Origin of the sequence: Bacteroides sp. MSB163 (assembly GCF_036416795.1) — a bacterium.
Classification (GTDB): Bacteria; Bacteroidota; Bacteroidia; order Bacteroidales; family Bacteroidaceae; genus Bacteroides; species Bacteroides maternus.
This window is the reverse complement of sequence record NZ_CP143867.1, coordinates 1,903,159-2,133,844: the sequence shown is the minus strand read 5'-3', so window position 1 is coordinate 2,133,844 and position 230,686 is coordinate 1,903,159. Positions and strand designations below refer to the sequence as shown.

Annotated in this window: 165 protein-coding genes, 4 tRNA genes and 5 pseudogenes (2 of these 174 running past the window's edge); 98 read left to right on the top strand and 76 right to left on the bottom strand. The window is 43.5% G+C overall.

Features of this window, described 5'->3' with window-relative positions:
* Positions 1-1,362 carry the 5' portion of a TlpA family protein disulfide reductase gene (locus VYM24_RS07380; RefSeq protein ID WP_299095947.1) on the bottom strand. 717 nt of this gene lie to the left of the window's left edge, so only the first 1,362 of its 2,079 coding nucleotides appear in the window; its start codon is at positions 1,360-1,362; the stop codon falls past the left edge of the window.
* Between the two features lie 22 nt (positions 1,363-1,384).
* Positions 1,385-2,758, bottom strand: coding sequence for an aminopeptidase P family protein (locus VYM24_RS07375; protein WP_330941880.1), 1,374 nt, complete (start codon positions 2,756-2,758; stop codon positions 1,385-1,387).
* Between the two features lie 313 nt (positions 2,759-3,071).
* Between VYM24_RS07375 and rpoN the strand changes: the two genes are divergently transcribed.
* The 5 genes from rpoN (at position 3,072) to VYM24_RS07350 (ending at position 8,297) form a co-directional block, all read left to right on the top strand.
* Positions 3,072-4,562 (top strand): RNA polymerase factor sigma-54, encoded by a 1,491-nt coding sequence (rpoN, locus tag VYM24_RS07370; protein ID WP_044263770.1) that lies wholly within the window; start codon positions 3,072-3,074, stop codon positions 4,560-4,562.
* A gap of 79 nt (positions 4,563-4,641) precedes the next feature.
* Positions 4,642-5,307, top strand: coding sequence for a membrane protein (locus VYM24_RS07365; protein WP_007211885.1), 666 nt, complete (start codon positions 4,642-4,644; stop codon positions 5,305-5,307).
* 89 nt (positions 5,308-5,396) lie between these two features.
* Complete coding sequence (gene gcvH, locus VYM24_RS07360) at positions 5,397-5,777, top strand: glycine cleavage system protein GcvH (RefSeq protein WP_118466247.1); 381 nt, start codon at positions 5,397-5,399, stop codon at positions 5,775-5,777.
* A 74-nt stretch (positions 5,778-5,851) separates the two neighbouring features.
* Entirely contained in the window at positions 5,852-6,361 is a 510-nt protein-coding gene (gene purE, locus VYM24_RS07355) for a 5-(carboxyamino)imidazole ribonucleotide mutase (RefSeq protein ID WP_291550025.1), read from the top strand.
* A gap of 88 nt (positions 6,362-6,449) precedes the next feature.
* A complete protein-coding gene (locus VYM24_RS07350) occupies positions 6,450-8,297 on the top strand; it encodes a 4-hydroxy-3-methylbut-2-en-1-yl diphosphate synthase (RefSeq protein ID WP_291550024.1) in 1,848 nt (615 codons plus the stop codon).
* Between the two features lie 74 nt (positions 8,298-8,371).
* Here the strand turns inward: VYM24_RS07350 and VYM24_RS07345 are convergent, their stop codons facing one another.
* From VYM24_RS07345 to VYM24_RS07280, 14 genes are all read right to left on the bottom strand, one after another.
* The gene (locus VYM24_RS07345; RefSeq protein WP_299095958.1) at positions 8,372-9,385 is read right to left on the bottom strand and encodes a metallophosphoesterase; all 1,014 of its coding nucleotides are present in this window, start codon (positions 9,383-9,385) and stop codon (positions 8,372-8,374) included.
* The gene (locus tag VYM24_RS07340) at positions 9,382-10,152 is read right to left on the bottom strand and encodes a carboxylesterase family protein (RefSeq protein ID WP_330941879.1); all 771 of its coding nucleotides are present in this window, start codon (positions 10,150-10,152) and stop codon (positions 9,382-9,384) included. The genes VYM24_RS07345 and VYM24_RS07340 overlap by 4 nt, the downstream gene beginning before the upstream one ends.
* Positions 10,153-10,160: 8 nt before the next feature.
* Positions 10,161-11,885 (bottom strand): family 43 glycosylhydrolase, encoded by a 1,725-nt coding sequence (locus tag VYM24_RS07335; protein WP_291550172.1) that lies wholly within the window; start codon positions 11,883-11,885, stop codon positions 10,161-10,163.
* 32 nt (positions 11,886-11,917) lie between these two features.
* On the bottom strand, positions 11,918-13,486 hold the full coding sequence (locus VYM24_RS07330; protein WP_330941878.1) for a sulfatase family protein: 1,569 nt from the start codon (positions 13,484-13,486) through the stop codon (positions 11,918-11,920).
* Positions 13,487-13,509: 23 nt separating this feature from the next.
* Positions 13,510-14,364, bottom strand: a complete 855-nt coding sequence (locus VYM24_RS07325) for an endonuclease/exonuclease/phosphatase family protein (protein WP_291550017.1) — start codon at positions 14,362-14,364, stop codon at positions 13,510-13,512.
* A gap of 12 nt (positions 14,365-14,376) precedes the next feature.
* Positions 14,377-15,684 (bottom strand): glucoamylase family protein, encoded by a 1,308-nt coding sequence (locus VYM24_RS07320; protein ID WP_330941877.1) that lies wholly within the window; start codon positions 15,682-15,684, stop codon positions 14,377-14,379.
* 13 nt (positions 15,685-15,697) lie between these two features.
* Positions 15,698-17,338, bottom strand: coding sequence for a glucoamylase family protein (locus tag VYM24_RS07315; protein ID WP_330942223.1), 1,641 nt, complete (start codon positions 17,336-17,338; stop codon positions 15,698-15,700).
* Positions 17,339-17,361: 23 nt separating this feature from the next.
* Positions 17,362-18,195, bottom strand: coding sequence for a LamG domain-containing protein (locus VYM24_RS07310; protein WP_330941876.1), 834 nt, complete (start codon positions 18,193-18,195; stop codon positions 17,362-17,364).
* A 17-nt stretch (positions 18,196-18,212) separates the two neighbouring features.
* Positions 18,213-19,730, bottom strand: coding sequence for a RagB/SusD family nutrient uptake outer membrane protein (locus VYM24_RS07305; protein WP_330941875.1), 1,518 nt, complete (start codon positions 19,728-19,730; stop codon positions 18,213-18,215).
* 32 nt (positions 19,731-19,762) lie between these two features.
* A complete protein-coding gene (locus tag VYM24_RS07300; protein ID WP_291550010.1) occupies positions 19,763-22,768 on the bottom strand; it encodes a SusC/RagA family TonB-linked outer membrane protein in 3,006 nt (1,001 codons plus the stop codon).
* A 480-nt stretch (positions 22,769-23,248) separates the two neighbouring features.
* Positions 23,249-25,540, bottom strand: a complete 2,292-nt coding sequence (gene bglX / locus VYM24_RS07295; protein ID WP_330941874.1) for a beta-glucosidase BglX — start codon at positions 25,538-25,540, stop codon at positions 23,249-23,251.
* 170 nt (positions 25,541-25,710) lie between these two features.
* On the bottom strand, positions 25,711-28,548 hold the full coding sequence (locus VYM24_RS07290) for a triple tyrosine motif-containing protein (RefSeq protein WP_330941873.1): 2,838 nt from the start codon (positions 28,546-28,548) through the stop codon (positions 25,711-25,713).
* 128 nt (positions 28,549-28,676) lie between these two features.
* Positions 28,677-30,350 carry a S41 family peptidase gene (locus VYM24_RS07285; protein WP_330941872.1) on the bottom strand — a complete coding sequence of 558 codons (1,674 nt, stop codon included), beginning with the start codon at positions 30,348-30,350 and terminating at the stop codon, positions 28,677-28,679.
* 10 nt (positions 30,351-30,360) lie between these two features.
* Positions 30,361-31,341, bottom strand: coding sequence for an adenosine kinase (locus VYM24_RS07280; protein ID WP_299095978.1), 981 nt, complete (start codon positions 31,339-31,341; stop codon positions 30,361-30,363).
* 80 nt (positions 31,342-31,421) lie between these two features.
* Here VYM24_RS07280 and VYM24_RS07275 point away from each other — a divergent pair.
* A tRNA-Asn gene (locus VYM24_RS07275) sits at positions 31,422-31,495 on the top strand.
* Between the two features lie 20 nt (positions 31,496-31,515).
* A tRNA-Asn gene (locus VYM24_RS07270) sits at positions 31,516-31,589 on the top strand.
* A gap of 62 nt (positions 31,590-31,651) precedes the next feature.
* Here the strand turns inward: VYM24_RS07270 and VYM24_RS07265 are convergent.
* The 5 genes from VYM24_RS07265 to VYM24_RS07245 form a co-directional block, all read right to left on the bottom strand.
* Positions 31,652-32,356, bottom strand: a complete 705-nt coding sequence (locus VYM24_RS07265; protein ID WP_330941871.1) for a ComF family protein — start codon at positions 32,354-32,356, stop codon at positions 31,652-31,654.
* Positions 32,357-32,373: 17 nt separating this feature from the next.
* Positions 32,374-33,174: an inositol monophosphatase family protein gene (locus VYM24_RS07260; RefSeq protein WP_291550003.1), complete on the bottom strand. Its 801-nt coding sequence runs from the start codon at positions 33,172-33,174 to the stop codon at positions 32,374-32,376.
* A gap of 20 nt (positions 33,175-33,194) precedes the next feature.
* Complete coding sequence (locus tag VYM24_RS07255; protein WP_217716038.1) at positions 33,195-33,689, bottom strand: 3'-5' exonuclease; 495 nt, start codon at positions 33,687-33,689, stop codon at positions 33,195-33,197.
* A 20-nt stretch (positions 33,690-33,709) separates the two neighbouring features.
* Positions 33,710-34,156 carry a hypothetical protein gene (locus VYM24_RS07250; protein ID WP_217716037.1) on the bottom strand — a complete coding sequence of 149 codons (447 nt, stop codon included), beginning with the start codon at positions 34,154-34,156 and terminating at the stop codon, positions 33,710-33,712.
* Positions 34,157-34,269: 113 nt separating this feature from the next.
* Positions 34,270-34,437: a hypothetical protein gene (locus VYM24_RS07245; RefSeq protein ID WP_330941870.1), complete on the bottom strand. Its 168-nt coding sequence runs from the start codon at positions 34,435-34,437 to the stop codon at positions 34,270-34,272.
* Between the two features lie 547 nt (positions 34,438-34,984).
* Between VYM24_RS07245 and VYM24_RS07240 the strand changes: the two genes are divergently transcribed.
* Both VYM24_RS07240 and VYM24_RS07235 read left to right on the top strand, forming a co-directional pair.
* Positions 34,985-38,251, top strand: coding sequence for a leucine-rich repeat protein (locus VYM24_RS07240; RefSeq protein WP_330941869.1), 3,267 nt, complete (start codon positions 34,985-34,987; stop codon positions 38,249-38,251).
* A gap of 12 nt (positions 38,252-38,263) precedes the next feature.
* Positions 38,264-45,202 (top strand): InlB B-repeat-containing protein, encoded by a 6,939-nt coding sequence (locus tag VYM24_RS07235; RefSeq protein ID WP_330941868.1) that lies wholly within the window; start codon positions 38,264-38,266, stop codon positions 45,200-45,202.
* Positions 45,203-45,310: 108 nt separating this feature from the next.
* Here VYM24_RS07235 and VYM24_RS07230 read toward each other — a convergent pair whose 3' ends face one another.
* Positions 45,311-46,633, bottom strand: coding sequence for an ATP-binding protein (locus tag VYM24_RS07230; RefSeq protein ID WP_291549994.1), 1,323 nt, complete (start codon positions 46,631-46,633; stop codon positions 45,311-45,313).
* A 1,440-nt stretch (positions 46,634-48,073) separates the two neighbouring features.
* On the opposite strand from VYM24_RS07230, the gene VYM24_RS07225 reads away from it, so the two are divergent.
* From VYM24_RS07225 to topA, 10 genes are all read left to right on the top strand, one after another.
* Positions 48,074-49,423 (top strand): PEGA domain-containing protein, encoded by a 1,350-nt coding sequence (locus VYM24_RS07225; protein ID WP_330941867.1) that lies wholly within the window; start codon positions 48,074-48,076, stop codon positions 49,421-49,423.
* Between the two features lie 27 nt (positions 49,424-49,450).
* On the top strand, positions 49,451-51,115 hold the full coding sequence (locus VYM24_RS07220; protein ID WP_330941866.1) for a fibronectin type III domain-containing protein: 1,665 nt from the start codon (positions 49,451-49,453) through the stop codon (positions 51,113-51,115).
* A gap of 27 nt (positions 51,116-51,142) precedes the next feature.
* Positions 51,143-52,201, top strand: a complete 1,059-nt coding sequence (locus VYM24_RS07215; RefSeq protein WP_299095997.1) for a hypothetical protein — start codon at positions 51,143-51,145, stop codon at positions 52,199-52,201.
* A 5-nt stretch (positions 52,202-52,206) separates the two neighbouring features.
* Positions 52,207-55,335 carry a leucine-rich repeat protein gene (locus VYM24_RS07210; protein ID WP_330941865.1) on the top strand — a complete coding sequence of 1,043 codons (3,129 nt, stop codon included), beginning with the start codon at positions 52,207-52,209 and terminating at the stop codon, positions 55,333-55,335.
* A 148-nt stretch (positions 55,336-55,483) separates the two neighbouring features.
* Positions 55,484-55,711, top strand: coding sequence for a nucleotidyltransferase domain-containing protein (locus VYM24_RS07205; protein WP_217716028.1), 228 nt, complete (start codon positions 55,484-55,486; stop codon positions 55,709-55,711).
* 217 nt (positions 55,712-55,928) lie between these two features.
* The gene (locus VYM24_RS07200) at positions 55,929-57,587 is read left to right on the top strand and encodes an RNA-binding domain-containing protein (protein ID WP_044263862.1); all 1,659 of its coding nucleotides are present in this window, start codon (positions 55,929-55,931) and stop codon (positions 57,585-57,587) included.
* Positions 57,588-57,728: 141 nt separating this feature from the next.
* Complete coding sequence (locus tag VYM24_RS07195; RefSeq protein WP_044263864.1) at positions 57,729-58,256, top strand: NUDIX domain-containing protein; 528 nt, start codon at positions 57,729-57,731, stop codon at positions 58,254-58,256.
* A 155-nt stretch (positions 58,257-58,411) separates the two neighbouring features.
* Positions 58,412-61,444 (top strand): tetratricopeptide repeat protein, encoded by a 3,033-nt coding sequence (locus VYM24_RS07190; RefSeq protein ID WP_330941864.1) that lies wholly within the window; start codon positions 58,412-58,414, stop codon positions 61,442-61,444.
* A gap of 20 nt (positions 61,445-61,464) precedes the next feature.
* On the top strand, positions 61,465-63,105 hold the full coding sequence (locus VYM24_RS07185) for a TonB-dependent receptor (protein WP_330941863.1): 1,641 nt from the start codon (positions 61,465-61,467) through the stop codon (positions 63,103-63,105).
* A gap of 134 nt (positions 63,106-63,239) precedes the next feature.
* A complete protein-coding gene (gene topA / locus VYM24_RS07180) occupies positions 63,240-65,597 on the top strand; it encodes a type I DNA topoisomerase (RefSeq protein ID WP_291555031.1) in 2,358 nt (785 codons plus the stop codon).
* Positions 65,598-65,670: 73 nt separating this feature from the next.
* Here the strand turns inward: topA and argS are convergent, their stop codons facing one another.
* Positions 65,671-67,488: an arginine--tRNA ligase gene (argS, locus tag VYM24_RS07175; protein ID WP_330941862.1), complete on the bottom strand. Its 1,818-nt coding sequence runs from the start codon at positions 67,486-67,488 to the stop codon at positions 65,671-65,673.
* 128 nt (positions 67,489-67,616) lie between these two features.
* On the bottom strand, positions 67,617-67,889 hold the full coding sequence (locus VYM24_RS07170; protein WP_291553833.1) for an HU family DNA-binding protein: 273 nt from the start codon (positions 67,887-67,889) through the stop codon (positions 67,617-67,619).
* A 215-nt stretch (positions 67,890-68,104) separates the two neighbouring features.
* Here VYM24_RS07170 and VYM24_RS07165 point away from each other — a divergent pair, with 215 nt between their 5' ends.
* The 5 genes from VYM24_RS07165 (at position 68,105) to secDF (ending at position 76,110) form a co-directional block, all read left to right on the top strand.
* Positions 68,105-68,839: a rhomboid family intramembrane serine protease gene (locus VYM24_RS07165; protein WP_291553831.1), complete on the top strand. Its 735-nt coding sequence runs from the start codon at positions 68,105-68,107 to the stop codon at positions 68,837-68,839.
* The gene (locus tag VYM24_RS07160) at positions 68,820-69,710 is read left to right on the top strand and encodes a rhomboid family intramembrane serine protease (RefSeq protein WP_291553829.1); all 891 of its coding nucleotides are present in this window, start codon (positions 68,820-68,822) and stop codon (positions 69,708-69,710) included. Before VYM24_RS07165 ends, VYM24_RS07160 begins: the two co-directional genes overlap by 20 nt.
* A 14-nt stretch (positions 69,711-69,724) precedes the next feature.
* On the top strand, positions 69,725-70,831 hold the full coding sequence (locus tag VYM24_RS07155; protein ID WP_044263903.1) for an endonuclease/exonuclease/phosphatase family protein: 1,107 nt from the start codon (positions 69,725-69,727) through the stop codon (positions 70,829-70,831).
* 45 nt (positions 70,832-70,876) lie between these two features.
* Positions 70,877-72,961, top strand: coding sequence for a M3 family metallopeptidase (locus VYM24_RS07150; RefSeq protein WP_330941861.1), 2,085 nt, complete (start codon positions 70,877-70,879; stop codon positions 72,959-72,961).
* Positions 72,962-73,110: 149 nt separating this feature from the next.
* Positions 73,111-76,110 carry a protein translocase subunit SecDF gene (gene secDF, locus VYM24_RS07145; RefSeq protein ID WP_330941860.1) on the top strand — a complete coding sequence of 1,000 codons (3,000 nt, stop codon included), beginning with the start codon at positions 73,111-73,113 and terminating at the stop codon, positions 76,108-76,110.
* 62 nt (positions 76,111-76,172) lie between these two features.
* On the opposite strand, the gene VYM24_RS07140 is transcribed toward secDF, so the two are convergent.
* Positions 76,173-76,244 (bottom strand) — tRNA-Arg (locus VYM24_RS07140).
* A gap of 449 nt (positions 76,245-76,693) precedes the next feature.
* Here VYM24_RS07140 and VYM24_RS07135 point away from each other — a divergent pair.
* The 3 genes and pseudogenes from VYM24_RS07135 to VYM24_RS07125 all read left to right on the top strand — a co-directional run bounded on the left by VYM24_RS07135 (position 76,694) and on the right by VYM24_RS07125 (position 83,425).
* Complete coding sequence (locus VYM24_RS07135; protein WP_291553823.1) at positions 76,694-78,541, top strand: 2-oxoacid:acceptor oxidoreductase subunit alpha; 1,848 nt, start codon at positions 76,694-76,696, stop codon at positions 78,539-78,541.
* A gap of 107 nt (positions 78,542-78,648) precedes the next feature.
* Positions 78,649-79,653, top strand: a complete 1,005-nt coding sequence (locus tag VYM24_RS07130) for a 2-oxoacid:ferredoxin oxidoreductase subunit beta (RefSeq protein WP_291553820.1) — start codon at positions 78,649-78,651, stop codon at positions 79,651-79,653.
* A gap of 338 nt (positions 79,654-79,991) precedes the next feature.
* Positions 79,992-83,425 (top strand): annotated as a pseudogene (locus VYM24_RS07125) (bifunctional proline dehydrogenase/L-glutamate gamma-semialdehyde dehydrogenase).
* 82 nt (positions 83,426-83,507) lie between these two features.
* Here the strand turns inward: VYM24_RS07125 and VYM24_RS07120 are convergent.
* Positions 83,508-84,725: a sensor histidine kinase gene (locus VYM24_RS07120; RefSeq protein WP_330941859.1), complete on the bottom strand. Its 1,218-nt coding sequence runs from the start codon at positions 84,723-84,725 to the stop codon at positions 83,508-83,510.
* A gap of 134 nt (positions 84,726-84,859) precedes the next feature.
* Here VYM24_RS07120 and VYM24_RS07115 point away from each other — a divergent pair, with 134 nt between their 5' ends.
* Complete coding sequence (locus VYM24_RS07115; RefSeq protein ID WP_330941858.1) at positions 84,860-85,468, top strand: hypothetical protein; 609 nt, start codon at positions 84,860-84,862, stop codon at positions 85,466-85,468.
* A 324-nt stretch (positions 85,469-85,792) separates the two neighbouring features.
* Here VYM24_RS07115 and upp read toward each other — a convergent pair whose 3' ends face one another.
* Positions 85,793-86,446, bottom strand: coding sequence for a uracil phosphoribosyltransferase (gene upp / locus VYM24_RS07110; RefSeq protein WP_330941857.1), 654 nt, complete (start codon positions 86,444-86,446; stop codon positions 85,793-85,795).
* A gap of 282 nt (positions 86,447-86,728) precedes the next feature.
* Here upp and pckA point away from each other — a divergent pair, with 282 nt between their 5' ends.
* From pckA to VYM24_RS07085, 5 genes are all read left to right on the top strand, one after another.
* On the top strand, positions 86,729-88,336 hold the full coding sequence (gene pckA / locus VYM24_RS07105) for a phosphoenolpyruvate carboxykinase (ATP) (RefSeq protein ID WP_330941856.1): 1,608 nt from the start codon (positions 86,729-86,731) through the stop codon (positions 88,334-88,336).
* A gap of 134 nt (positions 88,337-88,470) precedes the next feature.
* Positions 88,471-89,775 carry a MutS-related protein gene (locus tag VYM24_RS07100; protein WP_330941855.1) on the top strand — a complete coding sequence of 435 codons (1,305 nt, stop codon included), beginning with the start codon at positions 88,471-88,473 and terminating at the stop codon, positions 89,773-89,775.
* Positions 89,776-89,820: 45 nt separating this feature from the next.
* Positions 89,821-90,465 carry a nitroreductase family protein gene (locus VYM24_RS07095; protein ID WP_299096033.1) on the top strand — a complete coding sequence of 215 codons (645 nt, stop codon included), beginning with the start codon at positions 89,821-89,823 and terminating at the stop codon, positions 90,463-90,465.
* A gap of 81 nt (positions 90,466-90,546) precedes the next feature.
* On the top strand, positions 90,547-91,578 hold the full coding sequence (locus tag VYM24_RS07090; protein WP_330941854.1) for a hypothetical protein: 1,032 nt from the start codon (positions 90,547-90,549) through the stop codon (positions 91,576-91,578).
* A 16-nt stretch (positions 91,579-91,594) separates the two neighbouring features.
* Positions 91,595-92,599 carry a hypothetical protein gene (locus VYM24_RS07085; protein ID WP_330941853.1) on the top strand — a complete coding sequence of 335 codons (1,005 nt, stop codon included), beginning with the start codon at positions 91,595-91,597 and terminating at the stop codon, positions 92,597-92,599.
* A 90-nt stretch (positions 92,600-92,689) separates the two neighbouring features.
* On the opposite strand, the gene typA is transcribed toward VYM24_RS07085, so the two are convergent.
* Positions 92,690-94,489: a translational GTPase TypA gene (gene typA / locus VYM24_RS07080; RefSeq protein WP_291553777.1), complete on the bottom strand. Its 1,800-nt coding sequence runs from the start codon at positions 94,487-94,489 to the stop codon at positions 92,690-92,692.
* A 157-nt stretch (positions 94,490-94,646) separates the two neighbouring features.
* Here typA and rpsO point away from each other — a divergent pair, with 157 nt between their 5' ends.
* The 4 genes from rpsO (at position 94,647) to VYM24_RS07060 (ending at position 99,572) form a co-directional block, all read left to right on the top strand.
* On the top strand, positions 94,647-94,916 hold the full coding sequence (rpsO, locus tag VYM24_RS07075; protein ID WP_007211822.1) for a 30S ribosomal protein S15: 270 nt from the start codon (positions 94,647-94,649) through the stop codon (positions 94,914-94,916).
* Positions 94,917-95,131: 215 nt separating this feature from the next.
* Positions 95,132-96,406 carry an ATP-binding protein gene (locus VYM24_RS07070; protein WP_330941852.1) on the top strand — a complete coding sequence of 425 codons (1,275 nt, stop codon included), beginning with the start codon at positions 95,132-95,134 and terminating at the stop codon, positions 96,404-96,406.
* An 848-nt stretch (positions 96,407-97,254) separates the two neighbouring features.
* Entirely contained in the window at positions 97,255-97,830 is a 576-nt protein-coding gene (locus VYM24_RS07065) for a helix-turn-helix domain-containing protein (protein ID WP_007211819.1), read from the top strand.
* A gap of 95 nt (positions 97,831-97,925) precedes the next feature.
* On the top strand, positions 97,926-99,572 hold the full coding sequence (locus VYM24_RS07060; RefSeq protein ID WP_291553772.1) for an AMP-binding protein: 1,647 nt from the start codon (positions 97,926-97,928) through the stop codon (positions 99,570-99,572).
* A gap of 64 nt (positions 99,573-99,636) precedes the next feature.
* On the opposite strand, the gene VYM24_RS07055 is transcribed toward VYM24_RS07060, so the two are convergent.
* From VYM24_RS07055 to VYM24_RS07005, 11 genes and pseudogenes are all read right to left on the bottom strand, one after another.
* Entirely contained in the window at positions 99,637-101,310 is a 1,674-nt protein-coding gene (locus VYM24_RS07055) for a sulfatase (RefSeq protein WP_330941851.1), read from the bottom strand.
* A 15-nt stretch (positions 101,311-101,325) separates the two neighbouring features.
* Positions 101,326-102,750 (bottom strand): annotated as a pseudogene (locus tag VYM24_RS07050) (sialate O-acetylesterase); the annotation flags it as partial.
* A 4-nt stretch (positions 102,751-102,754) separates the two neighbouring features.
* Positions 102,755-104,299, bottom strand: coding sequence for a sodium:solute symporter family transporter (locus VYM24_RS07045; RefSeq protein ID WP_291553768.1), 1,545 nt, complete (start codon positions 104,297-104,299; stop codon positions 102,755-102,757).
* A gap of 19 nt (positions 104,300-104,318) precedes the next feature.
* On the bottom strand, positions 104,319-105,560 hold the full coding sequence (locus VYM24_RS07040; protein WP_330941850.1) for a ComEC/Rec2 family competence protein: 1,242 nt from the start codon (positions 105,558-105,560) through the stop codon (positions 104,319-104,321).
* A gap of 17 nt (positions 105,561-105,577) precedes the next feature.
* Entirely contained in the window at positions 105,578-106,948 is a 1,371-nt protein-coding gene (locus VYM24_RS07035; protein ID WP_330941849.1) for an FAD-dependent oxidoreductase, read from the bottom strand.
* Positions 106,949-106,973: 25 nt separating this feature from the next.
* On the bottom strand, positions 106,974-108,098 hold the full coding sequence (locus VYM24_RS07030) for a glycerophosphodiester phosphodiesterase (protein WP_330941848.1): 1,125 nt from the start codon (positions 108,096-108,098) through the stop codon (positions 106,974-106,976).
* A gap of 99 nt (positions 108,099-108,197) precedes the next feature.
* A complete protein-coding gene (locus VYM24_RS07025; RefSeq protein WP_330941847.1) occupies positions 108,198-109,904 on the bottom strand; it encodes a RagB/SusD family nutrient uptake outer membrane protein in 1,707 nt (568 codons plus the stop codon).
* A gap of 12 nt (positions 109,905-109,916) precedes the next feature.
* On the bottom strand, positions 109,917-113,021 hold the full coding sequence (locus tag VYM24_RS07020; protein ID WP_299096070.1) for a SusC/RagA family TonB-linked outer membrane protein: 3,105 nt from the start codon (positions 113,019-113,021) through the stop codon (positions 109,917-109,919).
* A 155-nt stretch (positions 113,022-113,176) separates the two neighbouring features.
* Positions 113,177-114,589 (bottom strand): alkaline phosphatase, encoded by a 1,413-nt coding sequence (locus VYM24_RS07015; RefSeq protein ID WP_291550322.1) that lies wholly within the window; start codon positions 114,587-114,589, stop codon positions 113,177-113,179.
* Between the two features lie 20 nt (positions 114,590-114,609).
* Positions 114,610-115,479 (bottom strand): carbohydrate kinase family protein, encoded by an 870-nt coding sequence (locus VYM24_RS07010; protein ID WP_330941846.1) that lies wholly within the window; start codon positions 115,477-115,479, stop codon positions 114,610-114,612.
* A 6-nt stretch (positions 115,480-115,485) separates the two neighbouring features.
* Complete coding sequence (locus VYM24_RS07005) at positions 115,486-116,529, bottom strand: NAD(P)-dependent alcohol dehydrogenase (RefSeq protein WP_291550324.1); 1,044 nt, start codon at positions 116,527-116,529, stop codon at positions 115,486-115,488.
* A 254-nt stretch (positions 116,530-116,783) separates the two neighbouring features.
* On the opposite strand from VYM24_RS07005, the gene VYM24_RS07000 reads away from it, so the two are divergent.
* Complete coding sequence (locus VYM24_RS07000) at positions 116,784-117,794, top strand: LacI family DNA-binding transcriptional regulator (RefSeq protein ID WP_299096073.1); 1,011 nt, start codon at positions 116,784-116,786, stop codon at positions 117,792-117,794.
* An 85-nt stretch (positions 117,795-117,879) separates the two neighbouring features.
* Here VYM24_RS07000 and VYM24_RS06995 read toward each other — a convergent pair whose 3' ends face one another.
* Positions 117,880-119,052: a PAS domain-containing sensor histidine kinase gene (locus VYM24_RS06995; RefSeq protein ID WP_291550466.1), complete on the bottom strand. Its 1,173-nt coding sequence runs from the start codon at positions 119,050-119,052 to the stop codon at positions 117,880-117,882.
* A 171-nt stretch (positions 119,053-119,223) separates the two neighbouring features.
* On the opposite strand from VYM24_RS06995, the gene ahcY reads away from it, so the two are divergent.
* Both ahcY and VYM24_RS06985 read left to right on the top strand, forming a co-directional pair.
* Complete coding sequence (ahcY, locus tag VYM24_RS06990; protein ID WP_044263997.1) at positions 119,224-120,642, top strand: adenosylhomocysteinase; 1,419 nt, start codon at positions 119,224-119,226, stop codon at positions 120,640-120,642.
* A gap of 113 nt (positions 120,643-120,755) precedes the next feature.
* Positions 120,756-123,263: a YfhO family protein gene (locus VYM24_RS06985; RefSeq protein WP_330941845.1), complete on the top strand. Its 2,508-nt coding sequence runs from the start codon at positions 120,756-120,758 to the stop codon at positions 123,261-123,263.
* 158 nt (positions 123,264-123,421) lie between these two features.
* Here VYM24_RS06985 and VYM24_RS06980 read toward each other — a convergent pair whose 3' ends face one another.
* Entirely contained in the window at positions 123,422-125,818 is a 2,397-nt protein-coding gene (locus VYM24_RS06980) for a glycoside hydrolase family 31 protein (protein WP_330941844.1), read from the bottom strand.
* 109 nt (positions 125,819-125,927) lie between these two features.
* Entirely contained in the window at positions 125,928-129,977 is a 4,050-nt protein-coding gene (locus tag VYM24_RS06975; RefSeq protein ID WP_330941843.1) for a hybrid sensor histidine kinase/response regulator transcription factor, read from the bottom strand.
* A gap of 297 nt (positions 129,978-130,274) precedes the next feature.
* Here VYM24_RS06975 and VYM24_RS06970 point away from each other — a divergent pair, with 297 nt between their 5' ends.
* The 4 genes and pseudogenes from VYM24_RS06970 to VYM24_RS06955 all read left to right on the top strand — a co-directional run bounded on the left by VYM24_RS06970 (position 130,275) and on the right by VYM24_RS06955 (position 135,370).
* Entirely contained in the window at positions 130,275-130,538 is a 264-nt protein-coding gene (locus VYM24_RS06970) for a hypothetical protein (protein WP_299096088.1), read from the top strand.
* A gap of 491 nt (positions 130,539-131,029) precedes the next feature.
* Entirely contained in the window at positions 131,030-132,199 is a 1,170-nt protein-coding gene (locus VYM24_RS06965; RefSeq protein WP_330941842.1) for a beta-barrel domain-containing protein, read from the top strand.
* 38 nt (positions 132,200-132,237) lie between these two features.
* Entirely contained in the window at positions 132,238-134,382 is a 2,145-nt protein-coding gene (locus VYM24_RS06960; protein ID WP_330942222.1) for a peptidase domain-containing ABC transporter, read from the top strand.
* A 107-nt stretch (positions 134,383-134,489) separates the two neighbouring features.
* Positions 134,490-135,370 (top strand): annotated as a pseudogene (locus VYM24_RS06955) (TolC family protein).
* Positions 135,371-135,746: 376 nt separating this feature from the next.
* Here VYM24_RS06955 and VYM24_RS06950 read toward each other — a convergent pair.
* The 5 genes from VYM24_RS06950 to rbfA form a co-directional block, all read right to left on the bottom strand.
* Positions 135,747-136,649 carry a DUF6268 family outer membrane beta-barrel protein gene (locus VYM24_RS06950; RefSeq protein ID WP_330941841.1) on the bottom strand — a complete coding sequence of 301 codons (903 nt, stop codon included), beginning with the start codon at positions 136,647-136,649 and terminating at the stop codon, positions 135,747-135,749.
* Positions 136,650-136,782: 133 nt separating this feature from the next.
* Complete coding sequence (locus VYM24_RS06945) at positions 136,783-137,787, bottom strand: sensor histidine kinase (RefSeq protein WP_299096096.1); 1,005 nt, start codon at positions 137,785-137,787, stop codon at positions 136,783-136,785.
* 13 nt (positions 137,788-137,800) lie between these two features.
* A complete protein-coding gene (locus tag VYM24_RS06940) occupies positions 137,801-138,559 on the bottom strand; it encodes a LytR/AlgR family response regulator transcription factor (protein ID WP_330941840.1) in 759 nt (252 codons plus the stop codon).
* Between the two features lie 45 nt (positions 138,560-138,604).
* On the bottom strand, positions 138,605-139,837 hold the full coding sequence (locus tag VYM24_RS06935; protein WP_291550338.1) for an FtsX-like permease family protein: 1,233 nt from the start codon (positions 139,835-139,837) through the stop codon (positions 138,605-138,607).
* Positions 139,834-140,166 (bottom strand): 30S ribosome-binding factor RbfA, encoded by a 333-nt coding sequence (gene rbfA, locus VYM24_RS06930; RefSeq protein WP_330941839.1) that lies wholly within the window; start codon positions 140,164-140,166, stop codon positions 139,834-139,836. Before rbfA ends, VYM24_RS06935 begins: the two co-directional genes overlap by 4 nt.
* Positions 140,167-140,305: 139 nt before the next feature.
* Between rbfA and VYM24_RS06925 the strand changes: the two genes are divergently transcribed.
* Positions 140,306-141,397: a sensor histidine kinase gene (locus VYM24_RS06925; RefSeq protein ID WP_291550341.1), complete on the top strand. Its 1,092-nt coding sequence runs from the start codon at positions 140,306-140,308 to the stop codon at positions 141,395-141,397.
* A complete protein-coding gene (locus VYM24_RS06920) occupies positions 141,394-143,340 on the top strand; it encodes a tetratricopeptide repeat-containing sensor histidine kinase (RefSeq protein ID WP_330941838.1) in 1,947 nt (648 codons plus the stop codon). Before VYM24_RS06925 ends, VYM24_RS06920 begins: the two co-directional genes overlap by 4 nt.
* A 3-nt stretch (positions 143,341-143,343) precedes the next feature.
* Here VYM24_RS06920 and VYM24_RS06915 read toward each other — a convergent pair whose 3' ends face one another.
* The 3 genes from VYM24_RS06915 to aroQ form a co-directional block, all read right to left on the bottom strand.
* Positions 143,344-143,973 (bottom strand): O-methyltransferase, encoded by a 630-nt coding sequence (locus VYM24_RS06915; protein ID WP_330941837.1) that lies wholly within the window; start codon positions 143,971-143,973, stop codon positions 143,344-143,346.
* An 87-nt stretch (positions 143,974-144,060) separates the two neighbouring features.
* Positions 144,061-145,518, bottom strand: coding sequence for a pyruvate kinase (pyk, locus tag VYM24_RS06910; protein ID WP_330941836.1), 1,458 nt, complete (start codon positions 145,516-145,518; stop codon positions 144,061-144,063).
* Positions 145,519-145,548: 30 nt separating this feature from the next.
* Positions 145,549-145,971 (bottom strand): type II 3-dehydroquinate dehydratase, encoded by a 423-nt coding sequence (gene aroQ / locus VYM24_RS06905; RefSeq protein WP_291550349.1) that lies wholly within the window; start codon positions 145,969-145,971, stop codon positions 145,549-145,551.
* A 272-nt stretch (positions 145,972-146,243) separates the two neighbouring features.
* Here aroQ and xerD point away from each other — a divergent pair, with 272 nt between their 5' ends.
* The 4 genes from xerD (at position 146,244) to VYM24_RS06885 (ending at position 151,728) form a co-directional block, all read left to right on the top strand.
* A complete protein-coding gene (gene xerD, locus VYM24_RS06900; RefSeq protein ID WP_291550350.1) occupies positions 146,244-147,194 on the top strand; it encodes a site-specific tyrosine recombinase XerD in 951 nt (316 codons plus the stop codon).
* Positions 147,195-147,332: 138 nt separating this feature from the next.
* Complete coding sequence (locus VYM24_RS06895) at positions 147,333-149,024, top strand: tetratricopeptide repeat protein (RefSeq protein ID WP_291550351.1); 1,692 nt, start codon at positions 147,333-147,335, stop codon at positions 149,022-149,024.
* 98 nt (positions 149,025-149,122) lie between these two features.
* Positions 149,123-150,175 (top strand): TlpA disulfide reductase family protein, encoded by a 1,053-nt coding sequence (locus VYM24_RS06890; protein ID WP_330941835.1) that lies wholly within the window; start codon positions 149,123-149,125, stop codon positions 150,173-150,175.
* Between the two features lie 14 nt (positions 150,176-150,189).
* The gene (locus tag VYM24_RS06885; RefSeq protein ID WP_330941834.1) at positions 150,190-151,728 is read left to right on the top strand and encodes a YifB family Mg chelatase-like AAA ATPase; all 1,539 of its coding nucleotides are present in this window, start codon (positions 150,190-150,192) and stop codon (positions 151,726-151,728) included.
* Positions 151,729-151,811: 83 nt separating this feature from the next.
* Here VYM24_RS06885 and lepB read toward each other — a convergent pair whose 3' ends face one another.
* The 8 genes from lepB to VYM24_RS06845 form a co-directional block, all read right to left on the bottom strand.
* Positions 151,812-152,543 (bottom strand): signal peptidase I, encoded by a 732-nt coding sequence (lepB, locus tag VYM24_RS06880; protein ID WP_330941833.1) that lies wholly within the window; start codon positions 152,541-152,543, stop codon positions 151,812-151,814.
* Positions 152,544-152,608: 65 nt separating this feature from the next.
* Positions 152,609-153,049, bottom strand: coding sequence for a hypothetical protein (locus tag VYM24_RS06875; RefSeq protein WP_330941832.1), 441 nt, complete (start codon positions 153,047-153,049; stop codon positions 152,609-152,611).
* 169 nt (positions 153,050-153,218) lie between these two features.
* On the bottom strand, positions 153,219-153,515 hold the full coding sequence (locus tag VYM24_RS06870) for a hypothetical protein (RefSeq protein WP_330941831.1): 297 nt from the start codon (positions 153,513-153,515) through the stop codon (positions 153,219-153,221).
* Positions 153,516-153,588: 73 nt separating this feature from the next.
* Complete coding sequence (locus VYM24_RS06865) at positions 153,589-154,836, bottom strand: 6-bladed beta-propeller (protein WP_330941830.1); 1,248 nt, start codon at positions 154,834-154,836, stop codon at positions 153,589-153,591.
* Positions 154,836-155,216: a hypothetical protein gene (locus VYM24_RS06860; RefSeq protein ID WP_330941829.1), complete on the bottom strand. Its 381-nt coding sequence runs from the start codon at positions 155,214-155,216 to the stop codon at positions 154,836-154,838. Before VYM24_RS06860 ends, VYM24_RS06865 begins: the two co-directional genes overlap by 1 nt.
* Positions 155,213-155,818: a hypothetical protein gene (locus tag VYM24_RS06855; protein WP_330941828.1), complete on the bottom strand. Its 606-nt coding sequence runs from the start codon at positions 155,816-155,818 to the stop codon at positions 155,213-155,215. The genes VYM24_RS06860 and VYM24_RS06855 overlap by 4 nt, the downstream gene beginning before the upstream one ends.
* Before the next feature lie 129 nt (positions 155,819-155,947).
* Positions 155,948-156,661 carry an O-antigen ligase family protein gene (locus VYM24_RS06850; RefSeq protein WP_330941827.1) on the bottom strand — a complete coding sequence of 238 codons (714 nt, stop codon included), beginning with the start codon at positions 156,659-156,661 and terminating at the stop codon, positions 155,948-155,950.
* A 152-nt stretch (positions 156,662-156,813) separates the two neighbouring features.
* Positions 156,814-157,002 carry a hypothetical protein gene (locus VYM24_RS06845; RefSeq protein ID WP_330941826.1) on the bottom strand — a complete coding sequence of 63 codons (189 nt, stop codon included), beginning with the start codon at positions 157,000-157,002 and terminating at the stop codon, positions 156,814-156,816.
* Between the two features lie 417 nt (positions 157,003-157,419).
* On the opposite strand from VYM24_RS06845, the pseudogene VYM24_RS06840 reads away from it, so the two are divergent.
* A pseudogene (locus VYM24_RS06840) lies at positions 157,420-157,727 on the top strand (HU family DNA-binding protein); the annotation flags it as partial.
* 91 nt (positions 157,728-157,818) lie between these two features.
* Here VYM24_RS06840 and VYM24_RS06835 read toward each other — a convergent pair.
* The 3 genes from VYM24_RS06835 to VYM24_RS06825 form a co-directional block, all read right to left on the bottom strand.
* Entirely contained in the window at positions 157,819-158,913 is a 1,095-nt protein-coding gene (locus VYM24_RS06835) for a hypothetical protein (RefSeq protein ID WP_330941825.1), read from the bottom strand.
* Positions 158,914-159,166: 253 nt separating this feature from the next.
* A complete protein-coding gene (locus tag VYM24_RS06830) occupies positions 159,167-161,494 on the bottom strand; it encodes a GH92 family glycosyl hydrolase (RefSeq protein ID WP_425286641.1) in 2,328 nt (775 codons plus the stop codon).
* Positions 161,495-161,580: 86 nt separating this feature from the next.
* Positions 161,581-163,644, bottom strand: coding sequence for an acetate--CoA ligase family protein (locus VYM24_RS06825; protein ID WP_330941824.1), 2,064 nt, complete (start codon positions 163,642-163,644; stop codon positions 161,581-161,583).
* A gap of 598 nt (positions 163,645-164,242) precedes the next feature.
* Here VYM24_RS06825 and VYM24_RS06820 point away from each other — a divergent pair.
* Together VYM24_RS06820 and VYM24_RS06815 are read left to right on the top strand one after the other, a co-directional pair.
* A complete protein-coding gene (locus VYM24_RS06820) occupies positions 164,243-165,859 on the top strand; it encodes an AAA family ATPase (protein WP_330941823.1) in 1,617 nt (538 codons plus the stop codon).
* On the top strand, positions 165,831-167,291 hold the full coding sequence (locus VYM24_RS06815) for a vWA domain-containing protein (protein WP_330941822.1): 1,461 nt from the start codon (positions 165,831-165,833) through the stop codon (positions 167,289-167,291). The genes VYM24_RS06820 and VYM24_RS06815 overlap by 29 nt, the downstream gene beginning before the upstream one ends.
* On the opposite strand, the gene VYM24_RS06810 is transcribed toward VYM24_RS06815, so the two are convergent.
* Positions 167,288-167,980 (bottom strand): HAD family hydrolase, encoded by a 693-nt coding sequence (locus VYM24_RS06810; protein ID WP_291550366.1) that lies wholly within the window; start codon positions 167,978-167,980, stop codon positions 167,288-167,290. The genes VYM24_RS06815 and VYM24_RS06810 overlap by 4 nt on opposite strands.
* A gap of 298 nt (positions 167,981-168,278) precedes the next feature.
* Here VYM24_RS06810 and VYM24_RS06805 point away from each other — a divergent pair, with 298 nt between their 5' ends.
* The 7 genes from VYM24_RS06805 (at position 168,279) to VYM24_RS06780 (ending at position 173,972) form a co-directional block, all read left to right on the top strand.
* Positions 168,279-168,428, top strand: coding sequence for a hypothetical protein (locus tag VYM24_RS06805; RefSeq protein ID WP_291550368.1), 150 nt, complete (start codon positions 168,279-168,281; stop codon positions 168,426-168,428).
* 486 nt (positions 168,429-168,914) lie between these two features.
* Positions 168,915-170,657: a tetratricopeptide repeat protein gene (locus VYM24_RS06800; protein ID WP_330941821.1), complete on the top strand. Its 1,743-nt coding sequence runs from the start codon at positions 168,915-168,917 to the stop codon at positions 170,655-170,657.
* Positions 170,635-171,132 carry a DUF3244 domain-containing protein gene (locus VYM24_RS25390; RefSeq protein ID WP_425286640.1) on the top strand — a complete coding sequence of 166 codons (498 nt, stop codon included), beginning with the start codon at positions 170,635-170,637 and terminating at the stop codon, positions 171,130-171,132. Before VYM24_RS06800 ends, VYM24_RS25390 begins: the two co-directional genes overlap by 23 nt.
* 82 nt (positions 171,133-171,214) lie before the next feature.
* The gene (locus tag VYM24_RS06795) at positions 171,215-171,829 is read left to right on the top strand and encodes a tail fiber domain-containing protein (RefSeq protein WP_299093541.1); all 615 of its coding nucleotides are present in this window, start codon (positions 171,215-171,217) and stop codon (positions 171,827-171,829) included.
* A 21-nt stretch (positions 171,830-171,850) separates the two neighbouring features.
* The gene (locus VYM24_RS06790) at positions 171,851-172,144 is read left to right on the top strand and encodes a hypothetical protein (RefSeq protein WP_299093543.1); all 294 of its coding nucleotides are present in this window, start codon (positions 171,851-171,853) and stop codon (positions 172,142-172,144) included.
* 78 nt (positions 172,145-172,222) lie between these two features.
* The gene (locus VYM24_RS06785) at positions 172,223-173,176 is read left to right on the top strand and encodes an acyltransferase family protein (RefSeq protein WP_330941820.1); all 954 of its coding nucleotides are present in this window, start codon (positions 172,223-172,225) and stop codon (positions 173,174-173,176) included.
* Positions 173,177-173,198: 22 nt separating this feature from the next.
* Positions 173,199-173,972, top strand: a complete 774-nt coding sequence (locus tag VYM24_RS06780; protein ID WP_330941819.1) for a class I SAM-dependent methyltransferase — start codon at positions 173,199-173,201, stop codon at positions 173,970-173,972.
* An 11-nt stretch (positions 173,973-173,983) separates the two neighbouring features.
* Here the strand turns inward: VYM24_RS06780 and VYM24_RS06775 are convergent, their stop codons facing one another.
* Complete coding sequence (locus VYM24_RS06775; protein WP_299093547.1) at positions 173,984-174,385, bottom strand: DUF6125 family protein; 402 nt, start codon at positions 174,383-174,385, stop codon at positions 173,984-173,986.
* Positions 174,386-174,421: 36 nt separating this feature from the next.
* Between VYM24_RS06775 and VYM24_RS06770 the strand changes: the two genes are divergently transcribed.
* The 8 genes from VYM24_RS06770 to VYM24_RS06735 all read left to right on the top strand — a co-directional run bounded on the left by VYM24_RS06770 (position 174,422) and on the right by VYM24_RS06735 (position 183,646).
* A complete protein-coding gene (locus VYM24_RS06770) occupies positions 174,422-174,889 on the top strand; it encodes a hypothetical protein (protein WP_029426502.1) in 468 nt (155 codons plus the stop codon).
* 52 nt (positions 174,890-174,941) lie between these two features.
* Positions 174,942-175,385 carry a hypothetical protein gene (locus tag VYM24_RS06765; protein ID WP_299093552.1) on the top strand — a complete coding sequence of 148 codons (444 nt, stop codon included), beginning with the start codon at positions 174,942-174,944 and terminating at the stop codon, positions 175,383-175,385.
* A 93-nt stretch (positions 175,386-175,478) separates the two neighbouring features.
* Positions 175,479-175,904: a hypothetical protein gene (locus tag VYM24_RS06760; protein WP_299093554.1), complete on the top strand. Its 426-nt coding sequence runs from the start codon at positions 175,479-175,481 to the stop codon at positions 175,902-175,904.
* A gap of 207 nt (positions 175,905-176,111) precedes the next feature.
* Entirely contained in the window at positions 176,112-177,170 is a 1,059-nt protein-coding gene (locus VYM24_RS06755) for a hypothetical protein (RefSeq protein ID WP_330941817.1), read from the top strand.
* Between the two features lie 132 nt (positions 177,171-177,302).
* Positions 177,303-179,342, top strand: a complete 2,040-nt coding sequence (gene metG, locus VYM24_RS06750; protein WP_291550380.1) for a methionine--tRNA ligase — start codon at positions 177,303-177,305, stop codon at positions 179,340-179,342.
* Between the two features lie 19 nt (positions 179,343-179,361).
* A complete protein-coding gene (locus VYM24_RS06745) occupies positions 179,362-181,047 on the top strand; it encodes an RNA-binding domain-containing protein (RefSeq protein ID WP_291550381.1) in 1,686 nt (561 codons plus the stop codon).
* 137 nt (positions 181,048-181,184) lie between these two features.
* Complete coding sequence (locus tag VYM24_RS06740) at positions 181,185-182,633, top strand: lipopolysaccharide biosynthesis protein (RefSeq protein WP_291550382.1); 1,449 nt, start codon at positions 181,185-181,187, stop codon at positions 182,631-182,633.
* Positions 182,630-183,646, top strand: coding sequence for a glycosyltransferase family 2 protein (locus VYM24_RS06735; protein ID WP_330941816.1), 1,017 nt, complete (start codon positions 182,630-182,632; stop codon positions 183,644-183,646). The genes VYM24_RS06740 and VYM24_RS06735 overlap by 4 nt, the downstream gene beginning before the upstream one ends.
* Positions 183,647-183,750: 104 nt before the next feature.
* Here VYM24_RS06735 and VYM24_RS06730 read toward each other — a convergent pair whose 3' ends face one another.
* From VYM24_RS06730 to VYM24_RS06710, 5 genes are read right to left on the bottom strand one after another with little or no spacing between them, the layout of a single operon-like run.
* On the bottom strand, positions 183,751-184,251 hold the full coding sequence (locus VYM24_RS06730) for a KdsC family phosphatase (protein ID WP_330941815.1): 501 nt from the start codon (positions 184,249-184,251) through the stop codon (positions 183,751-183,753).
* Positions 184,252-184,280: 29 nt separating this feature from the next.
* Positions 184,281-185,144, bottom strand: coding sequence for a glycosyltransferase family protein (locus tag VYM24_RS06725; protein ID WP_330941814.1), 864 nt, complete (start codon positions 185,142-185,144; stop codon positions 184,281-184,283).
* A 3-nt stretch (positions 185,145-185,147) separates the two neighbouring features.
* Positions 185,148-186,188, bottom strand: a complete 1,041-nt coding sequence (locus VYM24_RS06720) for an N-acetylneuraminate synthase family protein (protein ID WP_291550385.1) — start codon at positions 186,186-186,188, stop codon at positions 185,148-185,150.
* Between the two features lie 59 nt (positions 186,189-186,247).
* A complete protein-coding gene (locus VYM24_RS06715) occupies positions 186,248-187,000 on the bottom strand; it encodes a cytidylyltransferase domain-containing protein (RefSeq protein ID WP_291550387.1) in 753 nt (250 codons plus the stop codon).
* Positions 186,997-187,848 carry a hypothetical protein gene (locus VYM24_RS06710; protein WP_330941813.1) on the bottom strand — a complete coding sequence of 284 codons (852 nt, stop codon included), beginning with the start codon at positions 187,846-187,848 and terminating at the stop codon, positions 186,997-186,999. Before VYM24_RS06710 ends, VYM24_RS06715 begins: the two co-directional genes overlap by 4 nt.
* Positions 187,849-188,054: 206 nt before the next feature.
* Between VYM24_RS06710 and VYM24_RS06705 the strand changes: the two genes are divergently transcribed.
* From VYM24_RS06705 to VYM24_RS06695, 3 genes are read left to right on the top strand one after another with little or no spacing between them, the layout of a single operon-like run.
* Positions 188,055-189,329: a glycosyltransferase gene (locus VYM24_RS06705; protein WP_330941812.1), complete on the top strand. Its 1,275-nt coding sequence runs from the start codon at positions 188,055-188,057 to the stop codon at positions 189,327-189,329.
* Positions 189,326-190,591, top strand: coding sequence for a glycosyltransferase family 4 protein (locus tag VYM24_RS06700; protein WP_291550392.1), 1,266 nt, complete (start codon positions 189,326-189,328; stop codon positions 190,589-190,591). The genes VYM24_RS06705 and VYM24_RS06700 overlap by 4 nt, the downstream gene beginning before the upstream one ends.
* Positions 190,584-191,330, top strand: coding sequence for a glycosyltransferase family 2 protein (locus VYM24_RS06695; protein ID WP_291550393.1), 747 nt, complete (start codon positions 190,584-190,586; stop codon positions 191,328-191,330). The genes VYM24_RS06700 and VYM24_RS06695 overlap by 8 nt, the downstream gene beginning before the upstream one ends.
* 198 nt (positions 191,331-191,528) lie before the next feature.
* Here the strand turns inward: VYM24_RS06695 and VYM24_RS06690 are convergent, their stop codons facing one another.
* Entirely contained in the window at positions 191,529-192,230 is a 702-nt protein-coding gene (locus VYM24_RS06690; RefSeq protein ID WP_291550394.1) for an SIR2 family NAD-dependent protein deacylase, read from the bottom strand.
* 192 nt (positions 192,231-192,422) lie between these two features.
* Here VYM24_RS06690 and bamJ (VYM24_RS06685) point away from each other — a divergent pair, with 192 nt between their 5' ends.
* The 6 genes from bamJ (VYM24_RS06685) (at position 192,423) to VYM24_RS06660 (ending at position 195,821) form a co-directional block, all read left to right on the top strand.
* Positions 192,423-193,019 carry a BamJ family beta-barrel-assembly machinery protein gene (bamJ, locus tag VYM24_RS06685; RefSeq protein ID WP_259028745.1) on the top strand — a complete coding sequence of 199 codons (597 nt, stop codon included), beginning with the start codon at positions 192,423-192,425 and terminating at the stop codon, positions 193,017-193,019.
* 20 nt (positions 193,020-193,039) lie between these two features.
* Positions 193,040-193,906 (top strand): BamJ family beta-barrel-assembly machinery protein, encoded by an 867-nt coding sequence (gene bamJ / locus VYM24_RS06680; protein ID WP_217716510.1) that lies wholly within the window; start codon positions 193,040-193,042, stop codon positions 193,904-193,906.
* Positions 193,907-194,098: 192 nt separating this feature from the next.
* Positions 194,099-194,563, top strand: a complete 465-nt coding sequence (locus tag VYM24_RS06675) for an Lrp/AsnC family transcriptional regulator (protein ID WP_007211685.1) — start codon at positions 194,099-194,101, stop codon at positions 194,561-194,563.
* A gap of 10 nt (positions 194,564-194,573) precedes the next feature.
* Positions 194,574-194,885 (top strand): DUF4491 family protein, encoded by a 312-nt coding sequence (locus tag VYM24_RS06670; RefSeq protein ID WP_007211684.1) that lies wholly within the window; start codon positions 194,574-194,576, stop codon positions 194,883-194,885.
* A 95-nt stretch (positions 194,886-194,980) separates the two neighbouring features.
* A tRNA-Ile gene (locus VYM24_RS06665) sits at positions 194,981-195,054 on the top strand.
* 407 nt (positions 195,055-195,461) lie between these two features.
* Complete coding sequence (locus VYM24_RS06660; protein WP_299093613.1) at positions 195,462-195,821, top strand: hypothetical protein; 360 nt, start codon at positions 195,462-195,464, stop codon at positions 195,819-195,821.
* 131 nt (positions 195,822-195,952) lie between these two features.
* Here the strand turns inward: VYM24_RS06660 and VYM24_RS06655 are convergent, their stop codons facing one another.
* Positions 195,953-196,309 carry a hypothetical protein gene (locus tag VYM24_RS06655; RefSeq protein ID WP_330941811.1) on the bottom strand — a complete coding sequence of 119 codons (357 nt, stop codon included), beginning with the start codon at positions 196,307-196,309 and terminating at the stop codon, positions 195,953-195,955.
* Between the two features lie 239 nt (positions 196,310-196,548).
* On the opposite strand from VYM24_RS06655, the gene VYM24_RS06650 reads away from it, so the two are divergent.
* Both VYM24_RS06650 and VYM24_RS06645 read left to right on the top strand, forming a co-directional pair.
* Positions 196,549-197,337: a LiaF transmembrane domain-containing protein gene (locus tag VYM24_RS06650; RefSeq protein ID WP_044268630.1), complete on the top strand. Its 789-nt coding sequence runs from the start codon at positions 196,549-196,551 to the stop codon at positions 197,335-197,337.
* Positions 197,338-197,341: 4 nt separating this feature from the next.
* Entirely contained in the window at positions 197,342-198,142 is an 801-nt protein-coding gene (locus VYM24_RS06645; protein ID WP_330941810.1) for a LytTR family DNA-binding domain-containing protein, read from the top strand.
* A 103-nt stretch (positions 198,143-198,245) separates the two neighbouring features.
* Here the strand turns inward: VYM24_RS06645 and VYM24_RS06640 are convergent, their stop codons facing one another.
* Complete coding sequence (locus tag VYM24_RS06640; protein WP_044268515.1) at positions 198,246-199,904, bottom strand: flotillin family protein; 1,659 nt, start codon at positions 199,902-199,904, stop codon at positions 198,246-198,248.
* Between the two features lie 25 nt (positions 199,905-199,929).
* A complete protein-coding gene (locus VYM24_RS06635) occupies positions 199,930-200,427 on the bottom strand; it encodes a hypothetical protein (protein WP_217712958.1) in 498 nt (165 codons plus the stop codon).
* A gap of 144 nt (positions 200,428-200,571) precedes the next feature.
* Here VYM24_RS06635 and VYM24_RS06630 point away from each other — a divergent pair, with 144 nt between their 5' ends.
* The 6 genes and pseudogenes from VYM24_RS06630 (at position 200,572) to VYM24_RS06610 (ending at position 206,639) form a co-directional block, all read left to right on the top strand.
* Positions 200,572-201,024 carry a hypothetical protein gene (locus VYM24_RS06630; RefSeq protein ID WP_044268521.1) on the top strand — a complete coding sequence of 151 codons (453 nt, stop codon included), beginning with the start codon at positions 200,572-200,574 and terminating at the stop codon, positions 201,022-201,024.
* A 100-nt stretch (positions 201,025-201,124) separates the two neighbouring features.
* The gene (locus VYM24_RS06625; protein WP_044268524.1) at positions 201,125-201,562 is read left to right on the top strand and encodes a hypothetical protein; all 438 of its coding nucleotides are present in this window, start codon (positions 201,125-201,127) and stop codon (positions 201,560-201,562) included.
* Between the two features lie 8 nt (positions 201,563-201,570).
* On the top strand, positions 201,571-202,785 hold the full coding sequence (locus tag VYM24_RS06620; protein ID WP_009130245.1) for a sodium ion-translocating decarboxylase subunit beta: 1,215 nt from the start codon (positions 201,571-201,573) through the stop codon (positions 202,783-202,785).
* A gap of 736 nt (positions 202,786-203,521) precedes the next feature.
* Positions 203,522-203,860, top strand: a complete 339-nt coding sequence (locus VYM24_RS06615) for a hypothetical protein (RefSeq protein ID WP_299093622.1) — start codon at positions 203,522-203,524, stop codon at positions 203,858-203,860.
* A pseudogene (locus VYM24_RS25385) lies at positions 203,814-203,996 on the top strand (hypothetical protein); the annotation flags it as partial. The gene VYM24_RS06615 and the pseudogene VYM24_RS25385, both read left to right, overlap by 47 nt.
* Positions 203,997-204,044: 48 nt before the next feature.
* A complete protein-coding gene (locus VYM24_RS06610) occupies positions 204,045-206,639 on the top strand; it encodes a beta-mannosidase (protein ID WP_330941809.1) in 2,595 nt (864 codons plus the stop codon).
* Positions 206,640-206,725: 86 nt separating this feature from the next.
* On the opposite strand, the gene VYM24_RS06605 is transcribed toward VYM24_RS06610, so the two are convergent.
* The gene (locus VYM24_RS06605) at positions 206,726-208,192 is read right to left on the bottom strand and encodes a catalase (protein WP_330941808.1); all 1,467 of its coding nucleotides are present in this window, start codon (positions 208,190-208,192) and stop codon (positions 206,726-206,728) included.
* A 161-nt stretch (positions 208,193-208,353) separates the two neighbouring features.
* Here VYM24_RS06605 and VYM24_RS06600 point away from each other — a divergent pair, with 161 nt between their 5' ends.
* Positions 208,354-209,019 (top strand): M15 family metallopeptidase, encoded by a 666-nt coding sequence (locus VYM24_RS06600; RefSeq protein ID WP_044268546.1) that lies wholly within the window; start codon positions 208,354-208,356, stop codon positions 209,017-209,019.
* A gap of 68 nt (positions 209,020-209,087) precedes the next feature.
* Here VYM24_RS06600 and VYM24_RS06595 read toward each other — a convergent pair whose 3' ends face one another.
* Positions 209,088-211,103, bottom strand: coding sequence for a S8 family serine peptidase (locus VYM24_RS06595; RefSeq protein WP_330941807.1), 2,016 nt, complete (start codon positions 211,101-211,103; stop codon positions 209,088-209,090).
* A gap of 223 nt (positions 211,104-211,326) precedes the next feature.
* The gene (locus VYM24_RS06590; RefSeq protein ID WP_330941806.1) at positions 211,327-211,770 is read right to left on the bottom strand and encodes a hypothetical protein; all 444 of its coding nucleotides are present in this window, start codon (positions 211,768-211,770) and stop codon (positions 211,327-211,329) included.
* A 191-nt stretch (positions 211,771-211,961) separates the two neighbouring features.
* Between VYM24_RS06590 and VYM24_RS06585 the strand changes: the two genes are divergently transcribed.
* The 5 genes from VYM24_RS06585 to VYM24_RS06565 all read left to right on the top strand — a co-directional run bounded on the left by VYM24_RS06585 (position 211,962) and on the right by VYM24_RS06565 (position 219,895).
* Positions 211,962-213,149: a zinc metalloprotease gene (locus VYM24_RS06585; protein WP_330941805.1), complete on the top strand. Its 1,188-nt coding sequence runs from the start codon at positions 211,962-211,964 to the stop codon at positions 213,147-213,149.
* A complete protein-coding gene (locus VYM24_RS06580; RefSeq protein ID WP_291550413.1) occupies positions 213,136-214,350 on the top strand; it encodes a THUMP-like domain-containing protein in 1,215 nt (404 codons plus the stop codon). The genes VYM24_RS06585 and VYM24_RS06580 overlap by 14 nt, the downstream gene beginning before the upstream one ends.
* A 242-nt stretch (positions 214,351-214,592) precedes the next feature.
* On the top strand, positions 214,593-217,184 hold the full coding sequence (gene xyl3A, locus VYM24_RS06575; protein ID WP_330941804.1) for a xylan 1,4-beta-xylosidase: 2,592 nt from the start codon (positions 214,593-214,595) through the stop codon (positions 217,182-217,184).
* A 49-nt stretch (positions 217,185-217,233) separates the two neighbouring features.
* Positions 217,234-218,493, top strand: coding sequence for a family 8 glycosyl hydrolase (locus VYM24_RS06570; RefSeq protein WP_330941803.1), 1,260 nt, complete (start codon positions 217,234-217,236; stop codon positions 218,491-218,493).
* A gap of 271 nt (positions 218,494-218,764) precedes the next feature.
* Entirely contained in the window at positions 218,765-219,895 is a 1,131-nt protein-coding gene (locus VYM24_RS06565; protein ID WP_330941802.1) for an aldose epimerase family protein, read from the top strand.
* Between the two features lie 193 nt (positions 219,896-220,088).
* On the opposite strand, the gene VYM24_RS06560 is transcribed toward VYM24_RS06565, so the two are convergent.
* On the bottom strand, positions 220,089-220,946 hold the full coding sequence (locus tag VYM24_RS06560; RefSeq protein ID WP_294613691.1) for a helix-turn-helix domain-containing protein: 858 nt from the start codon (positions 220,944-220,946) through the stop codon (positions 220,089-220,091).
* A gap of 219 nt (positions 220,947-221,165) precedes the next feature.
* Here VYM24_RS06560 and VYM24_RS06555 point away from each other — a divergent pair, with 219 nt between their 5' ends.
* The 7 genes from VYM24_RS06555 to VYM24_RS06525 all read left to right on the top strand — a co-directional run.
* Positions 221,166-222,806 carry an alpha-L-fucosidase gene (locus tag VYM24_RS06555; protein ID WP_224321334.1) on the top strand — a complete coding sequence of 547 codons (1,641 nt, stop codon included), beginning with the start codon at positions 221,166-221,168 and terminating at the stop codon, positions 222,804-222,806.
* A 97-nt stretch (positions 222,807-222,903) separates the two neighbouring features.
* Positions 222,904-226,110, top strand: coding sequence for a SusC/RagA family TonB-linked outer membrane protein (locus VYM24_RS06550; RefSeq protein ID WP_330941801.1), 3,207 nt, complete (start codon positions 222,904-222,906; stop codon positions 226,108-226,110).
* An 11-nt stretch (positions 226,111-226,121) separates the two neighbouring features.
* Positions 226,122-228,059 carry a RagB/SusD family nutrient uptake outer membrane protein gene (locus tag VYM24_RS06545; RefSeq protein ID WP_330941800.1) on the top strand — a complete coding sequence of 646 codons (1,938 nt, stop codon included), beginning with the start codon at positions 226,122-226,124 and terminating at the stop codon, positions 228,057-228,059.
* Between the two features lie 20 nt (positions 228,060-228,079).
* Positions 228,080-229,282 carry a DUF5000 domain-containing lipoprotein gene (locus VYM24_RS06540; protein ID WP_330941799.1) on the top strand — a complete coding sequence of 401 codons (1,203 nt, stop codon included), beginning with the start codon at positions 228,080-228,082 and terminating at the stop codon, positions 229,280-229,282.
* Between the two features lie 10 nt (positions 229,283-229,292).
* On the top strand, positions 229,293-229,973 hold the full coding sequence (locus VYM24_RS06535; protein ID WP_330941798.1) for a DUF4998 domain-containing protein: 681 nt from the start codon (positions 229,293-229,295) through the stop codon (positions 229,971-229,973).
* Between the two features lie 58 nt (positions 229,974-230,031).
* Complete coding sequence (locus VYM24_RS06530) at positions 230,032-230,418, top strand: L-rhamnose mutarotase (RefSeq protein ID WP_224321329.1); 387 nt, start codon at positions 230,032-230,034, stop codon at positions 230,416-230,418.
* Positions 230,419-230,491: 73 nt separating this feature from the next.
* Positions 230,492-230,686, top strand: the beginning of a protein-coding gene (locus VYM24_RS06525; protein ID WP_330941797.1) for a family 43 glycosylhydrolase. It continues 1,194 nt past the right edge of the window; 195 of the gene's 1,389 nt are visible here — the first part of the coding sequence; its start codon is at positions 230,492-230,494; its stop codon lies beyond the right edge, outside the window.

Genomic DNA, 230,686 nt, shown 5'->3' with positions numbered 1-230,686 from the left:
TATAGAAGCATCCTGCGACGAAGGATTATCACGGTATTTTTTCATTACTTCCTTATCCTCCGGACTTACCTTGGATGAGTCAAGCAGGTAATCAAAGATACCGACGGTCTTAACAGACGGCAAATGGATATATGCGGTATTCCTTACCATACCGGAATAATTGAAGCAATACACAGACTTGGGTGAATTGATGTAATCCAGTTTACTTAAAAAGTCAAAATAGCCATCTGACGGTTCTTTTGAGAGATACTCCTTACCGGCATCACGCAACGACAGTCCTTTTTGCTGAGCATAAGCCTGCAATAGCTGATAATCATATCCACATAACAGTCCATACAATGCATCTTTATTCAGCACCGTCAACAATTCCGCATAAGCTGCACTTATTTTCTTATTGGCACGGATCACATTGTTCGCTTCTTCATATTTCCGCATGCAATATGCTTTGTACTGATCCGGAGTCATGTCATATAAGTCTTTCAGCTCAACAGAACAAAGAGGAATTTCCAGTCCGGAATTCATCTCCGTATTCAATCCTGCATTCAGTCCTTCAAAATAAACCTTCTTCCCTTCAGCCTTCGTATCTTTCTGTAAACGACTGGAAGCACGCGTCATTTCACGAAGATTTACGGTAACCTTGGTTTCTCCACCCGGAGACAACAAAAAAGGAACAACAGGTCCACCCACACTTAAATAGGCGATAGAAGGATGTGAAACTGATATTTCCGTATGGAAGTTTCCCGCTTCATCCAGCTCTAACTCTGTACTCTTTTGTCCATAAGCAGATAAGAAATCAGCTGAATGTAATTCTACTTTCATCCGGAATGAAGGCTTATAATCCAAAGTACGACCACTGATGATAGCTGTTCCCTCTTTGATTTCAGGAGCCGGCAAAGCTACAGCAGTCATTTTTCCTGCCTTCTCTAGGCCTTTAGGCAATTGGAGCTTAGGCAACTTTCCAGTCAGGCTGATACCGAAAAGATTAAAATCTCTCTCACCTTCCCCTTCCACAAAATCGAATGATTTTACAGATGGCGGCAAAGGTGGAAATATCAAAGAGAAAGTGGCCTCTCCGGATTCTGGCATCCAAAATTCCTGTCCCAACTCAATACCTACTCCCTGCCGCACCTGATAACGTTCACCATTATCTGCCACCAGACAGGTAGCAGGGGCAATACGTATCCAGTACTTTGGAGTAAATTTTGCATCCACATCAATCACGGTAGCTGTATCCGATAAATGAACGGCAGCTATCTCAATGGTTTCCGTAGCCTTTGCTATAAACGGAGGGCGATTAATCGTCTTCTGTGCATTTAATGCACTCCAGGACAAAAGACAAAATAAGAATAGTAGTTTTTTCATTAGGCTCATTCTTAAATTGATACTATCGCAAAGCTTCCACTTCTTCCGGAGTCAATGGTATCTTCTTGCCTAAGCGGCGGGCACCGGTTTCTGTAATAAGATAATCTTCTTCATTGCGGATACCACCGAAGTCACGATATTCTTCCACTTTGTCATAATTGATAAAGTCAGTGAATTTCTTACCTTCTTTCCACATATCAATCAATTCGGGAATGAAGTAGATACCCGGCTCAACAGTATGTACAAAGCCCGGTTCCAAAGGAATAGCAAGGCGTTGAGACTTACGTCCGAACTGTGTGCTCTTGGGCTGACCGTTATAGCCTACCCACACTTCGCCCAGATTTTCCATATCATGCACATCCAGTCCCATCATGTGTCCCAGACCGTGGGGATAGAACAATGCATGAGCACCTTCGCGCACCGCATCATCCGCATTTCCTTTCATCAGACCCAGTCCTTTCAAACCCTCTACCATTACGCGGGCAGATAAGTCGTACACTTCCATATAAGGAATACCCGGACGGAGAGCCTTTACTGATTCCAGATGCATAGCATTCTGAATTTCGTAAACGGCACGTTGCTTCGAAGTAAACGTTTTATCGGCAGGTACGGTAGACGACATGTCACCGCAATAGCCCGATGGAAGTTCTGCACCGGCATCGATCAGGAACAAGTCACCCGATTTAATTCTATTACCATGATAATGATTATGCAAAGTCTGTCCGTTGATTGTGGCAATTGTAGGGAAAGAAAGTTCGCAATTATTCATTTCGGCTACACGGTTCATCTCTGCCACAACTTCATATTCGTACATACCCGGCCGAATCACTTCCATAGCCTTGATATGCATGTCGGCAGTCACATCACATGCCCTTTCTATCTCTGCAATCTCTTCGGCAGATTTATAATTACGCTGTGCCACCACCGCACGGATAAACGGCACGGAACCTTCCTGACGTGCAGGCGGAATACCCAGCCAATCCATGAGTTTCAACTTATGTTCGGGACGGTAAGGCGGAAGATAATGCACCGTCTGACCTTTTTGTACGGCTTTGTGCAGATAGCTGATAATCCCGGCGGAAGGAAGCGTCTCCCGAATGCCTACCCGTTCACTCTTCTCTTTCAGAGTCGGCTGCGTACCCATCCATACAATATGATCGATAGTCAGTTCGTCTCCGAAAATGATTTCTTTGTCCTCATCGATGTCAATGATAGCGGAAAGTCCGGCAAACGACAAGCCGAAATAGTAGAGGAAAGTAGAATCCTGACGATAACGGAAAGCATTATCTTCATAATTCAGTCCTTGTTCGTCATTTCCCAAGAATAGTAACACTCCGGAGCCAATATTTTTTTTCAGCAGGGCTCTGCGCTGCACATAAGTTTCTTTATCAAACATAACGTTGCATTTTTTTTAAGTTGATACGCACAAAGATAATGCAAACCGAAAGCAGCACAAAATAAGCTTGCCTATTTTTTATTGCTGATGTACAGCTTATCTTCGCTTTTAGCAAAGATAATGTAAATTAGGCATCAATCTTTCATGCTTGCATGAAAAACTTATGCCGAGAACATTTCGCGTTCCCGAACTATTCACTATTTTTGCAAAAAGTGTGAAGATAAGTTGCGCCTCGGCATAAAAAATGAACGAGTTCATTTTATTCTGTCTCGGTTTGCATTATCTTTGCGGCGAGTAAAAGAAAAGAATAAGTATGGCACAAGGTTCCAGACAAGTACAAACTCAAGCGCAGCAACAGGTACAAACACTGTCGCCCCAGCAGATTCTGGTAGTGAAGCTACTGGAATTGCCCGCTGTAGAACTGGAAGACCGTATACATGCGGAACTTCTGGAAAATCCGGCTCTGGAAGAAGGAAAGGAAGATACGGCAAGTGACGACTTTTCTGATAATTCCGATACGGAAGGTTCCGCAGAAGACAACGGAGCCAACGAATATGATTCATTAAGCGACTATTTGAGCGAAGACGATATCCCCGATTACAAATTGCAGGAAAACAACCGTAGCAAAGGTGAACAGGCCGAAGAAATTCCTTTCTCCGACGCCACTTCTTTTTACGAAACCCTAAAGGAGCAGCTAAGCGAACGTGACTTGACCGAGCACCAACGTGAACTGGCGGAATATCTGATCGGATCATTGGATGACGATGGCCTGTTACGTAAGTCTCTGGATAGCATCTGTGATGAACTCGCCATCTATGCCGGCATCGAATGTACCCAGGAAGAATTGGAAGAGGCACTGAAGATCATCCAGGACTTTGATCCCGCCGGACTCGGTGCACGCAACCTACAAGAATGCCTGCTCATTCAGATTCATCGCAAGATAGAGCAACAGCACTTCACCCCGAACCCTCTACTTTATATAGAAGAAGCGATCATCTCCGAATGTTACGAAGAATTTACCCGTAAGCATTGGGACAAGATACAGCAGAAGCTCGGACTGGAAGAAGATGCTTTTGAACAGGCTATCAAAGAGATCTGCAAACTCAATCCGCGTCCGGGTGCCTCCCTGGGTGAAGCCATCGGCCGGAACATGCAACAGATCATCCCCGACTTCATTGTAGATACATACGACGACGGCACCATCAACCTGGCTCTGAACAACCGGAACGTTCCGGAACTGCGTATGAGCCGTGACTTCACCGAGATGGTGGAAGAACATACCAAAAACAGGGCTAACCAATCGAAAGAGTCGAAAGAAGCCATGATGTTCCTGAAGCAGAAGATGGATTCAGCACAAGGCTTTATTGATGCCGTGAAGCAGCGCCAGAATACATTAATGACTACCATGCAAGCCATTATCGACCTGCAACGCCCGTTCTTCCTCGAAGGAGACGAATCATTGTTGCGCCCTATGATATTGAAGGATGTTGCCGAACGTACCGGACTGGACATTTCAACCATCTCCCGCGTCAGCAACAGCAAATATGTGCAAACCAACTATGGCATCTATTCACTGAAATTCTTCTTCAGTGATGGATACGTCACCGAAGACGGTGAGGAAATGTCTGTACGTGAGATTCGTAAGATATTGAAAGAATGCATTGACAATGAAGATAAAAAGAAACCTTATACGGATGATGAACTGACGGATATACTGAAAGAAAAAGGATATCCTATAGCACGCCGCACGGTAGCCAAGTACAGGCAACAGTTGAACATACCGGTGGCAAGGTTGAGGAGGTGATGGGAGTGATAAGGTGGTAAGGTGATAAAGTGGTAGTAATTTCAATCGTATATCGTACATCGTAAAATCGTACATTAAAATGGAAGAACAACATATTGTAGCAGACAGGACCTTAATCCGGACAGCCCGGGTGATATCGGCTATATTCACGCCGTTTTCCATCCCGTTCCTGGCGTTTCTGATTCTGTTCCTTTTCTCGTACCTGCGCATCATGCCTATACAGTATAAGCTGATTGTGCTGGGAGTAGTGTACTGCTTCACTATTCTTATGCCTACGCTCACCATCTTCCTATTCCGTAAAATCAACGGTTTCAGTCCCGAAGACTTGGGTGAACGTAAGCGGCGCTTTATGCCATTCCTGCTTACTATTACTTCATACGTATTCTGCCTGGTGATGATGCACCGCCTGAATATCCCTTGGTACATGACGGGGATTATTCTTGCCGCATTGATCATGATGGTTATCTGCATTGTTGTCAATCTGAAATGGAAGTTAAGCGAGCACATGGCAGGTGTAGGGGCTATTGTAGGAGGGCTGGTATCTTTCAGTGCCTTGTTCGGATACAATCCGGTATGGTGGCTATGTCTGTTCATCCTGATTGCAGGTGTCCTGGGCACAGCACGTATTATTTTACAGCATCATACATTGGGAGAGGTACTGGTAGGTTTTGCCGTAGGATTAATTTGCTCCTTATTGGTGCTTCATCCACTGAGTAATATCCTGTTCCGTATCTTCCTCTTTTGAGAGAAGTGGAGAATTGAAGAATAAAGTAACTCCAATTGTCAATTATCAATTGTCAATTATAACAGTATTAACCTTTAAAAATAATGATCATGAATTTCCCAGAAAATGTAAAGTACACCAAAGAACACGAGTGGATACGCCTTGAAGGCGATGTAGCTTATGTAGGTATCACTGATTACGCTCAGGCACAATTGGGCGACATCGTATTCGTAGATATCCAGACGGAGGGCGAAACATTGGCAGCCGACGAAGTATTCGGGACCATTGAAGTAGTGAAAACCATTTCGGATCTTTTCTTGCCCGTAGGTGGAGAAATCCTGGAGCAGAACGAGGCTCTTGCTGACCAACCGGAACTGGTAAACAAAGATCCGTACGGCGAAGGCTGGCTCATCAAAATGAAACCAGATGCTGATGCAGATTTCGATTCATTGCTGGATGCAGCTGCCTACAAAGCGTTGATTAACGATTAACTATTAGTGATTAGCAAAATAATATTGAGAAGTTTGCTAATCACTAATCACTAAACACTAATAACTAAATAATTATGTCTCCATTAGTAAGCATCATCATGGGCAGCACCTCCGACCTCCCTGTTATGGAAAAGGCCGCTCAACTGCTGAATGATTTACATGTACCGTTCGAAATGAACGCTCTTTCTGCACACCGCACTCCGGAAGCTGTAGAGGATTTTGCAAAGAACGCCCGCGGACGCGGCGTTAAAGTGATAATCGCAGCCGCCGGCATGGCCGCCGCTCTGCCCGGAGTCATCGCTGCCAACACTACACTGCCCGTCATCGGAGTTCCCGTTAAAGGTTCTGTGCTGGATGGCGTAGATGCTCTCTACTCTATCATTCAGATGCCTCCCGGAATCCCTGTAGCCACAGTTGCCATCAATGGCGCCATGAATGCTGCCATTCTTGCTATACAAATGCTAGCTTTGGGCGATGCCGATCTCGCTGAAACTTTTGCAGCCTACAAAGAAGGGCTGAAAAAGAAAATCGTAAAGGCGAACGAGGAACTGAAAGAAGTAAAGTACGAATACAAAGTTAATTAATAATGAAGAATGAATAATGAAGAATTGGCTGCGCAATTATGCCGCATGGTAATTCTTAATTCTTCATTCTTAATTCATCATTTACATCGTGGATTTATTCAACTATTTCCGTCGGAAAACATCAGAAGTAAATATTGGAGCCACCCCTATGGGCGGCTCCAATCCTATACGCATACAGAGTATGACAAACACCGCCACGCAGGATACAGAAGCCAGCGTGGCACAGGCCAAACGCATTGTAGATGCCGGAGGTGAATATGTACGTCTAACAGCACAAGGTATTAAAGAAGCGGAAAACCTGATGAACATCAATGCCGGTTTACGCCGGGATGGATATATGGTTCCACTGGTTGCCGACATCCACTTCAATCCAAAAGTGGCAGACGTAGCAGCGCAGTATGTCGAGAAAGTACGTATCAATCCGGGAAACTATGTAGATGCCGCACGCACCTTCAAGCATCTGGAATATACAGACGAAGAGTATGCACAAGAGTTGCAGAAGATACATGACCGGTTCGTTCCTTTCCTGAATATCTGCAAGGAGAATCATACAGCTATCCGCATCGGTGTAAATCATGGCTCACTATCCGACCGCATTATGTCTCGCTATGGCGATACACCGGAAGGTATGGTAGAATCATGCATGGAGTTCCTGCGCATCTGTGTAAAAGAAGATTTTACAGATGTTGTTATCTCTATTAAAGCTTCCAATACAGTGGTAATGGTGAAAACGGTTCGCCTGCTGGCTGCCGTAATGGAAAAGGAAGGAATGCAATTCCCGCTGCACCTTGGCGTTACAGAAGCCGGGGATGGTGAGGACGGACGTATCAAATCTGCATTGGGTATTGGTGCATTGCTAGCCGACGGTCTGGGTGATACCATCCGCGTTTCTTTGAGCGAAGCTCCGGAAGCAGAAATACCTGTAGCACGAAAGTTGGTGGATTACATTATGCAGCACCAGGATCACCCTTACATACCCGGAGTGGAAGCGGAAGGTTTCAACTATCTTTCTCCGGTACGACGTGAGACAACTGCCGTACGCAACATAGGTGGGAATCACCTGCCTGTAGTCATTGCCGAACGCATGGACGGCAAGTTTGATACGAACCCGCAATTCATTCCGGATTATATATACGCCGGACGTGCCTTACCGGAAACTCGTGAAGAAGGAGTGGAATACATCCTGGATGCGGATGTATGGGAAGAAGAGCCCGGAACCTATCCGGCTTTCAATTACCAGCAGATGCCACTTATGGGCAATTGCCAAGCCGATTTGAAATTCATGTTTATGCCTTACATGGCACAAACGGAAGAAGTGATTGCTTGTCTGAAATATCATCCGGAAGTAGTCATTATATCACAGAGTAACCATCCTAACCGACTTGGGGAACATCGTGCCTTAGTGCACCAATTGATGCAGGAAGGACTGAAAAATCCGGTTGTATTCTTCCAGCACTATGCTGAAAATGATGCAGAGGATTTGCAGATAAAATCTGCTGCCGACATGGGAGCACTTATCTTCGACGGTCTTTGCGATGGTATTTTCCTGTTCAACCAGGGAGATCTCAGCCATGCCGTAGTAGATGCCACAGCCTTTGGTATTTTGCAAGCAGGACGTATACGCACCAGCAAAACGGAATATATCTCCTGTCCCGGATGCGGACGTACCCTGTTCGATCTTCAAAGTACCATAGCACGTGTAAAAGCTGCTACTTCACACCTGAAAGGATTGAAAATAGGTATTATGGGCTGCATCGTCAATGGTCCCGGAGAAATGGCTGATGCTGACTATGGCTACGTAGGTGCCGGACGTGGGAAAATCAGTCTGTATAAGAAGAAAGAATGCATTGAAAAAAATATTCCCGAAGAAGAAGCTGTAGAAAAGCTGATTGAGCTGATTAAAGCTAACGGGGATTATACAGAAAAGAATCTGTAATTTCTAAAATAAGAAAATACTTAGAACACCATTATTTTCCTCTTAAATATGAGAAAAATAATGGTGTATTTCTTTTAATGGTGTTTGATATATCCGTCAAAATCTACCCCCGTAAATGTAAAGTTATGATGTTCAGACGGATGAAAAGACTTGTTCCAGGTGGAATACGTCTTCACATCAATCTCTTTCGTCTTCCGATTGAAAGTAACTATACGGAGATAACCTTCACCACCCAACTTACTATCTGTCACACCACGTTGAAAATTAGCCAACATCTGATACACCCTATTCCCCTTTTCGGCAGTCGAAACAAGCGTCCCGACCCCACTTTTCAGGATATGACCGCAGAAAACGGCAATCACATTGCGATGTTTGGAAAGCAGCTTCTTCCAAATTCCAGCTCCGTCATTCACGGTTCGTCCGGATTCCTGCCCAATGCCGTATGCTTGGGGTCGCCACCAGTCTTTCCCATCGAGCAAGGTGCTGTCACTATATAAATAAGCGTGCGTATTCAGTATCACATACTTATCAGGATTCATGCTTACAACGGAATCCGCCCATATTAAGGCTTTATCATCCGGGCCGAACTCTATATTCAGCACCAGCCAATCCGCACCGCCCGATTTAAAAGTAATGTAATAGTTATCCAGAGTCTTACCATCTGCACTTGCTCCCCAGTACTTTCTCTGTTGCCAGAATGAAAGGGGAAAGTACTTATTGGCAACTGTCGTATTATACACATCCGAAAATTTGCCCGGCTTGCTGCCAATATCATGGTTTCCCCATACCACAGAATAAGGTATCCCAATCTTTTCTATACGAGCAAAGGACTTTTGCATATAAGACCATTCAACCGGTGAATTATTCTGTGTCAGGTCGCCAACCTGAAAAACTGCGTCTATCTTCCTTCGGTTAGCCACCAGCCAGTCTATTTGAGAGTCGAAAACCTCCGGACACTGTTCCAGATAGGTTTGTGTATCGGGCAGCACAACAAAAGTACTCACTTGCCTGGAAGAACTACAGGAAGTGAAGAGAACACTCCCTAAAAAGAGTACCCCCACAAGATAAGAGAGTTTCATCTTCTTCATTTCTTCTTCTGACTGAATATCCACTCCATAAATCCGGGATAATTGAATGCAGGATTCCAACTGCCATGATTACAACCGGAGAATTCGATGTATTCTACATCAGCACCGGCTGCCCTCAAGGCTTTATATGCCGCACGCGAACCTTCCGGAGTAACCACATTGTCGGCATCGCCGTGGAAGATACGGAACTTCACCTGTTTGGCGGCTTTCAGGCGGGCAGGATTCACCGTTCCGCAAATGGGAACTGCGGCCGCAAATATCTCAGGATAACGGATAGCCATATCAAACGTACCCATACCGCCCATGGAGAGCCCTATTATATAAACACGGTTCTTATCCACCTGCGGCATTGCCAGGTAGGTATCCAACAAATCTTTCACCGTCTGGAATACAGGAGTGAGGGGATTATCCAATGGCATCTCATCCGGCATGAATGAAGCAGGACGTTCCATATATGCCCAATAGCCGCTCACAGGGCATTGCGGCACAAGCACGAATGCAGGATACTTCTCTCTGTTCACCGGGTTGAGGAACATCTGTCCTCCATGCGTCAACTGTCTTTCATTGTCGTTGCCACGCTCTCCGGCACCGTGCAGGAAAAGCACTAAAGGGTATTTCTCTCCGGCTTTCACCGTTTCGGGACGCAGTAGGCGATAGGGCAACGTATCACCGCGGGAAGAAATAAAAGTTTCTTTTTGATAAGTCTCCTGTGCCGAAAGGGACAACAAAGAGAACAGCACGCAAACTACACTGATTATTCGTTTCATCTGAGTCACTATTTTACATGTTTTACTTCTGAGCGTAAAGATATACCATTTTCATTGAATGCCTCCACACAGAAATAATAATCCTGATCGGTAGTGAGGGATTTCATCAGCAGGTCATTCTTACCATACACCATCCAGGAACTGTAAAGTTTATCGGGAGCGATACCCCACAACACGTTGTAGCCCTGCGCACCTTTCACAGGCTCCCAACTGATGGCGATGTCACGACGGTCGGCATAACGGTCAAGAAACAGCTTTTTCGGTTGTTGTGGTGCCTTGCCTGTGCCCAGTCCGAATACGCGAAGCTCGGAAATAGCCAGGTTCGGAGTAGGTACGTCTATGTTCTTGTAGCGGATATAGCGTGCCGGTTCGGGCAAAGACAGTTCCACATAATCATTCGGAGTGTCCTTATAGCTCTCTTTGCGGTTCACCAGCACTTTCCAGTCCTGTCTGTCCAGCGAACCTTCAATGATGTAACGGTGGCGGAGGTCTTCGTAACGGCCGTACATGTCACTCTGATAGTCATGATAGTTAATCTGAATGGCACATACATCGGCAGGCTTCTCCATATCGATCATTACCCATTGGTGCTCATCGTTGGCTTCAGCCAACCAGAAAGTCTTAGTGAGTTCATCCGTCAGTGCAGAGGGTTGGAACTCCCCTTTTGTGGTGGAGGCTGTGACCGGCTTGCCATAGGAGAGCAGCATCCAACCCCTGAATTCACCGGCTTTACCCGGAACGGCAGGCGCATAGCGGGGATAATCTCCGAAACGGGTGTCGCAATACATAATGCCGTCTTTATCGAACCCCGCAGGGAACATACAAAGGCGCCGCTCCCAATTCACATTGATGGAGAGGGACATCGAAGCAAAATGCCAGTACTGCCCGCCGGGGCCAAGGACGGTGCTTCCATGTCCGGCACCATTCATATATCCGCCCGGTTTATAGGAAACGGGATTATGCTTCTGATAGGTATAAGGCCCCATCGGGTGATCTGCCACATAGACACCGTCGGCATAGACATTGAACTCTGTGCCCGGTGCACCGTATTGCATATAGTATTTCCCGTTGTGCTTCGTCAGCCAGGGACCTTCGATATATCCGCCCAGCACAGTGTCCGTATGGTTCTCGCCGAAACGCTCCCAGCCATGCTTGGGCATATCCAGGTTAAAGAGCTCTTTCGTCTCGCCCTTCTTCGTGAAGCGGTGGTTCTTATCCAGCTCCATACCACGGATGGGATAGACGTTGGATGAACCCCAGAACATGTAGGCTTTGCCATCATCGTCAATGAACAAGTCAGGGTCTTGCAGGTTGTGCAGGATGGCGGGCGTTGCTTCCCAATCGCCCGAAGCCGGATTATCAGTATACAGGATACTCATAGAGCCGGAAGGGTCTCCGGCTACATAGAGTACGGAGTCCTTATAGTTGTGTGCCGCCGGAGCATTACACCCCTGTGGATACCAGTTCTTTCCGGGACGCACAAACTCCCAGTTCAGTAAGTCGCGCGAACGCCAGTAGCCATGCGAACGGGTGACGAACATATAATATTCTCCCCGGAACTCCACCACTGCGGGGTCGGCGCCCGAACGGTAAGAGATATCCCGGTCGGAATTATAAATCATATACGTGTAATCGATGTTCAGAGGATTACAATAGGTATCCTGACGCATATCCTGCGCCGGAAGGGTAGTCCATGCAATCAGGCAGGCTACGGTCAGTAATAGGTATTTCATATTCTTCATCTCTGGTTTCTTATCGGGTTCGTTTATTTGCACAGTTCGCCGGGAACATCATATTGCTTCTGTAAACGTTCAAGTTCAGCCATAAGTTCGGTGGTAACCTTTTCCATGCCCTTTTTCCCATGCAGGTTATGCATTTCGGTCGGGTCGGTCTTTAAGTCATACAGTTCCCACTTGTCATCCACGTAGAAGTACATAAGTTTATAGCGCTCCATCTTCACGCCATAGTGTGCACGGACGCTATGGAAGCCGGGAAACTCATAATAATGATAATAGAGCGATTTGCGCCAGTCACGCGGTGCTTTCCCCTTCTCCACCAACGGACGGAAAGATACACCCTGCATATCCCGGGGAACTTCAATGCCGCACATATCCAGGAAGGTAGGTGCAAAATCAATGTTCTGCGTCAGCCCGGTCACCTGGGTTTCTGGTTTAATGTGCCCCGGCCAGCGCATCACCATCGGCATGCCGAAGGACTCTTCGTACATGAAGCGTTTGTCGAACCATCCATGCTCGCCCAGATAGAAGCCCTGGTCAGTGGTGTAGACAACTATTGTGTTCTTGTCCAGTCCGGTACGTTTCAGGTAGTCCAGAATCTCTCCCACACTTTCGTCCACGCTTGCTACAACGCCCATATAATCTTGCAGGTAACGCTGGTATTTCCACTCCGCCACTTCTTTGAAAGAACGTTGCTTAGAGTAGAACTCATTATTACGGTCGCGGTATGCATCGAGGAAGCGGCGATGCTCATCCGGCTCCATGGTTCCCAGAAAAGCGTGCGGCCAGGGGTCAAACAGCAAGCTGTCGCTGTCCATGCCGGCAACCATTTTCAGGTCGTGGCCCTCGTACATGTCACAATATATATTCATCTTCTGCATCTGTGCGGCATAGCGCCCCTCGTAAGCATCGAAATAGTTATCGGGAAGCGGGAAGATGGTGTGCTCATACAGATGATAATGTCTCTCGGCAGGCACCCAGTTGCGGTGCACCGCTTTATGGTGCATCATCAGGAAGAAAGGCTTGCTCTTATCTTTCCGCCCGTCGAGCCACTCTTCCGTATAACGGGTAATCAGGTCCGTCACATATCCCAGGTGGCGGGTGGTATCTTTCTCCGTGATGAAATGCGGATTGTAATATTCTCCCTGGTCGTTGAGAATCATCCAATGATCGAACCCGGTCGGGCGGGAAATAAGGTGCCATTTACCGATGATAGCAGTTTCGTAGCCATTTGCCTGTAATATCTTCGGTAAAGTTTGCTGCGCGCCGTCGAAACCTTTCGCCCAGTTCTTCATAAAACCGTTCTTGTGGCTATGCTTACCCGTAAGGATAGCGGCTCGGCTCGGGCCGGAAATGGAATTGCAGCAATAGTTATTCTGGAAAACCGCTCCTTCGTGTCCGATACGGTCGATATTCGGAGTCGGAGCGACCTTGCCGATAGGATGCCCGTAGATGCTCATTGCCTGACGGGCATGGTCGTCGCTCATGATGAAAATGATATTAGGGCGTTCATTCTGAGCATCCTGCTCCTGTCCCTGTATCGTTGCCGAAGGGACAAAAGGGAGCAGGACAAGCCCTAAAGAGAGTTTGTCTTTCATAGGTTCCTATATCAAATAAATGATTAATGAAGCGTCAGACCGGCAATAATGGGGGCATGGTCTGACAAATATCCGTCGTCCGGTTTATCGTCTATCACCCGGAACTTATCAGCACTCACCTGTCCGTTGACAAATACAAAATCAATCAACTGGCGGTTCTCAACCGGGATACGGCCAAAGTTATGGAAGCTCCATGCCGGACCGTAGACCGTGGAGGCAACGGAATAGGCGTTCTTCATTCCACCATCAGAAAGGATAGTGATCGGTTCCGAGTCCACCGTTCCGTTAAAGTCACCCGTCAGGATTACGGGCAACCCCTCTGCAAGTTCGTGCATCTTCGCAAGCAGCAACTTGGCACTCTCACGACGCGCCACTTTCCCTACATGGTCGAAATGAGTGTTGAAAACTGCCAGTTTCTTGCCACTGGCCTTATCTTTCAGGATAGCCCATGTCACAATGCGCTCGCAAGCGGCATCCCATCCCTTCACTCCAATCGTATCGGGAGTTTCACTCAGGCCAAAGTTTCCGTTCTTTATCAGCTCAAAGCGGTCTGTCTTGTAGAAAAGAGAGCAATATTCCCCCGCTTCCTTTCCATCCGCACGCCCCACGCCCAGAGCAGTGTATTGGGGAAGACGGTTCTTTAAATCGTCCAACTGGTTCTTCAGTACTTCCTGCATGCCCACCACATCAGGAGCGTAGTAGGCAATCATCTTTGCCGCATTATCCTTGCGGTACTTCCAGTTATTCAAGCTATCCGCCACGTGGTCCAGACGAATGTTGAACGACATGACATCGACCTTAGCTTCCGGCTGCCTGCCGCACGAAGCGACAAGCAGAACGAAAGCAACTAATACACTATTAAAAAACATCTTTTTCATGGTATCTTGTATTTATTTTAAGTAAGAGGACGTAAACCCTAATTTCTTCAATCCACTCTGTACGTCTGGATGACTCATAAAGAGCTTCCAAATCAGACCCGTGCGGTAATTTTCAATCATCACGACAATAGGTCCCTGGTCGATGGCCAGATACGAAGGTGCAAACCAGTTCTCCGTCAGGTTGAAGGCATCCTTGAAACCGTATTCCCCCCAAAGCTTACCGCCCAACTCTTCATAGAAGTAGCGCATGGCCTGAAGCGAATATTCCGGCGCATAAGGGATGGAAGACAAGGCGGCTGTGGGAGTAATCACTCCACGGTCGTTGCCGGGGCAATGAGCTGAATAGCCTTTATCTCCGTCACTGGCTGTCAGTCCCCAGCATTGTGCACCATATCCTTTGTAGCCCTTCGGATTGTCGATGCAATAGGCACGGTTTATCAAAGTATGAGCCTTCATCTGCTCCTCGTAATCTGCATAACGGTCTTTCAATCCGCGTGGGTCGAGCCCCATATAGGAATAATGGGTAAAGAACAACGGACCGCCAAAATCAGTTCCCAGAGGCAATGTTATATCATAAAACTGCTTACCATTCCTGAAAACGATAGAGTTGGCCCATCCTTTATGATACACCGATTCCGCAATGGGATAGGTGGGCGAAGCAGCAGCAAGGATATAAGTGATGTGACACTCATTATGCCCCTTAATCTGATGGTTCATAGCCCAACCGTTATTAGGCGACCAGTGCCAGTAAAGCACGTCTTCGCCATTGGTGAACCAGTTCCATTCTGCCTGGCGCCACAGTCCGTTGATAAGACTGCGGATGTTCCTTTCCACCGGGGTGTCTTTGTCAAAGTACTGGTGTGCAGCCAGCAAACCTTCGAACATAAAGGCAGACTCCACCAGGTCAGCTCCGTCATCTTTCCGGCTGAAAGGGATGGTCTTTCCTGTCTGCCCGTCTATCCAATGTGCCCAGATGCCGTGATAACTGTCCGTACTCTTGTCACTCAGAAAGCGGACAATCTTCAACATACGTTCCGCCGCCTGCTCGCGGGTGACGAAACCACGTTCCGCACCGACGATGATAGCCATCACGCCGAAACCCGAACCACCGATAGTCACAATATCATCACTGCCATTGCTACGTTCGCGTGCCAGCCCTGAAACCGGATGACCATAATCCCAAAAGTAACGGAAAGTTTGCTTCTGCACCAGAGTCATCAATTCTTCATCGGACAATGACTTCTCTTTCTTGCCCCCCGAAGCTGCCGGAAGCAGGCTGAATGGATAGAGCAAAAGTATCAAATATATCAATATTCTCATAATAATCAATCTATTAGTTTAATGCCGGGCTCTCAAAACCCAAATTCTTCAATCCTCGCTGAATGTCCGGTATAGCCATGAACAAATTCCAGAGCATTCCTGTCCTGTGGTTCTCTATCATACAGATAATCGGTCCCTGGTCGATGGCGATACATTGGTTATCGTACCAGTTGACTGTCAGGTTAAAAGCATCTACAAAGCCATAGTCTCTCCAGAGTTTGTCACCCATCTTATAATAGAAGAAATGCAAAGCGGATAAAGATTCCTCCGGTGTATAAGGGAAAGCCGAAAGAGCAGCCGTAGGAGCAATCACACCTTTATCGTTGGAGGGTGAATGAGCGGAATATCCACTGTCGCCATCGCTGGCCGTCAGTCCCCAGCAGGAAGTTCCATAACCGGCATAGCCTTTGGGGTTCTCTTTGCAATAGCTGTAGTTTATCAAGGTGTGGTTGCGGTTCTGTTCCCAGTAATCTGCATATTGGTCTTTCAGTCCTTTCGGGTTAATGCCGAGGAAGGAGTATTGGGACAGGAACAACGGTCCGCCCTTCTCAGCACCTAACGGGAGTTTATAACCGTAATAACTGTTGCCGTTCCTGAAGCCGCCATTCCTTGCCCATCCTGCCTCATACACAGTTTTGTCAATGGGGTGCGTAGGCGAAGAAGCAGCGAGTACATACGTAATCAGACACTCATTCCACCCTCTGATGGGCAGGTTCTTCTCAAATCCGTAGTTAGGACTCCAATGCCAATAAAGTACCGGTTCCCCGTTCTTCTGGAACCAGGTCCATTCAATGGCTTCCCACAAGCGGGTGATATCTGAACGCAACTTGCTCTCAGCATCCGAAGCTTCTTTGAAGTAAGCACGGGCTGCCAGTAGTCCCTGAAAGAGCAGGGAAGTTTCCACCAAGTCGGCGCCGTCATCTTTATCACCGAAAGGCTGGGTCTTGCCCGTAGAGCCGTTAATCCAATGCGAATAGGCACCGTGATAGCTCGTGCACTCTTCATCCAGGAAAGTAACAATCTTCTGCACTCTGCTGAGGGCTTCCTGACGGGTAACAAACCCCCTTTCGGTAGCCACCAGCATAGCCATCACACCAAATCCGGTACCTCCGGTAGTTACAACATCAGCAGAAGTAGTACGTTCGCGCGCCATTCCCGAATGTTCGTGCCCGAAGTTCCAGAAATACTTGAAAGTTTGCTTCTGCACCAAGGTTAGCAATTCTTCATCGGGAATACGGTCGAACTTATCCGAATCGTCCATTCCGGTTTTAATTTCATAAACCTTGCCGTTGGAGAGTAATACTCCGGAGGTGGATTTCACCCCCGGATTGATTACCAGTTTATATGAGGAAAAGCTCTTAAAGCCACCTATTGGTGTCAAAGAGAGTTTATCGGCACCCGATAAACTGAAGTTGCATGCCACTGCCTGGTCGTTCTGTTTCAGGGCAATGTTGGCGCGGGCCGATGCCTCATCCACCGCATCCGTAAAGGTAAGCACGATACCGGCATCGGGAGCTACATTGTCGAAAGAACTCTGATTCTGCTTGTCACCGATAGAGATACTTTTCAGTTCAAACGCACCGGGTGCTTCCGGGGCATCATCCTTACTGCAAGCCGCCAGCAACAGGCATAGCATGAAATAAATGACTCTCATATTCGCTACGTTCTTCATGTTTGTTATTCTTTACCGGAATAAAGTTGTTTTATCTCAGATGCGGATATAGCTCTGTCGTAGAAACGGAACTGGTCTAACTGTCCCGGGAAATTGGATGCCCAACTCTGTGCACCTGCACCTTCCGTCAGGCTGGGCTTCGTGCTGAACTGGAATGCTCCGATAGCAAACGTACCCCAATCTTTGAATTTAAGCTTTCCATAATCGGGAAGTTCCTTTGTAAGAGCACTTTCACCGTTCCGGTAAACCGTCATCGTCGAGTTGTCTCCGTCGTAAACGAACGCCATATGCACCCATTCAGTACCAAAGACATTGTCTATCTTCGCCTCTACCCATCTCTCGTCATTGTCCTTCACGGATGTACAGTTGTAGAGGTGCATCTTAAAGAACGCCTGGGTTTCGCTGCCCGTATTTTCCAGGTAGATATCGAAATTACCCCAGAAAGTCTTGGTGTTGGGGATGCTGAAAATACCGTAAGCTGACGTGTTTCTCGTTGTTTTCATCCAGAAAGCAACCGTACAGCTTCCCAATTCGGGTATGGTATCGTTCAGGTAGGAAGGGACACGTGCCAGCAGGTAAGAGTCTTTCGTTCCCTGATAAGCCTGTCCGTTGACTCCGTCAGTATAGGTAATTTCTCCACCGGCGCTCATCAGAAAGGTGTAGTTGCCTTTATCGCGCATATCATTCTCAAAGGGCAGGAACAGCTTCATCGGTGAATACTCCTTCCCGGCGGAACTGTCCGGATAGTCGAAAGCCGGATGGTCCATATCCTGGAAGCAAGATTGCAGTGTGAATGCCGACAAACCGAATGCCAGCAATAAGTTTATATATCTTTTCATGGTCGTTACTATATGGATTAATAATTAGGGTTCTGAACTAATACACCGTTTGATTTGTCAATCTCGTCCTGAGGCAGAGGCAACAATGCGTGTTTATCCTGATAACCGGTTTTTCCGGCAGCATGCAGCACTTCTTTGGCAATTCCCCAGCGCACGAGGTCGTAGAAGCGGTCGAACTCCATGCCCAGCTCAACCCGGCGTTCGTGACGGATAGCTTCGCGCAATTCGTTCTGGTCATCGGTAGTCACCTCCGGCAGGATATTGCCATTCGTGCCACGGGCACGGCTACGCACCATCTCAAGATATCTTTTCGCATTAGTCTTGTCGCCCGTTTCGCAAGCTGCTTCCGCAGCCATCAATACAACGTCAGAGTAACGGATCAGACGGATGTTCACCCAATATCCACCCTTTGTGTACTGTGCGCGCAAAGCCGGGTCAGTATATGCTTTCTTATTGAAATACTTGGCAACCACATCGGCATTGGCAATCGGCTTCTCACCATAAGGTTTGTTGGCAGGAATGGTCGACGGATCTTCCCCTGTTCTGATGAAATACAGCAAAGTTTCGTCTTTCCGGGGGTCACCTTCTTCAAACGCGTCGGCCAATAATTGGGTGGCAGTATGTTGCCCCCAACCTAAATTCCATTCGCCTGCTCCACGGCATCCTTGTACCTGAGCATACTGGCTGCCGATATCATTGGAACCCGGAAGGGCCGTAGTGGAAGTACATTGTAGTTCCAGGACAGACTCACTACAGTTTTCTCCTTTTTCACGGAAGATGGTTTCGTAAGGTGTATTCAGGTTGTATAAACCGGAAGCAATCACATCTTCTGCCGCAGCACGCATATTATTCCAGTCATTACGCATCATATAGGTGCGGGCATGCAAAGCGCGGGCTGCTCCCCAGCTAAGACGACCAACGTATTGTGCCTCCCAAGTGCGTGGCAAACAAGATTCCGCATTGCTCAGGTCTTCATCAATCAAAGTGTAAATTTGGGCAACAGAAGACTTGGGTATATTGGCATCTGCCACAGTCTCTACCTTAAAATCAATCAGAGGCACTTCGCCAAAAGCACGCACCAGATTGAAATAGCAGAAAGCACGCATGAATAGGGCTTCCCCTTTATTTATCAGGTCGCCGCCTGTCAATGACGGATTCGACTTCATCTCCTCCAATACATCATTGGCTTTATGAATCAACGTATAGTTAGCGTTCCAGTAACTTTTTATCATGCCGTTACTTGCAGCATATTCAAAGTCATCGAACATCTTTCCTGTAGCAGCTCCGTCAGCCAGCGTACTACCCTTTTCCGCATCTTCCGAGCGCATGCCATGAATAGCCAGTGCCGTGTTTCCCGACACGATATGATAACCACGGAGCAGAGCATACATATTAAATATCTGTGTCTCATAAGTACCTCCGGTCAGGTCATCTTCGGTCAATGATCCCTGAGGTTTTTGATCTAACAGGTCACTGCATGACATCTGGGAACATCCCAGTGCCAAAACCATTATATAATAAAATATCTTTTTCATACTGTTCGTCTTTCTTTTATTAGATTTCATGTTTAGAATGATAAATTAAAGCCCAAGGTATACACAACCGGCATCGGGTATCCTCCACCGTCAATACCAAACGAGGTTGCACTACCACCCACTTCCGGAGTATATCCGGTGTTGCGGCTCCACGTCTTGGGGTTCTGGATGTTACCATAGATGCGCAAAGCTTGCAGCTTGATGCGACTCAGCAAACGGGGATCGAAGGTATAGCCCAATTCTATGTTACGGATGCGGAAGAAACTGCCGTCCTCTACGAAGTAAGAAGAGGCTTCCAGGTTTACGGAACGGGACGGATCAAGAATTGGTTCCCAGTTGGATGTTCCTTCACCATGCCAGCGGTTCAGACGCTCTGTGCGATAGTTGAACTGTGCATAAGCACTGCTATCCCAATTGCGATAGACCTCATTCCCATAAACTCCCATCATATCCACACTCAAGTCAAAGTTCTTATAGCCCAAACTTACATTAAAGCCATACGTAAAATCAGGAGTAGGATTGCCAATCATCGTACGGTCTTTCTCTGAAATGATACCGTCTCCATTGACATCGGCAAACTTCAAGTCACCCGGCTTCACAGAAGCTACCTGATTGGGGAATGAGGTTTCAATATCCGTCTCGTTTTGATAAACTCCTGCCACTTTGTATCCATAGAAGTAACCGATGGGATAACCTTCGGACACTCGGGAAACACCGTTAATGATAGAGTAATCCTTGCTTATCAGTGACACCACTTCGTTGTCAATGGTAGTCAGGTTGGCAGAAATGCCATAACGCCAGTCTTCACCAATCTTATCATTCCAGGATGCCGACAATTCAAAACCACGGTTACGAATCTCGCCCGTGTTCTGCAATGCGGGGACCGTACCGGAAAGCCCGGGAACAGTGGTCAGCAAATCTTTCGTTGTCTTGTTGTAATATACAGGAGACAATTGCATGCGACCACCCAGCAGATGCATATCGAAACCTACTTCCCATGAGTAGTTGCGTTCCCAGCCCAATGTCTGCGAAATCAGTTTGTCCGGTCCTTTACCTGCGATTACATTGTCACCAAAGACGGCAGAGCCCGAACTTGTGATGTTGGGATAAGCCGGATAGCGGGAGCCGCCTGTATTCTGGCTTCCCAAAACTCCCCATGAACCTTTCAGCTTCAGATAATCAATCACATTTTGTTTCTTCATGAAGTTCTCTTCGCTCATTACCCAACCGGCACCGAATGAGTAGAAGTTATCCCATGTATTTCCCGTTCTCTTGAATACGGAAGAACCGTCGCGACGATAAGAGGCATTAAACAAGTAACGGTTTTTGTAGTTATACAGCGCACGGAACAGATAAGACATAGTGAAACGCTTGTACTGGGATGCTCCGTTAGTTGCTGATGTGGGATCATCGATAATGGAAATCCACCACTTATCCTCGTCTTCACCAATGGGAACACCATAACCCGGCAATTGGCTGCGACCTCCGGATAAGTCAGAGTATTCGTTATAGTTTGTTGTAAGACCGGCCGTCAGTGTCAGTCCATGATTACCAAACTGGTTGATATAGGTCAATACATAGTCAGACTGTGCAGCCATCGAGGTAGACTTGGACTGGCTGACACTCTCTTTATCCGTCAGCCTTTCTTTACCGCCTTCCACATCCGGATTGTACACATAAATGAGCGGAGAATAAGAACGTGACTGGTTGGAAGCATAGTCCAGAGAGAAGGTAGCCTTAAAGGTCAGGTTCTTCATCAGGTCAAGTTCACCATAGATATTTCCCGCCATACGATAATTGGCAGACTTATTATGAGCACCTCTCAACACAGGCTCAATCATCGGATTCCAGACCTGGGCGCGTTGGAAATCGGGAAGTGTATGCAGTAGACCGCTTTCCTGCTCATAGACAGGAGCAATCGGAGCTGCCTTCAAGGCAGATGCCACACCTTTTGCATCAGGATATAGAGCACGTACACCGTTCACTTGGAAACCGAAGCGCAGGAAATCGGTTACTTTATGTTCGCTATGCAGGTTTACTGTAAACTTGTTCAGCTTCTCACTTTGAATGGAACCTTCTTCCATTACATAGCCCAAACCTAAATAGAATTTGCTTCTTTCTCCCGAAGCCATAATACTAACCGTATTATTAGTGAGGAAACCGGTCTGGAACATCTCATCCTGCCAGTCGGTATCTGCATTCCACACGGTATAATCATACGGATCACCGCCCTGATTCATACGCTGCTCATTATAGAGCATCTTGAACTGCTCCGCATTGGTCAGGCTGACATGGTCAGTAACCGTCTTCCAACCTACCGAACCGTTGATGTTGACCTGGGTCTTGCCTTCTTTAGCCTTCTTTGTAGTAATAATGATAACTCCATTGGCACCGCGTACACCGAAGATAGCCAAAGAAGAAGGGTCTTTCAGAATTTCCATGGATTCAATATCAGCCGTATTCAGATAGTTGATATTATCGGTGAACAATCCGTCGACTACATACAGCGGAGTATAACCGTTGATAGAATTCGTACCGCGAACACGGATTTCAGGATCTTGTCCGGCACGGCCTGTATTGACTACCTGCACACCGGCAACCTTACCCTGAATAGAAGCTAAAGGATTAACAGATGGTTTGGAAGCAATTTCAGCAGCTTTCACCGTTACGATAGAGCCGGTCAAATCGCGTTTCTTGGCACTACCGTAACCCACTACAACCACTTCATCGATGAGCTGGCTGTCTTCCTCCATCGCTACGTTGACGTTGGAACGACCGTTAAGTGCCACCTCCTGCTCTTTCATACCAATATAGCTGAATACCAAAGTGGCATTGACCGACACGCCCGAAAGCTGGTATTTTCCGTCAATATCTGTAATTGTTCCCATATTCTCCTGTCCCTTTACCCGGACCGAAGCGCCTATAACAGTCTCGCCTGTCTTGTCAGTAATGACACCCGAAACTGTAATCTTGTTCTGTGCCATCGAAACGACAGCGAACAGCAACATCACACATGTAATTAATAGATTCTTCTTCATTTTGTATTGATTTAAAATTGCTCAGCAAACGTAGAGCATAAATTGATTTAAGTCAAAAAACGGGCTACCACAAGAGTACCACGCTTCATCAAAGTACTACTTTATAACTACTACACTCTATCAGAACAAACTAGTTATCAGATGTTTATTTTTAATAAAGTTTCCATGTTCCCATGTCATCCTTACCCGCTTCCGGTTTCGGAGCTTTATTGGAAAACTCTTTCAGTATAACTTTACTTTGGGAATCCGTTGGCGGAATTAATGTTTCCTTCCTCGCATCTGCAAGAATTCAAGACCGGGTTCTGTCCATACCTGGCTCGTATCTGGTCCGTACCTGCTCCGTAGCAAATTCGGTTAGAGGTACCTTTAACCGAATTTGCTACGGAGCAGGTACGGACCAGATAGTTATTTGATATGTGCCTGACTCAAGCCAGGCTAACGGCTAATTCCACCAACGGGCTTTAGGATTATTAAAAGAATTTAATGAAGGGTGAACAAAGCCTTATTCACGTTGCGGCTGTCAGTACCTATCATCACTTCAAAGTCACCCGGTTCGCACACAAAATCCAGATTGTAGTTGTAGAACTTCAACATATCGGACGTTATCTTGAAAGATATCTGTCTCGCTTCACCAGCTTTCAGGAAGATTTTTTCAAAGCCTTTCAGTTCTTTCACCGGACGGGTTACACTGCCTACAAGGTCGCGGATGTAAAGCTGCACCACTTCGGCACCATCGCGCTTTCCGGTATTGGTCACCGTTACGGTGGCTGTGATTTCTCCATTAATGTTCATGGACGATTGATCCAATGTAATGTCACTGTAAGAGAAAGTAGTGTAACTCAAGCCATATCCGAACGGATAGAGCGGTTCATTATCAACATCCAGATAGTTGCTGCGGAACTTCTGGAACCATTTGCCCTCCGCCAGAGGACGACCGGTATTCTTATGGTTATAAAACAAAGGAATCTGCCCCACATTTTTCGGGAAAGTCATCGTCAGTTTGCCGCTCGGGTTTACATTGCCGAACAATACATCGCCAATGGCAAGGGCGGCTTCACTACCACCAAACCATACATTCAGGATGGCAGGCACGTTTTCCTGTTCCCAGTTCAGCACCAAAGGACGGCCGGTGAACAACACCAATACTACCGGTTTACCGGTTTTCAATAATTCCTGCAAAAGCACACGCTGGGTATCCGGCATTTCAAGGTCTGTGCGGCAACTGCTTTCTCCGCTCATTTCAGAAGATTCGCCCAGGGCGGCAACAATCACATCCGACTTGGCTGCCACAGCGAGAGCCTCATCCAGTAGTTCTTTGTCCGTACGGTTGTCACGGTGCAAAGTACGTCCAAACATGGTGGCACGTTCTTCATATTCAGCATCGCTCATCAGGTTGCTGCCTTTTGCCGTAAGAATTCTGGCTTTGCCGCCTACCACATCTTTCAGTCCTTCAACCAGCGAAGGATATTTATTCATCACGGCAGCCACGCTCCACGTACCCGGCATGTTGCTACGGCTATCCGCCAAAGGCCCTACTACGGCAATCGTTCCTTTTTTTGCCAGCGGAAGCACATTGCCTTCATTCTTCAACAGTACAAAACTTTCCGAAGCTGTTTTGCGGGCAATGGCACGGTGTTCTTTGGTGAAGACTTCTTTCTTCGGACGAGTTACATCGCAATACTTATAAGGATTATCAAAAAGACCAAGTTTGTATTTAGCTTCCAGAATACGGCGACAAGCAGCATCGACAGCCTTTACCGAAACTTTACCTTCTTCCAGAGACTTCTTAAGGGTACTCGTGAAAGCATCGCTCACCATATCCATATCGACACCTGCATTCAGTGCCAGGGCGGCAACCGTCTGTGTATCACCCATACCGTGGTCCGTCATTTCGGTGATACCGGTGTAATCCGTCACAACGAATCCGCCAAAGCCCCATTGCTTGCGGAGCACATCTGTCATCAACCATTTATTTCCGGTGGCGGGCACTCCGTCCACTTCGTTGAACGAAGCCATAACACTGCCCACACCTTCTTCTACAGCCGCCTGATAAGGCAACATATATTCATTGAACATACGCTGATGGCTCATATCCACCGTATTATAATCACGTCCGGCCTCCGGTGCACCATACAGGGCAAAGTGCTTCACACAAGCCATGATTTCATTATTACGGCTCATATCTTTTCCCTGATAACCGCGCACCATGGCGCGTGCAATTGCCGCTCCCAGGAAAGGGTCTTCACCGTTACCTTCGGAAACACGTCCCCAACGGGCATCACGAGAGACATCCACCATCGGACTGAATGTCCAGCAAATACCGTCGGCACTGGCTTCAATGGCAGCGATGCGCGCAGATTCTTCAATGGCTTTCATATCCCACGTGCAGGACAAGCCCAAAGGTATAGGGAATACAGTTTCGTATCCATGAATGACATCCATACCAAACAAAAGAGGAATACCGAGCCGGCTCTCCTCAATCGCCTGTTTCTGCACATCGCGGATGCGTTCCACTCCTTTCAGATTGAAAAGACCACCTACTTCACCGGCACGGATACGTTTGGCCACATTGCTGCTCTTGGCCTGCCCGGTAGTAATCTCGCCCGTTACCGGAAGGTTCAACTGACCTATTTTCTCTTCAAGAGTCATCTTCTTCATCAGGTCGTCGATGAAACGGTCCATGTCTAAAGGAGATTTCTGTGCTTGTACGCCAATAGATACAAACATCAATAACATTAAAAACAATTGTAACTTAAGGGATAAATGTTTCATGCTTTTCATTCTTTATTATTATTGGAGAAAAATGATTTCACTGCAAATAAAGGGAAAGCCCTTAAAACTCTTATAATCCGGTGCTACAACAAAAGTACCTTTAGGGCAGATTATAAAAAAAGGAAGTACTATTTTAATACGTCCTTTCACTTTATCAAACTAAGGGTCAGTTACTTAAAATTTATCATAAAATCCGTCAGACTATCTTCCTGAGGCAGGTTGAACTTCTTGCGTAGGCGGTATCTTGCCGCATCCACTCCACGTATCGAGATGTTCAGCAGCTTCGCAATCTCCTTCGTCGGCAGGTTCAAGCGAAGCAAAGCGCAGAAGCGCAAGTCGCCCGATGTGAGGTCAGGATACTGCTGTTTCAGGTTTCGGAAGAAGTTCTCGTGTATCCGGTCGAAGTTGGCCTGAAACATGTTCCAGCTCTCTTCGTCCGAAACGATGTTGTTATTCACCAAAGCGAGCAGTTTATCCAGGTTCTTCCGTGTGTACTGCCCGGACAGCTTCTGCTGCTGTATCTCTTCCTTCAAGGAGTTCAGAAACTCCTGATGGGCGATATTAGTCATTACCACTCCCGACAACTCCTTGCTCTTGAAACGTAGGTCTGCTTCAAGTTGTTCTTTCTCGAGTTCGATAATCTTCTTCTCTTGCTGTTCAATCTCAGCCTGATGGGCTATGCGCTGTTGTTCAATCACGCGGTCTTTCTTCTTCTTCACGGACTGGTAAACGATGTATTGCAACAACAGTAACAGAATCAGTCCGGCAAGTACATAGCCACTGATAGCCCAGTAGGACAGGTACCAAGGCCTCAATATGACGAAAGGAAGAGTTGTCGATGCCAGAATCTGGTTTCCATCATATACTTCCGCTTTGAAGACATAAGAGCCAAAAGGCAAACGAGTATATTTCTTCTCCAGACTACGCTCATTGTCCACCCACTGGTCGTTAAGCCCCTCCAGCTTGTACCTAACCTTATAAGTATAGTTATTATAAACCGGATAACACAAAGAGAAGCACACCGTACTGAACTCCGCCTCTATCTTGTTTTCTTCTTGCACGGACAGTTGTTTTTTCTTTCCCGTCCATTCAGCCTCTACTGTGATGCCCGAAACCCACAAGGAACGCTTAACGGGAGATTTATATAACAGGGAACTATCTGCATCAATGCGGGCAATAGCATTATTCAGGCAGAGATAAGAGCTTTTGCTACCCTTGTCATAAACCATCGCCGCCCTTTCTTCTATCGACAGACCTTCAAACAAAGAGAATGGAATCCGATGTTCAACCTGAAAGACATTCATCTCACACTTCACCAGATAGGCCATCCGCCCACTGACAAGCCAGTACATATTACCGCCTGCATGACTCACATCATTTATCCCTTTCAGCTCCGCTAGCTGCTCATTCATCACCTCGTAGGAGATTATCGAGTCAGCCATATCTTCATAAGTATAGAATGCCTTTCCGTTTGAAAAGACCACCCGACCGTTAATTTTAAAGAGAGAGAAATTCCCATCTTTCACATCTCCCAGTTCCATATACATTTTGAGGTCCTCTACCCTCTTCAAATCCTGACTGATCCGTAAGCGGAACAATCCCTTCCGCAAATGCTTTACCCAAATATTCCCCCGGTGGTCCATTTCTATGCCCCGCACCATATGGGTAAACCCGCCTAATGAATTCAAAAAGCTCCAGACCCCGGAAGCATTCTCCTTATACAGATTCAGAAACGTATAAGTTCCCTGCAATAGCAACGGATGTCCTTCATGGTAGATTTCCCTCATGCACATCGCCCCCCTTACGTCCGAAATCAATGACGCCTGCAAACCTGCTATCTGAAAAGTACCTTTATTATGCCCGCAGAGAATCTGGTTTCCCCACTCTTTGACGTACCATGCTTGTTCCTCCAATCCCGGAACAAGTTCCAACTTTCCACTCTTCATCCGGTAAACGCCCTGATTGGAAGCCACATAAGCCTCATCTTCTTTTACCAGTACATCATAAATCATACCAATCTTCCGGTAAGGAGGTTCATAATAATATACCAGGGAGTTATTTAGTATATAAGCTATTCCTTCGTCCAAAGCCACCCAGACATTATTATCGGCATCACAGTAAAGCCCCAGAACCGTATTGTTCTGCAAACGGCTATCCGTGTTTTCCTTCCAGAGCAACCGTCCCTTTTTGTCTATCGCATAAACTCCGTTGGAGATGGTACCAATGATATAGCAACTATCTTTCGTCATCACTGCCCGGTTAACAGTGTACTTCTCCAATTCTGCATCACATTCCGTATGCCACTTCACGACTTTTCCATGCTGATAAATGAAGCCGCCACTATTCCGGGTCAGCAGCAAAGCGCCGTCATCATACGGAAGTCCTGCCATGACATCACTGTCGCCCAGCAGCTTCCGGTCAATCAGGCGTTCAAATCCATCGTTTATAAAGATAGAAAGCCCCTCATTTATCAGTTGGGAATAAAAAGTATCACCTACCTGGAACAGATTCAGCGGGAGCGATTTCGTGCGGATACCTCTCACGATATGTCCGTCGTAAATGAATAGGGAACCAAAAGACTGAAATACAATCTCATCCTGCACCGGCACAATACTCCAGATTTCATCATTCTGAAACCGGAAGTCTTTTACTTCATCTTTTAACGAATGGTATACAAGGCAATCTAACGAGTCACGTTCAAAGTAACCGAACTCTTCAAAAGAGCCTACAAATATCTTTCCGTCTTCGCCAATGTACACAGCACGCACAATATTCTTAGTAGGCAACTCATGCAGTTCCCACCTGCTCCCGTCAAACTCCAGCAAGCCTTTGTTGTTACCAATGTACATGATTCCCCTCTCATCCTGAGCAATAGACCAATTCTGGATTCCTGCATTATAATCGGACACGGAATAACTTCTCACGATGGGAGAGAATGGAATAGAAGAACCTCGTGATAAACTACTAAATAGAGAAAAGATACAGAATAATAGCAGGGTTGTTCTCATAGACGTTGCTTTACGGTAATCTTTAAGCAAAGGTAGAAGTTTCTATCTAAAAACGGGTAAATCTGCCGATTATCTTTTCTCTTTTCCTTAAAGACAACCGACGGATTTACCCGTTTATAATTTTATAATCAGTTCTTTGCAACCGGAACGCTCAGCATCTCCTTGTATTTCGCAGGATCGCCCAGCACCTTCACGGCTTCATTTAAATCATCATCATCCTTCAGCTGTTGTATGATACCGCCACGTTGGAAATAATAACGCTTAATGATATCCTGAGCAATCATATTCTTGATATCTTTTGCAAAGTAATCCAAGTCACGGTCCAGATTATGGCTAAGTTTCTGCTCAAGAGCCTTGAATTCTTCGGAGGCATCTTTCATATAACCTTCAAATTCGGCCATTTCTTTCAGATTCTTCAGAATCTTCTCGCTCTGCTGGTCATATTTAAAATCTGCCTTCTTTACCATTTCCTTAAACTCTGCATAATCAGCATCCGTCACTTCGAAATTCTCGGGAGAAGCGATTGTAGGATGCTTCAGGCAATATTGAGTAGCATAATTAAAGATCAGATTATCATTTACCAGATAGAACAAAATATTAGGTAACTTTTCCTGTTCCACTGCAACATCCGGCGTCACACCACCGCCATCGCGCACTTCACGTCCGGCAGCCGTATGGAATACCGTAGTCAAACTATCAGGAATACGCCCTACACTGCCATCCGGATTACGATGTTTGTAATCTATCGCCTGTACGCAACGGCCACTGGGAATATAATATTTGGAAGTGGTCACCTTCATCGTACCGCCATAAGGCAATGTACGCGGCACCTGCACCAAACCTTTTCCAAACGTGCGATTGCCTACAATCACTGCACGGTCATAATCCTGCAATGCACCCGCCAGAATTTCCGAAGCAGAAGCAGTACCGCTATTTACCAATACAGCAATAGGAATATCCGTATCCAACGGTTCGCGCAAGGTCTTATACGTATTACTTGCTTGTTTTATCTTACCTTTCGTTGTTACAATCGTCTTACCACGGGGCAGAAAGTAGTTGGCTATCTCTACAGCCTCTTCCAGCAACCCACCGCCATTGTTGCGCAAATCAATTACCAGTGAAGTGATACCCTGTTTCTTCAAATCAAGAAAAGCCTTCTTAAACTCTTTGGAAGGATTTCCTGAGAAAGTACTCAGGTTGATGTAACCGATATTATTATCCAACTTACTGTAATAAGGAATAAACGGTAACTGGATGTTTTTACGGACAATTGTAAAATCCAATGGCTTTGCCTCACCGGGACGCTCAACCTTCAGTTGGAAACTTGTCCCTACCTGTCCACGAAGTATTTTGCTCACATCCGTATTTCCGGTCAAATCCTTTCCATCTATTTCAAGCAAGATATCACCTGCTTTCAATCCCACTTCGGCAGCAGGCATACTTTCGTAAGGCTCCACAATTACCGTACGCTTCAATTTAGGCTCATATCGGATGATGGAACCTATACCTCCATAAGAAGCCTTAAGCATCTGCTCCAACTCACTCCGATCCTCTTCCGGATAAAATTCCGTATAAGGGTCCAGAGAATATAGCATCGCATCGATGCCCTCACGTATTGTTTTATTCGGGTCCAATGTATCTACATAGAACATATCCAGTTCCTTCACGATGGAATTGAATATATCCAGGTTCTTTGCAATCTGGAAAGTGCGGTTATCACCACTCTTGAAACTAAAAAAGGCAACTGCGCCTACTACTAACAGTAAGGTAGTTATCCAGCGTACTTTCAGTATTTTCTTCATATCCTGTTTATTATAGTTCACTGATTCTCGTTTTGATATCTTCCCACCACTCGGCAGGCATTTCTGCACCAATCACCCGAATAATGCTTCCTGAAAGGATAGAACCTATCTTGCCACATTTCTCCAGCGAGTATCCGCAAGTCAGTCCATATAAAAAACCGGCTGCAAAATAATCACCCGCACCGGTCGTATCTATCACTCTATCCACTGCGACAGCATGCACATGCACTTCCTCTGTCCCCTTACGGATGAGTGACCCTCTGGCGCCCAACTTCACAATGGCGATGCTGCACATTTTAGCAATCACATCCAATGCTTCTTCCGGTTCTTTACCCGTAAATGCTTTTGCTTCCTCCTCATTGGCAAACACAATATCCACATACTTGTTTATCAATAAAGAGAAGAAATCGTGGTCTTGCTCCACAATATTATAGCTTGCCATATCCAGGCAGATTTGTAATCCGGCTTCTTTTGCCAGTTCAATGGCACGAAGTATCATATCATGATCCTGCACCAGATAACCTTCAATGAACAAATAAGTATATCCCTTGAACATCTCCCGTGAAAGGTCTTCAGCCTTTAAGGTAGCTGCGGCACCCAAATAAGTACCAAAAGTACGTTCCCCGTCAGGTGATATAAAAGTGGAAGCTACCCCCGAAGGCAACTCGGAAGAAACTAATAAATTTGCTTCCGTTCCCCGTTCCAACAAACTTTCCCGATAAAATTTTCCATAAGCATCATTACCAACCTTACCAATGAATCCTGTTCCCGCACCAAGGCATGCCATACCACGAATTGCATTTCCGGCAGAACCCCCAGTAGCCAATTCAGTTTCCATTTCACTGAAACACTCATTGATTATCAGCAGTTTCGTTTCATCAATCAGGGTCATGCTTCCCTTGGGCAATTCCATTTCCGTAAGAATATGGTCGTCGTTGAGAGTAGCAAGAACGTCAACAAGGGCATTGCCCATTCCAATTATTTTGTCCATTTCGATATTTTTTTTGCAAAGATATTGCATATTTCAAAATATCCTATTACTTTTGCAGCGCATTTGAGAAAAAACAACATTCTTCCTTAGCTCAGTCGGTTAGAGCATCTGACTGTTAATCAGAGGGTCCTTGGTTCAAGTCCAAGAGGAAGAGCAAAAAACTTAAATGCAAATTCTTCCTTAGCTCAGTCGGTTAGAGCATCTGACTGTTAATCAGAGGGTCCTTGGTTCAAGTCCAAGAGGAAGAGCAAAAAGGTTCGTCATTATGGCGAACCTTTTTTGTTTCTATCTCTTTATTAAATCACTTTCATCACATTTCCGCAACCGCCAATGTCAACACACTGATGCGTATCCCTCTTATCTCACGAAATACATCAGCACAGGCAGTAGTTGTAGCTCCTGTAGTCAAAACATCATCCACAATCAGAATATGCTTCCCTACTAATCGTTCCGGATAGCGGAGTTTAAAAATGCCTTCCACATTCTCCCATCTCTCATAAATCGATTTACGGGTCTGTGTATTGGTATGTTTCTCGCGGATCACGGAAGAAGTATCTACAGGTATCCCCGTCACTTGAAACACACCACGGGCAATCCACTCACTTTGATTATATCCACGAGCTCTCTGTTTACGGGGATGCAAAGGTACGGGAATGATGACATCTACATCTTCAAAAAAGCCGGTCGGCAGTAATTCCGCCGCCATGCAACGTCCCATCACCGCCCCCAATTCTTTTCTTCCGCCATACTTCAGTTGATGCAGGATACTGCGGAAATCACTTCCTTTCCGATAAAAGAAATAAGAGGTGGCACGTTCCAGAGGAAACTTTCCCCAAAACATACGCTCTACAGGATTATCCTTCATTTTATGGTAATTCGTACGCGGCATATCTATATTGCAATGAGTACAAATAGTATCCTCACCCTCTATAAGTGATGCTCCGCAAACTGCACAGCAGCGTGGAAAAAAAAGATGGAACAAAGGACCGAACCAATATTTCACAGTATTTTTCATCAGGCTATTTCTTTATGTCACATCCCCAACGGAGGAACTTCTTGTATCAGTTGTTGCAATATAGGATGCAGATATCCATTCGTGGCAATAATATGATGCCCTTCTATAAAATTCTCATTCCCATAAAAGTCAGTCACCCGGCCGCCGGCTTCCAGCACCAGCAGTGCGGCCGCCGAATAATCCCATTTGCCGATGAAAGCTTCCGCCCAGGCATCAAAACGTCCGGCGGCTACATAGCATATTGCCAAAGCAGCAGAACCAGTCATACGGACACCGCCAACCTTACCATACAAATTATGTATCAGATGTTCTCCCGTACGGGCATATTGGCATGAGTTATAAGGCAATTCAACTACCAGAAAAGCATCTTCCATCTGCTGCACATTGGAAACCTGTATCCGCTGGCCATCCACATACGCACCTCCACCTTTCCAACCATAGAAACACTCATCCCTACAGGGATCATACACTACTCCAATCAAGAGTTCCTCTTTGGATCGGAGAGCTATACATACACAATAAGGCGCATTGTCATGGATATAATTTGTAGTCCCGTCCAACGGGTCCACTACCCAACAATAGGGTTCATCCTGATACACTGCCGAACCTTCTTCCGTAATAAAACCGGCTTCCGGCAACAAGGCAGAGAGTTCAGCAACAATCTGTCTTTCCGACTCTTTATCTACATAAGACACGTAGTCATGCGCATGCTTCTTCTCCACGCTTTCACTGCGGAAAGTCTTTCTCTCTTCTTTCAAGAAACTCCCCGCATCCATAGCAATGCGACAAACTTTCGCGGTAAGTAACGCTAAATCCATATTCGTATTCTTTTTCTTTGTTACTCTATTATTTCCCGGGCAATCCAGGCACAGGCCTCAGCATCGGCTAGTGCATGGTGATGTTGCTCCAACTCATAACCAAAGTAGGCAGCTACCGTATGCAGCTGATAGTTGGGCAAACCTTTGATCCGTCTTCGTGCCGTGCTCAAGGTACAATGAAATTCATAATCGGGATAATCCAGGCTATAAGTTCTGAAAACGGCTTTCAGGCAACTCTCATCAAAACCTTTATTATGGGCTATGAGCGGTAATCCTTCAATAAGTGGCGCTATCTCCTGCCATACGGTGGGAAATATCGGAGCTTTTGCCGTATCCGCCATTGTCAGTCCATGTACCCGGGTATTCCAGTAGGTATAATATTCCGGTTCGGGGCGAATCAGGCTATAATAACTATCTACAAATTCTCCTTCCCGCACAATCACCACACCGACACTGCACACACTGGTACGCTGTTCGTTGGCTGTTTCAAAGTCTATGGCAGCAAAGTTTTCCATAATTCAGAGATTTCAAAAGTCTATTGCGCTTCCTCCACCTGCTGATAAATCAGCTTCCCCCGTTGGCTGATAGTCCATTTATCATTCTCCAGACGGACATTCTTCGTATCATCATCCTCTACATTCCATGCGTATCCACCCGCAGGTAAAGAGCGGCGGTCCAGTATTTCGTTCGGGCGGTCGTCGGAAAAAAAAAGTTCCACTTGCAGCGAATCGGGCGAGAAAACAATATAGGCGGCCTTCTCTTTATCTGCCACATCTTCTACACGTACTCCTTTCTCCCAAAGACGGATACAGTCTTTCAAAACTTCACTCCAGGTATATCCTGCGGAAGCTATGCAACCGTGAGCATCCTTATCATCACCCACCTTATTACCTTCACTCTTTTTGCTCTGAGAGTTTCCACAACCTGTAAACAGGAGACTTATACACATTAATAGTAAAAAACAAACATTTCCGGTTTTCATAAGAATCATCTATTTATATTTTGCACCCCAAAAGTACGAATAAATATGAAGCAGGGAAAGTTATCACATTTATTTCATGCACGGGAAAAGAAGTTCAGCTTCAATAAAGTTTTTCAATAAGTTGTCAGCACTCCAGCACTGACAACGCCCAAACCCTTTGTCAGTCGCAGTTTGACGGCAGTGCTGACAAGGTGTTTATAAGTGACGACAAACAGTTTGTCAGCACTGATTTTCAGGTTGTTTTCAAACGTACAAGGTTGTATATCAAAAGAGTACTTCATATTTTGCATATATAGGATAGTCTCCCTTTATATGCGTGTTTCCCTATATCTATGGCATAGAGTTACTGCAAAGCTGTGACAGTACCACTGCAAAGCATGTTCAGTGTCGCTGCAATACAGAGACAGTGTCACTGCAAAGCATATACAGTGTCATTGCAAGGTATGTGCAGCAGTATTGCAAGGTATATACAGCAACGTTGCAACACAGATACAACACTATAAGTGAGAAATTAAAAAGAATTTCATTGGAATGCGGTTGCCTTGTAAGCAAACAGAAATATTTTCCGAAAACATAAAAAAAAGATAAGTTGCCCAAATAGAGGATAAACATAGAAAAGTAGAAACTAAATGGAAATATAAGATATTTTAGTGTAGCAATTCATTCCTTTAGCCTCCCAAATACTCACTCAAAGAATTTGTTTCTTTAAATATATTTTATAATATTTGTAGCAAAATCATTCAAAATGGAAGCGAAAACAGCAGACCTGAATGATTAATTAATAAGCATATACAACATTTTACTTCAACATCATAAATTAAATGGCTTATGAAAAAAATTACTACTCTATTAACGGCCATTATCGGAATGGCACTCATGAACCAGGTATCAGCAACCCATGTCACAGTAGAAGTCCCTACTGCCGGGCAACTGAGCTCTTTAGTACAAGATGCAAACTGCGACAGTATCACCATTTCGGGAAATCTGGATGGAAATGATTTTTGGTTTATCAGAGAGCAAATGCCAAACCTGGTTTATTTGAACACAAGCAAGGTTACAGTGCCAGGTAACAGACTTCCCGAGTCTGGGCTATACTCAAAAAAAACACTACAGAAAATCATACTTCCTGACAATTTGGAAACAATAGGAAGTAATGCTTTCGCCTACTGTTCCAACCTGAAAGATATCACTTTCCCTAAAACATTAGCCACGATAGAATATCATACATTCTATCAGTGCGGTTTATCCGAAGTTACACTTCCTGATAAACTAAAAGACATAGGAGATGCTGCTTTCTACGAATGCTACAACCTAAAGAAAGTGAACTTCCCTGAAAAATTAGTCAGCATAGGCAATAGTGCATTTCGTCAATGCAATTTATCCGAGGTTGCATTCCCTGACAGTCTAAAAACAATAGGAAGTAATGCTTTCAGATATTGCCAGCAACTGCAAAAAGTTACATTTCCGGAAAAGCTGGAAACAATAGGCACCCATGCTTTTAACGATTGTTTCCGCCTACACACAGCCACACTTAAAGGCAAAACCGCACCGGTAATATCCGACAACACTTTCAACTACACTAAAGTATTTTATGTACCGGAAGGTGCTGCACAAACCTATAAGGAAGCCACCAACTGGTCTAATTTGGTCATTATAGACGGAAATACGCCCAAAAAGATAACAGTAACCCTAACTACTGCCGGAACTTTGGGAGAAGAAATCCTAAAACAAGTTGACTACGTAAAACAAGTTAATGAACTGGTAATAAACGGCCCCCTAAACAGCGATGATTTTTATCAGATACAACAACAAGCCACCAATTTAATTTCTATTGACCTGACCAAAGCCACCATAGAATCATTACCTGAAAATTTCTTCTACGAGAGAGCCGCCTTACTTGATATAAAGCTCCCTGCTACCCTGAAAAGTATCGGAAGATATGCTTTTTACCGATGCCACGGATTAACCCAAATAACTATACCAGAAGGGGTAACGATTGTCGGAGATTACGCTTTCAACGAATGTATTTCACTGAAAGAAATTGAGTTGCCAACTACACTGACAGATATTAAAAATGGTGCTTTTCAAAATTGCTGGAGTTTAGCAAGCATCCAAATACCCGATAATGTTACCACTATCAGTCAATCCTCCTTTTACCATTGCACTTCATTAATACAAGTGAAGTTCCCGGCTAAATTGCAGAGTATCTCCAATTCCGCATTTCAAGAATGCAGTGCATTAGCCAAAATAAATTTGCCCAAAGGACTACTGACCATAGGTTCAAATGCATTTTATCAATGTTCCGCATTGGAAGAAATCTCTTTCCCCTCGACTTTGTCAAGTCTGGGAAGCAGTGCCTTTTACCGTTGTACGAATCTCACAGAAATCACTCTGCCCGCTTCACTGACTTATTGCTATCATCCATTTTATGAATGTCACAATATCAAGAAAGTTACCTGTCTGGCATCCGTACCGCCTACATTAGAAAACAACAATGATATTCTCTATGGTGTAGATAAATCCAGTGCAGAACTTGCAGTTCCTTTCTGGTCCGTAAACAGCTATAAGCTGGCTCCGGGTTGGGATGCATTTCCTACAATCAATCCTCTGGATTATGAAACAGACCTCATCAACGTGCCCGGAGAACTGGTCATAGCGGCAGATATCCGTTTCAAGAACAATCCGACCGTATCCGTATTTGATAACGGCCGACTAACAGTCAGAGGAACCGATGCGCTCTCTATGAAGAAGTACACACAAAGCCACACACTTAGTGGATATGACGATAATAACTGGTCCTATCGCAATCCTATTTATACGAATTTACTCAGCGAATCAGGAGCTATGCGTGCCGACAGTGTAATCTACAAGTTGAATCTGAAAAGAGAGTATTGGCAGTTCATCACACTTCCTTTCGATGTGAACAGAGCAGATATGCAAGTGAACAACGATGCCCTCTTTGTCATCCGCTACTATGACGGCAAGGCACGGGCCGACGGCGAAACCGGCAACTGGAAAGACGTACCCGCCGGTGGAACGCTGCAAGCCGGAACCGGCTATATCATCCAGGCCAACAAACAAACCCAACTCACCCTGAAAGCCATCAACAATGACAATAAGAACCGGCTCTTCTCCGGCAATGCCTTAAAACGAACACTGGATGAGTACGCCTCCGAGTTCGCCCACAATGCCAGCTGGAATTTCATAGGCAACCCCTATCCATGCTTCTATGACATTTATTACATGGACTACACCTCTCCCATTACAATATGGGACACCCGTAACCGGACTTACACCGCCGTCTCAACCGAAGACGATAACTACATACTCAGCCCGATGCAAGCGTTCTTCATTCAGAAGCCGGTGGAAACGAAAGAAATCAGTTTCTCCGCTGAAGGCCGCCAACTGGATACTGCCGTACGCCAACGCACCACGACCCGTTCCGCCGTTTCGCCGGATCGTACCGTCTTCAATTTTACTTTGGAGGATGGCACTTATACCGACCGTACCCGCGTAGTTATCAATCCCGAAGCAAGTATGGATTATGAAATGTCCCGCGACGCCGCCAAATTCATGAGCGACGACAAAGACGTGCCACAACTCTTTACACTAGACGCTACAGGCAGATATTACGCCATCAACGAACGACCGTTGGGCAATGGAATTGTCTCCGCAGGCATTTACGCAGGAAAAGCCGGCACATATACCCTGAGCCTGGCAGACGCCACAGTTACAGCCGACAAAGTGGTCTTAACAGATAAGCAGACAGGAAGCGAAACACGCCTCGACCTCGACAGCTACACCTTTACGGCAGAAGCCGGCTTCTGCACCGACCGCTTCGAACTGCGTCTGACTACCCGTACCATTACCGGAATAGAAGAAGCCCAGGACACGAATGCCGCCCAAGTGACGGCAGGAGCCGGACAAATCTTAATATCTGCCCAACCGGGAGATGAGGTAAGAGTCTGCAATGTCACCGGGCAAATCGTTGAGCGTCAGATATTGACACAGTCATCAACTTCGCTCCCCGTCGCACCGGGTTTCTACATCGTAACTATCGGTAAGGAAACATTCAAAATTATGGTAATCAAATAAAACAGAACATTCATGAAATATATATTCAGCCTATTCATTGCTCTCTGGAGCATCGCGGCATGGGGACAAGAAGGAGGGGATGGGTTTAACCCCTCCAACCCCGGCGAACCGGGCCAGAGATATAATTTGACGGTCAACGTCACCCCCGACGGAGCAGGCAGCACCTCACCTTCGGGGAAGCAGCAATATGCTCTGGGAGAATCTGTTTACCTCAGCGCTAATGCCAACAACTATTACCAGTTTGTAGGTTGGGCGCAGGACGGAGATACGATTTCCCGCAGCCGCTCTTTCAATTATACCATGCCGGCAAAGAATACTACCATAACCGCCGTGTTCAAGGCTACAGACAGCTTCAACCCCGACGATCCCGACGATCCGTCGCAGGAAGTCATTAAGTATAAACTAAATTTGACAGCTTCGCCAATCGAAGGAGGACGTTTCAACATCACTTCGGGAGAACGTTTCAGTGAAGGAACTTCGATTTCTGTCTATGCCTACCCGAACAGCAACTATCAGTTTGAGGGTTGGAAACAGGGAGAGACATTGTTGTCCACTGAAAGCCCTTATTCATTCGTGATAGGGAAAGAAGATGTTTCCATAACCGGCTTATTCCGCTTCAATCCGGACAGCCCGGGAAATCCGGGAGCCAATCACTGGAATGCGGAAACAGGTGAACTGATTATCGACGATTTCACTCCGGGCAGCATCATGAATGCCGTAAGCAATGTAGTCGGTGGTTCAAGCAATTATAGCAAAGTTTCGATGGTCATTGTCAGCGGTCAGATGAACAGCTACGACTTCGGCATCGCCCAAAACCTAAGTAACTGTACTCTGCTCGACCTTAGCCGGACAGGCGGATATACGGAAATTCCCAGCTATGCATTCGACGGCACCAACCTGTCAACGATTATCCTGCCGGCCGGCATAGAAAGAATAGGCAACTACGCTTTCCGTAATTGCAAAAATCTGACGGATATCATCTGCCATGCCATCACACCGCCAACAGTAAGCAACTATACTTTTGAAGGAATCACCGATGGTGCCGTCGTCCATGTGCTTGCCTCTGCCATTCCTCTCTATACAGAGGCACCGGTGTGGAAAGACCTCACCATCCTGCCACTGACCGAAGACGTCAGAACTCTGGAAGTGAACCTGCCTGCCGACAGTGAAGGAGTTTACAAGAATATGACTCTGGAATTACAAAACTTGCAGAACGGGCAGAAACAACGCTATGTGGTGTCCGACCGCACGTCGTACACTTTCAACGGATTACTAAAGAATTGCACCTACAATGTTTCTCTGAAAACTCCGACTGGTGTAGTGTTGGGGCAGATAGAAAACATAGAGATCAAAGATGAGAACCGCTCTGTAACTTTCACTTCACTGCTAACTTTGCTTGACGTAAACCTGCAAGTGCTGACTCCGGACGGAACAGATGTCACCAGCCAGGTACAGATTACGTGGCTGGATTCCAAGCAGGCATACCTGTCGCAAGGCAACCTGCTGAAGGCACAGACAGCAGGAACCGAAATCGGGTATCGAATGGTTCTGAATCAGGATTTAGGGATGCAGTATGTAGCTCCGGTAAATCAGGTCTACAGTGTGAAGGAAAAAGAAAACCGGCTGGTTTATACGTTGACTCCTATAGAGATGACGACAATCTCCGGAACTGTCAAAGACGCAAATGGCAACACACTATCGGGTGCTGTCATTTCCATTTCACAGAAGCTGAACGGCAAATATTCAAAATCATTCATAACCAAAACTGACACTAAAGGAAAATTTGCCCAGCAAATCTACAATGCTGAAAGCACAATTTCCGTATCCGCCACCGACTACGTCAGCCAAACACTGACGAAAGCAGACTTCAGTCAAGGAACGGATTTGGGAACGATTGAACTAAAGACGATAGCCGGTGCCACGATAAGCTTAAACTTTACGTACACCCCCAGCGTAGCCGCGGGCGAAGAAGCGGAAACCCAAACCTGGTATTCTGATTATACCAATATCTCTTACACAATATATAACGTGACTCAAGGGAAAGTAATTACCCAATATTCCGTACAATATCCTTCTATTGTCCTATTAGAAGACGTTGCCGAAGGCGACCAGCTCCGCATCACAGCCTCCAGCAAAACTAATGCGTTCCTCCCTGTGGAAAGTCCGACTACAATCAGCGCGGAGAATAAAGCAGATATTACCTTCAATATAGTCGGCTTAGGAGGAATCCGTGCCAGTTACGGCTCAACGGACAATGCAAACGTAGCTGGTATCCTGTATGACAGCAAAGGAGAACTGTTGAAAAAATATAGTTATACCAATACTTCACTTTCAATTTCCGACCTGACAGATGGAGCCTATACCTTGGTTTCGATGAGCAATAGCAGTTTCTTCAACTCAATTCTGAAACTTTCTTCACTGGAAACTTCGGGACTGAAAGAAGGAACAGACTACATTTTAAACCCTATAACAGTAAAGAGCGGCACTATAAAACTGATAAACAATGAGGAAATTCCCGCTTTGGATGAGAGTAAACTCTATTATACCGGTGAAGGCACTGCATTCACCGTCAACAAAGCGTCTATCGTTGCCGGTAATTACCTGACTTTAAAAGGAAAGATTGACTTCAAAGAAGAATATGCCGCTTCCGTCAGCAATGTACAATTAGTAATTGACTTGCCGGAATCCTGTTCATTTGTAGACAATTCTGTAATGACAGGTAGCCAGGTCGGCGCTTACACGATAGACGGCAATCAATTGACCGTCCCAATGAGCAATTACAATGATCAGGTCCGTTTTTGCATCATCCCCACAACCGGAGGAACTTATAATCCTAATGCGTTCACCGAATTTACATTGAACGGGAAAACAGTCCGGCAACCGATCGGTTCAGCTTATTACGAAGTAAAGGATTTATCTATCTCCGTGCCAAAAACCGTAGCCAAAACAACAATTCCTATTAGCGGAACGGCACAGGGAAGTTCAGAAATCAACATCTACGACAACAACATACTCATCGGTCAAACCACATCACTGGCCAATGGAATATGGACCACCACGTGTGAACTGAACGAACCATACAACCTTTCAACACATAGCATTCATGCAAAAGTAACGAATAAACAAGGGTTGGAGTTACAGTCCGAAACACAAGAAGTAACGTATGACATGAATGCCATAGAAGCTTCCACTGTAACAATGACTTTTTATAATGGATGGTTGAAGCAAAATATAGAAGTCGTCTTTGATTTACTGAAAGGGACAACCAGCCCATCGTCTTATATGTTCTACACAGCCACCGATATTACATTTATTACAAATTTCACGAACAATAGTCCTGATGTGATTTCAAATGTCAAACTATATGTTTTTACCGATCAAAACGAGATAAGGCCATTAAAAGCTACTTATGACGAAAAGAAAGACAGATGGATTGCAACTTCGAAATTCGAGTCAAATAACTTACCGATAAATGTAAGTGTAGGATTTGATGCGATAACAAATCCCACCATAGACCAGAACTTACTTGAACAAATACCTGATATGTACAGCAAGCTGACCGAACAATTCGCTATTGACGTTCAGCTTCTCGATTCTATTTCCGATCTGGATAAAAGTATTGAAGAGTTAGAGGAAATCTTATACGTAAATGGTTTCATTGATAAAAACGACACAATCTCAGACAGCTCCTTTATCAAGTATTTACAAGGGCTATCCGACGAAGAATTAGATGATTTGATTAAGCAGGATACAACAAATACAAGTGAGATTTCAGACTCAATAAATAATGCGATATCAGCGCTACAAAAAATGTATTCAAATGAAGTCTTTTTTGAATACGATTTACCTGATGGTAGTAAGTTCATTTCTAAACCTTGCAATGTCACGCCTGATTCCTTATTGCTCGATATGGGTTATAGCCATTATGAAACGACAGAAGGACAATACATCTACACGCGAGCAACAGAAAAACAAACTGAATATATTGATCTCTCCAGAAACTGCCATACAATAATAGTCAGTAGTTCAACTATTGACCAAATAGTAAAAACCAGATCTGTAGAAGATGATTTAAAGATATTCAATGAAGCGATAGCCAAAATCAACAGTCTATATCAGCCTATAGCGAAAGCCTATGGAGATATGGAGAAAATGATAGGTTCTTTGGTCGCTGGTTTAGAAAAAGAGCTATCAGAAGCCAACACCTTATTCAATAGACAAAATCTTACTTTCAACATGAAGAAAGTAAAATTAGAAAGATTGGAAAAGGAATTAAGTCTATTAGCCCCTTCCGATCCTATGTATAACCTGAAAAAATTACATGTTGACACATATAAGACGGAAGTAAAAGAAGCAGAAAAACTTTTAAAAAGAATTTCTAAAAATCGCGCCCTAACATCGACAGTTCTCAAATTGTCAAGGCCGATGAAAGGAATATTAGCCAAATCAATACCACTTGTAAAATATGCAGATGCTATATACAATGGGCTCTCAATCATTCAGCAATTTCAAGAAATATATTTATCCGTTCCAAATCCATGTAAAGATGACGAAGAAAGAGCAAAGCAATGTAGAGATTTAACAATATCAGGAGCAATTAAAGCTGAAGGGGTTTTGGTTGTAAAAATAGGTGTAGACGCCCTTTTAGACATAGCAACTGTTGGCCAAGTAGTCGCTGCAGGTGCTACAGGGGGTGTTTCAATAGGAACCGCTTTCGCTACAGCTGTAGGCAAAATGGTTGCAGGATTAGCGATTGACGCAGTTTTCAATTGGGAAATAGACAGGAGAAAACAGGAAATTAGAGCCAAGATATCACAACTTAAATGTAAAAAGTGTGATGATCCTTCATGCAACAACGACGATGATGGTGATAATACTCCACCTACACCAACAACTCCGCCGTCCAGCCCTATCCACGACCCTTCCGGCTACGTCTACGAAGCTGTTAAGACGAACCGTCTGCAAGGTGTGACCGCCACCTGTTACTATAAAGAGATGGTAGAAGACATGTACGGCGACCTGCATGAAAACATCGTACTTTGGAATGCAGCCGAGTATGCTCAGGAAAACCCTCTGTTTACTGATGAAAAAGGAATGTATCAGTGGGATGTCCCCCAAGGGCTCTGGCAAGTGAAGTTTGAGAAAGAAGGCTACCAGACCACTTACAGCGAATGGCTCCCCGTTCCTCCTCCACAGCTGGAAGTGAATATTGGCATGGTACAAACCGCCCAGCCTACCGTGACAGCCGTACGTGGTTATGAGACAGGCATAGAAATTGATTTCAGCAAGTTCATGCTGCCCGAAACTATGACTGCCGAGTTCATCACCATTACTCGCAACGGAGAAGCGGTAACCGGAGAAGTGACTTTCAAGAATGCCGAAGCAAACCCGCAAAACAAAAATGAGCAGTTCGTTTCGAAAGTGCGCTTTGTCCCTTCCGAGGCTCTGGCTACCACCGATAAAGTGATACTGACCGTCAGCAAACGGGTGAAGAGCTATGCCGGCATACAAATGGAAAGTGATTATAGCCAAGAGATAGCCATTGAAAAAGAACCCAAGGCAGTGGTCGCTTCCGAGATTGAAGTGGTGTACAATGAAACGGCTGAAATTACAGTAACCGTAGATCCCGCAGAAGCCTCAACAGGCAAGAAAGTGACCGCAACTTCCGTTTCCTCCACCATTGCTGCCATAGAACCGGCAGAAGCCACATTAGATGGAGAAGGCAAAGCCACCTTCACTATATCGGGCGAACTTCCGGGACAGACCATGATACAGTTTGTCGTCGAAGGTATGGATATGAAACCGGAAGTGAAAGTGAGCGTCGTGGAAGCCGGAGAAAAAAACATCACTCAAAACTACACACTCGCTATGGGCTGGAACTGGTTCTCTATCAACGTACAGGATCAGAATCTGAACGATATACCAGCTCTACTCGCTACCATCAAAGAATCCGTCCTCATCCTGAAAGGACAAAACGGAGAATTGACGAACAAAAATGAAAGCGATTGGGAAGGTTCATTGAACAGTCTGAGCACCACTCAAGCTTACAAGATAAAGATGAAGAAAGAGGCAACTCTTGAACTGACCGGAAAGGGTTCAGATCCGACAAGCAACACCATCACCCTAAACCAGGGCTGGAACTGGATAGGTTATGTTCCTACCGTCACGTTACCATTAGGGCAAGCCTTGCAAAATCTGCAAGCTGAAGAGAATGACCTTATCAAAGGCTTGGACAGTTTTGCCATATACGATGGAAGTGCATGGACAGGCAGCCTGACCCACCTGCTTCCCGGTGAAGGCTACATGTACTATTCTCAGTCAGTGAAGTCTTTCAACTATGCCGCAAACGGCACAGAATCAGAACCGTCCACCCCATCACCACAATGGGATTATGACGTTCATCAGTCCGAAGACAACATGATTGCCATAGCCGAGCTTTACAGCGGAGAACAAAAGGCTGAAACGGAAAAATTCCTTGTCGGTGTATTTGTGGACGGCGAATGCAGAGGTATAGCTGTTGAAAAAGACGGTTATCTGTTTATCACTGCCCACGGAGAACAAACCGATGGCAAACTGACCCTACGTGCCTTCGACACTGCCGACCAGCTGGAATACAACGTCAAGGAAGAAATAGAATGGAGCGGTACACTGACGGGCAGTTTAACCACCCCTGTCAGCCTGCATATAGGCGAAGCAACCAGAATTATTCCTATTTCGGAAGGCCTGCTGATTTATCCAAGTCCCGTACGCCACCGCTTGTATATTCGGGGAGATATTGGCAACATTGAAGAAGTACGCATCTCTGATACTGCGGGGCAAACACTGATATTGGACAAACAGATAATTCCCAACGAAGGAATCAATGTTTCCTCTTTGAGTAAAGGGATTTACTTCATTATGATAAAAACCGATAATGAGGTTATACAACAGAAATTCATGAAGATAGACTAAACCTGCCTCTCTTTATTACACTTCTCTTAAAAGTCTCCCTCCGACACCTAATCCGAAGGGAGACTTTTTTGTGCCGACCTTTAAAAGTCATAAACCGGCAAGCATATGCTACATCGATTCTAATGATAGACAAACCATTTCTATCTGATATTTAGGCAACAGTTTACGCTTAAGATGTTCTACTTTCGCCGCTAACAATTCCGGCTTGAAGTTCTTCTTTTGCCTTTTCACTTCTGCAACTACCGCCTGCTTTTTCTCTAATTTCAAAGCTACAATATCAATTTCATCCTGCCCGTTTCGGGTATCCCACCATGAACCGATAGCTCTGTACTGAAAGCTTTCCGCAAATTTCTGTTTGAAATATTCTTCTAACATCTTACCTGAATAGGTAGGATAATCCGCTTTAATGATAGCCTGTAGTCCCACAAAGTTTTTAATTTCTATCAAAGAGCGATGACGGTCAAAATAATTAAACCAGAAACGAATAAAATTATCCTGTATTTCATAACGAACAGTCTGACTTCCTTCTTTTGCCAATATGGGACGCTTCCGTACGATTATATTATAATCTTCAATCAGTCGTTTAATCTGTCCTCCTATACTCTTATTTCCCAATGCAGCCTCTATTTCAGGTTGTGTATTAATGCCTCCCGAAATAGCGCTTAATATAGAAAAATAGGTAGCGTAGTTCTTACCAAATTCTTCTACCAGCAGGTTTTTTCCTTCATCGATAAAAGGAGAGTTTTCCCGAATCATGAAATTTATCATTTCGTCTACGCTCAACGCTCCGTTATCACAGAACAACTCTACATATTTTGGCACCCCACCTGTAAAAGCGTAAAGGGCAAGCAAATCATCATTAGAATAATCAGGTCTGTGATCGTGAATGATTTCCTTCAAAGTCGTCAAGCTAAAAGCTGATAATTTGATGATGTTATCAGCCCTGCCAAATAACGGCTCTTTTGAATTCTGAAATATCTTTTGCATCAAAGAGTAAATGGAACCGGATACAATCAGATTCATACGGGACTTCCTACGATATTGATCCCAAAGATTCTGCATATCACTGTAAACTGATTCATTAATATTGTAGAATTCCTGAAATTCATCAATAACAAGATTAAATGCCCTATTCACAGCCAATTCCATCAAATACTGAAACAATGACCGGAAAGTGCGGATTTCATTAGGAACAAAAGTCTCCAGGGATTGAGCGATAACAGGAATAAACTCAGCGCAAAGAGTCGCCTCATTCTTACGACCTACAAATAAATACACGGTAGGTGAATCTTCTACAGACCGCATGATAAGGCTTGTCTTACCGATACGTCTCCTACCGGTCACTACCGTCAAGCGGGAGTGGTCATTAAATGACAGTTTATTTATACGCTGTAACTCAGCTAATTCATTCGTACGATCATAGAATCTCATAGTCATATCAATTTTGTAACCCCCGTAACCGTTACAGAGGTTACAAAGCTAATCAATAAAAAGCGGTAATACAAAACATTACAAGAAAATCCTCAGTCTCTCCTTTATTTAAATTTATAGCTTTACTACATAAATGCACTTTAATCTAATTTCGAAGTGTCATTCAGAAATATACGATACGTCCATAGTCGACGAATAAGAATTAAGGATAAAGACACCAATACCCCTGTTTTGCAAACATAAAGATACCAATACACGAATTCCGCTAACACACACTTGGATTAAAAATGCTCTTCCGGAACAATGAATCCTCATTTTCCTTGAAATAAATCATCGGTTTACCTCAAACTAACCATGTAATTGGGTAAAATGAATGATGTAATTGGGTAAAACGAATGATGTAATTGGGTAAAACGAATGATGTAATTGGGTAAAACGAATGATGTAATTTACAGGATGGCTACACCCTTTGGGTCAAAAGGTGTAGCCATCTTGTTAAAAGGGTGACACCATCCGGGAAAAAGGGTGTAGCCTTCCTCCAAAACCGGTTTATCCTGTTCTATTTGAATACAAGGCCGAACCATTCAGTATATTACATTTTGCTACAATCGCATCACACATGAAGATTATCTGAAACAAAATAGGGCACAAGAGGAACACTATGCCTTCTTTTTCCCACAAACAGCACTCACTGTGCACTTCCGCCAAACGTCATCCTTACGTTTTTTCTTCTTTCCCTCCGTTAGGGCTTGAAAGAAAACATTCTCGCGCATCAGGATTATCACTTTGTCAATCTGTCAGATTGATAAAGTATGGCATCACTGAGTGATTTTTGGATGATTCAGCTCATACACCGGAAGTTTCAGCCGTAAAGCCGGCAAATGGGGCGATTCGAGAAAAGCTGAAAGAACTGTAAGAAGAAAAGTAGATTTATAGAAAGGACAAACCAAAGTTCAAGTTCAAAGGGGACGGATAGTCGCCATATCCAAACTTTCATAGATAAACAGCATTATATCTATACTAAGTGGTCAAAATAACAGATTATGCAGAAAAAGCAACGCAGACATTAACCGGTATTCCACTATTTATAATAAAAAATTTATCCAAGGAAATTCTTTATTAAGAAAAATTATCCTACATTTGTACCAAGTCTTGCTGCTTATAGAGATAGGTAACGCATAAGACTATAAAATGTGAGTTTAAAAACGCAAGAAGCGAAAGTTATTGTTCCACCCTTAGAATCTGGAAAATTCAACCCCGGAACAATAGCAACAGTTTCTTCACGTCTACGTTATATATAACATAGGCGTGAGGGCTGTTGTTCATCTGGGGCAAGGTATTCCAGAACCTTAAGGGTAGATGAACAGAAACGGTCCTCACGCTTTTTTATATAGTAACCTCCGCCGAAGAGGATAGACGGAAGAAATAGAAAAACACGCTATGACAAACAGCAAGCCGACAAAGTGGTTGCCGACAAAATTATTTTGGGCTATGTGCTTGTGCTTCACAGCTCTTACAACGGAAGCGCAAAACAAAATCCAGGTAACTGCATTCAACCGGATGGAAACCGATGTCACCGCCCGGATCACCGCTCCGCAACGGGATCAGAACGGAGAAGTATGCGCCCTCATCCGCATCGTCACTACTGAAAAAGACCTGATGTTCGAACCGGACGCACTCGGCATCGTTACCCGCGAAAACAAACCCGGAGAAATCTGGCTGTACATCCCCCGTGGAGCACGGCGTATCTCAATCATGCACGATAAGTTCGGTGTACTCCGCAACTACTTCTATCCCGACATTATAGAGAAAGCTACTGTCTACGAAATGGAAATACAAGTAGGAGACGGAACACAGCAAACACCCGTGGATAGCAATACCCAACTCATCGTCATGCGCCCCGACCCGGCAACAGCCGACATCTACATTGATGACGATAAAGTGCCTACCGAAAACGGACTGTTCACCGCCACCATGAAAAAAGGTACCCATACCTATCGCGTAGAAGCTCCTATGTATGCTCCTGAAGCCGGAATCATCGACCTGGGCAGCGAACAGAAAATCATGAGCGTAACGCTGAAACCAAGATTCGGATATCTGGAAATCTTCTCCCTGCCCGAACAGGATGCCAAAGTTTATATAGACAACGAATTGGCGGGGCAAACTCCTTATAAAAGTGACCGCTTACCCCTGAAAGACTATCGGGTACGTATAGAAAAAGAGTTCTTCTTCCCAATGGATAGTACCGTAACGATTAAAGCCGGGCAGACAAGCAGCCTCACTTTCAAGATGAAATCGACCATCAAGCCCAAAGAACCGCGCCGCACACTGGTAATGGCGGAAGTGGGCTATCACCCTTCACAAACTTCTTACGGGGCGATGGTCGGCATAATCAGCAACAACGGGGCATACATTCGTTTCCGCAGCGACTTTGGCTCAGCTTCCACCGATCTGGAATGCGATGACACAGGAGCATTGAGCAATGGCGCAGGTACTCCTTATTATAAAGAAGGTGCCACAACCAAAGCACGCATGTCCATCACAGCAGGATATTTACGAAAAATTGTCAAGCCATTGTATGCCTACATTGGTGCCGGATACGGCAACCGGGTGCTGGCATGGGAAACGATAGACGGCGAACTGGTGAAAAACACTGACCACTCTGCCACTGGTGTAGCCGCCGAAGTAGGAGCCATCGGCCGTTTAGGACAGTTCGCCATATCCGTCGGCTTCCAAACCGTCAACTTCAAATATCATGAACTCAGTGCAGGAATAGGCTTCTTTTTCTGATTCTTAATCTTAATCCTTATTTGAACAATGAAAAGACTACAATATATCATTTGGTGCAGCCTGTTGCTATGGGTGACAGGATGTGAAAAGGACACCGAACCTACAAGTTTTGCACCCACCGTGACGACCGGAAGTGCAGAAGACCTCGATAAACCGGGCATAGACATAACTCTTTCAGGAGAAGTGGCAACCAATCCTCAAAGCACGATTCAAAATGAAATCGGATTTCTAATCGCCACTTCGGAGGAAATCATCACTTCCGGAAGCGAAAAGGCCATAAAGGAAACCGCTTCCTCAAATACAGGCAACAAATACCTCTGCGACTTAAAAGAGATGTCACCGGGAACCTACTATTTCTGTATTTACGTTTCCAGCGGATACAGCATAAAGCGGGGAGAAATCGTATCATTCAGTATCACCGAAAAGACCCCGCGCCTGAATATGGGCAGCATTGCGGACAAAGACCTGACCGCCAGCAGCATGAAAGTATCGGCAACCATCACGGACAAACGGGGATTCGACATCCTCGGACGGGGATTCTGTTGGAGTGTGGAAACCGCCGAACCTTCCGTGAATGGGAACAAAATAGAAGTTAAAGAGACGACAGATACTTTCAGCGCTCTCATCGAAGGATTAAAACCGGAACAAAGATATTACATCCGGGCGTATGCTCTCAATGAAAAGGGAATCGGCTACAGCAATACCATAGAGTGTACTACTCCCGTCAAACAAACAGTTTCCCTATCAGTACCGGATTATAGTGACCTGGATGTGTCATCCGTACATATTAAATCTATCATTACAGCAGCTGCCGATTTCAGTATAATCGAAAAAGGGGCTTGCTTTAGCAAAACGGTAACTTCACCGACAATTAATGACACATCAGCAAAAGATGAGTCAGAAGGAAACGCCGTAGACTTCACAATAACAGGACTTGAAGAAGGGGCAACTTATTATATTAGTGCTTACGCACGTACCCGCGACGGTGTGTTCTATAGCACCAGTATTACGGTGAAGACGCAACAAACTTTTAAGCCGACACTCGGCAATCTTCAGGAAGTACAGGTAAACGATGATAATGCAATCATAAAAGCATCCGTCACAGACAACGGTGGACTTACCATCACCGAAAAAGGGTTCTGCTGGAGTACAAGCAATTCCGAACCGACCCTGGATAATGACTTTGTCGCCTCGTCCTCTACCGGAAATGATTTTGAAGCTGTATTGACCGGACTGAAGTATAATACGGAATATTATGTACGGGCTTATGCCATCAACCCGAAAGGAGTGGGATACAGTAGTGCATTCATTAAAATAAAGACGGGGAGTTCCACCATTGCTACAATAGAAAATATCTCCGCAAGCAATCCTACCCCATCTACCCTCGACGCATCCGCAACGATTTCGAGTGACGGAGGAGCGAAGATTGATGAACGGGGATTCGTCTATAGCCATACAGGAACGCCGACTATAGAAGAAAATGAAGGAATAATCAAGATAGACGGTACCACAGGAGAAATGTCAGCGACAATGACAGGACTTATCGGATATACAACCTATTATATTCGGGCGTATGCTCATAACAAAAACGGATATGCTTACAGCGGTACCACAACGGCAAAAACTAAAAAAACAGACCCGAGCATTGATGATCCGGCATTCCCGGGAACAAGAACGATAAAAAAGAAATAAAATATTAACTACTAAAGATTTAAGATTATGAAGAAGGTATTATTTTCGTTAGTTATGGTTTGTGTTGCGATAGGCAGTGCAAAAGCGCAGGATGTCCTTTTGGCAACATTGCAAAAAGGAGAAACTACACAGTATTTCTATGGCTCGGATGCTTTTAAAGAAGCAATGGAAGCAGCAGAGAATGGAAACACCATTACATTGGGAGCAGGCACATATAATGCTATAGACATCACAAAGGCAGTGTCTATCTATGGTAATGGATATGAGATGAGAGCAGATACTACATCGCAAAAAGAAGGGAATATGGCATTTCCCACCCGAATAGCGGGAGATTTTGCAATAGCACTTGAAACTGTAAATGACGCACCGGCTAAAGGGTTATATATAGAAGGAATTTATTCTGCAGACCGTGTCAGAATAACCAAGCATTTGTCTACGGCATCATTCGTGAAATGCAGATTTCAGAATCTAACCTTTTGGGATGCGGAAAATAAGAATATGACAACGTCTGATGGGGTGTCTATTATTCATTGCCGAGTTGCTAATTGGTTGGAACCGGGAGATTCACAGAATATGGTGGTTAGTAATAGTATCATTAATTACTTAGGGAGCAATACAACTACATCTTCAATATTGTTGCAGAATAATGTCCTCATTTATCCTACGAATAACTTGATTGGAACATTTAGGAATAATGTTATATATTATGTATATACGTATAATGGCTTTGAACAAAGTTATGGTGCCGGATCATCACTCAAATCAGAATGTAATGCATACAACAATCTATATAATTATGAAAATGCCCTCAACGGCGTTATTGTACAAAGTTCTAATTACCGTATAGGTTTTGGCAATACACCTTTTAATGACTATTATGAAGGGCATAGATATCCTCTCCTTGATGGCTGGGAAACCCAATACATCGGCACAGACGGCACTCAAGTCGGAATACATGGTGGTAGCAGCCCTTTCAACACCATCCTCACCATCCCCACCATTGTATCAAAAAACATCGCCCCTAAAACAGAAAATGGGAAGCTGAAAGTCAGCATTACTGTAAAAGTAGGAGATAATACACTATAAAAGACATGAAAAGAATAACTTATATACTATCCTTTCTCCTTTTGTCGACATTGATAAAAGGACAAAATCTGGTAGGATATGAGTACTGGTTCGACACAGACTATCCATCGAAAGTGTATACTGCCCATACTCAGGAACAGATCTCTTTCGAAGCAGATGTATCCACATTCAGTCAAGGCCTACACTATATCACCTTCCGTGCAAAAGACAGCGAAGGGAAGTGGAGTCCCCCCTTAACCCAGTATTTCTATCGCACCAGCACGGATAACGGAGCAGACAATGCCCTAAGCAGTTATGAGTACTGGATTGATAAAGACGTAACGAATAAGAAAACAACAGAAAGTACCAACGGTACAATCATACTCGATTTAGATGTCACTACTCTAACACAGGGGGTGCACTATCTAAACTTCAGAGCGAAAGATAAACTCGGGAACCGGAGTAATCTGTTGACGCAATACTTTTATCGCACCAGCACGGATAACGGAGCAGATAATGCTCTGAGCAGTTATGAGTACTGGATTGATAAAGACATTACGAATAAGAAAACAACAGAAAGTACCAACGGTACAATCATACTCGATTTAGATGTCACTACTCTAACACAGGGAGTACACTATCTGAATTTCAGAGCGAAAGATAAACTCGGGAACCGGAGTAATCTATTGACGCAATACTTTTATCGCACCAGCACGGATAACGGAGCAGATAATGCCCTAAGCAGTTATGAGTACTGGATTGATAAAGACGTGACGAATAAGAAATCCGTAGAAAGCAGCAACGGAATGATTGCGCTTGATTTAGATGTGTCCGACTTATCACAAGGTGTACATTACCTGAATTTCAGAGCGAAAGACAAACTCGGAAACTGGAGTAACCTGTTGACGCAATACTTCTATCGCACCAGTACGGACAACGGAGCAGACAACGCCTTGAATAGTTATGAGTATTGGATTGATAAAGATATTGAAAATAAGAAAACAACAGAAAGTACCAACGGTACAATCATGCTCGATTTAGATGTCGCTACTTTGGAGCGAGGTGTACACTACCTGAATTTCAGAGCAAAAGACAAACTCGGAAACTGGAGTAGCCTGTTGACACAATACTTTGTATGCCCATCAGAGAACATAACAAAAGGCAAGATCAGCAACTATGCTTATTGGCTAAACGATGACTTAAACACGTTACAGACCGGAAACTTCACACCAACAGAAGTCCTCCAATGGGATGGCTTCCTCCTTGACATACCGGAAGCCATCATCCCGAAAACGATGCCGGAAAGCATTCAACTGACAAGTACGAGCAAAGAGAGCGGAACAGCAACATTCGCCTGGGCAAGCGATGTACAATTGAACCTTCAGTTTAAGGATGAAGCGGAACGTTGGAGTGTTGCTTCCATTGACACCTTTGCACATACCAGCAAGCAAACGATAGAAGCAAAGCTGTTGACCTTGAATAAAGGAAGTAACTTTCAAAAGCCTGTAAGCCGGACATTAGAAGCTATTAGCATTGATATCAACAAAGAAGATTCCGTCTATTGGAAAGCGGATCAACCCTGTATTCTTTCTATCTTCAACCCCAAAAACGAGTTGGTATATACTCTCAGTGGTAGCGATATATTAACAGGTAAAAAAGTGAAGACCGAAGAAAAAGGTACATACTATGCCCTGTTGCACGATGCAACCCATGACGAGACCTACAACAAGGATGCAATCACCATCGTCTGCATCGGGCAAAACACTTCCGACACCATTCATGTGGAACCAGCCGGCACTCTGCCCGAACTGGTAGGCGATAAGGAAGCTATCGTCAATCTGACACTTACCGGCTATCTCAACGGAACCGACATCAAGTTCATCCGAAGCCTGACGAACCTGCAACGACTTGACATCAGCGGAGCACGTATAGTAGAAGGCGGGGATAAATACTACGAGAATTATCTCACCGCGGATGATGTCACAGGAGACTATATGTTCTACAACCTGCCCAATCTGACACGCCTCGTACTCTCCAATCATACGACAGAGATTGCCCCAGCAGCTTTAAACAGTTGTACCGGACTGACTGAAATGGAAATTCCTGCCAGTGTAAAGTCTGTAGGGAAAGCCGTATTCAATGGCTGCAACCAATTGCTGCTAATAGACTGGAATGCGCAAGCAACTATCACAGCCGAAAGTTTCGACACACCTGCCAAGATGGGCAATCTGCTTATATTTGCACCGGAAGGAGCAGAATGCACGTATGAAGGAAATGTAGTTATCGGCGGTATAGCCGAAAAGATTACTTTAACTCATGGCAAAGGCTTCCGTGTCCCGCAACCGTTTAAGGTAAAAGACATTACCTATAAACGCAACTTCAGTATGTATTCCGGCAACAAAACAGATGCAGCCGGTTGGGAAGCAATCGCACTACCATTTGATGTGCAAACTTTCAGCAACGAAAAGAAAGGAGAACTGGCACCTTTCAACAGTGGCAAGGAAGGGGTTAAACCTTTCTGGCTGGCAGAAATGACCATTGACGGTTTCCAGCACACCACTGCTATGAAAGCAAATACCCCTTATATCATCTCCATGCCCAACAGCGATTCGTATGAAGATGAGTTCAACATCAGCGGAGAAGTACTCTTCCATGCCGAAGATACAGAAGGAGTAGAGATAAAAGCAACCTCCAACAAGGAACTTGTACGCATAGAAGGAAGCAACCGGATTATGGTCCCAGTTTATGAAACGGTATTCAAGCATGACACAGTGTATGCCATCAACACAGCTACGTATGAGAATATCGCCCCGGGTAGCGCGTTCGTCCGTAACTTGCGCAATGTGCAAGCCTTCGAAGCTTATCTGATTAGCAAAGAGGCAATAGTCAACGCACCGAAACTTTACAGTATCGGAGGAATAGGAGGAGAAATCACCGGCATAGAAGCACTACCTTCCGACGCATGGAATGGAATAGAAATCTATGTCCGATATGGTGTCCTTTACATCAAGAGTGACCGCGAGCGTACGCTTTCCATTTACGATACAGCCGGACACATGGTACGTCAGGTTGAAGTACAGGAAGGTACCACTGCTGTCACCGGACTGGAAAAAGGCATCTATCTGCTGGCAAGAAAAAAGATTCTGGTTCAATAAGTTAATTGTTTGTTAATTTAGAGAAAGGTCCTACACCATGATAAATGAGTGATAGGGCCTTTCTTCTAAATCACTATAACAGTATTTATCTCTGCCAATGATTGACATATCAATAACATTTAGTACATTTACAAAAAGCCGTTTTTCTATGAAACAAGTTATCGTCAATAAGTTAAAAGATTTTTTTAAGCTACAACCTATCGAGAAAGCATGGGTATTCGGCTCTTACTCTCGCGGCGAAGAAACACATGAAAGTGATATTGAAAGAAAAGTATTACATAAAGATATAGACTTAGTAGAAGAAGGGCAATTAAAAGATTTTGCCAAGGATAGTGCAGAACGAGATAAAATATTAATCTATGAGAGAAAAGCCTAAAGATAAAGGACGATTATTGCAAAAGTGTAATGGGAAGCAGTCATATATATGCGGCACGTCCTCGTACATGGATATTATCAGAATAGAAATATATCTCAAAGAACTATAATCAGTAGTATTTAAGCTTACATTAGGCTTAGTGATTGATTTTATCTTCTACCATTTATTGCCATACCAATAACATTCAGTACATTTGCAGAAATACAGGTGACTTAATATGGCTTTACCAATAAATATAGAAGACTTAATAAAAGGCAACACCGTTGAATGGGAACGAATTGAATTCAAATCCGGTTGGAATCCGGAAACGATCATCCATACTTTGTGTGCTTTTGCCAATGATCTCCATAACTGGGGAGGGGGATATATAACCATCGGAATCAATGAAAATAATGGTAAGCCGGAATTACCTCCCATTGGATTAAATGAAAACTGTTTAGATAAATTGCAAAAGGAGATCATTAACATAGGTTACCAAATACAACCTAACTACTTTCCAATCATCCAACCCTATATTCTGCAGGGTAAACACATTTTAGTGCTTTGGTGCCCTGCAGGAGATAACCGTATGTATACTGCCCCAGTAACGCTTGGTTCAAAAGCGCAACGGCAACCTTATATACGTGTAGGTAGTGAGAGTATTATAGCCAAAGATGAAAACCTGCGTCAACTGCTAGAACAAACTGCACATATTCCATTCGACGACCGCATTAATCACCAAGCTAAAATCGATGATTTTGATTTAAGTCTTATTCAAGCTCATTTACAAGAAATCAAAAGTGACTTATATGCCGAAAGTACCAGAATGCCACTAGTAGATTTGGCAAAAGCAATGTATATAGCAAAAGGTCCGGAAGAAGATTTACGTCCGGTAAACGTTGGGTTACTATTCTTCTCAAAAAATCCCGAGAAATTCTTTCCCCGTTCATGGATTGAATTGGTATGGCATAAAGATGGATCGGGACAACTATTTGAAGAATATTACTTCAAAGGATGCATACAAAAGCAATTAAGAAATGTTCTGGACTTTATTCGCACTAATATCATCGCTGAAAAAGTTATCAAGCAAAAAAACAAGGCAGAGGCATTAAGATTCTATAATTTTCCCTATGTAGCTATAGAAGAGGCCTTATCAAATGCAATATATCACAAAAGTTATGAACGACAATCTCCAATAGAAATACAAATATGGCCAGATAAAATAGAAATACTAAGTTTTCCAGGTCCTGTTCCCCCAGTAGACTTTAAAGTATTGAAAACCAAACGTCGCATTGTGGCTCGTGAATATAGGAATAGACGTATCGGTGATTTTCTGAAAGAATTACAACTAACTGAAGGGAGAGGGACTGGTTTTCCTGCAATATACGGCGCATTAGAAGCCAATGGCTCACCTAAGCCTATTTTTGAAACAGATGATATCAGTAGCTATTTTCTGGCAATCATCCCTGCTCATTCTTTAGCGGACAAGATATTTACAAAACCAAGTGCCGATATAGATATTAAGCTAACCTTTAGCAATATAAATGACCTTATTGACTTTGCAAATCAAGTTAGCGACCAAGTTAGCGACCAAGTTAGCGACCAAGTTAGCGACCAAGTTAGCGACCAAGTTAGCGACATACTAAATAAAGAAATTCATGGTAGAGTTAAAGAAATGTTAGTGCTCCTGCAGCAAAGAATTCCCCGAACCGAGCTTTTCGAAAAAATGGGATTAAAAAACCATTCTGATAATAGAGCCAGATACTTAGATCCGCTACTTGCACTGGGCTGGGTAGAAATGGAATTCCCAAATAGAAGAACAAGTCCTAAACAAACGTATAAAATATCTGGGCCAGGTGAGCGAATTCTCTTATTATTAGATGGAAGATCAAATTAACTTCCAGAACCTTAAGATAGAGCCCCGTCCCAACGGATTGTAAATCTGATTGAGTGGCGTATCAAGTATACTCGATAAAGGTATCAATTAAAAATCAGTAGTTCAGTAATACATCATTCTAAACCTAATATTTAACCATTTATGGAACATCCCCTATCCCAATTCAAATACTGCCCCAAGTGTGGCTCCGCACATTTTGATATCAACAATGAAAAGTCCAAACGCTGTGCCGACTGTGGATTCGTCTATTATTTCAACCCATCCGCTGCCACCGTGGCACTGATAATGAATGAACGGAACGAACTGTTGGTATGCCGCCGTGCCAAAGACCCCGCCAAAGGAACACTGGATTTGCCTGGTGGTTTCATCGACATGGCGGAAACCGGAGAAGAAGGAGTTACGCGTGAAGTAAAAGAAGAGACAGGAATGGAAGTGGAAAAGGCGGAATATCTCTTTTCCTTGCCTAATATATATGTGTATTCCGGTTTTACTGTCCACACACTGGATCAGTTTTTCCGGTGCTCAGTCACCGATACATTGCATTACAAAGCCATGGATGACGCGGCAGATGTTTTTTTCCTGCCGCTAAAAGATATACATACAGAAGATTTCGGACTAGGTTCAATCCGGAAAGGATTAGAAATATTCCTGAAAGAAAAGGAAAAATGACTCAAATAAGAAGTTTTTTTTCTCCTATTGGCAAAAAATATTTCCCCAATAGGAGAATAAAAAGATGCTATTTATTTCTCACCATTCCTAAAAAAGCCAAACAAGTGTAACAAATTCGACTTAAAACCCGTACTTTTGTAAAAACGCGTTGCATTATGAAGAATAAACTCTCCCGAATACTATGCACGGCACTCTGCTGTGCACCTTTGCTCGCTACGGCACAGACCAGCGAGAATATCACTTCCCCTCAACGACTTTACCAGGAAGGACAGTCACTGTTCCAACAAAAAGCGTATGCAGCTGCCATCCCACCGTTGCAAGCATTCGTACGCCAGATAGATGCAGAAGGCAAGCCCCTGCCTGTCACAGGCGAACGGATGGAAGCCGAGTATATGCTGGTATGTGCTGCCTACGAACTAAAAGACCTTAAAAGTTTAGACAAATTGCAGGCCTATCTGGATGAATATCCCGATACCCCCTATGCCAATCGCATTTATGCACTTATGGCATCCGTATATTTCTTCGAAGGAAAATACGATGAGGCCATGGCCATGTTCAATTCTTCCCGCCTCGACCTGCTGGGAAACGAAGAACGCGACGATATGACGTACCGCCTGGCAACCTGCTATTTGAAAACAGGTAATGTGAAAGAAGCTGCCATATGGTTCGAAACTCTCCGTAGTACCAGTAAAAAGTATGCAGCCGATTGCACATACTACATTTCTTATATCCGCTACACCCAGCAACGTTATGACGAAGCAATGACCGGCTTCCTGTCTTTACAGGATAACGCCAAATACAAAGCGCTTGCACCTTATTATATTGCAGAGATTTACCTGATTAAAAAGAATTATGATAAAGCGGAAATAGTAGCGCAGAATTATCTGTCCGCCTACCCGAATAATGAATATACAGCTGAAATGTACCGCGTTCTCGGTGATGCCGACTATCACTTCGGAAAGTATCACGAAGCCATGGAGGCATTTGAAAAGTATCTGGAAAACAATAAAGAGGCTGCCCCCCGTCGGGATGCACTCTATATGCTGGGACTTTCGTACTACAACTGCGGTGTATACTCCAAAGCGGCCAATACCCTCGGTGAAGTAACCGCTGAAAATGACGCATTGGCACAAAATGCCTATCTGCACATGGGGTTGGCTTATCTGCAAATGTCAGATAAGAACAAGGCACGCATGGCATTTGAGCAAGCTGCTGCCTCCAATGCAGATATGCAAGTCAAAGAGCAGGCGGCTTACAATTACGCCCTTTGTATTCACGAAACCTCCTATTCCGCTTTCGGTGAATCTGTTACTGTTTTCGAGAAATTCCTTAATGAATTCCCGAACTCCCAATATGTAGACAAAGTCAGCAGTTATCTGGTAGAGGTATACATGAATACCCGCAGTTACGAAGCCGCCTTGAAATCCATCGAACGAATCATTCACCCGAGCACTGCAATTCTGGAGGCGAAACAGAAAATCTTGTTCCATCTCGGTACACAGTCTTTTGCCAATGCACAATTCCAGGAAGCTATCGGTTACTTTAACCAGTCTGTAGCCTTGGGACAATATAATCTGCAAAACAAGGCGGATGCTATTTATTGGAGAGGAGAAGCTTATTATCGTCTGAACCGGATGCAGGAAGCAGCAAGTAACTTCAGTGAATATCTGAATCTTACTCCGGACAGAAATACAGAAACTTATGCACTGGCATACTATAATCTGGCCTACATAGCTTTTCATGAGAAAGATTACACACTTGCCCAGAACCGTTTCCTGAAATTCACGCAACTGGAAAAAGGAGAAAATCCCACTGCACTCGCAGATGCTTACAATCGCATAGGTGACTGTTATCTGCACGTACGCCGTTTCGATGAAGCCAAGCAGTATTATACCAAAGCAGAAAACATGGGAACTCCTGCAGGTGATTATTCTTTCTATCAGCTGGCTTTGGTTGCCGGCTTGCAGAAAGATTATGATGGTAAGGTTGCATTGCTCAACCGCATGGCAAACAAATATCCGTCTTCGCCCTATACCGTAAATGCTCTTTACGAAAAAGGCCGTTCGTATGTACAGACAAGCAACAGTCGCCAGGCTATCGCAGCATTTAAAGAATTGCTGGATAAATATCCCGAAAGCCCGGTCAGCCGCAAAGCCGCTGCTGAAATCGGCCTGCTTTATTACCAAAACGATGAATATGATCGCGCGATAGATGCTTACAAGCATGTAGTAACCCAGTATCCGGGTAGTGAAGAAGCACGTCTCGCCATGCGTGACCTGAAATCGATCTATGTAGACGCTAACCGCGTAGATGAATTTGCCGCCCTGGCAGCCAAGATGCCGGGAGAAATCCGCTTTGATGCCAGTGAGCAGGATTCTCTGACTTATATCGCCGCAGAAAAGGTATATATAAAGAGAGAGATCGCTCCTGCCAAATCAAGCTTTACCCGTTACCTGCAAAGCTTCCCCAACGGTGCATTCAGTCTGAACGCCCATTACTATCTTTGTGTGATTGGCAAAGAACAGAAGGATGAAGCCGCCGTATTGGAACATGCCGGCAAACTGCTGGAATATCCAGATAATCCTTATTCACAGGAAGCACTCATTGCACGTGCGGAAATCCTGTTCAACCGTAAGCAGTTTGACCAGGCATTGAATGACTACAGACAGTTGAAAGCAAAAGCTACCACTCCCGAACACCGACAGCTTGCAGAAACAGGAATGCTGCGCAGTGCCGCCCTGATGCAGGATGACGTGGAAACAATCGCTGCTGCCACCGACCTGCTTGCCGAAACCAAATTGACACCGGAGCTACGCAACGAAGCCCTGTATTTCCGTGCCAAGGCTTATCTGAACCAACGCGCCGACAAGAAAGCCATGAACGACCTTCAGACACTGGCTAAGGATACACGCACACTTTATGGGGCCGAAGCCAAATATCTGGTTGCTCAACAACTGTATAAGGCAGGTGAATACGCTGCTGCTGAAAAGGAAATACTCAACTTCATTGATCAGAGCACACCACACGCTTACTGGCTGGCAAGAAGTTTCGTTCTGCTGTCGGATGTATATGTAGCAATGGATAAAAAACTGGATGCACGCCAATACTTGCTGAGCCTGCAACAGAATTACCATGCCGACGATGACATCGAACAGATGATTAATGAAAGATTAGAAAAACTGAAGTAAAAACCTCGTCAATTATAAATATGAAAAAGGTACAATATATATTCGGGGCATTGGCACTTATAACCATACCGAACTGGGTGCAAGCCCAAACGCAAGCTAAAGATACTACCCTGAGCCGCACGGTCGTGGTAGAACAAGAATATAATCCGGACATCATAGATGCTTCCAAAGTAAACGTACTGCCCAAGGTAATGCCGCCAACAGTCAGCAAAAAGACTGTGGAATATGATGCCACACTCGCACCTGCGGGAAATATCCCTGCAACTACCATGGAGGCGTATACAGGAGCTGAAAGCCAGGATAAAGCCAAACGCGGCTACGCCCGTCTGGGATATGGCAATTACGGCAACCTGGACGCTCGTGCCAATTATCTGTTCATCCTGCCTAACAGTGACAAACTGAACCTGAATTTCCACATGAACGGCATGGATGGCAAGTTAGATCTGCCTGATTCCAAGGATAAATGGGATGCACGTTATTACCGTACACATGCGGGCATGGATTATGTACATGCTTTCCGGAAAATGGACTTAAATGTAGCCGGAAACTTCGGGCTAAGCAACTTCAACTTCATGCCCGGCAGCACAAATAATAAGCAGAAATTCCTGTCGGGTGATGTACATTTCGGAATAAAATCAACCAGCGAAGAATTACCGCTTCAATTTCATGCCGAAACCAACCTGATGTTCTACGAACGCCAACACGATATACAATATCAGGACGCACAGGAAGTTATGGTACGGACAAAAGCCGGTGCAATGGGAACGATCTCTGAAGAGCAGTTTGTTGGAGTAGATCTCTCCATGGACAATACGTTCTACAAGAACAATCTTTTTGAAGATTATACCTCTGTGGAATTAAATCCCTATTATCTGTATCAAAGCGAAGACTGGAAAATCCGTCTCGGCGCTCACGTGGATTTCGCATTCGGATTTGGCAAGAAATTCCGGATAGCACCGGACGTGACAGCCCAATATATCTTCTCTGACAGTTACATTCTCTACGCCCAGGCTACAGGCGGACGACAGGCTAATGATTTCCGCAGGCTAGAAATGGTTTCACCTTATGGTCAGAGTAATATACAACTGGATGCCACCTACGAACAGCTGAATGCTGCCCTCGGCTTCAAGACCAGTCCAGTAACAGGTTTATGGTTTAATATTTATGGTGGATATCAGGATTTAAAGAATAATCTTGCTTCTGCCGCAATTGAGAACTATAGCGGTTCATACCTTCAATTGTTCCAAGGAAATATGCATAACATATATGCAGGCGCCGAAGCCAGCTACAGCTATAAGGATATTATTTCCTTCACCGCTTCGGGCGTTTACCGTGACTGGAAAACTGCTAAAACAGAAAATAACAGCGGAGACCAGCTACTCTATTACATGCCTTCTTTCGAAGCAAATTTCAAGGTAGACATTCGTCCGGTTTCTTCTGTCCTGATCAACCTCGGTTATCAGCACATCACTCGTGAGAAGATAGGCAACGAGCGTGTAGATCCGGTTGGGAATCTATACCTTGGCGGTAGCTACGAAGTCTTTGAAGGCATATCAATCTATGTGCGTGCAAACAATTTATTGAACAAAGACTACCAATATTATTGGGGATATCCCACAGAAGGTATCAATTTCATGGGTGGAGTGAGTTTTCGTTTTTAACAAACAACGTGGCAAAAAAAGTCATTTTTGCTAAAAAAGAATATATTCTCCACATATTATAAGGTGGAAACAATTGTTTTTTTCTACTTTTGCGGGCGAATTCAGTGGCAGGAGCCACTATAAAACAGAAATTTATGCCAAAAAACCTTGTCATTGTCGAATCACCGGCAAAAGCAAAAACAATTGAAAAGTTCCTGGGAAAAGATTTTAAAGTTCTTTCCAGCTATGGTCATATACGCGACTTGAAAAAGAAAGAATTCAGCATTGACGTTGAAAAAAACTTTGAACCGGACTATGAAATTCCGGAAGATAAGAAAGCACTGGTTAAGACACTGAAAGCTGAAGCAAAAGATGCTGATACCGTATGGTTGGCTTCCGATGAGGACCGCGAGGGAGAAGCCATCGCCTGGCACTTGTATGAAGTATTAAAACTGGAACCGGAACATACCAAACGTATCGTATTCCATGAAATCACCAAAACCGCTATACTGAAAGCTATCGAGCAACCACGCAATATTGATATCAATCTTGTCAATGCTCAGCAGGCACGCCGCATTCTTGACCGTATTGTAGGTTTTGAACTTTCTCCTGTATTATGGAAAAAAGTGAAACCCGCACTCTCTGCCGGACGTGTACAATCCGTAGCTGTCCGACTCATTGTAGAGCGCGAACGTGAAATACATGCTTTCCAAAGTGAAGCATCTTATAAAGTCACTGCTGTTTTCCTTGTTCCCGACACTGACGGAAAACTCATTGAAATGAAGGCGGAACTTGCACATCGCCTTAAGACCAAAGCTGAGGCGCAGAAGCTCTTGGAAAGCTGCCAATCGGCAATATTTACCATTGAAGATATTACGACACGTCCGGTAAAGAAGAGCCCGGCTGCACCGTTCACTACTTCTACTTTACAACAGGAAGCCGCACGCAAACTTGGCTTCACTGTAGCACAAACGATGATGGTAGCTCAACGATTGTATGAATCAGGACGTATTACTTATATGCGTACCGACTCCGTAAACTTATCGGAACTCGCCATCAACGGCAGCAAAGAAGCCATTGCCAATATGATGGGAGACAAATACGTACATCCACGCCACTTCAGCACCAAGACCAAAGGAGCACAAGAAGCGCATGAGGCCATCCGTCCCACATATATGGAGAATGCACAGATAGAAGGCAGTGCACAAGAGAAGAAACTTTACGACCTGATCTGGAAACGTACCATTGCTTCTCAAATGGCAGATGCCGAACTGGAAAAGACAACAGCAACCATCAGTATAAGCAATACATCCGAGGCCTTCAGCGCCACGGGAGAAGTTGTGAAATTCGACGGTTTCCTGCGTGTATACAGAGAATCTTATGATGACGATGTGGAACAGGAAGATGAAACCCATCTGCTGCCACCGTTAAAGAAAGGCCAGAAGTTAGAGTACCAAAACATTACTGCCACTGAACGCTTCACACAACATCCACCCCGCTATACAGAAGCAAGCTTGGTGCGCAAACTGGAGGAATTAGGCATTGGGCGTCCTTCTACTTATGCGCCTACGATCTCTACCGTTCAACAACGTGAGTACGTAGAAAAAGGAGATAAAAATGGTGAGGAACGTTCGTACAATGTAATTACCCTGAAGAAAAACAAGATTACAGACGCCACCCGTACTGAGATTACCGGAGCAGAAAAAGCGAAACTGCTACCTACAGATACGGGTACAGTAGTGACTGACTTCCTGACGCAGTATTTCCCCAGCATTATGGATTATAACTTTACAGCGAGTGTAGAAAAACAATTTGACGAGATTGCCGAGGGAGATACAAAATGGACGACTATCATGAAGACGTTCTATAAAACCTTCCATCCGTCCGTAGAAAGTACTCTTGCCGCCAAGAATGCACACAAGACCGGAGAACGCATATTGGGAGAAGATCCTGTTAGCGGCAAGCCTGTAAGCGTTAAAATCGGACGTTTTGGCCCTGTTGTACAAATTGGAAGTGCTGAAGATGAAGAAAAACCCCGCTTCTCTCCTTTAAAGAAAGGTCAATCCATCGAAACAATCACTTTAGAGGAAGCAATGGATCTGTTTAAGTTACCTCGTACTCTTGGTGAACATGAAGGTAAAACGGTTACTGTCAATGCCGGACGTTTCGGACCGTACATCTACTACAGCGGGACTTATACTTCACTTCCCAAAGGCGTAGATCCGATGGAAATAGAATTGAAAGAGGCTTTGGAATTAATAAAAGAAAAAGCGGAAGCAGAAGCAAAAAAGCACCTCAAGAAGTTCGACGAAGAACCTGAACTGGAAATCATGAACGGAAGATATGGCCCTTACATTGCTTATAAAGGCAGTAATTACAAAATCCCAAAGGATATCGTTCCGGAAGATTTAAACCTGGATGCCTGCATGGAAATCATCAAGTTGCAAAGCGAGAAAGCTGCATCCGCTCCAGCTAAGCCGAAACGAGGGAAATACGCCAAAAAGAAAGCATAAAAGGATTATAAAGCAATCAGCCCCGGAATGACCAATACATTCCGGGGCTGATTATTTTTATAGATAGCTGTTTTTACATTCTATCCGGCACTTCAATACCCAGCAAGCCCATGCTGATGCGAACTACCTTCGCTACATTTTCCGACAAAGCGAGACGGAAAACTTTCACAGCCTCATTCTCTTCACGCAGAATGCTAAAATCATGATAGAACTGATTGTATTCTTTCACCAGGTCATAAGTATAGTTGGCAATAATAGAGGGACTGTAATCCGTACCTGCCTGCTTCACTACAGCAGCAAAGTCGGCTACCATCTGAATAAGGCTTTCTTCTTTCTCACTCAACTCAATACCAACAGGTATTTCAGCGGGAATTACAATACCGGCTTCAGCAGCCTTACGCATTACAGATTGAATACGCGCATACGTATATTGAATGAACGGACCTGTATTTCCATTAAAGTCAATTGACTCTTTCGGATTGAACGTCATATTCTTACGGGCATCTACCTTGAGGATGAAATATTTCAAGGCGCCCAAACCAACAATACGAGCGATATTGTCAGCTTCTTCCTGAGACAGACCATCCAGCTTGCCCAATTCATTAGAAGTTTCTTTGGCAGTACTAATCATTTCTTCCATCAAATCATCAGCATCTACCACTGTGCCTTCGCGGCTTTTCATCTTACCTTCGGGCAATTCCACCATACCATAAGAGAAATGTACGAGACTCTTTCCCCACTCAAATCCAAGCTTGTCAAGCAGGATGGAAAGTACCTGGAAATGATAGTTCTGTTCGTTGCCTACTACATAAATCATCTTGTCAATAGGATAATCAGCAAAACGTAATTTAGCTGTACCTATATCCTGAGTCATATAAACAGAAGTCCCATCAGCACGTAGTAGCAACTTATGATCCAAACCTTCAGCAGTAAAGTCAGCCCATACGGAACCATCTTCTTTTTTATAGAAGAACCCCTTTTCAAGGCCCTCCATCACCTTCTCTTTCCCTTCAAGATAGGTATTTGACTCATAATATATTTTGTCAAAGCTTACACCCATTTTACGGTAAGTTTCATCAAAACCTTCATACACCCAGTTATTCATTTTAGTCCAAAGCGCACGCACTTCCGGATCATTAGCTTCCCACTTCACCAGCATTTCGCGGGCTTCATTCATTAGAGGAGAAGCGGCTTCAGCCTTTGCTTTAGCTTCTTCTTCCGTCGCGCCTTCAGACTGAAATTTAGCCATCAATTCCTTCACTTCAGCTTTATAGTGCTTATCAAAAGCAACGTAATAATCGCCTACCAAGTGGTCCCCCTTCTTTCCTGATGATTCGGGTGTTTCACCGTTACCATATTTGGACCAGGCCAGCATGGACTTACAAATATGAATACCACGATCGTTGACAATATTTGTTTTTACCACTTTATTGCCATTTGCCATCACAATGTTGGCTAAAGCATTGCCCAGAAGATTATTGCGTACATGTCCCAAGTGAAGTGGTTTGTTGGTATTGGGTGAAGAATATTCGATCATCACCAACGGAGAATTATCCGTGGCAGCAACAATACCGTATTGCTTATCGGCATGAATGTCATTCAACAATTCAATCCAGGCGGAAGAAGCGATAGTCAGGTTCAAGAAACCTTTGATTACATTGAATGCAGCTATCGAAGGTTCGTTAGCTTTCAGGTATTCGCCAATCTCCTGTGCTGTCTGCTCCGGTCCTTTCTTCGACATGCGCAGGAAAGGAAAAACTACCAGCGTGAGGTGTCCCTCAAATTCTTTCTTGGTTTTTTGCAGTTGCACCTGTGCGGCAGGCACGTCCTGTCCATACAGCGCTTTCAGTCCGTTGATGACGGACGCTACCAGTTTATCTTCTATATTCATGATTTAAAAGTATTTTCCGGGCGCAAAGATACTATATTTTGGCGAATTACGCGTTGCATCTGTACGGATAATAAAAAAGGAGACACCTCATAGCACCTCCTTTTCTATTTTTCATTCATAGCCTTCCTTTATTCGATGGCCAAAGTCAACTCCATACCAGGTTTAAACTTAGCAACTTTCTTTGCAGGAATCGTAATGCTCTGTTTGGTAGAAGGATTAATGCCCAGACGTGCTGCTCTCTCTACTACAACGAACGTACCGAAGCCAACCAATGATACTTTGTCACCAGCCTTTAGGGCTTTCGTGATTGCTGCCATGAAAGCATCTAATGCTTTCTTAGAATCCGTTTTGGTCAAACCGGACTCTGCCGCCATAGCGTTGATAAGTTCTGACTTATTCATAATACTAAAATTAAATAATTAATATGTTACACAAAAGATATCCGCATTAGTCGTTCACAAACCTCTACAAAAATAGAGCAATATTTCTGAATATCAAATAAAAACATTAAAAAAAGATTGGATTTTGGCGAAAAATAAAGAATAGAAAGGCGTTTTTCTGTTATAGAACAGAATTTATTCGTATTTTTGCGACTCATTGAACGAAATAACAAATTATGAATGCTATACCAACAGTTACTAAGAACCTATTAATCATTAATGTACTGGTCTTTCTTGCGACCATTGTTGCTCAAAGTTATCATCTTGATTTAGCCCGTTATCTGGGCCTTCATTTCTTTCTTGCCGATGACTTTAACATAGCGCAACTTATCACATACATGTTTATGCATGGAGGTTTCACGCATCTTTTCTTTAACATGTTTGCCGTGTGGATGTTTGGTCGCATACTCGAACAAGTATGGGGACCCAAACGTTTTTTATCTTACTATATGATATGTGGTATAGGCGCAGGCTTAATCAGCATGCTGGTAACCTACATACGTATTCAGGCTGCAAAGGCCGGAATGAGTCCGGAAATGATTAATACCGTATATCAGGAAGGCGCTCAAATCATACGGGATAATATGAATTACACCTATCCGCCCATGGCAAATCTGAATGCTCTCTTAAACGGAGTTACCGTAGGAGCTTCAGGAGCCGTGTATGCCATTTTGCTGGGCTTCGGAATGTTGTTCCCCAACCAGCCGCTATTCATATTCCCGCTGCCGTTTCCGATAAAAGCCAAATACTTTGTTATCGGATATGCACTGATTGAACTGTACGCTGGTTTTGCCAACAATCCTAACGACAATGTAGCGCACTTCGCACACTTGGGCGGTATGATATTCGGTTTTATACTGATAATGTACTGGAGAAAAAAAGATAGAGGAAATGGGTACTATTATAACTGACCTTAAAGAAGCTTTTCGCAGAGGGAATATTTATATCCAGCTGATTTATATCAACGTAGCTGTATTTGTAGTCACTACGCTGACGGAGGTAATTCTGCAATTATTCAATCGCAGCCTCGGCGGTGCGTTTGAATGGCTGGAATTGCCCGCTTCACCCACACAGTTCATCATACAGCCATGGTCACTGTTCACATATATGTTTATGCATGCAGGATTTTTACATATCCTGTTCAACATGTTGTGGCTATACTGGTTCGGAGCACTATTCCTAATGTTCTTCTCAGCCAAACATCTGCGCGGGGCGTATATCTTAGGGGGTATTTGCGGTGGATTATTGTACATGGCAGCCTATAATATCTTTCCGTATTTCCGCCCGATGGTCGATTATTCATTCATGTTGGGGGCATCCGCTTCCGTGCTTGCTATCGTAGCTGCTACAGCGTACCGCGAACCTAACTACCCCATCCGGCTGTTCCTCTTTGGTACGATACGGTTGAAATATCTGGCACTGATTGTCATCGGTACGGATTTACTGTTCATTACATCCAGCAATGCAGGCGGACATATTGCCCATCTGGGCGGTGCATTGGCGGGACTCTGGTTTGCTGCCGGACTCAGTAAAGGAAAAGATATCACTGCCTGGATTAACAAAATTCTAGATGCTATCGTTTCACTGTTCAGCTTCAAGCCCCGCAAACCGAAGATGAAAGTTCACTATGGTAACAGCCGTCAGAAAGACTATGACTACAACGCCCGCAAGAAATCTCAATCCGAAGAAATAGACCGTATCCTCGATAAACTGAAAAAATCAGGATATGAAAGCCTGACCACAGAAGAAAAGAAAAGTCTTTTCGATGCGAGCAAACGATAGTACAGAAAATGGGAATAAAGCATATTGGTAAATTCGTAGCCTACCTGATTTTAGCGGTTAATATTTTCTTTATAAGCTTGCTGCTTCTCACCGCTTACAGCCCGCACATCAAGCCGGTTGCTCACCCCGTAGAGTCCTGCTTCGGGCTGACATTTCCTATTTTCCTGGTGATAAACATCTGTTTTTTCATCTTTTGGCTTATTATTCAAAAGTATAAGTTTGCACTTTTTCCACTGGTAGCATTTCTTTTATGCTATTCACAAATACGGACTTATCTCCCGCTCAATTTCCACACTAGCAAATTACCCGAAAACAGTTTCAAGGTCTTGTCATATAACATCATGGGCTTCGACGGAGCGGTCAAAAAGGATGGTGAGAATCTCATTCTGAATTATCTGAAGAATAGCGGAGCAGATATCTTATGCCTGCAAGAATACCAAACGATAGAATCTCCCCGTTATCTCAGCCAGAAAGATGTGGAAAAGGCTTTAAAAGATTATCCCTATCATAACATCCAGATAGTGGGAAGAGGAAGTGGAAAAGGCCACACCAACCGGATAGCCTGCTACTCTAAATTCCCTATTCTTTCATCCCGTAAACTGGATTATGTCAGTGAATACAATGGTTCAGTGGTTTATGAACTGAAAATGGGAGAAGATACCGTAATGCTCATCAACAATCATCTGGAATCTAACAAGCTGACTAAAGAAGACAAAGTAGTCTACGAAAGTATGCTCAAATCTCCTGAAACGGAAAAAGTTAAAAGCGGTGCACGCCTGCTCATCCGCAAGCTAGCAGAAGCATCCGCCATTCGCGCCCCACAAGCAGACAGTATCGCCCAGGAAATCTCAGCGTCACGATACCCTTATATCATCGTCTGCGGCGACTTTAACGATACACCGATTTCCTATGCACACCGGGTCATTGAAAAAGGATTAAATGATGCTTTCACCAAGTCCGGCCGCGGACTGGGTATTTCTTATAATCAGAATAAATTCTATTTCCGGATAGACAATATCCTGGCAAGCAAAAACCTTAAACCTTATAACTGTACGGTGGATCGTTCCATAAAAGAATCCGACCATTATCCAATCTGGTGTTATCTGAAGAGAAAAGATTGAAAAACGAATTAATAATTAATACTTTATACCTAATACTTAGAACTTATGTTTAAGAAGTGTATTTTTATTTTAGCTACAAGTTGTATGATGTACTCCTGTACCACGCAAACGGAAACTAATCCGTTCCTGACTGAGTTCCAAACCGAACATGGCGTACCGCCTTTCGATAAAATCAAACTGGAACACTATGAACCTGCCTTTCTGAAAGGCATTGAAGAGCAAAATGCAAATATCGATGCAATAGTGAACAATTCCGAGGCGCCAACCTTTGAAAACGTAATCGTTGCTCTCGATAATAGCTCTCCGATATTGGACCGGGTTAGCGCCATCTTCTATAACATGACGGAAGCAGAAACAACAGATGATCTGAAAGAATTATCTATTAAACTCGCCCCGACATTGTCCGAACACAGTGATAATATCTCACTGAATCAGGATCTTTTCAAGAAAGTTGATGCTGTATACCAACAGAAAGACGCGCTGGGACTGACTACCGAACAACAACGCCTGTTGGAAGAGACCCATAAAGGTTTTGTCCGTTCCGGTGCAAACTTATCCCCAGAGAAACAGGCACGCTTACGCGAAGTCAATAAAGAACTGTCTACATTAGGTATCAAATTCAGTGATAATGTTCTGAATGAAAACAATGCCTTCAAACTTTATATAGACAAGGAAGAAGACCTTGCCGGACTGCCCGACTGGTTCCGTCAAAGCGCTGCTGAAAAAGCCAAAGAAGACGGACAAGAAGGCAAATGGCTGTTTACATTGGGTAATGCCAGTCGTCTTCCATTCCTGCAATACTCCGAAAATCGTCCGTTACGCGAACAAATGTATAAAGCCTACATCAACCGCGGCAACAACAATGACAAGAATGACAACAAGAAAAATATTACAGACATCGTAAAACTGCGTCTTGAAAAAGCGCAATTACTGGGATTCGACTGTTATTCTAATTTTGTTCTGGATAATACGATGGCTAAAAATTCCACAACCGTTATGGACTTCTTAAACAACCTGTGGAGCCATTCATTGCCAAAAGCAAAAGCCGAAGCTGTTGAATTGCAGAAAATAATGGATAAAGAAGGCAAAGGTGAAAAACTGGAAGCGTGGGACTGGTGGTTCTATACAGAAAAACTCCGCAAAGAGAAATACAATCTGGAAGAAAACGAAATCAAGCCTTACTTTAAGTTGGAAAATGTACGCGGAGGCGCTTTCGCTGTAGCTAATAAGCTTTATGGCATCACTTTAACGAAATTGGAAGGTATCCCCGTATACCACCCCGATGTAGAAGTATTCGAAGTGAAAGATGCAGACGGCTCACACTTGGGTGTTTTCTACGTAGATTATTTCCCCCGTCCGGGTAAGAGCGGCGGTGCATGGATGAGCAACTATCGCGAACAACAAGGTGCTATCCGCCCGTTGGTATGCAATGTATGCAGTTTCACACAGCCCGTAGGCGATATGCCTTCATTGCTGACTATTGACGAAGTGGAAACACTATTCCATGAATTTGGTCATGCCCTGCATGGATTGCTGACAAAATGCAACTATAAAGGTATTTCCGGCACAAACGTAGTACGCGACTTCGTTGAGTTGCCTTCACAAATCAATGAGCATTGGGCTACCGAACCTGAAGTATTGAAAATGTATGCCAAACATTATCAAACCGGCGAAACTATCCCCGACAGCCTTATTGAAAAGATTCTGAATCAGAAAACCTTCAACCAAGGCTTCATGACCACCGAATTACTGGCTGCTGCCATTCTGGATATGAATCTGCACAACCTGACAGACACCCAGAACCTGGACGTATTGGCATATGAGAAAGAGGCCATGGACAAACTGGAGCTTATTCCGGAAATAGCTCCACGCTATCGTACCACCTACTTCAACCATATCATTGGCGGTTATGCTGCCGGCTATTACAGCTATTTGTGGGCAAATGTATTGGACAACGATGCTTTCGAAGCTTTCAAGGAACACGGCATCTTTGACAAAAAGACAGCCGACCTCTTCCGGAATAACGTTTTGGAAAAGGGTAACAGCGAAGATCCGATGACTCTTTACAAGAACTTCCGCGGAACGGAGCCACAACTGGAACCGATGTTAAAAAATCGCGGAATGAAATAAAAACATTGCTATACGGAGGGAGTTAATTCTTTATCATGTGCAAATATTTGAGTTCCTTTTACTTCCGAATGTGAAAAAAAAACTATATTTGCAGCCTTGTACGCAACAGAAATTAATTAAAAAAGTAATCATAATAAACTAAAAGTAACATGCAAAACAAAGGATTTGTAAAGGTTTTTGCGGTATTGCTCACACTGGTGTGTGTGTTCTATCTCTCCTTTTCTTTTGTGACTCGCCATTATACCAATAAGGCTAAAGAGTTTGCAAAAGGCGATGTGAAAGTAGAGCAGGACTACCTGGATTCTCTGGCTAATGAGAAAGTATTCTTCGGCAATTGGACACTGAAACAGTGCCGAGAGATGGAGATCAGTTTAGGTTTGGACTTAAAGGGTGGTATGAACGTCATCCTCGAAGTTTCCGTTCCCGATGTAATCAAAGCATTGGCGGACAACAAACCCGACGAAGCATTCAATCAAGCATTGGCAAATGCTGCAAAACAGGCTATTAGCAGCCAGGACGACGTCATTACGTTGTTTGTGAGAGAGTATCACAAAATTGCTCCGGACGCACGTCTTTCCGAGCTTTTCGCCACTCAACAGTTAAAAGACAAAGTTAACCAAAAGACCTCCGACGCGGAAGTAGAAAAGGTACTGCGCACGGAAGTAAAAGCCGCTGTTGACAACTCATACAACGTACTCCGTACTCGTATCGACCGTTTTGGTGTGGTTCAGCCCAACATCCAAAGTCTGGAAGACAAGATGGGACGTATCATGGTGGAACTTCCGGGTATCAAGGAACCGGAACGTGTAAGAAAATTACTTCAAGGTTCCGCTAATCTGGAGTTTTGGGAAACATACAACGCAAAGGATATTGCACCTTATCTGCAAGCTGCTGATAACAAACTGCGTAGCATTTTAGCCAATGAAGCACCTGCTGACAGTGCAGCTGTTGACAGCACCGCTGCTCCGGTTGTAGCACAAGCTATCAGCACAGCCGACAGTCTTGCCGCTGCATTGAAAGGCGAGAACAAAGCACAATCCGTTGATCTTGCACAAATCAAGAAAGAACATCCGTTGCTGGCTGTACTGCAAGTTAATTCCAGCGGACAAGGTCCTGTTGTAGCTTATGCTAATTACAAGGATACTGCTGACATCAACAAATATCTTTCCATGAAAGAAATTCAAGCCGAACTTCCGAAAGACCTTCGTCTGAAATGGGGTGTTTCCGCTTACGAATATGATCCGAAAGGACAAACTTTCGAACTTTACGCTATCCGCTCAACCGAACGTAACGGACGCGCTCCGCTGGAAGGTGATGTTGTTGTAAGCGCTAAAGACGAATACGATCAGTTTGGTAAACCTGCTGTAAGTATGTCAATGAATACAGACGGTTCACGCCGCTGGGCACAGTTGACTAAACAAAACATTGGTAAGAGCATCGCTATCGTATTGGACGGCTATGTATATTCTGCACCGAATGTAAATACTGAAATTACAGGTGGTAACTCGCAAATCACGGGTCACTTTACTCCCGAACAGGCAAAGGACTTAGCGAACGTACTGAAATCCGGTAAGATGCCGGCTCCCGCACGTATCGTTCAGGAAGATATCGTAGGTCCGTCTTTGGGACAGGCATCTATCAACGCCGGTGTATTCTCATTCATCGTAGCATTGATACTATTGATGATTTATATGTGCTCCATGTACGGTTTCATTCCGGGTATGGTTGCCAACGGCGCATTGGTACTGAACATGTTCTTTACAATGGGTATCCTTTCATCCTTCCAGGCGGCTCTGACAATGTCCGGTATTGCCGGTATGGTGTTAGCCCTGGGTATGGCTGTGGATGCGAACGTGTTGATCTATGAACGTACAAAAGAAGAGTTACGCGCAGGTAAGGGTGTGAAAAAAGCCCTCGCAGACGGTTATTCTAATGCATTCTCCGCTATCTTCGACTCAAATTTAACGTCTATCATCACGGGTATTATCCTGTTTAATTTCGGTACAGGTCCTATCCGTGGTTTTGCCACGACCTTGATTATCGGTATCTTGATTTCATTCTTTACCGCTGTGTTCATGACACGTCTGGTATATGAATACTTCATGAATAAAGATAAATGGCTGAACCTGACTTTCTCTTCCAAGATCTCTAAGAACCTGATGACGAATGTACATTTCGACTTCATGGGTAGAAATAAGCAATGGTTTACAATTACAGGCATTATCCTTGTTATCTGTATCGGTTCACTGTTCGTGCGTGGCTTGAGCCAGAGTATCGACTTCACCGGTGGACGCAACTTCAAGGTACAGTTTGAAAACGCCGTAGAACCGGAACAAGTACGTGAGTTAATCGCCAGCAAGTTCGGTGATTCTAATGTAAGTGTAATTGCTATCGGTACCGATAAGAAGACTGTACGTATCAGCACAAACTACCGTATCGAAGAAGAAGGTAATAATGTCGATTCAGAAATCGAAGCATATCTGTATGAAACGCTGAAACCGGTATTGACGCAGAACATCACGCTGGAGACATTCATCGACCGCGAAAATCACACAGGTGGCAGTATCGTCAGCTCACAGAAAGTAGGTCCGAGTATCGCAGATGATATCAAGACTTCGGCCATGTGGTCTGTAGTTCTCGCTCTTATCGCCATCGGTCTCTACATCTTGATCCGTTTCCGCAACATTGCATATAGTGTGGGTTCCGTAGTTGCACTGACCAGTGATACATTAATGATTCTTGGCGCTTATTCATTGTGCTGGGGTTGGATGCCGTTCTCTCTTGAAATTGACCAGACATTTATCGGTGCTATCCTTACGGCTATCGGTTATTCTATCAATGATAAAGTGGTAATCTTCGACCGTGTACGTGAATTCTTCAGCCTGTACCCGAAACGTGACAGAAAGCAATTGTTCAATGATTCGTTGAATACGACTCTGGCACGTACTATAAATACTTCATTGAGTACATTAATCGTGCTGCTGTGTATCTTCATCCTTGGTGGTGACTCTATCCGCAGTTTCGCATTTGCAATGATTCTCGGTGTTGTAATCGGTACATTATCTTCTCTGTTCGTTGCATCTCCTATCGCATATATGATGATGAAGAACAAAAAGATTGTTGAGCCTGCTGTTGAAATAGCAAAATAAGAATTATATAGTAACAAAACAAAAAAGGGAAGCCGAATAAATGGCTTCCCTTTTTTGTTTTGTAGTCCCGAGGGGAATCGAACCCCTATCTAAAGTTTAGGAAACTTCTATTCTATCCGTTGAACTACAGGACCAAAAACATTTACGGTTGCAAAGATAAAGCATTCTCCCGATTTAACAAAGGCGAATGAATCTTTTATCGAGAAGTTAAAGAAATACAGTCTACACAAGATTTTATCAAAGTGTCAACCTAAATCAGCTACAAACAGTAGTATATTGGCGATTCAATCTTACATTTAGTCAACAGTTACGCAACCAAAAATAAATGATAATATGCAACTTTTATCCGTTCAAGTCAGACACATAGTCAGAGTTTTGTTCACTCCAAATATCAAAAAACACTCATTTATCAATTCTTTTAGTACACAATCACAGATTAATTCGAAAAGATTTTGCCAAGTCGCATAACTTTCCGACATTTGCAAACGCATCTTTAAAAGCGTAGTACTTTTTGTAAGTACCCCAACCAACATAAGAACAGATTTTAAGTGATCCTATAAATTAATCATAGTAATACGAAATTATGGCAAACGACATGATGGTAAAAGAACTGGATCAAGTGGTAGTCCGCTTTTCCGGAGACTCCGGCGATGGTATGCAGCTCGCCGGCAACATCTTTTCAACAGTATCGGCTACGGTGGGAAATGACATCAGTACTTTCCCTGACTATCCCGCAGATATCCGCGCCCCGCAAGGCTCTCTGACCGGTGTATCAGGTTTCCAGGTACACATCGGCGCCAGCAAAGTATTCACCCCGGGTGATAAATGCGACGTATTGGTAGCTATGAACGCTGCCGCATTGAAAACACAGTATAAGTTTGCTAAGTCTACTGCTTGTATCATCATCGACACAGACTGTTTCCAGGCTTCCGATTTACAGAAAGCCGCTTTCAAGACTGACAATCCTATCGAAGAAATGGGTATTAAGCAAGACGTGATTGCTGCTCCTATCTCTCAAATGGTGAAAGATTGCCTGGCAGAAACAGGTATGGACAATAAAGCAATGCTGAAATGCCGCAACATGTTCGCTCTCGGCCTGGTTTGCTGGTTGTTCAATCGTGACCTGAAGATTGCAGAAGATTTCCTTAGAGAGAAATTCGCAAAAAAGCCGGAAATAGCTGAAGCCAACATCAAGGTAATTCACGCCGGCTACGACTATGGTCACAATACACATGCTTCTGTAGCGCATACTTATAAGATAGAAAGTAAGATAAAAACACCCGGAATATACATGGATATCATGGGTAACAAAGCTACAGCCTACGGTTTCATTGCTGCTGCAGAAAAGGCAGGTCTGAAGTTATTCCTGGGTTCTTATCCCATCACTCCTGCTACGGACGTATTACATGAACTCTCCAAACATAAATCTTTAGGTGTCATTACCGTTCAATGCGAAGATGAGATTTCCGGCTGTGCTACAGCTATCGGTGCATCTTTTGCAGGCGCATTGGCTGTAACTACCACTTCCGGTCCGGGTATCTGCTTGAAATCAGAGGCTATGAACCTGGCAGTGATTACAGAACTTCCTCTGGTTGTTCTGAACGTACAGCGCGGTGGCCCTTCCACAGGTTTGCCGACTAAATCGGAACAAACTGACTTATTGCAGGCTTTGTTTGGCCGTAACGGTGAAAGCCCGATGCCGGTTATTGCCGCAACCTCACCGACAAACTGCTTCGATGCAGCTTATGCAGCTTGTAAGATGGCTTTGGAGCACATGACTCCAGTGGTTCTGTTGACAGACGGTTTCGTAGCCAACGGTTCCGGTGCATGGAAGCTGCCGGATCTGGATACATATCCTGAAATCAAACCTCAGTATGTTACTCCTGAAATGAAGGATAACTATACTCCTTATAAACGCAACCCTGAGAACCAGGTACGTTACTGGGCCATTCCGGGACAAGAAGGCTATACTCATATCCTCGGTGGTCTGGAAAAAGACAGCAACACAGGTGCGATCTCTACCGATCCTGAAAACCACAACCTGATGTGCCACCTGCGTGCAGAAAAAGTTGCAAAGATTGCTGTGCCCGATGTAGAAGTACAAGGCTATGCAGATGATGCAGACCTGCTGATTGTAGGTTTTGGCGGTACTTACGGACACTTGTATTCTGCTATGGAAGAGATGAACAAAGCCGGACAAAAAGTAGCCTTAGCTCACTTCTCTTATATCAACCCACTGCCTAAAAATACGGCTGAAGTATTGAAGAAATATAAGAAAGTGGTAGTTGCCGAACAGAATCTGGGACAATTTGCCGGTTATCTCCGCATGAAGGTAGATAATTTCACTCCGTATCAATTCAACGAAGTCAAGGGACAGCCGTTCGTAGTAAGCGAATTGGTGGCTGCCTTCACCAAGATACTGAAGAAGTGACAAGCTACAGGCTATGAGTAACAAGTACTGCTCTGAACAGACTTGTAGCTTGTAGCTCGTAACTCGTAGCTACTAAAAAACTTATCAACTTAAAACTTAAGAACATCATGAGCGAATATACAGCTAAAGATTTCAAAAAAGGACAACCTCGTTGGTGTCCGGGTTGCGGTGACCACTTCTTCTTGAATTCACTGCACAAAGCATTGGCAGAAATCGGTGTTAAGCCTTGGGAAACTGCCGTTATTTCAGGTATCGGTTGCTCTAGCCGTCTACCTTATTATATGAATACATATGCGATGCAGACTATCCACGGACGTGCTGCCGCCATCTCTACCGGATGTAAAGTAACCAATCCTAACCTGAGCGTTTGGCAGGTTTCAGGTGACGGTGACGGTCTGGCTATCGGTGGTAACCACTTTATCCATGCTATCCGTCGCAATATAGATATCAACATTCTGTTGCTGAACAACCGCATCTACGGTTTGACAAAAGGACAATATTCTCCGACGTCTCCCCGTGGCTTCGTCAGCAAATCCTCTCCTTATGGTACGGTAGAAGATCCGTTCCACCCAGCTGAACTTTGCTTCGGTGCCCGTGGACGTTTCTTTGCACGCTGTGTAGCTACAGATGGTCCCGGTACAGGAGAAATTCTGAAGGCTGCCGCTAACCATAAAGGAGCCGCTGTGTGTGAGATTCTGCAACACTGCGTTATCTTCAATGACGGAACCTACGACTCTGTATACAACAAAGACGGACGTGCCAAAAATGCTATCTATCTGGAACACGGTAAGCCGATGCTTTTCGGTGAGAACAAAGAGTTTGGATTGATGCAGGAAGGCTTCGGACTGAAAGTTGTGAAGTTAGGCGAGAACGGTATCACAGAAAAGGATATCCTCGTTCATGATGCACACTGCATGGATAATACATTGCAACTGAAATTGGCTCTGATGGAAGGGCCTGACTTCCCGGTTGCTCTCGGTGTGATCCGCGATGTAGAAGCTCCGACTTATGACGATGCTATCATGGAACAGATTGAAGAAGTATCGGCAAAGAAGAAGTATCACAACTTCAAGGAACTGTTGATGACAAATGATATTTGGGAAGTGAAGTAAACTATACGCAAGTATAAATCCGCTTTCCTCTTACAACACCTCATTGCCAAACTATAAAAGAGTGACGGCAATGAGGTGTTTTTTTTATAATCCACAGAATAAATATATTCCCCTTTCCCTTTGATAATAAAAGAATTAGTGTATATTTGCATCAGGCATACATTAACCTTTAACATCACTGTACTATGGGTAGAAGATTAATCTTTGACCGGTTTTCCCAGCAAGCTCTCCAGACCTTGCACCGGTATCGTGCCGTAATGTTCAGTCCCACCCTTTATTCATGTTTTTAGTTCGCGAGTGATATTTATTTTCAGTCATTTACTAAACATGAATAGATTATGGATAATAGACCTACCATAGCCGAGGTACAAGAATGGGTACTGAAGCTACACAACACGTGTGAGCAAACCATCACAAACGAAGAGCGCAAAGAACAGCATAAATATGCCGTTATGGTGCAACGTCCGCAGGACAAGAAGTTCCTGGTAAAATGCTGGACGAATCTTCGCAGATACGTGACCGCAAGAAACTCGCCACCCGCATTAAGACTCTGATAGACCGCTATGGAGTACCCGAATTTCTGAACAAGCGGGATACTTTCCTCTTTAAAATGTACCAAGCCTTCGGACATCATTTCGACTTCATTGCCATACCTATTATAAAGAAACGCTTACGCATGGATACGTCCAAAGTTATCCTTGATGAAGCACGTCCCAAGTTAACCCGACACCTGTCCGAACGTGCACAGCAAAAGGTTGGACAGAACGTTAACCTATTGGGTGAAGTTGTTTTAGGCAATGGGGAAGCAGATCACCGTTACCATCATTACCTGGAAGCATTGGAAGCTCCGGATATTAACTATATCTCCGTCAAGATATCCGGCATCTATGCCCAGACGCATGCCTTGAATTATGAAGAGAGTTTCCCGGAACTGGTGAAACGCATGTCCGCTCTCTACCAAAAAGCAATAGATTTCCCGCATACAGATGAAAACGGAGTGAAACGTGCGAAGTTTGTCAATCTGGATATGGAAGAATATAAAGATTCACACTTTACTTTACGCCTGTTTAAAACTGTACTAAGCAAACCGGAATTCAAAGACTATTCAGCTGGTATCGTTGTACAGACTTATCTGCCCGATGCTTATGATTTCCAGACGGAATTGCTGGAATTTGCAAAGACACGCGTGGCAGAGGGAGGTGCACCACTCAAAATGCGCCTTGTAAAAGGTTGTAATCTGGAAATGGAAACGGTGATTTCTTCCTTGCGCGGCTGGCCCAACCCCATACTTTCCACAAAAACGGAAGTAGATGCAAACTACCTGCATATTCTGGAACGCGCCCTGCTGCCCGAAAATGCAAAAGCGTTGCACATCGGAGTGGCTTCGCATAACCTGTTCACAATAGCCTACGCTTATCTGTTAAGCCAGAAAAACAACAGTTCAGAGTATATGACATTTGAGATGTTGGAAGGTATGGCCGACCATGTATGGCGCGCGCAGTCGCAACTGGGTAATCACATCATACTATATGCACCGGTAGTGAAAAATGAACATTTCCTGAATGCAGTCTCTTATCTGGTACGCCGTATGGATGAGAATACAGCTCCGGATAACTTCCTCACTCACTCATTCAATCTGAAACCGGGAACCGACACCTGGAATTTCCTGCAAAAGCAGTTTGAAGAAGCATATCACAAGAAAGACAGAGTTTCTCATATTCCTACGCGCACGCAGAACAGGCTTTTACCGTATTCTCCCGTCCCTCCATCCGACGTGATGAAAAACGAACCGGATACGGATTTTGACCTGCCTCAAAACCAGGAATGGGTACGAAAGATCTTTGCCAAATGGAAAAAGTCTTCCGCCGATACTCCGGAAATCATTCCTCTGCAAATAGGAGCCGAAACCATCGTTTGTGAAAAACGCCATAAGTACATGGACCGCTGCCAGAATGATGAAGTATGTATTTGCGAAATGTCGCAAGCCAATACGGAACAAGTAAAGCAAATCATCGGCATTGCAGAAAAAGATCCCGCAGGCTGGCGGAACACCACTTTAGAGGAACGTCATAGAATCATGTTCGAAGCGGCCAATCGCCTGGGTGATATGCGCGGAGACCTGATAGGCAGCATGTGTGCTGTAACAGGTAAAACAGTGGTAGAAGGCGATGTGGAGGTATCCGAAGGTATTGACTACGCCCGCTTCTATACCACAACAATGAAAAAATTCGCCGCACTGCATGATGTGGACATCACCTCCAAAGGAACAATCCTCGTCATTTCACCGTGGAACTTCCCATGCGCCATTCCTATCGGCGGCATTGTAGCCGGATTGGCCGGCGGCAATACCGTGATACTGAAACCCGCAACAGTAGCCGCTCCCGTAGCGTGGCTATTTGCCAAGGCTTTCTGGGATGCAGGAGTACCCAAAGAAGCATTGCAAGTCATTATTACCGACCGTGAAGCACTGAAAGAGTTGACCACTGCTTCGGCTATCAAGCATATCATCCTGACAGGTGGTACGGATACGGCCCAAAGCATTGTACGTACCAACCCGTCTACCCCACTTTCCGCCGAAACCGGTGGAAAAAATGCTATTATCCTTACCGCCTCAGGCGACCGTGATCATGCCATTATGAATATCGTTGCTTCCGCTTTCGGAAATGCCGGACAAAAGTGCTCAGCATGTTCCCTACTGCTTGTAGAACGCTCTGTATACGAAGACAAGAACTTCCAGGATAAGCTGAAGGATGCAGCCACCAGTATGAAAGTAGGCAGTGTATGGGAAGCCGGTAATGTAGTAGGCCCCATGATTACCAACCGGAACGACAAGTTACTGCAAGCCCTCACACTGGAACCCGGCGAGTCCTGGCTGGTTCCACCTAGGTTTATCGACGAGAAGCAATACATCCTCGCCCCTACCGTGAAATGGGGAGTAAAACCAGGCAGTTATTCATTCCGCACCGAATTGTTCGGTCCCATGTTAAGCGTGGCTTGCATTGACAATCTTCAACAGGGAATAGAGTTGGTAAACAGCCTGGACTACGGTTTGACTTCCGGTCTGCAAAGTCTGGATGAGAACGAACAGAAACTCTGGAAGAACTCCATTCTGGCAGGTAACCTTTATATCAATCGTGGCATCACAGGCGCTATCGTCAACCGCCAACCTTTCGGCGGAATGAAACAGTCTGCTTTCGGTGGTGGTGTAAAAGCAGGCGGACCAAACTATTGCGCCTGCCTTGTGAAGATTACCGACAAGCCGGAAAGCAATACGGATTACAAGCAAAGTTATCCCCATGCGTATGAGGAAGAATTTGCGCATGCACGGGATATCAATAAGTTATATGGCGAACAAAATGCATTCCGCTATCTGCCATTAAAGAATATGGTGCTCCGTCTTTTCACGGGAGATAGTAACGAAGAAGCGGAAATGATCGCACTTGCCGCAAAACTCTGCCATACACCACTGACTATCAGCTTTGCCCCGAATGATGATCGCACGACTGCATTATCATCTACCGGCTGTACACTAAAGAAAGAAACGTTCGATGAATTCCTCAAAACAATGAGGACTTATGAACGCATCCGCACTTGTGGCGCTAATATTCCGATGGAAATGTATGAAGAGGCAGCTCGCAGAAACAAATACATTGCCACGGCAAAACCTGTGAAAGACGGACGCGTAGAGTTGATACATTATATTAAAGAGCAAAGCATCTCATTTGAATACCATCGATATGGCAGTATTCTGGATGTGCCACCTGTAGAATAACAATTTAAAAGAACGTGATCCGGCTTGTCTGTAACAAAAAAAACAGACAGGCCCGGTCACGCTCATATACGATAAGAGAATATCAATCCTCCGGATTAGCCTCTTCGTTCTCCGCCGGCAACGGCAAAGAAACAGTAAATTCGCTATATTTCCCTTCTATACTCTCCACACTGACGTACCCTCCATGCTCCCGGGCTACATTCATCACATAGTTCAGTCCCAAACCGAAACCGGATACTTTCTTCTTCTCATCCTCGTTCCGGGTAATGACGCGTTCAAACTTATCAAATACAATCCGTTGAGCCGCAAGCGGAATACCGATTCCATTATCCCGTACCCTGATCTGAATATACTGTCCGGAAAGGCAGGAAGTAATCTGTATATCTATTGTATCCTTAGAATATTTCACAGCATTATCTATCAGGTTACTTAAAGCCTCTTTCAGATACTCCTCATCAGCATAAGCTCCCTCTTCCTGCAAATCAACCTGAAATGTGATAGGCTTTTCTGCCTTAGCAGTGAACGTGTGTACCAACTCATCCACCATAGGACGGAGTTGAATCCAATTCTTATCCAGCAACAATTGTCCATGTTCCAGTTTAGAGATAGTCAGTACTTTATTGGCCAGTGCAAGCAAATGTTGAGCTTCCGCCTCCAGTATATCGAAGTGTTTTTCTTTCTTCTCAGGCTTACTATCTACCTTTCCACTACGAAGCACTTTAAGCCCAATCAAGATGGAACTGATCGGATTCTTCATGTCGTGAACCATAGCAGAAGAGAAATCTTCACGCATTCGTGCCAACTCATCCTGCCGGCGGATAATATCCACCTGTTTACGTATGGCAAATAATAGAAGTCCCAAAGCCACTATCGTTCCGAAGAACATATAAAGCAGTTTACCGATAAACCCGGCACGAAGATTCTGGATATAAGCATGTACCCCCTGAGCGTCATTCACAGGGCACACGAAGGTATAGTGCTGCTCCAACAGCTTCCGATAATCAGAAAAATACCGTAAATCCTGTTTCAATACGATGGAATCACTGTGTAAAGATACTGTATCCAGGCGGAACTTGATCCGCTTCAGATTCACATCATCCAGTTCGCGACGAAAAAAGGCAGCCAGATCTTTAGTCTGACCGGTCTCAAATGCATCCGTCGCACGCCCGTAAGCCTCATGGATATTACGTATTACTTGCTGCCGGTTCAGTCCGAAACTTCGTCCCACCCAATTTCCAAGCAAGTACAGGACAGCGGCAGTTGCAGTTATTGTAAAGAGTATATAATACGACTTTTTCATCAAGCATTCTTATATTTCAGGCAAATATAGATAAACTTTTCTTTCCATCTTAACATAAAGATAACATTCTGATAACCTAAATTAATTTCATACTCTTGTTATCTTTGCAGCGTAGAAATCAGTAAAAAGGAATTATGGAAAAGAAAGAAGTAAATAAGGAGCCATTCAACCGCCCGGATGGAGTGGAAGTGAAACTCACGGCAAAGTCTATCAACATAAGAGGATTTCTGTTTTTTTTCATTCTGTTCCTGACAGGCAGCTATCTGTTTGTTTATGTATGGGATGAACCTTCATCCTATAGTGCCGGTCGTTTATTGGGTACCACTGTAAAAGAAATCAGTAATCCCCAAGTTATGCTTTGCATATTTTTACTCCTCGTGTTTTATATACTAATCCAGGCAGGGATTCTTTACTGGTTTAGCGGAAAGGATAAAAAGCTCCTACACTGGCATTTTGACTGGACTGGAGTAGGATTTTCTCTGACTCGTCCTATTCCATTGAAGTTCTATCGGGTATCCTTATTATTACCGGGCATCTTATTGGGAGTGATGCCTGCAATCCATGGATTCTGTACAGGAGAGGCCAATATATTCTTTCTGGGATTATTCGGTATTCTGGGTGGTACGGGAGATTTTCTTTTTTGGTACAGCCTTCGTGCCTTTGATGACGAAGACCTACTCTTGGCCGATAAAAAGGCTTTTCAGGCCACAATTATAAAACGCAATTACGGGAAGAATGACTAAAGAGAACTCCGGGGAGAACTACTAACAAACAGGCTCTCCTTTGCTTTTGCTTAAGACCTTTTTACGCCCAGTACTAAGTCTTATTGGATGTCAACCAAGATTAACAGGCCTGTCAACCTTGGTTAACGGATCCATCAACCTTGGTTGACAAGTCGGTCAACCAAGGTCAACACCTCATTATTCCTAAGACAAATGTGATCTTCCACTGATTATAAACAGAATAACGCCTGGTGTAAAACGAATAAATGCACCATTCCGTTAAGGGCTGACTATGAACCAAAATCAGGACAAGACAAAGTGAGGGTAAATTAGGGAAACTTTTTATTATTCTTTTTCGCCGAATGCCAAATCTCCTGCATCTCCCAACCCCGGAACGATATATGAATGTTCGTTTATCTCTGGGTCGATGGTAGCACACCATATTGTAGTCTTGTCTTCAGGAAATGTTTCAGCAATGTGTTCTACCGCCTGACGGCTGGCAATAATGGAAGCGACATGTATTTCCGACGGATGCCCTTTCGTCAGCATAGCCTGATAGCTCAGTTCCATGCTACTACCTGTTGCCAGCATAGGGTCCGTAATAATCAGTGTCTTTCCGTCAATGCGTGGTGAAGCGATGTACTCAATATGAATATCAAACTTCAGCGTATCCTTATACTTTCGGTAAGCGGAAACAAAAGCATTTTCCGCACCATCAAAGTAGCTCAGAAAGCCCTGATGGAAAGGTAGTCCGGCACGCAGAATGGTGCTTAATACCAACTGATTATCCGGAGTTTGCACAGATGCTATCCCCAGTGGAGTCTGGATATTCTTCAACGAATAAGCAAAGTCCTTACTCATTTCATACGCCATAATTTCCCCGATGCGTTCAATGTTTCGGCGAAAGCGGAGACGGTCGTTTTGTACTTGCACATCCCGGATCTCGGCAACATACTGGTTCAGGATGGAGTTTGTTTCGGCAAAATTGATTATCTTCATGATAGTTTATTGAATTATTATGCGCAAAGTAAACGATTTCTTGCGCAATTTGCAACATTCAGTTTGCAGATATTGTTATGGAGTTATAAAAGACTTCTCATTAAAGAAAAATTTCTCTAATCAGGTGATTGTTTCGAAAGAAAATACTACTTTTGTACGCGAAAAACAAGGGGCTGTTTGGAATACAGCTTGATTCATACCAATTCTCCCCTTGAAATAAGGTAAAAAGATATTAGCAAGAGATTATAAACCAAATACCAAAATTTTAAATCATTAAAAGAAATGGCAAATTTAGATTTAAGCAAGTACGGTATCACAGACGTAAAGGAAATCATCCACAACCCGTCTTATGATGTACTGTTCGCAGAAGAAACCAAACCAGGTTTGGAAGGTTTTGAAAAAGGTCAGGTAACTGAACTGGGTGCTGTAAATGTTATGACAGGTATTTATACCGGTCGTTCTCCTAAAGATAAATTCTTCGTTAAGAATGAAGCCAGCGAAAACACTGTATGGTGGACTTCAGACGAATACAAAAACGACAACAAACCTTGCTCTGAAGAAGCTTGGGCTGACTTAAAGGCTAAAGCTGTAAAAGAATTGAGCGGCAAACGTCTGTTTGTTGTTGATACATTCTGTGGCGCTAACCCTGCTACTCGCCTGAAAGTACGTTTCATCATGGAAGTTGCTTGGCAAGCCCATTTCGTAACCAACATGTTCATCCGCCCGACCGCTGAAGAACTTGCTAATTACGGTGAACCTGACTTCGTATCTTTCAACGCTTCTAAAGCTAAAGTTGACAACTACAAGGAACTGGGTCTGAACTCTGAAACAGCTACTGTATTCAACCTGAAGACTAACGAACAAGTTATCCTGAATACTTGGTACGGTGGTGAAATGAAGAAAGGTATGTTCTCTATCATGAACTATCTGAACCCGTTGCGTGGTATCGCTTCTATGCACTGTTCTGCCAACACTAACATGGAAGGTACTGACTCAGCTATCTTCTTCGGTCTGTCTGGTACAGGTAAGACTACCTTGTCTACTGACCCGAAACGTCTGCTGATCGGTGATGACGAACACGGATGGGACGACGAAGGTGTATTCAACTACGAAGGTGGTTGCTACGCTAAGGTTATCAATCTGGATAAAGACAGCGAACCCGATATCTACAATGCTATCAAACGTGACGCTCTGTTGGAAAACGTAACGGTTGCTGCTGATGGTAAGATTGACTTCACTGACAAGAGCGTTACAGAAAACACTCGTGTTTCTTATCCTATCTATCACATCAATAACATCGTTAAACCGGTTTCTAAAGGTCCTCACGCTCACCAGGTAATCTTCCTGTCAGCTGACGCCTTCGGTGTATTGCCTCCGGTATCTATCCTGAACCCGGAACAAGCTCAGTACTACTTCCTGTCTGGTTTCACCGCTAAGTTGGCTGGTACAGAACGTGGTATCACTGAACCGACTCCGACATTCTCTGCTTGCTTCGGCGCTGCTTTCTTGTCATTGCACCCGACTAAATATGCAGAAGAACTGGTTAAGAAGATGAATAAGGTAGGCGCTAAGGCATACTTAGTAAACACTGGTTGGAACGGTAGCGGCAAGCGTATCTCTATCAAAGATACTCGTGGTATCATCGACGCTATCCTTGACGGTTCTATCGACAAGGCTCCTACTAAGGTTATTCCTTTCTTTGACTTTGTAGTTCCGACTGAGTTGCCGAACGTTGATCCGAAGATCCTTGATCCTCGCGACACTTACGAATGCGCTTGCAAGTGGGAAGAAAAAGCAAAAGACTTGGCTGGCCGTTTCATCAAGAACTTTGCTAAGTTCACCGGTAACGAAGCTGGTAAAGCACTGGTTGCTGCTGGTCCGAAGCTCTAATCTGAATAAAACCTGTTTAGATATATATGTGAAAGCGGTTCTTGATATCAAGAGCCGCTTTTTTGTTTTTATCCGTTTCATTTGTTCTTCCTAATTATTTTCCTACTTTTGCGCTATACGTAATACCTAAGAATATGACTTATCTGGATACGGACAGGCAAACGCAGGCCGACTTGAGCATTACAGAAGGAATATATGACGAATATCCCCTCTACTCCTTATTCTCCGGAACGGAGACTAAAAACGGAAAACGCATGATGCTCGATTGGATTACCTCTCCCCTGAACGATATATCTGCCATACGAAAAAGACAAGAAGCGATAGCCTGGAAAGAGTTACCAGAACTTCCTTTGGATGAAGAAGAGCTCGACTTTATCGAATATTATCTGGAATACCGTGATCAGATCAGAAGACCTAATATTTTGGTGTCTCTGACTTCAGCATTCGACCGTTTATTACGACACGACGCTCAACGCTATATCATCAGACGAGGTGTAACTTTAATTATCCTATTATTGAACCGATTGGAATCATTGCGAGAAAATACCCCGAAAAATGCCCCCTTACTATTGAAAGAATTAGCGCAAAGCATTCAGGACACTATACATGGCAGCGAACTGAAAGAAGTTATCGGTCTCTATAAAGAGAAATCTCCTTCCAACTATACCATCGACAAATACGATTACCTGTTTCGTTGTATCCATTTTGAACAGATCAGAGGGTTACTTTCTCAAATTTATTTACTAGACGTATGCCGCACAGCACAGCATGTAGCAATCAACAGAGGTTTTTGTTGCTGTCCGGAAATGACAGAAACGATGGATTTATCTATTACCGGCTTTGTACATCCGTTCACAAAAGAGGGACGAAGTAACGACTGGAAGATGTCAAACGGCAATATATGCATTCTTACAGGCTCCAATATGGCCGGTAAATCAACAACTCTCAAAGCCATCACAATCGCTGTATGGTTGGCGCACTGCGGATTACCGGTTCCAGCCCGTTCAATGATCTGTCCTGTTTTTGATGGAATCTATACTTCAATCAACCTCCCGGACTCCCTGCGTGATGGTAGAAGTCATTTTATGGCGGAAATTCTACGGATCAAAGAAGTTCTTCAAAAAGCGAATTCCGATAAGCGATGTCTGATAATATTGGATGAAATGTTTCGCGGAACAAACGCACAGGATGCCTTTGAAGCTTCTGTCGCAGTAAACGAATTACTCAGAAAATACTTGCATTGCTCATTCCTTATATCGACCCACATTCTGGAATATGCCAAACATTTTGAGAAAGACAGTGCATGTTCTTTCTATTATATGGATTCAAGAATTCAGAACGATCAATTTATATGTCCTTATCATCTGATTGAAGGCATATCCGAGGCACAAGTTGGATACTGGTTGGTAAGAAAAGAATTGGAATCACTTCATTACTAAGTCTTTTTTGTTAGCTTTGCGAAAACCAATATTAAACAGAGCAATATGAAAAGTATCAAATTGATGTTAGCAGGTGCCAGCCTGTTGCTGTGCTGCGGATGCGGCATGCAAGTAAAAGAGAGTACAACTGTGACTGAGAAAGCAAGCAATGAAAATGCAGTAATTGAAAATATGATGTCACGCCGCAGTATTCGTAAATACAAGCCGCAAGCAGTGAACCGCGATACTATGCAGATTATACTGAACTGCGGTATCAATGCCCCCAATGGTCAGAACAAGCAGTCCTGGGCAATCCGGGTAGTGGATAATCCGGATTTCATCAATGGTATCACCGAAGTTTACAAGAAACAGAATCCGAAAGCCGCCGAAGATCCTAACTTTAAAAATATGTTCCGCAATGCTCCTACAATAGTATTTATCGCCAATGACAAGTCTTATGATCTGTCACAGATAGACTGCGGTTTACTGGGTGAGAACATGATTCTCTCAGCTTGGTCTATGGGTATAGGTTCTTGTTGTTTAGGAGGACCGACACGATTTATAAACTCCACACCGGATGCAGCAGAATATTTGAAGAGACTTGATATTCCGGAAGGATATGAGTTGCTCTATTGTATCGCATTCGGTTATCCAGATGAAACTCCGGCAGCTAAGCCGAGAAATGTGGAGAAGATTAAATTCATAGATTAAAGATTTTTTAAAGATTCTGCTTTGTCATCTCCATTCGTATAAGATTATTTACTACATTTGTAGGATAATCACTTGAAATGTATGAAAATAGCAGATACACATAGCTTATTTGTAGCTTTTATCTGGATGATATTATTCTCATCGTGCTCTGATGAGAATAATACTCCTGATATCAATGGAAAAGAAATCTGGATAGGCCTACAAATCGGGCCTTCTTTGGAATATGATTCACAACCTTTAAGCAGAGCTACAGTTCAGGAAGCCGGAATTTATGCAGTTAATGTTTTCTGGAAAAAGGGTTCTACCTTTCAGCCTTATGCAACCGGGCTTTTTGAAGATATTTCAGATATAAGCATCGGACTAATTGAAGGATATATTTATCGGTTCGACTGCACCTTCCTGAAAAAGAATGAACTTCCTTATAACAACAATGGATATTTCGGACTCCCATTTTCAATCACAACAGATAAACGGGTAGATGCCGCTGTCACCAATAAGCTGGTTATTTCCATCAATCCTCTAAATGAAAACCAGAATTTCCATCAACACATTTATAAAGGAGCGATGCATCTGGAAGCCAATGACATCAGTGAACGTCCTACGGACACACATCGCTTTTATGGCAGCGCAACACTTGACTTGATCAATGCCGATCCCGTAACCGAAGGTAATCGTCCGGTAAAGTTTGTTTCTATTGAACTGAAAAGAGCATATTATACTCTGCGATTTGCAGCTGAAAACTTGTCTATAGGAGATTTCATCAAAGTAGAAACCAGCAATGCCAAAGCATTTCTCATAGAATGTACCGATGCCACTACTTCCCTTTCCATGTCAGAAGAGAGGCTGTTTTCTCTACAAAATGTCGCCAACATCGGAAACGGCAATATCAACGCCACAGAAAATCTGCCTATCAACGTCTATTACCGCCCAAAAAACGCTGAAGAATGGACCAGCATTATCTCAAACCAATCCATTACTATTCAACGGAATAAAAAGAATCTGATAAAGATTATAAATATAGATAAGCATTACGATGAAAATACTTCTATCTCATTTGAAGGAGACAACACCGATTTGGATCCCACAGAAGAAGAACATCAAGACATTGGATAATCAAACAAACAGATATATGAAAACAAAACATTTAATTTTAGCGGGATTAGTCGTCCTGAGTCAGATTATGCAATCTTGCCTTAAAGGAGAAGATGTTTATAAAGAGAAAGAGCCCACTTACACTGAGCTGGACCTTAATATAGGCGGCGAGTGTTCCCTCACAGAAAAACCAATGAGCCGTGCCGATGCTTCGAAAGAGATTTTTGGTATAAATGTAGCCATGCTCATACAGAATCCCAACGGGTCAGTCACTCAAAAGCCTTATGCTTATGGCATCTTTGACAATATCAAAGCCGGGAATCTGAAGTTGAATGTCCTCGACGGATATCAATACCGCATCTCGTGTACTATGATAAAAGAAGGAAAGGACTCTTTATTGACTAAAGATGGAACACTTTATCCACTGACACTCAGCAAGGGAAACGATCCAAAGTTAGGTACAATCACGAATAAGTTCATTACAGCCGAACGACCGGATGGCACACAAGAATATCTTTTCGATCTTGAAAACTCCAAAATAGGAACCAGCGGACAGAGCAATTATACTCGTCCTTTTATTCAAAGATACCATGGTCTTATCGACAAGTTGACCGTAACGACCGACCAGACAAATACACTGGAAGTTTATCGCCGGTATTTCGGTGTACAATTCAAACAGAACGGATTACAAGCGGATTGTAAACTGGAAATCCAAATAGATGGTGCACCGACTGTATGGTTGACTCCTGATAAGAAAGAATCACCCGAACTTATGGTTTCCATGAGAACTTTGACGACTCTTGTTGAAACAGGAAAGATTCTGACTGATAACGCCCGTGTTAAAGTCACCGTGCACCGGACAGGAAAAGAAGCCGAAGATATATTAAACTATGCTATTAATTTCAAGAGAAATTATATGCATACGATTGTCATTTCCGATATCGATCATTTTGGTACAGGAAGCAATGTCAGCATCCATGTAGAAGAAACCGAACTGGAAAACAGTGCCCAGGAAGATTTACCCTGGCAAGGAGGAAACTAAAATAAAAAAGTAAAGGTGGGCGTTCGATTTGAAAGCCCACCTTTACTTTTCCATTAGGTTTGATGAGTTTAACTCATCTCCAACTATTCTTTAATTCTTATTCGCACGTTTACGTTCTATCTCGTCCAGAATCACTTTACGCATACGCATTGCCTTCGGTGTAACCTCTACGTACTCATCCTCCTTGATATATTCCAAAGCCTCTTCCAAAGAGAACTGTACAGGCGGAATCAGACGAACTTTATCATCCGAACCGGAAGCACGCATATTCGTCAACTTCTTGGATTTCGTAACATTAATCACGAGGTCGTTATCATGGGAGTGTTCACCTACCACCTGTCCGGCATACACCTCTTCTTGCGGGAAGATAAAGAACTTACCACGATCCTGCAATTTATCGATGGCATAAGCAAAAGCCGTTCCCGTTTCCATGGCAATCATGGAGCCGTTGGTACGACGTTCAATCTCACCTTTATGCGGTTGATATTCTTTGAAGCGGTGTGCCATGATAGCTTCACCGGCAGAAGCAGTCAGTACATTCGTACGCAAACCGATAATACCACGTGAAGGCATATTAAATTCCAGGTTTACACGTTCGCCTGCACTCTCCATCTTCACCATCTCACCCTTACGGCGGGTTACCATATCGATAATCTTACTGGCATACTCTTCGGGAACGTTCACAGTCAGTTCTTCAATCGGCTCGCACTTCACACCGTCAATCTCCTTGAAGATAACCTGCGGCTGACCAACCTGAAGCTCATAACCTTCGCGACGCATGGTTTCAATCAATACAGAAAGATGAAGTACACCACGACCGGAAACTACCCATTTACCATCTTCCTCACTTTTACGTACGCGTAAGGCAAGGTTCTTATCCAATTCCTTCATCAAGCGGTCATGGATATGACGAGAAGTCACAAACTTACCATCACGACCGAAGAAAGGAGAATCATTAATAGCGAACAACATACTCATAGTCGGTTCGTCAATAGCGATAGGCGGCAATGCTTCCGGATTTTCAAAGTCACAGATCGTATCACCGATTTCAAAACCTTCGATACCTACCAACGCACAGATATCACCGGAAGAAACTTCCGATACCTTCGCACGTCCCATACCTTCAAATGTATGCAGTTCCTTGATTTTTGATTTCACAAAACTTCCATCGCGCTTAGCCAGAGATACATTCATCCCCTCTCTAAGCGTACCACGATGTACACGGCCTACAGCAATACGTCCGGTATAAGAAGAATAATCCAGAGAAGTCACCAACATCTGCGGAGTACCTTCCAACTGCGTGGGAGCCGGTATATTCTCTACAATACAGTCCAGTAATGCGAAGATATTATCAGTAGGAGTATTCCAGTCCGTACTCATCCAGTTGTTCTTCGCAGAACCGTAGATAACAGGGAAATCCAACTGATCTTCCGTAGCCTCAAGACTGAACATCAGGTCGAACACCATTTCATATACTTCCTCCGGACGACAGTTCGGTTTGTCTACCTTGTTCACCACAACGATGGGTTTCAGGCCAATCTGCAGAGCTTTCTGCAACACGAAACGTGTCTGGGGCATCGGACCTTCGAAGGCATCCACCAACAGGATACATCCGTCTGCCATGTTCAATACACGCTCTACCTCACCTCCGAAGTCACTGTGTCCCGGAGTATCAATGATATTGATTTTAGTTCCTTTGTAATTGATAGAAACGTTTTTGGAGAGAATCGTTATTCCTCGTTCACGTTCCAAGTCGTTGTTATCCAGCATTAATTCACCTGTGCTCTGGTTGCTGCGGAACAGATTTCCCGCCAAGAGCATCTTATCGACAAGCGTCGTTTTCCCATGGTCAACATGGGCAATGATTGCAATGTTTCTAATATTTTGCATACAATACCTATATATTTGGGTGCAAAGGTACGAATTTTGCATTAGATATAGTTGCAGCAAGAGAAAAATTTCATTGAATATCATTGCAGTATAAAAGATTATCTCTATCTTTGCAGCCTCGTAAGAGAAAATTTATATATCAATTTAATTAAAAGTTATGTATTTAGACGCTGCTAAAAAGCAAGAAATCTTTGGCAAGTACGGAAAGTCTAACACTGATACTGGCTCAGCTGAGGCCCAGATAGCTTTGTTTTCATACCGTATTTCCCACCTGACTGAGCACCTTAAGCTCAACAGAAAAGATTATAGTACTGAAAGAGCTTTGACAATGTTGGTAGGAAAACGCCGTGCGTTGCTGAACTACCTGAAGGATCGCGACATCACCAGATATCGTGCCATCATTAAAGAGCTCGGTCTGCGTAAGTAATCCGTTACTTGCAGCAAAAGCATTAAAAAGGGAAGCTGTTAAAAAGCTTCCCTTTTTTGTTTTCAAATATCTCCGATCCTTATACAATAAATAAGCACAAAAGCTATACAAGACATATCTTCCTCCTATTATGTCTTCTATAGAAGACATATTTCAAGTAAAATATGCACTTTATAGAATTATTTCCTATATTTGCATGTCAAGCAAGTTGAAGTATGGAAAAAGACATCATCAAACAAATCATTCTGAACCAGCAAGAGTTCATTAGCCAGGTGAAGCTATTGCCCCGTAAAGTGTCCATTGAAGAAAATGGTAATTATGTATTTGTGGGTATCCGCCGTGCCGGCAAAACTTATATGCTCTACCAGCATATACAGCAACTGCTAAAAGATGGACATAGTAAACAAGAAATTCTCTTCATTAACTTTGAGGACGAACGCATTACGGATATTAAAAAGGAAGAACTTCATCTGATTGTAGAATGTTACAAAGAGATGTTCGCCTTCGAGCCTATCATCTTTCTGGACGAAATACAGAATATAGAAGGATGGGAGCACTTCGCACGCCGGCTGGCAGATGAGAAACGGCAAGTTTTCATCACGGGTAGCAATGCCCACATGCTCAGCCGTGAAATAGCCTCTACATTGGGGGGACGATACCTGATGCAGGAAATATACCCCTTCAGTTTCACGGAATATCTGGAATATCATCATATTACACTGGATGCCCACTGGCATCTGGCTCCCATCAGGACCGACGTAGTGCGTCTGTTCGAAGGTTACTTCTACAATGGAGGCCTACCCGAAAGTTTCAACTACACAGACAAGCGCGCCTGGCTCACATCCTTATATCAAAAAATACTCTATTCGGACATTGTCATTAGAAACAACGTAAGAAATGAACAAAGCCTGCGTCTGTTAGTACGCAAGCTGGCAGACAGTGTGCTTCAACCAACAGCCATCAAAAGGCTACAGAACATCTTGCAAGGAGATGGAAGCAAAGTGACCCGCGAAACAATCTCCAGCTATTTAGGTTATCTGCACGACGCTTATCTCATCTTCTCTCTCTGTAATTTCAATGATTCCATCCCACAGAGAGAAGGAACAAAGAAACATTATTTCTACGACAACGGCATCCTCAACCTATTCCTCTTCCAGCCGGAAACCAAACTACTTGAAAATATTGTAGCTATCCATCTCTATAAACAATATGGAGAAGCACTCTTTTATTACAATAAGAATGTAGAAGTAGATTTCGTAGTTCCCGACGCCGGGCTGGCTATTCAAGTTTCCTATTCTCTCCGCGACGAGCAGACGCGAAACAGGGAAGTCAATGCCCTTGTCAGCCTTTCCCGCTTCATGAACATAAGTACTGCTTTGATTATCAGCAAAGATCAGGAAGAAACTATTGAGCAGGATGGAATAAGCATAAAAGTGATTCCTGTGTGGAAGTGGCTGGCAGAAACGAAATGCGCCGTTTACCCATCATAACGACAGGATATCAGTCATTCTGCTGACAAGCCTCTTTCCAAAAAGAACCTTTCCAGCATATCTTGTGAATAAACAAAGAATAATCATACGCCATTTCCGTATATTCTTCCGCATTTACGGCTAACTTATGCAAGAAAGGGTTACTACTTACGAGTGAAAAGGTTACTACTTATAGGTAGTTTGGTTACTACTTCCGCCTAAAAGGGTTACTACTTATAGGTAATGCACCTATTTGCATTGCGACTCAGACTTATTTGCGCAGTTTTCAGAGTATGTTTCAATCTAACAGAAACGTAAGAATTTCGATATCGCATTATCAATCTGCCTTTTGCCGATTTTCGTTCGCTTGCTTTTGAACTGATGGAGGCGAGGACGAATATAATGCATTCTCAGCAAACAGAAAATACAAAGTGTCAGAATGTCAGATTCAGCAATATCAATTCCGTGAAAGTTTATACCCCACCTTGGGAATGGTGATTAGATCCAGCGATTCATCTTCCGATAAATATTTGCGGAGATTTGCTTTCATCCTGTTCTCCGATAAGAGCATCCTGCAATATATATTAAACAAATAAAAGCAATTTCTCAATTATCCGACAAACAGGACAATTACACCCGCTTCGTACCTTCTTCGCTCTTTTCGTCCCTCTATAGAAGCGAAGAAGACGCGAAGAAGGTATAGCCCAAAAGAGAAATGGAACAGAACACAAACAGGAGATATGTACAGTCTCTTTTAATCCGGACGCTAAACTTTTCTCCGTGTATTGTTGCATCAAGTAAAAGTTTGTTTTATTTTTGCAGTTTAACAATACAATTTATAACCTAATAGGCGAAAAACATTATCAATTATGGATACAAGCAAGATTGTCGGAGAAAAAATCAAGTCGCTCCGTGAAAGCCAGTCAATCAGTATTGAGCAACTGGCCGAACGTTCCGGTTTAGCCGTAGAACAGATTGAACGCATTGAAAATAACATCGACCTGCCTTCATTGGCCCCGCTCATCAAAATAGCCCGCGTGCTGGGTGTACGCCTGGGAACTTTCCTTGACGATCAGGATGAAACGGGTCCGGCCATCTGCCGCAAGACGGAAGCCAAAGACAGTATCAGCTTCTCCAATAATGCTATCCAGAGCCGTAAGCACATGGAATATCATTCCCTGTCCAAGTCGAAAGCGGACCGCCACATGGAGCCGTTTATCATCGATGTAGCTGCTACGGAAGATAGTGATTTCGTACTCTCCTCTCACGAAGGTGAAGAGTTTATAATGGTTATGGAAGGTATTATGGAAATAAGTTACGGCAAAAATACATATCTGCTTGAAGAAGGAGATAGCATCTATTACGACTCCATCGTTCCCCACCATGTGCATGCTTATGAAGGACAGGCAGCCAAGATTCTTGCAGTAATCTATACTCCGATTTAAATTAATAATGAAGAATGAAGAATGAAGAATTGAGCTGCGCTATAAGGATACCGCATGGCTAATTCTTCATTCTTCATTCTTAATTCTTCATTTCTATGTTATACGAAAGAACGCTCGGCCAATGGCTGGAGCACTGGGCAGAAACTACGCCCGACAAAGAATATATCGTTTATTCCGACCGTAACCTGCGCTTCACCTGGAGCCAGTTCAACCGCCGGGTAGACGACATGGCAAAAGGACTAATTTCTATCGGAGTGAAACGCGGCACCCATGTAGGTATATGGGCCGCTAATGTACCCGACTGGCTTACTCTTCTGTATGCCTGCGCCAAAATAGGTGCCGTCTATGTCACCGTAAATACCAACTACAAACAGGCAGAACTGGAATACTTGTGCGAAAACTCAGATATGCATACCCTTTGCATTGTGAATGGTGAAAAAGACAGCGACTTCGTACAAATGACTTACACCATGCTGCCGGAACTGAAAACCTGCGAACGCGGACATTTGAAGAGCCAACGCTTCCCGCACATGCGCAACGTTGTTTATGTAGGCCAGGAGAAACATCGCGGTATGTACAATACAGCCGAAATCCTCTTATTGGGTAACAATGTGGAAGATGAATGTCTGAATAATCTGAAAAGCCAGGTAACCTGCCATGATGTAGTGAATATGCAATACACATCCGGCACCACCGGATTCCCGAAAGGCGTTATGCTCACCCACTATAACATAACTAACAATGGCTATCTGACAGGAGAACACATGAAGTTCACCAGCGACGATAAGTTATGCGTTTGTGTACCCCTCTTCCACTGCTTCGGTGTAGTACTTGCCACCATGAACTGTCTGACACATGGCTGTACGGAAGTAATGGTGGAACGCTTCAATCCGCTGGTAGTGCTTGCCTCCATTCATAAAGAACGCTGCACGGCTCTGTACGGTGTCCCCACAATGTTCATTGCCGAGTTGCATCATCCGATGTTCGACATGTTCGATATGTCCAGCCTGCGCACCGGCATCATGGCCGGCTCACTCTGCCCAGTGGAACTGATGAAGCAGGTGGAAGAAAAGATGTATATGAAAGTTACAAGTGTATATGGTCTGACAGAAACATCGCCGGGTATGACAGCCTCACGCATTGACGACCCGTTCGATGTCCGTTGCAATACCGTAGGACATGATTTTGAACATACCGAAGTCAGGGTTATCGATCCCGAAACCGGAGAAGAATGTCCGGTAGGTGTGCAAGGCGAAATGTGCAACCGGGGCTATAACAACATGAAGGGTTACTATAAGAATCCGCAAGCCACGGCCGAAGTAATCGACAAGAATGGCTTCCTTCACTCCGGTGACCTTGGTGTGAAAGATGAAGATGGCAATTACCGCATCACCGGACGCATCAAAGATATGATTATCCGTGGCGGCGAAAATATCTATCCGCGAGAAATTGAAGAGTTCCTCTACAAGCTGGAAGGTGTGAAGGATGTGCAAGTGGCAGGCATCCCATCGAAAAAATATGGCGAAGAAGTAGGTGCTTTCATCATACTGAAGGAAGGAGCAGATATACACGAATCGGATGTACGCGACTTCTGTACAGGCAAGATTTCACGTTACAAAATACCTAAATATGTATTCTTCATTGACGAATTCCCTATGACGGGCAGCGGCAAGATACAGAAATTCAAACTGAAAGATGTAGGGTTGCAACTTTGCAAGGCACAAGGAATCGAAATAATATAAAGAATTAAATATAAAGAAACAGGCTGTACAATTAAGTTGCAGCCTGTTTCTATTTAACCACACATTATAATTCATCGGGCATGGGAACCTTTTGCCCGGTTGCCCTCACGGTAGGCATTGGGGCATCCCAACCACGAAGACGGGTACCAAGTTCTTTTGCCATTTCCCTCACTATTTCCAAATGTCGGGCAGCCAGATTGTTACGTTCACCAATATCTTCACGAAGATTGTAAAGTTCCAGTTCGGCAGTATGCATACGATAGACCAATTTCCAATCGCCCTTACGGAGAGCACTCATGAAGTCGATATCATCCTGATCCTCAAAGCGAAGCTGATGAGGAAAATGAAAGATGATGCCACGCTCAGGGTCAATGCCCGAAATAGCTTCGGGAATTACAATAGCATTAGCCTCGCGTTGATTGGTAATCTTCCCACTTTTCTGAGCCTTAGCCACATACCGGGAACCTTTCTGAATCAGTTTCACTAAGCTCTGACCATCTCGTTCCTGAACGGTTTCGTATTTCTTCACCCCTGCCATTTCAAGGATTGTCGGGAACACATCTTCCGCCGAAACAGGCGTATTGATACGCGTTCCGGCACTAACCTTACCCGGCCAGCAAAAGAGCATAGGAACACGGATACCACCTTCATAAACCGATCCTTTCCCCTCACGTAATGGGAGATTCTGAGTATGAGGTTCCCCACCCTTCTCATTTCCTACACTATGTCCTCCGTTATCGGAGTAAAAAATGATAATTGTATTGTCAGCCACACCTTTAGTTTCCAAGAAATCAAGTACATCACCCAAACCTTTATCCATGCCTTCCACCATGGAAGCATAGCGCGCCTGTCCTTCATCCATTCCGGCATCAAGGTAGGGCTGAATATACCGCTTATCCCGTTGAATGGGAGTATGATTAGAATAATGGGAAAAATAGAGATAGAAAGGTAACTTCTGCCTGATGGGATGTTCAAGCGTTTTGAGTGCTTCGCGGGTCATAGCTTCGGTCAGATGTACATCAGTACCATAATATTGTGACATATTTTGTACCGAACCATAATCACCCTTACCCGGTAAATTGCCAAAATTATCTTCGGGAAGATAGCTTTTGGGATGACCATTGCTCGAACCGGCAATGTTAACCACAAAGCCCATATTATAAGGATTTGAGCCGGGCGTACCCGCAGGCCCCCAATGTGCCTTACCCACATGAATAGTATGATAGCCCGCATCACGAAGAATTTCAACCATAGGAGTTGCATAGAAGGTATGATTGAGCCCGTATGTTTCACGTTCCGGTTCAAGAGAAACGGGACAGAAAGCATTATAATTCCACTCCGGATGAGCAAAAATATCATCGAGGTTCTCATTGGTGGCACCAGGGTGACCGCCAATTGCATCCGGCACAATATCTTTATAGAGTGAAATAAACGACGTAATCTTCATGTGAGCAGGGCTCATGCCAGTCATTAGAGATGCACGTGTAGGTGTTGAAACCGGACAAGCATAAGCGTTTGTCATCATGACACCCATTTGAGAAAGACGCTCCATATTGGGCGTTTTAAAACGCTGGTTATTAGGGTATATTTCTTCACCGAAAGACAGAGAAGATTCTGTCCACCCGAAATCATCTACTAAAAAGAAAACGATATTAGGGCGCTGTCCGGCATAGAGATTCTGTGAGAGAACTAAAGGAGCGGCTAACGCCAAGCTGCATATTGATTTATTGATTTTCATATGTATTTATTTTTTAGACCATGAGTCACTGCGGAACGGAGTTGCCGGTAGCCCTTCCTTATTATAAAGATTCGCCCGAAAGAAATTCGCAAACGCATAACGTACCGCCACGGGCTCCTGCACCTGAGAAGAGGACACTTCAATGCGGTTACCGTTAATAATCGCTTTTGCAGGATAGAATTTCCGATCTGCACCGGCTATATAGAAACCTTCCACTGGTTCATCATTAGGTGTCATTAAACCATTATCTGCATAATCAAAACTCAGTATAAGTTTGCTCCCAGATAATTTCATAGACTTAAACAGAGGACCGGAACAGACAATATTCTTACCATATTGTTTAGCCAACGCCCATAAAGCTAATCTTTCTCCTGGAACACGTTTGTTGCGGGGATGGATATCAAGCGAATCGCCTACGTCAGTAGTAACCACCATGCCCAGATTCTTCAATCCACCCTGCCACGTTTGAAGCTGAGCTTCCCGGATACCGGCAGGCTGACCTTTGAAAGGAGCAATCTGAACGAAGTAAAAAGGCATGTCCGGTTGCTTCCACTCCTTACGCCAACTATTAATCATATTGGTAAATACCTGTTGATATTGCTCATAGCGCATAGCATTGGCTTCCCCTTGATACCAAATAGTGCCCTTGACGGTGTAACCCAGAATTGGTCTAATCATGCCGTTCCATAGTGTGGACGGAACTTTATAGAGTTTATTCTGTTTCACATTCTCTACTCCAAACTCATCGAACACATCTGCATAAAGTGGGTTATTTTCCATCACCTCCATTTTAGTCCATGACTCCACATGTGTATCACCTTTGGCTGAAAGAATGAGTCCGACAGGAATATGGAGTTCTTTGAAAAGACGTCGACCGAAAACAAAACCCACTGCTGAGAAATTATAAGCATGGTCCGCAGTACAAACAAGCCACTTCCCCTCACAATCATCACGTTCACCGTCAGGTGCCAGGCAATAAGGCACGGTGAAGAGACGGATTTCAGGATAATTGGCGTCCTGTAGTTCTTTGTAGGCCCCTTCCATACCGGTTTGCCACTTCACTTCTTTTTGTTTGCCAACCGGAAAAAGCATATTACTCTGCCCACCGCAAAGCCATACCTCACCAATCAAGATATTGCTGACTGTTACAGTGTTCTCTCCACTAACGGTAATCGACTGATTTTTCATCGTTGCACGAGGCGTTTTCAATTTCACAATCCATTTGCCATCTTCAGAAGCAACCGCAGTCATAGCCTTAGTAGCCCATGAAGGTTGAACAGTTATGACTTCACCCGGTTCTGCCTTCCCCCAGATATTAACTCTGGTATCTTGTTGCAAAACCATATTATCAGAAATGATAGCGGGAAGTGTTACTTTAGCCAACACAGGGCAACAAGTAACAACAGCCAACACCACCAATAATACCCATTGCTTTTTCATTACTCTATTCATTATAGTTAACCAATTCTTTTTTCTTTCCAATACAACAAACAAGGAAACTAATACTACCACCAACAACAACCCACCAAGGCCAGGCCAGCTTGAGAGTTGCACCGAATAAAGCTGTGCTCCACCAGCCCAAAATGCCGGGTTGAAGAAGCAGAACTACCAAACAGCCGGTAACCAATGCGGCTACCACACTATAAACATTGCCACGACGGGTCAAGACAGCACAAAGGAATATCCCCAACATGCCGGCATAGGAGAAACTCATGATGCCAAGCGCAAAATCAACCAACGACTGATCGCCCGCTTCTTGCATCAAAGCAGCAATAATAGCAAAAGCCGTCAATACAATCCCCATAATGACTACAAGGAAACGTGATTCCTTCAACTCTGACTTAACTTTCACATTACCCTTATCGCGTTTTTGTCTCCAAGGAAGATAAAGATCGGAGAACAAGCTACTGGTCATTGAATTAATGGCCGAATTAAAACTTGACAATGCAGCTGCAAGCAGCCCTACCACCATCAGACCAAGAACACCCGTTGGCATGTGGTTGAACATATATTGCGGGAATACCTGACGGCTATCATTTAACATGTCACTCGGTGCGGTTGCACCAAGTAACTCCGGACGTGAATAGAACACATACAGCAACGAACCGATGATCATAAAGATCACAACAACGGGAAGGGAGATAACCTGAGAATATACAAGTGAACTTGCCGCCTTTTTCACAGACTTGCAGGTCAGCTGGCGTTGTACAAATTCCTGATCCGTACTATATTGTGCAAACTTAAAGATGGCGCAGGCAAAAAGAGCACCAATCAAATTATAGGGTTCGGTTAGTGACAACTTCGGATCAATCACCTGTAGCTTATCACCGGACTCCGTATTTTCAAGCACATTGACAATCTCACCCAACGATAGCGGAATGGCACTAAATAACAAATAAATGGCAACCAGACCAGTACCGATTACGAGCAGAATTTGAATCGTATCAATATAAATCAATCCTTTTATGCCTCCAGCCATTGTATAGATTGTACTAACAATGCCGAGAATCACAATCGAAGCAATCAGGTTAGGAAACAATATATCATTATAAAGCATTACAGACACCGCAATGGCAGCAATGAAAAGGCGTGAGCCTGACGTGAGCAATTGCCCCAACAAGAACATGATACTGGTCGCCGTTTTAGCGCCATCACCAAAACGATTACCCAGATAACCATAAATGGTTATCGTATTGGCTTTATAAAGGGCAGGCAAAATAATATAAGCTGCCATTAAGCCACCAATTATCGCCCCAACACTAAGCATGATATAAGTAAAGTTACCGTCGAAAGCAATTTGAGGTGCGCCAACAAATGTACCGGCACTGATTGATGTTCCAACCGCAGCAAAAGCTACCAACCACGTCGGCATACTTCGCCCGCCAAGGAAATAATCTTCAACATTTTTATTTTTACGAGAGAAGAGGAAACCTATCATTGTCAAGGCTCCCAAAAATAGAATTACTATAATCCAATCTAATAATTGCATGGTATCGGGTTTTAGTGTATTAATTACAGATATAAGGTCCATGAATGGAGGTCACAGCATAGTTGTCACTTGTATCATCGAGGGCATAGACATAAAATTCATTACCACCGGGTTGTACGCGAATTACAATATGTCCCTGCTTAGCAGCCATCTGTTTGGTGTTAGGATAGGCAACAAGCGCTGTTGCAGGATGGAAGTTGGTTGAAAATACATCCTTCTCTCCTGGATAAGCCTTTGTCGCAGAAAGAATACGACGCAACACTTCAATATCCGGCTGCTGTGCCTTTCGATTATGAACTACAACGACCTGGGGCCGAAGAGCTTTGAGAAGTGTAACGCCCATCGCATCGTAATTCATGTGATGATTACTCTTACATGCTTCTACCGGACCCGTCACCGAGCCAACCGGTAATTCCAGATTCTGCCAATCCAAAGTGGTTACGGCAGGCAGGTCTGCCCCGGTGAAGTAATCAAATTTGCCATAAGAAACACGAAAAACAATGGAACACTGGTTTTCATCCGGCCATTCACTTTTGGACAGTTGGTCAGTGGGAATGAAATAATTACGCTCAATATCTTCAACCCCAGTCCACACACGTCCGTTAGCCGCTATATTACGAATTTCGAAAGTGGGATATTTAGCAGCATTATGAACGAGCACAAGCTGATCTTTCTTGCCAACTTTAAATTGTTCAATCTCCATACCATTTTTCTCCTTCTGCCATTTTATAAAATTCAAATAGTTCGGAAATGCTTTACTTATAGGCGCTATTGGATCGTTATAGTCCGGCCAACCACGGTCAATAGCCTTCCTAAAGGGGATACAATCGCCCACACCAGATATACCGGTTAGCTGATAAGCCTTATTCTCCGCCCACTTGCATCCTTTATTAATTTCACCCATGTGGTCGATATGAAAGTGAGTCAGAAGCATATAGTCAATTGCCTTCTGTTTAGTTCCCTTCATGAAATGTGCAATATATTTTGCATAGGTTTCATAAGGAGCTATTTCTTCATTTGGTTTTTGTGGCACAATGTTGGGTGCTTTTTCTCGAATTTCACCGGCATCAACCAACATCGTAGTACCGTCGGGTAATATAAAGAAAGTACATTCCCCTTGTCCAGTGTTGATGGCATGAATATCAAGATAGCCTTCCTTCCACGCTGGTAATACCTTACCTATTTTTACTTCCTGAGCCCGGATAGTCATTGAAAAGAGAACTAATAATGCTATAACCGGTATTTTAAATGGGATATTCATAGTATCTTCTTGTTATTTTATTCAATAATAGCCTTTTGATTCAATATTTCTTTCCGAACCTCATTGCAAGAGAGATTACGGGGAGTACTTCCCGTTTGCGCCGCCAAGGCTGCCGCCACACCGGCTGCATGTCCTGTAGCTCCGCAAGTAGCCCCAACCCTGACAGTGCCGAGAGCCTCACGATCAACCGAGATACAACGACCACCAACCAGCAGATTATCAATCTTGGCAGGTAACAAACTGCGATAAGGTATTTGGAATGGAAGAGGTACATACATGTCATGCATACCGTTTTGATTTTTAGGAGGGTGCACATCAATGGGCCAAACACCCAATGCTATTGAATCTTCAAACTTGCGGTTGGATACAATGTCATTTTTGGTCATGGTATAGACCCCATCAAGCCTACGGGTTTCGCGAATGCCAATGGTGGCTGAAGTATTCATAATCCAACTGTTCTCAAAGCCTTTGCAATGTTTTTTGTAATAGTTGACAATACGGTGAGCATCACTACGTGCCTCCATTTCAGCAGCAGTCAGCTCGTTTGCATTAACCGCCGATCCATAAACACGTGTCGTATTAACCCAAGGATAGTTTTTTCTTAAACCGCCAAACCAGGGACCACCAAAGAAAGGAAGTTCATCGGCCTCAGAGGCATTACTGAGCATCTCACGGTCAATTCCGACATCTCTCCTTCGCGAGGTATATTCGGTTAACAATTCTTTCCCTAAGAAACCGGGTCCAGGACCAAACGGTATTGTCAATTCATCTTCATAGCCTACACTTCCCTGTGGGTTAACTTCCGCAAGAAAAAAAGGCAATGTCATGGGCTGAAGTTCAGGTGATATATTAAACCCGGCTCCGGCACGCGCTATGACATCCCCATTTCCGGTACAATCCACTACGATCTTAGCCATAATTGCCTTACGCCCATCCACATTCTCTACAATGCCCCCCTTCACTTTATTCTCTTCAACAATGACATCGGCCATCCAGGTATGCAACAGACATCTTACCTGATATTTCAACAGTAGTTCATCAGCAGTCAGTTTCATAATCTCAGGGTCAGAGCTCAGTACCCAACTACGGTTATTTTCAACGCCTCCCTTCTTTTCAGCCATCGCAATCCATTCACCCATAACACCATCTACACAACGGCGATAAGGACGCAACCAACTGTTGAACCCGGCCAATGTGATCACCAGACCATTGGTCCACATGCCACCAAACGAGCCCATCGCCTCAACAAGCATGGTCGAAGCTCCGGCCTTGGCAGCACCGATAGCAGCACCGACACCGGCAGGCCCACCACCAACAACCAAGACATCAACGTCATTGATGACTTCTATTTGCCTTTCTTTTTCTGTATACGTTTTCATTAATTCCATGATGATATATGTTATAATAGTATTTTCAAAATTGTACGATTTTCAACATTAGTCTCTTAATCTCAGATTCATCAGAAAGCGACTTAACCTTAAATGCCGGAGAAGCATTATATATAAGAACCTGATGTTTAGCAATATCTTCGGTTTTCACATTAAAAACCTGATTTCCCAACTCAATTTCAACGTTTCCTTTCAGTTCAATCTCTAAATAGATTCCACCAAAGGTTACGCAAGGTAACGGCTCGTTGAGTACTACCGTTTGTTCCTTTTTTAGTAATATACTTCCAACCTTAGTTATGACCGGGCAAATAAAATCCTTAATTTCATGTTTATCAACCAAAAGGGTACCCTGACCGTTCAGGTCGGGAGCCAACAAATCCGTGGAGATGAAATTAATATCATTACGATTAATTTTATTGAAATGCACGAATTTGTCGGCATGAGATTCTCTCATAAGACCATGCAACTTAGCTAAAGCAACGTACCGGTCATACTCATCCTCATCAAAGCGGGAAGCACTGATAGCCATAATACAATCTCCCTGATTCTGTATCTTTTCAAAGACAGTCTGATATAAAATTCCCATTAACCGGACATCGTAAACTCCAAGATCTCGAATAATCTCATTAGCACGATTATTGGAAGTAATAACGTAATTTCTCTTTCCAAGCACTTCATCTGCAAGAGTGATTATATCTTTATAATGCCGACCAGTTTCATCAAGCAATTTAGGTTCAATAAATGTATAAAGTCCGTTCCGTTTACATTCGGTTAGAAATTCCCTTAATGTAGGTATCCGACTTCTCATTTCCGATTTATCAGCCTTTAAGATAAAATCCTGTTTCAGTTCTATAAGTGTCTTTGTTTTAACCGGAATTTGAACGGAGAGTGTTGTTCCGTCGGCATTCAGGCAGGTACGGTTTAGTGTACTGTCATGCATCACTACCAGACATCCATCAGCTGACAGGCGTACATCAGTCTCAATAGCTTGAAAACCGGCGCGTTTGGCCAATGAAATGGCCTCCAGAGAATTCTCTCCGGCAATTGTGCCATGCATATTGACACCCCGATGAGCTATAAAGACGCGCTGAGCATGTAATCCCGTTACCCAACTACAGATTATAAAACAGAAAAAGACGAATTTCTTCATTACTAACATATGTTATTCACTGAAAATAAGTAGCAGAACTCCAGATATTTTTCCATACTACCATTAGCTCTGCCACTTATAGATAAAACAATTTATGAACTAATATCCTGGATTCTGAGTCATATTAGGATTAATCACCAGCTCTTTCGCCGGAATAGGCCATAAATATTGTCTTTCAGAGAAAGCTCCCTTAGAACAAACCTGTACATAGCCATCGCTTACCATTCTCGAAAAATCAGCAATACCATCTTCATCTATTTCTGGAGCATAGGGCCAGAACCAATGTCCCGGTTTTACCACTTTATCTATCAATTCATTTCCGGGATAGAGTACACCACAGTTTGGTTTATTCAACGCTTTTTGAGCCAATCCCCAACGAATCAAATCGTAATACCGAAGTCCCTCAAAGGCTAATTCAACCCTCCGTTCACGACGAAGAACCGTTCGGAGTTCTTTCTGATTGGTTGTTGTAATGGCAGGATAATTAGAAACATCACTCAATTCCACGCCATAGGCACGTGCACGCACCTGATTAATAGCATCCAAAACGCTTTGGTCAATCTGGTTCAACTCAATCTTAGCCTCAGCATAGATCAAAAGCACATCGGCATACCGGATAATTATCAGGTCATTCTCGGGGGTAAAGTTGGTATCGGGTCCCCACGTTCTGTCAACTGACTTTCTCCACACCAAACCGGTAAAAGAAGCAAACTGAGCCCTGGCACGAGTATCACCGTTATTCACCAGCTTCCCTGTTGAATAGTCCATTACTTTAGTAACCTCCGGATGAGGGTTATATTCATAGCCAACGAACTCACTTCCAAATTCCACGATCGAAGCTGTGCAGCGAGGATCTCGATTCTGAAAAGGATTGTGAGAATCAAATAGAGGCGACTCATCAATCAACTTACCATCGGTACACTCGTAAGCTGCAAGTAGTGCCCACGAAGGAACCTTGCTCGAAAAACCGCCCGCTGTACGTGGGTAGTAGCTTTTTGCATCGCCGATATTACCAATCAGGAGAGCTGTTGAATGAGGCAATAAAAAGATTGACTCTTCAGCATTCTTCGTATAGAATAAATCACCATAATCTTTATGAAGTTTATAGATACCCAGATCCATACACGCTTTTGCTGCTGTAGCAGCGATCTCATAATCACCGAAATACAACGCATAGCGTGCTTTCAATGCCAAAGCGGCACCTTTGGTTGCTACCTGTTTTCCAGTATAAGAAGCCGGAAGATGTTCAGCAGCATAATCAAAATCATCATAAATGATTTTAATCACATCAGCTTTAGGTGACCGTGCCATTTTAGATGCAGCTTCAATAGTTAACAGATCTTCTACATAGACTACATCACCAAAAGCAAAGACCAGCATAGCATAATGTGCAGCACGTGAAAAACGTGCCTGAGCTTCATAAGACAACAGAGTAGCCTCATTGATCCCATTTTCACGACCACGATCCAAATTAGCGATGATAGCATTGGAACGGGCAATGGCCTTGTATTGGTTGGTATAGAATGTTGCCAGCTCAACACTACCGGACGTATTTGTTTCACTGTTTAACGTTCCATCGACAATGTCAGGACCGGCAACGTCACGATAAAGGTAGTCATCAGACCAAGCTTCTTTGGCAACAGGCCAAAATGCAGTGCGATACAAATCATTCACCGCCATTTCATACTCGGTTTCGTTACTGTACCAGGTTTCACTTGAACCTTGGTCTAGTGGATACAGATCCAAGCTGTTGCACGATACCAATGAAAGTGCGAATACTGTCAGTATAATATATATATTTTTCATTGTTCTAATCCATTAAAAATTAATATTCAATCCAAACAACACCGAAGTGGTCATAGCATAAGAGGTAGTTCCTCGTTCAGGATCCCAACCGTCAGGATAATGGCTCAGACAGAACAGGTCATTGGCCGATACATAGAAACGAACCCGCTCAATCTTAGCCTTTTGCGTAAGGCTCGCCGGAAGAGTGTATCCTAAGGTAATGTTCTTCAAGCGAAAATAACTACCGTTGAACATCCAGAAGGTTGACATAGCGTTATTACTATCATTGTTCTGATAAGTGAGACGTGGATAACGTGCCGCCAGATTCTCTTTTTCAGAATTGAAGGAACTCCAATAATTTCTATCTATAATGGCAGGAATGCTTCCCCACTGGTTGTGATAAGGTTGAACCATCTTAGAGTTCATACGTACCTTTTGCTTACCAATGCCCTGGAAAGCAGTACTAAAGTCAAAACCTTTATAAGCAGCCGACAATGTTCCACCATACATGAAGCGAGGTTGCGAATTCCCAAGAAGTACACGGTCATATTCGGGAGAGATAATGCCATCAGGCACACCATCCGGACCAGAGATATCTTTATATTTCACATCACCAACCTGTGTATTGCTATTTAGTGTAGCAGATTTGTCCAGTTCTTCCTGGGTTTGAAACAAGCCTTCAGAAATGTAACCATACCATTCATCAAATAAACTACCGGTCATCTTCACTTGATCGCCCATGAACTGCGTACCGCTCAGGTCGTCCATTTTAGAAATATAATCAGAAAGGTTAGCAGAGATGCCATAGGTAAACTCACCAATACGGTCATTCCATGATAGTTCAAGGTCATAGCCCCTGGTATGCATTTTACCCGCATTCTGTGACGGATTAGAATATCCCATATATTTAGGTATTTCAAGATCAAGCAACATGTCTTTTGTACGCTTGTAATAATAGTCGCCCACAAAAGATAAACGCCCGTCAAAGAATCGCGCATCAACACCAATATCGTATGTTTCAGTCGTTTCCCATGTTAGATTGCGTATAGGATATTGGATTTGAGCGGCCCCTTTGTAGTAAGTAGATTCACTTGCATCAGCCTTGTTATAGAACAACGAATTAGTAAACTCCATCAATGAGACATAGGGGTAGTTACCGATACGTTCGTTACCCAGAGTACCGATAGAAGCTCTCAGCTTTAGGAATGAAAGCGTTTTGGCATTTATTTTTTCCATGAAAGGTTCTTCACTGATAATCCAACCAGCTGACACGGAAGGGAATGTACCCCAACGAGAATCTTTATGGAAACGTGATGAACCGTCACGACGAACATTGACCTGAAGCAGATAACGATGATTGAAGCTATACATAACTCGACCAAAGAATGAACGATAAGCATTCTCATATGCGGAACCGGAATTTGCTAAATAGTCCTTAGGACCTGCATCCAGATAAGGATAACTGTCCAAATCGTAATGGTCACTTGAAGCACTCATTGTTTCATGATGGTAATAATAGTTTTCGTAACCAAGCATAATATTGAAGTCATGCTTACCAAACTTTTTCATATAGTTTGCAATAAACTGTGTAGTTAGCGAACGGGAGTCGGCCCGTTTCTCTGTCAGCTTAGTAGAGCCGCAACCGGCAAACGTACCAATGATGGTAGTAGGATCATCTTGTGATGTAAATCCAGCCTTTTTCTGAAACTTCTTACCTTTAGAAATCGAGAAATCCGGAGCAAGTACAGCTGATATTTTCAAATCTTTGAATGGAGTGAAGTCAATAGAAACACGCCCACCAATCTTTGTAGAATAAGTTTCATTGTAGCCACCCTCAACCAGACGGCCATAGAGATTATTACCACCTTTCACATCAGCCAGACCGCCATGCTCCCACTGCCATGCATAAGCAGGTGAGGCTACCAAAATACTGTTCCAAACATCCGAAAACATTGGTTCATGATTCTTGGCATACTTTACATTTAAATCTAACGAAGCGGCAAGATACTTACTGAATGTCAAGTCGTTATTTAACCTTGCCATATATCTTTCGTAGTAGTTTTCAGCATCTTTATAAAGCCCATCTACTTTTTCGTAGCTAAGAGATGCTCTCGTCTTAACATTTTTACTACCGCCAACAAGATTCAACGTATGGGTTTGGCGTGGTGCCGAGCCCTTAATCAAGAGGTCATACCAATCAGTTATCGGATAGTTATCGGGATCGGTTTTATTGTTCTTTACCCAATTATTAACCTGATCCTCAGTATAGACCGTGTAAAGGCCCCCAGCAGGATTATCATTGTATTTCAACTCGTTAACCATTTCAAGATAGCGTTGAAAATCAACCTGTTTCGGTTGGGCAGTGGGGATTTCAATACCATACTCGAAGTTATAACTGATACGCAAGTCTTTCTCAGTCGCACGTTTGGTCGTCACCAAAATTACACCTGCCGCTGCACGAGACCCATAAATGGAAGCAGAAGCTGCATCTTTCAACACCGTGATACTTTCCACATCATTGGCATTAACATCGTTAATATTATCTACAGGAATACCATCGACTACGATCAAAGGTGATGAATCTCCAATTGTAGTTACACCACGCACCAGAATATTACTTGCACCTGCTCCAGGCTCACCACTTGAACGAGTCACCAATACACCTGATACAGCACCTTGAAGAGCCGTAGCCAATTGTGTAGTACGACGCTCAGCAACCTTATCACCTTTAATATTAGCAGCAGCGCCTGTCAAATCTTTTTTCTTAGCGGTACCATAACCAATAACAACCACTTCATCTATAAGCTCTGAGTCTTCCTGAAGAATTATATCAATAGTATTATGATTACCCACCTTCACCTCTTCAGTTCTGTATCCAACGAAAGAAATAACTAAAGTTGATTCATTTGTAGCTTTAACAGTATAACGGCCGCTCACATCAGTAATGGTGCCGACAGTTGTTCCTTTTACCCTGATGCTCGCTCCAATGACCGGTTCACCCTGAGCATCCTGAACGTACCCCGTTATTTCCCGCTCGGATCCGGGAGAATCTTCTATACCATTTGCACTGGCTATAAATATGCTGAAAAATGAGCACACCAGCATGAATGTAGCACGACCTAGTTGGGAAGGCTTCATTCTGAAAGTTCTTAATAAACTATGTATCATATCCATAAAAAAAGGTTAAACAATTAATTCTATTTATAATTTACAATTCTATCTCATAAGTACTCTTAAGTCGACTTAAGAACATTAAGTTACCCAAAAACAACCTTAAACCCTAATGATAAATGTTAATCTTCTCCCCCGTAACCACCTATCTCTGCGATCTTTCTAGCTATTTCGGCATTATCAGTACGACTTTGAAAATCCTCTGCACCAGCCCCGAGAGCAAACACAGGCACGAAACTAGCCGAATGACCTTTGCTAATCCAGTCTACAAGAGCGATCTCATTGATGATTTTTTTTGCTTCGGCTGCAACCGCTTCATCTTTTTGATATTCACTTTCAACCAGACCGGTATTGTTAATAAATGAGCTTTCATAGGTCTTTTTCAATCGGTCCTCTTGTTGCAGGGTCAACTGAATCTTCTTCCAAAAACCAAAGTTCTCACTGAGCGATTTCTTAACTATATCCCACGAAACATTACCGTTGCTTTTCTTTCTTAAATGATTAAGTACCTTTGAAAACTCACGCTCACTGATTTTTTGATTACTAAGAACACCAAGATTTAATTCGTACGACCCGGTACCCAACCCAAGACCACCAGTTTCATGGTCGGCTGTCACCACAATCAATGTTTCATCAGGGTGTTGTTGATAGAACTCATAAGCGACCCCTATAGCTTTATCCAAATCCTGAACCTCATGAATCACTGTCGCTGCATCATTGCTATGACATGCCCAATCAATACTCCCACCCTCAATCATGAAGAAAAATCCTTTTTCAGGGTCTTTCATTAAGATATTAATACCAGCACGCGTAATTTCCGACAATGTCAAATCCGTTTTTTGGCGATCAATAGCATAGGGAATTGTACGACTATCAACTTTCGACACTGCAGTCCTTTGAAACAGAATCATTTTATCCGATGTGCGGGCTTTCTTCTGAAATTCTTTATAACCACGGGTTATCGTATAACCATTATTACAGGCAAGCTCATAAAGTCCTATTGAATCCTGAGGAGTGACACTCCAAAAATCAGCACCTGCATAAAAATCGAATCCGGCTACTACAAGGTCATGGCCAATTTCATTGTAGTTTTTTCGATTTTCATTATGGGCATAGAATGCAGCCGGTGTTGCATGATTGATAGCTACACTTGATGCCACACCAACCTTACATCCAGCTTCCCGAGCTCTTACTGCGATACTCTTCAAAGAGGTAATCTTATCTTTCATCACCCCAATACAGCCATTACGGGTTTTCACACCTGTGGCCAGTGCGGTACCTGAAGCTGCCGAATCGGTGACACCATTCGTTGCAGAATAGGTGGTCGCAATAGTTGCTATTGGAAATTGAGTAAATAATAAGGGAGCTACTCCAATATTACCCTGAAGTTCAGCACTGTATAGTTCAGTCATCTGTATCTGATTTATTCCCATTCCATCTCCAATAAAGAAGAATATATATTTGGCTTGCTGGGCATAGAGAAAACAAGTACACAATAAGAATAAGACAAATAGCTGTAATCTGATGTTTTTCATTCTATCAACTGTTAAAAGTATTACTTAAGATGGTTGGGCAAAACAGGCATTGCACCTGCCTGAGTACAAACATATGCTGAAACATCAACCGCTCTCCGGTGGGCTTCGCCAATTGATTCGCCTTTTAAGAGTAAGGTACAAAAGGCAGCTGTAAACGAGTCACCTGCCCCAACAGTATCAACAACTTTCACTTTGGGAGTTTCCAAAAACGATACCTCTTCAGGGGTAACGACATAGCTTCCCATCTCGCCACAAGTCAGGATCAGTATTTTCCAACCATACGTTACAAGAAGTGTCCGGCACTGTTGGATTGAAGTACCCACAATACTAAACATATCGCAAACCTTGCCAAGCTCATCATCATTTATTTTCAGGATATTACACAAGAAGAACGATTTTTCAATCTGCTCTTTCGTATAAAAGTGCTGTCTCAAATTAATATCAAAAATCTTGTAGGAATCAACAGGCATATCGTTAAGAAACTGCTCAATAGTATTTCGTGATACTGAATTGCGTTGAGCCAATGAACCGAAACAGATGCAATCAGCACGATTTGCCAATGCTCTCAATGTTTCGTTATACAGGATATTATCCCATGCCACACCTTCTTCAATGGTATATTTAGGAACACCACGCTCATTGACGCTAACCCGAACTGTTCCGGTAGGACATGACGAACTTTCAAGCATGTGTGGCAATCCTTTGTCTTCAAAACAGGCTACAATCTCATCGCCTAATTCATCGTTACCAATAGCACTAACTACGATACCGTCAAGCCCCAGTTGAGCTGCATGATAGGCGAAATTAGCAGGCGCTCCACCCAACTTCTTTCCTTCAGGGAAAACATCCCAAAGAACTTCCCCTAAACCAACAACTGTTTTCGTTTTCATAGTTTATCAGATTTTAATTACTGATTTTACAATATTTGATTTATCACTAACACTCATATCCATTGCATTCTGGATATCATCAAAGTCAAAAATATTGGTCACGATACTTTTCAAGTCTACCTTCCCGGAAGCCACAGCCTCAATAGCTATTGGATAAATATGACGATAACGAAATACCGACTTGAATGTGAGTTCCTTATCAATTGCCAAACTAATAGGTAGTAACATTTCCCCTGTTCTTGAATATCCCACCAGAACGATATTCGAACCCTTTTGGGCTACATTAATGGCCTGACAGGTAGTAATTTCCGTACCGGCAGTCTCAATAACAAGATTAACCCCCTCCCCAGCAGTTAGTTTATTGATTTCTTCAATCGGATTGACCATACTTGAATTTATCACAGCAGTTGCACCTATTTCCAACGCTTTCTCCAAACGCTTTTCCATGATATCTACAACATAGATCGTATTGACGCCTTCGGCTTTGAGTGCCATTAACGAAATCAAACCAATACATCCTGCACCAAAAACGACCGCAGTTTGACCAGCATGCGCTTCACCTTGGTTTGCTGCATGAAAACCTACAGCCAACGGCTCAATAAGTGCACCTTCAAGCGTGCCAACATTCGTAGGAAGTTTGAAGCAGAGATCAGCTTCATGTGCTACGTATTCTGCAAATACCCCATCCACCGGAGGAGTAGCAAAGAACACCACATCAGAACAAAGGTTATATTTCCCTTCACGGCAAAAATGACAATGACCGCATGTCTTTCCTGGTTCGAGCGCCACTTTATCGCCAATCTTCAAATGTTTCACATCTTGCCCTACCTTGACTACAGTACCACCAGACTCGTGACCTAATACAAAAGGAGGTTGAACGATGTAGTTTCCAATTCTCCCTGTTTCATAGTAATGGATATCCGACCCGCAAACACCTACATATTCCAACTTAACCAATATTTCATTGGACTTAATCTCTGGAATGGGGCGCTCTTCAAATCCCATCCGACCAATTCCCAACATCACTGCAACCTTCATTGTACCTTTCATTTCATTATAGCGTTAAATTAGTTAATACCTTCAGACGAATTGTTTTATACGTCCTCTTACCTTACAAAACTAAGTTACATTTATCTGTGCCACAATGATTTCTCTAAAAAAAATATCCGCAACCGTTCCCGCAACCGTTCCCATTTTCCGCAACCGTTCCCAACGTTAAATCATATATTTTAGAAGATATTGGCATTCATTTTTAGTATATGAATAGATAAAAGTTCTAATTTTGCAGGAAACACACCGTACTCATGAGATACATTACAATCAAAGATATAGCAACTGCGCTGGGACTATCAAAATCGACTGTGTCAAGAGCGTTAAATGGAGACAGTAAAAACGTCAGCAAGGAAACGTTACAGAAAATAGTTGAAATGGCAAATAAGATGGGTTATCGTCGGAATGAACTGGCCGTTAACCTGCGCTTGAGAAGTACACGAATTATTGGGATTATGATTCCTGAAATGACAACTACGTTTTCCATGAGTTTTATCACTGCTGCTCAAAGTCTGTTACATCAGCAAGGCTATCGTGTTATTCTGGCGTTATCTGACGAAAATCCTGAGACTGAACGTGTGAACCTAGCTATGTTTGATAACGCACGCGTTGAAGGCATCCTAATCAGTGCCTGCCACAATACCGCCAATCTGGATGTTTACCGGAGTTTTTTGGATCGGCATATTCCAATGGTCTTTTTCGACCGCACAATTTCCGGAATCTCTGTTCCTGGAGTAAAGAGCAATGATTATACTCAATCATTCTTCATGGTTGAACATCTTATACGTTCAGGGAAAAAACAAATTCTCCACCTGACCGGACCTCGCCACATCCAAAATACGATTGATCGCAAAAAAGGTTATCGCGATGCATTGGCCAAGTTCCATATTCCCTACGATTCACGATATGCCATCGAATCGGGTATCAGTGTTGACGACGGTGCCAACGCTATCGAAAAGGTTTTAAATCTTGGTATCCCTTTCAACGCAGTTTTTTGTTTTACAGAGACGCAGGCGTTAGGTGCAAAACGGACATTACAGGAACACAACATTGTTATTCCAGAGGAAGTTGCTATCTGCTGTATGTCAGGAACCGCTCTATCAACCTTGGTACACCCACCATTGACTGCTGTTGAGCAACAAGTCGATGAAATGGCTGCAATTGCCGTCCGTCTTATTCTTGAAAAGATCAATGATTTCTCAATTCCCAATCAGACCATCACGTTACAATCTAATATCATTATTAGAAAATCAACGGTTGAGTAATCTTCACCGATGATCATCTTGAAACATCAGTTAGAAATGGGAATATATTATTCTACGGAAATGTATGTTAATTTACAGTACTCAATTATTCTAGCGGTAGCGTAAAAAAGAATGTCGTCCCTATTCCTTCTCCTGAACGTACCCAAATACGTCCACCCATCCGTTCCACCAGCATACGGGAAACAGTCAGTCCCAGCCCGGTCCCTTGCGCAAAGTTATTAATCTTACCGAAACGTTCAAATATCTTAGCCACCCGATTGGCCGGAATACCGATACCCGTATCTTTTACGTAGAATTGTATGACATTCCCCCGAAGCTGATAACCGAAATGAATCTCTCCGGACGGAGTAAATTTAGCGGCATTACTTAACAGGTTCATCAACACCTGCATGATTCGCATCCTATCTCCGATAACATATAGATTCTTGTCGACATCATCCAGTACCAGTTTCACACCCTTATTAACTTTCATCCGATGCCTTTCATATTCTTCAAGACAGGCTGCATACACATTTACTTTCTCCTTAACAAACCCCAAAGAACCCGCCTCCATAGCGGACAAATCCAGAATATCATTAAACAGACACAACAGCAATTCTGAATTCTGCTCGATAATATTGCAGTAATCATCCTTGTCTCCATCATGCCCCGGATCAATAACCAATCTTGAGAATCCTACAATCGCATTCAGAGGCGTACGAATCTCATGACTCATATTTGCAAGGAATGCCGATTTCAAGCGGTCGGATTCTTCAGCTTTTACACGGGCAGCGGCTAACTCACGCTGTGCATTTTCCCGGCTCGTCACGTCCCGGCACATACACAACAAGTATTTATCTCCCAGTGGACATACCAGATTCTCGTAATGATGTGTCTCACCTTCAAACTGTAACGAATGCTCCCCTATACTGGGGAAACCGGTACGCACCACTCTTTCCATATTAGCACGAATCTTACGATATTCTGATTCCGGCACTATATCCTTCAAGTTAGGATGCGACTTATCTTTACCGGACAGACCTTCCACGTGATTGGTACCAGGAGAAGAAAGTAGTTCTATGTAGTCCAGATTACGATCAAAAACCGTCAACATATCAGGGATAGCCTCCAGTATTTCCTTGCCATATTTCTCACGGAAACGTTCTGGTTCTTCATCCGGACAAGGATCGGCCGGCAGGGAGCGGCTTGCCAGCTGTTCTTCCAAATCCCGGATTATCTCCAGCAGTTCTTCTTTCGTTTTATCTTTATAATCCCTCATTTCAAGGCAGATATGTTGTAGAGTGTTATTTTCGGGGAGCAAATATAACATATCTTTCAATTATATCAACATATATTGCAGGCTTTTATTTAAAAAAAGACAATAGCTTTTGCCCTACTAATCAGAATGTTCTATCTTTGCACCACTTTTTATTTTAAATCATTGATAGATATGTCTAAAGAATTATTCTCTACTCTGCCTTATAAGGTGGCAGACATTACGCTTGCTGACTTCGGTCGCAAGGAAATCGATCTGGCAGAACAAGAAATGCCCGGCCTTATGGCTCTTCGCGAAAAGTATGGAGAAACAAAACCGTTGAAAGGTGCTCGCATCATGGGTTCCCTGCACATGACCATCCAGACAGCGGTACTGATTGAAACCCTCGTGGCACTGGGTGCTGAAGTACGCTGGTGCTCATGTAACATATATTCGACTCAAGACCATGCCGCAGCTGCTATTGCTGCAAGTGGAGTTCCTGTATTTGCCTGGAAAGGTGAAACATTGGCCGACTATTGGTGGTGTACGCTTCAGGCACTGAACTTCCCTGGTGGAAAAGGTCCTACGGTTATCGTTGACGATGGCGGTGACGCTACCATGATGATACATGTGGGATATGAAGCCGAAAGCACCGCTTCTATTCTGGATAAAGAAGTTCATGCAGAAGATGAAATAGAACTGAATGCAATCCTGAAGTGCGTACTGGCCGCAGATCCTACGCGCTGGCAACGTGTAGCAGCCGAAGTACGTGGTGTTTCTGAAGAAACGACGACAGGTGTACATCGTCTGTATCAGATGCAGGAAGAAGGCAAATTGCTGTTCCCGGCATTCAATGTAAACGACTCTGTAACGAAATCCAAATTCGATAACCTCTATGGCTGCCGCGAATCTTTAGCCGATGGCATCAAGCGCGCTACGGATGTAATGATTGCCGGTAAAGTAGTGGTAGTCTGCGGATATGGTGATGTAGGTAAGGGGTGTTCACATTCCATGCGTTCATACGGTGCCCGCGTACTGGTTACGGAAGTAGACCCGATTTGCGCTCTGCAAGCCGCTATGGAGGGCTTTGAGGTAGTAACCATGGAAGAAGCCTGCACACAAGGCAATATTTTTGTTACCACAACAGGCAATATCGACATTATCCGTATCGACCACATGACGCAGATGAAGGACCAGGCTATTGTCTGCAACATCGGTCACTTCGACAATGAAATCCAGGTGGATGCTCTTAAACATTATCCCGGTATCAAGTGCGTCAACATCAAGCCACAGGTAGACCGCTATTATTTCCCTGACGGACACAGCATTATTCTGTTAGCTGATGGTCGTCTGGTAAACTTGGGTTGTGCCACCGGACATCCGTCATTCGTTATGAGTAACTCATTCACCAACCAGACATTGGCTCAGATCGAGTTGTTCAACAAGAAATACGAAACCGGTGTCTACCGCCTGCCTAAGCACCTCGATGAGGAAGTAGCGCGCCTGCATCTTGAGAAAATCGGTGTAAAGCTAACGAAGCTTACTCCCGAACAAGCTGCCTATATAGGCGTGAATGTAGACGGACCGTATAAGGCCGAACACTATCGTTATTAATAACGAAATGAAGAATGAAGAATGAAGAATGAAGAATTACCATGCGGCATTACAGCGCAGCCAATTCTTCATTCTTCATTCTTTATTCTTCATTTCATAAAAGCTCCGTTTTTATGAAAAAGCTCCTCCCTGACCTCCTGGTCATCTTTATGTTTGCAGTACTTTCATTCGCCTATTTCTTCCCGGCGGATATAGAAAACCGCATTCTTTTTCAACATGACACGGCTGCCGGTGCAGGTGCCGGACAAGAAGCGACTCAGTATCGCGAAAAAACCGGTGAGTATACACGCTGGACTAACTCTCTGTTCGGTGGTATGCCGACTTATCAGATAGCCCCCAGCTACGAGTCAACCCAACCGTTGACCTGGGTACAGAAGGTCTACCAACTATTTTTGCCTACGTATGTCAACCTGACATTTATCCTGATGCTCGGCTTTTTCATCCTGTTGCGTGCATTTGGTATACCTACATGGTTGGCAGGATTAGGTGGATTAATGTGGGCATTCTCATCCTACTTCTTCATTCTGATATCTGCCGGACACATCTGGAAGTTTATCACACTGGCTTATATACCACCTACAATAGCAGGTATCGTACTGGCTTACCAGGGTAAATATCTGGCAGGAGGCATTGTTACAGCACTGTTCATTGCCCTGCAAATTCTGTCGAACCACGTACAGATGAGTTATTACTTCCTGTTTGTCATCCTCTTCATTGCAGGAGCCTACTTTGAAGATGCATGGCGCAACAAGACCTTACCGCAATTTTTCAAGGCAAGCGGTGTGCTTGTGGTAGCTGCGCTGATTGGTATATCCGTCAATCTGTCGAACCTGTATCACACTTATGAATACAGCAAAGAAACCATGCGCGGCAAAAGTGAGCTCGTAGAAACCGGTGATGCCGCCAAACAGACCAGTAGCGGACTGGACCGTGACTATATCACCCAATGGAGTTATGGTATCGGCGAAACCTGGACCTTATTAGTGCCCAACTTTAAAGGTGGCGCTTCCGTTCCTCTCGCCCTGAATGAGACAGCCATGGAAAAAGCCAATCCGACCTATGCCGGACTTTACCAGCAACTGTCCCAATACTTTGGTAACCAGCCTATGACGTCAGGTCCTGTATATGTAGGTGCTTTTGTACTATTCCTTTTCATCCTAGGCTGCTTCATCGTCAAAGGTCCATTGAAATGGGCATTGATCGGAGCCACATTCTTCTCCATTGTTCTTTCATGGGGTAAGAACTTTATGCCACTGACAGATTTCTTCATTGATTATATACCCATGTATAGTAAGTTCCGTGCAGTATCATCCATCCTCGTTATTGCTGAATTTACCATTCCACTACTGGCCATCTTTGCTCTGAAAAAGATTCTGGACGAACCGGAGGTATTAAAAAAGAAGATAAAGTTCGTTGGTATCAGTCTGGCACTGACTGCCGGTGTAGCTTTGATATTAGCCGTGATTCCAGGAGCTTTCAGTTCAACTTTCGTCCCCGCACAGGAAGCGCAGATGTTACAGAATGCAGTCAATCAGCAGATGATTCCTGCAAACGAGCTGTCCGGCATTCTTTCCAACCTGGCAGAAATGCGTGCTGCAATGGTAAGCGCCGACGCACTGCGTAGCTTCATTATCATTGTAATTGGCTGCGTGTTGCTGTGGCTTTACTACAGCGGAAAACGAAGAAAGTCATTCGTAATTGCCGGTATCGCTATTCTCTGTGTAGCAGACATGTGGAGTGTCAACAAGCGTTATCTGCACGATGACCAATTCGTCCCCCGTTCTGCCCAGGTTGACACCTTTAAGAAAACGCAAGCTGATGAAATCATCCTCCAAGACACTGACCCGAATTACCGCGTATTGAGCTTTTCCGGAGATGCATTCAGCGAGAATAAAACTTCTTACTGGCACAAGAGCGTAGGTGGATATCACGCAGCCAAACTGAGACGTTATCAGGAAATGATTGATCATCACATTTTACCCGAAATGCAGGCAGCCTATCGGGATATTGCTACCGCAGGTGGTGAGATGGACAGTGTGGATGCTTCCAAGTTCCGCGTTCTGAATATGCTGAACACGAAATATTTTATCCTCCCTGCCGGACAAGGGCAGACAGTTCCTATCAAGAATCCGTACGCTTACGGCAATGCATGGTTCGTCAACAATGTGGAGTACGTGGACAATGCCAACCAGGAAATTGATGCCCTGAACACCATATTGCCAACAGAAACTGCCGTAGTAGATGCTCGTTTCAAAGATATTCTGAAAGGTATTACCACTGCCCATAAAGACAGTCTTTCCAGCGTGCGTCTGACAAGTTACGAACCAAACCGTCTGGTTTATGAAACGAATAATTCTAAAGACGGCGTTATCGTATTCTCCGAAATCTATTATCCGGACGGCTGGATAGCCACCATTGACGGAGAGCCTGCCGACATTGCCCGTGCAGACTATATCCTGCGTTCTATGTACGTCCCTGCCGGAAAGCATACCATCGAAATGCGCTTTGATCCGAAGAGCCTGCATGTAACGGAAGGCATCGCTTATGCAGCACTGGCTCTGATGGTTATAGGCATTATGATAATGGTGGTTGTATATAGAAAGAAGCTGAGTTCACGCTAACTATCCATAAAAAGGACACAAGGCTATATCAGAAATCACCACAGATTACACAGATTCACACAGGTTAAAGGAAAATATTTTTTATATAGACAACCTGTGCGAATCCGTGTAATCCGTAGTGAAAAATTAGTATTGAGAACCCAACAAATCAAATCCGATCATAGCTTAACCGATTTCTTCTTCCCGCCATATAAAACCGATTTCGTGAATTTCGTCGACTGAACACTCCCTGTCCCATTCTCCTTATCCACTACAACTATATTGAACTTACGTGATTTCAACATACCGGGGAAAGTTCCTTCCCGATCTGCGATATTCAACGTCCGGTTTGCATCATCCCAAGTAAACTTAATGGTTGAATAAGCACCTTTCTCGTAGTTATAATTATCGTTTTCATCTTCATACAGCACAAATTCGCCATCGGCTCCGGGATAAATGCGTATCTCCAGATTATTCCATTTCTTCTCTGTAGAATACTGTACTTTCGGCCCAAAAGGAACAATGGAACCCGCACGTACATACAATGGAATAATATCGATAGGAACCTCTTTGGTAACCATCTGTCCGCCATTCAACATTTCTCCCGTCCAAAAGTCAAACCATTTGGTTCCCTTAGGAAGATAAACATCCTGTGTTCCTGTCTTGCTAAAATCTTCATACGGATCTTTCCACTGTTCCTTATCAGAGAATACATACATATTCCTGGTTACAGGAGTCACAAGAAATGCCTTTCCAAACATATACTGATTACTGATAGTGTGTACCTTCTTATCTTCGTTGAAGTCCATGAACAAGGCACGGAGGAAAGAACCTGCATTATCAGTCACCTGCCATCCTGTTGAATACAGATACGGCAACAGTGCATAGCGCAGATTTATGTATTTCTCTTCCGAATCATACACCCAGTCACCCTTTTTACCCAGATTGTAGATTTCCTTTTTCACACCACTTCCATGCGAACGTTGCATGGGCAGGAATGTACCATATTGAAACCAGCGGGTATACAGTTCATGATAAGCTTTATTTTCAGCCCCACCATGATAAGGCCAGTTAAAGAATCCACCTATATCCGTATTCCAGTAAGGTATTCCCGATAGAGAAAAGTTCAAGCCTGTAGGAATCTGCTTACGGAATGTTTCCCAATTACACATAACATCGCCCGACCAGGTATTCGCCGCATAACGCTGTTGTCCGGCAAATGCACAACGAGTCAGCAGATACACGCGTTTATCAGAGGTTACGGCACGCTGATGCTCATAAACTCCCTTGTTACTCATCAACGGGAAAGCATTTACTACGCTACGATAAGTTCCCATCGCTGTCGGAATATCGAAATCTCTTTCCTGAACATCCAGATGGTCAGGTTCCGTTGAATCTGTCCACCAGGCATCAATACCTTTACTGAACAGACCTTTATTCAGATGCTCCCAATAAATATCGCGTGCTTTTTCATTATAAGCATCATAAGGTTTCACTCCCCCGTCCGCAGGCCATGTCTGGAAGTTGAACAGGGCATTGATTTTCTCCAAATCCTTGTACGGATTCGTATCCGGCCCGAATGAAGCCCATATAGAGATCATAATCTTTGCATTTTTCTTCTTCACATGATCGATCATCTTCTGAGGATCAGGGAACTCCGGATTATCAAAATTCATAGAGTTCCAGTTAGAGTTTGGTCCCCAATATTGCCAGTCTTGAATAATTCCATCCAAAGGAATCCCTAACTCACGATACTTATCCACAACTTCCATCGTTTCCTGTTGTGATTTGTAACGCTCACGCGATTGCCAGAAACCGAATGTCCATAACGGATACATAGGTGCTTGTCCTGTTAAGTCACGTATTTGCGCTATCACACCATCGGCATTACCGCCATACATGAAGTAATAATCCATACATTCTCCCACTTCCGAATCAAAGGACATCTCCTGCGGATTATCTGTATAAGTGGTTGGAGAATAATTATCCCAAAACATCCCGTACCCTTTTGTAGACTGAATAATTGGAACACTGGCATACAATGCACGCTGACGCATGAAATGTTTATGATTGCGCTGATTCAGGTCATCAACCTGTTGCTGTCCCAGACCATAGATAGCCTCATCCTTATCCAGCAAAAAGGCCTGACGCACACTGAAAGTTTGATTCCCCGCATCATTGAAAGGAGTAAACTGAGCACCATAATCTTTCTCGGTAAACAATGCCTTTCCTTGCTTGTCAAAGAAAGAAATCCGTCCGGTCCCTACATTGAAATCAACGCGTACAGCATTGCTTTTCAGGGAAACGGTTTCTCCTTTCTTCTCGGTCGTTACAGACATGCTTTCAGGGCTTTTAACCACAGAAAGGCTTTTCTTTGTAAAGCTACGTCCTTCGGGTGCCTTCACCACACGTACAATTTCAGGGCTGACGAATTGGATTTCAATATCCATTCCCTGCGTAGTACTCGTTATTCCCTGTTTGGTTTGCCGGAAAGTCTGGGCCTCGACAGGTAAGGTCGACAAGAAAGCCGCAGCCACCAGCATACTACTGATTTTTAAATAAAACTTCATGTTCATGGTTTCTTTTTTACGGATTAATAATTCTGTTATTCAAATGCAAAATTACCGGAAAAAAGATTCTACCAAGGGGCGTGTTCGTTGCTTTTTAGTGCACATTTCGTTGTTTTCAACAATTCTCCCCAGTCATATTAGTCTTATATTGAGAAGGCGTTACACCAAACGCCTGTTTGAAGTACTTTGTAAAATATTTAGGAGTATTGAAACCAACCATATCGGCCACTTCACCTACCTGATATCCTTTATTCAGTAATTGAGCAGCATGCTTCAATCGGATGGAACGAATAAAATCAGAAGGAGTCTGGCCGGCAATAGCATTCAATTTACGATATAGTACCGTACGTTCCATCCCAACATCGGCACTCAGCTTTTCTACCGAATATTCAGGATTATCTATATTCTTTTGAATCAATGAGCAGACCTTCTCTATAAACTGTTCATCAATAGAAGTGATGGTAACCTCTCCCGGATTAATATTTATTCCCTGTGAAAAAGACTTCTGACGGGCTTTCTCTTCGTTTATCAGTTTCCGGATTCTCAATAACAGAATATCCAGATTAAACGGTTTGGATATATATTCATCCGCACCGGATTCGTACCCGAACAATTTACTTTCGTCCGTAGAACGGGCAGTCAGTAATATGACAGGGATATGCGACACCTGTATATTGGACTTGATACGTTTACATAACTCCAGCCCATCCACTTTCGGCATCATGATATCGCTGATTATCAAATCGGGAAACTTTGTAGTGGCAATCTGTTCTCCTTCTTCACCATCACCGGCCTCCAATACATTGTATTTCTTGGAAAGCAGTTCAAACATGTAATGCCGGAATTCTTTATTATCTTCAACTAAAAGTACGGTGTACTCTTTATCCGTTTGCAGGTCCTGATCACTTTCCGCATCAGGGTTCAATTCATCCCCGATGAAAGTATCTTCCTCTTCCGGTAACTCTGTATCCACTTCTACATCAGTACGCACAGGTAGATATACAGTAAACAAACTGCCTTTATTTACTTCACTCTCCACTTCTATCTTTCCGGAATGCAATTCTACATACTCTTTCACCAGATGAAGACCGATTCCACTACCTATTTTATCTTCTTCCTCTTTCACCTGATAGAAACGATCAAAAATATGGGAAAGATTCTTTCGTGGAATCCCTGCTCCGGTATCTTTCACGCAAAGACGGAAATACTGTACCCCGTCCGGTTCCTTACAGGTATCGAGAGTTATCGTCACCATACCTCCTACAGGTGTGAACTTGAATGCATTAGACAATAGATTATTCAGTACCTTTTGTATCTTCTCACGGTCGAAACTTATATATAAATCTTCTGCAATCTTATCATCTATCTCAAAAGAAATCTCTTTTTCCTGAGCCAGATAATCAAAAGAGGATTTTACCGAAGAAACAAACTCCGCTATATTCCCCTTAACAAGAAACAGTTTCTCTCCATGAACTTCCAAACGTCTGAAGTCCAGCAATTGATTGACGAGGTTCAACAGTTCTTTGGAATTACGGTAAATGGATTGTAATCTCTTTTTCAGGGCTATGTCGCCGACTTCCTTAATAAGAGATTCCAATGGAGTTATGATCAGAGTCAGGGGGGTGCGGAATTCATGGCTTATATTGGTAAAGAAGCGGAATTTCATTTGATTCAGTTCTTCTTCCTGAGCTTTTTGCAACTTCCTCTTATTCATTCGCAAATAACTGGAAAGGGCCCAATATATGGCAAGGGCAATCAACAGGCAATAAATAAAATAAGCCAAAGGAGTTTTCCAATACGGGTCCTTTACAATGATTTGTATAGTTGCACAGCTACTTCCCCACTGCTTACTGTTGTTTGCCGCATATACTTCCAGATTATACGTACCCGAAGGAAGATTGGCATAAGAGGCAGTTCCGGTCCCTGTAGGAGAAACTATTTCGTGCCACTCCTTATCCAGCCCCTTCAGCCGGTAGCAATAGTGAGTCTGTGATCTATTGATATAATTCAACGCAGAGAAATCAAACGATACAAAGTTCTGATCATAATTCAAGATAATCTTTTGAGTTGCGCTTACAGGCTCGCTCAATAGTATATTGCCATCATAAGCCTTATCCATCTCCACCTTTTTCCCGAAAAGATGAAAGCTCACGAAAAGAGGTTTCATATCCTGTTTCACCGGAGGCAGTTTATTAATTCTGAATTCGTTGAAACCATCAATTCCTCCCATCAGAATCACATCATCCTTCGTTACATATACGGATCTTTCCAAGAATTCCCGCTCTATCACTCCATCACTATGGTTAAAGTTGGAGAAAGAGTATTCTGTTCTTCCCCCTTCCTGAACTACATTCACACAAGATATTCCATAAGAAGTGGTAATCCACATCACGTGGTGACGATCTTCGGATATTGCCTGTATACTATTGTTTACCAGGCCGTTTTCCATATAAAACATCCTGATCTCTTCATTCTTCGGATTCCAGACTATCAGGCCATCCTGTGTGGCAAGCCAAATCAGATTACGGCTATCTACATACAAATCAGAATAACGATGGATATCATAGAAATCTTGCCAAGCCTTTTTATCTTTAAACACCGGTGCCGTCAGAACCTGATTTTTATAATCATAGGTAAACAGCCCTAAATTACAGATTCCTATCAGCATACCCTCTTTATAATTCCTGATCTGCGAAACGGAGTTGATTTGTCGTCCTCCACTTTCCTCTATCTTCTTAAGTTCTCCGGTATCAGGATTCAAAAGACACAGGCCATCTATATATGAACAGATATACAGGTTCTTATCCGGTGCTTCAAATACCTTCGCCACATCACGTACAGGATAACTTCTGCTCTTTCCATTCTGAATGCAGAACAATGCCTCAACCGATGAAAGCCATATCCGCTGCCGACTATCTTTAGTTAACCCATTGCACCGTAAATTGCGGGGTAATCCTGCCTCAACAGACAATTTGCTCTCAGATAAAGAGTACCGTAAAAGTCCCTGACGGGTACCTACCAGGATTCCACCATGCGCATCTTCTACAAAACACGACACACTAACTTCCCCATTCTGATCAATATTAGGGAAGAACACTTTACCTATATTTTTGAATTTAAAGCGGTTAGGATGGTAATAACATATTCCTCTGTCCAAAGTCCCGATCCAAGTTCCTCCCTGGTTATCATTAAAGACTGTGCTGACTTCCGTTTTTATCTCTTTACCATCTACAAATTCCAGCGTAGGGATGAATTGTTTGTTTTGCAGTTTTTCGTCACACACCCACAGGCCGACCTGACTGGTTATCCATATATCGTGCTCTTTGCCTACAGAAAGCACATTCAGCCTATATTCAGTCTCTAATATTACTTCCCACTTACGCAGTTCAATATCAAACCGCAAAGCTTCAGTCTTTCGCCCATTCATCAAATAGTACAAATACTTTCCCCGGGGGACAACCAACAGGGTAGCAGACCTATCCTGCTTTTCAGCCAGTGCATATTCCCGGTATAACTCCCTGGATGTTTCCAGATCATAACAGACCATGAGGCTTGAATTGTAGAACAAGAAAACTTGCCGGTTTACTACCGCTATGTCCAAAAGCCTGTCACGTACATCTCCGTTCATTGAAACATTCTTCAAAAACTCAACAGTCTTCCCACCGGCATAATCCCTGTACAGCAGTACATCATCATCCGTCAGCATCCAATAATTACCTGCCTCATCCACAAAGAAGTTCACCAACGCCCCCTTTACACCATAAGACTTAAACAGATCGTCCAAATGCTGTTCAAAGCGTTCTTCATTAATGTTGATGGTCATTAGCTTATACCAGTCTTTGATATAAATATAGTCCTCATTCACATAAATGCGATGATGCCCGGCATAGTCATTAAGAGGAATTATGTTACTTTTATTATAATGGAAATATTGAAAAGAAGTTCCATCGTAGATGCTGACGATCTCATTGGCATTGATTGCAATGCGCCCATCCCGCAACTGAATGATATTGCGGACTCTGTTGCCCGAAAGTCCGTCACTGCAATCGATGGGAGTAAACGCATAGTGCTCTTGCGCATGAAGCGGGGAGTTAAGCAATAAGACAATAAACAGCAAGAGTCTTATCACTTTGATCGTTAACAATTTCATTGTTATGTTTTCCATATTAGATTATCAGTGATGCAAAGATATAGAAAAAATATATCTGATAAAGATTCCCATAAAAAGAAAACCGTCCCCTCCCCTCACGGGGGTGGAACGGCACAGTCAATAATACATGAAAAAACGCTATTTAGAGAGAGTCTCTACAAATTTTGATGTAAATGTAAGGGAGAGAAAGAAGAGTTGAAAATAAAATCTACGAAAGGGGAGGTTTTGTCGACGGAATAGCCCCACGTTTATAGCGCAGCCTTTTAAATCCGCGTTATCCGTGTCATCCGCGTCTAAAAAATAATATACCGAATGGCGCTAATCACTTATCACCAAACACTAATCACTTTTATTCTTTTCTATACCGGATGGAACCTGGGTATCATTCTGACATTTTGTATTATCAGTCCTCCGAGAATCGTTTCTTTACGCCCAGAAGGACGTCCCAAAGGAAAGACGGGAATAAAAATCCGCAATCTGCTATTCTACAGTTCGATACAGAAATACGTACAATTATTCTACAGTAAAATAACAAGCAATCTGCTGCATCGGAACAAGCAATGTGCCAAGTATTAAGATACTATCTACAGGATATCAACATCCAATGTGCTGGATCTCTATATCCAACGCACAGGAAATAGAGACCGAACGCACCGGATATAAAGAACTGACTTGTAAGATATATAGATACGGAGATTCAATTCTCCATATTCGGTAAAAAAGATGTAAATATACTGCATATAAAGACAGAAATCCGGTGGATAAGTTCTTATTTTATACTCTCTAAAAACAGTAGTTGTAAGTTTATAGTCTATTCTGATGACTCTTTGCAACTATATTCCTGATTTTTCAGTCACTTCGCTTTCTTTCCGGAACAGGCTCTTCAGCATTATTGCTTAAAGTTCTGAACCGGATGACTGTATTAAATGAAGTAAAAACATATAATTCAACTCACAAACTATTTAACATAGCGATAACATACCTATAACCTATCTTCCGCCGTCAACCCCGTACTTTTGCTTCACAGAAAAAAGAGAAAAGTATAAATCACTAAAAAACAAAAAGATATGCTATTACCAAACGAATGGATAGAAAACAGTTTAGAAACTTACATCTATCAACACACCACAAAGTCCCAGATTATTTATTGGGTCGTTCTATTAGCCATTACGGCAACCATGGCCGCACTTCCCTTTATTTATGTAGACATTTCCGTACAAGGCAGTGGAGTAGTTCGCCCCGTAACGGAAAAGACCGAAATTAAATCAGCTATCACGGAACTGGTAGACTCTGTTTATGTTCGCGAAGGCGAACAAGTCAGCAAGGGCGATATCCTTCTGCGTTTCCGCACAAACAGTTCCGACTACAAAATCAACTACCAGACTAACCGTCTGAATGATTACGAGGCACATCTTATCGACTTGGCATATCTGGCAAAAGGCGAGCATCCTGCCACATTCCGCTCTCCGGTCCGCCGGCAGGAGTACACTTACTTCACCAAAAAGAAGAAAGAACTTGAAACCTCCCTGGCACAAGCGGAAAAAGAGTATAAACGCAACAAGACATTGTTTGAAAAGAAAGTAATTTCAGAAGAAGAATATGACAAATACTATTATCAATATCAAACCCAGCAAAACGAACTGGCTTCATTGACACAGAGTCAACTTAGCACCTGGCAAGCTGACTTGAACAGCTACCGCAATTCACGCAATGAGATGAGTACCAGCCTCAAGCAAGAGGTAAAAGACCAAGATATGTATATCGTCCGCAGTCCGGTAGACGGCACGCTCGACCAGTTCTCCGGCATATATCGGGGAAGTAGCATTCAAGCCGGACAATCACTGGCAGTAATCAGTCCCGACTCCACACTCTGCCTCGAAGTATACGTCACTCCCCGGAATATCGGTTTTATGAACATAGGTATGCCGGTCAATATACAAGTGGAATCTTTCAATTATAACGAATGGGGCACACTACCCGGAAAGCTAAAAGACATCTCCTCCGAGTTTCTGACGGACAATCAAGGCAACTCTTTCTATAAAGTGAAATGTGAAATGGAACAAGATTACCTGACACTGAAAAACGGACAGATAGGAAAGCTGAAAAAAGGTATGACCGCCAGCGCACACTTCATGGTGACACGCCGCTCCCTGTTCGATCTGCTTTATCAGAAGATTGACGACTGGGCAAATCCAAGGCAATATGCGGCTAATGAGATGATAGCCCAAAAACAGTAAGTAAACATTAAGTAGCAAATAATAAAAAAGGTACTAAGATCAAACAACATGACATCACCGATTGCGGAGCTGCCTGTCTGGCTTCCGTATGCGCCCACTACGGACTGCGCTTCCCGGTATCGCGCATCCGCCAATATGCATTCACCGACCAGAAAGGTACGAATGTATTAGGACTGATAGAAGCCGCCAACAAACTGGGATTATCCGCCAAAGGCGTCCGCGCACAGTTCGATGCACTGTACACGATTTCCAAGCCAACCATCGCACATGTGCTGGTAAATCACAAACAACTTCAACACTTTGTTGTAATCTACAAAGTGACGAAGACACACATCACATATATGGATCCCGGAGACGGACGGATGCATAAGGTTTTACACGAAGACTTCCGGCACGACTGGACAGGCATACTGGTATTGATGGAACCGGAAGAGACCTTCAAAAAGGGAAATCAGCAAACCAGCATGAGCAAGAAATTCCTTTCATTGCTGGCACCTCACAAGTCCGTAATGCTGCAAGCCGTCTTCGGTGCACTTGTTTTCAGTATTTTGGGATTATCCACTTCTATCTATGTAGGCAAAATCACAGACTATGTACTGGTCGACAAAAACACCAATTTGCTGAACCTGATGGGAGTGATTATGCTCATTATCCTGTTGCTGCGTACCTTCATCGGTGCAATGAAAAGCATTCTGGCACTGAAAACCGGACAAAGAATCGATGCAGCCCTGATCCTGGGATATTACAAACACCTGCTGACCCTGCCTCAACAATTCTTCGACACCATGCGCGTAGGAGAAATCATTTCACGCGTGAACGATGCCGTGAAAATACGCAACTTCATCAACAACGTATCTCTCGATCTGGTAGTGAATATCATGATACTGGTGTTCTCCCTGTGCCTGATGTTCATTTACTCCTGGAAGCTGGCAGTCATGACCCTGATATCAGCACCGCTATTCCTGCTCATCTTCTGGGGGTTCAACAAACTGAACCGGAAGTACCAACGCAGCATCATGGAAAGCAGTGCCGATCTGGAATCCCAATTAGTAGAATCCATCAACTCCATTTCAACCATTAAGCGTTTCGGCATCGAAGAGTATGCCAACCTGAAGACAGAAAGCCGTTTTGTACATTTATTGAAGAATACTTACCGAAGTATTTACGGTTCCATCATGGCACAAGGAGGCATCCAATTCGTATCTACAGGAATCACAATCGCTATCTTGTGGCTAGGCAGTATTCTGGTTATCGATCAAGAGATGACACCCGGCACGCTCATGGTATTCTACTCTCTGGTCGGTTACGTCATCTCACCCATCGGTTCGCTGATATCATCCAACCAGACTATTCAGGATGCATTGATAGCCGCCGACCGTCTGTTTCAGATTATGGATTTGGAAAGAGAGCAGGACAATGAACAAAAGATCATTCTGGAACCGGACATGATGGGCGACATCATTTTTGAGAATGTTTCTTTCAGATACGGTTCACGCAAGGAAGTATTCAACTCCCTGAATCTAACCATAGAAAAGGGCAAGACTACTGCCGTCATCGGAGAAAGCGGTTCGGGTAAAACAACACTGATTTCCCTTTTACAGCACATCTACCCCATTCAATCCGGACGCATCCGCATTGGAGACTATGACATTGCACAGATTGACAATCGCAGCCTCCGGCGCCGGGTAGGTACCGTTCCCCAGCAAATCGAGCTGTTTGCCGGAACCGTCACCGAAAACATTGCGCTCGGTGATACACAGGACATGAAACGGATTAGCTGTCTGGTGAAACAGCTCGGACTGACAGATTTTATAGACAGGCTGCCTAATGGCTACATGACTCAAGTAGGCGAACACGGCGCAACCCTTTCCGGAGGCGAGCGGCAAAGACTTGCCATAGCCCGTGCCCTGTATAAAGAACCGGAAATCTTGATTTTCGACGAAGCCACCTCGTCACTGGATTCCATAGCCGAACGTTATGTAAAAGAAACGCTGGATGCACTGGCCGGAAAGGGGAAAACAGTAATCATTATTGCCCACCGACTGACTACAGTGAGATGTGCCGACAACATTATAGTGATTGACAAGGGTAAAGTGGCAGAAACCGGCACACACAGCCAGCTCTACGATGCAGGTGGCTCATACTTCAGGCTTTGGAACGAGCAGTTTGCCATGTTCGAATAACCTTAACATAGCGATAACATTTCTATAACATCGTTTGAGCTGTCAGTGTTCTATTTTTGCAACAACAAAGCAATAGAATCATACAGTAATCAAACGATGTTATTTTTATGAAGAAATTAATAATGATAAGCGTGGCAATCACGACTTTCGCCTTTATCGGCAATGTACAGGCACAAAATAGAAGATGGTCTCTCCAAGAGTGCATCGATCACGCCATCCGGCACAATATTGAAGTAAAACAAAGCCGGAACCGTATTGAAAAACTAAAAGTAGAAAAAAGCACTTTAAAAAACAGTTTCCTGCCCGACCTCAGTACCGGAACTTCTCAGAAGTTCGACTTCGGACGCTCACTCAACCGCAGTAATGCATACGAAGACAGCAATACACAAAGTTCTTCCTTCTCCGTAAGCGCAGAAATGCCTCTTTTTACAGGTTTCCGGCGGAGTGCATCCGTATTTTAAAAGCCATCAAAGTGGCCAAAGCAGGGTATTACCCTACCCTTTCATTGGGCGCAGGTATCAGCACCGGCTATTATCATTCAGGAAACAGTATAAATCCATCCTTCAGGCAACAACTCCAAAATAATATGCAGAAAAGTGTCTATTTATCACTGAGTATCCCTCTTTTCGACCGATTTTCAACCCAGAATGAAGTCCGCACCGCACGAATAGAAGAGAGTAATGCCCGTCTGTCTTTGGAAAATGAGAAAAAGAATCTATATAAAGAGATCGAAAAAGCTTATACGGATGCAGTGAACGCGTTAGAAAAATACGAATCGACCTCCAAAGCCGTCGTTGCCAATGAAGAGGCACATCGCTATGCTTTGGAAAAGTATGCTTCGGGGAAGTCAGCCGTATATGAATACAACGAGATAAAAATGAAACTGACAGAAGCATTATCGAAACAATCACAAGCAAAGTATGCGTATCTGCTAAAAGAGCGAGTATTGGCATTCTACTCATGCAGAGAATCAGCACTAAGCCATTGATTATTTCTTTTTGCACGGTTGTTTTTGTATCTCTACAGTAAGCATTACCGGGTGTTAACCTTGGCTGACAAGCCTGTCAACCTAGGTTAACCGACTCGTCAACCAAGGTTGATAGGCCTGTCAACCTTGGTCAACACCCCGTTATCCCTAAGAATAAAGGGATATATCCTTGGTTCTCAACAGAATAACACCTGATATAAAGTTTATAGATGCCTCGTCCTGATATAGGTTGACTGCGTAAGTGAGAGTAACCCTTTTACTCTCACTCTTAAAAGTTACTCTCACTAACACTTAAAATTCTTATTATTACTGCCTTATATACAAAGTGAGGGTAGTGAGAGTAACTTGATCCAACTTTTTATTGAACGAGTTCCGCTTAAAACCCACATTTCACTCCTGCAGAAAAATAAACCGTCGGATTGAAATACGGGTCATCTTTATCACTGAACATATTGTCTACAAACCCTTTAAGCGTACGTTTAGTCAGATTGCCGGACCTGAGCCAATTGCCTCCTATCCCCAAATACAGGCACGACTTCTTACCTATCCTGTATTCCGGACAGAGATAGGATCGCATCATAACTGAAGCATATATCATCGACTTTCCCTCTACATCCATCACAGAAGATATTCCATCCATTTCCATTGCCACCAGCCTCAGCTTAAACCGATCTCCCAAACGTACCGCCCCGGACACTTCAACACCAGAAGAGAGATTCACATTGACCTCATAGTTACCGGAAAGCTGCCAATTCAGAAAGAACATCGGCATGGCAATAGGTACTCCAAATGAATTCGTCAATCCAGCCCCAATACCTATATCCAGATTTTTCCTGCATTTATACACAAAAATCACTCCCCCATTCACCAATACACTCTGCCAGGTAATTGCATCCGGTGCCGAATAAATACCTGCTCCCAAACTGGCTATCATGTACCACTTTCTCGACAAGGGCCGTACATGCGTCAGATTGAGACTGCCACTTAACACCTCATCCGGATGCATATCCAAAGCCATATGTCGATTATTAAGTATCGCATAAGTCCCTCTTACCGATGCCGACCACATGACAGGCTGTCCCGATGCATTCTGCTTCAGCGAAAAGGGTAGCGTGTATGCTCCGGTGAATTTTAATAAATCACCCGAACCCAATTTATTCCCCGCTTCATCTCTGAAAGAAGAGGCAGGCATATACTCCGTTTTAAGAACTCCTTGTGCAAAACCATCGATTGCCGCCACCAAGAGCAACAGAAATAAAAGATAAGAGAATCGTCTCATTGCTAATAATTTAGATTATTTTATTGCAAAGAAAAGAGATTAGCTTGTCCGGTATAAGTCTTTTCCGACGAACTACATGAAAGACCTGTTGAATTTCATTATCCCAAAGATGGAACAAAAGGAAAAAAGAAAATTATTCGAGAAAAGGTACTCTCACTACAAATTCTGTAGTACTTTCTACGATATCAATTGCTTTATCATACAAGGCGTATTGTTTTTCCAGGTTCCCTAACCCTATACCACCTCTATCTACTGAACTCCGCAATTGCATATTATTGGAAACCATGATCCCCTCATCGGTAAAGCCTATCCGAACAATAAGTGGATTCTTTAAAGTAGCTATATTATGCTTTATCGCATTCTCTACCAGCAATTGCAGACTGACGGGAATAATCAATCTGCTTCCATACAAACCACATTCATCTATCTCGATGAACAATGTATCTTCAAAGCGAATCTTCTCCAGAAACACATAGCTTTCCAGAAAAGCCAGTTCTTCCTTCAAAGTAACCATCGGACGATTGTTTGTCAGCAACAGATAACGGTAGACACCTGACAGCTTTTTAGCAAACTGATTGGTCTTTTCCGCATCACTATAAGCCAGTGAGGATAGCACATTCAGACTATTGAACAGGAAATGTGGATTTATCTGGGCTTTCAAAGTTTCATACTGATACTGAATCTTCTCTTTCTCTATAATTGCCAGTTTTTTCTCTGCTTCCATTTGGCTTTGCTGATAAAAGAATATTTCAATCAGAAGAACAATCATGCTATTCCAAAGCACCACTGGCAGAGACATTTTCAGTAGGGCATAATCTTCCGGCCAAGGTTCCTCCAGAATAACGGACAGGATATAATTGGCCGTTATGCCGAAGCAACTCACCCATACGGATGCCAACAATAAATCAATAAAGATTCTCATTGTATTGTTAATGTTGTCCAGCCTCTTATGGACAATAACAATGATGAGAAAGTCGACAATCCCTACAAAGATGCAGGCAGGTAAATTGAGCAGATACTGTGTCTCCAAACTCAGACTCCGGGGAGCATCAGAAAGAAGCTCCGCCACATACTGGAATGCAAACAGAGAAATTGCAATGATCACTATGAAAAGCAGGATATACCATTTATTCTTCATCCCCAAATGTATTTTAAAGCACACCATCCACCCACTTCAGGAAATCAGGAACCCGCACACGACTGATTAAAACCTCGTGCGGACATTCAGGCTGGAAGCTCAACTTCAACCGACTGTTGAAGTACTTGGATATCTTACGGATAGAATTGATATTAGCAATGCAATTGCGGGAAACACGGAAGAAAGTCCTCTCATCCAGCAACTGCTCTATCTGTTCCAAAGTATAGTCCACAATATAGCGTTTATCTGAAAAGGCATGCAGAAAGACTACTTTTTCTTCACTGTAGAAGAAAGCGGTATCTGAAGTCTCCACATAATGATACGCATCACCTTTCTGGATAAGGAAACGGTTCTTTTTACAATTACTCATCAATGCTTCTTCCAGTTTCCTGTAATCGGTAACGGGAGATTGCACAACCCTGAGCTGTTCAAATTTCCTTAATGCCGCCAGTAAATCATCTTCCTCCACAGGCTTTAGCAGATAGTCCACACTATTCACTTTAAAAGCCTGTATGGCATGCTCATCATAGGCGGTAGTAAAAATAACAGGAGTCGTGACCTGTATCTGCTCAAAAATGTCGAAACTGTTTCCATCCGTCAACCGGATATCCAGCAACACCAAATCTACCGGATGATGTTTCAGAAATTGTACGGTCTGCTCCACAGTGGCTGTCCATGCCTCCAATTGATAATCGGGGCGTAACTTCTCCATCATCCGCTTCATCTCTTCATAAGCGAAACGTTCGTCTTCTACTAACAGGTATTTCATCATCCGGCACTCAATTTATAGGAGTCTACTTGTAATCGAAAACAGATGTTATTTCTTCAGTAACCGCCGCGTCAAATAGTGCACCGGATACCACACCGAAAGGAATCCGACCGTGATAACCGTAACAAATATCAGCATGACATCCGTTACATGCACACTGACAGGATAAGCATCCACAATAAAGCCGCCATTACCGCCACCTAAGGAAATAATACCGAAACGCTGCTGGATATAGCAAAGCAACAGCCCCAAAACAATACCGGAAAGTGCACCGAACAGGGAAATAAGCCGGCCTTCAAACAAAAATATACGGGCTATCAAGCGATCATCAGCTCCAAGATTACGCAGAGTCTCTACGTCTTCGCGTTTATCCAAGATCAACATGGAAAGAGAACCAATCACATTGAAACAGGCTATCGCAAGAATAAATGTGAGGAAAAGATAAGATATGAATTTCTCTATCTCCATAATACGGAACACATCAGCCTGCTGCTCATAACGGTCCAGTACCACAAATTCATCACCTAGAATACGGGCAATCTTTCTCTGCACAGCCGTAACATCCGCCCCCGGCTTCAACTTCAATTCAACAGCAGACACCTCCGTGTCATAATTAAAAAGATTACGGGCAAAGCTAAGAGAAGTAAGAATGTAGCGTGCATCATACTTCTGCTGATTAACAACAAACACTACACCGGGAGAGAAAAGGTAATCACGATTGAAAGAAGCGGAAGGATTAGCCATATTCACGCGTACATTCCGTTTGGGAGCATACACCTGAAGGGGATCAACAAACTGAAGTCCTGTTCCCAACTCAGATATCAATTCCACACCCAATACGCCATAATCTACGATAGAGTCATGCAGGATAAACTCACCTGCACCGTACAGCAAACTATCAATAGACGTAAGCTCCTCGAAGTTATCTTCCACCCCTTTAATAATAGCCATAGCCTGACGGTCCTTATATTGCACCATGGCATTCTCTTCCAGCGTCTCCGTCCAGACATCAATCTCCGGCAAAGAGCGCACTTCCTGAAAGGCCGTCCCCTGCGGTTCAAATACTTTTCCTTCACGAACCGTAATTTTCAATTCCGGATCAAAGGCTGTAAAGAACCCTGCCACCATGTCCTGAAAACCATTGAACACGGAGAGTGTACAGACCAATGCCAACGTAGCCAATGCCACTCCACACACCGAAATGCCGGAAATGATATTGATAGCGTTGTGCTTCTTCTTGGAGAAGAGATAACGCCGGGCTATGTAGAAGGGAAGGTTCACTTCAACAATTCATCTATTTTTTCAAGATAATCCAGTGAATCATCCACAAAGAACTTCAGTTCTGGAATGATACGAAGCTGATGACGCACACGGGTCCCCAACTCATAACGGATAGACTTCATATTATCATTGACATTCTTTATTATCTCCTCCGCCTTTTCCGAAGGGAAGATACTGAGATAAACACGTGCGACACTCAAGTCCGGGCTGATACGCACAGCACTGACAGAGATCAGTACACCTGGCATCGACTTAGTCTGCAACAAGAAAATTTCACTCAATTCTTTTTGAAGCAAACGGGATATTTTGTTCTGTCTGGTAGTTTCCATACTATATACTTCTTTAATTTAGAGACAAAGTTACTGAAATATCTCAGTTAGCTGATAAATTATACTTTTTTTAGCACGATTATTGGGACAATCTATTTATAATAAAATTACCTTTGCAACGACACTAATCAAAAAAAACATGAAAAAGCCTGTCTTCATACTACTATTTCTGCTTTCCCCGTTTCTTAGCAGTTATGCCAATCAGGACAGTAAACAAGATAGTCTCTGGAAAGTTGCTAATCAGTATATGCAAGAACAGCAATATGAAAAAGCCGCCAATCTGTATAAAGAATTGGGAGACCGAATTGAAACGGATTACAAAGAAATCAACTCCCATAAAGTAAAGGATTTACGCAAGACATACTCCATAGACGAACTGCAACTAGCCAACAATCAGCAACAGAATCATTTGCTATTAGTAGCCCTCATCATATTGCCCTGTTTCATCATTGCTGCAATCTTTTGCTTCATCTACCTGAAAAAACAAGCCAAAAAGTTAATGTTCTCAAGGCGGAAGTTACAGAAAGCAGAGAAAGCGGTAGAAGACTCGATACGCAACAAAAGCCTTTTCATTTCAAACATGAGCCACGAAATCCGGACTCCATTGAATGCCTTGTCCGGCTTTTCCGATGTACTGACCACTCCCGGCATCGATGATGAAACCCGGAAACAATGCAATGATATCATCCAGTTGAACTCCCGCCTGCTACTGAATCTGGTGAACGATGTGGTAGACATATCCTGCCTTGACGTAACGAACATGAAGTTCAACCTTAAACAATGTGATGCCGTGGACTTATGCGAAGGTATCGTTCAAACATTAGAAGGCATCAAGCAGACACAAGCTGAAATCTTCTTCAAAACCGAACTCCCATCCTTAGAAATCGAGACCGATACCCTCCGGTTGCACCAAGTGCTAATCAATATATTAGTCAATGCCACCAAGTTCACAAAGGAAGGAAGCATCACCCTGCTACTGGAACAAAACGAAAAAGGTATGGCGCAATTCTCCATCACCGATACCGGTTGCGGCATTCCGTTAGAAAAACAAGGCAGAATATTCGAACGCTTCGAAAGAGTAAACGAGAAATCCCAGGGAACAGGTCTTGGATTGGCTATCTGTCAACTCATCATCAGCCGCCTTGGCGGGAATATCTGGATAGACCCGCAATATACCGATGGTTCACGGTTCGTCTTCACCCACCCATTAAAGCAGGAGGACAAGGCATGAAGAAAGCAACATTAATTATTTTGTTTATATCCGGAATGCTATTCCAAATAAAAGCATACCCATCCCACCAAACAGAGCAACAATTCCGCGACAGCATTTTTCAGGTCGTCAAATCCGAGACTAATGATACACTTCGTTCAAAGATATTGAGAGATGCTTTCCAGCAATACATAGGAAAAAAGGTTGGTACAGAATTTCTCGACTCCGCTCTTGTACTTTCCAGACAGAAAGGAATGCACGAAGAAGAGTTATACACTCTTTTTGATTATTGCCGCCACTATGAATTCCAGGCTGACGCTTCTGAGATGGAACGGTGTTTTCAGAATCTGAAAGAAGCCAGCTACCGATATAAGGATTACTCGCTCTATTATACAATCTGGTTATCCATATTACAGACCAAGTGTGCCCAGGGAGACACAGAATACGCCATCATGCAAGCCCGGGAAATGCAAAAAGAAGCCGATCGCATCCAATACGACAGGGGAGTATTCGTTTCACTCATCGCCTTGGCACAAGCACAAGACTTTGCTGAACAATATGACGAAGCGGTTGCAAGCTATAAACAAGCTTTGATAGTAAATCCGGATGCCAACAACCATTCTCTGATGCTGATACACGAGAATTTGGCGGGAATATATCTGGCACAACAGAAGTATACAGAAGCCCGCAGTGAATTGGAGCTGCTACAAGAGGTCTTGAAAAAGATGGTAGAAGAGGATCCGCAATCCACAAATATATTGAGAAACATTTTTTTAGAAACAGAGATCTATTTCGGTATGGTTTATGCTAAGGCCGAAGACAAAGATAGCCTTAAATTGCATTTGGCAAGGGCAGAAAAGTACTACGATAAGGATATATTCTTCAGCTACTATATTGATTACCATGCTCTATGGGGCGTATACTATAAGCTCATAAAAGACTGGGGAAAGTGTTTCCAATCATTCGATCTGGCCTTGTCAGCCTGTCAGGGGATAGAGCCTTTCCATGACAACAGTATTCTCAAGATGAAAGCAGAGGCTATGCTAGAGGCAGGTCAATACGAAGAAGCAGCCAACATCTACAAAACAGCCGCCTTCAAAGGGGACTCTCTCAACAAAGATATGCTGCAACGCCATGAAGAAGTATATCAAGCTAATTACAAGATCCAAAAAGCCTTATTAGATAAAGAATTGTTGACCAAACAATATCGCTGGATATACGTCGGGGCATCTGCCATTATACTTATCCTGATGCTTCTTGCCATCATACGTGCCTTTCGCATTCACCGGCAATTACGTGATTCGGAAAAAGAAACCCGGCATGCGTTAGAAACGATAGAAGCAGCAAATAAAATGAAAGAGTATTTTCTGCAAAATATCACTTATGAAATCCGCATACCACTGAATACAGTCGTAGGTTTTTCCGAACTATTATCTACCGAGAAAAATCTTTCCGAGGAGGAAATACAGGAGTATTCGGCAGCCATAAAGAATAACTCTGAAAAGCTACTGGCCTTGATAAACAACATCCTTGATTTATCACGCCTTGAAGCTGGCATGATGCGGTTTAACGTACAGGAATGTGATGCCGTAGAACTTTGCCGGGAAGCAAAGATGATGGTAAACATGCAGACCACGTTAGTGAATCCGGAATTCCACACCACTCTGGAGACATTACCCATCCAGGCGGATAGCAGATGGTTCCTCAAACTGCTTTCATCATTATTGTCCGTACCAAGGTTATATGACGGAAATATCTGCCAAGTAGAATACACACTGACCAGAGAAGAGCAACGCCTTAAAATCACAGTAAAAGGAAGTCCTCTCTACCAAGTGTGGGAAGACGAACAGGAACAACGTATCTTGCACGACATCAACCGGCTTTATCTGGGGGCATTTAAAGGGAACTATCAGGTTTCAGAAGGAGTGGAAAAAGTGGTTACAATTACTTATCCTCTGACTTAAATATCATTTCTTGCGGATAATGGTCAGTCCGTCACGCAAAGGAAGAATTACCTTCTCTACCCGTGCATCCTGTGCGACAAGGTCATTGAAAGCCTTGATTCCTATAGTCTGCAGATCAGTACGATGCGGTTGTTCTTCAAGAACATGACCGTCCCACAAAGTATTATCGGCAATAATGTAACCGCCATCGGAAAGACGCGACAGCACCATCTCATAATAATCGATATATTTACGCTTGTCACCATCAATAAAGGCAAGGTCGAAACTAAGATCCAACTGTGGAACCATTTCCAACGCATCACCTATATAAAACCTGATCTTATCCGCATAAGCAGAATTCTCCAACCAGGGACGGGTGAAGTCTTCTTGTTCATCATTGATCTCAAACGTGTATAACATTCCGTCTTCCGGTAATCCTTCGGCCATGCAAAGAGCAGAATAACCGCTATAAGTACCTATTTCCAGAATACGATGAGGACGTATCATTTTGACAAACATCTTTAGCATCCGCCCTTGCAAATGGCCTGATGCCATACGCGGATACAACAATTTAATATGTGTATCCCGATAAAGGGCTTTCAGATAATCACCTTCATCGTCAATGTGCTGCAAAATATATTCGTCTATGCTCATAGGAATGAAGAATGAGGGATTAAGAATGAAGAATCAGATTGCGCTGCCTGCTGCACAATTATTCTTCATTCTTAATTCTTCATTTAATTAAAGGTATCTGTTCTTATTCGGCAATACGCTTTCTCCGGAATACTTCAAGGCATCTCCCACTATATTAATTTCGAGGAAAGAAGTGTGTGTTCCTGCTTTACCGCTACTCAGATAACCCACCATATCTGTTTCAGACAGACGGCCTTCTTTCAGCAGACGGCGCAAGGCAGCAAAATAGTATTCCTGCCCGTTGGCAAGTTCCGGCATGTAAATAGCTTCCACACCGTAAGAAAGTGCCAGATGACGCATTGTCTTTTCTTTATAGCAAATAGCCAGTACTGGATATTTACCACGGAATGCAGCAAGGTTACGGGCAGTGCGTCCACTGTAGCTATCGGTAATAATGGCACGTATCTTCAGCTTAGAAGTAGCTTTTACAGCTTGCTTTGCAAGGAAGGCAGTCACGTCATTACTGTTCTCATCCAATGGAATACGGATATCATTATCTGCCAGTTTATCTTTTTCTGCCTGTGCGGCAACTTTCGTCATGGTCTTCACAGCATCCAACGGATATTTACCATACGCCGTTTCACCGCTCAGCATCAAAGCATCCGTACGATAATAGATAGCATTCGCAATATCTGTTACCTCTGCACGGGTAGGACGCGGATTGGTAATCATTGTATGAAGCATCTGCGTAGCCACAATTACCGGTTTCTTTGCCAGGATACATTTACGAATCAGCAAACGCTGAATACCCGGAATACGTTCTTGGGGGACTTCGATACCGAGGTCACCACGAGCCACCATCACACCGTCAGCCACTTCCAGGATTTCATCAATGTTATCAACGCCTTCCTGATTCTCTATCTTGGCTACGATACGGATATCACTGTTATGAGCATCCAGAATTTCCTTTATATCCAGCACATCCTGTTTATTACGCACAAAAGAGTGAGCGATAAAGTCGATGTCTTTCTCAATGGCATAAAGGATGTTATTGCGGTCTTTCTCTGTCAGAGAAGGAAGGTTGATGCGTACACCCGGTACATTGACACTCTTACGGCTTCCCAGCGTAGCTTCATTCTGCACCTCACACAGCAAATATTCAGGAGTCTTATCTACAACTATCATTTCCAGATCGCCATCGTCGATAAGAATGTGGACGCCTACCGACACATCGTGCACAAAATTAGGATAAGAGACAGAGATGCACTCACGGGTAGTGGGAATATCGGGATTGCCTACCACTTTCACCCTGTCTCCCGTTTTATAAGGTATAGGTTCTTCACTAATAGTGGTGCGGACTTCCGGACCTTTTGTATCCATCAGGATAGCAATGCGGTTGGACACCGTACGAACATTATTTATCAACTTCTCAAGGCCGTCATACCCAAGATGCGCCGTGTTCATACGCACCACGTTCATACCGGCTTCAAACAAGCCTTTTATAAAATCAACGTCACAACGCTTATCTGAAATGGTTGCAACGATTTTAGTCTGTTTCAATAACATAATCTTATACCTATTTTATTTAATTACAAATTACGAATTACCGGCCAACGCTTCGAGCGCCAGGCGGTAGGAGTTCAAGCCGAAACCGCAAATCACACCTTTACAGGCACAGGCAATCATAGACACATGCCGGAAAGCCTCACGGGCATGTACATTGGAAATATGCACCTCAATAACCGGAGAAGTCACTGAACGGATGGCATCCTGCAAAGCAATAGAGGTATGGGTGTAGGCACCTGCGTTCAGGATGATTCCATCCACCTCAAAACCGGTTTGCTGGATTTTGTCTATCAACTCTCCCTCAATGTTTGACTGGAAATAGTCTATTTGCACATCAGCGTACTTCTCACGAAGTTCAGCAAGGTAATCCTCAAAAGTAACACTGCCGTAAATGGAAGGTTCACGCTTACCCAATAGATTGATATTCGGGCCGTTAATTATTTGTATCCTCATAACACAATTTTTTATACCTTTGTCTCCCGAAAGTATCAACTCCGTACGAGGTCCGTATCAACTCCATACGAACTCCGTGTCAGGTCCGTAGCAGCTCCGTAGCAAGTCCAAGCCTATAGATACGGAGCTGGTACGGAGGAAGTACGGCTCAGATACGTCTGAGAAACGTTAAAATCAAGCTGTAAAGATAGTGCAGACTGAAAGCGGAAACAAATTCGCATTATTCCGCCGGGTTACTGCCTATTTTCACGGTGCAAAGGTAGAAAAAAGAAATGAAATTAGACGAAAAAACAATAAATAAGGAGAAAGAAGCACTGATTATCAGGAAGTATCCGCAGTATCTAAAGTTAGAAAAAGCACTTTCCGCCAATACGCTTGATGCCTATCTGACCGATCTTGATAAATTGCTGCGCTTTTTGAAAGCAGAGAATATCGATATGCTGTCAGTCACTCTGGACGACTTGCAACGTTTCGCCGCTGGCTTGCATGACATCGGCATCCATCCCCGCTCCCAGGCACGCATCATGTCCGGAATAAAATCATTCTTCCACTTCCTGATTATGGCAGACTATCGGGAAGATGATCCCAGTGAACTGCTCGAAGGTCCTAAAATAGGTTTTAAACTGCCGGAGGTACTGACCGTAGAAGAAATAGACACCATCATAGCTACTGTAGACATGAGTAAAAAGGAAGGCCAGCGCAACCGAGCCATTCTGGAAACTCTATACAGCTGCGGACTGCGCGTCTCGGAACTTTGTAGTCTGAAGCTGTCCGAGCTCTATTTCGATGAAGGTTTCATTAAGGTAGAAGGAAAAGGCAGCAAACAGCGATTAGTCCCCATCTCCCCACGTGCCATCAAAGAAATAAAATACTGGTTACTCGACCGTAATGTTGGTAAAATAAAGAAAGGATTTGAAGATTATGTATTCCTTGCCCGCTGGGGGAACAGTATCTCGCGCATCATGGTTTTTCACCTGATAAAGGAGTTGGCGGAGAAAGCTGGTATCACCAAAAACATCAGCCCGCACACCTTCCGTCATTCCTTCGCTACCCACTTGCTGGAAGGAGGCGCAAACCTGCGTGCCATACAATGTATGCTGGGACACGAGTCCATCGCTACTACCGAAATTTATACCCATATCGACCGGAATATGTTGCGGAGTGAGATCATTGAACACCATCCAAGAAACATCAAGTACAGAAAAGAGACAGGATTTCATTAAATTATAATAAAATTGGCTATTCCTTTCAGATTGTGCCGGGAGATTTAATATCTTTGCGATACTATTATCATGTGGTAATAGGCACTGAGAGAAACCAATAGACTAATTTCAATTACAAACAATTAATTTATACCTAAAATGACTAAGAGATTGTATCTGCCTTTGTTAATGGCACTGGTTGTTGCACTTTCATCTTGTAGCAGCAAAATGGGTGAATTATCTTCTGATTATTTCACCGTAACCCCTCAGGTTCTTGAAGCTGTCGGTGGCAAAGTTCCCGCCACTATCAACGGAAAATTCCCTGAAAAGTATTTTAACAAGAAAGCTGTAGTAGAAGTAACCCCGGTTCTGAAATGGAACGGTGGAGAAGCTAAAGGACAGTCAGCCGTATTCCAAGGAGAAAAAGTAGAAGGTAACGACCAAACTATCTCGTACAAGATGGGTGGTAACTACACTATGAAAACTTCTTTCGACTATGTTCCCGAAATGGCTAAATCAGAGTTATATCTGGAATTCAAGGCCACAATAGGTAGCAAAACAGTTACTATTCCTGCTGTGAAGGTAGCTGACGGTGTGATTTCCACTTCTGAAATGGTTGAGCAGACACTGAGTAGCGCTACTCCTGCTAACGGTGACGACGCTTTCCAACGTATCATCAAGGAAAAACACGATGCTAACATCATGTTCTTGATTCAACAAGCTAACGTTCGTGCCGGCGAATTGAAGACCGCTAAGGAATTCAACGAAGAAGTAAAGAACGTAGACGGTGCTGTTAACAAGAAGATCAGCAACATCGAAGTTTCTGCTTATGCATCTCCCGATGGTGGTGTAAGCCTGAACACTAAGTTGGCCGAAAACCGTCAGGACAACACTGCAAAGGTTATCAACCAGAACTTGAAGAAAGCAAAAATTGACGCTGCAATCGATACAAAATATACTGCTCAGGACTGGGAAGGTTTCCAGGAATTGGTATCTAAATCTAATATCCAAGATAAAGAACTGATCCTTCGCGTTCTGTCTATGTATTCTGATCCTGAACAAAGAGAGCAGGAAATCAAGAACATTTCTTCTGTTTATAAGAACTTAGCTGACGAAATCTTGCCGCAATTGCGTCGTTCTCGTCTGACTTTAAATTATGAAATCATCGGTAAGTCTGATGACGAAATCGCTAATCTGGCTAACACAGATGCTAAGCAACTAAGTCTGGAAGAATTGCTGTACGCAGCTACTCTGACTAACGATCCGGCTAAGCAAGAAGTAATCTTCACTAAAGCTACTCAGATTTATCCGAACGACTATCGCGCTTACAATAACTTAGGTAAACTGGCTTACCAGGCAGGTAACCTTGACAAGGCTGAAAGCTACTTCAAGAAAGCTGCTTCTATCAAGGATGCTCCTGAAGTTAACATGAACCTTGGTTTGATCGCTTTGACAAAGGGTGATAAAGCTGCCGCTGAAACTTACCTGAGCAAAGCTTCCGGTGCAAAAGAACTGAACGAAGCTCTGGGTAACCTCTACGTCGCTCAAGGTCAATATGACAGAGCCGTAAGCGCATTCGGCAACACGAAATCTAACAGTGCCGCTTTGGCTCAGATTCTGGCTAAGGACTACAACAAAGCTAAAAATACTTTGGCAAGTGTAGAAAAGCCAGACGCTTATACTGAATACCTGATGGCTGTATTAGGTGCAAGAACTAACAATTCTTCTATGGTTACCAGCAGCTTGAAGAGCGCTGTAGCTAAAGATTCTTCATTAGCTAAGAAAGCCGCTTCTGACCTGGAATTTGCTAAGTACTTTACGAATGCAGATTTCATGAGCATCATTCAGTAAATAAAAAAATATCTATAGAATGCCCGGCGTTGAGAAATGTCGGGCATTTCTTTTTTATTATCTGCAAAAGCCGTACTTTCGCAAAAAAGTATTTAAAGATGAAGAACGTTTGTCTATTATATCTTCTATTAATCGGTCTCTCTGCCTGTGGTGGAAAGAAGACCGATAGTATCAGCCTCAGCGGAGAAATCAAAGGATTGGGGAATGATACCATCTACTTATATGGTGCGGACAGAATGCATGACCGCATGGATACACTGATTGCCGAAAAAGATAAATTCTCCGCGACACTTTCTGCTGATACGTTAGTCACCACAATCTTATTATTCAGTGATGGAACGGAGTACCCGCTTTTCCTGAATAAAGGAGATAAAATACAAATAAAAGGCTCCATGGCCGAACTATCCTCTTTACAAATCAGCGGCAATGCCCCTAATAAAGAATTAACAGACTTCAACCAGGACCTGAAAGGATTGGGTACCCCGTCCGGAAAAGCTTTGGAAGAAAAAGCAGAGAATTTCATTACTGAACATCCTGCTTCATTAGTCAGTATCTATCTGCTTGATAAATACTTTGTGCAAAACCCTCAACCCGATCTGACACAAATCCAGAAACTGGCCGACCGTATGACCGGAGAACTGAAGGACCGTCCCTTTATGGATGCATTGCTGAAGCGGATTGAAGAAGAAGAAAAGGTAGCTGTAGGGAAATCGGCGCCCTACTTCCGACTACGCAATGCGGAAGATAAAGATATAAGCCGCTCCAACTTTAAAGATCAGTACCTGCTCATACAGTTCTGGGCTTCGTGGGATACGGTCAGCCGTGCAAACAATGCCATGTTCCGCCGTATTTATAAGAAAGAGCAGAAGAATAAGAACTTCGCGTTGCTGGGCATTTCTCTCGATCTTAATAAAAAGAAATGGCAGGAAACCATCAAAGCAGATACGCTGAAATGGGAACAAGTCTGTGATTTCTCCGGCTGGAGCGGAGAGATTATCAAACAATTTGCCATACAGACGCTTCCTACCAACATACTTCTCAGTCCTACGGGAAGAATAGAAGGTAAAAATCTGGATGAAAAAGCAATTGAGAACAAGCTAAAAGAGATTGCTGAAAAAGAAAAGGAGAAGAAAAAAACTACTCACCACTAATCACTAATAAACACGTGCTAATCAAAGTTTTCGGAGCGGCTGTACAAGGCATTGACGCAACCCTCATCACAATCGAAGTAAATAGTTCAAGAGGTTGTATGTTCTATCTTGTCGGACTACCGGATTCGGCCGTCAAAGAAAGCCACCAACGTATCATTTCCGCACTACAAGTGAATGGATACCGAATACCTACCAGCAATATCATCATCAATATGGCACCTGCTGATATCCGCAAAGAAGGTTCCGCCTATGACCTCCCACTTGCCATTGGTATGCTTGCCGCCGGAGAAGTAATCCAACCGGATAAGCTGAACCGTTACCTGATGATGGGCGAGCTGAGCCTTGACGGTAGCCTGCAACCCATCAAGGGGGCTCTGCCCATTGCCATCAAAGCACGTGAATTAGGATTCGAAGGAATCATAGTACCCAGACAGAACGCTCTTGAAGCGGCAGTAGTCAATCAGATTCAAGTATATGGAGTTGAAAACATCAAAGAGGTAATAGAATTCTTCAATGGGAAGCAGGAACTCACTCCTACCATCGTCAACACCCGCGAAGAGTTTTATGCGCAACAAAGTAGCTTTGATCTGGACTTTGCAGATGTAAAAGGACAGGAAAACGTAAAACGTGCACTGGAAGTGGCCGCGGCAGGGGGGCATAATATTATTCTGATTGGCGCCCCAGGAAGCGGAAAATCCATGCTTGCCAAAAGATTACCATCCATTCTTCCCCCGCTGTCCCTGGGAGAGAGCCTTGAAACTACAAAAATACATTCTGTGGCAGGAAGACTGCAAAACAATACGGGACTTATTTCAAAACGCCCGTTCCGCGATCCGCATCACACTATCTCTACAGTAGCCATGACCGGTGGAGGCAGTTATCCACAACCGGGAGAAATCAGCCTTGCCCATAATGGTATTTTATTTCTGGACGAATTGCCGGAATTCAATCGCAGCGTACTGGAAGTCCTCCGTCAACCGCTGGAAGACCGGAAGATCACCATTTCCCGCGTGAGAAGCAATGTGGAATATCCTGCCAGTTTTATGCTGGTAGCCTCTATGAACCCATGCCCTTGCGGATATTACAATCATCCGACAAAAGCTTGCGTATGTAGCCCGGGGCAAGTACAAAAATACCTGAACCGTATCTCCGGCCCTTTACTTGACCGCATCGACCTACAAATCGAAGTCGTTCCTGTACCTTTTGAGAAAATGTCCGATGCTCGTCCGGGAGAGGCGAGTTCCAGCATACGAGAGCGTGTAATCTCTGCCCGGCAAATTCAGGAAAACAGGTATGCAGATATTCCGGGCGTTTACTGTAATGCGCAAATGAGCAGCAAACTACTTTCCCTATATGCTCGTCCGGATGACAAAGGTCTTGCCTTGCTGAAAAATGCAATGAACAGGCTCAATCTTTCCGCCCGTGCCTATGACCGTATACTAAAAGTCGCGCGTACCATTGCCGACCTTGAAAACAGTGATCTGATACAGCCCTCACATTTGGCAGAAGCCATTGGATACAGGAATCTGGATAGAGAAGACTGGGCAGGATAATGAAACCGGAACAAGCCGTTGGCAAGCCAAGTATCAAGCCACAAATCAAAATTTTCTTTATCACTAATTGCCAATCATTAACTTCACAATTTCTTAAACATTCTTTCCCAACGGATTTTTCCCGTTTCCGGTTCTTTAGAAAACCATGTAAACAACCCTACTCCCAGAATAAAATCTTCCGGTAGTATCCCCCAAAAGCGTGAATCGTAAGAATCCGCATAGTTATCACCACGCATAAAGTAATAGTTGCATCTAAAACGATAACTATGCATCACCGTGTCAGCATGTATCACAGACTCTTTCATCAGTTTCGGCATTAATCCCGTCTCATACTCTATGCAGCGGCTGTAGTGATGAAAGTTCACGGTATCTATTCTCACTGCCTCTCCTTGATGAGGAAGATATACGCTATGGGTTCCTCCCTCCCACAACCAGCGGTAAGTATCTCCCGGTGTAGCCACACAACGCTTGCAAAAGAACAGGCCGAACCCCATAATCATTCTTTCTTCCCCCTGGAAATAGGGGAAGTTAAACACCGTTACATCTCCTTTTCGCACTTCACGCGTTCCCTCTTTCCGCTGCACAATGTAATGCTCGGGGCGTACGTCATCTTTCTTTATTTCTCGCCTACCGGGGATACGCAGGAAAGCGATGATGTAATCCCCTGCCGTCAAAGTAGGGGACATAGAGTAGGTGGGGATGACAAAAGAGGTCAGCAGGTAAAGCCGGATGAATACATATATCTGAAAAAGACCGAAGCATCCGAAGACGCTCCAGCCGACTCTCCTCAATATGCGTTTAGTTTTTAAATTCATAGGCGTTCGGATATAACAAATTCCCTTCATTATTTCTTAAAGAATTAAGGCAATACACTTTTCTTTCATTCCCGAATGTAACGCATTTTTTCTATAACAAATTTATAATACAAGTCTGAAAGAGTATTTGATTTTGACGAATCAAAAAAAGCATATCCTATCATATTCTCTCCCAACAAAAAAGTCATAGGAATTTCATCAAACATGGATAAAGGAAAACCTGTGAGCGATTTCTCTATTCTATATGTTGTGAAACCACTCTTCTCTTCAAAAAGTTTCTGCTCACGATAACTAGAAAACTTCCCCACAATAAAAACTTCCGGTTTAATATCAGAGGGAATTGTTGATTGTAAAAACTGTAACTGCATCTCATAACAAGAAGCGCATCCCAACTCCGGCAAATAAATGACAATCTTCGTATTCTTGATACTTTGACTTAAGTAAAGGCTCCGCCTAACAGTACGATCAATCCCAGATTCCCCTTCATAGATAATCTCGCATATCATTTCATTTGCCTCTTTACACCGCTAAGATATATACGCGTAACATCTTGCTTATTCTTTTGAGGAAAAAATAAAGATCTGATTCTTCCAACTTCATCCGTAAAAACAAAGAATCTTTGCTCTAATCCGTTCTCCCGATGAAATGGAAACTTAATAGAATCAGGAGAAATATTCATATATCTAAAGTTATGAAACTATTTCTAAGGATTATTTGATTTTTACGAATCGTTCTATATGCAGGAAGTAGTAAAACCCTATCTTTTCCTACTTCTTTTTGAGCCTCATATAATTCTGCCAAATCTTGATATATACATTCGTCACACATATCCTCTGAAAAACAATATATCAAAGCATTCCTCTCTGGGAAAACGGCTGAATTTATCCCTTCAATTGACACTTCTTTCAACATATTTACAGAGTATGTTACATAAGATAATAGCATCACTATTTTTTCATGTGATTTCTCCATATCATGACTCTTCCTCATGCATATACATGCGAGTAGCATGATACAGACAGTAGTAAATACCTGAAATATTCCCTTAATCTTTATATTCATAATAGAGTATAACAGGATTTGAATCATCATCTAATTTCTTTACACTTTCCCTATTTACCACTTCTTCGGATATATTATTCTCTTCTATAAAATATTTCAATTCGCTCAAATTCTCATTTGGGACATAATAATAGACTCCGGTTTTATCTGTAGATAAAAATATAGGCAATTGAAAATGGTCAGGAATCATTTGGAATAGAACATCATCTGTCATTCGTGAATAGGTAGAAGTCGTTCGCCTTTTCTCATCGTATTGTACAAAATAACTAATTCGACCCATACAGTTAAAATATAACATAGAATTATGCTCAAAAACATTGAATATCTGGTAGTATTTATTCTGGGCAGACAAACGAGTTAACAAAGACATCATACGCTTACTACGCACTCTTGGATTAGAGGTCGGTATTTGTTCTTCTTCTAGAATATCCTCTTTTTGAACCAACCGTTCACTTTCTATCGCTAAAAAAGGGAGTATTTCAGCCTTCTTTATACACATAACAGTATCCATCAAACCTAAAACAAATAAATCCTCGTCCTCCTTAATATTATAAAAAATATTGCCATGCATTAATTCATCATTCCAGCCTTTATTATAAGATGCCGCATCTAACCATTGAGCTGTCTTCCTCCCCGATTCAATATCTATCCGGTACAACAAATAATAGACTTCCTCTTTTTTTTCACTTCTGTTAGAAGTTTGCGCCGCATACAAATACCCACTATTATATGTGATATAATCAATATCAATACTCTTATCTACCTGTATACTCTCCTTATAAGAACCTGAAATTATGTCATACTTATGAATCCTATGCTTAACCATATCATATACATAGATTTCACCGGCATCAGAATTTATCGCAAAGTCTCTACAGTTGACATACTCATCCGGTCCTGCACCCAAATTACCGAATTTGCGCACAAAACGACCGTCTTTCTGAAAAGCATATACTCCTTGCGATTTACGATCTAACAAGTACAGCCTATCCTTATAAACAAGCATTTTGCTTATTTCAACCAACATAACCTCTTTATTATCTAAGGCAATAGCCATTACTTTTCTATAAAGATTAGAATACTTGAATTCAGATGTACATGTACTGTCTAGATTAGCTACAAATATTGCACCTCTTTCTACGATACGATTTTCATATTTACATGAAAACAAAATAACCGGCAGAATACAAAACGCTATTTTTCTAATTACAGAATATTTGATTCCTATCATTATTTACAACTTTTAGTAGTAATATACTCATCATGTTTTATCACGCTACCTTCACAATCATAGAAATAATACTCAACCCCATCACTACAGATGCCTAAGCCTTGACCTTCACATGTATAAGTAATAGTAACGCGAGCATACATTTTCACACCACGACAATCTTGCATCGATACATCACCAGTAATATTAGTACCACACGGACCATAATCATCCCCCCCTCCACCTTCTCCACCTTCACCCGAATTACCTTCACCAATTGCCGCCAACGATGTCAACGCCAAATCACCGGAGTGTTCTGTATCCAACACGACTTTTACATTCAGCGCAGATACCGCGCACAACACAACCGCAAATACGATCAATTTCAAATTTTTCTTCATAATCTCTTCATTTTAAAATTAATAATTAATTTATAACAGCTTAGCAACAGCACCATTTCTTGCCTCATCTCATCAACGGCTTTGGAATACACTTTGGGAGACTTAGTTATGACAATGGTAGCCATTTGCTTCGCTTTTTCTTGATTCAAAAACTTAGGTTCAGCATAAAGCTTTGCCAACAAATAATAAGGATAAAGTCGCTCCGGAACTAGCTGTAACGATTGTTCAAAACAGTATTCAGCTGACCGATAATAGCCTGCCGACTGATAATAGCACCCCTGTACATTCCAGACCTCAGAGTTGCAACTTATCTGTTTTGCACGTTCCAATATTTTACAGGCTTCCAAAGGTTTACCTTCGGAATAAAGCGAACCGGCATAATTCATCAGAAATTCCGGATGATAATTCAAACAGGAGTAAAGGCATTCATAGCCTTTAGAGGCAGCATCATACACATGACTATAAAATAACACATTCGCATTATACCATCGCTCACCAATTTCATTCAGGCCACGTAACTTGTGGAGAGCTATTCCAGCACCACCACAGAGCAATACCGAAAAAGTTAATGCCAACAAATTCCTCTTTTTCCCTGTTCGCATATCCTTCTCTTCCCCTGATATACATGCTGCTGAAAATATAACACCCGCTATGCCAAAAGGAAGTATTTGCAAAGGATAAGAGGAAAAGGCGAATACCGCCAGCGAGAACAATGCACCACAAAAACCGTATCACTTATAAGTAAGCCCTTGTCTGAAGACTGATATACCAAACAATAGCATTAACAACAGCAACATGCCTCCACCCTCCACCAAAGATTGCAAATATTCATTAAAAGCATATTCAGCGTAGCCTGCAACTCTCTTTTCTTCCATCGTACCATTACCTGCTCCAAAATAAGCAGCCTGCGCATTACCATATACCATCTGGAAGCTGCCTGGACCATAACCAATGAACGGCTGTTCCGCTATGGCGGTACAAGTATTCTTCCAGATAAAAAGTCTTCCTCGTACTGAATCCGCCTTCAAATAGAAAAGCAGTACGCAAGCTAACATTACAAGAATACAGACAGAAGTCACATATCCTGCCGCTTTATGAGGCATTTGCTTTGCATAGTTTATAGACACTGTCCACCAATCCTTATGCGTCCCCAATACCCACAGCAGACTGACAACTATCGCCACCCATGCCGAACGGCTCATAGCAGCAGGAATAATGCAAAGCATCAGAGCGAATGCTCCCCACCAACAGTAGCGTTGCCAACCTTTAGCCAATAACAGATGGTGCAGACAGACAGGAAGCAGCATCGCCAGATAGCCCGAATAAGGTCCGGGATTGAAAAACGGTCCGGTGATGCGATATAGAAAATGGTTGGAATGGCAAAAACCATAAAGTTGTAATAGCCCCCAACCCGCCAACAGACAACCAATTCCGACTATTCCCACCGATAACATCTTTTTTGATACCTGCGGAGAGGAAAAAAGAATCCGTACTATATACCACAGCAATAATAGCAAAGCCACATAAATCACCTTCCAATCGGCTAAATGCAGCTGATAATCATACCTGACCAAATAATAAATAACCCCTCCGGTAATCAGTCCGTCCGGAAAGTAAAACGGAAACGATTCTCTTTCATCACCGACAATGCGAATGCCCACAAACCCGCTATCCCCACACTTTCCGCAAAAGGGAAGAGCAGGAAGAAACAATCATTTGCTCCATAATCTATAAAAGTACTGCAAAGCACTCCGCAAAGTATAATAGTTGAAACGAATCGTAGCATATCTATTTTCCTATTAATAATTTACTCAAGTTTCCCACCTCATAGAATAAGAATACTTGATAAATAATCTTTTTACTTAAAGCCTTAATGGCACCATTTAGACAAGTACAAATGTAAAGAGCTACGATTAATTAATAGTATAATATAGCCTTAATCGAGGACTAAAAAAACAGTTAATTTCATGTCATCGTTGGTATCCCACTTATAATTAGCCCGTTTTCACCAGAAAGAAATAATCCCTACTACTTTTATTTCTTTTTCTGTCTATTCTTATTACCTTTGTTGCCTAATACTAATTCGTTTAACTATAGTTATCTGCAAAGTATACCATAGTCTAATGAAATAAAAGTAGCGGATGAGCCGCATCCCCACAGGCAGCGGGATACATCAGAATACCTAACTAAAACAATCACAATTGTGAGCTTACAGTATGACCTTTACGAAACGCCCGGCATATAGCAAACAGGCGAACAACAACCGCTTCACCCCCGTGTAGTTATCAGGGGAACCATTGGTCAGGATGAGTTTCTGGAACGTGTTCACAAATTCACTGGTTTGAGCCGCAGCCTGCTCACAGGCGCCATGCAGTCTTTTCAGGATGAATTGAGAGACTTGCTTGCCGAAGGATGGATTGTGGAGATGGGAGATATCGAAAAGAGGTGCATGCACAATCCATCAAATTAAAATATATCAACTACCAACCGGGCAGTCTGTTCAAAAAAGAAAACAATTTTCCCATTCAACCGGATCAGAATCCGGATTGAATGGGAAATATATTAGCTTTCTATTCTATCACAAGAAGTAGCAGAATACTGATTACTCCCACCAATTGACGTTACCATTTTCCACTGCCGCCTGAAAATTCGGATACTTGGTTTCAATATTCTGCCGTTCATCAGTCCACTCACAGGTAGTCGGACAGCACAGTTTCCCTGGAGCTTTCCCCACTTCTGCTGGCAACATCACATCATTCACGCGAACGGGTATATCTTTTATATCATTATATACGTTCTTAAGTCGGAATATTACCGGAGCTTTTGCCTGCTTGTCATAAGTATTCACCATTGTGGATTGGGAAACGCCAAACAGTTCGTGTACTTCATTGTCTTCAACATACAAAGGCATTGTACCACCTGCCGCCTGTAAGGTAACCACAGTCGCACCATTCACAGTTACGGCATCAAATACAGCATCATTGAAATCGAAATCTCCACCACTTAATGTAAGGTCTTCCGCCATGATTCTTTGGGCTTTTATATATTTAGCCGGAACAATTCGTACGATCCAATCGCTATAATCTCCATCCGGTGGAGTGTTTTCATTCATATAGCCCTCATAATCAAGTCCAACATAATAATCTCCCTCATAGAATATTATTATATATTCATTGTATCTATGACCTCCTTGACCCTCATAGCTGAATGAACTTGTACCGCTGTCATACATAAACATGATACTTCCGGCTGATTTATTGAAATTGTTAACTTTATCCGGAACTCCATTCTTCTCCTTATGTACAGCCAATTGATTCATATTGTCCTTATTTCCATAATAGACATGCTGAACAAAGAAATCCGACCAATTCACACCCTCTATGACTTTAGCCTTTGAAGGATCTTTGAAAAGCTCTACAATTTTATTTATTTTCTCGGAAGTAAGATCATCACTTGAGGGAACTTCCACGAAATCTTTCCATTGATTGCTATTAGGATTGGAACTACGTGTTGTCGCCCCTCCAAATCCCCAATTCTGATCAGAAGCAATTGCTCCATACTTTCCTACAAAAGCTGCTTCATACTGGGCAAGCTTTACATCTCCTGCTTTGTCCGGATCGTATAGACTATCGGAACTACAAGAATACAAGGCGCCTACAATGACACTTAAAAGTCCCAACTTAAGAATTCTATTCATACGCTTCCTGTTTTTTATGTTAAACAATTCTCTTATTGCCTGTTACTTTAAAGTAAAGGCATATTCTCTGAGACAAAGATATGTATTTTTTGCTCAAGTTTCAACCATAACAGGATAAATAATACAACTTTTCAGTCAAAACAGGGGTAGATCGCTCTATATCCAGGATATTACGCAGCAAATACAAGAAAAAACTATGCTTTGTCTCATCTTCGTGACGAATCAAGACTAAGCATATCTTTCTAAAATTAAACTATATCACCTCCGGCGGACAGTCTTCCGCTGCCGTTCCCCACTCCTTATTCGGTTCATCTCCCATCACAAACTCCATCACTCCACCATTCACTATATCCTGATGAGTAATGTAATTACGCGTATAAGGTTTTCCGTTCAGCATTGCTGACTGAATATAGATATTCTTCTGCGATGCGTTACGAGCTTTCACTGTGAACTTCTTTCCACTCTCAAGATTCAGCGTGAAACTGGGGAATGAGGGGCTGGCAAGTATATAATACGGAGTACCGGGACACACCGGATAAAATCCCATAGCGGCAAACATGTACCAGGCCGACATCTGTCCGGCATCGTCATTGCCGGAAAGTCCACCCGGTTCATTCAGATATTCCGTTTCCATAACGTGGCGAACGGCACGCTGGGTCTTCCAGGGTTCGCCTGCATAATTGAACATATAAGCAACCTGATGACAAGGCTCGTTTCCATGCCAGTAACGTTGTTCGCTGAACATGGAATCCAACTTGGCCACATACTTATCTTTCCCTCCCATACTTGCCATCAGTCCGTATGGATCTTGCGGCACGTACCAGGTATAGTGACAGGGAGCACCTTCAGTAATAAAACGGGCAAAATTAAAAGCATTGGCATCATTCAGAAAAGTACCATCGGCATGGCGCCCCTGGGCATATCCCGTACGGGAATCTATCACATTGCGATAATTGGCAGCACGTTGTATCAATGCCTGATAATCGTCCGTCTTACCCAAAGCTTTTGCTATCTGCGCAAGGGCAAAGTCATCATAAGCATACTCTAAGGTACGTGATACCTGCTCTTGGGTATGAAAAGCATCGGGTACACCGTCTTCAAGAGGAATATATCCATACTCCAGATAAGGGGGCAGAGCACGACGCCCCATACCATTTTTATATTCATCAAGGCTGGAAGGAGTTTCAAAAGCATTCTTACGCATTCCTTCATAAGCCTTGTCCACATCGAAATTACGAATCCCCTTACAATATGCATCGCTGATGGCGGAGATACAATGATCGCCTATCATAGCGGCAGTATAGCTATTCCAACAAGGAAAGATGGGCAACCAACCACCTTGTTCATATTTATGTACCAGAGATTGCATCATATCTCCCCCCTTTGTCGGAAAAAGCAGATTGGTCATCGGATGCAGGGCACGGTAGGTATCCCACATACTATAATCCTCATAATACGTTTCTCCTTCAGGAAGTTGGCATATCGGAGTACCATTCGCAAAAGAAGGATAACGGCCATCTATATCATTGAATGTACGCGGCAGAAAAGAGGCACGATAGAAAGCACCGTAAAACATTTCCTTGTCTGCAAGCCGTTCGGTCTCTACATCAATGGTGGAGAGATGTTTCTCCCACATCTGTCTTAGCTCTGTGCAAGTCTGTACAAAGTCCCAATGAGGAATTTCAGCTTTCAGGTTCTTCAAAGCACCATCCCGGTCGGTAAAGGAGGAAGCGGCTTTCACCAATACCTCTTCACCCTCGGTCACATCAAACTCCACATAGGCACCTATCTGCGAGGCATCTCCTATCTGAATGACGCCGGGAGACAAAGAATCTCCCCTGAACACACCGTAATCCGTCAGCTTCTTTTGGAACTGAACGATAAAATACCCGCTATACCCTGCCGATTTTCCCCAACCTTGATAAATGCGGTGAACAGGATTATATCCGTAAATCTGATTGTTAAGGGTATCGATGCAGATATACCCCTGACCTTCATCACTATTAGGGTTTACCACCAGATAACCTTTTCCCGCTTCGCTGTATGTGAAACGGAAAATTGCGGAACGCGAACGCCCCGTCATTTCGGCATAGATATTCTCATCCGGCAAGGAAACCGTATAATAAGCCGGAGTTGCCGTTTCTTTCTCATGGGAGAAACGGGTGGAACGCGCTTCCGGCTGGCAACGCAATTCACCGAAAAGCGGCATCAGCGTCATAGAGCCGTAATCCTGCGTACATCCACCCACAATCCAATGGGAGTTACGAAAGCCTTGCAGCAGAGTATCCGCGTAATAATAGGGGGCTATGCATTTCTGCTCCGTGTCCCGTGTCTGCGCCGTCCAGAAGTTCATTCCGTTGGGTTCGAGTACCGCCGGAAGTGTTTGCCCGTATTCTTCCGTATCTTTGCCAAACAGCCCCGCTGTATGGGTCGCACTGGGAGCGGTACCTACACGAGTATCGATATAAGACAATCGCAAGTCGTCAATAGTTCCACAATGACTGGTACACGAAGTAGTACCCGGCAACAACACAGTTGCCAGTAACAGAGAGCAGTATGTACAGAATGTTCGTCTCATCATTATTATATTTTTAGCCAGCACAAAAAACACACAACATCAAAATAAAGCATGTATCAGACAGATGAGAAAAAGGAAAATACGTTGTTTCATTTCTTTTCGATTCGGATACGCGCATCTACTGCAATCACATATTTTTCCGTTGCCAGTAGCGGGTTGATATCCATTTCCTTGATCTCCGTTGCAAAACGCAACAAAGTAGAAAGGCGCACGATAATCTCGGCGAATTTATCTTCATTCACCCCCTTTTGTCCACGTGTTCCCTTGATAATTTTGTAAGCACGAAGGGAATGGATCATGGAGTAAGCCTCTTCATACGAAAGCGGTGCCAGACCGGAAGAAACGTCCTTGAGCACTTCCACAAAAATACCACCCAAACCACACAGCACTACATGCCCGAATTTCTCTTCATACTTGGCGCCTACGAAAAGTTCCGTACCCGTCAGCATCGGTTGTATCAGGATACCTGTCACTTCGGGAATCTGCATCATACGTTCAAATTCAAACGCCAGATGCTCTTCTCCCTTGATATTAAGCACCACACCGCCTACGTCGGATTTATGCACAGGTCCCACCACCTTTGCCACTACAGGGAAACCCGTGCGACGGGCAAAAGCCAGCACCTCGTCTTTATTGGCCGACACAAATTCCTCGACTATGGGGATGCCGGCAGCATGCAGCAATGCCTGCACATAATGGGGCTGAATATATCCATCTTCGGGAATAGAGTCTATAATACGACGAATGCGCGGCACATCCACACCAAAGAGTTCGATCTCATTGGCGGCAGGCCGGGAAGCATTCATGATGCGCGACAATGCAGTACCCAATGTCACTTCGTCAGCAAAGTTCACATGACCTTTAGCAAGGAAAGCGGCAACTTCCGCTCCGGCAGTATTGATGGAGGGAAGAATGGGGAAGATCGGTTTACTGCATGTCTGCATCTTCTCATGCAACACATCGTACATCTCGAACATGGTAACCAGTCCCGGTGTCCCGAAGATAGCCAGAACAGCATCAATATTATCGAATTTCTCTTCACAATATTCCAGGCAAAGACGCAGATGATCGGGAGTTCCCGTAGCCAGTATATCAATCGGGTTTCCTACAGCTGCACCGGGGAAGAGCTTACTTTTCAATTCGTCCACAACCGGGCCTTCCAGCTTGGGCACATTCAGTCCGCCTTTACTCAGCGCATCAGTCAGCATAACGCCCGGACCTCCGGCATGGGTAATGATGGCAAAATTCTTTCCTTTCAGTTCCGGCAGGGTGAAAATACAGCCTACCGTCGTCAGTTCCTCGCGCGAATAGCAACGTACAATACCTGCTTTACGAAACAAAGCTTCCACTGCCGAGTCCGAACTGGCAATGGCACCTGTATGCGAAGATGCTGCACGGCTACCACTTTCACTGCTTCCTGCCTTGATGGCAGCAATCTTACAGCCTTTCTTTATCAGAGAGGATGCATGGAACAACAGACGGTCCGGGTCACCGATACTTTCAATATAGAGCAGTTTTATTTTAGAATCTTTATCTGCCTGGAAATTCTCGTCCATATATTGCAGCACATCTTCCACACCTATCTGCTTAGCATTCCCCACAGACCAGACAGAATTGAACTGCAAACCTTTTGTTACGGCACTTTCCAAAATGAAAACGGCAGTCGCACCGGAACTGGATATCAAATCGACTCCTTGAGAATGCAATTGTGGAATGGGTTGACTGAACACACTATGATGCCAGGTATTCATCAGTCCGATGCAGTTCGGCCCTATCAGGGAGGCACCGTACTTATTTACCGTTTCCAGAATACGGTCTTCCAGCAGTGCGCCCTCATGTGTCTCTTCACCGAATCCGGCGGAAAGAATGATAAACGCCCGTACCTGCTTCTCAGCAGCAAGCACTTCTACGGCATCAGGACACATCTGCGCGGGAATAGCGAGTATCGCAAGTTCCGTATCGGGGATGTCCTTCACATCGGCATAAGCTGTTACACCTTGTACTTCTGTCTCTTTCGGATTCACGGCACGAAGTTCACCGGTATAACCACCATTAAGAAGGTTACGCAGGATAGCGCCTCCCGGCTTGTGCACATTATTGGATGCTCCCACCACTGCAATACTGGCAGGACGAAGCAATTGGTTTGTTATCATAGTCTGTTCACTTTAAGTTCAGGATACAATGTGACAAATATACATCTTTTATGCAATCCTGCAATCGGAAAAGAAAAGAAAAAAACAAAGTCTTTCCGTATCAACGATAGCTTTTTATCTGCAATAAGCAAGTGTTCATAATTAGTTCACATATATTTTTAGCGGGCGGATGCCCGCTAAATTACAGGGCAACCGCATCAAAATTCTTAGCTCGTATCCGATAAGAAATGAGGTAAATGATTTTAGCCTATGTATTCAATCTCTTAGACGCAGATGACACGGATTTAAAGGCTGCGCTGTCACATCAATAAATAAAAAATCTGCGTCATCCGTGTCATCCGCGTCTAAAAAATAAATCAGCACTTCATTCAAAACCCATCAATAAAGGAAACTTTTGATGCGGTTGCCCTGGCTAAATTTTCATTTATATATCAAACTGATTTTGAACGGTTACTTATTTAATTGTCCCTTAAATACTCATTTATAGTACGAATTAATTTTGATTGAGCACTTAATTAAATAATTGTCAGTATTCCGTATAAAGATTTCATATATTTGAAGCCTCATTCTAAAAATGGGGGCATAACAAAACAGAATTATGGACATCAAAAACAGAATACAACAACTATTAACCGCCATCAACCAAGGGGTTTATGAGAAGGATACGGAATTAGGCTTGTCATTATTGGCTGCATTGGCAGGCGAAAGTGTTCTTTTGCTGGGTCCTCCGGGGGTTGCCAAATCCATGGTGGCACGCAGACTGAAGGCTGCCTTCAAGGGAGCAAAGGCTTTTGAATATCTGATGTCACGCTTTTCTACTCCTGACGAGATATTCGGACCTATCAGTATCAACCGGCTCAAGGAATTCGATAAATACGAACGTGCCATTGAAGGATATCTCCCTACGGCAAGTGTAGTATTCCTGGATGAGATATGGAAAGCAGGGCCTGCCATACAGAATTCATTACTCACCGCCATCAATGAGAAAATCTACCGGAACGGAGACAGAGAAATCAAACTACCGCTTAAACTTCTGATTGCCGCCAGTAACGAGTTGCCCGCGCACGGCGAAGGACTCGAAGCATTGTGGGACCGGTTTCTGTTACGCATCATCTGCACCTGTGTGAAAGATGAAGCGACCTTCTACAACATGCTGCTCGATGATAATGATAAAGAAATAAACATACCCACAGATCTGCAAATCAGTGAAGAAGAATATGCAGACTGGCGCAGACAGATAAACCAGGTTTCACTATCCACCGAAATGCTGCATTATATTACGAATATCCGCCATCAATTGAAACGTCTTCCGCTGGATGATGAAGACACAGTTCGAAACGTATACATAAGTGACCGACGCTGGAAGAACATCGTACAACTATTGAAAGCCTCAGCCTTCATCAACGGACGTACAGCGGTGAATTCGGCAGATTTGCCGCCTCTATACCATTGCCTATGGAACGAGATAGACGAGTGCGAGCCCATTCATCAATTAATTCTCCGTGAGCTGTTCACTTCCTGCCTGGAAAAGATGGAAGAAATCACCGAGGCGATTAAGAGTGATATCCGAATCAGCCGGGTGCGCCAGGCGCTGGAAGATTTTAAAAACAATTGCTCGCCCAAGAATGACCTTGAAATTACGGATTACTTCTACTATCATGTAGCCGAACATGGCACAGGTCATACCTACATCTTCGCCGTAGACTATCTGGCATTGAAAGAGCAGAAGAGAGAAAATGCTCCGAAACAAGCCGTCATCTATCCCGATCCGTTGAATCCGGGACGCTCGATTATCCGTTGTTATCCGGGCGGAGCACCCTCAGGCACAGTTCAGCAACGGGTGAACCTATACAGAGAGGGGACAGAGTACCTGTTAATAGATGGAGTGCGATATCCGATGACGCAAAGGAAGAAAGGAGAAGGAATGACTAAAGCATCTCACCAGTCCGAACAAACTTCCCAAAGCCTGTTCGACAAACTGCCCCAGATCACCTCCCGAAATTACCGGGATGAACTGAACCGGCTCTTTCAGCAGCTTCTCACCCTTACCAATTCCTTATGCACGGACAATCTGTTCGTCAGCCCCGCTGACAAAGAGTTAATCACCCGTTACTCGAACGAAGTGCTGAAAAAACTGCGGAACGTAGAAATTGAAGAGGAAAAGTTACAATTCAACTTACGGCAATATGGCAGGGCTGAGCAAAAGGAAGTATGATATCCAGTTCTATGTAAAGGTAGTCGAGAAGTTCGTACAAACGGGAGAATGCGCCAAGACGCTATACGGCGAAACGGAAGATCCCCTGCTTCTCTATCTGCTGGCCATCATGAACGATCCGTCCATCCGAGTTCTGGTGCTGGGCGATGAGGTCCGTGCACGCATATTCTACGATATCACCACGCAATTTGTCTGGCAGTTTCTGGAACAAGAGAAGTTCCAGATGCAAAGAGCCCAATCCGAACTTGGAGAAATGGAAAGTGCCCTGAACTGGATTAAAGAGAAACGGGATGGATGGCAGGCCCTACTGAGAAAAATCAAAGATGACTATAAAGAGAATGCCTTCGATGAACCATTCTACGAACACATGTTCGGGGACAAAGACAAGCAACATGATTCCACCGTTTGGGAGAAGATGCTGAAAGACTGGGAAGATTCTTTTCAGCAGAAGCAGCAGGAACAGAAAGAGAAGAATCTGGATGCGAAGAAAGACTTTCTGGAAAAGAAACTGAAAACCAGCCTGAACAAGATACCGGAATACCTGGAAGAACACCAAGTGGACAAGGAGGAATTCTATCAGGCATGGAGCATGATGAACGGATTGTGGAATACCATCGATTTCGAGAATATCCGGAAGATTGTAAAACTGCAAAAGGAATATCCCGAACTGCTGAAAGTTGCCAACCGTATGGGAAGAATAGCCGACGACGAAGGCGGCAAACAGGTATATGTAACGGAAGGCAGTGCCTACAAACTGGCTCATTCCCAAAAGAGCGATATCCTGGGTGTCACCATCGGTAACGACCTGAACGCCCTGCTTCCTTCGGAATTGCTATATTATGCAGACAGCGAACTGCAAGATGTCTTCATGCTGAAATACTTCACGCAGAAGCTACAGACCTTCCGTTATAAATCGGAAATCATGCAGCCCTCCAGGCGTCTGGAAGCAAAACCGGCAGTTCTGAAAGGACCTATGATCGTATGCCTCGACACTTCGGGCAGCATGACGGGGAAACCGGAGCGAATGGCCAATTCCCTGCTGATAAAACTGATTGAAACAGCTGAACTTCAAAACAGGGAATGTTTCCTCATCACATTCTCCGTATCTACCAAAACCATTGACATACGCCGCGACCGGCTGAAACTGATGGAATTCTTCAGCCACCCCTTCACCGGTGATACGGATGCCACCCAAATGCTGAAAGATACTTTCAGAATGCTCGACGAGAACCGCTATATGAATGCGGATGTCTTACTTATCAGCGATTACCGCATCCCCAAATGCAAACCGGAGCTGTTAAAGCAAATGAGCGTACACCGGGAAAAGGGCACTCTCTTTTATGGTCTACAGATTGGCATCGCTCCGAATGAATGGACGGAGCATTTCGATCACATCTACAGGATAGAGTATCATGTAGACCGCAAATATTAAAGCCAATCTATCAGTTCCACCGGACTTTTCATTTGTTTCAGTCTGGGATGGGCGAATGTATCCACCACCTCATGCTGCCACATCACTTCGAAAGGAATGTGTACCCCATATCCTCCGATAGCTAGTACCGGCTGGATATCGGACTTCAAGGAATTACCGATCATCAGGAATTCTTCCGGAGCGACCTGAAGGATTTGTAGCAGGCGGGTATATTCTTTCTCCGTCTTATCAGACATTATTTCAATATGATCAAAATAAGATGTCAGCCCGGAGCGTTGCAATTTACGTTCCTGATCCAACAAGTCACCTTTCGTAGCCACTACCAGACGATAACGGCCTTGTTTCTTCAGAGCTTTCAAGGTCTCTTCCACACCGGACAGCAACTCAATTGGCATCTGAAGCAGAGATTTACCTAAAAGAATAATCTGTTGTATCTTATCTGCTGAGATCTTCCGCTCACTCACCCGCAAAGCAGTCTCAACCATCGAAATGGTGAACGCCTTGGCGCCATAGCCCAAACATTCCAGATTTTCCATTTCTGTTTTAAACAGTTCTGCCGAAATCTCTTTTGCATTACCATATTCACTTAATAGCTCCGTATACTTTCGCTCTACCTCCTGAAAAAAAGGTTCATTGCTCCAAAGAGTATCGTCTGCATCGAAAGCAATGACTTTAATAGCATGTTTCATTTCCTGAGTCTCCATCCGGTTCATTACATATTTTACATTACACCATTTATGCAATGCAAAGTACAAAAGAAATTATAGATAAAGCAAAAGAGTACGGACTTTTAACGTCTTTATACTCCGAAATAAGAACCGATCAAAAGACCATGCAGTATAACCTGAACCGTACTTGCTCCGTACCAACTCCGTAGTTTCTCCATATAGAGGTACTTCTGACCGAAGAAGGTACGGAGCAGGTACGACTCAGATACGATTCAAAATCAGACTTACCTAGAATTACATTACTTGTTTTCAAGTGTAAATGCAAACATTGTGGCTGCGATACCTGACGGAAATCAAAGACCAAGCACGCTGGGTGCCTGCAGAACTCCTTGCCAACCCGGAACTGTCATCCGTTTTCGTCTCTAATATTTTTGTTCCGCTCGTCATCGCTTATATAGAGCAATGGTGAGCGAAACTTTTTATGCGCTTCCCTTCAGGAGCGGTTATGAATCTTTTCACCACAGGGACAATACTGTTTCGATACGATCTAATAACAATGCACGTACATCACTATTACCTTTCCCCCGTAAAAAGCTTGCATATCTACTGAAGCATGCCTACCTCTACTGTTCAAGATGCCATCTTGTGTTGCTCAAGATGGTATGTTGCACTACACAAGATGGCATCTTGAACAGCAAAGCAAAGGGAGTTCCAGTTCTCAAGGTAATAAGTTCCAAGTGTCATGTCCCTATGCTACTGACATTGAGAAGCATAGATACCATCCGGCACGAAACACTGACTCGCATTATTAATCAGTGAATATCAATGCTGTAACGCCAAAATTATTGTCAGAGGCTCTGAAGATCAAAAAGAAAATGAATTTCACTCCCCGACTTCAAAAAAGTTTATTACCTTTGTACGATTTAATAACACTAACAACTAAAGCAACACGCGTATGAAATGGCCTAAACCACTACTAATAATCATTCTTTTACCACTTTACTTCCTCTCCTGTGACAGTAAACCTTATCCTCATATATTACAGCTTGCTGACTCCCTTATAAATATTTGTCCGGACAGTGCTATTGTATTATTGGAACAATTCAAGGATAGCACTTCTCAAGAATCTAAAGAAACACAAATGTATTATCAACTGCTGACTATAAAAGCCAAAGACAAAGCGTATATTACACATACTTCCGATAGCTTGATATTGGAAGTACTACACTATTATGAAAATAAAAAGGATAAAGAACACCTACTGGAAGCATACTACTATGCCGGACGAATATATAGGGATTTGGGAGATGCACCGCAGGCATTGGAGTATTTCTTCAAAGCTATTGAATCTGCAAAAGATTGTACAAACTATAGGCTAATCAGCCGAATCTACAGCCAAACGGGAATGTTATATTTATATCAGGAAACCTATGACGAGGCTTTAGAAGTCCTCAGGAAAGCTTATCAATACAATATTTTAGCCGATGACAGTATAGGTGTAATTTACAATTTAAGAGATATAGGGCGAACATTCACCACACTCAATTGTGCAGACAGTTCACTCTATTATTATAAAGAAGCTTTCATAAAGGCTGAGCAAGTGCATAGCGAACATTTAATGGGTATAGTCCTAAGCGAATTATCCAGCCTTTATATCCAGTTAGATATGTATCCAGAGGCCAATGATGCCATTCAACGTTCCAATCAATATATAAAAGATTTAGGATTAGCTCCTCATTATGCTATATTAGCTGATTATTACCATCGCACCAACCAATTAGACTCTGCTATTTTTTATTATACAAAAGCTGCAAGTTTCAACGATTTCTACCAAAAACAAGGTAGCTACAAAGAGTTAGGAAACATAGCCCGTAAAAAAGGCCAATACAAAGAAGCCATGGAGTATTTTGATAAATATCTCATATACACCGACTCTATTAAAGAAATTATCAATACAGAAACGATTCGTAAAATGCAGTCTCTGTACAATTACCAACTAAAAGAGGAAAAGAATCGTGAACTACAGCAAGAAAATGAGAAACAAGAACTTTGGCTTACAATTTTGATCTCAACTATCATGTTATCAATAACACTCATCATCATCTATCAACAATACAATAAACGTAAAAAACAAAAAATACAAGAACAACAGAGATTATTGAATGAACATAAAGAAAAACAATATCATGAAAGCCTTCAATATATAGAGTACAATAAAAAACAACTCTGCCAATTGGAAGAAAGTCTGAAACAAGCAGAAAACGAGAAGAATGAATTGAAACGAAATCTGATTAACGCCCAAAAAGAACTATTAGAACATACCAATAAACAAGTTGAGGCCAAACAAAGAACATTGCAAATTTCCGAAACAGCATTAAAAGAATCTGATATTTATAAGAAATTCCACTTAGCTAATGGAGATTCAAAATTAAAAGAAGAAGATTGGAATACCTTATCTGAAATGATAGACAAGATATACTCTCGCTTTACAGCACGACTTTACACTCTCCATCCATTTAATGAAAAAGAAATACGCATCTGTTTACTTATCAAGATTGACCTAAAGCCAAGTCAAATAGCTCCTCTTATTCCATGTGCCAAGCAGACATTAACGTCTATTCGAAAAAAAATGTACGAAAAGACTCATAATCAGCCAGGTAGTCCAGAATTATGGGATGAGTTTATTCGAGAATTCTAAAGCATCGTACAAAAATCGTACTCCATATCGTACAAAGTTCGTACTAAAACGTAATCTTAATCTAAAAAATGGTTCGTTTATTTGTGATCGAATCACAATAATAAATATTATGAAACTTTTTACAGTTATATTCTTCACATTAACTATGGAATTCTTCACTTTTATGTCTCATAGTGAAGAGAAAAGAGTAGAAGTTATAAAGCGACATTGGTTTGAAGATACGCGTTCAGTATCTTGTGTTCCAACTATCACACATGATAGCAATACCGTCTATATATATTCGGATATTGTTTTAGACAATCTTCAGATTATAATAAAAGATACAAGGGGGACGATTCTTTATTCCAGTACAACTACTATACCAACTACTCAATGCTATTCTTTTACAATAGATAATATAAAAGAAGGGGATTTCATCATAGAATTAAAACATGAAAAGAAATATCTTTATGGTTATTTCAGCATTCACCAATAGTATTAAAATATTTGGCAATGCCTAAAATAAGAAACAACGTTGTTCTATAATATTTTTAGTATTAACAATAAAATTATTCACTATGAAAACGAAAACAACAACAATTTCAAAAACTATTTTAGCTTTAGCTTTATTGATTATTTGCACTATGGTTAATGCGCAAATCAAGTATGACAGCAAAGGGAATTTAACAATAGGAGATCTAACTCAGTATAAATACTATAGTCAAACAATCCTCAGTAATGGTGTATATTTAACAGGTCCAAGTAGTAATTTCTTTCAAATTGATGTAACCCCAGCTGCAACTCGTTTGGCAAGTCATTTGGATCAAGTAGTGTTCTATAATTCACAAACCAGTACATTCAACAGTATTCAGGTAAAGAATGTATATAATTATTCTGACGCTAGAGCTAAAAATAGCATCCAATCCCTATCCCAAAGTTTATCCATTATTAAACAACTCAGACCCGTTTCATACAATTTCACAGACAATTCCGATAACACCAAGTTCAGAAAAGGTGGAGATGGAAAGGAAATCGGACTATTGGCCCAGGAAGTAGAGCAAGTTCTACCCAATATTGTCCTGACTGATCCAGATGGAAACAAACTGATCAACTACACGAGCCTCATAGCAGTACTTATTGATGCTGTTAAAGATCTAAACGAAAAAGTCGCTGCATTGGAAGCTCAACAGTAATTAAGAAAGGGGAAAACAGACATGAAAAAGAAATCTATATTAATTACCGCCTTTGCACTCGTTATCATCATAGGCTGTACAAATGACGGAGTTATTCCGATAGAAGAAAGCAATGTCCTAACCCGCACTGCGACTCAAACCATATTCAGTAATCAGACTGTAACATCCAACAGAACTGTTACGGGCACAGATATATTATCTGAAAATATCACAGTCAGCAATGGTGCCAAACTTATCCTAAAAGGAAGCCAAAGTATAACCATAAATAAACCTTATACTATAGAAAAAGGTTGCCAACTGGAAATAACACACTAATCGTTTTAGGGAAGAGAAAGAAGAGGGAAGAGGATTTTCATTGTCTTCCCTCTTCTCAACGACACAAAAAAACAATTTATGGAACACCGTATTCGAGAATTAGACTACCTGAAAAGCATTTTCATTCTTCTAATGGTTGCTTTCCACTTGGTGTATATAGGCGATAAATATCCTTATGCAAAGCAGATTGTATATACATTCCATATGTCCGCCTTCCTTATTCTATCCGGCTATTTGACCAACATCCAAACAGACACCGGAAGTTTCTTAAAAAAACAATTATGGATTTTTATCCCATACATCTGCATGGAGACAGGCTATGTCATTATGTCCTATATCTTACCCGTCAGAGAAAGCGTATCAGAAGTTACCCCAACCTTATTATTACACAAAATATTTGTTAAACCAATAGGTCCCTACTGGTATCTGCACACCCTCATCATCTGTAGCCTTATTTATTATTACATATTCCGTTATATTCATGCAACAACCATTTCACGCATAATACTATTTGGCGTATGCCTGTTCACAATATCTTATTGGGGAGTACTTATGGCATTTGCCAATGCCATTTACTTTCTTGCAGGAGTCATTATCAGACAAAGCAAACTACCATTCACCCATATCTTTCAGGCGTCACTCCTCGCCCTTATTCCTATCGTAATACTCTGCTGTTTCCCAGATAATCTGAACAGGGGAACATTGGCAGGTATTATCATTACTTACTTGGCAATCAGCATACTATTGTATATTCACCGCTACTTGCCCGAATGCATCAAACAAAACTTTTACTTTATTGGTCAAAATACTCTTGTTATACTTCTATTCTCTCCGATTTTCACAATCTTATGCAAGGTATTTCTACCAGTTTTACAGTTTGAGCCAACTGGAATGCTTTTTATGTTCACATCAGTCTTTTTCACAACAATGGGCTGTTTAGCAATGGCATGGGGCATGGACAAGCTACATTTATCCCACTTCTTCTTTGGGAAAGACACCATTTTTAAACCGATAATGAGATTAACAAAATAGAAATAACAGACTTACTAACATTATGCAAGAACGACAGAAAAACAGGAAACTCTACTTCGAGGAACTTTCCATAACAAGCAAGAAATACTATATTCCTTATATCTCGAAATTCAAGAAGATTAAAGAAGGAATGAATATTTTAGAGATAGGATGTGGAGATGGGGGCAATCTGTTGCCCTTTGCCGAACTGGGATGCAGCACGACAGGAGTCGACATATCCGCAGGTAGAATTAAGGATGCCATCCTGTTTTTTGAAGAAAGACAAATCAAAGGAAACTTCATTGCATCCGATATCTTCAAGCTAAAAAGTCTTGAGCATAATTTTGATTTGATTATCTGCCATGACGTGATAGAACATATAGAGGACAAGGCAATGTTCTTATCCAATCTGCCGAAGTATACTAAACCCGGAGGTCTTATTTTCATGTCATTCCCCGCATGGCAGATGCCATTTGGAGGGCATCAACAAATATGCAAAAGCAAGACAATCTCTCATATTCCCTTTATTCATCTGCTACCCGCCTTTATGTATAAAAGCATTCTGAAAATGAGTGGAGAAAACGAAGATTGCATTAAAGAACTTTTGTCCATAAAGGAAACCAGAACCCCCATAGAGTTATTTGAAAGACTCGTGCGCAAGAATCATATCACAGTTGTAGACAGACAATTGTTCTTTATAAATCCTCATTATGAAATAAAATTCGGACTGACGCCCCGAAAGCAGTCTGCAATAATCGCCGGTATTCCATATCTAAGAAATTTATTCACTACATCATGTTTCTACATTTTGAAATGAGATTCTCCGTATTATTCATTCAAAGTAAACTGCCAGGCGCAACAGCAGCTATTATCGGTAATATCCGGATAGCAGCTAAGACATTCGCAAGTAATGCGTTCATCTATTGTTTTAGCAAAACCGCTATATTCAATTATACCCACCGATTTACAAGGATGATATTCCACCTGTTTTCGTTTGCGGGCTGTTTGCACATGACATTCAAGCGTGCGATACACCAAAGTTTTATTGTCTTTCCCCAAAATAATCTCACCATTATTTATATTCGCATAAAAACGCAGCTGCAAGGCTTTTGCCAAGCCCTCCAGTCCTGCATGTTCCGGCAATCCGAGGAATTGTTTTATTCTTCTCGCCTCTGTTATTGTGAAAGACAACATAGAAACAGAGAAGCAGTGCATTATTCTAAAAGCCATGTAATTCCGTACCTGAAGTTGTTATATAAACCCATTATGATGAAATACCTATATAAATTCGGACTAAACTATATAACGCCAGTTATAAGGATACAGTTATCTTATAATCGGTTATACCGTGTCCCTAAGTTTCGTACCCCTAAAAATGAAATAAATGATATTCATTGGGGAATAATAATCTTAGTATTTAGTGAAATACTGATACAAATGGTGATACCATTTTTTGTTTATGCCCGTTTATGGCATCCTGCACCAAAGAATTTAGTATATAGCGTTGTAGTAATTGCAGCTATAGTAGCAATATTATTTATGCAAAAAGTAAAAAAGGAAAAGGTGTATGAGAATTTGACAGAGGAAGCTAATAAGCTAACTAAAGAAGAACATAAAGCAAGAAGAAAGGCACTAATACCTACATTCTTATTATATTACATGCTCCCCATAGCATACGTAATGCCGTTGTGTGCACTGTTTCAATATCTCATCCCCAAAGGATATCTACTATAATGCTGTACAGATTCGGAATAAACTTCAATGGGCAATATTAACAATTATCTTTATGGATACATTCATTTTCAAATATACAGAGACATTGGCACGGATAATACTGACTGGAAATCGGTTAGGGAGAGTTACAGGAAATGAGACAGTGAACGTATTTATCACACTTGTCATTTGTCTTGGCTCGCAATTGGTCTTTATCGCTGCCGTACCTGTTTATATTCATGCCAAACTGTATCATCCCTTACCTAAAAGTATCATCTATCTGATAATAGCAATATGTGCTATTATCTCTTTCTGCATAGTCGGTATAATTTCTGAGAAAGGTGTAATAAAACATTTAATTGAAGAAGCAAGAGCTTTATCCGATGAAGAACATCGCATCAGACGAAAATCTCTTATGCTAAGATTTATTTTTGCCTATGCGCTTTTTCCTGGGTATTGTATGTTAGCAACAGTATTGTTTGATGTCTTATTAAAATACTGTACAAATTCACATTAAGTTATATAACACCGTTCATAAAGGCGCATTATAACCAGTTACAGAATGCAAGTTGTCAACAACGGGCAATATTAATAACTAAAAATTATTTTTATGGATACATTCATCCTTAAATACATAGAGACATGGATACGGGGAATACTGACCGGAAACCGGTTGGGGAGAGTTGCAGATAACGAAACGGTTAACGTATTTATTACGCTTGTCATTTGTCTTGGATCACAATTGGCCTTCATCGCTGTCATACCTATTTATACTTATGCCCACGTGTATCATCCCATACCTAAAAACATCACTTATCTGATATTGGCAGTATGTGCTATAATCTCTTTTTGCATAGTCGGTGTGATTTATGAAAAAGGTATAATAAAACGTTTGATTGAAGAAGCGAGAGCTTTATCCGATGAAGAACATCGCATGAGACGAAGGGCACTCTTACCGAGATTCATGTTTACTCATGCGCTTTTCCCTGCGTATTGCTTTTTACTTGCATTGCTATTAGGAGCCTTGTTGAAATGATATATAAATTAGGTCTAAGTATGTCACCCTAATTAGTTTATATTATTCTCGTTTTATAAATCCTTTATTAAAAGGGCTTTCATGAATATGATAATATAAACTTATTTAGAGGAGGTACTTATACAAATTAATTTTATACATTTGCGTGATACTTTATTAATTATGAAGTAAACGTCAATCTATACAAACTTTATAAGCACCCTAATTATGATGAGACTGAACTACTCTTTATTTGGGATACTGTTACTGCTTTGGAGCGGATGTGATTTTTCGATGCAAGAAATAAAACCAGAAATCGAGCCGCCGATAGTAGTAGAGAAAGATCCTGTTGATATAAAAGTATTTATAGAAACTGTAACGAGCGATAAAACCTATGATTACATAGATTTATTGGGTAGAGGATTTGACTGTAAAAAGAGTACCATAAAGGGATATATAAATGTAAAAGGCAAAGTTATTGATGTAGAACGTCTGTTAGCAGGTGACGGATATGATTATGTAAAGCAGGAACCAATAAAACTATTTCGATATTCTCCAATAGAAGAACATTTATTTTACAATGGAGGAAACTGGGTTATAAGTGAGAATCGAGATTTGAATAAATATATTGATAATATTTATTTGAAGAGTCAAGTAGAAACGAGGATAGGGGATATTACTCTTAAACTGTTCACAGAAGACGTAGGAGATATGGAGGAAAACCTACAGGGGGATTATTTTTACAAGGCGGAATATTTACAGCCTACCAGCAGATTTACCCTTCCTCACATTTGGCCACGTTACTTATGTTTTTTCTTGTCTGAAGAGTTCCTGAATGACTTAGAGAAGAGTGACGGAGATGAAATAGTGAAGAAATATGGTACTCATGTTCTTACTGATGTGCTCTTGGGGGGATATTCATCTATCTCTTATGTTGCTCAATATACCTATATGCTATCTGATGTGGATTTTAGAAAGCGAGTTCAAGTTTATACCAATTATTTGGCTCTATCCCGTTATTCTGTGGAGGTAACCCAAATTTTTGAGGAGTGCAGTAAAGTGAATATTCATTTTAAAACAAATGGAGGCAACCCGTGGTATATTGTCACTGAAGGTGATAAAATTATAGGCTATGATAAATGGTTTAAAGGAATTAATAATCAAGTGGGAAGTTTAATCGGAATTGGGAATTCTACCACTCATATATATTTAATAAGTGATTTTGTAAAAGATGAAAAGAAGAAAACCGAAATAGAAAAAGCGATTTTACGGTATTGCAATCAATAACCGATACACAATTTCTGAATCTTTTTGAATACATCATTGGACATTTCATTGTCTTCTCTTTTTCTTTGAGTGGAAAACCGTTATCTTTGCACACTAAAATGCGCTCATAACAAAAGAGATACATATATCACAATGGAAAAGAAATTCAAACGCACTACCGTTACGTCGGCATTGCCCTACGCTAACGGCCCCGTTCATATCGGACACTTGGCAGGAGTTTATGTACCCGCTGATATCTACGTCCGCTATCTGAGACTGAAAAAGGAAGATGTAATCTTTATCGGAGGTTCGGACGAACACGGAGTACCCATCACGATACGCGCCAAGAAAGAAGGTGTAACCCCGCAAGATATAGTAGACCGATATCACACGCTCATCAAAGAGTCTTTTAAAGAGTTCGGCATCTCATTTGATGTATATAGCCGCACAAGTTCAAAAACTCATCACGACACCGCTTCGGAATTCTTCCGTAAGCTGTACGACAAAGGCGATTTTATCGAAAAAACAAGTATGCAGTATTACGACGAGGAAGCCAAGACTTTCCTTGCCGACCGCTATATCACAGGCGAATGTCCCCACTGCCATGCAGAAGGTGCCTACGGCGATCAATGCGAGAAGTGCGGTACGAGCCTCAGCCCCACAGACCTGATTAATCCGAAAAGTGCCATCAGTGGAAGCAAGCCCGTAATGCGCGAAACGAAGCATTGGTATCTGCCGCTTGACCAACACGAAAGCTGGTTACGCCAATGGATTCTGGAAGATCATAAAGAATGGCGCCCCAATGTATACGGTCAGTGTAAAAGCTGGCTTGACATGGGCCTGCAACCCCGTGCAGTAAGCCGTGACCTTGATTGGGGGATTCCTGTACCCGTAGAAGGTGCGGAAGGAAAGGTGCTGTATGTATGGTTTGATGCCCCTATCGGCTACATCAGCAACACAAAAGAGTTGCTGCCCGACACTTGGGAAACCTGGTGGAAAGATCCCGAAACCCGCCTGATTCACTTTATCGGTAAAGATAATATCGTATTTCACTGCATCGTATTTCCTGCCATGCTGAAAGCGGAAGGCAGCTTTATTCTGCCTGATAACGTACCGAGTAATGAATTCCTGAACCTGGAAGGCGACAAGATTTCGACTTCACGCAATTGGGCCGTATGGTTGCACGAATACCTGGTAGACTTCCCCGGCAAGCAGGATGTACTTCGCTATGTGCTGACAGCCAATGCGCCTGAAACTAAAGACAATGATTTCACCTGGAAAGATTTCCAGGCACGCAATAACAATGAATTGGTAGCCGTTTACGGTAACTTCGTGAACCGTGCCCTGCAACTCACCAAGAAGTATTTCGATGGTGTAGTACCCGCTGCCGGTGAACTTACGGACTACGACCGCGAAACACTGAAAGAATTCTCTGATGTAAAAACAGAAGTAGAAAAGTTACTGGATGTATTCAAGTTCCGTGATGCACAGAAGGAAGCCATGAACCTGGCCCGCATCGGAAACAAATATCTGGCAGATACCGAACCTTGGAAGATCGCCAAAACGAATATGGATCGTGTAGCTACTATCCTGAACATCTCTCTGCAACTGGTTGCCAACCTTGCCATTGCATTCGAACCATTCCTACCGTTCAGCAGCGAGAAACTACGTAAGATGCTGAACATGGACAGCTTCGACTGGGCTACTTTGGGCAGCACTAATTTATTGCCGGCCGGACACCAGTTGGCTACTCCTGAATTGCTCTTCGAGAAGATAGAAGACAGCGTTATTGAAGCACAGGTACAGAAGTTGCTTGATACGAAAAAGGCTAATGAGGAAGCCAACTACAAAGCTAATCCTATCCGCCCGAATATCGAATTCGATGACTTCATGAAGCTGGATATTCGCGTGGGCACCGTATTGGAATGCCAGAAAGTCCCCAAAGCCGATAAATTACTGCAATTCAAGATTGCCGACGGACTGGAAAACCGTACTATCGTCAGTGGTATCGCACAGCACTACAATCCGGAAGAACTGGTAGGCAAGCAAGTATGCTTCATTGCCAATCTTGCTCCGCGTAAGCTGAAAGGCATCGTCAGCGAAGGTATGATCCTCTCTGCCGAGAACTTTGACGGTTCGCTCTCTGTGGTTACTACGATGAAGGAAGTGAAGCCGGGTAGTGAAGTGAAGTAAATAATAATCTTAATGCCGAATGACAACTCAAGAACTCATAAAGCTTTTGGAGGATTTCATCCACTTGCCGGGAGAAAATGAAGTCGTAGAATTCAAAAAAGCTCAGAATGGATTCGATACACTCAAGTTGGGAGAATACTTCTCAGCTCTTAGCAACGAAGCCAATCTTCGCCAAGAAGAATTTGCCTGGTTGTTATTCGGCATTCATGATAAAACCCATGCTATCTTAGGCAGTTTATATAAACCAACACGTCCTTCGCTTGATGCTCTGAAAAGGGAAATAGCCGAAGGGACTAACTGTGGCATCACCTTTACGGAAATACACGAAGTTGTGTATCAAGGGAAAAGAGTTATCATGTTTCAGATACCGGCAGCTCCCAAAGGTATTCCGACTTCTTATAAAGGGCATTACTATGGTCGCGACGGTGAATCATTGGTAGCCTTGAGCCTACATGAATTAGAATCTATTCGCAATCAAAGCCATCAGTCCGATTGGAGTGCTCAAATTGTAAAAGAGGCGACTTTGGATGATTTAGATCCTAGAGCTATCTCCATTGCACGCTCACTATACATTGCGAAGAATAAAAAGAATGCTGCTGAAATAGCAGAATGGGATGATGTCACCTTTTTGAACAAGGCTAAACTGACTATAAAAGGTAAAATAACCAATGCAGCCATTGTCTTGTTAGGGAAAGGAGAGAGTGAAGTACTCATTTCGCCGGCAGTAGCCAAAATACGCTGGATACTCAAAGACTCGCAAGGGACAGAGCGGGATTACGAGATTAAAAGTTGTCCGTTCATCATCTCCATTGAAGAGATTTACCAGAAAATACGTAATCTAAAGTATCGGTATATCAACCCTGAGTTCCGCACCCTATTCCCCGAGGAAGTAGATACGTATGAACCGTATGTCATTCGAGAAGCGATTAATAATGCCGTTGCACACCAAGACTATACATTAGGTGGACAAATCAATGTAGTAGAGTATGAAGACAAACTTGTATTTACCAATAAAGGAAGTTTCATTCCCCGCACAATCAGTAATGTATTGAAGGACAACGCACCGGAAGAAGTTTATCGAAATCCCTTCCTGGCTCGTGCAATGGTAGGGCTACAAATGGTGGACACAATAGGTAGCGGAATACGGAAAATGTTCAATTTTCAACGTCAACGCCTCTTTCCTTTGCCCGACTATATCATTGATAGAGACAGGGTGCAAGTCACCATTATCGGAAAGATTCTGAATATGGAATATGCCAATATATTAGCTCAAAAACAAGATTTGACATTAGTGGAGGTAGAGGCCCTTAACCGTATACAATTAAATCGTCCGATATCAAACGAGGAAATCAGTCTTCTCAGAAGAAAGAATCTGATTGAAGGCAGAAAGCCGAACTTATTTATAGCAAAACCGGTTGCTCAACAATTAGATCAGAAAACAGCCTACTCCAACAACAAAGGATTTGAAGATTGTTATTATTGTGACCTGATTCTCAAAGCACTCGGAGAGCACGGTACGCTTACAAAGAAAGAAATAACAGAATTGCTTTGGAATAAGCTACCGAATGTATTGAGCGAAAGCCAGAAACATTCAAAAGTCAGAAACCTGCTTACGAAGCTCAGGAAACAAGATAAGATTGAAAACATATCCAGAGGCATATATTCGGATTGGCATCTTAAAACGGATAATTTAAACGCAATTTAAACGCAATTTAAACGCAATTTAAACGCATCCAAAATGTAATCACCTAATAATAAGAGAGATACATTCTTAATTTACGAGCAATTTATCCGAGAATTAAACGCAATTAAATGATATCTTAATCATAAACCAGCCAAGCAATGACAGAAACGTCACTAAAAGAAAAAACAGCCAAAGGGTTATTGTGGGGTGGCATAGGCAATGGCGCTATGCAACTGCTAAACCTCGTCTTCGGGATATTCCTTGCCCGGCTGCTAACCGATACGGATTATGGTATGGTGGCTGTGCTAACCATCTTCTCCGCTATGGCCGGAATCTTTTCTGAAAGTGGTTTTATCCTGGCTCTCGTCAATAAGAAAAAAGTAAAGCACGAAGATTATAACGCTGTATTCTGGTTTAATATCAGTATCGGAGCATCGCTTTACCTGATACTCTTCATGTGTGCTCCTTTCATTGCCGACTTCTACCATACCCCAGAACTGACACAGCTGGCCCGTTTCCAATTCCTTAGTTTCTTTATCGGAAGCTTCGGTACTGCCCCCACGGCATACTTTTTCCGCAACCTTATGGTGAAAGAGCGCAGTCAGATACAGATAGCCGCTATTATAGTCTCGGGAGTTACAGGTGTTACCTGTGCCTATCATGGTTGGGGATACTGGGGAATTGCCCTGCAAACGGTACTGTACGTCACTACCAATACAATACTGCTCTGGATATTCTCACCCTGGCATCCCACATTCTCATTCCGGTTGCGCCCGCTGCGGGCATTGCTGCCTTTCAGTAGTAAATTGCTCTTCACATCGTTATTCACACATATCAATAATAACATCTTCTCCGTTCTGTTGGGTCGCTTCTACACCATCCAGCAGGCAGGTTACTATTCTCAGGGAAGCAAGTGGACTACCATGGGCTACTCCACCATCTTCGGAATGATAAACAGTGTAGGGCAGCCCGTATTCAGAGAAGCATCAGAAGACCTGCAACGCCTGCAAAACATATTCCGCAAACTAATGCGTTTTACAGCGTTCGTCAGCTTCCCCGCCATGCTGGGACTGGCAATCGTTTCGCAGGAACTGATTGTAATTACCATTACCGAGAAATGGTTGCCTTGCGTACCCGTCATGCAGATATTATGCGTATGGGGAGCCTTCATGCCTATTGCAACATTGTACTCCAACCTGATGAACAGCCTCGGAAGACCGAACATATATATGTGGAATACCATTGCACTGGGCATTTTCCAGATATTATGCGTATGGGGCAGCTACCCTTACGGGCTAAACGTGATGCTGATAGTTTACACTGCCGCCAATATTCTCTGGTTATTGGTCTGGCACTATTTTGCCCATAAGTATATAGGGATTTCCTTGTTCAATACGTTGAAGGATATTGCCCCTTACCTCATCATCTCCGTAGCCGTAATGACCTTTACATACTGGGTGGCAAGTCATGTGGAGAACATCTATCTCTCCTTGCTGGTAAAGATTGCCTTAGCCACCTCACTTTATATATTTCTGATGTGGAGTCTGAAGTCTACCGTATTTCAGGAAAGCCTTCAGTATCTGTTTAAAAAGAAAACCATACAATGATGTCACTGCAAAATGTAACTGTAATCATCCCTGCGCACAACCGTCCCGAACGCCTGCGCAGATTACTCGACTACTATAGCCGCACAGATATAAAAGTCCTCGTACCCGATTCCTCCGACCTTCCGTTTGCCGATGTGGAGAAATATCCGGACGTGACGTACCTGCACCGTCCCAAACTGCATTTCCTGCTGAAACTGAAAGAAGTGCTCCCGATGATCTGTACTCCTTATGTGCTATATTGTGCCGATGATGATTTCACCGTGCCCTCAGCCATTGCCCAAATGGCTGCTTTTCTGGATGCCCACCCCGATTACAGTACGGCACAAGGCCATTATCTGACCTTCACTCCCCGCAAAGGAAAGATATCCTTCTATCCGCGGTATATTCGCTATTTCGATAAACAAATAACGGGCGAGACTCCTCGGGAAAGACTTTCCCAGGAAAAGAATATGTATGCTTCCCTGCTTTATTCCGTCACACGAACCGATGTTTTCCAGAGAATGTATGCAGCTTGTTTTAATCCGGACGGTAGTCTGCGTTTCCGTAATCTCTTTCTGGCCGAAGAGTTCTTTAACCATGCTGCGCTTATTTTCGGTAAGTATGCCACACTGCCCTATTTTTACAGTGCCCGCGAGCGCATTATAGGTTCCGCAACCGAAACCACCGTACCTGTTTCAGTTATCAAAACATCTCATAAATACCGGAAGGAATATCAAGGTTTTCTTCTGGCATTGGCAGAATTGCTGGTAGCCCGGGAAGGTAGCACGCTTGAAGATGCTATCTCCTTTATTTGCAGCATCAGCGACATGCCTAAAGACACAGCCGAAATCTCCGGTAAAAGGAAGATTATGGAATTCACTCATAAACATCCCCTGTTACGTTGGGTAAACAGGCTAGCTGACTGGAGATATACTCAGAAAGGATTGAAAGCGGTACGAGGTATGCAAAGCTACCCCTGTACATTCTCCACACCGGAAAAAGAAGAAATTATCAAAGCAATTGAGCACTCTTAAAGACACGCAAAAATGACAAATAACACTGTTTCCATTGTAATGTGTACTTATACGACATCTACCTCTTTCTGGGAAATCAAGGTCTACAAAGTAGGGGAAAAACCTCAGGATAGGAACTGCTGAAGCACCCCTTCAAGCATCCCATTATCAGAAAGCAGTTTCTCCACAAACTCACGAAAGGCACCAAAGCCCCCATGCTGTGCAGTGACGTAATCGACCTCACGTTTCACATAATCCGGTGTATTACTGGGGGAAGCGCTGAATCCAACCTTACGGATCAGAGCCAAGTCGTTCACATCATCACCGATGAAAGCAACATCCTGTAACGTAATGCCCAACTCACGACACAGTTCTTCCGCCTGTGCCACTTTATCTTTCACCCCCAGATAGCAGTAATCTATCTTCAGCTTATCAGCACGTTTCTGAACAATCTGCGTATTCTCACCCGTCATAATGGCTACAGGTATATTCAGCTTGCGAAGGAAAATAACTCCCCAGCCGTCTTTCACGGAGAAGCGTTTCATCACATCGCCCTGTTCGGTATAATACATTCCACCATCAGTCCACACACCATCAATATCGGTAATCACTAACTTTGGTAACATAGTTTTTTTTATTCAGATGATACAATCATTTATTTCCACTTCCCGCTCTTTCCCCTCAGCCCATCGCGATAGCCACACAGCAATGCCCACAACTTACTGAACTTCTGCCGCTCATACAGTATGATAAAAACCACACGCTTATAAAAATGATAGCGCAAATGCGACTTCAAATTCAATGCTTCAGGATACAGACGATGCAGGAGAATACCATTGCGCACATTATAGTAGGAACGGGCCGGACCATATTCATTAGGAAATACTTCTTTTCCCAGCAAACGCCTTTTCTTCTTCTGATAACCCAAATCGTGGGTCAGCAGAATATTCTTGAAGCATAAAACGGGAATATCTTTCCTTTTAGCCCTCCAACAAAACTCACAATCCACTCCCCAGACAAAGAGGGATTCCATAAAGTCACCCAAAGTATCGAACAGGCTAACCGGATATATACTTCCCGAAGTCATTGCCGAATACACTTCATCCACAGAGTCCGTTGGCGGATACATGGTGGTTTGCTGGGATTTAATGAAATAATTGGTAGAGAAAATGGCAGCCTTGTCCTCACCATAGTTACGGATCGCCCGAAGGTAGCTTTCGAAGTTCCGCCCACCGAAACAGCTATCCTGATCCAAGGTCAGCAGATGCGTAAATCCATTTGCACGGGCATACGCCACCGCCTTATTCAGCGCAGAACCAATGCCCAGATTTTCACCACAACCATCCTGAATGATTTTCCCTCTCCCATCTCCCAAAGAATCCAAATCCAGCTCCCTGCAATCGGCTACCGGGGTATTATCCCACAACATCAATCCATCCAGTTGAGCAAGATAGGTAGCGATATTCTTTACTACCGCATCATCCGGATAATATAAGATGACTATACCTAAGAGTTTCATAAATTATCGGATGACATCCGGATAGATAATCTCATTCCGGGGAATTTCTTTCAGTACTTTATGCCCTACCACTTTCGCACGGTCTGCCCACTTAAAGCCATCACCGGGACTCAACAGATGGATATCCTGTTCAGTAACAATATCTCCCGGATGCAGCGTCTTATTCGTTGCAATGGAACGCTCCAGTTTCACCTTTGCCGAGGCAACGGAAGAGTCGATATACAGTTCTTCTTTCCCCAGCCAACGTTCGGCAATACGGATATCACGTATCATGCGGTTCACACCGTCGGGGCCAAGAGAACCTTGCTGATCAGTTCCCTTCATACGGCGGTCGATGGTGACATGCTTCTCTATGATTTCCGCACCCATACCCACAGCAACGATAGGGGCGGCAATACCGATGGTATGGTCGGAGAAGCCGATGCAATACTGCCCATAGTGCTGTTTCAGATAGGTGATAGTCTTCAGATTCAGATTATCAGGCTGGGTAGGATACTGGGATACACAATGCAAGATAGAAATGTTGTTATGATAACGGGTAATCACCTCCAAAGCATCATCCAGTTCTTTCCTGCCTGCCATACCGGTAGACAGAATGATGGGTATCTTGGTTTCAGCCATCACTTCCAGCAACGGCAGGTTGGTAAGATCCCGGCTTGCCACTTTCAGACGGTCGGGCGTGAAGAGTTTCAGCAAAGAGAGGCAGCCTTTGGAGCAAAGTGTTTCCACGAAATCAAGCCCTAAAGACTTGGCGTGCTTATACACTTCGAAGTGCTCCTCATCCGTCAGCTCCAGAAAAGCACGATGCTCACCGTAGGTACGTCCGAAAGAATGGGGGGAATCATACGGACGGTTCATCTGTGAGTCCGTCAGTTCTTCATTCAAATCTCGTTTAGTCAATTTCACCGCATCCATCGGACGAAGTTCTATATTGAACACTTCTTCACGAACAGGACGGGACACCAGGTCTACAATCAGTTTGGCTATATCGACGGAACCGTTATGGTTCTGTCCGATTTCTCCTATTATATAAGTACTATTCATTTACGAATTATAAATTACGAATTACACTTGGCTGCACGGCGGTAGAAGGTATACATGGACTATTTTTCATTTCTTGCAATATTCTCCAACATTCTGGCACGATATTCAGGATGCGATTGCACCAGTTGCAACAGGGCATGCACACTACGGTCGGTCTTCTCATGGAAGGTGGCATAAAGTTCCTGTAACAAGGTGAAGTCTTCCATCGTATCGAGAGTGAAACGAAGATCGAAACGGCCTTCCAACTCAGCGGGCAACGGAAGCAGACGCACCTTGAATTTTTCGGGATGCGTATAGAGATAGATAGTGACATGCTCGATGTAGAGTTTCTCTTGCGTAGAAACGGCGGCACGACGCAGGGCATCAATCGTTGTCAACTCGGAATATAAGCCCAAATGGGATTTGATGGTAGGACGTCCATCGGCAAAGCCATAGGCAATATAATCTGCCGGACAGAAATTGTGTTCGGCAAAGAAGGTGTTGAAAGTTTCGGGACGAAGAAACGGATTGTCCGAACAAACACGGATAAAGCGGTTGATACCGAAAACTTCGGCAGCACGGATAAAGCGGTCGAGTACATTGTCCTCGTCGCCACGGAAACTGAGGATACCCGCCTGACGGGCTACTTCGGCAAGCACGTCATCCTGCGCACGGCTGGTAGTGGCAAGCACAATACATTTGTCCGGACAAGCCCGTTTGATGTTGGCTATCAGAATGTCAATGATGCGCTGTTCGCCATAGAAGGGGAGCAGAATCTTGTTGTGCAGCCGGGTAGAACCGGTGCGTGCCTGAATGATTATTCCATCTTTCATAATTTCATCCGTTTAAAAGCGTCGATATAAGAGCCGGGAGTGACATTGATAATTTCCTTACCCAACCGGCGTGCGTAGGCTTCGAGTATAAAGTAGGACTTGAAGGCTACGTGCATGTGATAAAGAATGGTATGGAGCCGGGCACTGTTCAAGTTTTCCTGTTTCACGGTGTCGGCCTGCGATTTATTCTGATCGTAGAAGTGCTTTTGGTGCATCAGTACTACGTTGTCTTCCGTTACGGTGATTTCCGGCAACCAGGAGTGGTCGGCACCTGCCAAATAGATTTTTTTGAAAGACAGGCGCAGTCCCATAGCGATAGAAGGTATCAGTACGTTATGCGGACGGGGAACGCCCCAGCCTTTGCGGAATATCCAATTGCAGAAACCCTGGAAACCTTCGATAGGCGTTGTATTATAAATATAGAGCTTGATGTGGGGATTACCCGCCAGTAAGGGTCGCCATTCCTTATTCTTCAGGGCACGGGCGGGGACAAAGAAGTTCATGTCCCAGGTAGTCTTCTCGGCCATTGTCTTGAAAAGCTGTATACGCTTCTCGGGAACGATCCAGAACAGTGGGTCTGCAATCAGATAAAGTTCAGGGCGGAGACGCTCGAACATAGGAGAGCTTACACAGAAGTTCACTGCCAACAAGGTTTTTCCCTTGATGAAATCCGCCGAATCTTCTACCGTGCGGTTCAGCGAAGGGCCGTTAGCCAATATCAGCAATTCATCCGGATTACTGAAAGAAGACGGCAAGCGCGTGCGCCACTTGGACTGCAACAGGATTTTCACTATACTGAGGAAGCACTGCCAAAGCTGTTCCAACCATTTCAAACCTTTTTCTCCCATATCATCATAAAGTTACGAGCTACAGGCTACAAGCGATGAGTACTATTCGGTATGGCAGCGCAGCCACTCGTAGCTCGTAGCCTGTAACTTGTAGCTAATTTGTTCCTCTGCAAAGATAGACACTTTAGCGTTTACTGGCTAAAAAAACCACGAATTTGTGGATAGAAAGCGGTAAAAGCTGTACTTTTGCCAAAACATTCCGCAACATGAGAGTACTTATAATCAATACGTCCGAGAAAACAGGCGGAGCCGCCATCGCTGCCAGGCGCCTGATGGAATCGCTCCATACAGCGGGAACAGACGTGAAGATGCTCGTCCTGCATAAGGAAAGCCAATCGGAACAGGTGATCCCTGTGGGCAAAGACTGGCAAAAGAAATGCACTTTCCTCTGGGAAAGACTGGTTATCTGGACAAATAACCTCTTCAGCCGGAAGAATCTCTTTACCGTCTCCATAGCCAATACAGGCTTCAACGTCACCAAACTGCCTGCCTTCCGGGAAGCCGACATCATACACCTCCACTGGATAAACCAGGGAATGCTTTCACTAAACAATATACAGGAAATCTTCGAATCGGGCAAGCCCGTTGTCTGGACCCTGCACGATATGTGGGAATGTACCGCCATCTGCCACCATGCCCACACCTGCACCCTCTTCAAAAGCGAATGCAGAAACTGCCGTTTCCTACGCTTCCCTGGCAAAAACGATCTGGCGCACCGGGTATTCAAGAAGAAACAAAAACTATTCAGTCATGCCAGCCCCTTGAATATCGTTGCAGTCAGCACATGGCTTTCCTCACAAATACAGCAAAGTGCCCTACTTAAAGAGAAACCTGTATCCGTGATCCCTAATACACTCTCGCCCACCGATTTCCGGATGATGGACAAAGAACTGTCCCGAAAGGAACTGTCCCTGCCCGATAAACATATCATTCTGTTCGGAGCCGCCCGCATCGACGATCCGATCAAAGGAGTGGAATATCTGCTCCAGGCCATCCGGTTATTGATTGAAAAGAAGCAATTCCCACAGGAAAAACTTCACCTGGCACTATTCGGCAAAATCAAATATCCGGAGAAACTTCTCAACTCCATCCCCGTCAGCTACACCTATCTGGGACGAATAGGCGATACAAACAAACTCTCGCAACTATATTCCGCCGCAGACGTCACCGTATCCGCCTCTTTCTATGAAACATTCGGCCAGACTCTGATCGAGGCCCAAGCCTGTGGTTGCATTCCGGTTTCTTTTGGCAACAGCGGACAGGCCGACATCATCCGCCACAAAGAGAACGGCTTCCTGGCCGACTATCTCTCTGCCGACAGCCTGGCAGAAGGCATCCGATGGGGAATATCCGAAGCCCGGACAGCCATCTCCAAAGAAAATATGCGAAGCGAAGTATTCAGGAAATACTCCGGTGAAGTCGTTGCAAAGCAATATCTCAATCTCTACCAAAACTTAATCAGAAGAAAGGTAACACAATGAGAATACTACTTATCAATACAACAGAAAAGATAGGCGGCCCCGCCGTAGCTGCAAGCCGCCTCATGGAAGCCCTCAAGAATAACGGCATCAAAGCCAAGCTATTGGTGCGCGACAAACAGACCGAACAGATCACCGTAGTGGAGTTGCCCCACAACCTGCGCATGGTATGGAAGTTCGTATGGGAGCGAATCGTTATCTGGAAAGCCAACCATTTCAACAGAAACCACCTCTTCGCCGTAGACATTGCCAACACCGGCACGGACATTACCAACTTACCGGAGTTTCAGCAAGCGGACGTTATACATCTCCATTGGATCAATCAGGGGATGCTTTCTTTAAAGAATATCGAAAAAATTCTGGCTTCGGGTAAGCCCGTAGTCTGGACCATGCACGATATGTGGCCCTGTACCGGCATCTGCCACTACTCCGGCGGATGTACACATTACGAAGAGGAGTGTCATCATTGCCCCTTCATCCACAACGGAAGCCGGAAGAAAGACCTCTCCCACCGCATCTTCCTCAAAAAGCAGAAGCTATACGAAGGCCGTCATATCAACTTTGTAGCCTGTAGCCACTGGCTGGAAGAACGCGCCCGGAAGAGTGCCCTCTTCAGCAGACATACCATTACCAATATCCCCAATCCTATCAACACCAATCTCTTCAAGCCGCATAGCAAAAAAGCTGCACGGGAGAAATGCAGACTTCCGCAAGACAGCAAACTGATTCTGTTCGGTTCGGTGAAGATAATGGATACCCGGAAGGGAGTGGAATATATGATTAAAGCCTGCAAACTCTTGGCAGAGAAGCATCCGGAAATGAAGGACCAACTGGGTGTAGTGGCCTTTGGCAACCAGTCGCAACAGTTACAGAATATGTTGCCTTTTAAGGTTTATCCGCTCGACTTCGTCAGCAATGAACATCAGTTGGTAGATATCTACAACGCCGTCGACCTCTTTGTCACCTCATCGCTGGAAGAGAACCTGCCGAATACCATTATGGAAGCCATGTCCTGCGGCATCCCCTGCGTAGGATTCAACGTAGGCGGCATACCGGAAATGATAGACCACCTGCACAACGGCTACGTGGCACAATACAAATCAGCCGAAGACTTTGCCAACGGCATTTACTGGATACTGACCGAACCCGAATACGCCACGCTCTCCGAACAAGCCTACCGGAAAGCCGTTTCCCATTATTCGGAAAGCGCCATTGCCAAGAGATACATCGACGTTTATAACAAAATAACCGGAAGACATGCATAACCGTCCCACACCCAAGTTCAGCATCATCACCGTGACCTACAATGCCGAGGCCGTATTGGAAGACACGATACAAAGCGTTATCTCCCAAACCTACCACCACGTAGAGTACATCATCATAGACGGTGCATCCAAAGACCGCACCCTCGCCATTGCCGAAAGATATCGCGACCGCATCACCCTACTTATCAGCGAACCTGACAAAGGACTGTATGACGCCATGAACAAAGGCATCCACCTAGCAACGGGCGACTATCTCTGTTTCCTGAATGCCGGAGACAGTTTCCATGAAGACGACACTCTGCAACAAATGGTGCATACTTTAGGAATCGGCGAACTGCCGGACGTACTATATGGCGAAACTGCTTTAGTAGATAAAGAAAGGCATTTCCTCCGTATGCGCCGCCTCTCCGCCCCCGAAGTGCTGACATGGAAGAGTTTCAGGCAAGGTATGCTCGTTTGCCATCAGGCATTCTTCGCCAAACGAAGCCTGGCGGTACCATACGATATGCGATACCGCTTCTCCGCCGACTTCGACTGGTGCATCCGCATCATGAAAAAAGCGCGAACGCTGCATAACACGCATCTCACGCTTATCGATTATCTGGAAGAAGGTATGACGACGCAGAACCAAAAGGCTTCCCTGCGGGAACGCTTCCGGATTATGGCACAGCACTACGGACTGATAAGTACTGTGGCACACCATGCGTGGTTTGTGGTGCGAGCGGTATTGAAGAAATAAAACTTTGCAAGCACAGCCCATACTTTCCACCCAATAACAGACGATTGCTTGCCATAGGCTTGGCATGCTTTTGCCATAGGTTTGGCAAAGTCTTGCCATGCCTATGGCACAGTTGTGCCAATTCGATGGCAAAAGCGTGCCAATTCGATGGCACAACACGGCAAAAGTATCGCTTGTAGTTCGCTATAGTAGTGGCAGTTAACGAAGAATCTCTTTCTTCAGTTCCTTCACCCCTTCCGAAGCGCCTTTCTGAATGATATGTATCCGCCTCATGGAGTGCGTATCCACCGGTTTAGGATCAATCAGATAAACCTCTGCTGTTCGCGGAACATAGTTCAGCAGTCCCGCTGCCGGATATACATTCATCGAAGTACCTATAATCACAAAGATATCCGCTTTCTCCACATAGTCGACAGCCGTTTCTATCTCCGGCACCGCCTCACCAAACCAAACAATAAACGGACGCAACTGCGAACCGTCGCCCGCCTTGTCACCCATCTTCACCTCATATTCTTCCGGTTTCAACTCCTTTACGTAGCGAGGATTATAAGGGTCGCGACTGGAACACACCTTCGTCAGTTCACCATGCAGATGAATGATGCGCGTGCTCCCGGCACGCTCGTGCAGATTATCCACATTCTGCGTAACCACCGTCACATTGAAGTCCTTCTCCAGCTCGGCAAGTCCGATGTGCCCTGCATTGGGCTCCACATCAAGCAACTGCTTACGGCGCTCGTTATAAAAGTTTATCACCAGCTCCGGATCGCGCACATATCCTTCGGCGCTGGCTACCTGCATCACCGGATATTTGTCCCACAATCCGCCTGCATCCCGAAACGTACTGATACCACTCTCGGCACTCATACCTGCACCGGATAAAATCACTAAATTCTTCTTCATTCCAAAATCTCCTTTCTATTTATAGCAGTTTCTTTTCTACAAAAATACAGAAGATTGCCGAAGTTGCCACAGATATAAGAAAATTTAAAACCTAAAAACATAAATCATTCAAATAAAACACTTACTTTTGCGACTTGTAATTTTGCAACTGATTGAAAGAGATAATACTTTCAGTCTCAACCCCAAAGATATATGGATAAATTCAGTTACGCTATCGGCCTCGGAATAGGTCAAAATTTATTAAGTATGGGTGCAAAAGGCATCGAAGTAGATGACTTTGCACAAGCTATCAAAGACATACTGGAAGGAAACAAAACCGCCATCTCACACGCAGAGGCACGCGATATAGTAAACAAATACTTCGCAGAACTGGAAGAGAAAATGAATGCAGCCAGCATAGAGCAAGGCGTACAGTTCCTGGAAGAAAACAAAAAACGCCCTAATGTGATTACTTTGCCAAGCGGTCTGCAATACGAAGTCATCAACGAAGGCAAGGTAGGTACTTATGCAAAAGCCACCGACCAGGTGAAATGCCACTACGAAGGCACACTGATTGACGGAACCCTGTTCGACAGTTCTATCAAACGAGGACAACCCGCTGTATTCGGCGTGAACCAGGTTATCCCCGGCTGGGTGGAAGCGCTTCAGTTGATGCCCGAAGGTGCCAAGTGGAAACTTTATATTCCTTCCGATCTAGCCTATGGCGCACAAGGTGCAGGCGAAATGATACCGCCTCACAGCACATTGATTTTTGAAGTGGAACTACTTGAAATATTATCCCAAAAATAAAAATAAACAGTAAAAGCAAAATGAAAAAAGTAACATTTATCATGGCTCTTGCAGTAGGCGCAGGTTTAGCTTCCTGTACTGCACAAAGCCCGAAAGCAAATCTGAAAACAGATGTTGACTCATTGTCTTACGCCATCGGTATGGCTCGTACGGAAGGTCTGACTCAGTACCTGATGCAACAAGGCGTTGACACTACTCAGATGGCTGAATTCATCAAAGGTTTCAACGAAGGCGCTGCTAAAACCAGCAAGAAAGACGTTGCTTACATGACCGGTATGCAAATTGGCCAGATGGTAGGCAAACAATGGGTAGAAGGCTTCAACCAACAAATCTTCGGTGGCGACTCTACTCAGACTATCAGCCGTGAAAACCTGTTGGCAGGTTTCATCGCAGGTATCACAGACAAGAGCAACGTTATGACCAAAGAAGCTGCAACAGCTTACATGCGCGACGGTATGGAAGCCATCAAGGAAAAAGCTTCAGCTGCTAAATACGCTGACAACAAAGCTGCCGGTGAAAAATTCCTTGCTGAAAACAAAGGTAAAGAAGGTGTTGTAACTACTCCGAGCGGTCTGCAATACAAAATCATCACCAAAGGTACAGGTGAGATTCCAGCTGACACCAGCAAAGTGAAAGTAAACTACAAGGGTACTTTGATTGACGGTACTGAATTCGACAGCTCTTACAAGCGCAACGAACCTGCTACTTTCCGTGCCAACCAAGTTATCAAAGGCTGGACAGAAGCCCTCACAATGATGCCTGTAGGTTCTAAGTGGGAACTTTATATTCCGCAGGAACTGGGTTACGGTGGCAGAGAAACCGGCGGTCAGATCAAACCGTTCTCTACCCTGATCTTCGAGGTAGAGCTCGTTAGCATCGAAAAATAAGTATCAGTCGAAGATTTTTTCTTTAACGGTACAGACTTAGCGGACGAAACGGATGTAAACAAAAACATCTGCTTCGCCCGCTTCTTTTTTACTCTTTCCCTATTTTTTCCTCCTTTTTTATAGAGAAATTAAAATAAAGTCCTATATTTGCTTACTATTTGATAAAAACAAGAACTTACACAAATTGATATTATGGAAAAAATAGACAATCTTGACCGGCAGATTCTGGAAATCATTTCTCAGAATGCCCGCATTCCTTTCAAAGATGTAGCTGCTGAGTGTGGCGTATCACGTGCTGCCATTCATCAACGTGTGCAACGTTTGATAGATTTAGGCGTCATTGTCGGCTCCGGTTATCATGTGAACCCCAAATCCCTGGGCTACAGAACCTGCACGTATGTAGGTATCAAGCTAGAAAAAGGTTCCATGTACAAATCAGTGGTTGCCGAAATGGAGAAAATACCGGAAATCGTGGAATGCCACTTCACTACAGGCCCTTACACGATGCTGACGAAAGTATATGCACGCGATAACGAGCATCTGATGGACTTGTTGAATAACAAAATGCAAGAAATTCCGGGTGTAACCGCTACCGAAACGTTGATTTCACTGGAGCAAAGTATCAAGAAGGAAATTCCTATTTGCCCGGAGAAATAACAGATAATTTATGGAATTCTTAAACGAATATCATCTTTCGGGACTGTTCATCGGCATTTGTACATTTCTTATCATCGGATTGTTTCATCCTGTGGTAGTGAAAGCCGAGTATTATTGGGGTACCAAGTGCTGGTGGATTTTTCTTGTATTGGGCATCGGTGGCGTTGTGGCCTCGCTTTGCGTAGAAAATATCCTGATTGCGTCCCTCTTAGGCGTATTTGCTTTCTCTTCGTTCTGGACCATCAAGGAGGTCTTTGAACAAGAAGATCGCGTAAAGAAAGGTTGGTTCCCCAAGAACCCCAAACGTACGTATAAGTTCTAAAAACAAAGCAATAAACAGTATATTTTGCCCGAAAGGTTTGCATATTTCAATTGAATATACTATTTTTGTGCCCGCTATCTGATGAGGATAACACCGGACTTGTAGCTCAGTTGGTTAGAGCAACAGACTCATAATCTGGAGGTCCCTGGTTCAAGCCCAGGCTGGTCCACGAAAAAGGCTGATTCCATAAAGAATACAGCTTTTTTTCTTTATGGAAACCTCCGATTAAGGGTCTGTTGCTTTAGTGGTTTTAGTCTCAAGTTAGGCAATTGTTGACCTATTATTGCCCCCAAATGACCTACTTAAAATGCTGACAATTGAATCAGAAGTCCAACAGGACAAACAGCGAAGTGACAAAACGTATAAAAATGGAAATAAAGAAAGTGGGAGAAAACCAATATTCTATTTCCACCTACTACTATGATAATGACACCTAGCAATATAACGGATCAGAAACAATCACTCTCAATGGAAAGAGCTTTAAATATCATAGAACACTTTCCTAAAGACTTTATATTTCAACTTACATTAGAAGAATAGAACTCCATCTCATCACAATTTGTGACGACATCACGAATGAAACGACCTAAATCCGCTATACCACTGACTCTTACAAAGCATAGAGTAGTAATGCTTTCAAGCGTACTAAGAAGCAATATTGTCATTCAGACAAATGTTCTGATTGTACATGTTTTTGTTGCCATGCGACAACTGATTACAGTAGTTCCACAGATAGACAGAGTTGGACAATTAGAACAGCAAATGAAAAAATTGAAAAACCACATAGAAGAAATGCTTGCCGATTATAACGATATTAATGATAATACGCGGATGCAGTTGGAACTCATTAATCAGACATTGGCAGAACTGCAAACCAAGAAGAAATCGGAAGAAAAGTCATGCAGAAGAATCGGATTTATACAGCATGAGGAATAATTATTTGATTGTCAAACTCTGAATATAAATAATAGGTATTGCCAAGCAATGGAGGATAAAACGAAACAGATATAAAAAGGGCATCCGATTCAATCAGATGCCCTTTTATACCTATTGAAAATAAGAAACTGTTATTCCAGATAAAGCGGCTCCACCTCCATCACATTATCATGGAACCACTCATCGAGCTTTGCCTCTACCTTATCCTTTATCTGCGGTGTGATATATTTCTTCACCTTTTTATAAGCATAAACAGCAGCAAATCCTTTACCCACCATAAAGAGCTGTCCCAGAATATCCTCTATACTGGTAGGAAACACAATGGCCACCAAAGCAAGCATTATATTGGTCCGCTCACTATCGGGAGTCGTATCGGCAGTCATTACATAATAAGCGGTAAGTACGGGGCGACCGGTAGCGCGACCTGCCTTCTTAATATACTCTTCTACTTTCGTACGGATATCATCCATGGATAAATTTACTTTCATAGTTCTTCTTATTATTCATTTACTTATTAGACGCAAGAAGATGAAGTTTGGTTGCAGAATATTGCTGTTTTTTTATCAAATAGTTCCATTTCACCGTCCGAATTCACCGATTCATACCCGGAACTCATCGGCTTTTCTACCGGAAATCAGCCGGAAAGGCTATATAGAGAGGAATAATTCGCTTACCTTTGAGCCATCAAACCCTAACAATGGAATATGAATCAATAACAATAGAAACAATGGAAAAGAAACAAAACTTCCCGCCTCATGCAGGTTTATCAGGTAAGGCACTGATAGCTTCGCTCTTCATCATCTCCGGAATATTACTGTTTGCCCGTAACGTAGGGTGGATTACATATGACTTATTCAGCATAGTGGTATCCTGGAATAGTCTTCTTATTGTATTAGGTATCTATACAATGACGCGCCGCCATTATATAAGCGGACTCATCCTTACACTGATAGGAGCCTACTTCCTGATCGGAGGATTGTCATGGTTGCCGGAGAATTCACAAACCTTCGTCTGGCCTATTGCACTGATTATAGCAGGTATCCTGTTCTTTGTAAAGGCTCACCGCAGGGAACGCTGGATGAAAAGCCATATGAACGGCCATTACCGGGACTGGACTAAAGGAAGAGGTGGACATATACACATGGATATGGAAAACAATGAGCAACAATGCGAATCGGAAAACGGCTACCTGCGTTCCGACAATGCTTTTGGATCTGTACGACATGTCGTACTGGATGAATTGTTCAAAGGAGCCAGCATCCGGGCTTCATTCGGGGGAACTATCATCGATCTGCGCCACACACATCTTGCACCGGGAGAAACTTATATCGATATCGACTGTACCTGTAGTGGAATAGAACTGTACATTCCTTCAGACTGGAACGTTCTACCCCAATGCAATGCTTTTGCCGGCGGATGCGAGGATAAGCGTTGGCAGGGAGCGAATATTAATAAAGAAAGTACATTAATAATCCGCGGAAATATTTCCTTCGGCGGATTAGAAATTAAAGACTAATCCTATGAGAGCACATCCAATCATAGATTACCCTTATCGTTGGTTTCCGATGCTTGCGCTGGCATTGATTCTGGCAATCATCCAAGCGACTTTGTCGTGGGGATATGCCGGAGTTGACTGGCTGCCGGCCATCATAGACGGAATCACGACCATCGGATGGCTTGCAGTACTGGCATACCTAGCCTGGTTTGTGGTGGGTTACGTATCCATACTCCAGACAAAGGTCATCACTGTCGCAGCAGGAATATTACTCTGGATTGCGGGCAGCTTCATGATTTGTGACATTATGGTAAGAATAGCGGGAATACCTTATATCTCTTTTGCTTCTACCATACCTTTCCGCCTGTTGTTTGGCGTACCAACCTGGATCGCTATCATTTTGTGGTATCACCTGATAGTAGTGAAAGATCCCGAAGCACAGGAAGAAGAATTCATAGCACCGCAAGAAGAAGAGAAGCCGGAAGTACAAGAGGAAATCATCGACCGCATTACGGTAAAGGACGGTTCACGTATACACATAATCAAAGTGAACGAGCTACTCTATATCCAAGCATGCGGAGATTACACAACCCTGGTTACCCCAACAGGCGAATACATCAAGGAACAAACCATGAAGTATTTCGAAGGGCATCTGCCGACAAACAATTTTGTACGTATCCACCGTTCCACCATTGTAAACGTGACACAAATATCCCGGGTTGAATTATTCGGGAAAGAGACTTATCAAGTGTTATTAAAGAACGGGACCAAGCTGCGGGTCAGTCTGACGGGCTACCGTTTATTGAAAGAACGACTGGGAATATAAAGACCTGAACTATTCTATTAAGCAAAAGCGAAGAATTCCTCCCCTGTTCCAAGGGGAAATGAATCCTTCGCTTCTTTTTTAAATGACAGAGAAAGTGATCTGATTATTTCTTCTTTTCGTCTTTCTTCGGTTCTTCATTCTTGGTTTCCTGCTTGTCTTCCTTCCCTTCCGGATGGATGATACCCTTCACAGTCTCACCAATAGGCAACTTATCCAGTACACCCAGACTTGGAGCAACCGTCTTCACCAATGAACTCAAAAAGTTACTCGTACCTCCGTTTCCACCATCGAATACAGTGATGTTTCCTAAGTTCATATGTTCGAATGCCTTCACCTGTTCTCCGGCAATTTCCTTCCACTGATCTACCATCTTGTACTGGATGGCGATAGCCGGGTTGGATTCCGCTGCACGTACCATGGCCTCAAAGCCTTCAGCCTCGGCAAGCAATGACTTCTTCTTACCTTCAGCTTCGGCCTCCAGTTTCATCTGGATAGCTCTTGCTTCAGCTTCAGCCTGCGCCAGAGTAGCCTTTGCACGAGCTTCAGCCTCACGGGTAATCTTTTCGGCAACAGCATCAGCCTGAAGAATGGCTTCCTGTTTTGCAACCTCAGCAGGCACAATCTTTTCTGCCTTCAAAGAAGATTCCACCTTGCGTGCTTTAGCTTCTTCCACTTCCTTCTGTGCTATTTCACGGGCAGTCTGCACGGCAGCTTCCGAACGTGCTTCAGCTTCACCGGCCTGCTTGTCAGCATTGGCGCGAGTCACAGCCAGTTCAGCGTCAGACTGTGCCACAGCTTTCTGAGCTTCATTTCGTCCGATAGCTGCTTTCTTTCCGGCTTCTGCCTGTTTGATTTCCATGTCGGAGTTCAGTTCGGCGATGCGGCTTTCCTTCTCGGTGTTGGCCTGTTCAATTTTGATATTCTTTTCGGCTTCCGCCTTTGCCACCTGTGATTCTTTTTCAGCATTGGCAATGGCTACCTGTGAGATTCTATCCTTATCCGCATTAGCCACAGAGATCTCCTGCAACTTCTTCGTCTCGGCAATGGCGATATCCTGGTCTTTGCGTGTTTCGGCAACTTTCGTTTCACGCTCCTTTATTTGGTTGGCAATCTTGATGGCACCCAGTTTCTCCTGTTCTTCTATATTTGCCTGAGCCTCATTCAACGCCTTACTTTCAGCTTCCTTACCCAAGTTGACAATATAATTGGCAGCATCACGGATATCACTGATATTGATATTCATCAGATACAAACCGAACTTGCGGAGCTCCGTATCGATGTTATCCTTTACTTTGGAAAGGAACTTATCACGGTCGGAGTTCAGTTCTTCAATCGTCATATCGGCAATAACCAAACGCATCTGACCGTACACAACATCCGTAATCAGATTCTGTTTATCATCTATTGTCAGTCCCAACATACGTTCAGCGGCATTTTGCATTACCTCCGCATCGGTACTGATGGCTACAGTAATAGTAGTCGGTACATCCACACGGATATTTTGAGCTGACAAAGCTCCGGTTAGTTTACAGTCTATCTGCATCGGCTTCATGGACAGGAATTCGTACCCCTGAATAATCGGCCATACAAACGCGGCACCACCATGATACAACTTGGCAGACTTCTTATCACCGCCCGTTTTACCATATACTACCAGTACTTCGTCACTTTTACATTTCCGGTAACGGGAAAGGATACCAATGAAGGTAAGCAAAATAACCGCCACGAGTATGGCGGCCATAATCATCATTTCTTGTGTCATAAATCTATGTTTTTGAGTTTCGTTTTCATTGAATATACAGTGTTCCTTCCTTGTAAGTCATGATTATGGTTTTATCGCCCGTCTGATAAGACTTACTTGCTTCTGATATTACATCTATCTCGCGCATGGCTCCATCGCGGCTCACCTGTACGGTATATCTGCCATCCCCCTGTTTAAAGTAGATGGTACATTCGCGCCCTACAAGCTGTTCCGTCTTTTCCGTCTTATTCACCTGCTGCAACTGATAGGCTTTCTTATAGAGAAACCACACGGCAAATACGAAAAACAGACCAATCAGAATGGCAACGGCATAACTCTGAATGTCAGTATTTCCAATCAGATACATGTACCAGCCGAAACCGATACCGAAATGCGTCAGTCCCTTAAAAGACACCATGCTGCTGATGTCGGCATCCACGTCTACATCCGCATCAATGTCTCCGAAGAAGATGGAAAGGATAAACTGTATCACAAAAATACCAGTTGTGACTACGGCGATAATCAGAAATATGTTACTACTCATAGGAATTTGAGTTATTGTGGTTTACGATATATTTAGATATATTATTCCAAATATACACATTTGCAGAACATGCGCAAAGAAACCGTTCTCTATTTAACAAAATTTTCTTGAAGGGGAACACAACATTACACAAAGATATTTGTTATGTTTGCGGACGCTACGATGAAACATCTGCACTATATATTCTTATTCATGTGCCTCGCATTAGGAATGTCCGTCATTCTGCAAGAGGAACAGCCGGCACTTCGGATGCTTACCGAAGCCTCGGCGGATGATTCCGTCACTCCTGTCCAAACAGGGTGTTTCATTTCAATGTCAACCGATTACTTCTCGACCATTGCCCACCGCCCCTTCTTCAACGATGAAAATAATGAGCGTAAAATCAATGGTATCCTTTTCCAGGAGAATTTCTACAATCAGGCCAGTGCTCCCTCGAAACTGCTGAAACTAAAAATCCATCCATCTGCAGAACAGATGCAACGTATATTTTCCACCCATTTACGGGTGGAACAGAATGCCAGTCTTTCTTTCACCCCCAGCGCTATCCGTTATTCTTACGGATACTACGTCTACGAGCTGAAACATATTCTGATTTAAACCGCCACCTTACTTATTACCAACCATTTTCCGGAGGTATGCCATTGGCGTGTCTTTGGTCAGTCTATTGTTTATTCACTTCTAAATTAATGCGATAACTATGCTCGATTTATTAATAGCCACCCTCGAAATGATGGGGCTTACATTCGTGATCGGCTTCTTCGTGGCCTTCATCATCAAAATGATTGCCGTTGCCGCCGACTCATTCGACTTCTACAGCTCACACCAGAAAGAACTGCTTCGCCTGCGACGTCTGCGCAAACTGCGCCAGAAGGTAGAACTCATGATACGGGACATCCCCATGGAAGATAACGGACTTCTCGATGACAAACGCGAAGAGTTCAGCCGGGGAGTAAACCGGGAACTTACCGACTATCACGGATATTACCACGGGGTAAGCACCGGAGTCTCCAAAACGAACCTGGTAGATTATTACTACCCCGAAGATACACACATGATGTACCTGAATCAACAAGAAGAGATGCTATATCAAAAAAATAAGAAACACTCCGGCAAATCAGCCGATAAGACCAAATAAGAAATAGTATGGAAAATATAGATTTCGCGACCCTGTTCCAAGGTTTTGGAACGATGATGGAAAGTGGCTACCTGCTTGCGTCAGCCCGTGTATTTTTAATCCTTTTAGGTTTGCTGCTTATATATCTGGGCTGGAAAGGAGTGCTCGAACCTATGGTAATGATTCCGATGGGACTGGGTATGGTCGCCATCAATTGCGGAACACTTTTCATGCCGGACGGCACATTGGGCAACCTCTTTCTCGACCCGATGCTTTCGGACACGGACGACCTGATGAATACGATGCAGATAGACTTTCTGCAACCTGTCTATACGCTCACCTTCAGCAACGGATTGATAGCTTGCTTTGTGTTTATGGGTATAGGCACATTGCTGGATGTAGGCTTTCTGTTGCAGAAACCTTTCGTCAGTCTTTTCCTGGCTCTATGCGCCGAACTGGGTACTTTCCTGACTATCCCCGTAGCTTCGGCTCTGGGACTGACCTTGCAGGAAAGTGCTTCCGTAGCCATGGTAGGCGGTGCAGACGGTCCTATGGTTCTGTTCACGTCACTGGCTCTTGCCAAACATTTGTTTGTGCCTATCACCGTAGTGGCTTACCTGTATCTCGGACTGACCTATGGTGGCTACCCGTATCTGGTGAAACTCCTGGTTCCGAAACGTCTGCGTGCCATCAAGATGACTTCAAAGAAAGCTCCCAAGAATTATGATGCCAAAGTGAAACTGGCATTCTCGGCTGTACTGTGTGCGGTGCTGTGTTTCCTGTTCCCGGTAGCTTCACCGCTGTTCTTCTCCCTCTTCCTGGGAGTGGCTGTACGTGAATCGGGTATGAAGCATATCTATGATTTCGTCAGTGGTCCGCTGCTTTACGGTTCTACATTTATGCTGGGCGTATTGCTGGGTGTGCTTTGTGACGCGCACTTGTTACTCGATCCGAAAATTCTGAAACTGCTGGTATTGGGTATAGTGGCATTATTGCTTTCCGGTATCGGCGGCATCATGGGTGGATACATCATGTACTTTATCAAGAAGGGAAATTATAATCCGGTGATCGGAATTGCCGCCGTCAGTTGTGTACCCACTACGGCAAAGGTGGCTCAGAAGCTGGTGAGCAAAGATAATCCGGACTCGTTTATTCTGGGAGATGCCTTGGGAGCGAATATTTCCGGGGTTATCACGTCGGCCATTATTACGGGTATTTATATTACGATTATCCCATATCTTTAAAAAAGGGGTGAGGGAAAGTTGAACAGAGAGCAATTTGTTCATTTGCGGAGCGGATATGAATCAGCTACAAGCTACGGGCTACAAGTACCTTTCGGAACATAGTGCAGCTACTTGTAGCTTGTAGCCCGTAGCTTGTAACTGATTCCCTTTCCATACTTTATTGTCAGATATTATCATTGTGCAATTTTATCAAGTGTCAGCGTCTTTCGGCGGGAGGTAGATGACATTTTCAAGAGTCCGTACGAAGCGGAAAAGTCCGGCGGCAAGTCAGCGGTCATGACATACGCTTGTCACCGCTGATGAGAAGCGCATGTCATGGGTGGTGACAAGCGCTTGTCATGACCGCTCCCCTGCGCACCCCTCTACAGATACTTCCGGGCGGGGTATACAGACACGTCTTGCATGTGAAAAGGCTCCGGTACTGGCAGAGGGTTCTGTCTTTCACCGGAACCTTTCTTCCACATTCACTGGCCATTTCATCCGCCTTGAAAGTGGGTGACTGATGGCTTGGCAACGGTGTGGAAAATGCAAGTCTTTATTGCCGTACAGACAAGGGATAGGCGGAATCATTTATCAATGTGAATCAGTAGTTGAAATTGATGAATACCTGTACATCCCAGCAGAATCCTCCTCTTCAAAATAGTATCATTAAACAGCAAAATCTAGTCATATCGGAAAAGGTATGTTCTGTACATTTGGACACAGAATAATTAAACCTTTAAACGTACATGCCGATATGTTCAGACACATCCTTTATTATGTAACTTCAGTCTTCCTTCTACTTCATCCATCCGCCTGTTATTCCACTGATTATAAATCGGATAAAGAGACAGAAAAGCGTATCGGGATACTCCTCGGAAAGATGACACTGGAAGAGAAGATAGGGCAAATGAACCAATTGCACTGCGAGAACTTCCCATACCTTAAAGCCGAAACGCGCAAGGGCAGAGATGTGATACACGGAAAACCGCACCGTTTGTCCGAAACGGGAAAACCGCTGGTTACAGTAGTCATGGCAGGGCGACCGCTTCCCATTCGGATATGGCTTATCCTATACAACATTTGCATACAGTAATCTGCAATTATCCTCCACTCAATATACCCGGAATGAAGTAATTATCATTACCTTTGACCTAACTAATACCGGCAAAACGGACGGCACCGAAATAGCGCAACTCTATTTCCGCGACCTGGCAGCATCCGTAACCCGACGGGAAGGATTAAAAGCGACATTCAACATAACTCAATAACTAACAGTCATGAAAAAACTGAATTTGAACATGAAGCGAGCGTCACTACTGACCTCATCACTCTTGTGCAGCGCCCTGCTGATAGCCGTTCCTCTCCGGAAAGAGCTGAACGAAGGCTGGCAATTCAAACAGGCCCGGCTCAGTAACTGGTATCCCGCCACCGTTCCCGGAGTGGTGCACACCGACTTAATAAACAACAAGATCATCGCAGATCCCTTCTTCCGCCTCAACGAACGCGGTATACAGTGGATAGATAAGGAAGACTGGATCTACCAGACTTCCTTCCAACTGCCCCCCGAAATGATGGAGAGGCAGAACATCGACCTCGTATTCAAAGGACTCGACACTTATGCAGACGTATATCTGAACGAAAAGAAAATACTGGAGACCAACAACATGTTCCGTGAATGGAAAACAGACATAAAGGCGGAACTGAAACCCGGAGAAAATATCCTGAAAATCTATTTCCATTCTCCCATCAAGGTGGACATTCCCAAATGGGATGCACTGCCCTACCACTACGAAGCCAGTAACGACCAGTCCGAAAACGGTGGATTATTCGACAAGAAAGTCAGCGTATTTGCCCGCAAAGCCGGTTATCATTACGGCTGGGACTGGGGACCTCGCTTAGTGACCTCCGGCATTTGGCGTCCTGTATACATTGAAGCATGGGATGACGCCCGACTCAGCGATGTCTTCATCCGTCAGCAGGAAGTCAGTAAAAGCCGTGCATCCATCGTGGGAGAAATAGAAGTTCAATCAGATAAGGAAATAGACGAAGCCACCCTTACGGTGACTGATGCCGCTTCCGGCAGAGTAATGGCAGGCAAAACCGTTTCCCTCCACAAAGGAAACAATAAGATTTCCCTTCCGTTTATCATCCGGAATCCCCGATTGTGGTGGAGTAACGGACTGGGTGAGCAACATTTATATGACTTCCGTACCGCGCTTGCCATCAATAACAAAACATCCGACATTCAGAGCACACAAGTGGGTATCCGCTCGCTGAAGATCATCAACCGCCCGGACAAGGATGGAAAGACGTTCTATGTGGAACTGAACGGAGTCCCCGTCTTTGCCAAAGGAGCCAACTACATTCCGCAAGATAACTTCCTGCCACGCGTCACACCGGAACTGTACGAAAAGACAATCCTTGACGCCGCCAATGTCAACATGAACATGCTTCGCATCTGGGGCGGCGGCATTTATGAGAATGACCTGTTCTATGAACTCTGCGACCGCTACGGCATCCTCGTCTGGCAAGATTTCATGTTTGCATGCAGCCTCTACCCCGCTGAAGGGGAATTGCTGGAGAATATCCGCCAGGAAGCCATCGACAATGTGAAACGTCTGCGAAACCATGCCTGTATCGCCCTCTGGTGTGGAAACAACGAATGTAATGACGCCTGGTTCAACTGGGGCTGGCAGAAACGATACAAGGCGCAGAATCCGGAGTATGAAAAGAAGATCTGGAAACAGTTCACCGATCAGTATTACGTCACCCTTCCCGAAGTTGTGAAGGAATACGCACCCGAAAGTTTCTATTGGCCTTCTTCTCCTTTCGCCCGTGAAGACGGTGGCAGCGATGACCACAACGGCGACCGCCACTACTGGGATGTGTGGCATGGTAAAAAGCCCATCGAGACGTACAACAAAGAACGAAGCCGTTTTTTCAGCGAATATGGCTTCCAATCCTTCCCCGAATTTGAATCCGTGAAGCGCTACGCTCCCTGTGAAGAGGACTGGGATATCTATTCGGAAGTCATGATGTCCCATCAGCGCGGAGGCATGCACGCCAACCAACTGATTGAGACTTATCTGCTGAACGAATATCGCACACCCAAAAGCTTCGAAGCCTTCCTCTACATGAACCACGTGCTGCAAGGAGATGCCATCAAAACAGCCATCGAGGCACACCGCCGGGATATGCCCTACTGTATGGGAACTCTCTTCTGGCAACACAACGACTGCTGGCCCGTGGCTTCCTGGGCAAGCCGCGACTACTACGGTCGCTGGAAAGCGCAGCATTACTTTGCCCGCAAGGCTTACCGTGATATTCTTGTTTCTCCCATAACCGACGAAGACGAAGTATTGAACATCCAGGTGGTTTCCGACCGCCTCAAATCCTGTAACGGCACGCTACAGGTAGAAGTAATGAAACTGACAGGAGAGAAAGTGAGCAGTTTCAAACGAAATATAAAGATAGACGCCAACAGTAGCCAGACGGTATTCTCAGTTCCTTTGAGTGAAGCCTTAAAAAATACACCGAAAGAAGATGTATTCGTTCATGCCGTCCTGCTGACCGACAAAGGGACAAACAGTTATGCCAATAACTACTTCCTCGTGAAACAGAAAGAAGTGAACTATCCCAAAGCTGCTATCACTTCGAGCATAGAGTTCATCGAAGGCGGTTTCGAACTGACTCTCAACAGCGACAACTTTGCCCGTGCCGTATTCATAACCATCGGCGATATGGACAGTTCATTCAGCGACAATTATTTTGATATATTGCCTGGCTGCTCTGTGAAAGTGAATGTCTATACCAATTTACCGCAAGCTGCATTTGAAAAGCAATTGAAAGTTATCTCCCTGAGCGACGAATAGTTCAGAAGAATACCCCTTGTGTTCTTGCAACAGATACTTATTAAGTATTAACCTCAAGGTTAAGCCATACCACATCCATCCCTTAACTATCGGGTTGCTTTCAATGCTTCATCCAGGTCAAGGCCTAAAGCTTTGGCTACGCCTGTACCATAGGCCGGATCAGCTTTATAGCAGTTGCGCACATGACGTTGCTTAATGAAGAGTTCGGCATCACCCATGGCACGGGCTGTATTTTCGCACGTCAGTTGCTGATCTTCAGCAGACATCAGGCGGAAAAGATCACCCGGCTGGCTGTAGTAATCATCATCGTACTCACGGTCGTTATAGTTATAAACGTCGCCATGAACTTTCAAAGGCGGTTCTTTCTTCTCGGGAGAGTCTTGCCATTCACCGTAACTGTTGGGCTCGTAGCTCTTGGCACTGCCGTAATTACCGTCTACACGCATGGCACCGTCACGATGGTAAGCATGGAACGGGCAACGGGGTTTGTTTACCGGAATCTGTTCCGCATTCACTCCCAAGCGGTAACGCTGTGCATCACCATAAGAGAAAAGGCGTCCCTGCAACATTTTGTCGGGAGAGAAACCGATGCCTTCCACTATATTCTGCGGATTGAAAGCTGCTTGCTCTACTTCGGCAAAGTAGTTTTCCGGGTTACGGTTCAGTTCCAGGATACCTACATCCTGAAGCGGGAAATCTTTGTGCGGCCACACCTTTGTAAGGTCGAACGGATTGATGCGGTATTCGTCCGCCTGCTCTTCCGTCATCAGCTGTATCTGGAATTGCCACTTCGGGAAGTCACCCTTTTCGATGCTCTCGTACAAGTCGCGTTGGTGCGATTCACGATCCTTGGCAATGATAGCCTCGGCCTCCTGGTCGGTCAGATTCTTGATGCCTTGCAGGGTGCGCAGATGGAACTTCACCCAAATACGTTCGTTGGCGGCATTGAAAAAGCTATAAGTATGACTACCGAAACCATGCATGTGGCGATAGGAATAAGGAATACCACGGGGACTCATCGTGATGGTCACCTGATGCAAAGCTTCGGGCAACAAGGTCCAGAAATCCCAGTTATTGTTCGGACTGCGCATATTGGTGCGCGGGTCACGTTTTACGGCATGGTTCAAATCGGGAAATTTCAACGGATCGCGCAGGAAGAATACAGGAGTATTATTTCCCACTAAATCCCAGTTACCTTCTTCCGTATAGAACTTCATGGCAAAACCACGGATATCACGTTCGGCATCGGCGGCTCCCCTTTCACCGGCTACGGTGGAGAAACGTACGAAGCACTCCGTCTTCTTACCTACTTCGCTGAAGATAGCGGCACGGGTGTACTTTGTGATGTCATGTGTTACGGTAAACGTACCGTATGCGCCGGAACCTTTGGCATGCATACGTCTTTCAGGAATCACTTCACGGTCGAAGTGTGCAAGTTTTTCCAGAAACCAGGGGTCTTGCATCATGATAGGACCACGTTGTCCTGCGGTCTGAGTGTTTTGATTGTCGGCGATCAGGCGCCCGTTGGCAGAGGTGAGTTTTTTCTTTTCCATGGTATTTTTGTTTAGAGAACTAATATATGGAACAAATGTAAGGATTCGTAAGTTCATTACAAACAGATAAATTCTATGAGGAAATAGACAAAATCTATGTATTCGCACAGAACGGCTAATCCGGTGGGAATTCGTACCTTTGCAGGCAAAGAAAAAAAGGCATGAAGTATATATATTATTTTCTACTTGCTCTCTGGTTTATCCCCGCATCCGCACAAAAGAGTGAAACGGCAAGATATCTGGAAAGCATCGGACTGGTGAATATTGCCGAAGCGGACAGCTCCATCGTCGTAGACCTGATGTATACCCGGGCGGATAATTTCACGGGAAAGGTGCTATACGAAGATCTGCATGAGGCGTATCTGCATCCCGATGCCATGAAAGGACTGCTACTGGCGCAACAGGAACTGAAAAAGCGATACCCCGGCCGTCGCCTCATCGTGTATGATGCCGCCCGCCCGATGAGTGTGCAGCAGAAAATGTGGAATGTGGTGAAAGGCACCTCCAAGTATATCTATGTTTCCAATCCCGCACGTGGTGGCGGACTGCACAACTACGGTCTGGCGGTAGACATCAGCATACTGGATGAAGCGGGAAATCCCCTGCCGATGGGTACGGAAGTAGACCACCTCGGCCCCGAAGCTCACATTACGAATGAAGCCGCACTGGTGCAAAGCGGGAAAATGACAAAGCAGGAACAGGCGAACCGGCAACTGCTGCGGAGCGTCATGCGTGCCGCAGGTTTTCGCGCATTGCCCAGCGAGTGGTGGCATTTTAACTGGTGCAGCCGGCAGGAAGCTAAACAAAAATACAAAGTTATACCATAAAGTTCCTTATATTCACATAAAATTGGAATGCAAAGATTATTGATGCACATCCGCATCATAAAGCTATATTAAGGGACATATACTTTTTCTCTTATAATAGTTCCATCTTCTAATTGATATTCAATGATATAAAATCCCGGAGACAGATTTGCCGTCTTTATATCAAATGGAGCTATCAGTTTTTTATCAGAGTAAACCTGTTTATATGAAAGATTGTATACTGCAACGGATTTCGTACCGACCTGACGAGAATCCCAACTTGGTCTTCTATAACTGGGAGTAAAATTAAGCCATTCAGACCAGGAACCACATCTATTATGACCTGTAACAAGAATTGTGACTTTATTAGTGTCGTAAGGCATTATATCAGCTTTGTTATCATAGGGCCAGATTCCACAATTACCTTGTAGCAATTCCCAGGTGTAAGAGGTCGCACCATCCATATTTGCTACAACATACATATACTCCCACTCCGTGGCCTCGTCAGCCCCCTCTATATCATGCGTCTCAGGAATACCTGCATGGGGCCACTCTTCTAATGTAACGACTCTATCGTCATAATAGATAGATGCTGCAACAGGTAATGAATACCCGGGAGCGTTAGATATACGCACTTCTATTGAATTAGTACCGTCACCGGATATAATTTCTCCCCCTAAAAAAAGATTCCAGACAATAGAATCACACCTGTCAGTAGAACCTGATAGGGAGAAAGTATGGGTTTCACATTCACATAACAGATCCGGCACTATCATGGTAAATGGCTTACTGGCTATAACAGCTTCGTATGCATCGACTAATCCATAACCTGTTTCATTATTCCAAGTACCATTATTGTCCCTAACCGAATATTGATATGCAGGCAATTTTCTACAAGAAGTATAAATCCAGGAAGCTACAGAACTGGCTAGTGCATCCGGCTTGACAGACAACAGCAAGGCAGCTATACCGGCAACGTAAGGACAAGCAGCTGAAGTACCCCCAAAGTAGCAATAATCACCTGAAGAGGAACCGGTAATACCGCTAATATCCGTTGTATATATGCTTGAGCCGGGAGCAACAACCTTCAAGCCATTACCGTAATTTGAAAAGTCACAACGACTACCGTTCAAGTCCATAGCTCCGACAGAAATTACCTTATCCAAAAGGCAATAGGGATTGACACTACCTGTATATTCATTTCCTGTTGAAAAGACAACAATAGCACCACGTCCATTCCTTCCTTTTGTTGTTGCCGATACGATGGCTTCTTTTACGGTTTTACTTACTCCCCCGGTTGGAAGTATGCCAAATGAGCAACTTAACACATCAGCGTCTCCATCTCTATACGCTTTAATAATCCCATTTGCTGTAGAAGAGGTGGTTGACTTCCACTTTCTTTTACCGTCAATTGTATCCCCAGTTGCTATTCTGACAGGTATCATTTTACATTGGGGAGCAATTCCGGTCATACCTATATTGTTCTCAACAGCGGCTATAATACCGGCACATGCAGTACCATGAAAGTCATCGGGAGCCGCATCTCCATTCTGTCCCGGAGATCCCCAATTCGTTGTATCATACCCGGGAAGCAGATTGGCCTTTAAATCAGGATGATTCAAGTCTACCCCTTCATCGATAACCGCAACTTTTATATCTTTCCCTTTAGAAATTCTCCAGGCAAGTAATGCGTTTACATCAAAACCCGTGAATGTGTTTTTTATTGCCCATTGTTGCGGAGAATAATTATCTACTGTAGCATTGGCAGCAGGAGCATCTGTAAATCTTATAAAATCCGGCTCTGCATAGACTACCAAGTTGGAAGACATTAGTCTATTCACAATATCCAATGTTTTATCAGAAGATGGAACCCGAACTAAAAAAACATCTTCCAACCCATCGATTGGCGACTCTGAGATATATGGAATATTCAACTGACTGAACACAGACTCTATCCTCTCTCCAGAATTCACTTTGACAAGAATATCATCTGTCAGAACATGTATATCTCCATCTTGTGAACGAATTACACGATACACAGCTTCAACATTACTATCACTCCTTAGTTGCATGATATCATCTTCAGAGTTAATGTTTAAAAACATGGATCTTCCTTTTAATGGAATGGTTCTACGATTATTCTTAATTGTCGTTCTTTTTTGCGCATCTGCAACCCCAGTTTTAAAAAGGATATAAGAAAGGGTATCAATAGTTTCGAAGTGAATCTTTTTCTTATTCTCATCCAAATAAGACAGTTGTTTTTGGGCAGATAAACTGTAAAAACAAAAAAACGTAAGTAAAAGTACTGTGTATTTTCTCATACTATCTCTATTTAAGGATTATTGAGCTTACTTGGAAAGAAACAAAATAATCGTCTTTCTCGCTTCTACTATCCGGCCTATTTCCAGCATCCTCATAAAAATAAAATTTTCCACTGAGCAATACTTGTACTGATGACTTATTCATAGTCCAGTCTCTCATTTCCGGAATGGGTAATCCCCCGATAGAGTATAAATTTCCTTCATAATAAAAGGAAATAAAAAATTTATTATCACAGGCCTCATTGTTTCCCGGCACTTCGCTATAGATTATACAATCTTTAGGTAACGGATTCGGTTTCGGAGCGCCATATTCCACTCGGAAAAGTGTCATTTCATAGTTTACAAGTTCTTTTCCAGCAGGATACGGATCTTCATCATCTTTACATGATATTGCCAATAAACACAGAACGCTAAGAGCGAAACAAGCATAATTAATTTTCAATTGTCGCATATTCATATTCTTTAGGTTAAACATTTTACAAATGTAGTATTATTTACATCAATTGATATATATTTACGTATGTTTAGAAACACAGAAAAACAACATCCACTCACTTTATCTACTTAACTTTGCCAGTACTCCCGGAGATTTTCCTTATATTTGTACAGACAAACCGGGTAAGAACTTCATACCATACAACAATGAAACAAGCTCTCAAACTTATACTTTCCACCCTGTTCGGTGCATGCATCGGCTTCGGTGCAATGGTGTTTTGCATTACATTCTTTACGGAGACTACATTAAGTGAATTCTTCGGGAATATGGGAAACATACAGTTGAGCCGACTCTTGCTTTCCTGTATCTTATCATTGGCCTGTCTCATCCTTGCCGTTTTCGTACAGATTATTCTGCACGAAGGCGGGCATCTGATCTTCGGACTTGCCACCGGTTACCGGTTCGTTTCTTTTCGGGTAGGTAGCCTTACACTAATAAAAGAAAAAGGAAAGTTCCGTTTCAAACGTTTCTCCATCTCCGGCACGGGCGGACAATGCCTGCTCTCTCCACCGGATAAGCCTTACGAACAGTTGCCTTATTTCTGGTATAATGCAGGCGGAGTACTGATGAATCTGCTGACGGCAATCCTTGCACTTGTTCTTTGGGTTGCCTATCCCGAGATACCGTTACCTTTACATTTATTCCTTCTATTCTCCTTTATCTGCGGTTTCTTCCTAGCACTGATGAACGGTATTCCATTGAAGATGTCGGGCATCACGAATGATGCCTACAATCTGATATTGATGCACCGGGATCTGAATACCCGGAAGTATCTGGCATTACAGTTAGCCGTCAACGCTGAAGTTCAGAAAGGCGTAAGACTGAAAGACATGCCGGACGAATGGTTCCCGAACGATGAAGTGACAGATTACAGGAACATCATGCAGGTTGCCGTGAAACTGCTCTATATTTCGCGCTATGTAGACCGGAAAGAATTTAAAACTGCGCACGTCCTGTTTAGCGAAATAGAGCGGCATAAAGAGGAAATAGTCGGACTATACGTAAAAGAAATCGAGTGTGAACTCCTGTTCCTCGAACTGATAGGTGAACGGAGAAAAGAAGAAGTAGAGCGGCTTTATACAGATAAGATAAAGAGATACATCCAGCGGTATAAGATTATGATGTCTTCCAAACAACGCTTGCTGTGTGCCCTTGCCTTGTATTGGGAAAATCAGCCGGAACGGGCGAAAGAGATTTATGAAAAAGTAGCGCGCAAGCGGGATAAGTATTTGCTGCAAGGCGAGGTTAACTCTGATCTGGATATTATGGAGACAATGCTCTGGGCTATAGCTTCAAAGAAACTATTAAACGACAAGGTTTATGGAATTGAATGACGAAACCCTTCGTTTTATACGCGAACATTGCAAGGATGATGTACGCAACCTGGCTCTGCAAGCACCGAAATATCCCGGTGTGGATATGCCTGTTGCACTGACGCAGATAGCGGGCAGACAGGCGGCGGCAGAGAAAATACCGTCCTGGCATGAGGAAGAAGGCATTCTATATCCCCGTCACCTATCGCTAGAGCAATGTTCCTCGGAAGCTACGGCACGATACAAAGCATCTATCATTCCGGAGTCTTCCTCCGGCACACTGACCGACTTAACCGGAGGCTTCGGCATAGACTGTGCTTTTCTTTCTCCGAAATTCCATCATGTCACCTATGTGGAACGGCAGGAAGTTCTTTGCGAGATTGCATCGCATAACTTCCCGTTACTGGGCCTGAATCATATCCGGATAGAAAACAAAGACGGCATCCGGCATCTGCAAGAGATGTCTTCCGTCGACTGGATATTCATTGATCCTGCCCGTCGTGACGGGCATGGCGGTAAGACTGTTGCCATTGCCGACTGTGAACCGAATGTAGCAGAGCTGGAATCCCTGCTGCTCGAAAAGGCACAGCACGTAATGGTGAAACTCTCCCCTATGCTCGACCTGTCTTTGGCTATTCAGGATTTAAAGCACGTACAGGAAGCACACATTGTTTCTGTAAATAATGAATGCAAGGAACTTTTGCTTATCTTAGGACACAACACTGTTACCGCAGAGAATATTCCTATTCATTGCATCAATCTGCAAACGAAGGATGGGAGGAATACAGAGACAACCGGACAGTTCTTCACTTTCACCCGCGAACAGGAACAATCAAGCCCGGGTGAATATACCGGTACTTTAGATAAATATCTGTACGAACCCAACGCGTCCATTCTCAAAGCAGGGGCTTTCCGCAATGTATCCTGTATATATAAGGTAAAGAAACTGCATCCTAACAGCCATCTCTATACTTCCGCTGAACCGATAAAAAACTTCCCCGGAAGAAGCTTCCGGATAACGGGTATATGTACATTGAATAAGAAAGAACTAAAAAGCATATTAGGAGATCTGAAGAAAGCCAATATCACGGTTCGTAACTTTCCAAGTTCAGTAGCGGAACTCCGTAAACGTATCAAATTGAACGAAGGCGGAGAGGTTTATCTGTTCGCTACGACCTTGAATAATGAACAGAAAGTTCTGATTCGTTGCGAGAAAATATAAAGAAGGAACTCATATTGCAAATTACAATATCCCCCTCTGAAAAATGCCTTGTAACAGGCATTTTCCTTTTTAATGTAACCTCAGCAAAACAAGATGTAACATCCGGAAGAAATCTGTAACATAGACTCAACTATCTGAAATACGATTCTTCTTCCAAATCCTCTTTTCTGCCTATTTTTGTAATCGTCATCCACAATGACAAAACAGAAGTCTATTAATAACAATAAAAACGCACTAATACCATGAAAAGAAAACTTCAGTTGCTCACCGGAATCGGATGCCTGTGTCTGTGCTTCCTTTCCTGTTCACAACCTCCCTACAAAAACCCGGCACTAAGTCCGGAAGAACGTGCCAATGATCTGGTAGGCCGACTTACATTGGAAGAAAAAGCCGCATTGATGCAAAACACATCTCCTGCCATCCCCCGACTGGGCATAAAAGCCTATGACTGGTGGAACGAAGCGTTGCACGGTGTAGGACGTGCCGGACTGGCCACCGTATTCCCGCAAGCCATCGGTATGGGAGCGTCTTTCAACAACGAACTGCTTTACGATGTATTCACCGCAGTTTCGGATGAAGCACGTGCCAAAACCACCGAATTCAGTAAAGAAGGCGGATTGAAACGTTATCAGGGGCTCACCATGTGGACACCCAATATCAACATCTTCCGTGATCCGCGCTGGGGACGGGGGCAGGAAACTTACGGAGAAGACCCTTACCTCACCGGTCAGATGGGTATGGCAGTGGTACGCGGCCTGCAAGGACCTGAAGGAGAGAAGTATGATAAGCTACATGCCTGTGCCAAGCACTATGCCGTACATTCCGGTCCGGAATGGAACCGCCACAGCTTCAATGCCGAGAACATCGACCCGCGTGATTTATGGGAAACCTATCTGCCCGCTTTTAAAGACCTGGTTCAAAAAGCGCATGTGAAAGAAGTGATGTGTGCCTACAACCGCTTTGAAGGTGAACCCTGTTGCGGAAGCAACCGCCTGCTAATGCAAATTCTGCGTGACGAATGGGGATATAAAGAAATCGTAGTATCGGATTGCTGGGCAATCAGCGACTTCTACAACAAAGGCGCCCATGAAACCGACCCCGACAAACAACACGCTTCCGCCAAAGCCGTACTTTCCGGAACAGATGTGGAATGTGGCGACAGCTATGCTTCGCTGCCCGAAGCTGTGAAGGAAGGATTGATTGACGAGAAACAGATAGACATCTCTCTGAAGCGCCTGATGAAAGCCCGCTTTGAGTTGGGCGAGATGGACGAACCTTCGCAAGTGTCTTGGGCACAGATTCCTTACAGCGTGGTAGATAGTAAAGAACATCGTGAACTGGCACTCCGTATGGCACGTGAGAGCCTTGTGTTGCTGCAAAACAATCAGAGTTTACTGCCTTTAAATAAAAACCTGAAAGTGGCCGTGGTAGGACCTAATGCCAATGACTCCGTAATGCAATGGGGCAACTACAATGGTTTCCCCTCACATACCATCACTCTATTGGAGGGCATTCGCGAATATCTGCCCGAATCACAGATCATCTATGAACCCGGATGCGACCTGACCTCCGACGTCACTTTGCAAAGTGTATTCCAGCAATGCAGCATGGATGGCAAGCAAGGTTTCAGTGCCAAATACTGGAACAATACGAAACAGGAAGGAACACCGGATGTAACCAATCACATCAGCACCCCCTTCCACTTCATCACCACCGGCGCCACGACCTTTGCAGCCGGCATCAACCTGCAAGATTTCTCTGCCAGCTACGAATCCATATTCCGCCCCGTCAAGAATGAAGATATCGCCTTCCGTTTCCAGACCCAAGGGATAACAAAACTCTCCATAGACGACAAGGAAGTTGCCGCAGGCATGAACTTCAAGAATAATGCAAAAGTCTACACCCTCCAGGCAGAAGCTGGAAAAGAATATCGTATCAAGATTGATTTTGTCTTTCGCAACCGTGACGCCGCACTCGATTTTGACATGGGACGCGAAGTTCCCGTTGACCTGAAACAAACCGTAAACAAGGTAAAAGAGGCGGATGTCATCATCTTTGCCGGAGGTATATCCCCGGCAGTGGAAGGTGAGGAAATGCATGTCAACATTCCCGGCTTCAAGGGAGGTGACCGCGAAACCATCGAACTTCCGTCTATCCAAAGCCGTCTGCTTGCCGAACTGAAGAAAGCCGGCAAGAAGATCGTATTCGTCAACTTCTCCGGTTCCGCTATCGCCCTGACTCCCGAATCGAAAACATGTGATGCTATCCTGCAGGCATGGTATCCCGGTCAGGCAGGTGGTACGGCTATCGCCAATGTCCTCTTCGGAGATTACAATCCGGCAGGACGTCTCCCGGTCACTTTCTATAAGAGCACAAGCCAACTGCCCGGCTTTGAAGATTATTCCATGAAGGGACGCACGTACCGGTACATGACGGAAGCTCCGCTCTTCCCCTTCGGGCATGGTTTGAGTTATACCATATTCCGTTATGGAGACGCTTCATTGAGTACACAGGAAGTGAAAGACGGAGAACAAACCATCCTGACCATCCCCGTGAGCAATGTAGGTGAATGCGACGGGGAAGAAGTGGTACAAGTGTATCTGCGTCGTCCAGGCGACAAAGAAGGTCCGTCTCACGCACTCCGCGCCTTTAAGCGTGTGAACATCGCCAAAGGGGCAACCTGCAATGTGACCGTATCATTAAGCAAAGAAGATTTCGAATGGTTTGATACGGAAACCAACACAATGCGCCCGATAGAAGGCGAGTATGAAATACTTTATGGTGGTACGTCGGAGCTGAAACAGTTGAAGGCGATACCAATCACTGTTAAATGATAATTTAACTACGTAATCTTGAAAATCATATAATATAAAACGTTCCTTTATGAAGAACTTATTTTACTTCCTCCTCTGCCTCATCGCCGGGACATCGTGTAGTCAGGCAGACCCGACAAAGCCCTGGGATAAAGGTGCCTTTGAGACACGGAAATACCGAAATCTCTTTGCCGAGATGGGTTATAAACAGGCAGACATCGACGCCAAGCTCAAATCCGTCTTCGACGGTGTGTTCTACGGTCCTGACAAAGTATATTTTGAAGTAGGCGATTCTATGGCATATATCAGCGACATCAAAAATCATGACGTCCGCACCGAAGGTATGTCCTACGGATTAATGATTGCCGTCCAGTTCGACCGTCAGGATATCTTCGACCGCCTCTGGCGATGGGGCACAAAGTACATGCAGCATCAGGAAGGCCCATTGAAAGGCTATTTCGCTTGGAGCTGCAAGACGGACGGTACCCGTAACTCCCAAGGCCCCGCTTCCGACGGAGAACTTTACTATGTCACTGCCCTCATCTTCGCCTCCAACCGTTGGGGAAATGACACCGGCATCAACTACCTTGCCGAAGCCCAGAATATTCTGAACTGTTCCATGGAGAAAGACGGCACAAACCGTGTAATGCCGTTCATCAATGTGGAGCATAAGCTCATCACCTTCGTTCCGGACATACATGGCGGACGATTTACCGACCCGTCTTACCATGTACCCGCTTTCTACGAAGTATGGGCACGCTGGGCCAATGACGGCAGAGCTGATTTCTGGCGCGAATGTGCCGAACGCAGCCGCGAATATCTGCATAAAAGTATCCACCCCGTAACCGGACTGAACCCCGATTATAACAACTACGACGGCAGTCTGTTGGGCAATAACCGCATCATCGGCGACGCTTTCCGTTTCGACTCCTGGCGCGTACCGATGAACATCGCTTTAGACTACTCCTGGACATGTGCCGACAAAGAATGGCAACAGGAATACGGGAATAAAATTCAGGATTTCCTTTACAGCCAGGGTATTGATACCTTCGTAGATCAATATAACGTAGACGGCACGCAAGTAAAAGATACCCTTGGAGCCGGAGGATATAAGGCACTGAGACACTCATTAGGTCTTGTAGCCACTTCCGCAGCTGCCTCACTGATGTGTACCCACGAGAAAAGCCGTGAGTTTGTAGATAAGTTGTGGAACGCAAAGCATGAACCGTATGAGGATGGTTACTTCGATGCTTACTATGACGGGCTGCTCCGCCTCTTCGCTTTCATGCATCTGAGTGGAAACTATAGAATCATATTCCCGGAAAAGTAAAGAATAAGTAACGGACAGTTGCAACAGACTTGTAGGGGTAACATTGCCCCTACAAGCATAATATAAACACACCATTACAACAAAAAACACTAAAAGCTGCTGAAAACACCCTTCATCACTATCATAGACATCAAGAATGAACAAATAGTTTTATTTTTTGGTGCTATACTACTACGATTTCAAAACAATCTTCACTACGTTTGTGATAAGTAAAAGTTATGCATAATATAACTACTTATCACAATGCTACAGTCACTTTAATTAAAACTATATGAATAAACTGTTTCTTTTGGTATGTACAGTTCTGATAGCTGGATGTACCGCAACAACAAAAGAAGAACTGACCGAATCCGGATTGAAGCGAAGCGATTTCCAGACAGAAGTCAATGGTGAGAAAACTGACTTATTCGTTCTGAAGAACAAGAACAAGATGGAAGTGTGTGTCACTAATTTCGGAGGCCGTATCGTGTCGGTCATGGTTCCGGATAAGGATGGAAATATGAAGGATGTGGTACTGGGATTTGATTCCATACAGGACTACATCAAATATCCATCTGATTTCGGAGCAAGTATCGGACGATATGCCAATCGTATTAACCAGGGACGCTTCACACTGGATGGTATGGAATATCAATTGCCGCAGAATAACTACGGCCATTGCTTGCATGGCGGTCCGAAAGGTTTCCAATATCGTGTGTACAAAGGGGTACAAAAGAGTGACCGGGAATTGCAACTGACTTATCTGGCAAAGGATGGAGAAGAAGGATTCCCCGGCAATCTGCAATGCACCGTCACCATGAAACTGACGGATGACAACGCCATCGACATACAGTATGAGGCGGAAACAGACAAACCGACCATCGTCAATATGACCAACCACTCTTACTTCAATCTGGATGGTAATCCTTCAAAAGATAATTCAAGTTATCTGTTGACCCTGAACGCCGACCATTATACTCCGGTGGACAGCACTTTCATGACGACCGGCGAAATAGCAAGCGTTGAAGGTACTCCCATGGATTTCAGACAACCTACTGCCATAGGTGCCAACATAAACCAAGACTTCGCACAGTTGAAGAATGGAAATGGCATTGACCACAACTGGGTGCTGAATACTCAAGGAGACGTAAGTAAACTATGTGCCACACTCGAATCACCCGCCACAGGTATCGTTCTGGATGTTTATACCAACGAGCCCGGCATACAGATTTATTGTGGCAACTTCCTAGACGGCACATTGACCGGCAAGAAGGGGATTGTCTATAATTTCCGTACGGCCGTTTGCCTGGAAACGCAACACTATCCCGACACTCCTAACAAACCGGAATGGCCGTCGGCTGTGTTACGGCCGGGAGAGAAATATCAGAGCCAGTGCATCTATAAATTCTCGGTACGCAAATAATCGGAGTACGATTTCCGTGAGGACAATAGATTAACAATAAGAATGTTCTGTATTTCTTCCGTCTCATTACCTGAACCGTACCAAGTCCGTGTCATCTCCGTATCTATACGCATGGACTTGATACGGACCAGGTACGGCCCAGACACGGACCGGATACGGTTCAGACAAGAAAACTGTTCTAAATCTCCGATTACTAATGATACGAGTTACGATATTCCTGTGGAGTCAGCCCTGTTGTCTTTTTAAAAAGCCGGTTAAAATAAGAATAGTCATCGAAGGAGAGGGCAAAAGCCACATTCTTAACGGACATCTCATCAGTCACTAAAATAAGCTGTGCTTTCTCTATTTTCTTCTGATTGATATACTTTGAAGGAGTAACGCCTGTTTCTTTCTTGAACAGACGGATAAAGTGGTCTTTCGACAAGCATGAGTTTTCAGCCAATGTTGCCAGGTCTATAGTCTCGTATATGTGTTTACGTATATAAAGAATGGCTTTCTCTATCCGGTCATCTTTAGTTTCCACCTTAGCTTGCGCACGTTTCAGGAAATGTGCCAGTAACTGGTACACTATGCCACGCGACTCAACCTTGTCGCACAATGCCCGTTGCTTATTTTTCAGAAGGTTCTGCATGAGCATCGAGTTATTATCATAACTTGCAGGGTCCGACTTAGGCAAACTCATGTGAGGGTTTATTGCACATAGACGCTGAAACAAAGCCAAATCTAAATCTCCGGCAGGTATCTCAACCGGAAACTCCCACTCATCTAATAAATTGGAATCTGACTGATGTTCTTCATAAATGTGCAGGTAGTAATGACAGAAATAGGAGTTACAGATATAGCTATGCACAGTGAATGCCGGAATGAAATACAAATAATTAGGCTTTAATATCTGTGTACCTCCTGATAACTGTATCTGGGCAGTTCCTTCCGTTATATAATATAAACGTGTAAACGGACTATTTACATTCTTCCAGTTCCAATCTGCATTGTGTACAGCCAAACCTACATTTAATACCAAAGGGTGTAGTTTATCAACTAATAGTGCCATAGTATATCATATTTAGTAATTTGATAAAGGTAGGTGAATTTCTTCATCATTCAAAACGATTATCGATATTCTCAATATAAAAATCGTTTTTATCCTATAGTATCAGATATTTTCCAATTATATCATCGATATTTTCCAATACAAACACTTTTTAATCCTATTACAACTACTAATTAATACATATCTTTGCAATGTACAATAGAAACAAAATTGATACCTATGAAAACGAAAATTTTATTAGCCTCTTTAGTTCTTTCAATAGGAACCTTATCTGCCCAGAACTATCAGGTTCCGGTTTCAGAAAAGAACGAACCTATGATGAAAGGTAAATTCCAACCTACATGGGAGTCTTTGGAGAATTACCAGGTCCCCGAATGGTTTAGGAACGCAAAATTCGGAATATGGGCGCATTGGGGACCTCAGTGTGTAGAAGGTTCGGGCGACTGGATGGCACGCTCCATGTATATGGAAGGAACATCAGAATATAAGCATCATGTAGAGCACTACGGACACCCCTCTGAAGTGGGATTCAAAGACATCATCCCTTTATTTAAAGCAGAAAAATGGAATCCGGATGAGTTAGTGGCATTCTATAAGAAAATAGGTGCACAGTATTTTTTCGCTTTAGGTAACCATCATGATAATTTTGACCTTTGGGACAGTAAATACCAACCATGGAATTCAAAAAATATGGGACCGAAACGTGATGTTTTGGCGGAATGGGAAAAAGCTGCACGCAAGTACGAACTTCCATTTGGTATCAGTTTCCATGCTGACCATGCCTGGACTTGGTACGAACCCTCCCAACGTTATGACAGACACGGACCTAAAGCCGGTGTTCCTTACGATGGCACTTTAACAAAAGCTGACGGCAAAGGTAAATGGTGGGAAGGATATGACCCTCAGGACCTATATGCACAAAACCATCCGATGAGTAAAGGTAGCTGGGCGGATGGCATGATTCATAGCCAATGGGCCTGGGGAAACGGAGCATGCTTGCCTACTCAGGAATACTGCACAAACTTCTATGACCGTACCGTAGATGCCATCAACCGTTATAATCCCGATCTGATTTATTTTGATGTCACCGTAGCCCCATTCTATCCAATCAGTGATGCCGGATTAAAGATTGCGGCTCACTTCTATAACCACAATATGGCAACTCACAAAGGAAAGTTGGAAGCCGTCATGTTGAGTAAGATATTGGATGAAAACCAACGCAAAGCCATCGTTTGGGACGTAGAACGCGGTGCACCCAATGAAATAATGGAGCGACCCTGGCAATCCTGTTCATGCATTGGCGGATGGCATTACACTACATCTGTTTATGAGAATAACTGGTATAAATCAGCCTCGGATGTTGCAAAACTGTTGATTGACATCGTAAGTAAGAATGGTAATCTGCTTCTCAGTGTTCCATTGCGGGCCGATGGTACGTTTGATGAAAAAGAAGAAAAGATACTGAATGAATTCGGCGAATGGATGAATATCAATAAAGAAGCTATCTACAGCACCCGACCTTGGGAAGTGTTCGGCGAAGGTCCGATAGCGGAAGCTGATATTAAAATCAATGCACAAGGATTCAACGAAGGAGCATACAGCAAAGCTACGGCACAAGAGATCCGTTTCACCCAAACCAAGAAGGATTTATATGCCACGGTTCTGGCCTGGCCGGAAAATGGAAATGTAATCATCAAATCATTAGCTGCCGACAGTAAACTATTTCCGCAAAAGATAAGGAAGGTAGAACTGCTTGGATATGGACCGGTACGATTCAACCGCACAGCAGAAGGGCTTTCCATTAATCTGCCGGAGAAAAAGCTCAACAACATAGCTCCCGTATTCAAGATAAAGAAATAATCACTCTAACATATTGAAGTTCTGGTATACTGGTTTATTTTTAAGCCAGTATGCCATCACTATACCTTTTATTGACCTAATTTTTAAATCAAGAATTATGAAACATCGATTAGCCAGCCAACATTATCGGCTATCAACACAAGTTTTGAGGAAGCCTTTCCTGCTCTTGTGTATCACAAGCTTTTTCTCTTTCCCTGTGGTCAATTATGTAAATGCTGCTACTGCCGGCATAAGCATAGTAAACCAGCAAAAAGAAGTAAAAGGAACTATTTACGATGAAACCAACTCACCCGTAGCCGGTGCAACAATCATCGTTAAAAACTCTACAAGAGGATGCATTACTGACATTGACGGAAAATTCACTATCTCCGTCTCAGTTGGAGATGAGTTGCTGGTCAGCTTCCTCGGGTATCAAACTGCCACAATCAAAGTGTCAGGAGAAAACAATTACACTGTACATTTAAAACCTAAAGTTGATGAACTGGATGAAGTGACAGTTGTAGCCTTTGCAAAACAAAAGAAAGAAAGCGTTATCAGCTCCGTTACCACTGTTAAACCGTCTGAACTGAAAGTACCAAGTAGTAACCTGACAACAGCACTTGCCGGTAGAATGTCAGGAGTGATAGCCTATCAGACGAGCGGTGAACCTGGAAAAGATGATGCTAGCTTTTTCATTCGCGGAGTCACAACTTTTGGCTATGCGGCAAGCCCGCTCATCCTGATTGATAATGTAGAACTCACAAGTGCCGATTTAGCACGCCTGAATGTAGATGACATTGCCAGTTTCTCTATCATGAAGGATGCAACAGCCACCGCGCTATATGGAGCAAGAGGTGCCAATGGCGTGATTCTTGTAACGACCAAAGAAGGTAAAGAAGGAAAAGCAACGGTCAACATCAGAGTGGAAAACTCCATTTCTACTCCGGTCCGTACCATTGAGACAGCTGATCCGATCACATATATGCAACTTCATAACGAAGCTGTCAGAACCCGTAATCCTTTGGGAGTATTGCCATATTCCCAGTCGAAAATAGATAACACCATCAAAAATCTAAACTCTTATGCATTTCCAGCTGTAGACTGGTATGATGAGATGTTCAAGAAATACACCATGAACCAGCGTGTAACAGCAAACATCAGTGGAGGTGGTAATGTAGCAAGATATTACATCGCTGCTTCTTTCTTCAATGATAATGGTGTACTGAATGTGGACAAACAAAACAATTTCAATAGCAACATCAGCTTAAAGAAATACTCAGTCCGTTCCAATATCAACATTAACCTGACTAAAACAACAGAAGCTATCATCCGGGTGAACGGTTCATTCGATGATTATCGCGGCCCGATTGACGGTGGGGATGCGCTGTATAACAAAGTTATGAAAACAAGTCCCGTCCTATTTCCCAAAACATTCCCTAACGTAGGTGAGTATGCAAATAATACGCATCTTATGTTCGGTAACTATGGAGACGGTACTTATATAAATCCATATGCCGATATGGTGAAAGGATATAAAGATTATAGTCGTACTTCAATTGTAGCACAAGGAGAACTGAAACAGAACCTTGATTTCATAACAAAAGGGTTGAATATACGAGGCCTCATCAGTACTACCCGTTATGTGTACTCCGACGTTTCCCGCTATTACAATCCTTATTATTACTCTATGGGAACTTATGACCAGTCGAAGGATGCCTACAGCCTGACTTTACTAAACCCTAATGGTGGTACTGAATATCTGAATTATAATGAAGGAGCTAAAGATGTTACTACCACCAACTACATGGAAGTTGCCATGAGCTACAACCGTGATTTTGATGAACATGGTGTCAGTGGCATGTTGGTATTTACCCGACGTACCCAACAGAACAGCAATGCAGGTGACCTGCAAAAATCATTACCATACAAAAACCAAGGATTATCAGGAAGATTCACCTACTCATACGACAAACGTTACTTCGCAGAATTTAACTTCGGATACAATGGCTCCGAACGTTTCGCCCAGAATGAACGTTACGGCTTCTTCCCTTCTTTCGGTATAGGTTATTTGATGTCAAACGAAAAGTTCTGGAAACCAATTGAAAAAACAATCAGTAAACTAAAATGGAAGTTCACATACGGGCTTGTCGGAAATGATGCCATTGGCGACTCTAATGACCGTTTCTTCTATCTGTCCAATGTCAATATGAATGATGAAGGCAAAGGACAGGATTTTGGAACCAACTGGGGAAATCATATTAACGGTATCACTGTCAACCGTTATGCCAACGAATTAATTACCTGGGAAAAAGCTAAAAAAATGAATATCGGTATTGAATTAGGCTTATTCAACAAACTGGAAATCCAGGCAGATGTATTCTATGAAAAACGAAATAGTATCCTGATGACCCGTTCATTTATTCCTTCCACTATGGGACTGACAGCAGATGTACGAGCCAATGTAGGAGCGGCCTCAGGTAAAGGTATTGATATGTCTGTTGATTACTCACATTCCATCAATAAAGACTTGTGGGTTACCGGACGTGCTAACTTCACTTATGCAACAAGCAAATATGAAAAAATAGAAGAACCGGACTATCTGGGCGCAGGTACTCCCTGGAGAAGCCAGGCAGGACAGAAATTAAGCCAGCGATGGGGATTCATTGCAGAACGTCTGTTTATCGATGAAGCAGATATCGCCAACTCACCGGAACAAAACTTTGGCGGTAAGCTTATGGCAGGTGACATCAAATATAAAGATATAGATAAAGACGGTGAAATAACAGAAGCTGATAAAGTGCCCATAGGCTATCCAACCACTCCCGAAATCACCTATGGATTCGGATTATCTGCAGGATATAAGGGGTGGGACCTCTCCGCCTTCTTCCAAGGCAACGCACGCTCATCTTTCTGGATTGATCCCAACTGTATATCACCATTCATCGACACAGATGATGATAACAACACGCATTCACAAAATGCCTTATTAAAAGTCATTGCGGATAGCCACTGGTCGGAAGCAAACAGAGACATCTATGCTTTTTGGCCACGTTTAGCCAACGAAAGCATAGCTAACAATACACAATCCAGTACCTGGTGGATGCAAGATGGTTCATTCATGCGCCTGAAATCTCTGGAATTAGGATATACCTTACCCGAAAAGTGGACTCGAAAAGCCCATATCAGCAATGTCCGCATTTACCTGAACGGAACCAATCTTCTCACATTCAGTAAATTTAAACTATGGGATCCGGAAATGGGTGGTAATGGCCTTGGATACCCTATCCAAAGAGTATATAATATTGGTTTGAGTGTTAACTTTTAAAGAATATGAATATGAAAATACGAGAAATACTTGCTATTCTGGCAGTAAGCACACTATGTGGATGTACAGATTTTCTAGATGTTGTGCCGGATAATATAGCAACCATTGAAATGGCATTCAATAACAGAGCCAACGCGGAAAAATATCTGGTCACTTGTTACTCACGCATTCCATTGTATGGCAATCAACATGAAAACCCAGGATTGACCGCAGGTAATGATATTTGGTATTATACCATGGAAGATCATTATTTCAGTAACACGTGGGCATTTGGTATAGCCAACGGATTACAAAATATCAGCGACCCGATTAACAATTACTGGGATGGTATTAAAGGCGGAAAACCTTTATACCAAGCCATACGTGACTGTAACATCTTTATTGAAAATGTTTCGGACAGAAGCCGGGTTACTGACCTGAATGAAACGGACAGGAGAAGATGGATTGCTGAGGCAAAAACACTGAAAGCTTATTATCATTTCTATTTACTTCAGTTATACGGTCCTATACCTATTGTAGACATCAATCTCCCCATTTCTGCCACCGAAGAAGAGGTGCGTGTAAAACGAGACAAGGTAGAAACCGTTGTCGACTACATAGTAAATCTGATAAATGAAGCCGCTGGAGATTTACCTTTGAAAATTCAGAATGAAGCTACTGAGATGGGACGTCTCACCCAACCTGCCGCTTTAGCCATCAAAGCCAAAACATTATTATTAGCAGCCAGCCCACTCTTCAATGGAAATACAGACTATGCCAACTTTAAAGATTGGGACGGAGAGCCTTATTTCCCACAGGAATATAGTACCAATAAATGGAAACTGGCGGCCGATGCCTGTGAAGAAGCACTCAAAACAGCAATAGAAGCCGGTCATGGACTTTATAATTTCAAAGAAGAATCACTGACCAAACTGCCTGATGGATTGATGCAATCTATGAACGTGCGACAAGCTGTGACAGAACGCTTTAACAGAGAGCTTGTATGGGGATGCGGTAAATCGCATACTCGTGATTTACAATGCCACTGTCAGCCAAGATTAGCCGCTTATCAGATTGAGAAAGAATATACATGCAGAGGAATGTACGCTCCTACTCTCGACATTGCAGAAATGTTCTATTCCAGTAATGGTGTGCCTATTGAGGAAGATAAAGAATGGATCAGCAGCAATGACTATAGTGAACGTTATCAAGTGGCAACAGCTACTGAAGACAATAAATATTTTGTCAGAGAAGGATATCAGACAGCCAAACTTAATCTTAACCGTGAACCCCGTTTTTACGGAACCTTAGGATTTGATGGGTCAAGTTGGTATGGACATGGCAGGAATAATCCGGATGATATGTATTATCTGGAAGCAAAGAAAGGCCAGGTCAGCGGTCAATCTTCCCTTGCACTGTATTCCATCACCGGATATTATGCAAAAAAGCTGATTTACTACAAAAATATCATTTCTGAAACGTCAGAGGTCATTGAAGAGTATCCATTCCCCATCGTCCGTCTGGCCGATCTGTATCTGATGTATGCGGAAGCACTGAATGAAGCAACTGAAAACGGAGAATTTGTACCGACAGAGGTTTATACCAATATTGACATTGTAAGAGAGCGTTCCGGTTTAGAAGGTGTAGTCGATTCTTGGAAGAAATATTCCACCAACCCCAATAAGCCGTCCACCAAAGAAGGTATGCGGGAAATCATACGTAAAGAACGCCAGATCGAATTGGCTCTCGAAGGTATACGATATCATGACCTACGCCGCTGGAAACTTGCCAGAAGTACCTATAATAACACTTTCATAAGAGGTTGGAGCATCGATCAGGAGAATACGGAAGATTACTACGTAATTCGCAATATCGCTCAAAAGAAATATAGCCAGAAAGACTATTTGTGGCCTGTAAAATATGATGATATTATTAAGAATCCGAATCTAAAACAGAATCCGGGATGGTAATAAGAAAGGAGAACATTATTATGAAGAAATTTTATATACTAATCAGTTTATTCACATTCCTGTTAACGGGATGCGAAGAGGATAATCTGCATAAACCTTATGGACCGGATGACGGTATAGTTCCGGGAAAAGTAGAAGTGCTGTCATATACCCCGACTGCCGGTGGTGCCATTATCAACTTCAGGAGTCCGGACAATGAAGATCTTATGTATATCGTTGCTAAATACAAACTGGCATCCGGAAAAGAGATGGAAAGCCGTGTATCTGCATACTCCAGCAATTTAAAGGTTGAGGGTTTTGGCGACACGGAAGAAAAGCAAATCACATTCTATGCTGTAGACCGTAAAGAAAATATCGGAGAACCGGTCAACTATAATATAGTCCCTCTCACCCCTTCTTATATTGAAGCATACAATACCCTGGAAATGAACGAAACTTTCGGAGGTATTGCAATATCCATGCAGAACCCTTCTGCAAGCGATCTTGCCATAGAGGTAATCACTCCGGATTCACTCAATCAGTGGTCTACGGCTCAGACTAACTATACCGCAGCCAAGAAGATTAATATCACCGCACGCGGATATAAACCGGAAGAAAGGATGTTCGGAGTAATCGTCAGAGACAGATGGGACAATGCAACCGATACGGTATTTGCCACTGTAACGCCCTGGGAAGAGTATGAACTGGATAAGGGTAAATTCAACGAAGTAATATTGGACAACGATATCCCAATGAATGCATGGGGACATTGGATGGCCAAAATCTGGAACGGTAGTCATAACTACGGTGATTCATGGGATATGGCTCACTCTCCACAAGACAATCAGACAATGCCTATCTGGTTTACATTCGATTTGGGAGTTACCACTCATCTGAGCCGCTACTTGTATTGGCAACGTCTTGAAGACTCCTTCATATACCAGCATGGGAATATGAAAGAATGGGAAGTCTGGGGACGCGCCGACAAACCAGACCAAAGCGGAAGTTGGGATGGCTGGACCTTGCTGACCACATGTGAAAGTTACAAACCTTCAGGATTACCTGCAGGACAGTTCTCCAACGAGGATAAGGAATACGCCAGTGCCGGTGAAGAATTCATATTCCCGACAGATGCTCCTGCTGTACGCTATATCCGTTTCAAAGCATTAAGTACATTCACAGGAGTTAAATTCATTCATTTAATGGAAGTTACGTTCTATGGAAAACCAGTTGAAAACAAATAAGAAAAGCTTTATGAAACATATAATTATCACACTTTGTGTAATTGCCGGGATCTGTTCATCCTGCGATGATATGTTAGACAATATTCAGCCTTATCTGGATGCCGGAGAGACCATCTATGTAGGGAAAGTTGATTCACTAACCGCTTCTTCCGGCAGAAACCGGATATTGCTGAAAGGATTCTATATGTATGGAGTGACTCAAAAGAAATGTGTCATACGATGGCAGTCACAAGATGAAGAAGATAAATCATTGGAACTGGACGTCATACGGGATAACACCATCGATCCATTCGAAGTCATCATTAATGATTTGGACGAAGGACAATACGAATTTTCGGTTACTACGTATGATGCCAAAGGCAATTCTTCCATTGAATCCATGATTGAAGGCTATGTATACGGAGACCTTTATGAGAGTAACCTTACCAACAGGAAAATGGACAGGTTATACATTGATGAGAATGATGTTGTTATATCGTGGAGGCCTGCAAACAATGCTTTGAAATGTGAAATGCATTATACAGGTGTCACCGGTGAAGAAAAGATGATTGAAATCCCAATAACAGAAACAGAAACTCGTATAGAAGATTGTGACTTGACAAAGGTATTACGTTGGCGGACAGTCTATCTACCCGAGGAGACAGCTATTGACTATTTCTATTCAGAATTCACGGAAACAACAATCCCTTAAGATAACAGCAAGAGGTAAAAAGATTGATTTCAGGATAACAATTAAAGTAAAATTAGTTATGACGCATAATCAGGGATACACAGTAAAACAACACGCTGTACCTGTAAAAAGGTATTGCCAGACATTAAATCTTAAAAATAATCCGGAACTCATTGCTGAATACCGTAAGATTCACAGCCGGGAAGAAGCCTGGCCGGAAATAAGAGCCGGCATTCGTTCAGTAGGTATTCTAGAGATGGAAATCTATATATTAGGTTCCCGGTTATTCATGATTATAGAAACACCGCTTGACTTCGATTGGGAAACAGCAATGGACAGGCTTTCTCATTTACCCAGACAAGCAGAATGGGAAGAGTATGTATCCAAATTTCAAGAGTGTGTACCTACAAGCACTTCGGCAGAGAAATGGAAATTGATGGAGCGGATGTTTCATCTATATGAATAGTAAGAATTCTGATAGAAAAGCTTTACTTTGCTTTTTCTTAAAGTAGGTGTAACCTTAAAACGATTATAATATTATGAAGAAAAGTCTTTTTACCAGTTTAATGTTAGGGATTCTGATTTCAGAGCCAATAACAGCGCAGACAGGAGCAGACAATCCTTTCGGTAACGCCTTGATACCTGACATGATTGCAGATGCAAGCATTCAGGAAATAAACGGAACGTTCTATTGTTACGCTACCACTGACGGATATGGCCGGGGATTGGAAACT

Coding starts and splice junctions, on each gene's coding strand:
- VYM24_RS07375 (WP_330941880.1), bottom strand. CDS start 2,758: ATGTTTGATAAAGAAACTTATGTGCAGCGCAGAGCCCTGCTGAAAAAA.
- rpoN (WP_044263770.1), top strand. CDS start 3,072: ATGGCACAAGGTTCCAGACAAGTACAAACTCAAGCGCAGCAACAGGTA.
- VYM24_RS07365 (WP_007211885.1), top strand. CDS start 4,642: ATGGAAGAACAACATATTGTAGCAGACAGGACCTTAATCCGGACAGCC.
- gcvH (WP_118466247.1), top strand. CDS start 5,397: ATGAATTTCCCAGAAAATGTAAAGTACACCAAAGAACACGAGTGGATA.
- purE (WP_291550025.1), top strand. CDS start 5,852: ATGTCTCCATTAGTAAGCATCATCATGGGCAGCACCTCCGACCTCCCT.
- VYM24_RS07345 (WP_299095958.1), bottom strand. CDS start 9,385: ATGAAGAAGATGAAACTCTCTTATCTTGTGGGGGTACTCTTTTTAGGG.
- VYM24_RS07340 (WP_330941879.1), bottom strand. CDS start 10,152: ATGAAACGAATAATCAGTGTAGTTTGCGTGCTGTTCTCTTTGTTGTCC.
- VYM24_RS07335 (WP_291550172.1), bottom strand. CDS start 11,885: ATGAAATACCTATTACTGACCGTAGCCTGCCTGATTGCATGGACTACC.
- VYM24_RS07330 (WP_330941878.1), bottom strand. CDS start 13,486: ATGAAAGACAAACTCTCTTTAGGGCTTGTCCTGCTCCCTTTTGTCCCT.
- VYM24_RS07325 (WP_291550017.1), bottom strand. CDS start 14,364: ATGAAAAAGATGTTTTTTAATAGTGTATTAGTTGCTTTCGTTCTGCTT.
- VYM24_RS07320 (WP_330941877.1), bottom strand. CDS start 15,684: ATGAGAATATTGATATATTTGATACTTTTGCTCTATCCATTCAGCCTG.
- VYM24_RS07315 (WP_330942223.1), bottom strand. CDS start 17,338: ATGAGAGTCATTTATTTCATGCTATGCCTGTTGCTGGCGGCTTGCAGT.
- VYM24_RS07310 (WP_330941876.1), bottom strand. CDS start 18,195: ATGAAAAGATATATAAACTTATTGCTGGCATTCGGTTTGTCGGCATTC.
- VYM24_RS07305 (WP_330941875.1), bottom strand. CDS start 19,730: ATGAAAAAGATATTTTATTATATAATGGTTTTGGCACTGGGATGTTCC.
- VYM24_RS07300 (WP_291550010.1), bottom strand. CDS start 22,768: ATGAAGAAGAATCTATTAATTACATGTGTGATGTTGCTGTTCGCTGTC.
- bglX (WP_330941874.1), bottom strand. CDS start 25,540: ATGAAACATTTATCCCTTAAGTTACAATTGTTTTTAATGTTATTGATG.
- VYM24_RS07290 (WP_330941873.1), bottom strand. CDS start 28,548: ATGAGAACAACCCTGCTATTATTCTGTATCTTTTCTCTATTTAGTAGT.
- VYM24_RS07285 (WP_330941872.1), bottom strand. CDS start 30,350: ATGAAGAAAATACTGAAAGTACGCTGGATAACTACCTTACTGTTAGTA.
- VYM24_RS07280 (WP_299095978.1), bottom strand. CDS start 31,341: ATGGACAAAATAATTGGAATGGGCAATGCCCTTGTTGACGTTCTTGCT.
- VYM24_RS07265 (WP_330941871.1), bottom strand. CDS start 32,356: ATGAAAAATACTGTGAAATATTGGTTCGGTCCTTTGTTCCATCTTTTT.
- VYM24_RS07260 (WP_291550003.1), bottom strand. CDS start 33,174: ATGGATTTAGCGTTACTTACCGCGAAAGTTTGTCGCATTGCTATGGAT.
- VYM24_RS07255 (WP_217716038.1), bottom strand. CDS start 33,689: ATGGAAAACTTTGCTGCCATAGACTTTGAAACAGCCAACGAACAGCGT.
- VYM24_RS07250 (WP_217716037.1), bottom strand. CDS start 34,156: ATGAAAACCGGAAATGTTTGTTTTTTACTATTAATGTGTATAAGTCTC.
- VYM24_RS07245 (WP_330941870.1), bottom strand. CDS start 34,437: ATGAAGTACTCTTTTGATATACAACCTTGTACGTTTGAAAACAACCTG.
- VYM24_RS07240 (WP_330941869.1), top strand. CDS start 34,985: ATGAAAAAAATTACTACTCTATTAACGGCCATTATCGGAATGGCACTC.
- VYM24_RS07235 (WP_330941868.1), top strand. CDS start 38,264: ATGAAATATATATTCAGCCTATTCATTGCTCTCTGGAGCATCGCGGCA.
- VYM24_RS07230 (WP_291549994.1), bottom strand. CDS start 46,633: ATGAGATTCTATGATCGTACGAATGAATTAGCTGAGTTACAGCGTATA.
- VYM24_RS07225 (WP_330941867.1), top strand. CDS start 48,074: ATGACAAACAGCAAGCCGACAAAGTGGTTGCCGACAAAATTATTTTGG.
- VYM24_RS07220 (WP_330941866.1), top strand. CDS start 49,451: ATGAAAAGACTACAATATATCATTTGGTGCAGCCTGTTGCTATGGGTG.
- VYM24_RS07215 (WP_299095997.1), top strand. CDS start 51,143: ATGAAGAAGGTATTATTTTCGTTAGTTATGGTTTGTGTTGCGATAGGC.
- VYM24_RS07210 (WP_330941865.1), top strand. CDS start 52,207: ATGAAAAGAATAACTTATATACTATCCTTTCTCCTTTTGTCGACATTG.
- VYM24_RS07205 (WP_217716028.1), top strand. CDS start 55,484: ATGAAACAAGTTATCGTCAATAAGTTAAAAGATTTTTTTAAGCTACAA.
- VYM24_RS07200 (WP_044263862.1), top strand. CDS start 55,929: ATGGCTTTACCAATAAATATAGAAGACTTAATAAAAGGCAACACCGTT.
- VYM24_RS07195 (WP_044263864.1), top strand. CDS start 57,729: ATGGAACATCCCCTATCCCAATTCAAATACTGCCCCAAGTGTGGCTCC.
- VYM24_RS07190 (WP_330941864.1), top strand. CDS start 58,412: ATGAAGAATAAACTCTCCCGAATACTATGCACGGCACTCTGCTGTGCA.
- VYM24_RS07185 (WP_330941863.1), top strand. CDS start 61,465: ATGAAAAAGGTACAATATATATTCGGGGCATTGGCACTTATAACCATA.
- topA (WP_291555031.1), top strand. CDS start 63,240: ATGCCAAAAAACCTTGTCATTGTCGAATCACCGGCAAAAGCAAAAACA.
- argS (WP_330941862.1), bottom strand. CDS start 67,488: ATGAATATAGAAGATAAACTGGTAGCGTCCGTCATCAACGGACTGAAA.
- VYM24_RS07170 (WP_291553833.1), bottom strand. CDS start 67,889: ATGAATAAGTCAGAACTTATCAACGCTATGGCGGCAGAGTCCGGTTTG.
- VYM24_RS07165 (WP_291553831.1), top strand. CDS start 68,105: ATGAATGCTATACCAACAGTTACTAAGAACCTATTAATCATTAATGTA.
- VYM24_RS07160 (WP_291553829.1), top strand. CDS start 68,820: ATGGGTACTATTATAACTGACCTTAAAGAAGCTTTTCGCAGAGGGAAT.
- VYM24_RS07150 (WP_330941861.1), top strand. CDS start 70,877: ATGTTTAAGAAGTGTATTTTTATTTTAGCTACAAGTTGTATGATGTAC.
- secDF (WP_330941860.1), top strand. CDS start 73,111: ATGCAAAACAAAGGATTTGTAAAGGTTTTTGCGGTATTGCTCACACTG.
- VYM24_RS07135 (WP_291553823.1), top strand. CDS start 76,694: ATGGCAAACGACATGATGGTAAAAGAACTGGATCAAGTGGTAGTCCGC.
- VYM24_RS07130 (WP_291553820.1), top strand. CDS start 78,649: ATGAGCGAATATACAGCTAAAGATTTCAAAAAAGGACAACCTCGTTGG.
- VYM24_RS07120 (WP_330941859.1), bottom strand. CDS start 84,725: ATGAAAAAGTCGTATTATATACTCTTTACAATAACTGCAACTGCCGCT.
- VYM24_RS07115 (WP_330941858.1), top strand. CDS start 84,860: ATGGAAAAGAAAGAAGTAAATAAGGAGCCATTCAACCGCCCGGATGGA.
- upp (WP_330941857.1), bottom strand. CDS start 86,446: ATGAAGATAATCAATTTTGCCGAAACAAACTCCATCCTGAACCAGTAT.
- pckA (WP_330941856.1), top strand. CDS start 86,729: ATGGCAAATTTAGATTTAAGCAAGTACGGTATCACAGACGTAAAGGAA.
- VYM24_RS07100 (WP_330941855.1), top strand. CDS start 88,471: ATGACTTATCTGGATACGGACAGGCAAACGCAGGCCGACTTGAGCATT.
- VYM24_RS07095 (WP_299096033.1), top strand. CDS start 89,821: ATGAAAAGTATCAAATTGATGTTAGCAGGTGCCAGCCTGTTGCTGTGC.
- VYM24_RS07090 (WP_330941854.1), top strand. CDS start 90,547: ATGAAAATAGCAGATACACATAGCTTATTTGTAGCTTTTATCTGGATG.
- VYM24_RS07085 (WP_330941853.1), top strand. CDS start 91,595: ATGAAAACAAAACATTTAATTTTAGCGGGATTAGTCGTCCTGAGTCAG.
- typA (WP_291553777.1), bottom strand. CDS start 94,489: ATGCAAAATATTAGAAACATTGCAATCATTGCCCATGTTGACCATGGG.
- rpsO (WP_007211822.1), top strand. CDS start 94,647: ATGTATTTAGACGCTGCTAAAAAGCAAGAAATCTTTGGCAAGTACGGA.
- VYM24_RS07070 (WP_330941852.1), top strand. CDS start 95,132: ATGGAAAAAGACATCATCAAACAAATCATTCTGAACCAGCAAGAGTTC.
- VYM24_RS07065 (WP_007211819.1), top strand. CDS start 97,255: ATGGATACAAGCAAGATTGTCGGAGAAAAAATCAAGTCGCTCCGTGAA.
- VYM24_RS07060 (WP_291553772.1), top strand. CDS start 97,926: ATGTTATACGAAAGAACGCTCGGCCAATGGCTGGAGCACTGGGCAGAA.
- VYM24_RS07055 (WP_330941851.1), bottom strand. CDS start 101,310: ATGAAAATCAATAAATCAATATGCAGCTTGGCGTTAGCCGCTCCTTTA.
- VYM24_RS07045 (WP_291553768.1), bottom strand. CDS start 104,299: ATGCAATTATTAGATTGGATTATAGTAATTCTATTTTTGGGAGCCTTG.
- VYM24_RS07040 (WP_330941850.1), bottom strand. CDS start 105,560: ATGAATATCCCATTTAAAATACCGGTTATAGCATTATTAGTTCTCTTT.
- VYM24_RS07035 (WP_330941849.1), bottom strand. CDS start 106,948: ATGGAATTAATGAAAACGTATACAGAAAAAGAAAGGCAAATAGAAGTC.
- VYM24_RS07030 (WP_330941848.1), bottom strand. CDS start 108,098: ATGAAGAAATTCGTCTTTTTCTGTTTTATAATCTGTAGTTGGGTAACG.
- VYM24_RS07025 (WP_330941847.1), bottom strand. CDS start 109,904: ATGAAAAATATATATATTATACTGACAGTATTCGCACTTTCATTGGTA.
- VYM24_RS07020 (WP_299096070.1), bottom strand. CDS start 113,021: ATGAAGCCTTCCCAACTAGGTCGTGCTACATTCATGCTGGTGTGCTCA.
- VYM24_RS07015 (WP_291550322.1), bottom strand. CDS start 114,589: ATGAAAAACATCAGATTACAGCTATTTGTCTTATTCTTATTGTGTACT.
- VYM24_RS07010 (WP_330941846.1), bottom strand. CDS start 115,479: ATGAAAACGAAAACAGTTGTTGGTTTAGGGGAAGTTCTTTGGGATGTT.
- VYM24_RS07005 (WP_291550324.1), bottom strand. CDS start 116,529: ATGAAAGGTACAATGAAGGTTGCAGTGATGTTGGGAATTGGTCGGATG.
- VYM24_RS07000 (WP_299096073.1), top strand. CDS start 116,784: ATGAGATACATTACAATCAAAGATATAGCAACTGCGCTGGGACTATCA.
- VYM24_RS06995 (WP_291550466.1), bottom strand. CDS start 119,052: ATGAGGGATTATAAAGATAAAACGAAAGAAGAACTGCTGGAGATAATC.
- ahcY (WP_044263997.1), top strand. CDS start 119,224: ATGTCTAAAGAATTATTCTCTACTCTGCCTTATAAGGTGGCAGACATT.
- VYM24_RS06985 (WP_330941845.1), top strand. CDS start 120,756: ATGAAAAAGCTCCTCCCTGACCTCCTGGTCATCTTTATGTTTGCAGTA.
- VYM24_RS06980 (WP_330941844.1), bottom strand. CDS start 125,818: ATGAACATGAAGTTTTATTTAAAAATCAGTAGTATGCTGGTGGCTGCG.
- VYM24_RS06975 (WP_330941843.1), bottom strand. CDS start 129,977: ATGGAAAACATAACAATGAAATTGTTAACGATCAAAGTGATAAGACTC.
- VYM24_RS06970 (WP_299096088.1), top strand. CDS start 130,275: ATGGCGCTAATCACTTATCACCAAACACTAATCACTTTTATTCTTTTC.
- VYM24_RS06965 (WP_330941842.1), top strand. CDS start 131,030: ATGCTATTACCAAACGAATGGATAGAAAACAGTTTAGAAACTTACATC.
- VYM24_RS06950 (WP_330941841.1), bottom strand. CDS start 136,649: ATGAGACGATTCTCTTATCTTTTATTTCTGTTGCTCTTGGTGGCGGCA.
- VYM24_RS06945 (WP_299096096.1), bottom strand. CDS start 137,787: ATGAAGAATAAATGGTATATCCTGCTTTTCATAGTGATCATTGCAATT.
- VYM24_RS06940 (WP_330941840.1), bottom strand. CDS start 138,559: ATGATGAAATACCTGTTAGTAGAAGACGAACGTTTCGCTTATGAAGAG.
- rbfA (WP_330941839.1), bottom strand. CDS start 140,166: ATGGAAACTACCAGACAGAACAAAATATCCCGTTTGCTTCAAAAAGAA.
- VYM24_RS06925 (WP_291550341.1), top strand. CDS start 140,306: ATGAAAAAGCCTGTCTTCATACTACTATTTCTGCTTTCCCCGTTTCTT.
- VYM24_RS06920 (WP_330941838.1), top strand. CDS start 141,394: ATGAAGAAAGCAACATTAATTATTTTGTTTATATCCGGAATGCTATTC.
- VYM24_RS06915 (WP_330941837.1), bottom strand. CDS start 143,973: ATGAGCATAGACGAATATATTTTGCAGCACATTGACGATGAAGGTGAT.
- pyk (WP_330941836.1), bottom strand. CDS start 145,518: ATGTTATTGAAACAGACTAAAATCGTTGCAACCATTTCAGATAAGCGT.
- aroQ (WP_291550349.1), bottom strand. CDS start 145,971: ATGAGGATACAAATAATTAACGGCCCGAATATCAATCTATTGGGTAAG.
- xerD (WP_291550350.1), top strand. CDS start 146,244: ATGAAATTAGACGAAAAAACAATAAATAAGGAGAAAGAAGCACTGATT.
- VYM24_RS06895 (WP_291550351.1), top strand. CDS start 147,333: ATGACTAAGAGATTGTATCTGCCTTTGTTAATGGCACTGGTTGTTGCA.
- VYM24_RS06890 (WP_330941835.1), top strand. CDS start 149,123: ATGAAGAACGTTTGTCTATTATATCTTCTATTAATCGGTCTCTCTGCC.
- lepB (WP_330941833.1), bottom strand. CDS start 152,543: ATGAATTTAAAAACTAAACGCATATTGAGGAGAGTCGGCTGGAGCGTC.
- VYM24_RS06875 (WP_330941832.1), bottom strand. CDS start 153,049: ATGATATGCGAGATTATCTATGAAGGGGAATCTGGGATTGATCGTACT.
- VYM24_RS06870 (WP_330941831.1), bottom strand. CDS start 153,515: ATGGAGAAATCACATGAAAAAATAGTGATGCTATTATCTTATGTAACA.
- VYM24_RS06865 (WP_330941830.1), bottom strand. CDS start 154,836: ATGATAGGAATCAAATATTCTGTAATTAGAAAAATAGCGTTTTGTATT.
- VYM24_RS06860 (WP_330941829.1), bottom strand. CDS start 155,216: ATGAAGAAAAATTTGAAATTGATCGTATTTGCGGTTGTGTTGTGCGCG.
- VYM24_RS06855 (WP_330941828.1), bottom strand. CDS start 155,818: ATGCGAACAGGGAAAAAGAGGAATTTGTTGGCATTAACTTTTTCGGTA.
- VYM24_RS06845 (WP_330941826.1), bottom strand. CDS start 157,002: ATGCTACGATTCGTTTCAACTATTATACTTTGCGGAGTGCTTTGCAGT.
- VYM24_RS06835 (WP_330941825.1), bottom strand. CDS start 158,913: ATGAATAGAATTCTTAAGTTGGGACTTTTAAGTGTCATTGTAGGCGCC.
- VYM24_RS06830 (WP_425286641.1), bottom strand. CDS start 161,494: ATGATGAGACGAACATTCTGTACATACTGCTCTCTGTTACTGGCAACT.
- VYM24_RS06825 (WP_330941824.1), bottom strand. CDS start 163,644: ATGATAACAAACCAATTGCTTCGTCCTGCCAGTATTGCAGTGGTGGGA.
- VYM24_RS06820 (WP_330941823.1), top strand. CDS start 164,243: ATGGACATCAAAAACAGAATACAACAACTATTAACCGCCATCAACCAA.
- VYM24_RS06815 (WP_330941822.1), top strand. CDS start 165,831: ATGGCAGGGCTGAGCAAAAGGAAGTATGATATCCAGTTCTATGTAAAG.
- VYM24_RS06810 (WP_291550366.1), bottom strand. CDS start 167,980: ATGAAACATGCTATTAAAGTCATTGCTTTCGATGCAGACGATACTCTT.
- VYM24_RS06805 (WP_291550368.1), top strand. CDS start 168,279: ATGCAAACATTGTGGCTGCGATACCTGACGGAAATCAAAGACCAAGCA.
- VYM24_RS06800 (WP_330941821.1), top strand. CDS start 168,915: ATGAAATGGCCTAAACCACTACTAATAATCATTCTTTTACCACTTTAC.
- VYM24_RS25390 (WP_425286640.1), top strand. CDS start 170,635: ATGAGTTTATTCGAGAATTCTAAAGCATCGTACAAAAATCGTACTCCA.
- VYM24_RS06795 (WP_299093541.1), top strand. CDS start 171,215: ATGAAAACGAAAACAACAACAATTTCAAAAACTATTTTAGCTTTAGCT.
- VYM24_RS06790 (WP_299093543.1), top strand. CDS start 171,851: ATGAAAAAGAAATCTATATTAATTACCGCCTTTGCACTCGTTATCATC.
- VYM24_RS06785 (WP_330941820.1), top strand. CDS start 172,223: ATGGAACACCGTATTCGAGAATTAGACTACCTGAAAAGCATTTTCATT.
- VYM24_RS06780 (WP_330941819.1), top strand. CDS start 173,199: ATGCAAGAACGACAGAAAAACAGGAAACTCTACTTCGAGGAACTTTCC.
- VYM24_RS06775 (WP_299093547.1), bottom strand. CDS start 174,385: ATGGCTTTTAGAATAATGCACTGCTTCTCTGTTTCTATGTTGTCTTTC.
- VYM24_RS06770 (WP_029426502.1), top strand. CDS start 174,422: ATGATGAAATACCTATATAAATTCGGACTAAACTATATAACGCCAGTT.
- VYM24_RS06765 (WP_299093552.1), top strand. CDS start 174,942: ATGGATACATTCATTTTCAAATATACAGAGACATTGGCACGGATAATA.
- VYM24_RS06760 (WP_299093554.1), top strand. CDS start 175,479: ATGGATACATTCATCCTTAAATACATAGAGACATGGATACGGGGAATA.
- VYM24_RS06755 (WP_330941817.1), top strand. CDS start 176,112: ATGATGAGACTGAACTACTCTTTATTTGGGATACTGTTACTGCTTTGG.
- metG (WP_291550380.1), top strand. CDS start 177,303: ATGGAAAAGAAATTCAAACGCACTACCGTTACGTCGGCATTGCCCTAC.
- VYM24_RS06745 (WP_291550381.1), top strand. CDS start 179,362: ATGACAACTCAAGAACTCATAAAGCTTTTGGAGGATTTCATCCACTTG.
- VYM24_RS06740 (WP_291550382.1), top strand. CDS start 181,185: ATGACAGAAACGTCACTAAAAGAAAAAACAGCCAAAGGGTTATTGTGG.
- VYM24_RS06735 (WP_330941816.1), top strand. CDS start 182,630: ATGATGTCACTGCAAAATGTAACTGTAATCATCCCTGCGCACAACCGT.
- VYM24_RS06730 (WP_330941815.1), bottom strand. CDS start 184,251: ATGTTACCAAAGTTAGTGATTACCGATATTGATGGTGTGTGGACTGAT.
- VYM24_RS06725 (WP_330941814.1), bottom strand. CDS start 185,144: ATGAAACTCTTAGGTATAGTCATCTTATATTATCCGGATGATGCGGTA.
- VYM24_RS06720 (WP_291550385.1), bottom strand. CDS start 186,188: ATGAATAGTACTTATATAATAGGAGAAATCGGACAGAACCATAACGGT.
- VYM24_RS06715 (WP_291550387.1), bottom strand. CDS start 187,000: ATGAAAGATGGAATAATCATTCAGGCACGCACCGGTTCTACCCGGCTG.
- VYM24_RS06710 (WP_330941813.1), bottom strand. CDS start 187,848: ATGGGAGAAAAAGGTTTGAAATGGTTGGAACAGCTTTGGCAGTGCTTC.
- VYM24_RS06705 (WP_330941812.1), top strand. CDS start 188,055: ATGAGAGTACTTATAATCAATACGTCCGAGAAAACAGGCGGAGCCGCC.
- VYM24_RS06700 (WP_291550392.1), top strand. CDS start 189,326: ATGAGAATACTACTTATCAATACAACAGAAAAGATAGGCGGCCCCGCC.
- VYM24_RS06695 (WP_291550393.1), top strand. CDS start 190,584: ATGCATAACCGTCCCACACCCAAGTTCAGCATCATCACCGTGACCTAC.
- VYM24_RS06690 (WP_291550394.1), bottom strand. CDS start 192,230: ATGAAGAAGAATTTAGTGATTTTATCCGGTGCAGGTATGAGTGCCGAG.
- bamJ (WP_259028745.1), top strand. CDS start 192,423: ATGGATAAATTCAGTTACGCTATCGGCCTCGGAATAGGTCAAAATTTA.
- bamJ (WP_217716510.1), top strand. CDS start 193,040: ATGAAAAAAGTAACATTTATCATGGCTCTTGCAGTAGGCGCAGGTTTA.
- VYM24_RS06675 (WP_007211685.1), top strand. CDS start 194,099: ATGGAAAAAATAGACAATCTTGACCGGCAGATTCTGGAAATCATTTCT.
- VYM24_RS06670 (WP_007211684.1), top strand. CDS start 194,574: ATGGAATTCTTAAACGAATATCATCTTTCGGGACTGTTCATCGGCATT.
- VYM24_RS06660 (WP_299093613.1), top strand. CDS start 195,462: ATGAAACGACCTAAATCCGCTATACCACTGACTCTTACAAAGCATAGA.
- VYM24_RS06655 (WP_330941811.1), bottom strand. CDS start 196,309: ATGAAAGTAAATTTATCCATGGATGATATCCGTACGAAAGTAGAAGAG.
- VYM24_RS06650 (WP_044268630.1), top strand. CDS start 196,549: ATGGAAAAGAAACAAAACTTCCCGCCTCATGCAGGTTTATCAGGTAAG.
- VYM24_RS06645 (WP_330941810.1), top strand. CDS start 197,342: ATGAGAGCACATCCAATCATAGATTACCCTTATCGTTGGTTTCCGATG.
- VYM24_RS06640 (WP_044268515.1), bottom strand. CDS start 199,904: ATGACACAAGAAATGATGATTATGGCCGCCATACTCGTGGCGGTTATT.
- VYM24_RS06635 (WP_217712958.1), bottom strand. CDS start 200,427: ATGAGTAGTAACATATTTCTGATTATCGCCGTAGTCACAACTGGTATT.
- VYM24_RS06630 (WP_044268521.1), top strand. CDS start 200,572: ATGTTTGCGGACGCTACGATGAAACATCTGCACTATATATTCTTATTC.
- VYM24_RS06625 (WP_044268524.1), top strand. CDS start 201,125: ATGCTCGATTTATTAATAGCCACCCTCGAAATGATGGGGCTTACATTC.
- VYM24_RS06620 (WP_009130245.1), top strand. CDS start 201,571: ATGGAAAATATAGATTTCGCGACCCTGTTCCAAGGTTTTGGAACGATG.
- VYM24_RS06615 (WP_299093622.1), top strand. CDS start 203,522: ATGTTCAGACACATCCTTTATTATGTAACTTCAGTCTTCCTTCTACTT.
- VYM24_RS06610 (WP_330941809.1), top strand. CDS start 204,045: ATGAAAAAACTGAATTTGAACATGAAGCGAGCGTCACTACTGACCTCA.
- VYM24_RS06605 (WP_330941808.1), bottom strand. CDS start 208,192: ATGGAAAAGAAAAAACTCACCTCTGCCAACGGGCGCCTGATCGCCGAC.
- VYM24_RS06600 (WP_044268546.1), top strand. CDS start 208,354: ATGAAGTATATATATTATTTTCTACTTGCTCTCTGGTTTATCCCCGCA.
- VYM24_RS06595 (WP_330941807.1), bottom strand. CDS start 211,103: ATGTTTTTAAACATTAACTCTGAAGATGATATCATGCAACTAAGGAGT.
- VYM24_RS06590 (WP_330941806.1), bottom strand. CDS start 211,770: ATGCGACAATTGAAAATTAATTATGCTTGTTTCGCTCTTAGCGTTCTG.
- VYM24_RS06585 (WP_330941805.1), top strand. CDS start 211,962: ATGAAACAAGCTCTCAAACTTATACTTTCCACCCTGTTCGGTGCATGC.
- VYM24_RS06580 (WP_291550413.1), top strand. CDS start 213,136: ATGGAATTGAATGACGAAACCCTTCGTTTTATACGCGAACATTGCAAG.
- xyl3A (WP_330941804.1), top strand. CDS start 214,593: ATGAAAAGAAAACTTCAGTTGCTCACCGGAATCGGATGCCTGTGTCTG.
- VYM24_RS06570 (WP_330941803.1), top strand. CDS start 217,234: ATGAAGAACTTATTTTACTTCCTCCTCTGCCTCATCGCCGGGACATCG.
- VYM24_RS06565 (WP_330941802.1), top strand. CDS start 218,765: ATGAATAAACTGTTTCTTTTGGTATGTACAGTTCTGATAGCTGGATGT.
- VYM24_RS06560 (WP_294613691.1), bottom strand. CDS start 220,946: ATGGCACTATTAGTTGATAAACTACACCCTTTGGTATTAAATGTAGGT.
- VYM24_RS06555 (WP_224321334.1), top strand. CDS start 221,166: ATGAAAACGAAAATTTTATTAGCCTCTTTAGTTCTTTCAATAGGAACC.
- VYM24_RS06550 (WP_330941801.1), top strand. CDS start 222,904: ATGAAACATCGATTAGCCAGCCAACATTATCGGCTATCAACACAAGTT.
- VYM24_RS06545 (WP_330941800.1), top strand. CDS start 226,122: ATGAAAATACGAGAAATACTTGCTATTCTGGCAGTAAGCACACTATGT.
- VYM24_RS06540 (WP_330941799.1), top strand. CDS start 228,080: ATGAAGAAATTTTATATACTAATCAGTTTATTCACATTCCTGTTAACG.
- VYM24_RS06535 (WP_330941798.1), top strand. CDS start 229,293: ATGAAACATATAATTATCACACTTTGTGTAATTGCCGGGATCTGTTCA.
- VYM24_RS06530 (WP_224321329.1), top strand. CDS start 230,032: ATGACGCATAATCAGGGATACACAGTAAAACAACACGCTGTACCTGTA.